Annotated in this window: 209 protein-coding genes, 1 tRNA gene, 4 pseudogenes and 2 riboswitches (2 of these 216 only partly in view); of the genes and pseudogenes, 112 read left to right on the forward strand and 102 right to left on the reverse strand. The window is 68.9% G+C overall.

Translation table 11 applies throughout. The annotated features are described in order from the left end of the window. Both NLX83_RS22045 and NLX83_RS22050 read left to right on the forward strand, forming a co-directional pair. Nucleotides 1-4,174 carry the 3' portion of a HAMP domain-containing protein gene (locus NLX83_RS22045; RefSeq protein ID WP_254237020.1) on the forward strand. Its footprint begins 389 nt before the window's first position, so only the last 4,174 of its 4,563 coding nucleotides appear in the window; its start codon lies off the left edge, out of view; it ends in the stop codon at nt 4,172-4,174. Further along, entirely contained in the window at nt 4,159-6,612 is a 2,454-nt protein-coding gene (locus tag NLX83_RS22050) for a SpoIIE family protein phosphatase (RefSeq protein ID WP_254237021.1), read from the forward strand. The genes NLX83_RS22045 and NLX83_RS22050 overlap by 16 nt, the downstream gene beginning before the upstream one ends. A 77-nt stretch (nt 6,613-6,689) precedes the next feature. On the opposite strand, the gene NLX83_RS22055 is transcribed toward NLX83_RS22050, so the two are convergent. After that, nucleotides 6,690-6,968, reverse strand: a complete 279-nt coding sequence (locus NLX83_RS22055; RefSeq protein ID WP_254237022.1) for a hypothetical protein — start codon at nt 6,966-6,968, stop codon at nt 6,690-6,692. Between the two features lie 290 nt (nt 6,969-7,258). Here NLX83_RS22055 and NLX83_RS22060 point away from each other — a divergent pair, with 290 nt between their 5' ends. Continuing rightward, nucleotides 7,259-7,771 (forward strand): CHRD domain-containing protein, encoded by a 513-nt coding sequence (locus NLX83_RS22060; protein WP_254237023.1) that lies wholly within the window; start codon nt 7,259-7,261, stop codon nt 7,769-7,771. 286 nt (nt 7,772-8,057) lie between these two features. Here NLX83_RS22060 and NLX83_RS22065 read toward each other — a convergent pair whose 3' ends face one another. Further along, nucleotides 8,058-8,474: a MarR family winged helix-turn-helix transcriptional regulator gene (locus NLX83_RS22065; protein ID WP_254237024.1), complete on the reverse strand. Its 417-nt coding sequence runs from the start codon at nt 8,472-8,474 to the stop codon at nt 8,058-8,060. 189 nt (nt 8,475-8,663) lie between these two features. After that, nucleotides 8,664-8,744 (reverse strand): annotated as a pseudogene (locus tag NLX83_RS42275) (ZIP family zinc transporter); the annotation flags it as partial. Nucleotides 8,745-9,168: 424 nt separating this feature from the next. Here NLX83_RS42275 and NLX83_RS22070 point away from each other — a divergent pair. The 5 genes from NLX83_RS22070 to NLX83_RS22090 are packed head-to-tail and all read left to right on the forward strand — an operon-like array spanning nt 9,169 to nt 15,262. After that, complete coding sequence (locus NLX83_RS22070) at nt 9,169-10,488, forward strand: extracellular solute-binding protein (protein ID WP_254237025.1); 1,320 nt, start codon at nt 9,169-9,171, stop codon at nt 10,486-10,488. A gap of 23 nt (nt 10,489-10,511) precedes the next feature. After that, nucleotides 10,512-11,426, forward strand: coding sequence for a carbohydrate ABC transporter permease (locus NLX83_RS22075; RefSeq protein ID WP_254237026.1), 915 nt, complete (start codon nt 10,512-10,514; stop codon nt 11,424-11,426). Nucleotide 11,427: 1 nt separating this feature from the next. Continuing rightward, nucleotides 11,428-12,330, forward strand: a complete 903-nt coding sequence (locus NLX83_RS22080; protein ID WP_254237027.1) for a carbohydrate ABC transporter permease — start codon at nt 11,428-11,430, stop codon at nt 12,328-12,330. A gap of 56 nt (nt 12,331-12,386) precedes the next feature. Further along, nucleotides 12,387-14,216, forward strand: a complete 1,830-nt coding sequence (locus NLX83_RS22085) for a glycoside hydrolase family 2 protein (protein ID WP_254237028.1) — start codon at nt 12,387-12,389, stop codon at nt 14,214-14,216. Further along, a complete protein-coding gene (locus tag NLX83_RS22090) occupies nt 14,213-15,262 on the forward strand; it encodes a LacI family DNA-binding transcriptional regulator (protein WP_254237029.1) in 1,050 nt (349 codons plus the stop codon). The genes NLX83_RS22085 and NLX83_RS22090 overlap by 4 nt, the downstream gene beginning before the upstream one ends. 439 nt (nt 15,263-15,701) lie before the next feature. Here the strand turns inward: NLX83_RS22090 and NLX83_RS22095 are convergent, their stop codons facing one another. From NLX83_RS22095 to NLX83_RS22115, 5 genes are all read right to left on the reverse strand, one after another. Beyond that, nucleotides 15,702-17,000 (reverse strand): MFS transporter, encoded by a 1,299-nt coding sequence (locus NLX83_RS22095; RefSeq protein WP_254237030.1) that lies wholly within the window; start codon nt 16,998-17,000, stop codon nt 15,702-15,704. Between the two features lie 133 nt (nt 17,001-17,133). Further along, nucleotides 17,134-18,363, reverse strand: a complete 1,230-nt coding sequence (locus NLX83_RS22100; RefSeq protein WP_254237031.1) for an L-tyrosine/L-tryptophan isonitrile synthase family protein — start codon at nt 18,361-18,363, stop codon at nt 17,134-17,136. 453 nt (nt 18,364-18,816) lie between these two features. Continuing rightward, a complete protein-coding gene (locus NLX83_RS22105) occupies nt 18,817-19,473 on the reverse strand; it encodes a GntR family transcriptional regulator (protein ID WP_254237032.1) in 657 nt (218 codons plus the stop codon). Between the two features lie 233 nt (nt 19,474-19,706). After that, nucleotides 19,707-20,624 (reverse strand): SRPBCC family protein, encoded by a 918-nt coding sequence (locus NLX83_RS22110; protein ID WP_254237033.1) that lies wholly within the window; start codon nt 20,622-20,624, stop codon nt 19,707-19,709. Next, entirely contained in the window at nt 20,621-20,869 is a 249-nt protein-coding gene (locus tag NLX83_RS22115; protein ID WP_254237034.1) for a helix-turn-helix domain-containing protein, read from the reverse strand. The genes NLX83_RS22110 and NLX83_RS22115 overlap by 4 nt, the downstream gene beginning before the upstream one ends. Nucleotides 20,870-21,449: 580 nt before the next feature. Here NLX83_RS22115 and NLX83_RS22120 point away from each other — a divergent pair. After that, nucleotides 21,450-22,121 carry a heparin lyase I family protein gene (locus NLX83_RS22120; protein ID WP_254237035.1) on the forward strand — a complete coding sequence of 224 codons (672 nt, stop codon included), beginning with the start codon at nt 21,450-21,452 and terminating at the stop codon, nt 22,119-22,121. 356 nt (nt 22,122-22,477) lie between these two features. After that, nucleotides 22,478-23,701, forward strand: a complete 1,224-nt coding sequence (locus NLX83_RS22125) for an IS701 family transposase (protein WP_441296816.1) — start codon at nt 22,478-22,480, stop codon at nt 23,699-23,701. 587 nt (nt 23,702-24,288) lie between these two features. Here the strand turns inward: NLX83_RS22125 and NLX83_RS22130 are convergent. Further along, nucleotides 24,289-24,840, reverse strand: a complete 552-nt coding sequence (locus NLX83_RS22130; RefSeq protein ID WP_254237036.1) for a phosphotransferase — start codon at nt 24,838-24,840, stop codon at nt 24,289-24,291. Between the two features lie 555 nt (nt 24,841-25,395). Here NLX83_RS22130 and NLX83_RS22135 point away from each other — a divergent pair. Next, nucleotides 25,396-25,779, forward strand: coding sequence for a redoxin family protein (locus NLX83_RS22135; RefSeq protein WP_254237037.1), 384 nt, complete (start codon nt 25,396-25,398; stop codon nt 25,777-25,779). Nucleotides 25,780-25,797: 18 nt separating this feature from the next. Beyond that, nucleotides 25,798-26,649 (forward strand): cytochrome c biogenesis CcdA family protein, encoded by an 852-nt coding sequence (locus NLX83_RS22140; protein ID WP_254237038.1) that lies wholly within the window; start codon nt 25,798-25,800, stop codon nt 26,647-26,649. A 113-nt stretch (nt 26,650-26,762) separates the two neighbouring features. On the opposite strand, the gene NLX83_RS22145 is transcribed toward NLX83_RS22140, so the two are convergent. Next, on the reverse strand, nt 26,763-26,984 hold the full coding sequence (locus NLX83_RS22145; RefSeq protein ID WP_254237039.1) for a hypothetical protein: 222 nt from the start codon (nt 26,982-26,984) through the stop codon (nt 26,763-26,765). A gap of 165 nt (nt 26,985-27,149) precedes the next feature. Here NLX83_RS22145 and NLX83_RS22150 point away from each other — a divergent pair, with 165 nt between their 5' ends. Further along, nucleotides 27,150-28,052 (forward strand): helix-turn-helix domain-containing protein, encoded by a 903-nt coding sequence (locus NLX83_RS22150; protein ID WP_254237040.1) that lies wholly within the window; start codon nt 27,150-27,152, stop codon nt 28,050-28,052. Nucleotides 28,053-28,175: 123 nt separating this feature from the next. Here the strand turns inward: NLX83_RS22150 and NLX83_RS22155 are convergent, their stop codons facing one another. From NLX83_RS22155 to NLX83_RS22180, 6 genes are all read right to left on the reverse strand, one after another. Further along, nucleotides 28,176-28,388: a tyrosine-type recombinase/integrase gene (locus tag NLX83_RS22155; RefSeq protein WP_254237041.1), complete on the reverse strand. Its 213-nt coding sequence runs from the start codon at nt 28,386-28,388 to the stop codon at nt 28,176-28,178. Continuing rightward, nucleotides 28,385-29,179: an enoyl-CoA hydratase-related protein gene (locus NLX83_RS22160; protein ID WP_254237042.1), complete on the reverse strand. Its 795-nt coding sequence runs from the start codon at nt 29,177-29,179 to the stop codon at nt 28,385-28,387. The genes NLX83_RS22155 and NLX83_RS22160 overlap by 4 nt, the downstream gene beginning before the upstream one ends. Then, nucleotides 29,176-30,366, reverse strand: coding sequence for a CaiB/BaiF CoA transferase family protein (locus NLX83_RS22165; protein ID WP_254237043.1), 1,191 nt, complete (start codon nt 30,364-30,366; stop codon nt 29,176-29,178). The genes NLX83_RS22160 and NLX83_RS22165 overlap by 4 nt, the downstream gene beginning before the upstream one ends. Next, nucleotides 30,363-31,727, reverse strand: a complete 1,365-nt coding sequence (locus NLX83_RS22170; protein ID WP_308209349.1) for an FAD-dependent oxidoreductase — start codon at nt 31,725-31,727, stop codon at nt 30,363-30,365. The genes NLX83_RS22165 and NLX83_RS22170 overlap by 4 nt, the downstream gene beginning before the upstream one ends. Then, nucleotides 31,720-33,021 carry an MFS transporter gene (locus NLX83_RS22175; RefSeq protein ID WP_254237044.1) on the reverse strand — a complete coding sequence of 434 codons (1,302 nt, stop codon included), beginning with the start codon at nt 33,019-33,021 and terminating at the stop codon, nt 31,720-31,722. The genes NLX83_RS22170 and NLX83_RS22175 overlap by 8 nt, the downstream gene beginning before the upstream one ends. Before the next feature lie 113 nt (nt 33,022-33,134). Further along, on the reverse strand, nt 33,135-33,734 hold the full coding sequence (locus NLX83_RS22180; RefSeq protein WP_254237045.1) for a helix-turn-helix domain-containing protein: 600 nt from the start codon (nt 33,732-33,734) through the stop codon (nt 33,135-33,137). A gap of 76 nt (nt 33,735-33,810) precedes the next feature. Between NLX83_RS22180 and NLX83_RS22185 the strand changes: the two genes are divergently transcribed. Beyond that, nucleotides 33,811-35,205 carry an aldehyde dehydrogenase family protein gene (locus NLX83_RS22185; RefSeq protein ID WP_254237046.1) on the forward strand — a complete coding sequence of 465 codons (1,395 nt, stop codon included), beginning with the start codon at nt 33,811-33,813 and terminating at the stop codon, nt 35,203-35,205. Continuing rightward, nucleotides 35,205-36,188: an adenosine deaminase family protein gene (locus NLX83_RS22190; protein ID WP_254237047.1), complete on the forward strand. Its 984-nt coding sequence runs from the start codon at nt 35,205-35,207 to the stop codon at nt 36,186-36,188. The genes NLX83_RS22185 and NLX83_RS22190 overlap by 1 nt, the downstream gene beginning before the upstream one ends. A 93-nt stretch (nt 36,189-36,281) precedes the next feature. On the opposite strand, the pseudogene NLX83_RS42280 reads toward NLX83_RS22190, so the two are convergent. The 3 genes and pseudogenes from NLX83_RS42280 to NLX83_RS22205 all read right to left on the reverse strand — a co-directional run. Further along, nucleotides 36,282-36,494 (reverse strand): annotated as a pseudogene (locus NLX83_RS42280) (MFS transporter); the annotation flags it as partial. A 6-nt stretch (nt 36,495-36,500) separates the two neighbouring features. After that, nucleotides 36,501-37,439, reverse strand: a complete 939-nt coding sequence (locus tag NLX83_RS22200; RefSeq protein WP_308209350.1) for a VC0807 family protein — start codon at nt 37,437-37,439, stop codon at nt 36,501-36,503. An 88-nt stretch (nt 37,440-37,527) separates the two neighbouring features. After that, nucleotides 37,528-37,923, reverse strand: coding sequence for an N-6 DNA methylase (locus tag NLX83_RS22205; protein ID WP_254237049.1), 396 nt, complete (start codon nt 37,921-37,923; stop codon nt 37,528-37,530). 325 nt (nt 37,924-38,248) lie between these two features. Here NLX83_RS22205 and NLX83_RS22210 point away from each other — a divergent pair, with 325 nt between their 5' ends. Beyond that, the gene (locus NLX83_RS22210; protein WP_254237453.1) at nt 38,249-38,635 is read left to right on the forward strand and encodes an asparaginase domain-containing protein; all 387 of its coding nucleotides are present in this window, start codon (nt 38,249-38,251) and stop codon (nt 38,633-38,635) included. 228 nt (nt 38,636-38,863) lie between these two features. On the opposite strand, the gene NLX83_RS22215 is transcribed toward NLX83_RS22210, so the two are convergent. The 7 genes from NLX83_RS22215 to NLX83_RS22245 form a co-directional block, all read right to left on the reverse strand. Then, complete coding sequence (locus NLX83_RS22215; protein ID WP_254237050.1) at nt 38,864-39,688, reverse strand: class I SAM-dependent methyltransferase; 825 nt, start codon at nt 39,686-39,688, stop codon at nt 38,864-38,866. Between the two features lie 167 nt (nt 39,689-39,855). Further along, nucleotides 39,856-40,890, reverse strand: a complete 1,035-nt coding sequence (locus tag NLX83_RS22220) for a ketoacyl-ACP synthase III family protein (protein WP_254237051.1) — start codon at nt 40,888-40,890, stop codon at nt 39,856-39,858. A 40-nt stretch (nt 40,891-40,930) separates the two neighbouring features. After that, on the reverse strand, nt 40,931-41,200 hold the full coding sequence (locus tag NLX83_RS22225) for an acyl carrier protein (RefSeq protein ID WP_254237052.1): 270 nt from the start codon (nt 41,198-41,200) through the stop codon (nt 40,931-40,933). Nucleotides 41,201-41,215: 15 nt separating this feature from the next. Next, nucleotides 41,216-42,865, reverse strand: coding sequence for an acyl-CoA dehydrogenase (locus tag NLX83_RS22230; RefSeq protein ID WP_254237053.1), 1,650 nt, complete (start codon nt 42,863-42,865; stop codon nt 41,216-41,218). Beyond that, nucleotides 42,855-44,513, reverse strand: coding sequence for an acyl-CoA dehydrogenase family protein (locus tag NLX83_RS22235; protein WP_254237054.1), 1,659 nt, complete (start codon nt 44,511-44,513; stop codon nt 42,855-42,857). The genes NLX83_RS22230 and NLX83_RS22235 overlap by 11 nt, the downstream gene beginning before the upstream one ends. After that, a complete protein-coding gene (locus NLX83_RS22240; protein ID WP_254237055.1) occupies nt 44,510-46,255 on the reverse strand; it encodes a fatty acyl-AMP ligase in 1,746 nt (581 codons plus the stop codon). The genes NLX83_RS22235 and NLX83_RS22240 overlap by 4 nt, the downstream gene beginning before the upstream one ends. Before the next feature lie 1,857 nt (nt 46,256-48,112). Beyond that, the gene (locus tag NLX83_RS22245) at nt 48,113-48,343 is read right to left on the reverse strand and encodes a hypothetical protein (RefSeq protein WP_254237056.1); all 231 of its coding nucleotides are present in this window, start codon (nt 48,341-48,343) and stop codon (nt 48,113-48,115) included. Here NLX83_RS22245 and NLX83_RS42285 point away from each other — a divergent pair. Beyond that, nucleotides 48,342-48,518: pseudogene (locus tag NLX83_RS42285) on the forward strand (hypothetical protein); the annotation flags it as partial. The gene NLX83_RS22245 and the pseudogene NLX83_RS42285 sit on opposite strands and share 2 nt — an antisense overlap. Before the next feature lie 112 nt (nt 48,519-48,630). Beyond that, entirely contained in the window at nt 48,631-48,897 is a 267-nt protein-coding gene (locus NLX83_RS22250; protein WP_254237057.1) for a hypothetical protein, read from the forward strand. A gap of 211 nt (nt 48,898-49,108) precedes the next feature. On the opposite strand, the gene NLX83_RS22255 is transcribed toward NLX83_RS22250, so the two are convergent. Together NLX83_RS22255 and NLX83_RS22260 are read right to left on the reverse strand one after the other, a co-directional pair. Then, a complete protein-coding gene (locus NLX83_RS22255; RefSeq protein ID WP_254237058.1) occupies nt 49,109-49,345 on the reverse strand; it encodes a hypothetical protein in 237 nt (78 codons plus the stop codon). After that, nucleotides 49,297-49,713, reverse strand: a complete 417-nt coding sequence (locus NLX83_RS22260) for a nuclease-related domain-containing protein (RefSeq protein WP_254237059.1) — start codon at nt 49,711-49,713, stop codon at nt 49,297-49,299. Before NLX83_RS22260 ends, NLX83_RS22255 begins: the two co-directional genes overlap by 49 nt. 455 nt (nt 49,714-50,168) lie before the next feature. On the opposite strand from NLX83_RS22260, the gene NLX83_RS22265 reads away from it, so the two are divergent. Further along, complete coding sequence (locus NLX83_RS22265) at nt 50,169-50,474, forward strand: hypothetical protein (RefSeq protein ID WP_254237060.1); 306 nt, start codon at nt 50,169-50,171, stop codon at nt 50,472-50,474. Between the two features lie 516 nt (nt 50,475-50,990). On the opposite strand, the gene NLX83_RS22270 is transcribed toward NLX83_RS22265, so the two are convergent. Both NLX83_RS22270 and NLX83_RS22275 read right to left on the reverse strand, forming a co-directional pair. Continuing rightward, nucleotides 50,991-51,359 (reverse strand): histone-like nucleoid-structuring protein Lsr2, encoded by a 369-nt coding sequence (locus NLX83_RS22270; protein ID WP_254237061.1) that lies wholly within the window; start codon nt 51,357-51,359, stop codon nt 50,991-50,993. A gap of 99 nt (nt 51,360-51,458) precedes the next feature. Beyond that, nucleotides 51,459-52,940 (reverse strand): MFS transporter, encoded by a 1,482-nt coding sequence (locus NLX83_RS22275; RefSeq protein WP_254237062.1) that lies wholly within the window; start codon nt 52,938-52,940, stop codon nt 51,459-51,461. A gap of 103 nt (nt 52,941-53,043) precedes the next feature. Here NLX83_RS22275 and NLX83_RS22280 point away from each other — a divergent pair, with 103 nt between their 5' ends. Further along, the gene (locus tag NLX83_RS22280) at nt 53,044-53,928 is read left to right on the forward strand and encodes a helix-turn-helix transcriptional regulator (RefSeq protein WP_254237063.1); all 885 of its coding nucleotides are present in this window, start codon (nt 53,044-53,046) and stop codon (nt 53,926-53,928) included. 66 nt (nt 53,929-53,994) lie between these two features. Here NLX83_RS22280 and car read toward each other — a convergent pair whose 3' ends face one another. From car to NLX83_RS22325, 9 genes are all read right to left on the reverse strand, one after another. After that, nucleotides 53,995-57,396, reverse strand: a complete 3,402-nt coding sequence (gene car, locus NLX83_RS22285; protein WP_308209351.1) for a carboxylic acid reductase — start codon at nt 57,394-57,396, stop codon at nt 53,995-53,997. Between the two features lie 31 nt (nt 57,397-57,427). Continuing rightward, a complete protein-coding gene (locus tag NLX83_RS22290; protein WP_308209352.1) occupies nt 57,428-59,302 on the reverse strand; it encodes an anthranilate synthase family protein in 1,875 nt (624 codons plus the stop codon). Continuing rightward, nucleotides 59,299-59,943, reverse strand: a complete 645-nt coding sequence (locus tag NLX83_RS22295; protein ID WP_254237065.1) for an isochorismatase family protein — start codon at nt 59,941-59,943, stop codon at nt 59,299-59,301. The genes NLX83_RS22290 and NLX83_RS22295 overlap by 4 nt, the downstream gene beginning before the upstream one ends. Nucleotides 59,944-60,014: 71 nt before the next feature. Beyond that, complete coding sequence (locus NLX83_RS41935; protein WP_254237066.1) at nt 60,015-61,187, reverse strand: 3-deoxy-7-phosphoheptulonate synthase; 1,173 nt, start codon at nt 61,185-61,187, stop codon at nt 60,015-60,017. A gap of 365 nt (nt 61,188-61,552) precedes the next feature. Beyond that, nucleotides 61,553-62,563 carry a hypothetical protein gene (locus NLX83_RS22305; RefSeq protein ID WP_254237067.1) on the reverse strand — a complete coding sequence of 337 codons (1,011 nt, stop codon included), beginning with the start codon at nt 62,561-62,563 and terminating at the stop codon, nt 61,553-61,555. 115 nt (nt 62,564-62,678) lie between these two features. After that, nucleotides 62,679-63,089: an N-6 DNA methylase gene (locus tag NLX83_RS22310; RefSeq protein ID WP_254237068.1), complete on the reverse strand. Its 411-nt coding sequence runs from the start codon at nt 63,087-63,089 to the stop codon at nt 62,679-62,681. A 50-nt stretch (nt 63,090-63,139) separates the two neighbouring features. Further along, entirely contained in the window at nt 63,140-64,870 is a 1,731-nt protein-coding gene (locus tag NLX83_RS22315) for an ABC transporter ATP-binding protein (RefSeq protein ID WP_254237069.1), read from the reverse strand. 2 nt (nt 64,871-64,872) lie between these two features. Beyond that, nucleotides 64,873-66,099, reverse strand: a complete 1,227-nt coding sequence (locus NLX83_RS22320; RefSeq protein WP_254237070.1) for a cytochrome P450 — start codon at nt 66,097-66,099, stop codon at nt 64,873-64,875. A gap of 17 nt (nt 66,100-66,116) precedes the next feature. Then, nucleotides 66,117-67,658 (reverse strand): DHA2 family efflux MFS transporter permease subunit, encoded by a 1,542-nt coding sequence (locus tag NLX83_RS22325; RefSeq protein ID WP_254237071.1) that lies wholly within the window; start codon nt 67,656-67,658, stop codon nt 66,117-66,119. A 116-nt stretch (nt 67,659-67,774) separates the two neighbouring features. Between NLX83_RS22325 and NLX83_RS22330 the strand changes: the two genes are divergently transcribed. After that, a complete protein-coding gene (locus NLX83_RS22330; protein ID WP_254237072.1) occupies nt 67,775-68,368 on the forward strand; it encodes a MarR family winged helix-turn-helix transcriptional regulator in 594 nt (197 codons plus the stop codon). A 486-nt stretch (nt 68,369-68,854) separates the two neighbouring features. On the opposite strand, the gene NLX83_RS22335 is transcribed toward NLX83_RS22330, so the two are convergent. The 6 genes from NLX83_RS22335 to NLX83_RS22360 all read right to left on the reverse strand — a co-directional run bounded on the left by NLX83_RS22335 (nt 68,855) and on the right by NLX83_RS22360 (nt 77,072). After that, nucleotides 68,855-70,072: a hypothetical protein gene (locus NLX83_RS22335; protein WP_254237073.1), complete on the reverse strand. Its 1,218-nt coding sequence runs from the start codon at nt 70,070-70,072 to the stop codon at nt 68,855-68,857. Between the two features lie 202 nt (nt 70,073-70,274). Beyond that, the gene (locus NLX83_RS22340; RefSeq protein WP_254237074.1) at nt 70,275-72,008 is read right to left on the reverse strand and encodes an ABC transporter ATP-binding protein; all 1,734 of its coding nucleotides are present in this window, start codon (nt 72,006-72,008) and stop codon (nt 70,275-70,277) included. A gap of 256 nt (nt 72,009-72,264) precedes the next feature. After that, nucleotides 72,265-73,257, reverse strand: coding sequence for an NAD(P)H-binding protein (locus NLX83_RS22345; protein ID WP_254237075.1), 993 nt, complete (start codon nt 73,255-73,257; stop codon nt 72,265-72,267). Beyond that, a complete protein-coding gene (locus NLX83_RS22350) occupies nt 73,224-74,045 on the reverse strand; it encodes an NAD(P)H-binding protein (RefSeq protein WP_254237076.1) in 822 nt (273 codons plus the stop codon). Before NLX83_RS22350 ends, NLX83_RS22345 begins: the two co-directional genes overlap by 34 nt. 129 nt (nt 74,046-74,174) lie before the next feature. Continuing rightward, nucleotides 74,175-75,056 (reverse strand): 4Fe-4S domain-containing protein, encoded by an 882-nt coding sequence (locus tag NLX83_RS22355; protein WP_254237077.1) that lies wholly within the window; start codon nt 75,054-75,056, stop codon nt 74,175-74,177. 594 nt (nt 75,057-75,650) lie between these two features. Beyond that, nucleotides 75,651-77,072, reverse strand: coding sequence for a gamma-glutamyltransferase (locus NLX83_RS22360; protein ID WP_254237078.1), 1,422 nt, complete (start codon nt 77,070-77,072; stop codon nt 75,651-75,653). A gap of 408 nt (nt 77,073-77,480) precedes the next feature. On the opposite strand from NLX83_RS22360, the gene NLX83_RS22365 reads away from it, so the two are divergent. The 4 genes from NLX83_RS22365 (at nt 77,481) to NLX83_RS22380 (ending at nt 82,244) form a co-directional block, all read left to right on the forward strand. After that, entirely contained in the window at nt 77,481-78,758 is a 1,278-nt protein-coding gene (locus NLX83_RS22365) for a sensor histidine kinase (RefSeq protein WP_254237079.1), read from the forward strand. Beyond that, the gene (locus NLX83_RS22370) at nt 78,755-79,459 is read left to right on the forward strand and encodes a response regulator transcription factor (RefSeq protein WP_254237080.1); all 705 of its coding nucleotides are present in this window, start codon (nt 78,755-78,757) and stop codon (nt 79,457-79,459) included. Before NLX83_RS22365 ends, NLX83_RS22370 begins: the two co-directional genes overlap by 4 nt. A 516-nt stretch (nt 79,460-79,975) precedes the next feature. Then, nucleotides 79,976-81,835, forward strand: a complete 1,860-nt coding sequence (locus tag NLX83_RS22375; protein WP_254237081.1) for a gamma-glutamyltransferase — start codon at nt 79,976-79,978, stop codon at nt 81,833-81,835. Nucleotides 81,836-81,953: 118 nt separating this feature from the next. Beyond that, the gene (locus NLX83_RS22380) at nt 81,954-82,244 is read left to right on the forward strand and encodes a 3'-5' exonuclease (protein ID WP_254237082.1); all 291 of its coding nucleotides are present in this window, start codon (nt 81,954-81,956) and stop codon (nt 82,242-82,244) included. Here the strand turns inward: NLX83_RS22380 and NLX83_RS22385 are convergent. Then, nucleotides 82,210-82,986 carry an SDR family oxidoreductase gene (locus NLX83_RS22385; protein WP_254237083.1) on the reverse strand — a complete coding sequence of 259 codons (777 nt, stop codon included), beginning with the start codon at nt 82,984-82,986 and terminating at the stop codon, nt 82,210-82,212. The genes NLX83_RS22380 and NLX83_RS22385 overlap by 35 nt on opposite strands. An 87-nt stretch (nt 82,987-83,073) precedes the next feature. On the opposite strand from NLX83_RS22385, the gene NLX83_RS22390 reads away from it, so the two are divergent. Next, entirely contained in the window at nt 83,074-83,469 is a 396-nt protein-coding gene (locus NLX83_RS22390) for a winged helix-turn-helix transcriptional regulator (protein ID WP_254237084.1), read from the forward strand. A gap of 173 nt (nt 83,470-83,642) precedes the next feature. On the opposite strand, the gene NLX83_RS22395 is transcribed toward NLX83_RS22390, so the two are convergent. Beyond that, nucleotides 83,643-86,837 (reverse strand): S8 family serine peptidase, encoded by a 3,195-nt coding sequence (locus tag NLX83_RS22395; protein WP_254237085.1) that lies wholly within the window; start codon nt 86,835-86,837, stop codon nt 83,643-83,645. A gap of 203 nt (nt 86,838-87,040) precedes the next feature. Here NLX83_RS22395 and NLX83_RS22400 point away from each other — a divergent pair, with 203 nt between their 5' ends. Further along, on the forward strand, nt 87,041-88,129 hold the full coding sequence (locus tag NLX83_RS22400; RefSeq protein ID WP_254237086.1) for a hypothetical protein: 1,089 nt from the start codon (nt 87,041-87,043) through the stop codon (nt 88,127-88,129). 536 nt (nt 88,130-88,665) lie between these two features. On the opposite strand, the gene NLX83_RS22405 is transcribed toward NLX83_RS22400, so the two are convergent. Continuing rightward, nucleotides 88,666-88,977, reverse strand: a complete 312-nt coding sequence (locus NLX83_RS22405) for a hypothetical protein (RefSeq protein ID WP_254237087.1) — start codon at nt 88,975-88,977, stop codon at nt 88,666-88,668. A gap of 57 nt (nt 88,978-89,034) precedes the next feature. On the opposite strand from NLX83_RS22405, the gene NLX83_RS22410 reads away from it, so the two are divergent. Next, the gene (locus NLX83_RS22410) at nt 89,035-89,175 is read left to right on the forward strand and encodes a hypothetical protein (RefSeq protein ID WP_254237088.1); all 141 of its coding nucleotides are present in this window, start codon (nt 89,035-89,037) and stop codon (nt 89,173-89,175) included. A gap of 564 nt (nt 89,176-89,739) precedes the next feature. Then, nucleotides 89,740-90,135 carry a hypothetical protein gene (locus tag NLX83_RS22415; RefSeq protein WP_254237089.1) on the forward strand — a complete coding sequence of 132 codons (396 nt, stop codon included), beginning with the start codon at nt 89,740-89,742 and terminating at the stop codon, nt 90,133-90,135. 47 nt (nt 90,136-90,182) lie between these two features. Here the strand turns inward: NLX83_RS22415 and NLX83_RS41120 are convergent, their stop codons facing one another. Next, nucleotides 90,183-90,308 carry a hypothetical protein gene (locus NLX83_RS41120; protein ID WP_256564240.1) on the reverse strand — a complete coding sequence of 42 codons (126 nt, stop codon included), beginning with the start codon at nt 90,306-90,308 and terminating at the stop codon, nt 90,183-90,185. 8 nt (nt 90,309-90,316) lie between these two features. Then, complete coding sequence (locus NLX83_RS22420; protein WP_254237090.1) at nt 90,317-90,550, reverse strand: hypothetical protein; 234 nt, start codon at nt 90,548-90,550, stop codon at nt 90,317-90,319. Between the two features lie 498 nt (nt 90,551-91,048). Here NLX83_RS22420 and NLX83_RS22425 point away from each other — a divergent pair, with 498 nt between their 5' ends. Further along, the gene (locus NLX83_RS22425) at nt 91,049-91,276 is read left to right on the forward strand and encodes a hypothetical protein (RefSeq protein ID WP_254237091.1); all 228 of its coding nucleotides are present in this window, start codon (nt 91,049-91,051) and stop codon (nt 91,274-91,276) included. A 1,090-nt stretch (nt 91,277-92,366) separates the two neighbouring features. Here NLX83_RS22425 and NLX83_RS22430 read toward each other — a convergent pair. The 4 genes from NLX83_RS22430 to NLX83_RS22445 are packed head-to-tail and all read right to left on the reverse strand — an operon-like array spanning nt 92,367 to nt 97,138. Beyond that, nucleotides 92,367-93,392 carry a C40 family peptidase gene (locus NLX83_RS22430; protein WP_254237092.1) on the reverse strand — a complete coding sequence of 342 codons (1,026 nt, stop codon included), beginning with the start codon at nt 93,390-93,392 and terminating at the stop codon, nt 92,367-92,369. 13 nt (nt 93,393-93,405) lie between these two features. After that, entirely contained in the window at nt 93,406-93,885 is a 480-nt protein-coding gene (locus tag NLX83_RS22435) for a poly-gamma-glutamate biosynthesis protein PgsC/CapC (RefSeq protein WP_254237093.1), read from the reverse strand. After that, on the reverse strand, nt 93,882-95,060 hold the full coding sequence (gene pgsB, locus NLX83_RS22440; RefSeq protein WP_254237455.1) for a poly-gamma-glutamate synthase PgsB: 1,179 nt from the start codon (nt 95,058-95,060) through the stop codon (nt 93,882-93,884). Before pgsB ends, NLX83_RS22435 begins: the two co-directional genes overlap by 4 nt. Before the next feature lie 5 nt (nt 95,061-95,065). Then, nucleotides 95,066-97,138, reverse strand: a complete 2,073-nt coding sequence (locus tag NLX83_RS22445) for a HAMP domain-containing protein (protein ID WP_254237094.1) — start codon at nt 97,136-97,138, stop codon at nt 95,066-95,068. A 487-nt stretch (nt 97,139-97,625) separates the two neighbouring features. Here NLX83_RS22445 and NLX83_RS22450 point away from each other — a divergent pair, with 487 nt between their 5' ends. The 5 genes from NLX83_RS22450 to NLX83_RS22470 all read left to right on the forward strand — a co-directional run bounded on the left by NLX83_RS22450 (nt 97,626) and on the right by NLX83_RS22470 (nt 102,587). Next, the gene (locus NLX83_RS22450) at nt 97,626-98,402 is read left to right on the forward strand and encodes a hypothetical protein (RefSeq protein WP_254237095.1); all 777 of its coding nucleotides are present in this window, start codon (nt 97,626-97,628) and stop codon (nt 98,400-98,402) included. A gap of 254 nt (nt 98,403-98,656) precedes the next feature. After that, nucleotides 98,657-99,379: a phosphatidylserine decarboxylase gene (locus tag NLX83_RS22455; protein WP_254237096.1), complete on the forward strand. Its 723-nt coding sequence runs from the start codon at nt 98,657-98,659 to the stop codon at nt 99,377-99,379. 34 nt (nt 99,380-99,413) lie between these two features. Next, complete coding sequence (locus tag NLX83_RS22460) at nt 99,414-100,388, forward strand: dimethylarginine dimethylaminohydrolase family protein (protein WP_254237097.1); 975 nt, start codon at nt 99,414-99,416, stop codon at nt 100,386-100,388. After that, entirely contained in the window at nt 100,388-102,157 is a 1,770-nt protein-coding gene (locus NLX83_RS22465) for an ABC transporter ATP-binding protein (protein ID WP_254237098.1), read from the forward strand. Before NLX83_RS22460 ends, NLX83_RS22465 begins: the two co-directional genes overlap by 1 nt. A gap of 112 nt (nt 102,158-102,269) precedes the next feature. Continuing rightward, nucleotides 102,270-102,587 carry a hypothetical protein gene (locus tag NLX83_RS22470; protein WP_254237099.1) on the forward strand — a complete coding sequence of 106 codons (318 nt, stop codon included), beginning with the start codon at nt 102,270-102,272 and terminating at the stop codon, nt 102,585-102,587. An 857-nt stretch (nt 102,588-103,444) separates the two neighbouring features. Here NLX83_RS22470 and NLX83_RS22475 read toward each other — a convergent pair. The 5 genes and pseudogenes from NLX83_RS22475 to NLX83_RS22495 all read right to left on the reverse strand — a co-directional run bounded on the left by NLX83_RS22475 (nt 103,445) and on the right by NLX83_RS22495 (nt 109,214). Then, nucleotides 103,445-106,066, reverse strand: a complete 2,622-nt coding sequence (locus tag NLX83_RS22475) for a glycoside hydrolase family 172 protein (protein ID WP_254237100.1) — start codon at nt 106,064-106,066, stop codon at nt 103,445-103,447. Nucleotides 106,067-106,827: 761 nt separating this feature from the next. Then, nucleotides 106,828-106,901, reverse strand: a tRNA-Pro gene (locus NLX83_RS22480). A 93-nt stretch (nt 106,902-106,994) separates the two neighbouring features. Further along, the gene (locus NLX83_RS22485) at nt 106,995-107,417 is read right to left on the reverse strand and encodes a hypothetical protein (RefSeq protein WP_254237101.1); all 423 of its coding nucleotides are present in this window, start codon (nt 107,415-107,417) and stop codon (nt 106,995-106,997) included. Next, nucleotides 107,407-108,504 (reverse strand): adenylate/guanylate cyclase domain-containing protein, encoded by a 1,098-nt coding sequence (locus tag NLX83_RS22490; RefSeq protein ID WP_254237102.1) that lies wholly within the window; start codon nt 108,502-108,504, stop codon nt 107,407-107,409. The genes NLX83_RS22485 and NLX83_RS22490 overlap by 11 nt, the downstream gene beginning before the upstream one ends. A gap of 120 nt (nt 108,505-108,624) precedes the next feature. Continuing rightward, nucleotides 108,625-109,214 (reverse strand): annotated as a pseudogene (locus NLX83_RS22495) (DUF3152 domain-containing protein). Here NLX83_RS22495 and NLX83_RS22500 point away from each other — a divergent pair. Beyond that, complete coding sequence (locus tag NLX83_RS22500) at nt 109,172-109,657, forward strand: sensor histidine kinase (protein ID WP_254237103.1); 486 nt, start codon at nt 109,172-109,174, stop codon at nt 109,655-109,657. The pseudogene NLX83_RS22495 and the gene NLX83_RS22500 overlap by 43 nt on opposite strands. Before the next feature lie 96 nt (nt 109,658-109,753). Then, nucleotides 109,754-110,560: an SDR family NAD(P)-dependent oxidoreductase gene (locus tag NLX83_RS22505; protein WP_254237104.1), complete on the forward strand. Its 807-nt coding sequence runs from the start codon at nt 109,754-109,756 to the stop codon at nt 110,558-110,560. 458 nt (nt 110,561-111,018) lie between these two features. Here the strand turns inward: NLX83_RS22505 and NLX83_RS22510 are convergent, their stop codons facing one another. After that, a complete protein-coding gene (locus NLX83_RS22510; RefSeq protein ID WP_254237478.1) occupies nt 111,019-111,861 on the reverse strand; it encodes a hypothetical protein in 843 nt (280 codons plus the stop codon). Nucleotides 111,862-111,897: 36 nt separating this feature from the next. On the opposite strand from NLX83_RS22510, the gene NLX83_RS22515 reads away from it, so the two are divergent. Both NLX83_RS22515 and aspS read left to right on the forward strand, forming a co-directional pair. Further along, the gene (locus NLX83_RS22515) at nt 111,898-114,432 is read left to right on the forward strand and encodes a transglycosylase domain-containing protein (RefSeq protein ID WP_254237456.1); all 2,535 of its coding nucleotides are present in this window, start codon (nt 111,898-111,900) and stop codon (nt 114,430-114,432) included. A gap of 343 nt (nt 114,433-114,775) precedes the next feature. Beyond that, nucleotides 114,776-116,068: an aspartate--tRNA(Asn) ligase gene (aspS, locus tag NLX83_RS22520; RefSeq protein WP_254237105.1), complete on the forward strand. Its 1,293-nt coding sequence runs from the start codon at nt 114,776-114,778 to the stop codon at nt 116,066-116,068. On the opposite strand, the gene NLX83_RS22525 is transcribed toward aspS, so the two are convergent. The 5 genes from NLX83_RS22525 to NLX83_RS22545 all read right to left on the reverse strand — a co-directional run bounded on the left by NLX83_RS22525 (nt 116,065) and on the right by NLX83_RS22545 (nt 119,104). Further along, on the reverse strand, nt 116,065-116,592 hold the full coding sequence (locus tag NLX83_RS22525) for a hypothetical protein (protein WP_254237106.1): 528 nt from the start codon (nt 116,590-116,592) through the stop codon (nt 116,065-116,067). The genes aspS and NLX83_RS22525 overlap by 4 nt on opposite strands. After that, nucleotides 116,589-116,945, reverse strand: a complete 357-nt coding sequence (locus tag NLX83_RS22530) for a DUF6114 domain-containing protein (protein WP_254237107.1) — start codon at nt 116,943-116,945, stop codon at nt 116,589-116,591. The genes NLX83_RS22525 and NLX83_RS22530 overlap by 4 nt, the downstream gene beginning before the upstream one ends. Continuing rightward, nucleotides 116,945-117,550, reverse strand: a complete 606-nt coding sequence (locus tag NLX83_RS22535; protein WP_254237108.1) for a DUF6230 family protein — start codon at nt 117,548-117,550, stop codon at nt 116,945-116,947. The genes NLX83_RS22530 and NLX83_RS22535 overlap by 1 nt, the downstream gene beginning before the upstream one ends. Before the next feature lie 142 nt (nt 117,551-117,692). Then, nucleotides 117,693-118,220, reverse strand: a complete 528-nt coding sequence (locus NLX83_RS22540) for a hypothetical protein (RefSeq protein WP_254237109.1) — start codon at nt 118,218-118,220, stop codon at nt 117,693-117,695. Continuing rightward, a complete protein-coding gene (locus NLX83_RS22545; protein ID WP_254237110.1) occupies nt 118,217-119,104 on the reverse strand; it encodes a hypothetical protein in 888 nt (295 codons plus the stop codon). The genes NLX83_RS22540 and NLX83_RS22545 overlap by 4 nt, the downstream gene beginning before the upstream one ends. Nucleotides 119,105-119,249: 145 nt before the next feature. On the opposite strand from NLX83_RS22545, the gene NLX83_RS22550 reads away from it, so the two are divergent. Next, a complete protein-coding gene (locus tag NLX83_RS22550; RefSeq protein WP_254237111.1) occupies nt 119,250-120,449 on the forward strand; it encodes an outer membrane protein assembly factor BamB family protein in 1,200 nt (399 codons plus the stop codon). Here NLX83_RS22550 and NLX83_RS22555 read toward each other — a convergent pair. After that, nucleotides 120,446-121,297, reverse strand: a complete 852-nt coding sequence (locus tag NLX83_RS22555) for a class I SAM-dependent methyltransferase (RefSeq protein WP_254237112.1) — start codon at nt 121,295-121,297, stop codon at nt 120,446-120,448. The two genes, NLX83_RS22550 and NLX83_RS22555, sit on opposite strands and share 4 nt — an antisense overlap. Next, nucleotides 121,294-122,202, reverse strand: coding sequence for an NAD(P)/FAD-dependent oxidoreductase (locus NLX83_RS22560; RefSeq protein ID WP_308209353.1), 909 nt, complete (start codon nt 122,200-122,202; stop codon nt 121,294-121,296). The genes NLX83_RS22555 and NLX83_RS22560 overlap by 4 nt, the downstream gene beginning before the upstream one ends. Before the next feature lie 63 nt (nt 122,203-122,265). On the opposite strand from NLX83_RS22560, the gene NLX83_RS22565 reads away from it, so the two are divergent. Next, complete coding sequence (locus NLX83_RS22565; RefSeq protein ID WP_254237458.1) at nt 122,266-122,835, forward strand: helix-turn-helix domain-containing protein; 570 nt, start codon at nt 122,266-122,268, stop codon at nt 122,833-122,835. A 225-nt stretch (nt 122,836-123,060) separates the two neighbouring features. Here NLX83_RS22565 and NLX83_RS22570 read toward each other — a convergent pair whose 3' ends face one another. From NLX83_RS22570 to paaI, 3 genes are read right to left on the reverse strand one after another with little or no spacing between them, the layout of a single operon-like run. Then, nucleotides 123,061-123,657 carry a TetR/AcrR family transcriptional regulator gene (locus NLX83_RS22570; RefSeq protein WP_254237113.1) on the reverse strand — a complete coding sequence of 199 codons (597 nt, stop codon included), beginning with the start codon at nt 123,655-123,657 and terminating at the stop codon, nt 123,061-123,063. Continuing rightward, nucleotides 123,650-124,900 (reverse strand): phenylacetate--CoA ligase PaaK, encoded by a 1,251-nt coding sequence (gene paaK, locus NLX83_RS22575; protein ID WP_254237459.1) that lies wholly within the window; start codon nt 124,898-124,900, stop codon nt 123,650-123,652. Before paaK ends, NLX83_RS22570 begins: the two co-directional genes overlap by 8 nt. Nucleotides 124,901-124,950: 50 nt before the next feature. After that, on the reverse strand, nt 124,951-125,325 hold the full coding sequence (paaI, locus tag NLX83_RS22580; RefSeq protein WP_254237114.1) for a hydroxyphenylacetyl-CoA thioesterase PaaI: 375 nt from the start codon (nt 125,323-125,325) through the stop codon (nt 124,951-124,953). A 118-nt stretch (nt 125,326-125,443) separates the two neighbouring features. Here paaI and NLX83_RS22585 point away from each other — a divergent pair, with 118 nt between their 5' ends. Beyond that, the gene (locus NLX83_RS22585) at nt 125,444-126,610 is read left to right on the forward strand and encodes a thiolase family protein (protein ID WP_254237115.1); all 1,167 of its coding nucleotides are present in this window, start codon (nt 125,444-125,446) and stop codon (nt 126,608-126,610) included. Between the two features lie 11 nt (nt 126,611-126,621). After that, a complete protein-coding gene (locus tag NLX83_RS22590; protein WP_308209354.1) occupies nt 126,622-127,470 on the forward strand; it encodes a 3-hydroxyacyl-CoA dehydrogenase family protein in 849 nt (282 codons plus the stop codon). Here the strand turns inward: NLX83_RS22590 and NLX83_RS22595 are convergent, their stop codons facing one another. Both NLX83_RS22595 and NLX83_RS22600 read right to left on the reverse strand, forming a co-directional pair. After that, the gene (locus NLX83_RS22595) at nt 127,471-128,541 is read right to left on the reverse strand and encodes an acyltransferase family protein (RefSeq protein WP_254237116.1); all 1,071 of its coding nucleotides are present in this window, start codon (nt 128,539-128,541) and stop codon (nt 127,471-127,473) included. Between the two features lie 295 nt (nt 128,542-128,836). Then, nucleotides 128,837-129,643: an SGNH/GDSL hydrolase family protein gene (locus tag NLX83_RS22600; protein ID WP_254237117.1), complete on the reverse strand. Its 807-nt coding sequence runs from the start codon at nt 129,641-129,643 to the stop codon at nt 128,837-128,839. 105 nt (nt 129,644-129,748) lie between these two features. On the opposite strand from NLX83_RS22600, the gene paaZ reads away from it, so the two are divergent. The 11 genes from paaZ (at nt 129,749) to NLX83_RS22655 (ending at nt 140,559) form a co-directional block, all read left to right on the forward strand. Then, nucleotides 129,749-131,782 carry a phenylacetic acid degradation bifunctional protein PaaZ gene (paaZ, locus tag NLX83_RS22605; protein ID WP_254237118.1) on the forward strand — a complete coding sequence of 678 codons (2,034 nt, stop codon included), beginning with the start codon at nt 129,749-129,751 and terminating at the stop codon, nt 131,780-131,782. Next, nucleotides 131,775-132,704, forward strand: coding sequence for a 1,2-phenylacetyl-CoA epoxidase subunit PaaA (paaA, locus tag NLX83_RS22610; RefSeq protein WP_254237119.1), 930 nt, complete (start codon nt 131,775-131,777; stop codon nt 132,702-132,704). Before paaZ ends, paaA begins: the two co-directional genes overlap by 8 nt. Next, nucleotides 132,701-132,988 (forward strand): 1,2-phenylacetyl-CoA epoxidase subunit PaaB, encoded by a 288-nt coding sequence (paaB, locus tag NLX83_RS22615; protein ID WP_030429469.1) that lies wholly within the window; start codon nt 132,701-132,703, stop codon nt 132,986-132,988. The genes paaA and paaB overlap by 4 nt, the downstream gene beginning before the upstream one ends. A gap of 7 nt (nt 132,989-132,995) precedes the next feature. Further along, on the forward strand, nt 132,996-133,892 hold the full coding sequence (paaC, locus tag NLX83_RS22620; RefSeq protein ID WP_254237120.1) for a 1,2-phenylacetyl-CoA epoxidase subunit PaaC: 897 nt from the start codon (nt 132,996-132,998) through the stop codon (nt 133,890-133,892). Next, the gene (gene paaD, locus NLX83_RS22625; protein ID WP_254237121.1) at nt 133,886-134,377 is read left to right on the forward strand and encodes a 1,2-phenylacetyl-CoA epoxidase subunit PaaD; all 492 of its coding nucleotides are present in this window, start codon (nt 133,886-133,888) and stop codon (nt 134,375-134,377) included. The genes paaC and paaD overlap by 7 nt, the downstream gene beginning before the upstream one ends. A 1-nt stretch (nt 134,378) precedes the next feature. Next, complete coding sequence (paaE, locus tag NLX83_RS22630; protein ID WP_254237122.1) at nt 134,379-135,434, forward strand: 1,2-phenylacetyl-CoA epoxidase subunit PaaE; 1,056 nt, start codon at nt 134,379-134,381, stop codon at nt 135,432-135,434. A 51-nt stretch (nt 135,435-135,485) separates the two neighbouring features. Beyond that, nucleotides 135,486-135,701 (forward strand): MbtH family protein, encoded by a 216-nt coding sequence (locus NLX83_RS22635; RefSeq protein WP_254237123.1) that lies wholly within the window; start codon nt 135,486-135,488, stop codon nt 135,699-135,701. Between the two features lie 142 nt (nt 135,702-135,843). After that, the gene (locus NLX83_RS22640) at nt 135,844-137,349 is read left to right on the forward strand and encodes a serine/threonine-protein kinase (protein ID WP_256564242.1); all 1,506 of its coding nucleotides are present in this window, start codon (nt 135,844-135,846) and stop codon (nt 137,347-137,349) included. A gap of 37 nt (nt 137,350-137,386) precedes the next feature. Then, entirely contained in the window at nt 137,387-139,057 is a 1,671-nt protein-coding gene (gene argS / locus NLX83_RS22645; RefSeq protein WP_254237124.1) for an arginine--tRNA ligase, read from the forward strand. A 90-nt stretch (nt 139,058-139,147) separates the two neighbouring features. Then, nucleotides 139,148-139,309, forward strand: coding sequence for a hypothetical protein (locus NLX83_RS22650; protein WP_254237479.1), 162 nt, complete (start codon nt 139,148-139,150; stop codon nt 139,307-139,309). Nucleotides 139,310-139,431: 122 nt separating this feature from the next. Beyond that, a complete protein-coding gene (locus tag NLX83_RS22655; protein WP_254237125.1) occupies nt 139,432-140,559 on the forward strand; it encodes a serine hydrolase domain-containing protein in 1,128 nt (375 codons plus the stop codon). Between the two features lie 461 nt (nt 140,560-141,020). On the opposite strand, the gene NLX83_RS22660 is transcribed toward NLX83_RS22655, so the two are convergent. The 6 genes from NLX83_RS22660 to NLX83_RS22685 all read right to left on the reverse strand — a co-directional run bounded on the left by NLX83_RS22660 (nt 141,021) and on the right by NLX83_RS22685 (nt 149,530). Then, on the reverse strand, nt 141,021-141,533 hold the full coding sequence (locus NLX83_RS22660; RefSeq protein ID WP_254237126.1) for a metallophosphoesterase family protein: 513 nt from the start codon (nt 141,531-141,533) through the stop codon (nt 141,021-141,023). An 86-nt stretch (nt 141,534-141,619) separates the two neighbouring features. Continuing rightward, complete coding sequence (locus tag NLX83_RS22665) at nt 141,620-142,756, reverse strand: hypothetical protein (protein ID WP_254237127.1); 1,137 nt, start codon at nt 142,754-142,756, stop codon at nt 141,620-141,622. Between the two features lie 73 nt (nt 142,757-142,829). Next, nucleotides 142,830-145,775 carry a DEAD/DEAH box helicase gene (locus tag NLX83_RS22670; RefSeq protein ID WP_254237128.1) on the reverse strand — a complete coding sequence of 982 codons (2,946 nt, stop codon included), beginning with the start codon at nt 145,773-145,775 and terminating at the stop codon, nt 142,830-142,832. Next, complete coding sequence (locus NLX83_RS22675; protein WP_254237129.1) at nt 145,772-147,139, reverse strand: protein kinase domain-containing protein; 1,368 nt, start codon at nt 147,137-147,139, stop codon at nt 145,772-145,774. The genes NLX83_RS22670 and NLX83_RS22675 overlap by 4 nt, the downstream gene beginning before the upstream one ends. A 20-nt stretch (nt 147,140-147,159) precedes the next feature. After that, nucleotides 147,160-148,413, reverse strand: coding sequence for a helix-turn-helix domain-containing protein (locus NLX83_RS22680; protein WP_254237130.1), 1,254 nt, complete (start codon nt 148,411-148,413; stop codon nt 147,160-147,162). A 409-nt stretch (nt 148,414-148,822) separates the two neighbouring features. Continuing rightward, nucleotides 148,823-149,530: a hypothetical protein gene (locus NLX83_RS22685; RefSeq protein ID WP_254237131.1), complete on the reverse strand. Its 708-nt coding sequence runs from the start codon at nt 149,528-149,530 to the stop codon at nt 148,823-148,825. Nucleotides 149,531-149,712: 182 nt separating this feature from the next. On the opposite strand from NLX83_RS22685, the gene NLX83_RS22690 reads away from it, so the two are divergent. From NLX83_RS22690 to NLX83_RS22700, 3 genes are read left to right on the forward strand one after another with little or no spacing between them, the layout of a single operon-like run. Further along, entirely contained in the window at nt 149,713-150,303 is a 591-nt protein-coding gene (locus NLX83_RS22690) for a toll/interleukin-1 receptor domain-containing protein (protein WP_254237132.1), read from the forward strand. After that, entirely contained in the window at nt 150,303-152,174 is a 1,872-nt protein-coding gene (locus NLX83_RS22695; RefSeq protein WP_254237133.1) for a hypothetical protein, read from the forward strand. Before NLX83_RS22690 ends, NLX83_RS22695 begins: the two co-directional genes overlap by 1 nt. Continuing rightward, nucleotides 152,174-152,911 (forward strand): hypothetical protein, encoded by a 738-nt coding sequence (locus NLX83_RS22700; RefSeq protein ID WP_254237134.1) that lies wholly within the window; start codon nt 152,174-152,176, stop codon nt 152,909-152,911. The genes NLX83_RS22695 and NLX83_RS22700 overlap by 1 nt, the downstream gene beginning before the upstream one ends. An 80-nt stretch (nt 152,912-152,991) precedes the next feature. Here NLX83_RS22700 and NLX83_RS22705 read toward each other — a convergent pair whose 3' ends face one another. Then, entirely contained in the window at nt 152,992-157,263 is a 4,272-nt protein-coding gene (locus tag NLX83_RS22705; RefSeq protein WP_374118794.1) for a GH92 family glycosyl hydrolase, read from the reverse strand. A gap of 221 nt (nt 157,264-157,484) precedes the next feature. On the opposite strand from NLX83_RS22705, the gene NLX83_RS22710 reads away from it, so the two are divergent. From NLX83_RS22710 to NLX83_RS22735, 6 genes are all read left to right on the forward strand, one after another. After that, entirely contained in the window at nt 157,485-158,402 is a 918-nt protein-coding gene (locus NLX83_RS22710; protein ID WP_254237135.1) for a hypothetical protein, read from the forward strand. After that, the gene (locus NLX83_RS22715; RefSeq protein ID WP_254237136.1) at nt 158,399-158,788 is read left to right on the forward strand and encodes a GntR family transcriptional regulator; all 390 of its coding nucleotides are present in this window, start codon (nt 158,399-158,401) and stop codon (nt 158,786-158,788) included. The genes NLX83_RS22710 and NLX83_RS22715 overlap by 4 nt, the downstream gene beginning before the upstream one ends. A gap of 37 nt (nt 158,789-158,825) precedes the next feature. Continuing rightward, nucleotides 158,826-160,316 carry a YibE/F family protein gene (locus NLX83_RS22720; protein ID WP_254237137.1) on the forward strand — a complete coding sequence of 497 codons (1,491 nt, stop codon included), beginning with the start codon at nt 158,826-158,828 and terminating at the stop codon, nt 160,314-160,316. 64 nt (nt 160,317-160,380) lie between these two features. Continuing rightward, entirely contained in the window at nt 160,381-161,547 is a 1,167-nt protein-coding gene (locus NLX83_RS22725; RefSeq protein ID WP_254237138.1) for a nucleotide disphospho-sugar-binding domain-containing protein, read from the forward strand. Between the two features lie 21 nt (nt 161,548-161,568). Continuing rightward, the gene (locus NLX83_RS22730) at nt 161,569-163,554 is read left to right on the forward strand and encodes an NB-ARC domain-containing protein (protein WP_254237139.1); all 1,986 of its coding nucleotides are present in this window, start codon (nt 161,569-161,571) and stop codon (nt 163,552-163,554) included. A gap of 26 nt (nt 163,555-163,580) precedes the next feature. After that, complete coding sequence (locus NLX83_RS22735; RefSeq protein WP_254237140.1) at nt 163,581-164,339, forward strand: serine hydrolase; 759 nt, start codon at nt 163,581-163,583, stop codon at nt 164,337-164,339. Here NLX83_RS22735 and NLX83_RS22740 read toward each other — a convergent pair. Genes NLX83_RS22740 through NLX83_RS22750 form a run of 3 tightly spaced genes read right to left on the reverse strand, consistent with a single transcriptional unit; the run spans nt 164,305 to nt 167,261 of the window. Continuing rightward, nucleotides 164,305-165,888 carry a hypothetical protein gene (locus NLX83_RS22740; protein WP_254237141.1) on the reverse strand — a complete coding sequence of 528 codons (1,584 nt, stop codon included), beginning with the start codon at nt 165,886-165,888 and terminating at the stop codon, nt 164,305-164,307. The two genes, NLX83_RS22735 and NLX83_RS22740, sit on opposite strands and share 35 nt — an antisense overlap. Continuing rightward, the gene (locus NLX83_RS22745; protein WP_256564292.1) at nt 165,885-166,676 is read right to left on the reverse strand and encodes a pentapeptide repeat-containing protein; all 792 of its coding nucleotides are present in this window, start codon (nt 166,674-166,676) and stop codon (nt 165,885-165,887) included. Before NLX83_RS22745 ends, NLX83_RS22740 begins: the two co-directional genes overlap by 4 nt. 18 nt (nt 166,677-166,694) lie before the next feature. Next, nucleotides 166,695-167,261 (reverse strand): ArsR/SmtB family transcription factor, encoded by a 567-nt coding sequence (locus NLX83_RS22750; RefSeq protein WP_254237143.1) that lies wholly within the window; start codon nt 167,259-167,261, stop codon nt 166,695-166,697. A 56-nt stretch (nt 167,262-167,317) separates the two neighbouring features. On the opposite strand from NLX83_RS22750, the gene secA2 reads away from it, so the two are divergent. Further along, nucleotides 167,318-169,630, forward strand: coding sequence for an accessory Sec system translocase SecA2 (secA2, locus tag NLX83_RS22755; RefSeq protein WP_254237144.1), 2,313 nt, complete (start codon nt 167,318-167,320; stop codon nt 169,628-169,630). A gap of 139 nt (nt 169,631-169,769) precedes the next feature. Here secA2 and NLX83_RS22760 read toward each other — a convergent pair whose 3' ends face one another. Further along, on the reverse strand, nt 169,770-170,192 hold the full coding sequence (locus NLX83_RS22760; protein ID WP_254237145.1) for a Rieske (2Fe-2S) protein: 423 nt from the start codon (nt 170,190-170,192) through the stop codon (nt 169,770-169,772). 126 nt (nt 170,193-170,318) lie between these two features. Between NLX83_RS22760 and NLX83_RS22765 the strand changes: the two genes are divergently transcribed. Continuing rightward, complete coding sequence (locus NLX83_RS22765; protein ID WP_254237146.1) at nt 170,319-170,579, forward strand: DUF4235 domain-containing protein; 261 nt, start codon at nt 170,319-170,321, stop codon at nt 170,577-170,579. A 33-nt stretch (nt 170,580-170,612) separates the two neighbouring features. Next, nucleotides 170,613-171,512, forward strand: a complete 900-nt coding sequence (locus NLX83_RS22770) for an oxidoreductase (protein ID WP_254237147.1) — start codon at nt 170,613-170,615, stop codon at nt 171,510-171,512. 172 nt (nt 171,513-171,684) lie between these two features. Here NLX83_RS22770 and NLX83_RS22775 read toward each other — a convergent pair whose 3' ends face one another. From NLX83_RS22775 to NLX83_RS22785, 3 genes are all read right to left on the reverse strand, one after another. Further along, the gene (locus NLX83_RS22775; protein ID WP_254237148.1) at nt 171,685-172,449 is read right to left on the reverse strand and encodes an SDR family oxidoreductase; all 765 of its coding nucleotides are present in this window, start codon (nt 172,447-172,449) and stop codon (nt 171,685-171,687) included. A gap of 141 nt (nt 172,450-172,590) precedes the next feature. Further along, nucleotides 172,591-174,417 (reverse strand): caspase, EACC1-associated type, encoded by a 1,827-nt coding sequence (locus NLX83_RS22780; RefSeq protein WP_254237149.1) that lies wholly within the window; start codon nt 174,415-174,417, stop codon nt 172,591-172,593. Nucleotides 174,418-174,427: 10 nt separating this feature from the next. Then, entirely contained in the window at nt 174,428-174,781 is a 354-nt protein-coding gene (locus tag NLX83_RS22785; protein WP_254237150.1) for an effector-associated constant component EACC1, read from the reverse strand. A gap of 203 nt (nt 174,782-174,984) precedes the next feature. Here NLX83_RS22785 and NLX83_RS22790 point away from each other — a divergent pair, with 203 nt between their 5' ends. Genes NLX83_RS22790 through NLX83_RS22850 form a run of 13 tightly spaced genes read left to right on the forward strand, consistent with a single transcriptional unit; the run spans nt 174,985 to nt 189,296 of the window. Further along, a complete protein-coding gene (locus NLX83_RS22790; RefSeq protein WP_254237151.1) occupies nt 174,985-176,001 on the forward strand; it encodes a LacI family DNA-binding transcriptional regulator in 1,017 nt (338 codons plus the stop codon). A gap of 16 nt (nt 176,002-176,017) precedes the next feature. After that, nucleotides 176,018-176,953 (forward strand): carbohydrate ABC transporter permease, encoded by a 936-nt coding sequence (locus NLX83_RS22795; protein ID WP_254237152.1) that lies wholly within the window; start codon nt 176,018-176,020, stop codon nt 176,951-176,953. Continuing rightward, nucleotides 176,950-177,768 (forward strand): carbohydrate ABC transporter permease, encoded by an 819-nt coding sequence (locus NLX83_RS22800; protein ID WP_254237153.1) that lies wholly within the window; start codon nt 176,950-176,952, stop codon nt 177,766-177,768. The genes NLX83_RS22795 and NLX83_RS22800 overlap by 4 nt, the downstream gene beginning before the upstream one ends. Continuing rightward, the gene (locus tag NLX83_RS22805) at nt 177,765-179,042 is read left to right on the forward strand and encodes an ABC transporter substrate-binding protein (RefSeq protein ID WP_254237154.1); all 1,278 of its coding nucleotides are present in this window, start codon (nt 177,765-177,767) and stop codon (nt 179,040-179,042) included. The genes NLX83_RS22800 and NLX83_RS22805 overlap by 4 nt, the downstream gene beginning before the upstream one ends. Then, on the forward strand, nt 179,039-181,069 hold the full coding sequence (locus NLX83_RS22810) for an ADP-ribosylglycohydrolase family protein (protein WP_254237155.1): 2,031 nt from the start codon (nt 179,039-179,041) through the stop codon (nt 181,067-181,069). The genes NLX83_RS22805 and NLX83_RS22810 overlap by 4 nt, the downstream gene beginning before the upstream one ends. Before the next feature lie 16 nt (nt 181,070-181,085). Next, on the forward strand, nt 181,086-182,234 hold the full coding sequence (locus NLX83_RS22815) for an ADP-ribosylglycohydrolase family protein (protein WP_254237156.1): 1,149 nt from the start codon (nt 181,086-181,088) through the stop codon (nt 182,232-182,234). Then, entirely contained in the window at nt 182,234-183,577 is a 1,344-nt protein-coding gene (locus tag NLX83_RS22820) for an ADP-ribosylglycohydrolase family protein (protein WP_254237157.1), read from the forward strand. Before NLX83_RS22815 ends, NLX83_RS22820 begins: the two co-directional genes overlap by 1 nt. After that, a complete protein-coding gene (rbsK, locus tag NLX83_RS22825) occupies nt 183,577-184,470 on the forward strand; it encodes a ribokinase (protein ID WP_254237158.1) in 894 nt (297 codons plus the stop codon). The genes NLX83_RS22820 and rbsK overlap by 1 nt, the downstream gene beginning before the upstream one ends. After that, a complete protein-coding gene (locus NLX83_RS22830) occupies nt 184,467-186,410 on the forward strand; it encodes an SUMF1/EgtB/PvdO family nonheme iron enzyme (RefSeq protein ID WP_254237159.1) in 1,944 nt (647 codons plus the stop codon). Before rbsK ends, NLX83_RS22830 begins: the two co-directional genes overlap by 4 nt. Next, nucleotides 186,407-187,594, forward strand: a complete 1,188-nt coding sequence (locus tag NLX83_RS22835) for a CaiB/BaiF CoA transferase family protein (protein ID WP_254237160.1) — start codon at nt 186,407-186,409, stop codon at nt 187,592-187,594. The genes NLX83_RS22830 and NLX83_RS22835 overlap by 4 nt, the downstream gene beginning before the upstream one ends. Then, the gene (locus NLX83_RS22840; RefSeq protein ID WP_254237161.1) at nt 187,591-188,394 is read left to right on the forward strand and encodes an HpcH/HpaI aldolase/citrate lyase family protein; all 804 of its coding nucleotides are present in this window, start codon (nt 187,591-187,593) and stop codon (nt 188,392-188,394) included. The genes NLX83_RS22835 and NLX83_RS22840 overlap by 4 nt, the downstream gene beginning before the upstream one ends. 57 nt (nt 188,395-188,451) lie before the next feature. Beyond that, nucleotides 188,452-188,739: a cytochrome P450 gene (locus NLX83_RS22845; protein WP_254237162.1), complete on the forward strand. Its 288-nt coding sequence runs from the start codon at nt 188,452-188,454 to the stop codon at nt 188,737-188,739. Further along, on the forward strand, nt 188,718-189,296 hold the full coding sequence (locus NLX83_RS22850; protein ID WP_254237163.1) for a cytochrome P450: 579 nt from the start codon (nt 188,718-188,720) through the stop codon (nt 189,294-189,296). The genes NLX83_RS22845 and NLX83_RS22850 overlap by 22 nt, the downstream gene beginning before the upstream one ends. Here NLX83_RS22850 and NLX83_RS22855 read toward each other — a convergent pair. Continuing rightward, a complete protein-coding gene (locus tag NLX83_RS22855) occupies nt 189,201-189,590 on the reverse strand; it encodes a winged helix-turn-helix transcriptional regulator (protein WP_256564301.1) in 390 nt (129 codons plus the stop codon). The genes NLX83_RS22850 and NLX83_RS22855 overlap by 96 nt on opposite strands. A 100-nt stretch (nt 189,591-189,690) precedes the next feature. Between NLX83_RS22855 and NLX83_RS22860 the strand changes: the two genes are divergently transcribed. After that, complete coding sequence (locus NLX83_RS22860) at nt 189,691-190,569, forward strand: NADP-dependent oxidoreductase (protein ID WP_254237165.1); 879 nt, start codon at nt 189,691-189,693, stop codon at nt 190,567-190,569. Here the strand turns inward: NLX83_RS22860 and NLX83_RS22865 are convergent. Then, nucleotides 190,556-191,164, reverse strand: coding sequence for a VOC family protein (locus NLX83_RS22865; protein WP_254237166.1), 609 nt, complete (start codon nt 191,162-191,164; stop codon nt 190,556-190,558). The genes NLX83_RS22860 and NLX83_RS22865 overlap by 14 nt on opposite strands. Nucleotides 191,165-191,624: 460 nt before the next feature. Here NLX83_RS22865 and NLX83_RS22870 point away from each other — a divergent pair, with 460 nt between their 5' ends. Genes NLX83_RS22870 through NLX83_RS22885 form a run of 4 tightly spaced genes read left to right on the forward strand, consistent with a single transcriptional unit; the run spans nt 191,625 to nt 194,792 of the window. Continuing rightward, a complete protein-coding gene (locus NLX83_RS22870; protein WP_254237167.1) occupies nt 191,625-192,530 on the forward strand; it encodes a metal ABC transporter substrate-binding protein in 906 nt (301 codons plus the stop codon). After that, nucleotides 192,527-193,252, forward strand: coding sequence for a metal ABC transporter ATP-binding protein (locus NLX83_RS22875; protein ID WP_254237168.1), 726 nt, complete (start codon nt 192,527-192,529; stop codon nt 193,250-193,252). The genes NLX83_RS22870 and NLX83_RS22875 overlap by 4 nt, the downstream gene beginning before the upstream one ends. Further along, nucleotides 193,249-194,112 carry a metal ABC transporter permease gene (locus NLX83_RS22880; protein ID WP_254237169.1) on the forward strand — a complete coding sequence of 288 codons (864 nt, stop codon included), beginning with the start codon at nt 193,249-193,251 and terminating at the stop codon, nt 194,110-194,112. The genes NLX83_RS22875 and NLX83_RS22880 overlap by 4 nt, the downstream gene beginning before the upstream one ends. Nucleotides 194,113-194,117: 5 nt before the next feature. Continuing rightward, on the forward strand, nt 194,118-194,792 hold the full coding sequence (locus NLX83_RS22885; protein WP_254237170.1) for a metal-dependent transcriptional regulator: 675 nt from the start codon (nt 194,118-194,120) through the stop codon (nt 194,790-194,792). Here the strand turns inward: NLX83_RS22885 and NLX83_RS22890 are convergent. Together NLX83_RS22890 and NLX83_RS22895 are read right to left on the reverse strand one after the other, a co-directional pair. After that, nucleotides 194,779-195,603 (reverse strand): glutamate ABC transporter substrate-binding protein, encoded by an 825-nt coding sequence (locus NLX83_RS22890; RefSeq protein ID WP_254237171.1) that lies wholly within the window; start codon nt 195,601-195,603, stop codon nt 194,779-194,781. The genes NLX83_RS22885 and NLX83_RS22890 overlap by 14 nt on opposite strands. 215 nt (nt 195,604-195,818) lie before the next feature. Beyond that, entirely contained in the window at nt 195,819-198,203 is a 2,385-nt protein-coding gene (locus tag NLX83_RS22895; protein ID WP_254237463.1) for a cation-translocating P-type ATPase, read from the reverse strand. A gap of 145 nt (nt 198,204-198,348) precedes the next feature. Here NLX83_RS22895 and NLX83_RS22900 point away from each other — a divergent pair, with 145 nt between their 5' ends. Together NLX83_RS22900 and NLX83_RS22905 are read left to right on the forward strand one after the other, a co-directional pair. Beyond that, nucleotides 198,349-199,152, forward strand: a complete 804-nt coding sequence (locus NLX83_RS22900) for a lysophospholipid acyltransferase family protein (protein ID WP_254237172.1) — start codon at nt 198,349-198,351, stop codon at nt 199,150-199,152. A gap of 52 nt (nt 199,153-199,204) precedes the next feature. After that, nucleotides 199,205-200,020, forward strand: coding sequence for an rRNA adenine N-6-methyltransferase family protein (locus NLX83_RS22905; RefSeq protein WP_254237173.1), 816 nt, complete (start codon nt 199,205-199,207; stop codon nt 200,018-200,020). 13 nt (nt 200,021-200,033) lie between these two features. Here the strand turns inward: NLX83_RS22905 and NLX83_RS22910 are convergent, their stop codons facing one another. Beyond that, entirely contained in the window at nt 200,034-200,453 is a 420-nt protein-coding gene (locus NLX83_RS22910) for a hypothetical protein (RefSeq protein ID WP_254237174.1), read from the reverse strand. A gap of 354 nt (nt 200,454-200,807) precedes the next feature. On the opposite strand from NLX83_RS22910, the gene NLX83_RS22915 reads away from it, so the two are divergent. The 4 genes from NLX83_RS22915 (at nt 200,808) to NLX83_RS22930 (ending at nt 202,453) form a co-directional block, all read left to right on the forward strand. Continuing rightward, entirely contained in the window at nt 200,808-201,188 is a 381-nt protein-coding gene (locus tag NLX83_RS22915; protein WP_254237175.1) for a hypothetical protein, read from the forward strand. Nucleotides 201,189-201,379: 191 nt separating this feature from the next. Further along, complete coding sequence (locus NLX83_RS22920) at nt 201,380-201,670, forward strand: hypothetical protein (RefSeq protein WP_254237176.1); 291 nt, start codon at nt 201,380-201,382, stop codon at nt 201,668-201,670. Nucleotides 201,671-201,771: 101 nt separating this feature from the next. Continuing rightward, the gene (locus tag NLX83_RS22925; protein WP_254237177.1) at nt 201,772-202,221 is read left to right on the forward strand and encodes a hypothetical protein; all 450 of its coding nucleotides are present in this window, start codon (nt 201,772-201,774) and stop codon (nt 202,219-202,221) included. Beyond that, nucleotides 202,214-202,453 carry a hypothetical protein gene (locus NLX83_RS22930; RefSeq protein ID WP_254237178.1) on the forward strand — a complete coding sequence of 80 codons (240 nt, stop codon included), beginning with the start codon at nt 202,214-202,216 and terminating at the stop codon, nt 202,451-202,453. The genes NLX83_RS22925 and NLX83_RS22930 overlap by 8 nt, the downstream gene beginning before the upstream one ends. Here NLX83_RS22930 and erm read toward each other — a convergent pair. Further along, complete coding sequence (erm, locus tag NLX83_RS22935; protein ID WP_254237179.1) at nt 202,450-203,244, reverse strand: 23S ribosomal RNA methyltransferase Erm; 795 nt, start codon at nt 203,242-203,244, stop codon at nt 202,450-202,452. The genes NLX83_RS22930 and erm overlap by 4 nt on opposite strands. A gap of 12 nt (nt 203,245-203,256) precedes the next feature. Beyond that, nucleotides 203,257-203,607, reverse strand: a complete 351-nt coding sequence (locus NLX83_RS22940) for a hypothetical protein (protein ID WP_254237180.1) — start codon at nt 203,605-203,607, stop codon at nt 203,257-203,259. Between the two features lie 127 nt (nt 203,608-203,734). Here NLX83_RS22940 and NLX83_RS22945 point away from each other — a divergent pair, with 127 nt between their 5' ends. The 14 genes from NLX83_RS22945 (at nt 203,735) to NLX83_RS23010 (ending at nt 216,708) form a co-directional block, all read left to right on the forward strand. Continuing rightward, complete coding sequence (locus tag NLX83_RS22945) at nt 203,735-204,448, forward strand: DUF6319 family protein (RefSeq protein WP_254237181.1); 714 nt, start codon at nt 203,735-203,737, stop codon at nt 204,446-204,448. A gap of 125 nt (nt 204,449-204,573) precedes the next feature. Continuing rightward, entirely contained in the window at nt 204,574-205,248 is a 675-nt protein-coding gene (locus NLX83_RS22950) for a hypothetical protein (protein WP_254237182.1), read from the forward strand. Nucleotides 205,249-205,591: 343 nt separating this feature from the next. Then, nucleotides 205,592-205,777, forward strand: coding sequence for a hypothetical protein (locus NLX83_RS22955; RefSeq protein WP_254237464.1), 186 nt, complete (start codon nt 205,592-205,594; stop codon nt 205,775-205,777). Between the two features lie 121 nt (nt 205,778-205,898). Continuing rightward, nucleotides 205,899-206,531, forward strand: a complete 633-nt coding sequence (locus NLX83_RS22960; protein ID WP_254237183.1) for a CDP-alcohol phosphatidyltransferase family protein — start codon at nt 205,899-205,901, stop codon at nt 206,529-206,531. Continuing rightward, a complete protein-coding gene (locus tag NLX83_RS41940) occupies nt 206,524-207,372 on the forward strand; it encodes a DUF881 domain-containing protein (protein WP_254237184.1) in 849 nt (282 codons plus the stop codon). Before NLX83_RS22960 ends, NLX83_RS41940 begins: the two co-directional genes overlap by 8 nt. Before the next feature lie 13 nt (nt 207,373-207,385). After that, nucleotides 207,386-207,709, forward strand: a complete 324-nt coding sequence (locus NLX83_RS22970) for a DUF1290 domain-containing protein (protein WP_254237185.1) — start codon at nt 207,386-207,388, stop codon at nt 207,707-207,709. 2 nt (nt 207,710-207,711) lie between these two features. Then, entirely contained in the window at nt 207,712-208,404 is a 693-nt protein-coding gene (locus NLX83_RS22975) for a DUF881 domain-containing protein (RefSeq protein WP_254237186.1), read from the forward strand. A 43-nt stretch (nt 208,405-208,447) separates the two neighbouring features. Next, nucleotides 208,448-208,831, forward strand: coding sequence for a glycine cleavage system protein GcvH (gcvH, locus tag NLX83_RS22980; protein WP_308209358.1), 384 nt, complete (start codon nt 208,448-208,450; stop codon nt 208,829-208,831). A gap of 130 nt (nt 208,832-208,961) precedes the next feature. Beyond that, nucleotides 208,962-209,414 (forward strand): glycogen accumulation regulator GarA, encoded by a 453-nt coding sequence (gene garA, locus NLX83_RS22985; protein ID WP_254237188.1) that lies wholly within the window; start codon nt 208,962-208,964, stop codon nt 209,412-209,414. Between the two features lie 14 nt (nt 209,415-209,428). Continuing rightward, nucleotides 209,429-210,154, forward strand: a complete 726-nt coding sequence (gene ftsR / locus NLX83_RS22990) for a transcriptional regulator FtsR (protein WP_254237189.1) — start codon at nt 209,429-209,431, stop codon at nt 210,152-210,154. A gap of 115 nt (nt 210,155-210,269) precedes the next feature. Further along, a complete protein-coding gene (locus tag NLX83_RS22995; protein ID WP_030429529.1) occupies nt 210,270-210,743 on the forward strand; it encodes a bifunctional nuclease family protein in 474 nt (157 codons plus the stop codon). 565 nt (nt 210,744-211,308) lie between these two features. Further along, nucleotides 211,309-211,812, forward strand: coding sequence for a MerR family transcriptional regulator (locus tag NLX83_RS23000; RefSeq protein WP_254237465.1), 504 nt, complete (start codon nt 211,309-211,311; stop codon nt 211,810-211,812). Between the two features lie 221 nt (nt 211,813-212,033). Beyond that, nucleotides 212,034-212,145, forward strand: a riboswitch (glycine riboswitch). Nucleotides 212,146-212,147: 2 nt separating this feature from the next. Continuing rightward, nucleotides 212,148-212,243, forward strand: a riboswitch (glycine riboswitch). Between the two features lie 64 nt (nt 212,244-212,307). Beyond that, complete coding sequence (gcvP, locus tag NLX83_RS23005; protein ID WP_254237190.1) at nt 212,308-215,205, forward strand: aminomethyl-transferring glycine dehydrogenase; 2,898 nt, start codon at nt 212,308-212,310, stop codon at nt 215,203-215,205. A gap of 318 nt (nt 215,206-215,523) precedes the next feature. Then, complete coding sequence (locus NLX83_RS23010) at nt 215,524-216,708, forward strand: MFS transporter (protein WP_254237191.1); 1,185 nt, start codon at nt 215,524-215,526, stop codon at nt 216,706-216,708. A 42-nt stretch (nt 216,709-216,750) separates the two neighbouring features. Here the strand turns inward: NLX83_RS23010 and NLX83_RS23015 are convergent, their stop codons facing one another. Continuing rightward, complete coding sequence (locus NLX83_RS23015; RefSeq protein ID WP_254237192.1) at nt 216,751-217,482, reverse strand: nucleotidyltransferase domain-containing protein; 732 nt, start codon at nt 217,480-217,482, stop codon at nt 216,751-216,753. A gap of 129 nt (nt 217,483-217,611) precedes the next feature. On the opposite strand from NLX83_RS23015, the gene NLX83_RS23020 reads away from it, so the two are divergent. The 3 genes from NLX83_RS23020 to NLX83_RS23030 all read left to right on the forward strand — a co-directional run bounded on the left by NLX83_RS23020 (nt 217,612) and on the right by NLX83_RS23030 (nt 218,906). Further along, complete coding sequence (locus NLX83_RS23020) at nt 217,612-218,115, forward strand: RICIN domain-containing protein (protein ID WP_254237193.1); 504 nt, start codon at nt 217,612-217,614, stop codon at nt 218,113-218,115. 104 nt (nt 218,116-218,219) lie between these two features. Further along, complete coding sequence (locus tag NLX83_RS23025) at nt 218,220-218,477, forward strand: hypothetical protein (protein WP_254237194.1); 258 nt, start codon at nt 218,220-218,222, stop codon at nt 218,475-218,477. A 198-nt stretch (nt 218,478-218,675) separates the two neighbouring features. Next, nucleotides 218,676-218,906: a hypothetical protein gene (locus NLX83_RS23030; protein WP_254237195.1), complete on the forward strand. Its 231-nt coding sequence runs from the start codon at nt 218,676-218,678 to the stop codon at nt 218,904-218,906. 16 nt (nt 218,907-218,922) lie between these two features. Here the strand turns inward: NLX83_RS23030 and NLX83_RS23035 are convergent, their stop codons facing one another. Next, on the reverse strand, nt 218,923-219,753 hold the full coding sequence (locus NLX83_RS23035) for a serine protease (protein ID WP_254237196.1): 831 nt from the start codon (nt 219,751-219,753) through the stop codon (nt 218,923-218,925). A gap of 133 nt (nt 219,754-219,886) precedes the next feature. Here NLX83_RS23035 and NLX83_RS23040 point away from each other — a divergent pair, with 133 nt between their 5' ends. The 4 genes from NLX83_RS23040 (at nt 219,887) to tuf (ending at nt 222,195) form a co-directional block, all read left to right on the forward strand. Further along, on the forward strand, nt 219,887-220,291 hold the full coding sequence (locus tag NLX83_RS23040) for an NUDIX hydrolase (RefSeq protein WP_254237197.1): 405 nt from the start codon (nt 219,887-219,889) through the stop codon (nt 220,289-220,291). A gap of 33 nt (nt 220,292-220,324) precedes the next feature. Next, the gene (locus NLX83_RS23045; protein ID WP_254237198.1) at nt 220,325-220,708 is read left to right on the forward strand and encodes an effector-associated constant component EACC1; all 384 of its coding nucleotides are present in this window, start codon (nt 220,325-220,327) and stop codon (nt 220,706-220,708) included. Nucleotides 220,709-220,727: 19 nt separating this feature from the next. Beyond that, nucleotides 220,728-220,859 carry a hypothetical protein gene (locus NLX83_RS41135; protein ID WP_256564246.1) on the forward strand — a complete coding sequence of 44 codons (132 nt, stop codon included), beginning with the start codon at nt 220,728-220,730 and terminating at the stop codon, nt 220,857-220,859. Between the two features lie 151 nt (nt 220,860-221,010). Next, on the forward strand, nt 221,011-222,195 hold the full coding sequence (gene tuf / locus NLX83_RS23050) for an elongation factor Tu (protein ID WP_254237199.1): 1,185 nt from the start codon (nt 221,011-221,013) through the stop codon (nt 222,193-222,195). 81 nt (nt 222,196-222,276) lie between these two features. On the opposite strand, the gene NLX83_RS23055 is transcribed toward tuf, so the two are convergent. The 7 genes from NLX83_RS23055 to NLX83_RS23085 all read right to left on the reverse strand — a co-directional run bounded on the left by NLX83_RS23055 (nt 222,277) and on the right by NLX83_RS23085 (nt 228,986). Then, nucleotides 222,277-222,738, reverse strand: coding sequence for a hypothetical protein (locus NLX83_RS23055; RefSeq protein WP_254237200.1), 462 nt, complete (start codon nt 222,736-222,738; stop codon nt 222,277-222,279). 140 nt (nt 222,739-222,878) lie between these two features. Continuing rightward, entirely contained in the window at nt 222,879-223,277 is a 399-nt protein-coding gene (locus NLX83_RS23060) for a J-domain-containing protein (protein WP_254237201.1), read from the reverse strand. 35 nt (nt 223,278-223,312) lie between these two features. Continuing rightward, entirely contained in the window at nt 223,313-224,383 is a 1,071-nt protein-coding gene (locus tag NLX83_RS23065; protein WP_254237202.1) for a hypothetical protein, read from the reverse strand. A gap of 1 nt (nt 224,384) precedes the next feature. Beyond that, nucleotides 224,385-226,175 carry a substrate-binding domain-containing protein gene (locus tag NLX83_RS23070; RefSeq protein ID WP_254237203.1) on the reverse strand — a complete coding sequence of 597 codons (1,791 nt, stop codon included), beginning with the start codon at nt 226,173-226,175 and terminating at the stop codon, nt 224,385-224,387. Between the two features lie 150 nt (nt 226,176-226,325). Beyond that, a complete protein-coding gene (locus NLX83_RS23075; protein ID WP_254237204.1) occupies nt 226,326-227,207 on the reverse strand; it encodes a 3-methyladenine DNA glycosylase in 882 nt (293 codons plus the stop codon). A 13-nt stretch (nt 227,208-227,220) separates the two neighbouring features. Continuing rightward, entirely contained in the window at nt 227,221-228,627 is a 1,407-nt protein-coding gene (locus NLX83_RS23080; protein WP_254237205.1) for a substrate-binding protein, read from the reverse strand. Further along, on the reverse strand, nt 228,609-228,986 hold the full coding sequence (locus tag NLX83_RS23085; protein ID WP_254237206.1) for an ArsR/SmtB family transcription factor: 378 nt from the start codon (nt 228,984-228,986) through the stop codon (nt 228,609-228,611). Before NLX83_RS23085 ends, NLX83_RS23080 begins: the two co-directional genes overlap by 19 nt. Nucleotides 228,987-229,208: 222 nt before the next feature. Here NLX83_RS23085 and NLX83_RS23090 point away from each other — a divergent pair, with 222 nt between their 5' ends. Next, nucleotides 229,209-230,686: the 5' portion of an amidase gene (locus NLX83_RS23090; protein ID WP_254237207.1), read on the forward strand. Its footprint extends 73 nt past the window's final position; the window shows 1,478 of its 1,551 coding nt (coding positions 1-1,478); it begins with the start codon at nt 229,209-229,211; its stop codon lies beyond the right edge, outside the window.

Here is a 230,686-nt window from a genome sequence, read left to right on the forward strand (position 1 = left end):
GTCGCAGAAGATCGACGTGGACGCGCGCGGGGAGATCCTGGAGCTGAAGGAGACCGTCAACACGATGGTGGATCAGCTGTCCTCCTTCGCCGATGAGGTCACCCGGGTGGCGCGGGAGGTGGGCAGCGAAGGCCGCCTCGGCGGGCAGGCCGAGGTTCCCGGCGTCGGCGGGGTCTGGCGGGACCTGACCGATTCGGTGAACTTCATGGCGGGCAACCTCACCGACCAGGTCCGCAACGTCGCTCAGGTCACCACGGCGGTCGCGCGGGGTGATCTGTCGCAGAAGATCACCGTGGACGCCCGGGGCGAGATCCTGGAGCTGAAGAACACCATCAACACGATGGTGGACCAACTGTCCTCCTTCGCCGACGAGGTCACCCGGGTTTCCCGCGAGGTGGGCACCGAGGGCGCGCTGGGCGGGCAGGCCGACGTCAAGGGCGTCTCCGGCACGTGGCGGGATCTCACGGACTCGGTGAACTTCATGGCGGGCAACCTCACCGCGCAGGTGCGCTCGATCGCCCAGGTCGCCACCGCCGTCGCGCGCGGCGACCTGTCGCAGAAGATCACCGTGGACGCGCGGGGGGAGATCCTGGAGCTGAAGAGCACCATCAACACGATGGTGGACCAGCTCTCGGCGTTCGCCGACGAGGTGACGCGGGTCGCCCGCGAGGTGGGCACCGACGGCCGTCTCGGTGGCCAGGCCGACGTGAAGGGGGTCTCCGGCACGTGGCGGGACCTCACTGACTCGGTGAACTTCATGGCCGACAACCTCACCGCTCAGGTCCGCTCGATCGCCGAGGTCACCACCGCGGTGGCCAAGGGTGATCTGTCGCAGAAGATCCGGGTGGACGCGCGCGGGGAGATCCTGGAGCTCAAGGACACCATCAACACGATGGTGGACCAGCTCTCGGCGTTCGCCGACGAGGTCACCCGCGTGGCCCGCGAGGTGGGCACCGAGGGCAACCTCGGTGGGCAGGCGACGGTGCGCGGGGTGTCGGGAACGTGGAAGGACCTCACCGACAACGTCAACGTGATGGCCTCGAACCTGACCGGTCAGGTTCGCTCGATCGCCCAGGTCGCCACCGCCGTGGCCCGGGGTGACCTGTCGCAGAAGATCGTGGTGGAGGCCAAGGGCGAGGTCGCCGCGCTGGCCGGGGTGATCAACACGATGGTCGACACGCTCTCGGCGTTCGCCGACGAGGTCACCCGCGTGGCCCGCGAGGTCGGCACGGAGGGCATCCTCGGCGGGCAGGCGCTGGTGCCCAACGTCGCGGGCACGTGGAAGGACCTCACCGACAACGTCAACTCCATGGCCAACAACCTGACCGGTCAGGTCCGCAACATCGCCCAGGTCACCACCGCCGTCGCCCGCGGCGATCTGACCCGCAAGATCGACGTCGACGCGCGCGGGGAGATCCTGGAGCTCAAGACCACCATCAACACCATGGTGGACCAGTTGTCCTCCTTCGCGGCCGAGGTCACCCGCGTGGCCCGGGAGGTCGGCAGCGAGGGCCGCCTCGGCGGGCAGGCGGAGGTCGAAGGGGTCTCGGGCACGTGGAAGCGGTTGACGGAGAACGTCAACGAGCTCGCCGGGAACCTCACCCGCCAGGTCCGGGCGATCGCCGAGGTCACCAGCGCGGTCGCCGAGGGCGATCTGACCCGCTCGATCACCGTCGAGGCATCCGGTGAGGTCGCCGAGCTCAAGGACAACATCAACTCGATGGTGGGGTCGCTGCGCGAGACCACCAAGGCCAACCAGGACCAGGACTGGCTCAAGTCCAACCTGGCCCGCATCTCCGGGTTGATGCAGGGCCGCCGCGACCTGGCGGTGGTCGCCGAGCTGATCATGGACGAGCTGGTGCCGTTGGTGCAGGCCCAGTACGGCGCCTTCTACCTCGCCGAGGAGGCCAGCGAGGGCACCGAGCTGCGGCTGATCAGCTCCTACGGCTACCCGGCGCAGGCCGGGGGGCCGCAGCGGGCACGCCGGTTCCGGTTGGGGCAGTCCCTGGTCGGCCAGGCCGCCCGCAGCCGACGCACGATCGCCACCGACGAGGTGCCCTCGGGGTATGTGCGCATCTCCTCCGGTCTGGGCGAGGCGGACCCGGCAAGCCTGGTGGTGTTGCCGATCGTGGTGGAGGAGCAGGTGCTCGGGGTCATCGAGCTGGCCTCGCTGGGCCAGTTCACCTCGATCCACCGCGACTTCCTCGACCAGCTGATGGAGACCGTCGGGGTCAACGTCAACACGATCATCGCCAACGCGCGCACCGACGAGCTGCTGGAGGAGTCGCAGAGGCTGGCCGGTGAGCTGCAGTCCCGCTCTGGTGAGCTGCAGGCGCGGCAGGAGGAACTGCAGCGCTCCAACGCCGAGCTGGAGGAGAAGGCCGCGCTGCTGGCCACGCAGAACGCCGACATCGAGACGAAGAACCTGGAGATCGAGCAGGCCCGCCAGGAACTGGAGACCCGCGCCCAGCAGCTGGCGCTGGCCTCGAAGTACAAGTCGGAGTTCCTGGCGAACATGAGCCACGAGCTGCGCACCCCGCTCAACAGCCTGCTGATCCTGGCGCAGCTGCTGTCGCAGAACCCGACCCGCAACCTCACGGCCAAGCAGGTCGAGTACGCCGGGATCATCCACTCCGCCGGGTCGGACCTGCTGCAGCTGATCAACGACATCCTCGACCTCTCCAAGGTCGAGGCCGGGAAGATGGACATCACCCCGGAGCGGGTGCCGCTGCGGCAACTGCTGGACTACGTCGAGGCCACCTTCCAGCCGATGACGAGTCAGAAGGGCCTCGGCTTCCAGGTCGTCACCGCGCCCGGGGTCTCGGCCGACCTGCTCACCGACGACACCCGGCTGCGGCAGGTGCTGCGCAACCTGTTGTCCAACGCGGTGAAGTTCACCGAGACCGGCAGCGTGGAACTGCGCATCGAACCCGCCGCCACCGGCGAGCTGCCCGCGACGGTGCGCGCACACGGCTCGGCGATCGCCTTCCGCGTCGTGGACACCGGCATCGGCATCGCCGAACAGCAACTGGAATCCATCTTCGGCGCCTTCCAGCAGGCCGACGGCACCACCAGCCGCAAATACGGCGGCACCGGGCTGGGCCTGTCCATCAGCCGCGAGATCGCCTACCTGCTCGGCGGCGCGATCACCGCGCACAGCACCCTGGGCCGGGGCAGCACCTTCACCCTCTACCTGCCCGTCGCGCGCCCGGACTTCACCGAAGTACCCACGACGCAGGAGCACGCCGACACCCTCCCGGCACCGGCCGGGGACAGTGATCAACCGATCCACGCGCCCGGTGTCGCCGCCGAGGACTCAGCGCACCAGCGGCGGCTGCTGGTGATCGAGGACCAGCCCCGCGGGCTGCTGTCCCTGGTGGCCGAGAGCGCGGTGGCCGACCTCGCCGGGGGCGGTGACTCCCGGGGGCCGGTGGAGATCGTGACCACCGTCGGCGCACAGGAGGCGGCCGAAGCCCTTGCGGCGCAAGCCTGTCACTGCATCGTCCTGGGCCTGGACATGCCCCAGGGCGCCGCGCTGCGATTCCTCGACGCCATGGACGGCGACCCTGGCCTGCGCACGGTTCCGGTGCTGGCGCACAACAACCGCAGGCTCGACCCCGAACACGAACAGGCGCTCCAGCAACACACCAGCAGAAGGCCCTTGGAGCTTCTGTCCAGTTTGGACGAACTCCGCGAGCGCATCGCCCTGCACCTCACCGCCGAGCAGCCCGGCGACGTCCTGCCGCTGGTGCGCCCCAACAGCACCGCCACCGCGGCGCCGCACACCACGCTCGCCGGGCTCGCCGGGCGTTCGGTACTGGTCGTCGACGACGACGCCCGCAACGTCTACGCGCTGACCAGCATCCTCGAACTGCACGGCATGGACGTCGTGCACGCCGAGAACGGGCGGCTGGGCATCGACGCCCTGACCACGCGCCCGGACATCGACATCATCCTGATGGACGTCATGATGCCGGAGATGGACGGCTACACCGCCACCGCGGCGATCCGGGCCATGCCCCAGCACGCGCAGCTGCCGATCATCGCCGTCACGGCGAAGGCGATGCCCGGTGACCGGGAGAAGAGCCTGGCCTCCGGGGCGAACGACTACGTGACCAAACCCGTTGACGCCGACGACCTCGTGGCCTGTGTGCAGCGGTGGCTGTCCCGGTGACCGGCGTGCACGACCCGGCGGAGGGGAGCACGATGCCCGGCATCGACCAGCGCACGCCGCTCCCCGCCCTCCTGGCCCCGCGCCGCGATCCCGACGCCTTGGCCCCCGGGGCCGCCGAACCCGGGCAGGGGTTGACCCGGCTGGCCGCGACGGTGGATCGGCTGCGCCGCGAGGTGCGGCTGGCTCACGCGGCGGCTGATGGGCGAGCACTGGTCGAGCTGGCCAAGGGAATCCTCGTCGAGCGGCTGCACTGCGGCCCGGCCGACGCCGCCCGTCAGCTCGACGCGCTGGCCGGGGACGCGGGCATGCCGGTGCTCGAGTTGGCCGCCGACATCGTCAACCAGGCCGCCCAGGACAAAATGGCCGGTACGGCGCGGGCCTTCCTCGCCCGGGCCCAGAGCGCGCCCGGAGGGCAGCCCTCGGAGTCGGTGCGGATGCGCACCACCGAAAGCGCGGTGCTCGCCGCCGGGGATACCCAGACCGTCGCCCAGTCACTGCTCGTCCACGCGCTGGCCCCACTGGGAGCGGTGGCCGTGGCGATCTGGGAGGCCAACGCCGACTCCTCCCTGGCCCTGGCCGGCTGCGCCGGACTGGCCGCGGAGGAAGCCCAGCGCTGGCACTACGTCCCGCCCGGAGTGGGCGTCCCCGCCCGCCGTGCCCTGACCGAGCGCGCCCTGGTCTGGCTCGAGGACCTCGCCGCCACCGGGCTTCCCTCCATCGGCGGCCACGACCTGCCCGCCGGAGCCCGGGCGGTCATCCCCGCCGGCACCGGCGGCCGCATCCTCGGAGTCCTGGAGATCTGCTGGCCTCATCCCCGGCCCGCGCCGCCGGAGCGCGTCCAGCGACAACTGGAAGCGCTGAGCCAGTTGTGCGCACACACCCTGGAAACCCGACCCAGCGGCGTCTGGGACCGCAGTGCCACCGCGGAGTCCGGCGAGCTGGCCGAACTCGCCGACAGCCTGCTGGATTCCGCCCTGCTCCTGCGCCCGCACCTGGACGCCGCCGGCGAACTCGTGGACTTCCGCATCCACCACGCCAACCGCAACTTCACCGACCTCCTCGCCCGCAAGCGGGAGCAGGTCAGCGGCGCACTGTTCCTGGAGGTCTACCCCATGTCCGCGGGCGCGGGCGGCCTGTTCGACAAGATCGAACACGTCCACGCCACCGGAGAGCCCTTCCGCGCCTCCCACGTGGTGCTGCCCGCCGTGGTCGACCAGGTCACCCTCACCGCGATGGCCGAGGTCAGCATCAGCAGGCACGGCGAGCACGTGCTGCTGGTGTGGCGGATCCAAGACGAGACCGCGCGGCTGGCGAACCTGCTCCAGCACGCCCAGCGCCTCGGCCGCATCGGTGGGTTCGAGGAGAACATCCTCACCAGCGTGATCACCTGGAACTCCCAGCTGTTCACCCTGCACGGCCTGCCGGAGACCGCCGCGCCCATCCCACTGGAACAGCTGGCCGTCCACGCCCACCCCGACGACACCCGCGCGATCACCCGGTTCCTGCGCACCCTGCTGCACCAGCACCGCCCGGCCTCCACCGCGTTCCGGCTCCGCCGCCCCGACGGCATCCTCCGGCACGTCCGGGTCATCGCCGAACCCCTGCTGGACAGCGACGGACTGCTCGTCGCCGTGCGCGGCGCCTACCAGGACATCTCCGCGCAGCACTGGACCGAGGTCGCCCTGTCGGCCACCCGCGATCAGCTCGCCCACACCGAACAGCAAGCCGCCGAGAGCAACCGGCTGGCCCTGCAGCTCCAGCAGGCGATCATGCCGCCCTCCCACACCCCCATCGACACCCCGGGGCTGCGGATCGCGGTGCGCTACCAGCCCGCCGAAACCGACTATGTCGTCGGCGGTGACTGGTACGACGCGATCACCCTGCCCACAGGAGAGATCCTGCTCTCCGTCGGCGACATCACCGGCCACGGCATCCAGGCCGCGACCGGGATGGTCGTGCTGCGCAACGCCCTGCGCGGGCTGGCCGCCACCGGCGCCGGGCCCGCGCAACTGCTGGGCTGGCTCAACCTCGTCGCGCGCCACCTCACCGACCGCATCCACGCCACCGCCCTCTGCGGCCTCTACGACCCCGCCACCCGCCTCCTGCGATGGGCCCGCGCCGGCCACCTCCCGCCCGTGCTCATCCGCGACGGCCACGCCGACACCCTGCCCATGATCACCGGGCGGCTGCTGGGGGTGTTCGCCGACAACACCTACGACGAAGGACAGGTGCAGCTACACGCCCACGACGTGCTGCTGCTCTACACCGACGGGCTCATCGAACGCCGCGGACACCCCCTCGACGACTGCCTCACCCACCTGCTCACCCAAGCCGCAGCACACGCGGACAACCTTGAACAACGCGTGGACCACCTGCTCGCCCACAGCGCTTCCGACACCGACGACGACACCTGCCTCATCGGCATCGAACTCACCTGACGCTCCCGCACAGAAGCACAATGCCCGGTGCACCCCGGGCCGGGAGGCCCGGGGCGCACCGTGTCCTCGAGCGGGGCTCAGTGACCGTGCCCGTGGGCGTCCAGGTCGAGGTCGAGTCCCAGATCGAGGTCCAGGTCGAGCACGCCGCGCAGCCCCGAGCCGTGATGCCCGTGCCCGCGGCCGTCGAGGTTGATCAGCGCGGTGATGTCCAGGTTCAGCGAGCTCTTCGCCGAGGTCGACGTCTGGGTCACGGTGTCGGTGGTGTCGGCGAAGGCCAGTGCGGGCGCACCCATGACCAGTGCGAGCGCGGCGGGCACAGCGGCGATGACGGTGGCCCTGCGGCGGAAACCCTGCATGTGTTCTCTCCTCTTCGAGTGGGGTTCGAAGTGCCTTTCAGCGCCTCGTGAACACATTCGGTACCGCACTGGCCCTGGATTGGTCAGCGGCGAAATTCCTTGGCGCGCAACGGCTGTGGGCTGCTGAACTCCTGCGGGGCCGCGCATTGTTTCCCCGAGTCACCGGTGATCACCAGTCCTGTCCCCGGATGGAGCAACTTCGCCCGATTCTCGCCGCCCGGACCAACCCATGCCTACGACGCCTCCGAAGGACAGGAATACGAAGCGAATCTCTTCTCCTGGAGGCTTTCATGCGTTTCACATCGCGTGTTCTCGGCACATCCGCGGTCGCCGCGGCCCTGGCGTTGGTCACCCTCGTTCCCGCGGCGAGCGCGTCCGAGTCCCGTCCCGCCCACCGCTCCTCCGGCATCGGTATCGGGCTCGGGCTCGACCTGGATCTGGACCTCGGTCTGGGGCGCTCGTACTCCGCCGTGCTGACCGGCGAGGCCGAGGTTCCCGGCCCGGGTGACCCCGATGGTCGCGGCTACGCCTCCGTCCGGATCGGCTCGACCCGGGTGTGCGCCACCCTCTCCGTCAACCGCATCGGCAACGCCAGCGCCGCCCACATCCACCGGGGCCCGGCGGGTACCAGCGGCCCTGTGGTGGTCCACCTCAAGGCCCCCACCCACGGGCGCAGCCACAGCTGCACCGACGTCAGCCGCGACCTGGCCAAGGAACTGCGCAAGCACCCGAGCCACTTCTACGTCAACGTGCACAACAGCGACTTCCCCGCGGGCGCCGTCCGCGGCCAACTGCACCGGTAAGCGCTCCGGAGGTGGGCTGGGGCCCGCGCCCAGCTCACCTCAGCGGCACATCGATCAGCGGCCAGGACAGCGGAGTTCCGCTCGTACGGCTCGGAAAGCGCGGTATCCGGCCACGAGGCCGCCTACATCACCCAGGCCGGTTCCAGGGCTTGTCGTCCGACCGTGCGCCACAGGCTCTGCTGCGGTCCGGCCTTTCCCTTGACCGCAGTTCTGCAACTGCCCTGGTGTCCCAACTGCTGTCCGAGCGCGTCCTGGCGCCTGAGTGCTGGGCGAGAGCCGGGGGGCGCTAGGGGGTGCGCGGGAGGAGGGGTGCGAGTTCGGAGATGAACTCTCCCAATGCCTTTCGCGCGGCTGGCGGTAGTCGGCGCACCGCTACCGCCAGGTGGTGAAGCTGCTCGTCGGCAAGGCGGTCGAGGTAGCGGCGGCCGTCACCGGTGAGCTGGCACCGTAGGTGTGACCCCTCGGTCAGCGGGGGTTTGCACACGATCAGACCTGCGGCGTACAGGCGGGAACTGGCCCGCAGCACCGCCTGCGCGGTGAGATGGGTTCGCCGCGCCAGTTCCTCGACCTCGACCGGACCCTCCGCCGCGGCGATCGCGGCGAGCACGTCCAGGTGCTGTCCGGACAGCTGAGGTCGCACGCGCCGCATCCCGCTGCGCCATAGCCGCGCCAGCCCGGTGAAACACCGGTGGGCATCGCGCATCGACACATCATCTTCGCTGTTCGCACGCGACATTGGCCGATCAGCTCCTCTCCACACGGTTGTGATCCGTTCTGGAGGGGTTACCACGCTATCGTCGGGTGATTCCCCTGCGGCAGAAGCGAGTTTCTTGCTCTGGAGCGGCTGACAGTGCCTCGCGCCGCTATGAGATGACCCGGAAGGTCAGATGTCGAGGTGGGAGAGGCTCCGGCCAGCTGTGCGCATGCCGGCAGCACTGGACAAGCCTTCCGGCACGTTGCTGATGAACACCGCCGGAACATCGTACGCCGTCAGGTTGTCAACCAGGCGGCTTTTCCCCTCCCGCAGAGAACGCAGCTATCCCCGCGTCATCAAACGGACAACACACGGAAAAGAGCGTCCACACAAGACAAGTTGCCGCCGTGGTCTGGGTCGCAGGCGCCCTACGCCGCACGGCGGGGCGGCGTCGGACTGGGCCGGGGTCAGGCTGGTCGTCGGGTGTTGTCGAAGTCGTCGAGTTGTCGTTGCACTCGCTCGGCATCGGTGTCGGTTCGCTGCTGCCGGAGCAGTTCCGGGGCATGCTGCCGGGCTGCGCGGACCCGGTGGTGGTAGCCGAGGGGACGGCGGCTCTTGACAGCAGAGCGGCGCCTGGCCACTCTGCGATTACAACGTGAGAATCCGTCGTGCGGGACCAGGCAGCGCGGACGAAGGAGTCCTCATGCGCCACGCTCCACGAACTGTCCGTCGCCGCTCGCTGTTGCGGAGCGCGGTCGCTGGAGCGGCCGGTTTCGGCCTGCTCGGTCTGGGCGGCAGCGGCTGCTCGGCGGGTACCGGTCTTGCCGGCCGACCACTGCAGATGTGGCACCTGTTCCAGGGCGCTGACGGCACGGTCATGATGTCGATGCTGGACGCGGTGCGCCCGGCTGTCGGGGTGCCGGTGCAGGCGACGTGCCTGGAGTGGGGTGCCCCGTACTACACGAAGCTGGGGATGGCGTCAGTGGGCGGTCGGCCCCCTGATCTCGGCATCATGCACGCCTCCCGGCTGTCGGGCTACGCGCCCGGCGGCCTCCTGCGGCCCTTCGACCACAGCCTGCTCGCCGAGTTCGGCATGACCGAGGACCGGTTCGCCCCGGCGCTGTGGCGCCGTTGCCTCTACGAGGGCGAGGTCTACGCGCTACCGCTGGACACCCACCCGTTCATCATGTTCGTCAACCTCGACGTCGCCGAGCGGGCCGGACTGCTCGGTACCGACGGCGCGCTCGTCCCGATCACGTCCCGGGAGCAGTTCGCGCACGCGGGCCGCAGGCTGGCCGAGGTCACCGGCGGCACCGGGATCGGCTTCGGGTTCCGGCTCGACAGCGCGCAGTGCTGGCGGCTGTTCTGGGGGCTCTACGGGCAGACCGGCGGCGAGTACCGGTTCTCCGGCAGCACGGCCGAGTGGGACATGGACCGGGCCGTCGAGGTCATCGCGTTCTGCCGCTCGCTGTTCGACAACCGGATCGTGTCCCGGTCGTCGAACTACGAGGCTGCCATCTCGGGATTCTCCACCGGGCGCACCGGCATGCTGCTCGGGGGAGAGTGGGAGCTGCCCGCTCTCGCGAAGGAGATCCCGAGGCTGGGCGCGCTGCCGATCCCGACGATGTTCGGCGCGGCGGCGAGCTACGCCGACTCACATGTGTTCGTCCTGCCGCGCAGGCCCGACACGGTGACCGAGCGGCTCCGCGCGACACACGCGCTGGCCGCCGGCCTCGTCGGCGAGGGCCTGACTTGGGCGCAGGGCGGCCACATCCCGAGCTACCTGCCGATCGTGGCGAGCCCGGAGTACGCGCGGCTGCGGCCGCAGTCCTCCTACGCGAGCGCGGCCGACCACGTGTTCCTCGATCCGCCCCTGTGGTTCACCGGTCCGGGCAGCGAGTTCCAGAAGCAGATGTCCGCCCGGCTGGAGCGTGGCTTCCTCGGTGAGCTCTCTCCCGAGGAGACCGCGCGCGCGATGCTCAGAGTGGTCGAGGACCTGCTTCGCCTCCCCAATCCCGCCTGATCTCCCGACAGGACGACACCGTCATGACGCAGATCGCCGTTCCCCCGCGTGCGCGGTCCCGTGCTCCCGCGCCGCGCCGCAGGCCGGGGTTCCTGAGCGCGGGCGCCTTCACCGGGCCCTACCTCGTCGCCTTCGCGCTCTTCCTCGCCATCCCCGCCGGATACCAGCTGTGGACGAGCTTCACCGACATGAGCCTGACCGGCCGCCCGGCGCGGTTCACCGGGCTCGCCAACTACGCCGAGGCGCTGGCGGACCCGAAGATGTGGTCGGCGCTGGGCAACACGCTGTTCTTCACGCTGATCACGACGGTTCCGCTGGTCGTGGTCTCGCTGGCGATGGCGCTGCTGGTCGCCACCGGGCTGCCGGGGCAGTGGCTGTGGCGGCTGTCCTACTTCGCCCCGTTCCTGCTCACCTCCGCGGTCGTGGCGTCGATCTGGGGCTGGATCTACCAGCCGGGCGGCGGCCTGATCACCGGTCTCCTGGAGTACGCCGGGCTGGCCGAGATCGGCTGGCTGACCGAGGAGGGCGTTGCGATGTGGTCGATCGCGATCACCACGCTGTGGTGGACGGTCGGCTTCAACTTCCTGCTCTACCTCGCGGCCATCCAGACGATCCCCGACCACCTGTACGAGGCCGCGGCCATCGACGGCGCGAGCCCGCTGCGCCGGCTCGCCAGCATCACCCTGCCGATGCTGCGCCGCACGACCGGGCTGGTCCTGCTGTTGCAGGTGCTGGCCTCGCTCAAGGTCTTCGACCAGATCTACCTGATGGTCAAGGGCGGGCCGAACGACGCGACCCGACCGATCCTGGAGTACGTCTACGACGTCGGCTTCACCGGCTACCGGCTCGGCTACGCCTCGGCGATCTCGGTGATCTTCTTCGTGCTCGTCGCGGGGGTCTCGCTCGTGCAGTTCGCCCGCTCGCGCAGGGAGGACTGAGATGGCCGTGCAGGTGGCGGGAACGACGGTCGCGGTCAGCAAGGCCGACCGGCGGCGCGGTACGACGCTGATGCTCGGCAGCTCCAGGCTCACCCGAGTGCTTGTGCTCGTCGCGCTCGTGGTGTTCTGCGCGCTGTGGCTGGCCCCGTTGGTGTGGGCGGTGCTGACCTCGTTCAAGTCGGAGACGGACGCGGCCGCGGTGCCGGTCACCTTCTGGCCGGAGAACGGGTGGACGCTCGAGGCCTACACGCAGGTGCTGTCGGTCGGATCGCTGCCGGTCTGGCTGCTCAACAGCCTCACCACGGCCACAGCGGTGACCGTGCTGACCGTGGTGATCTGCGCGCTGGCCGCCTACGCGCTGTCCCGGCTGGACTTCCGGGGCCGGCGGGGGCTGATGGTGCTGACGGTGGCCGCGATCCTGGTACCCGGCCAGATCCTGCTGGTGCCGCTCTACCAGGAGATGCAGGCCTTCGGCCTCGTCGACACGTTCTGGGGCATCGTCCTGCCCCAGGTCATCGCCCCGGTGAACGTCGTCGTGCTGAAGCGGTTCTTCGACACGGTGCCGGTCGAACTGGAGGACGCGGCCCGCATCGACGGCGCCGGACGGCTGCGCGTGCTGTGGTCGGTGATCCTGCCGCTGTCGCGTCCCGTCCTGGTCGCCGTCACGATCTTCACCTTCGTCAGTGCGTGGAACAACTTCCTGTGGCCGTTCATCGTCACCACCGACCCCGCTCTGATGACGATGCCGGTCGGGCTCGGCACCGTGCGCAACGCCTACGGGATCCAGTACGCGCAGACCATGGCCGCGGCGGTGATCGCGGCCGCACCACTGTTGGTGATCTTCCTGTTCTTCCAGCGGCAGATCATCAAGGGCATTGCCACGACCGGACTCGGCGGGCAGTGACGACCGCAGAGCAGTGACGACCGCAGAGCAGTGACGACCGCAGAGGAGTCCCACACGTGACCGAGGCCGTCCCCCGCCCCGAGCACCCGCGCCCGACCTGCGTGCGCCCGACCTGGCTGACCCTCAACGGCCGCTGGGAGTTCGAGGTCGACCAAGGCGACACGGGCCTGGAGCGCGGGCTGCTGGACCGCCCGCTCAGCGGCGGGATCACCGTGCCGTTCGCGCCGGAGTCGGCGGCGTCGGGAGTGGGCGCGAACGACTTCCTGGAGGCCGTCTGGTACGCGCGGACGGTCGAGATTCCGGCCGAGTGGGCGGGTTACCGGGTGCTGCTGCACTTCGGCGCCGTCGACCACGACGCCACGGTCTGGGTCGAGGGCACCGAGGTCGTGCGCCACCGCGGCGGGTTCTCGCCCTTCACCGCCGACCTGGGGGCCCGCGCCGGGGAGCGCGTGCGGATCGTGGTGCGCGCCCGCGACACCCGCCACGGCCCGCAGGCGCGCGGCAAGCAGTCCACGCGGTACGCCAACTACGAATGCTTCTACACCCGCACCACCGGGATCTGGCAGACGGTCTGGCTGGAGGCGGTGCCCGACGTGCACCTCCGCCGCGTGCGGGTCACCCCGAACCTCGCGGCGGGCACGCTCACCGTGGAGGCACCTGTTACGGCCAACCGGCCGGGCCACCGGCTCGTCGCCGAGCTCGCCGACGCCGACGGGCCGGTCACGCGGGCCGAGGTGCGGGCCGACCTCGACCTCGCCCCGGTGGCACAACTCGTGGTGCCGGCGGAACGGCTTCGTCCCTGGTCACCCGAGGACCCGCACCTCTACGACCTGCGAGTGGCGCTCGTGGACGCCGCCGGCGCGTCCGTCGACGAGGTCACCGGCTATGCCGGGATTCGCTCGGTGGCGATCGACGGGCGCGCGCTGCGCCTGAACGGCCGGCCGCTCTTCCAGCGGCTCGTCCTCGACCAGGGCTACTGGCCGCAGACCCTGATGACCGCCCCGAGCGACGAGGCGCTCGTGCGGGACATCGAGCTGGCCATGGCCGCGGGCTTCAACGGGGCGCGGCTGCACCAGAAGGTGTTCGAGGAGCGCTTCCTCTACCACGCCGACCGGCTCGGCTACCTCGTGTGGGGCGAGTTCGGCGACTGGGGTTCCGGCGGACACGGCCGTGCCGGGGACGAACAGCAGCCCACCCCCTCCTTCGTCACACAGTGGCTGGAGGTGCTGCAACGCGACCACAACCACCCCTCGATCATCGGGTGGTGCCCGCTGAACGAGACCCCTCAGCCGTTGCACGACCGCATCACCGTGCTCGACGACGTGACGCGGGCGATGTTCCTGGCCACCAAGCTCGCCGACCCCACCCGGCCGGTGCTCGACGCCTCGGGGTACTCGCATCGGGTCGCCGAGACCGACGTCTACGACTCGCACAACTACGAGCAGGACCCGACGGTGTTCGCCGAGCAGATCGGCGGCCTCTCGAACGGCAAACCCCACACCAACCGCTGGGAGGACGGGCGGCCGATCTCGCTGCCCTACGCCGGGCAGCCGTACTTCGTCTCCGAGTTCGGCGGGATCTGGTGGGACCCGGACGCCGCGCACGCCGACGGCCAGGACCGCGCCGAGTCGTGGGGCTATGGCGTCCGGGTGCGCGACGAGGCCGAGTTCCACGAGCGCTTCGCCGGGCTGACCGCGGCCCTGCTCGCCGATCCGGAGATGTTCGGCTACTGCTACACCCAGCTCACCGACCTCATGCAGGAGCGCAACGGCATCTACCGGTTCGATCGCTCGACCAAGCTCGACGTCGAGATCGTGCGCAAGGCGCAACAGCGCCCCGCCGCCTGCGAAACCCCCGATGACCGAGCTGCGATGATCCCGGAATGACCCCATCCGCATCCGGCCGCGCCGCCACGATCAAGGATGTGGCGGCGCTGGCCGGGGTGTCATGGAAGACGGTCACCAACGTCGTCCACGGGCGGGACAACGTCGCACCGGCCACCCGCGCGCGAGTGCTCGCCGCGATCTCCGAGCTCGACTACCGCCCGGACATTGCGGGCCGCACCCTGCGCCAAGGTCGTTCCCGCGCGCTCACGCTCGTGGTGCCCGACATCGTCAACCCGTACTTCTCGAGGCTGGTCGAGGCGGTGTTCGACGCCGCGGACGAGCGTGGCTACGCGGTGTTCGTCGAGTCCGCCGGACGGCAGCCGGCCGAGGAGCGGCGCGCGGCGTCCTCGCTGCTGCGCTTCGCCTTCGACGGCGTGCTCTTCAGCCCGACCCACACCCCGCCCGCCGCGCTCACCCGCCTCGCCACCCGGATGCCCGTCGTCCTGCTCGGCGAGAACACCGCGGGCACCACGCTCGACGTCATCGCGATCGACAACGTCACCGCGGCCCAGAAGCTGACCGCACACCTCATCGATCTTGGCAGGCGCCGCATCGCGTTCCTCGGCCACCGCCCAACGGGTCCGCTCGGGCCCGGCAGGCAGCGCATTGACGGCTATTCGGCGGCGCTGCGTGCCGCCGGGATCACCCCCGACCCCAGCCTGCTTGTCGAAGTGGGCGAGTTCGATGAAGCCGACGGGGCGGATGCGACGGCGCGGATGCTGGCAACCACACCCGACGTCGACGGGCTGGTGTGCGCCAACGACCTGCTCGCCTTCGGTGCCCTGCACGCACTACGGCGGGCTGGCGTACGGGTGCCCGAGGACGTCGCGGTCACCGGATGGGACGACACCCCGCACGCGGCGTACGCCAACCCGACGCTGACCACCGTGCGTCCGGATCTGAACGTGCTCGCCGCTACCGCCGTTGACCGCCTGGTCACGCGAATCGAACAACCAGGCGGTCCGCCGACAGCGGTCCTCGTGCCGTACGAGATCGTCGTGCGCGAGTCGTCGATCGGCCTGACCGGGGGCGTTTCTGAGACGTGATCACCGACGTCTCCCTTCCCGGAAGAAGCCGGACGGTAAGCGAATCTGGCCCGAGTCGATGCCCTGTGCGCAGGCATTGGCTCGGGCGCCCAGCGCATCGAGCGGTACCAAGCCGCAGCTCCAGGACGTCGCCAGGAACACGGGCCTCGAACTCGAATAGCTCAGCACTCCTCGTGATGCACGATGCATCACCCCTACGGCACCGCCCAAGACATCCCCGTCAAGCTCGACCGGCTCGCTGTGGAACCGGATGTCTCGGGAAGTGGAGCGCGCTGTGGTTGGCCCTGCGCCACCAGGGGACCGCCTATCCCGCGAGTTTCGCGGCGCTGCCCCGGTTCGCGGACCTGGCGAAGGGGGAGCGCGTACCGGAGGAACGCGTTGGCCGGGGGAGTCCCCGACGAGGAGTACGAGGTCGAGTGCTCCCCGTGCTCGGCCACCCTCATGGTCTCCACCGCGGACAGTGAGCACCGACGACGATGGTCGCGCGACTCTGTTGCGCCCGGCCGATCCGCCGCGCCATCAGCGTGCTGACCAGCGTCGTCAGGGCGATCAGGCTCACCACGCCTGCGAACAGGTAGAAGGTGGCCGACAGGCCGATCTGGACAGACACCACACCCGCCCCGATCACCGGAACGGAGATGGCCAGATAGGCCACGACGAAATAGGCGGCGAGCACCTGGCCGCGCTGGTCGGCCGGCGCGGCCTGCGTCACCAGGCGGGTGGTCCCCATGAAGGCGAGACCGAACCCGATCCCGGTGATGACGCTGCCGAGCAGGAACAGCGCGGCGCTGGAGATCATGTTCGACGTGGTCACGACGAACATTCCCACGATGAGCGCCGCACAGCCGAGCAGGGAGGCGACCCTGGCGGACATCGCGCTGAACCCGAGTTGGGCAAGCCCACCGACACCCTGCACCGCCAGGATGACCAAGCCCGCCACTACGTGGTTGTCCGCGTGGAGCAGTTCCTTGGCCAGGCTGCCACCGAGGCCGAGATACAGCCCTGCCGCCGAGCACGCGGCGAGCACACCGAGACAGCCGGTCACGAACTCCTTGCGCATCCGCGCGGGGATGCTGATCCGTTGCGGGCGGAGCAGCGTGCTGAGCAGGGGCCTGCACCGCGTCGGCACCGTCTCCGGGACCCTGATGGCGATGACGGTGAACAGCGCGACGGTGATGACCATCAGGAGCAAGTAGGGGGTATGCAGGGGCCATGGTGCCCACTCTGCGAGCGCGCCTGCCCCCAGTGCCCCCACCGCGATACCGATGGACATCGACGTGCTGTTGACCAGGGCCGCGATCCGGCTGTCGCGCCGAGGGTGCAGCTCGGCGAGCGCGGCTCCCGCCGCTCCGGTGAACGTCCCGGTCGCCAGGCCCTGGAGCAGTCGGGCCGCGCCCAGCCAGGCGGCGCCGTCGGCGACGAGGAACACCAGCAAGCTCACCATCAGCGCCGCCATGCCGCCCAGCAGGACGGGACGGCGGCCGACCCGGTCGGAAAGGCCACCGGTGAAGAGCAGGGTGATGATCACTCCTCCCGCGTACAGCGCATAGATGACTGTCAAGGTCGCGGAGGAGAAATGCCAGCGTGCCTGGTAGTCGACGTAGAGCGGTGACGGTGCCCCGCCGGCGGCCAGCGTGAGCACCATCGCCGCGGCCACGGCCCAGAACGCGGAGGCCGAACCCGGTCCGGCCGGGTGATCCGGCGCTCCGGGCGAGGACGCACGTGCTCGTGAAGACATGTGTGTTCCTACTGCTTCCTGTCAGCGCCGTGAGTTCCGAAATACCTGCGAAGTCGTGGACGATGACGCCGACGTTCAGCAGCGGCAGGAATGGCGTGTTGCTCGCCGATCGGCGAGCAGATGGCCTTTTCCGCTAGGAATCGGAAGTGGCCTGGTAATAATAGGGGAGCGGGTCCGCCTGAAGGTGGACCGGTACGGCGCGGCGTCGAATTGCTTCCGCTTCGGTGTGCACTCGCCATTCTCCCGATTTCTTCTTGAATGCCACACCTTGCCACGGGAACACTCTCGTCTTGTTGTTGACGAGATGGATTCCCCATTGGCCAGGCTTCGGGTGCACCGTAGCGCGCAAGTCGTGAGGGAAAAACGTGGCTACTGCGTCGATCGATTTCAGGGCGCACAGGGTCAGCGCAAATTCGAACGCCGCACTGGTGGCTTGGTCCTCAATCTCGGTCAGCAACTGGTTGATCTGCGTTGTCGCGTCAAGCGGCTGGCTGCTGCCCAGGTAGCTCAGGGCATATGAGAGGCCAGCGTTGATCTGTGGTCGCAGGTCGATGTTCGTGGCGAAGGTGCGCACCAAGTGCAACGTTTGATCATCCTTGTCGTGGGCCGACCACCATTCACGCAGTTTTGGTTCGAGAAATGTCCGAACCTCCTCGTAGTCTGCGGCGCACGATGCGAGAATGTCCTCCCGCATGTCGAACAGCTTGATCCGTTCGGTAGCGTGGAGCTGTGCGATCATGTCGCCGATCTGCTCGAAGTAGGACGTCGCTTCGATACGACTCACTCCGCAGATGTCCGAGTAAATGATTCCGTCTGAGATTATGTTGAACGACGCGCCCGGCTCGTGCACCAAACTGATCGCATGGCAAATTTCCAGAAGGCGTTGCAGGCATAACAGTTCTGCCATGTCCGGAGAACGTCGACGAACCTTTATCTGGTTTGGTATCTTGAAGGGAAAAGATGGCAACGCGAAGCTGATCGACCTGTCGCTTGACACCGTGTCGCGCAGTAATGGAAGCCATTCCTGCCAGTTCTTGTCAAATTTGCTCTTGATGAGGGTTCCGGATCGATAACGTCCGCTGGCCATGATTCGGAAGACTCGTTCCTCCGTGCTGGCCAACGCTCGTAGTTCACCCCAAAGATCCTTGACGAACTTTTCTGCATTGGAAAGTGCCTGTTCGGACAGCTCGCGATACTGGATGGTACAGGTAGTCGCCGAATCGTCGGGCCGGCGTGGCGGGAACGCCGGAGCACTCCGTTTATGGGTGATATTCGGACTGAGCATGACAAACCAGGGATCGATGTTGCCGTCTCTGTCGAGCACTCTAGCTGCGGCCGACTGGATGTTGATACTTGTTGGCACTCGCTGTCCTTAGTTTTTGTGGACAAGGTGGACAAGGACGAGCCCTGTCAGGACGCTTCCGAACAGCGCCATCGCCGTACCCCGACGCCGCGGCAGCGTGTCCGTCGTCGGCCGCAAGAGCAGGTCCGGCCAACCCAGTTCGAGGGAAAGCCAATTGCCGGTATCGGAAATGTCGCACCGCGGCGTCCACGAGCAGCGAGCACCGCACATGGGCAGCCTGGTTCTCTGCGCGTCGGACCAGGCACTCGCCCGCCCCTGAGTACCCCGCCGGCATCGGGGGCCCCGAGGTCAACGGGGTGGACACCGGCAACTCGATGCTCATCTCCACCTCGCTGCCGCGCCAACAGGGCGATGAATACCGTATACGGTATGCGATACTGCGACAAGCAGGCGATTCGCATTATTCATACTTCGTATACGGTATGTGGGCGACAGTGTGCCGCGGGAGGTCGACTACGGCCGGTTCTGGTGAACGCGCAGGCCCGAGCGGATATGGTCACACATGGCGACGTAGCCGGCCTCAGGGCTCTCGCGGAGCGCGGTCAGCAGTGGCGCGTGCGCCTCGTCCACGGGCACGCGTTCGGTGTCGTTGGCGAGGAAGTCCGCGAACAGGGCGCGTCCACGGGCGCGCTGCCAGACGTCGTCGAACAACTCCAGCAATGGTGGGTTACCCGTCGCCTCGACGACAGAGCGATGGATGGACATGTTCGCCTCGAAAGCCCGGCGAGGGTCCGTGTCCGCGCCCTTGGACGCCACGATCGCGCGACGCACGTGTTCGATGGCGGGCTCGCCGATCTCGGCGACTCGGCGCGCGGCGAAAGCTTCGATCGCCTCGCGCGTCTCATAGACGTGAACGGCGTCATCGACAGCGACCGTGCATACGACGAACCCGCGCTTGCCGGTGGGTTCGACGAGGTTCTCCCGCTGCAGGCGTAGCAAGGCGTCCCGTACCGGCGTACGGCTGATTCCGAGCTGCTCCGCCAGCTGATCCATCACCAGGCGATGACCCGGTGGGATCTGACCAGTCAGCATGGCCTCGCTGAGCTGGCGATACGCGAGATCAGCCAGGCTCTCGACCTCGCGCTGGATAGGGCGCAGGTTGATGCGCATGCCAACCACCTTTCGGACGTCAGCACATCGTATGTGAGATCCGAAGGCCGCCGATCGTGGACGGTGATCGTCCACTGCGAAGCGGCGTGCTGGTAGGCGAGCTTCTGGTCGACCAGGCCAACCCGGAGAATGCGCGGACTGCTCTTCGGTTCACAAAATCCGGAAGCATCGCGCTCGCGTTGTCGGCAACAAGAGAACCACATTCGCGGGCCAAATAGTCGCTGAGGTTTGCGTCAGGAGCGAAAGGCGCGTGAGATCCCTGACGCGATTCGGGTGAGTTCTCCGGTGGCAAGGAATCGGGCGAGCTTGCCGAAGCGTTGGTTATCTGCGGGGCGCAGTGTGAGGGTGATGCCGGTTCCGCCGGGCTGATCTGTCAGCTCGATCCGCCAGTGTTCGCTTCGGCGGGTTGCGGGGAAAGTGATCTTCCATTCCAGCACGTCCGGTTCGGACCGATCGACTACCGTGATGGTGCGGGTGCGCATTCGCTTGGGCGTCCGCCATCGCAACCCAGTGTTGCCGGAGGTGTGGCTGGTCCACACTCCTGGCCCGGCGGGTTCGATCGACTCGCTGGCGGTATCCCATGTCGGCCGCCGTGCCGGGTCGTCCAGCAAGCTCCAAACCTTGTCGCGCCCGGCGGGGATGTACGCCTCGTACACCACGCTCTGCGCGGCTGGTGAACTCGCAGTACCGCCCTGTGGGTCAACAGCACCTCCGTCGCCGACCACATCGCCCGGATCGATGCCCATACGTCTCAGCACCGCGGAGACGAACCCTCCCGGCTCGTCAACCAGTGCGCGCAGCAGCGTCATGCCCGAACCGTCGCCGCCTGTGGCGGAGAACAGCGTCAAGGCAGGCTCGTTCCACTTGATCTCGCCTGGCCCGGTCGCCGGGATGGCACGGGGTGCGACGACCACGTCATTGATGCCCAGCGCTGCCAAGCGGTGCGCGTGTTCGCCCTGCACCGTGCGACGGGCCTCCTCCAACAGGGCCCCGTGGTCACGGAGCCACCTCCCTGCCTCGGTCTGGCTCACCACGAGCGCGAGAAACAGGTGCTCGGTGCTGACCTCGGGGTGCCCGAACCGCTGTGCTTCCTCAGCGGCGGTGAGTCCCAGGCGCTGGGAGTTCTCGAAGATCGTCGTCAGTTTCGTCAAGATCGGTTCCTCCTGGAAACAGGGATCGAAGGGTCGATCCGCTTGCTGTATTTGCGGTGTACCGCCTGCCGCGTCACATTGAGTCCGTCGGCGACGTCCTGCCAGCTCAAACCGGCACGCAACGCCGCCTCGACCTGCCTGAGTTCCAAACTCTCGGTCAGCACCCGCAAGGAGGCGACAGCCCGTAGCCCGACGCGCGGATCGGACACATCCCCCGCAGTGTCGATGATCTCTCGCGCCTCCATGTCTAGCAACATATGTTGACAGCCGTGACGTTGTCAACATCTGTTGCTAAGTGGTGGGTTTGCCGAGCCGGTAGGTGCCGGGGGGTGGCCGCAGGGCCGGTGGAAGCAGGCGTAGAACTGGCTCTGTGAGTGGAATCCGACCGCGTCGCCGATCTCGCTGGTTGTGAGATCGGTGGTGTGATCCATGATCGCTAGTACTACAGCCGCAGTCTGATGAAGCCGGATCTGTGTCTTGTCGCGATCTTCGGGAGCCGGGAAGCGGTCCCGGTCCTTGAGCGGCAGAGTCACGAACCGAATCCCCGAGAATGCGGCTGTAGCACTAGGCGCGGTAAGGAAATGGAAATCTCCTTGGGGTCAGGCTGAGGTTGACGGCGAAGTGGGACTGCGAACACAATCACTTCGTCTCGCGCTCGCCGAGCTTGCCTTTGTGTGAATTTCACACTCGGGGGGTCGGGTCGCCGTTTCCGCGTCTTCAATGAAGGGAACTCACTTCATGTTAAGAACTCTGACGACGGTGTTTGCCACTGCGGGCCTGCTACTCGGCTCCGTTGGGTCGGTCCTCGCCGTTCCTCCGGTTCCCGTGGGCAGCAAGGTCGTCTTCACCGGCGACTATGACACCGGAGACTTCGGACAGTGGGGCACCTGCCAGTGGCGCGGCTACAACAGCTCCTGCAAGAACTGGAAGCAGGGGCCGCACATGGCAAGGATCACCGACGGCGGCACCGGTCACGCTACGGCCGCACGCTTCGAAGTCCGTGACGGTGACGTGCCCCCCTTCGGCGGCGGGGAACGATCAGAAGTCTCGGCGGGGGACTCTCTCGGCGCGGGAGTGAAGGAAGGTGACGAACGGTGGTATGAGTTCTCCTGGCGTTTCGATGAAAACTTCGCAAACCCGCGCGGCGATTGGTTTATCCCGATGCAGTGGCACTCCGGCAGTGGATCCCCGCCCCTGGCGCTGGAGGTTGACAAGAGGGGTGTTCTGCACTTCGCGAACAATCGGGTCAACACGCGCACGGAGATCGGCCCGATCCAGAAGGGTGTGTGGGTCGACTACGTGCTGCACATCAAGTTCTCCCAAGGCTCGCAAGCTCTAGCCGAGTCCTGGGTCAACGGTCTCAAACAGCCTGGGGTGCACCGGGCGTCCAATCTGGCTGATGACGGCAGCTACCTGAAGATGGGTATCTACCGCGATGGAGATGACAGCGCCACCGCGATCCTCTGGCAAGACGGTCTACGTGTCACCGCTCCCTGATCTCACGCCTGCCTAGCTCTTCAGGGAAGCGCATCGAGCTGCTACCACCGAGGACGCCAGCGCTGATCTCTCCGCGCAGCGTGTCCGTGTCGATGCCCAGCCAGGCCACCGGTCGCAGAGGCTTCCTTCGCCCTCTCTGTGCCCGGACATGAGAGAGGGCTGCGGGCGCCACTCACCTCCCGAACCGTCCGCAGTCCTCTCCAAATTTCTTGCGCGTCAAGGAAAGCAGGTAGCCGTGAACGGCACTCGTCATCAGCTGTCGCTCGCTTCAGATCGTGCACTCTTAGATCAACTTTGAGACGTGTGTTGGGACTCGAAGGGAAACGGCGGCCGTAGTGTCGATCATAGACCCGTCGATGTGGCGGGCCGGGTTCGATGAGGTGTTCGCGCGGATCTCGGGCCGGTTCGCGCAGGTCCACACCCGCAGGCGGGCACGGGCGTATCTGCTCGGTCTGTTGTCGCGGGCCGAGCGCAAGAACGGGTGGACGTTGGCCAAGCAGGCCGGGGAGGTGACCCCGGACGGGATGCAGCGGTTGCTCAATCACGCGGTGTGGGACGCGGACCTGGTGCGGGATGACCTGCGAGCCTACGTGGTGGATCAGCTCGGGCACGAGCAGGCGGTGCTGGTCGCGGACGAGACCGGGTTTCCGAAGAAGGGCACCAAGTCCGCTGGGGTGCAGCGCCAATACTCCGGTACCGCTGGGCGGATCGAGAACTGTCAGCTTGGGGTGTTCCTGGCCTATGTCTCGCCACACGGGCGAGCACTGATCGACCGTGAGCTGTACCTGCCCGAGGACAGCTGGTGCGCCGACCGGCAGCGGTGCCGGGAGGCGGGAATCGATGACGAGGTGACGTTCGCGACCAAACCGGAACGCGCCCGCGGCATGCTGGAACGGGCCGTTGCGGCGGGGGTGCCGTTCTCCTGGGTCACCGCCGACGCGGTCTACGGCCAGAACCCTGGGCTGCGCGCGTGGCTGGAGGAGCACGGTATCGCCTATGTCATGGCGATACCCAGCAAGCAGGAACTCCCGATGGCAACGGGGAAACAGCGTGCGGACGTGTTGGGCCAGCTCGTGTCAGCCACGGTCTGGCAGCGCCGCTCCTGCGGCGAGGGTTCCCAGGGCGCACGGCTGTATGACTGGGCGTTGGTCGGGGCCGGTGAACAACACCGCCTGCTGATCCGGCGCTCGCTCACCCGCAACGCCAAGGGCATGCGCGAGGTGGCGTACTTCCTGTGTCACACACCAGATCCTGCCCCGCTGGACGTTCTGGTCCGGGTGGCCGGGACCCGGGGGGCGATCGAAGAATGCTTCCGGGCGGCCAAGAACGAGGTCGGCTTGGACCACTACCAGGTCCGCAAGTACAGCGCTTGGTACCGGCACATCACCCTCGCGATGCTCGCTCACGCCTTCCTCACCGCGACCGCGACCGCGGACGAGAGGGGCTCCCCGGATCACGATGACGGCCTGACCCCGCTCAGCGTCGACGAGATCAGACGCCTGCACATGGTCCTGACCCGCACACAGCACCCACGAGCACACACCGAGGTCTGGTCACGCCGCCAATACCGCGCCCGATAACGCCACTAACAGCGAAAAACTCAAGATGCAGCACCCTTCCCGCAGGAGGCGTGATCGTGATCGAGTACGTCTGGGCAGGTCCGTTGGTTCTCGTTCGGAAGGAACAGAACTGGCCGCGTCGGGTCAGGCGGTCGCGACCTGACCGGTGTCGCCGTCCACGGTGACCAACGCGAAGTCGTCCGGTCCGAGGACGACGCGAACCGCCCCGGTGGCGCGTCTGCTCGATGACACTCGAGCGTGGAGTGCGTTGGCGGACTGGACCGGGGTCCCCCGGCATACTCTCCGCGATGCTCGGTGCGATGGCTGGTCGGCACCGGAGTGGCACACCGAGCGCGACGTCACCGCCGCCCCCGACGCATGTCGAACCTTTGCGCTGACCAGGTGCGGGGCTCGTGCGGCCTCACATCCGGGAGTTCAGGACCGCGACCTCGGGCGAGGGGTCGAAGCCGTGTTCGACCAGCCAGCGGACGGCCCGCAGACTTCGCATGGACCACCACGCATGGATCACGTCAAGATCCACGTCGGCGCCGTAACCTGCGATGACGTCGCCTAGGTGTTCCTCGTGCCCGAGTGTCAAGGTGGCGAGGTCAAAGAGGGCGTCGCCGGGGGGCCGCCTCGGTCCAGTCGATCACGCCGGTGACCTCGTTACCGTCGACGAACACGTGAGCGACCTGGAGGTCGCCGTGCGTAAACACCGGTGTCCACGGCCGGAGCGCAGCCTCGACGACCCGGCGGTTGCGTGTGACCACGTCGCTGGGAAGACCGCCGTGGGTGACGAGCCACCGGCATTCGCCGTCGAGGTGCGAGGCGATCTCGTCGATGCTGCGACCTGGCCAGGGTGGCAGCGGCGCGTCGTGCAGCATCCGTGCTGTGGCACCCGCCGCGGCCCACGCCTCCGACGACGCGGTCGACGGCTCGCCGAGGCGGCCGAGCGCCGTCCCCGGGAGGGCGGCGAGCGCGAGCACGGGCGGCTTGCGCCACAGGACTTCCGGAGTCGGGATCGGTGCCATGGCCATCGCCTCGACCTCGATGTCGGTCCGTGTCTGATCGGCGTCGATCTTCAGGAACACCTCGCCGACGCGCAGGGTCGCGCACTCGTGATGGGCGACGACGACCTTGACCTTCTCCACGTCGGCCATTATCGCGGGTGTGATCACCGACGTCGCCGGATTCCTCACGTGCGACGGCGCGATTGCCCGCCTCCCGCCCGCAGCCTCGAACATGTCTGACCTGTGCCTCGACGGTGCACCCCGACCGGGAATCCCCTGCATTGGCGCAGCCGTCCCTGCCCTGCGTTCCTGGTCTCGTCGAGCGCGGCGCGGCGGTGTCTCAGCGGTGCTCAAGGATCTCCATTTTGACGCTGACCCGAGCGCTCACACACCGGGGCGCGAGAGGTGGATCAGTCAGCGCAACCCGCCGATTCGCTGATTACCGGGTGCTTACCGAATCTCGCTGCCCGGGCGAGCGCGCCTGCCCACCGCCTACCGTCGAGCCCATCCACCCGTCCACAGCAGGAGGTCGCTCCCGTGAGGCTTCTTCGGTCCCTCGGATCAGCCGTCGCCACGTTAGCGTTGATCGCGGGTTGCGGTAGCCCCGTCATCACTGGCCAACCGCCCGGTGCACCATCGACGGCACAACCGCCAGGAGCGACGGGACCAAGCACGGCGCCCGTTGCCGAAGAACTCCGGTTCACCGTGAAAACCGTTGATGGCAAGGACTTCTCGGGGGAGTCCCTGGCGGCCAAACCCGCTGTGCTGTGGTTCTGGGCGCCGTGGTGCCCGACGTGCCAGCGGGAGGCGCCGACCCTGGCCAAGGTCGCGGCGGCGAACCCGGGAGTGACGTTCGTCGGTGTCGCCGCCCAGGACGAGCTGCCCGCGATGCAGGAGTTCGTGTCCAAGTACAAGCTGGGTTCGTTCGCTCACCTCGCCGATCTCGACGCCTCGGTGTGGAAGCGCTTCGGCGTGACCTCGCAGCCCGCGTTCGCGTTCGTCGGCAAGAACGGGTCGGTGGACAAGGTGAAAGGAAGCTTGTCGGAGAAGGACCTCGGCGCTCGCGTCGGCGCCCTCGCGAACGCGTGAGCTGACGGTGTCGCGCTGATGGACTTGCAGACGTTGGGTTTCGCGCTGGCGGCCGGGTTGGTCGCGGCGCTGAACCCTTGTGGCTTCGCGATGCTCCCGGCCTACCTGACCCTCGTGATCGTCGGGGACGGCGGCGCGGAACGCGGCCGTGCGGCCGCTATTGGCCGTGCCCTGGTGGCCACGCTGGCGATGGCACTGGGGTTCCTGGTGGTGTTCGGGACGTTCGGGCTTCTCATCGCGCCGCTGGCGGCCTCCGTGCAGCAGTACCTGCCCGTGATCACCGTCATCATCGGTGCCGGACTGGTCGGCATCGGCATCTGGATGCTGACCGGACGCGAGTTCGCACTGTTCCTGCCCAAACCCGGGCGCGGTGCGCCGACCGCGCGGCTGGGCTCGATGTTCGGCTACGGCCTCGCCTACGCGATCGCGTCGCTGTCCTGCACGATCGGCCCGTTCCTCGCGGTTACCAGCGCGACATTTCGCAGCGGCTCGTTCGGCGGCGGTGTGCTGGCCTATCTCGCCTATGGCGCGGGCATGACCCTGGTGGTCGGCGTGCTGGCGACCGCGGCCGCACTGGCCAGCTCGACGGTGACGACCAAGTTCCGGCGACTGCTGCCCCACATCAACCGTGTCGGTGGTGGGCTGGTGGTGCTGGTCGGGGTCTACGTGGGCTACTACGGCGTCTACGAGCTGCGGCTGTTCTTCGGCGACGGCGACGCGCGTGATCCGATCATCGAGGCCGCCGGGGTCGTTCAGGAAACCCTGGTGCGCTGGGTGGAGTACATCGGAGTGCTTCCCCTGCTGGCCGTGCTCGCCGGAGTAGTGCTCGTCGCGGTCGTGCTGGTACGGAGGAGGGCCGGGCGCCGGTAGAGCGTCGCCGTCAAGGACCAGGGGAGCGCCACGCTCGGCGTGAGCGACGGGGATAAGCGGGCCTCCATGTCGTTCGCCCGGGGGTACCCGGGTGATCAGTGTTCACGCCGCGCTCACCCGTTCCGGCATCCGAAGGGGCACGCCGCGGCGGGAGCGCGAGGTCCGATTCGGCGGGTGGTGGTCAGGCCGACGGTGTCGATGACCCGGCGCGGCATGCTCTCCGCAGCGGCGATGACCACGAGCCGCGTGCCGTGTTCGGTGGCCGCGTCGCGGGCGATGGACTTGGTGAGGATCTTGTCGTCGGCGGTCTCGACCAGTTCGTTGAACCGAGGCACATGAATCGCGAGATCGTTCCGTTGATGTGAGTGGAACGCCGCACTGAGGGGGCTAAGGTCGCTGGGTTTTTCGTCAACGATCCGGGTTCCGGTTCTGCGTGGCGTCGTCCGGTCCCCAGGAAAAGGCATTGAGTCTCCACCCGGTGGAAGGTCCAAGCTGGTGGTATGACCGACCAACCGGCCCTGTTCACCATCGGCCAGCTCGCCCGGCGAACGGGACTCGCGGTGCGCACGATCAGGTTTTGGTCCGACGACGGTGTGGTGCCACCGACCGCCAGGTCCGGCGCCGGGTACCGGCTGTACAACGCCGAGGCCGTGGCCCGGCTGGAACTGGTGAGCGCGCTGCGTGAGCTCGGGCTCGACCTGGCGACGGTGCGACGGGTGGTGCTGCGCCAGCAGAGCGTGACCGACGTGGCCAGGACCCACCTGCGTGCCCTGGACGCGGAGATCCGGCTCCTGAGGCTGCGCAGGGCGCTGTTGTGGTCGGTGGTCTACCGCGAAGGCACGACGGAGGAGATCGCCATCATGAACAAGTTCGCGCACCTGTCTCCCCAGGAACGGCAGCGCGTCCTGGACGGGTTCGTCGACGAGGTGTTCGAGGGGGTGACGCCCGAGACGCCTGGTGCCGGGATCGCCTCGGCCATGCGGCAGCTCCCGGTCGAACTGCCGGAGGAGCCCACCGCCGCACAAGTGGACGCGTGGATCGAGCTCGCCGAGCTGGTCGCTGACGTGGGCTTCCGGCGGCGGATTCGGGAGATGGTCGAGGGCGCGGGCCAACCCGGCCCGGATACCTATGATCCCGGCCCGGTCCTGCGGCACGCGGGCGCGGCGCTGGAGGACGGGCTCGCCCCGGCCTCGGCCGAGGCGCGGGCGGTGGTGGACCGCATCGTCGGGGATGGGCTACCTGCGGCTGAGCGGATCGCCCTGGCGCGCGAGGTGGAGGTGTACGGCGACCGGCGGGTGGAGCGCTACTGGCAGCTGCTGGCGGTGGTCAACGGCTGGTCGCCCTGCTTTACGGGTGTCGCGCAACACGAGTGGTTCGCGGCCGCCCTGCGCGCGACGGCGTAGCCGGGAGCGTGGGTACTGTCATTCGGGCAGGGGCATTCCGAGATCGGCATGCCCCTGCCCGAGGTCTACGCCGCCCGAGTCAGGATCGCGCGTGTCCCGGCCGCCGTTCGGTTCTGGTTCCGGTCACCGCAGATCCTCGCCCATCTGATGCGATTCCCGAGGGTTGACGTAGGTCTGGGTCGTGCTCAGGTCGTTGTGCCCCAGCAGTTTCGCGGCGATGTGCCCGGGCAGGCCGGTGGAGACTGCGTCGGTGGCGAAGATCCGCCTGAAGTCGTGTGGCGCGTAGCGAAGCGGTGCCCCGTCGGGCCCAACCACGCCGCGGGCCAGTGTGTTCACCGGCCGCTCCACACCGGCGGTCGCTTCTGCTGGAAGGCGAGCACACCTTCCTTGCTGTCCTGGCTGTCCAGCGCGGCGACGAGCGCGGGCAGCCGGGCGTCGCGGGCTTCACGCGCGGTCAGGTGGGCGGTGTGGATGGCCAGCTGCTTGATCGCGCGCAACGACGACGGCGAGCAGGCGAGGATGTCATCGACCCAGCGCTGGACCGCCGCGTCGAGCTCCGCAGCCGGAACGACCTCGTTGACCAGGCCGAGCCGGTGCATCTCCGCGGCGGGGAAGCGTCGGCCGGTGAGCAGGATGCCCATCGCCGCGTGGTGGGGGATCTGGCGTTGCAACAGCACCATGCCGCCGTCCAGCGGAAGCCTGCCGACCCTCGGCTCGGTCAGCCCGAACCGCGCGGTCTCGGCGGCCACCACGATGTCGCAGCCGAGCACCAGCTCCATCCCGCCGCCGAGGGCGTAGCCGTTGACCCTGGCGATGACCGGCACGTCCAGGCTCTGCCGCAGGCTCAGCGCGCCGAAGCCGTCGGGGTCCAGGTTCGCCCAGTACTCCAGCCCGGTCTGCTCGATCGCGGTCGCGGACATGTCGGCGCCGACGCTGAACGCCTTCTCCCCGGCGCCGGTCAGCACGACGCAGCGCACGTCGGAGGACTCGATCTCGGCCCAGATCTCGCTCAGCCGCCGGTGGGTCGGGCCGTCGACGGCGTTGAGCACCTTGGGCCGGTCGATGGTCACGTGGGCGACGTGGTCGCGCACCTCGAAGCGCACTCCGTCCACAGTGGACTCGCTCATGAGATCACCTCGCTGGCGCGCAGGGCCGCGATGCGCTCGGCGTCGTAGCCGTGCTCGGCGAGCACCGCGGTGGAGTCCTCGCCCAGCTGTGGCGCGCGGCGGCGCACAACGGCCGGGGTCGCTGACAGCCCGATCGGCGCGTTGAGCACCCGCACGCTGCCCTCCGTCGGGTGGTCCATCTTCACGATCATCTCGTTCACCGCGGTCTGCTCGTCGGCGAGCGCCTCGGCCATGGTGCGCACGGGCGCGCAGAGCAGGTCGACACTTTCCAGCCGCTGAACCCAGTGTTCGGTGGTGTGCTGCGCGAACCGGTGGCGGAAGATCTCCTGAAGCTCGGCTCGGGCGGCCATCTGACCCGGCGGGTGCCGCAGGTCCGGGCGCTGCCACAGCTCGTCGGGCAGTCCGAGCGCGGTGCAGATGTCGCGCAGCGGCTCCTGTTTGAAGGCGCCGACCATGCACACCGCGCCGTCGGTGGTGGGGAAGACCCCGGACAGCGGCATCGCCGCCCAGTTGACCTCGGTGCCGCGGTTGAGCTGGGTCGCGGCCTCCTGCATCTGCATGTGCAGCATCGAGTCGAACATCCGGACGTCGACCCGCTGGCCCTCACCGGTCCGCTCGCGGGCGAGCAACGCGAGCAGGATTCCCTGCATCAGGTGCATCCCGGTGGTGTAGTCGCACAGGGTCGTGGGGTAGACGCTCAGCGGCAGCTCCTCGCTCTGCCGCCGCCACATCACCCCGGACATCGCCTGCAGCAGCACGTCCTGACCGCCCTTGTGGGCGTACGGGCCGACCTCGCCGAAGCCGGTGCCCGACGCCCAGATGATCCGCGGGTTGAGCCGCCGCAGCGCGTCGTAGCCGAAGCCGATGCGGTCCATCACCCCGGCGCGGAAGTTGCTCACCACGACGTCGGCGTCGCGGACCAGGTCGTAGACGACCTGTTTTCCTTGCTCGGTGCGGGTGTCCACGGCGACGCTGCGCTTGTTCCGGTTGATCGAGTAGAAGACCGGGTTGTCCAGCCCCGACTCGTCGGTGATCGAGCCGCGGGACAGGTCCCCATATCTCGGCCGCTCGATCTTGATCACCTCGGCGCCGTAGTCGCCGAGCAGCTGGGTCGCCGACGGTCCCATGTAGACCTGGGTGAAGTCGACGACGGTGATTCCCTGGAGCGCGCTGGTCGGCTGGCTCATGAGTGATCGACCTCCACATCGGCTGGGGCGGTGAACGCGTTGTCGCTGGGCACGTCGCCCGGGTCGGCGCCCGCCTTGCGCATCGCAGCCTGGATGTCGGCGGGCGGCACGTCGCGGACCGCGGTGCCCCGGTCGACGGCGAGCGCGGCCGCGATGCCCGCGGCCTGGCCCATCGCCATGCAGGGCGGGATCTCCCGCGACATCTTCTGCGCCTGCGGGGTGGCCGAGTAGTGCCGTCCCGCGACGAGCAGCTGGTCGACCTCTCTTGGCAGCATCGCGCGGTAGGGCGTGTAGTAGTCCCGCCCGCGCGCCACCGAGTCGGGGAAGTGCCTGCGGTCGCGGACGTCGTCCACCGTGACGACGTACTCACCCTGCAACAGGCGGGTCTGCCTGACCCCGATCTGCTCGGCGACGTCGACGACGAAGGCCCTCTCGAACCCCGGCAGCGTCCGGCGGCAGAGCTCGACCGCGTTGGCGATCTTCGTCCGGGCGGCGAACTCCGCCTCGGTCAGCGAGGCCGGGTCGGTGCCGTCGAAGCCGGTCATGTGCGGCGCGTTGCACCAGACCACGCCCGGGATCGGGGTCTTGAGCCACCACAGCTCCCAGGCACCGCCGAGCGTGCGCTTGATCGCCCGGTTCAGCGCACGGGCGGCTTTGGGGTCGTGCTGCTCGAAGCGCTCCGCCGCGTCGGTGTCCACGCCGCCGAGCCGGAAGACCAGCGTCGTGAGGTAGGAGTCCTTGACGTGGGAGGCACCGGCCCGCGACGCCACGTCGATGTCGCCGGTGGTGTCGATGACGACGTCGGCGAGAACGGCCTGCGGGCCGGACTTGGTCTCGGCGATGACGCCGCGCATCACGCCGTCGTCGACGATCGGCCGGGAGAACCAGCTGTGCAGCCGGAGGTTGACCCCGGCCTCCCGCACCACGTCGTTGGACACCCGTTTCCACCCGTCGGGGTCGAACGCGGCCGCGTAGCAGATCGGCTTGGGGTTGGTCGCGACGTGGAAGTCGAAGACCCCGTACCTGCCCCACCGGTTCCACGTCTCGGTCGAGGCGCGGCGGTCCTCCTCGGGGGGCACGACGACCAGCTCCATCGCGGACAGCCGCTCGACGAACTCCGAGACGATGCCGGTGACGGTGACCTCCTGGCCGTTGGCCATGTCGTCGAGCACCAGCACCATTCCGCCCGAGGCGAGGCCGCCGAGCGCCGGATAGCGTTCGAGCAGCGTCACCGACGCCCCGGCGCGGGCCGCGCTGACGGCGGCGGCAACCCCCGCCGGGCCGCCGCCGACCACGACGACGTCGGACCTCGCGACAACCTCGCAGTCCACTGTGGACACTGAAACTCGTAGGTCACTCACCGACGAACACTCCTTCGCTCTTGCGTGCCCACAGGTAGAAACCGATGCTGAGGGCGGCGAGAACCGCCACGTAGACCGGGAAGAGATGGCTCAGGCCCCGGCTCGCCAGCCACACGATGAGGTAGGAGGCCGTGCCGCCGAAGGCCGCGACGGCGACGCCGTAGCCGAGGCCGCAGCCGGAGGAGCGGATTCCCTTGGGGAACAACGAGGTGCTGACGAGGACGTGCAGCGTCATGTTGACCACCAGGACCGGCGCGCCGACCAGCAGGACGGTGGCGAACACGCCGAGCCCCTTCGCGGTGTAGAGCACCATCAGGAACACCGCGGGGATCATCAGGACCCGCCCGACCAGGAAGACCCGGCCCAGCCGGAAGCGGTCGGCGAGCGGCCCGACCACCAGCGAGCCGACCATGATGATCAGCGACAGGACCGTGGTGATGCCGAAGACGCTGGTCGCGTCCTCGCCGAAGCCGGTCCTGGCGAGGTTGGGCAGGCCGACGTTCCAGCCGTAGTTGAACGCCTGCGCGGCGCCGATGACGAAGACGACGGCGAGCAGGCTGCGCCACCGGGCGAACACCTCCCGCCAGACCGTCGAGGTGGTGCCGACGTACTCCGGGTCGGACTGGTGCAGGGTCTCCGGCAGCGCCCGCCGCAGCCAGAACACGACCACGCCCATCGCCGCGCCGAGCAGGAACGGGATCCGCCAGCCCCAGTCGGCCATGGCGGCCGAGCCCAGGGTCGTCCCCAGCAGGAAGTTGACCAGCGAGGCGAGCAGGATGCCGAGGTTGACGAAGAAACTGATGACACCTGCGGCGGTCCCCGACTTCCCTTTCGGCATGACCTCCACGCCGTAGGCCGTTGACAGCGGCGCCTCGATCCCGGTGGACAGGCCCTGGAGCAGGCGGCAGACCAACAGGATGACCGGCGCCGCGATCCCGATCGTGTCGGCGCCGGGCAGGATGCCGATGATCAACGTGGTGACGGCCATCAGCCCGACCGACCAGACCATCACGTTCTTGCGGCCGACCTTGTCGGCGACGGCGCCGAACAGGATTCCGCCCAGCGGGCGGGCGACGAACCCGACGGCGAAGACCGACAGCGCGCTCAGCGTCGCGTCCAGCGGGTTCTCGGTGCGGAAGAAGTGCGGGCCGACGCTGGCGGCGAGCAGGCCGAAGACCTGCCAGTCATACCATTCGAGGGTGTTGCCCAGCCCCAGGCCGAGCATGGACCGCCGCAGCGTCGCGCGGTCGGTGTCGTCGTTCGGTGCGGCGTCCGGTGTCGTCGTCTGGGACATGGCCCTGCCTTCCCAGCGGCCGAGAAGGGCCGCGGTCCGGTGGTACGAGGGGATTTCTCGTGTGCGGGTACGCGGTCGCCCGACGAGGCGACCGACTGTCCTTTGTGGACGCCCTACCAGCTTGGCGGGGTGTTCACCCAGATCGCGGTGGTGTCCTCTGGTCCTGGGTTGACGAACCAGTGCGGCACCGTGGAGGAGAAGAGGATGGAGTCGCCCGCGAACAGCTGGTGTCGCGTGCCGTCGATGTAGACCTCTAGCTGTCCCGACAGGACGATGCCGAACTCCTCGCCGTTGTGCCGAAACGGCGTCGCGCTCGTGTCGTGGCCCGGTTGCGAGGTGACCAGGGTGGCCCCGATCTGCCCGGACAGGTTCGGGGTGAGCATTTCGTAGGACACGCGCTCGCTCCGCATGCCGTGACCGTCGATGCGCTTGCGCTCATCGGCGCGGACGACCGGGGACGAGCTCTCGTTGATCAGCAGGAGCCGTCCGACCGGCACGTCGAGTCCGTGTGCGAGTTGGACGAGGGTCGCGAAACTGGGGTTGCCGATCCCGCGTTCCAGCTGGCTGACCACGCCGACGGAGAGCGAACTGCGTTCGGCGAGCTGGTCCAGCGTCAGGGCGCGGTCCTTGCGCAGGGAGCGCACCGTGGTTCCGACGACGGCGACCATGGGAGCGACATCGGGTACGTCGCGAGGGCTCGCCGCTTGACTCATACAAGCAACATAGTGAAAATCTTCACTCTGTCAACGGTTCTTCGGTTGGGCCGGAGTTGCCCCGAGGGAGTCGCATGTGAGCAGCACCCAGGAGCTGGAGGCGGTCCTGGCCTCGGCTGAGGCGGTCGCGCCCCGCCTGCGAGCGGGCAGCGGCACCCAACGCGCTGGCTGGTTGCGGGCCGCCGGGGCCGCCCTTGAGGCGCGGCGGGCCGAGCTGGTCGACCTGGCGGTACAGGAGACCCACCTGCCGCACGCGGCGCTCGACGGCGAGCTGACCCGAACGGTGTTCCAGTTGGAGCACTTCGCGCGGACCGCCGAGTCGCCGGAGCTGCTCGGCGTCGTGGTCGAGTCGGCTGATCCGGACTACCCGGTCGCACCCCGCCCCGGCCTGGTGCAGGCGTTGCGGCCGCTCGGACCGGTGCTGGTGTTCACCGCCAGCAACTTCCCCTTCGCCTTCAGCGTCGCTGGCAACGACACCGCATCCGCCCTGGCGGCGGGCTGCCCGGTCGTGGTCAAGGCGAACCCGGGTCATCCGCGGCTGAGCGCCCGGACCGCGGAGGTCGTCGTGGCGGCGCTGCGCGAGGCCGGCGCCCCGGACGGCACGGTCGGCCACATCGAGGGAGTCGAGGCCGGAGTCGCCGCGCTGCGCGACCCCCGGATCGCGGCGTGCGGTTTCACCGGGTCGGTCGCCGGGGGCCGCGCGCTGTTCGACATCGCGGTGAGCCGACCCGATCCGATCCCGTTCTACGGCGAGCTCGGCTCGCTCAACCCGGTCTACGTGACACCGGCCGCGGCGGCGGCCCGCGCCGAGGAGATCGCGTCCGGTTTCGCGGCCAGCTTCACTTTCCGCGGCGGACAACTGTGCACGAAGCCCGGCGTGCTGTTCGCGCCGACGGGCTCGGGGATCGCCGCGGCCACCGCGGCGGCGATCGGAACTCCCGAGCCGGTCGAGCTGCTGACCGATCGGATCACCTCGGCCTACCTCGACGGAACACGGCGCCTCGCGTCGAGCCCTGGCGCGATCGTGCACGCCGGTGGGGACACGACCGCCGCGACCCTGGTCAGCGTGTCGGCCGCGGCGGTGCTCGACTCCGCAGTGGAGCTTCAGGAGTGCTTCGGGCCCGCCGCCGTGGTCGTGGAGTACGACGATCCGGCGCAACTTCCGTTGCTGGCCAACCGGATCGGCCCCAGCCTGACCGCGACGATCCACGGCGAGCCGGGCGACGACGTCGCCGCCGACCTGGCGCCCGGGCTGACCGAGTTGGTCGGCCGGGTGATCTGGAACGGCTGGCCGACCGGCGTCGCGGTCACCCGCGCCCTGCACCACGGCGGCCCGTACCCGGCGACCACCTCGCCGACGTACGGCTCGATCGGCGCGGGGGCCGAGCGCCGGTGGCTGCGCCCGGTGAGCTACCAGAACTGGCCGGTGGAGCTGCTGCCCGAACCGGTCCGCGCCGTGCTTGCCGACTGATGTCGTTGCACGCCAACGACTTCCGGGCGCTTCCCAAGGCGGAGCCGCACCTGCACACCGAGGCGGCGATCACGCCGGAGACCGCCGCCGAGCTGGCCGACCGCTCGGGCCTGCCGCTGCCGCCGGTCGGACGGTCGCATCCGAGCTGGTCGACGTTCAGCACGGCCTACGAGCAGTGCCGGGCGCTGATCTCCTCGCTCGACGACCTGCGCCGGGTGGTTCGGGAGGTCTTCGAGCGAGCGCCCGGCTCGGGGGTCGTGTGGACGGAGCTGCACCTCGTGCCGCACCTGTACGCCGGGCGGCTCGGCCCGGTCGAGGCTCTGGTGGAAGCCGCCGCGGACGGACTCGCCAGCGCGCGCGGAGAGGGCGGACTGGTCCTCGGCGTCGCCCGCGACGCGACGCCGGAGGTGGCGCGGGAGGTCGCCGATCTCGCGCTGTCCTGGGCCGGACGCGGCGTCGTGGCCATGGGGCTCACCGGAAAAGAGGCCGGATTCCCCGCCGCCCGGTTCGCCGCCGCCTACCGCACGGCACGCCTCGGCGGGCTCGGCATCGTCCCGCACTCGGGCGAGAGCGGGGATGCCTCCTGCGTCGCCGAGACGCTGCGCGAACTCGACCCGCACCGGATCAGCCACGGCGTGCGCGCGGCCACGGACGCGACCGTCCTCTCGGAGTTGGCGCGCCGACAGGTCTGCCTCGACGTGGCCCTCACCGGCAACGTGCAGCTGTGCGTCGTCCCGTCGCTCAGCGCGCACCCTCTGCCGGAACTGCTGCGGCGCGGAGTCCTGGTGTCACTGGGAAGCGACGCGCCCTACCTCTACGGCGTCGACCTGCTGGACGAGTACGCCCTGGCGCACCATGCATTCGGACTGCCCCCGCCAACCATGGCCGCCATCGCCGCGAACTCGCTGCGGCACGCCCGATCCAGCGCCAACCTGCTGGAACTGCACAGCACGGCGATCAACCAGTGGCTCCACCGGGCGTGAGGGACTCGGTCAGCGGCATTACTCCGACTGGTATGGCCGTTCCGACCTGGGCAGATTTCGACCCGGCGACGCGCGGGCAGGCGGCTTGTTGCACCGCGTCGCCACAGGTCGCGGCCAGGGGCGCATGCCGAAGAGCACCGAGCTGACCGACCAGATTCACCGCAGCACGCCGCCGAGCGCGCCGTGGCCCGCCTGCATTGCGGCGGCGGGCACCGCGACCTCGACGAAGCCGACGGTCACGCCGAAGCCGAGCGCGGCGATGGCCACCGCGAGCATGCCGGGTGCGCCGAGCACGCCAGCGGCGGACAGATCTCATGCTGACCGGCCGCCTGACGGGGCCGCACGCCCGCCCAGTGACGGGACCGGCTCGTCGAGGCGGGCGACGGCAGGCGCGGTGACACTGGCTGCGCGGGCGAAGTAGCGCACGTTCCACGCGATCAACGTGCCGATTGTGGTGAGCTGTATGACGGGAGCCAGCCCGACCACGACGCTGATCGGCAGCAGGAGGATCAGGACGGTCTTGACGACGGCAAAGGCCATCAGAGTCAGGCCTGCAACTGTGCAGCTGAAGCGGTGCCGGCGGCGGACATCGGGGTTTGTCTGGTAGGCCTGGTAGATCTCGACGCTGCGGGAGGGGGCCCAGGCTTGCTGGACGATCACGGACAGCGGCCGGTGCCCGCGCGCAGCGGTGACCAGGAAGGCGATCCCGGCAGCGGCTACCAGGATCACGTCCTTGAGCATCAAGAATCGTGCGTCACCACTGATGAACGTCGCCGCGAGCCCGATCCCGTAGCTCAGCAGCGAGTAGGCGGCGAAAGGGTTGAGGTTGTGCTCGCGCACGGCGCTCCACACGACGCGCAGCGCGGAGATGACGACGGCGGCGAGCAGCGCGACCCAGTCACTCGCGCCCAGTAGGTGGAGCCCGTAGTAGATCGCCACCGGCGGCAGCAGGTCCAATGCTCGATCACGCACGAACTTTCTCTGGTCGGCGGCTAGCCGTGTCCTCATCGTGTGATTTCCAATCCGTGTCACAAGAGCGTCCTTCGCGTCGCGGCGGAAGCGGGCCGAAAGATGCTCACCGGAACTAGTGGCCTGTCTTGGCTGACGGTGGGCCCGGACCTGCGGCCGATCGAGCGGTTCGAACTCGGCACGGTGCTCGACGGTCCCAGAGGGCTTGACGCCGTAGGGGATGACGGGGCCGGAGCACCGTCTTCGTGGTCTTGGTGGCGGCTTCGGCATCCCGTGGTCCATGGCGTGGTCAGGTCGAAAGAAATGATTCGGCCGTTCTCCGCTGCTGGCGATCAGGCGGCAACGACGCGCTCTTGCCAGTTGACTCGGTTCAAGGGTCTCTTCCGTTGTGACGCATGGCTTGTGCGGCGGCGCGGAGCATCCCGCCGGTTCCGGTGGTGGGTTCGCAGCAGGAGCTGTGTTCCTCGGGGGTGACCATGGCGGCCATGAGAGTGGCGATGCATGCTGGCGTGTAGAGCTGGCCGCGTCCGGTGCGGGCGGAGTCGCTGCGGAACAGGGTGAGCAGTGGGCCGAGGACGTCGGCTTCGTGGTTGCGGTCGCCGTCGCCGCTACGGTCGAGGCTCAACTTGGCGAGGTGGACTGCTTCGTCCTCGCTCCCCAGCGGCAAGGCCGTCATCGCGACTGGGGCCGCACTGAAGGACGCTGGCGCGTCGACCGTACGACCTCGTCGAACGTCATCAGTGCCGTTAGCGACGTTCTTGGCCATGCTGTCACCACCGCCGTCGCACCCAGTTCAACACCGCAGGCCCGTCTTGCCGGTCTCGCCGAGTACCTACACCTCGACTGGACTGCCTTCATTAGCCGCTGCGCCGAACTCAGCACGATCTCTCTCAGTGCGTTGACCCGCCCCCGAAGCCGTGCCTTGAGTATCGATGGGATCGACCGGGCAATTAGATTTGTCGCCTCGCTTGCCTCCGCTGCACGTCGCTGACCCCCTTGGGTGGGGAAGTGCCTCTTGCTGTGATCACCCGCGTCCCACGTTGCGTGAGGAGGCCGTCATTCCTATCGCCCCCACCCAAGCGACCGTGTCGATGATCACGCTCGGCGGAACGATTGCCATGGCACCCACTACCGACCGCGCGGGCGTCGCACCGTCGCTGACTGCCGACGATCTACTCGCTGCGGTGCCCGGACTCGTTAACACCGGTATCACGCTGCGAACGACGACATTCCGAGCGTTGCCGTCCGCGTCCCTAGGGATCGCCGATCTTGTCGAGCTCGCCACGCTCATCACCAGCGAACTGAACTCCGGCGCCGACGGACCAGCGAACCTGCTCGCCACCATCCCGGTCGCAGGATCGGGCGTCTGCCGCGGCCTCGGATGTCTCGTGGTGCTCAATGACGAGATCCACGCCGCCCGTTACCTCCGCAATACGCACACCACTGCCACGTCGGCTTTCGCTTCCCCCAACCTCTGACCGATCGGCGTGGTCGTTGAAGGCCGTCCCCACATCCTTGGGCAGCGGGACGCGGTCAGATGCGCAGTCGCAGGTGATAAATCCGGCGACGTCGGTGGTCATCCCCGTGATAGTGGCCGACGTGGAGGAGATCGAGGTTGTCGTCGCCCATAACGAGTGCGTGACCCTGCGCATTGGCGACGTGTTCCTGAAGATCGACGCTGATCAGCCGCGCACCCCGCGTTGCTGTCACGGACTACCGTCAGGTGCTCTCCCGATGGCAAGGAGGTGTGAGCTGGCTGCGAGCAGTTCCGGATAAGGCTCGGCCATCCGTGCGGCTGTCAGCACGGAGGCGAACAGGTCATCCGACGGCCCCAGTCCAGGCTGTTGCTCCACGGCTTTGAGGAGAGACCATGCGGGGCCTTCGACACCGAACACTTCCACGTCGGTCAACCCGGCATCGTGCATCTCCCCGGCAAGCTCCTCCGCGCGGTGGAAGTAGGCGAGGGTGAAGCCGTGTTTGCCGTCATGTACGGCGGTCCTGAGGATTGCGGAGATCGACGCTTGCACGCGCTCGGTGTGAAGATGCGCGAAGGTGGCGTGCTCGAAGAGCGGCGAGTAGCGGTTAATCGCGGCAGCAGCCACGAGCCCGCCGGGCATCACCACGCGTCGGGCTTCAGAGAGCGCTGCCTGGCGGTCCTCGGGGTTCGGTAGGTGGTACAGCGGGCCGAGTACCTGCACCACGTCATAGGACGCATCTTCGGCAGTGAGCTGACGCGCGTCCCCCAGGTAAGCAGCGCACACCTTCGCAGCCTGCTCTACATGCCGGGCCACCGGGTCGATCAGGTCCACCTGGTAGCCGTCAGCGACCAGCCACTGTGCGTGAACGCCGGAGCCGCCTCCAACGTCCAGAATGCGGGCCGGAGGCGGCGGCAAGAACCGCCGCAGGATTTCCTGGGTACGGAGCAGTTCAAGCTGCCCATCTGCTGACATGCTCAGTCGGGCGCTTTCGTCGACAACCTGCGAGTAGAAGTGCTCGATCTCTGGCGCTAGATTTGACTTCGACATAATCATAATATCCTGTACAACGGTAGACTAGTCCAGCTAAAGATACCAACAGTGGAGCCATGGCTCAGCTGAGTACGAGGAAACCGCAGAATCCCCTGCAGCGCGACTCGAGGCCGTTCTTTTCCGGTAATAGCGCCTGATATCCGCCGGTCAGTTCATGCTGTCGTCGGCGCTCACTCCTCCCATTGGGGCGCTTGGAGGATCTCCAGCGCGGCGCAGGTCCAATGGAACCCCGCCCCCATACTCAGCAGCATGACCTTTTGGCCGGGCCGGGCTGTGCCCGATTCGACGAGGTGGTTCAAGCCAGCGAAGGGATCGCCGGGGCCTAGGTGAGCAACGGTCCGGCCCCAGTGCCATGTGGTCCGTTCGACGAGAATCTTTAAGGGTTGCAGAAAGTCCCATTGCACGAACTCCTCGCCGAGATGAGGCACCACGACGTGATCGAAGTCCTCCACGGCGGTGTCGGAGTCCGCACACACGACCTCGGTTACCGCAACCGCACCGCCCGCGATCAAGTCGAGCATCCGTTCGCGTCCGAACGCGGCAGCGAACGACATCTTGCGGGCGGTGAGGTCGACGAAGTCGCAGTCCTCGACCTTCCCTCCCAGCGCCAGTTCACCTGGCGGCCGGTAGGCCGCCTCCAACTCGGTGAATCCGACCGTGTGGCTGGCCAGCAGGCGAGCGATCCCCCGGGTGGGATGGAGAACCGCGGCAGTAGCTCCGTCCGCGAGTACGACGTCGTCGGAGAGATAGCGGTGCAAGAACCCGGGGGCGTTGAAGTTGTCAGCGGTGGTGACGATCACGGTGGCCTCGGCCGGCTGGGTCCCGAGGTATGCCGCGCCCAGTTCGAGGGCGACGAGCCCGCCATTTGACGCCTGGCCGATGTCGACGGCCGGGGCGACGCCGCCGATCGCGCGCTCCTTGACGTAGGCCGCCGGTGTCCAACCGGCGGGACCCTGTCGGTGCATGCTGGCGTGCAGTAGGAGCACAACGTCCTCGGCCGCTCCTCCGGAGCGCCGCAATGCGGACCGGGCGGCTCGCACTGCCATCTCGGGCGGCGGCAGCGGCCCCGCATCCGTGACGGATAAGTAGTGCGTCCTCGCCCGCTGGTGCGCTTCGTACTCGCCGCGCTCGACCGCCGCATCGATGTCGGTCTGCCCGGGCAGCCAAACGGCGGTGGCTGCGATGAACGTACTGGGCCACTGCATGAGCGCTCCTTAGTACTGAGCTGCGGCTGGAACTACCGGGTCAGCCGACGGACAGTTCCCCTTCAATGAACGTTGCGAGCTTTTCGACGGTCGGGTTGTCCCATATGGTGGTGGGCTCGATGACGAGCCCGAAGCGTTCTTGCACCTCCAGGCACAAGGTCACCGCATAGAGGGAATCGAGCCCGTATCGATAGAGCGGGACGTCGTCGGCGACATCGCATGGCGAGTGCTTGGTGTGCACCGCCACGCGTTCCCGAGTCCACTCGCGAACGGTCTGTTTCGACGCGTTTGACGTGTCCTGTTCTGGCATGGCAAAGCATTCCGCCTATCCTGGGTCGCACAGTCGCGCATGGCTTTCGATGCGCTGTGTCGCTTCGTCGAGCAAGTTCTCGCGGACCTGGGTGCTCATCTCCCGGTTGCGGTCCAGCAGGTGCGCCGCCCGTACCAGGGCGCCAGCGGTAGCGGTTGCATTGGCGTCGTTCGATGTGCGGTGACGCCAGACACCTACGCAGCTGCTTGCCGCTAGCACGATGGTGTAGCGCCGAGCCAGTTCGTAGGCAGACACCCGAGCTGCAGCACCGCGGTCCTCCGGGCTCAGCCCGGCGTACCGCTCTGCGAGCGACGTACGCTCCGCTTCGATCGCCTCGACCACCTCGGCGCACCGTTCCGGAAGCGGGACATCCGTCAACGGCAACATGAAGAGATCGTCCACATCCCCGCCGCGAAGCCCGAGCCGCTCCCAGGCCAGGTCGGGGAGTGGCGCCGTTGGCCGGAACATCTCTTCCGTCGGCAACCGAGGACGGTTCTGCCGCGCAGTTCGACCGATCGCAGGCAAGTAGGTCAGCAGGGACATCAGGCAGGATATGCCGGACGCGTGGCCGAAGGTGGATGGCTGCACATCGCGTACCAGCTTCTGGAAGTATGCGTGCTCGCCCTCACGCAGGTACGAGCTGCCGCCGAGCAGCCCGGCGAGGTTGTTGACCCCGGCGACGATCATCTGCGGCACCAGGTACTTGACTGCGGCCGCATGCATCACGGCTTGCTCCGGCAGGAGGTGGAGAGCCCGGACGGCGACCCGCGCGAACGTCTCCGCAAGCAGCAGGTCACCGTATACATCAGCCAGTACCGCACGCACCCGCGGCAGCGCGATGACCGGCCGACCGTACAGACGCCGGTCGAGCGCGTAGCGCAGCGCCATCCGTAGCGCCGTGTCGAGGATGCCGGTGAGCACGCCGGGGATGACAGTACGCGTGACCTGAAATGATCGTAGGGCGATCTCAAGGCCCGCGCCCTCAGACCCCACCCGCCGATCGGCTACGACGCGGCAACGGTCGAAGTCGAGACCACCGAGTTGGACGCTTCGCATGCCCACGCTCGGGTAGCGGTGATGACGTCGGACGGCTCCGGCGGGAAGCTCCGCAGAGCGCAACAGGAACAAGGAGTGGCTGCGGGGTCCCGGGGCCGGGGAAGTGCGGGCGTAGACCAGGATCGCCTCCGCCCGGCCGATGTTGGTCACCACCTCCTTGTGTCCGGTGAGAACGTAGCCGCCACACTCCGGTGAAGCGGCGAGCTCGGCTGCGGCGATATCGCTGCCGTGTGCGAACTCGTGATAGGCGGAGGCGATACGTCCTCTACCGAGCAGCACGTCAGCCGCCTCACGGCGAAGAGCGCCTTCTCCGGCGGCCCACACGTTGACGGCGGCTATCAGCGAGGTCAGCCCGAAGCCAAGGCCGAGCGCTGGGTCTCGCGCGTAAACGGCCCGCAGCAGTGCAACCGTCCGGTCAAGGGTTCGCAGTCTGCCGCCCATGTCGGCCGGAACGAATTCGGCGCCGAGCCCGAAGTCGGTGAGCCGACGCTCCCCCTCCCGAAGGATCTCACCTCGCTCGTCGGCCTTCAAACAGGACCGGTATCCCACGGGATTCTCCGGATCGTGAGGATTTCCCAGCAGCGCGACCAGCTCGTCGTCAACGGCCATCTGAGGTCCCTTCGGCCATCGGGAAGAGGCGACCTGCGTCCATGGACACCTCGTCGTAGACGTCGGGCTCGGGAAAAGGGCTGGAGCTGCCGGCGGCACACTCCATGACGCGCGCGAGACAGGCCTCGAGCCAGAGATCGTCCACCGGCGCGTCACCCAGTCGCACTGCCAGGCAGGCAGCTCCGGCGAAGCACACCTCATAGCGACGGGCAAGCGTGAAGTCCTCGGCAGGGGTGGGCGTAGCGGGCACGTAGCCGTCTGCCTGCGTCAGCGTGCGGCGCACCAACTCCTCGAACGCGTCGAGCCGGCCCCGGAACGCCATGCAGGTGCGACGGTGGCGTATCTCGGCGACGAGTCGGGGAACGGCTCGTACCAGATCGCAGCCCGCAGTACTCACCAGGCGCAGCTCCTGCCACTCGATGGCGGGGAGATCGCCTCCCATCGAGCCCAGTCGGAACACGGCCTCCGCCGCCGACTCCGACAGGGCGTCGCGACCGGTGCGCGAGAGGTGGGGGAGCTGTTTGAGCAAGGCGTCCTCGTTGACCGGAGTGCTGCCGTCGAAGATGGCGACGATCCTGTTGTCGCGCTCGACCTTCTGGAACATGTCCGTCTCGAGGTAGCCGCGGACGCCCATGAGTTCCCGCAGGCTCTCCATCGCCTCGTCTGCCAGTGTCGGCACCAGCGCCTTTGCGATCGCCGACACCACCGACATCTGCTCGGGCATCAGGTGCAGGTAGCGGGCGGCCACGTACGCCACTGACTCCATGATCCACAGCGTGGCCACCACCTGTCCGAGAACTCTCCGGGTCACGGGCAGGATGGCGGCCTTGTGGGAGTAGCGCTCCAGCACACCCAGCTGGCATTGGGCCAATCGCACCGCGTGCGACGCCGTCCCGATAGACAGCGCTGGGCAGAGCGTTCGGGTGACCTGCAGGGCTTTCAGGGTCGTCTCCAAGCCGGTGCCCGCTGGTCCGACCAGCGCCTCATGCGGAACAGGTGCCTTGACAAAGGCGATCCCGCTGATGTCCGCGCCACGGACGCCGTGGGTGTGGAGCTTCGGCAGCCGTTCGCAGGTCCCGAGAGGAAGCTCGCCAGTGTCGACAAGTAGGAGGCTGAATCCGAGCGGGCCGCCCTCCGGCGCGGTTCGGGCCAGCACGCAGATCAGGCCGCACCGGCGGGCGTTGTTGATCATCCACTTGGAGCCGGTGAGTGACCAGCCATCAGCGGTCCAGGCTGCGGAAAGCTCGCCCGCCAGGAGATCCGCGCCGTGTCCGCGCTCGGTGAGACCCCAGGAGACCACAGCGCCGTCCAGGACTCGGCGCGCCAGCCGGGCAGCCTGGGCCCGCTCGCCGGCCAACCACACGGGCGCGGCACCTAGGAATGTCTTGGCATGGGCGATCGCCAGGGTCAGGTCGTAACCCGCTACTTGGGCGAGCGCATGGACCAGGGTGGGATAGGAGTACAGCGCACCGCCGAGGTCCGGCGGCACGTACAGAGAGTTCAGGCCTGCCTCGTCGAGGATCGCGCAGCCTTCGGCCGGGAACTCCTCGTCCCGGTCCAGAGCGAGCACGGCTTGTGCGCTGAGCGGACCTTCGTCGTTCGCGTTCCGGACGACGGACCGGGTCAGTGCCAGCGGAGAGAACCTCATCGGGAGCCCTCGCTCCTAGCGGCTGCGACGGACATGTCGAGGTCCTCGTACACGGCGGTCAGTTCGCCTGAGAGGAACCGGGCGCGCATCGTGCGGCGCTCGATCTTGCCGCTGGTGGTCCGTTGGACGGTCTGCCGCGGCAGGAGCGCAATCCCGCCGGGACTGATCCCGAACTCGCGGGTCACCGTCAGCCGCATTTCCTCGGCGAGCCGGGCACACTCGTCCTCGGTCGCCGTGTGGCGGAGCTCGTAAGCGATCACGATGGCTGACGGGTCCTCCGCGTCGTCCGACACCGGCACCGTGAACGCGACGCCCACGGAGGACGCGAGCGCTGGGTGCTGCCGCCGCAACTCCTCCTCGATGTCTTGTGGGTACAGGTTGCGGCCACGGACCACCAGTACGTCCTTGAGTCGACCGGTCACGAACACCACGCCCTCGTGTACGACACCCAGGTCGCCGGTACGGAGATAGGGACCCTGCCCGTCTGCGGTCTCCGCCCGGAAGACGCCCTTCGTGGCCTGCTCGTCGTCCCAGTAGCCGGTCGCGAGGCCCTCCCCCCGGAGCCAAAGCTCGCCGACCTGGCCAGGCGGTCGAGGCAGGTGGGTGGCGGGGTCGACAACGGCCACCTCCAGGTCGGCCGGCACCCCACTACCTGTGAGCACGGCGGTGCGGTTCCCCGGCCGCGGGGAGCGGAAGACGTGCCGGGCCAGCGCGTCGGCGTCGACCGATACCGTCATCGGACCGGATGTGCCGCCGCCGGACACGTAGACCGTCGCTTCGGCGAGCCCGTAGCTGGGCAGGAACGCCTCGGGTCGGAAACCGGCGGCGGCGAAGCATTCGGCGAACCGGGCCAGCGTTCGGGTACGGATCGGCTCGGACCCGTTGATCGCGTGTGTCCACCGCGACAGGTCCAAGTCGGACAAGTCCCGCGCCTCCGCGAGGCGCACGCAGAAGTCGAAGGCGAAGTTGGGGGCCGCAGAGTAGTTCACCCCGCAGTCATCCATCATCCGCAGCCAGCGCAGCGGCTGGGCGATGAACGATGCCTGAGGCATCAGTGTGCACGTCGAGCCTAGGAACAAGGCAGGCAGCAGGAGGGCGATGAGACCCATGTCGTGGTAGAGCGGTATCCAACCGCCGAACCGCACCGAGGCGTCAAGGCGAAAGCCCCGACAGAGACTGGCGACGTTGGTGATCAGGTTCTCATGGGTGACCACGACGCCCTTCGGCGCGCCGGTCGATCCCGAGGTGTACTGCAGAAGCGCGATCTTGTGGAGGGCGGGCTGCAAGGGCCCGGATTTCGCACCCACAGGCGCGTCTGCGGCATTGAGAACGGGCAAGGTGGACCCGTAGCGGCTCGCCCACCTCTCGATCGTCCGCAGGTCGGAGGCTGTGGTGAGCGCGGCCACCACGTCGGCGTGCTCAGCGATGCGACGCAGCCGTCGCTCGTGGTGCCGCCCGCTGGGCACCGGTGCCGGTACAGCAATGATGCCGGCGAATAGGCAACCGAGGAAAGACGTGGCGAAGTCCCCCGGTTCCGAGTTCGCGAGAAGCACCCGAGAGCCCGGCGGATACTTCCGCCGCAACAGCCCGGCCACCCTCACCGCCCCGCCGAGGAGCTCGGCGTAGCTGACGGCCTTGGGCGGCCCTTGGCCGTACAGGACGAGAGCGGTGTCGTCGCCCTTGCCGCATGCGTGAGAGCTGAGAATGTCAACGACGTTTGCGTGCTTCTGAAACCGGTACACAGCGACTCCATAGGCGGTTCGCATTACCGTTCCTAAATCGCCGCGAGCGGCGGCGACCGACCAGAATCTCGCACAATCTTGACGATCGGTACTACTCGTCTCGCAACGTCTTCGGACCTCGATATGCCGTCGCGATGTGTATGCCCGCCTACATCGGGCAGGAGCCGACGGTACTTCGCTAGCCCGGACCGACCCTGAGTTCCGTCGACTACGCGCGCAAACCGTACCTTAGTACGCTCATGTCTAGGTAGCAAGTGACGACGGCAGGTGATGATCTAGGCCCATTGACTGATTCTTCGGCTAACGACGAGCGAGCTGCGATGGTATTTGGCATAAGGGCAGCCCAGGCGGCCTGGTGCACCGCCACAACTTGCCCAACATTCACCTCTCGTGTCACCACCTCACCAGCAGTAACACGCGAAGATAATTTGGGAAGTGATCGCACAACCGCTCCGAAATCGAGGGCCGCAACTCCCACAAGTCATGGTCTTGCAGTCCGCACAGCCTGACCCGACCACCGACTCGACTCGTCACCCGCCATTGCCTTCACCGGACCTGTGGGACGCAGTGATCCTGCTCCGGGTAGTGCCCTGACCGGCGACGCAGTACCGCAGAGCAGCGCTTCAGGGCGGCCGTGGGCTCACCACGGTCAAGCCGCAAGGCCACGTGAACCCGCGGCGTCACGTCATCCTGGCTACTCGCGACGGCCGCCAACGGACTTCGCGGCAACGGGTCGTTGATCCCATCAATATGTATCTCGGTTTCCTGCGTCGCGTCCGGGGTGGCTGGCTTCCGGCCCGAACTTGACGACCGTTCGATTGTTCTTTTCGAACAGTCGAACGCATTCGTCGTGTAGCCTCCTGTTGGCTACGGCAACGAGTTCTCGATCTCCGTACCGAATGCTTGATCGCTGCCTCCGCCAAGACGTTCGGCGCGCACGGACGAACAACTCGTATGGGAAATCCTTTCGGATTCGCTCGGTGTCAGCCCGCTGGCTGGCGCTGCTCCACCATCCCGCCTTCACTCTCAAGCCAGGTTCTACCGTTCGTTTGGCAAACCCAACTGTGATGCACCAACGCCGCCGACAGTCCTGCTGGATGATCATTCAGCCGGGCGAGGGGTTGCCGGGGTGGCAAGGGGCTGGCGAGTAGGTGAGATTCCTCCGAGGGGCGATCGTGAGACCGTGAACCACCGGGCCGGCTGGAGCTAGGTTTTCTGATGAAAGATTCTCGACGCGATCGGCGTTTCTGGCGTCTTTCCTGTGTGACGGGGGGAGTCCGTTCGTGAGTTGCGCCAGCGGATCGTCGCTGAGCTTCGCCGAGACGCCGGCTCCGATGTGGTGGCCCTGATCGACGCCGAACTGGAAGTGGCCGTGCTGTTCGCTAAGGCTGCTCGTGGGGGCGGTCCTGCCTGGGCGCTGCTGGAATGGTCAGGCGCTCGACCCGTTCTGACTCTCGGTGGTCGCGCGGAGGACGAAGCCGGGCACGGCAGTCCCGGGCAGCGCGGAGAAGGCTTTACGCGGGCGGTCCTTCCCGTTTGCCTGCCGTGAAGGCATGCCGGGCCGATGTCCTCCCTCTCGATGCGACCCGCATGGATACGGGTTGTCTCAAGCTGTCTTTCTCTAAAGCTGGTGTGGGTGAGCTCGTGGCGTCTGTGTCGTGAGCGGCAGTGTGTGCGCTGTTTGAGGCACGGAGAGGTCGTGCTACCGGGCCAGGCTGGCGAAACCGGCTTCAGCGTGCATCCCGTTCTGCTGGACGCCGCGTGCGCGACCATGGTCGGATCGCCCTTGCACACCATGCAGACGCGAGGAACCAACACGTGCGTTCTCACCAGGACCACGACCAGCGAGTATCTGCCTTACCGTCGATGGCGTTTGTAGGCCCAGCCGCTGGCGCCGCGGTTCCATAGTGCGGCGAGGGCGCGCCAAACTAGAGTCCGCAACGGTGGCGCCAGCAGAACGAAGTGCCCGACGGAGATGACATGCGGGGAGCGCGCCAACGTAGAACCGGCATCGGGCAGCGATTTCGCGGTGGAGGTCAGCACCGTCGCCGACACCGTGGTGATCACGGTCTCTGGTGAGCTCGACATGTTCACCGCCCCCGAACTCGATCACCATCTAGCGCACGTTCTCGGGGCCTCCAACGTGGTTGTGCTCGATATGACCAGGACAACCCTGTGCACCTCCACTGGCCTGGCCACGCTACTCGGTGCCATCGCCTCCGGGATCGATCTCCGCGCCGTCGTCTCCCTTCAAGTCGCCCACGCCCTGAAACGCGCCGGAGTGGACAACCAGGTCACGCTTTACGACTCCGTCCAGGCCGCCACGCTGAACCCCAGGGGAGCAGGAAAAGCTGGTCCGGACTATCGCCGCCGTCGTGCGCACGCTCGTCGACGACTTCCCGAGCCTGGTCAACGCGATCACGGCCGACATCGTCCGAGATGCCGTCGAGCGGCAGCATCGGCAGCCGGAGCCAACGTTCGAATGCATCGTCGACCACCCGATGCTGGCGCACTGGAAGCTGGTTCCCCGACGAGACGAACCCTCGCGCGTCCGCCTGGCCTGTCTGCGCCTGCACCTGACCACCGATGATCACGGCCGCGAGCAGCGCATCAACCAGGTCCTCGACAAGCTTCCCGCCTGATCCGGACCACATGGCCAGGAACGGGCGCACCACCAGGTGCGAATGATCCATCCCCAGAGACGGGCGCACTGTGTTTACGCGCTGTCGGTCGATTACCGGCTGGGTGGCTGCGTCGGTGGGAAGTGACCGCGACGACGGCGACTACTGACCGGTGGCGTCGAGGTCGTAGCGGATGTTGGGGGCGCTGACGTAGCGGTGCAAACGGTCGATGTCATCCGGATCGGCCGGGCGCCGCGAGCTCCGGCAACCACTCGTCAAGTTCGGCGGCTGCGACCTCGGCGTCGTTGAGCACGCACAACCGCGCGTTGTGGTGTGAGAGGAACCGCGCTGTCGGGAAGCTGGGGTGGTCGTAGGCGGTGGTGTCCGGGACCACCCAGACCGCGATACCGCCTTTGTCGGTCAGGCGGAAGGGCACTCCCGCGCGGGAGTAGGCCTTGCGGTCGTCCATCCACGGCTTCGGGCTGCTGCTCCCGTCGTGCGCACGAGCACTCCCCTGCCCTGGTGGACTTGCAGACTGCCTGCTCCGCAGCCCTTGGCGTCGATCATCAACCACTCAGAACCGGTGAGGACGATGTGGTCGATGTTGCTGCCGCCCAAGCTGATCGGTTCGACCCCGGCCCCGGAGATGTTGTTCAATCCGATCAGGTCATGAAAGACATGCACCTCATCCGGTCTGCCCGCCAACCAGAAGTGCAGCATCTGCGCCACGCGCTGCTCGAAGAACGCGCCCCGACGGGCGTTGCCCGTTCCCGAGCACGCCCACTGTGCCGACTCCTGCAAGCTCAGGCCTGCCCGGCCGTGAACCACCGCGCCCATGCCGCACCCTCTGCCGATCCTCGTCGCCAGCCGAGGATGACAGGCTCCCCTGACAGAAACCGGAGCATTCGTGTGCGCGTTGCCCGATCGAGAAGTCAGCTCCGTCGCGGCGCCATGGTCAGTGAATCCGGTGCGCGACGCCTGGTCCGTGAGTGCGGCAGCGAAGGACCTGGCGGTGCACCCCGTCATGGGACAGCGCAGCTGACTCCGCGCGGGTAACAGCCCGTGGCAGACGGAGGCCACCGTCGCCTGCCCGGCTCGCACTCGGGATGCTCCCCAGGCCCACTTGTTTCGGCGATGCGTTCGGGTATGTGCCCCACCGTCGCCAGGGACACAGCCAGTGAGGTCCTACCCGTCAGGCGTTGACATCAACAAGCCACGGTGGCGTTCCGGGCTCCTGGTGGTGGGTGGGCCGCGCCGGAGCGCGGTATGGGTGAAACACGAGGTAGATCGCTATGCAGGTGGGCGGGAGTGTCTCGCGTGCGCTGCTGATCGGCGTCGAGAACGTCGTCGGATCGATCGCTCCACGTCCGGACACTGTGCGCAGGTGCGTCTCGGAGGTCATCGCGGCGCCGCACGGCGGGGGAGCGCTCGACCATGTCGCGGCGTTCGCGGAACTGGGCGTCGACGTGCTCACGGTAGAGCCGGGACAAGACGCCGCGGATCGCGCGTTGCTGACGCGTGCCCGGGAGCTCGCGACAGCGAGGTGTCATGAATTCGTCGTCGCCTCGGCGCGACACGATGGCTTGCTGGGGCGGTAACGAGTTCTGAACAAGGGCCCCGCTCAACGTCCTGGGGAAGAGCGGGTCGGATGGCGGGAGCCTCGCCGCGTCACCACGGACGGTTGTCGTCGCACCTTTCTCCTGCTGGGCGCTTGTTCCTTGGGCCGGATCTGGTTGTCGCACGATCGAGAACGCATGTCATCGGATCGAATATCGCTCGCCTCGAAAAATGGGCGACGCCGGCGCCGCTGGGGGATAGCGCCGACGCCGCCCACGGTGTCCGCGCACGGCGCGGACACGGCATCCTGCGGCGGGCTTCCCGCAGGTGACGACGACACAATTGCATTGGGCAACATTGCAGCGTGACGCTCGCTGTGAATTGGCACAGCCGATGTCATCTATCTTAGTTGCCCGAAGAATAGCTCGTCAAGGTTCGATGCTCTTTTGAATTGTTTTATCGAATAGGTCGGCGCTGTGGCCAGTTTGGTTGCCGAGGGTGGCCGTCGAATTGCCGGGCGTGCGACAGCGCCCCGCCATCGCGCCGCATTGCGCCCATTACGACCAGGGTGTCGCGGGCAAGGACTTCGCCACCTTGTAGGCGTGGAGAACGGCGTGGGGAAGCGGTCCGCCGTCGGCGATCTCGTGCCCGTTCATTCGTGCCCACGTGCGGATGGCTTGGAAAACCTCCCTGCCGCGCTCCGAGCCACCGTCATCCCACAGGCAGGCTCCGTGCTCGTTCAGCCTGTCGACGGGCCGCGCCGCCTCGACGAACGGGGCGAGTACGGTGCGGAGCCTGTTCGCGTTCGCTTTGTTCAGGTCGATCTCGTACGTCTGGCCGTCGAGACCGAACTCGACGCACGCGATGCTCGGGGCCTCGACACCGTCGAGGTCGTCGATCAGCTGAACGATCATGCGCTGGGCCATTCTCGGATCTCCCTCGCAGGACAAGGAATCAGGGGTTTCTCCAGCCGACGGCTCCCCCGCTCGCGGGCAGGGGAACCGTCGATCGGCGGTCCCGCCGGTTCAGTCGACGGCGTCGGCGCCGGAACGGGACCGGGGAATCCAGCGCACCGCCAGCAGGCCGAGCAGCGCGCAGAGGGCTCCGGCCGTCGCCGTGGCGACGTGCAGGCCGGTGAGGAAGGCGCTCTTCGCGTGGTCGGCGACCGCGGGCGCGAGACCGGGGAGCTGAAGGGTCTCGTTGAGCGTGGGCGCCAGCTCCGGGCCGCCGACGCGGAACAGCAGGGTGGCGAGCGAGCCGAGGAGCGCGATGCCGAGCGCGTTGCCGATCTCGTTGCTGGTCTCGGCGATCGCGGCCGCGGAACCGGCGCGTTCTTCGGGCACCGCGGCGACGGCGGTCTCGGCGACGAGGCTGAAGGAGACGCCGTAGCCGATGCCCGCGACGACGGTGGAGGCGACGAACCAGCCGACTCCGGCCGAGGTGGTGGCGGGCAGCAGCAGGAGCAGTCCGCCGGCCATGCAGAAGTGGCAGGCGATGAGCGCGGCGCGCTTGCCGATCCGCTCGACGATCGCGGGCGTGTAGACGCAGGTCAGCGTCAGCACGGCGGCGCCGGGGAGCGCGAACAGGGCGGCGGTCAGCACCGAGAGGCCGAGCACCGCCTGCAGGTAGGTGGCGGTGAGGAAGGCCGCGGCGGACCAGGCGACCAGGGACAGCAGCCCGGTGATGGCGGCGATGGTGAACACGCGGTCGCGGAACAGGCTGATGTCCACCAGCGGGTGGTCGAGCTGGCGCTGACGGCGCAGGAACCACCACAGGAGCGCGACCCCGAGGACCGCGGCGGCCACCGACAGGGTCGACAACCCGTAGGCGGCGCTGTGCTTGATCCCGTAGACCACCGCCAGCAGGCCGACGGCGGACAGGCCCACGCTCAGCGCGTCGACGCTGCCGGGACGGGTGGCGCGCACCTCGCGCAGCAGGAACGGGGCGAAGGCCAGGAACACCACCACGACCGGGATGTTGACCAGGAACACCGAACCCCACCAGAAGGCGCTCAGCAGCTGACCGCCGACGATCGGGCCGATGGCGAATCCGGCGGCGAAGGTGGCCGCGAAGATGCCGATCGCCCTGGCCCGCTGCCGCGGGTCGACGAACAGCTCGCTGAGCACCGCCAGCGCCGAGGGCAGCAGGGTCGCGCCGCCGAGCCCCATCAGCGCCCGGAAGACGATCAGCAGCTCGGCGCTCGGCGCGAACGCCGCGGCGGCCGAGCCGGCTCCGAACAGCACCGCCCCGATGAGCAGCAGCCGCAGCCGCCCGTACCGGTCGCCGATGTTGCCGAAGGCGATCAACAGGGACCCGACCACGAACCCGTAGATGTCCAGGATCCACAGCGCCTGGTCGGCGGTCGGGCTCAGCTCCGAGGTGATCTTGGGCATCGTCAGGAACAGGATCGACCCGTCCATCGACACCAGTAGCACCGGACCGAGGATCACCAGCAGTCCGAACCAGGCCCGGCGGTCAGCCGAGCGGGACACCAACGCTTCACTCATGCACAGGACGGTGCGGGCAGGAGACGTCGCCAACCAGCCCCCTGCTGTGGGTACACCTGACGGGTATAGGCACCGCTGTGACCGCCTGCCTACCATCGCGGTCATGAAGTCGGAGAGCCTCGGCGCCTTCCTCAAGACCCGGCGCGACCGCGTCACCCCCACCGACGTCGGTCTGCGCACCTACGGCACGGCTCGCCGCGTCCCCGGCCTACGACGCGAGGAGCTCGCCCAGCTCGCCGGTGTCAGCGCCGGGTACTACACCCGACTGGAACAGGACCAGGCCACCGCGGCCTCCCCGCAGGTCATCGACGCGCTCGCCCGGGTCCTCTGCCTCGACACCGCCGAGACCACCCACCTGCACAACCTCGCCCGCCGCCCGGCGATGCCGAGGATGTCGCGCCCCGAGCCCGAACAACCGCACCCGCGCGTGCTCGCCCTGCTGAACTCCCTCAGCGAGACCACCCCGGCCATCGTCCTCGGGCGCCGCGGCGACGTGCTGGCGTGGAACGGCGCCGGGCACTCCCTGGTCGCCGAGCACGTCGACTTCGACGCGCCCGACGACCTGGAGCGCAGGCCGTCGATCCCGCGCATGTTCTTCCTCGACTCGCACACCCGCGAGCTGCACCGCAACTGGTCGGAGCTCGCCCGCATCCACGTCGCCTACCTGCGGCTGACAAGCGGGCGGTACCCCACGGACGGGCGCTTGGCGGAACTGATCGGCGAGCTCACCATGCACAGCGCCGAGTTCGCCTCCCTGTGGGCCACCGGAGACGTCGCGGACTGCACCGAGGGCCCGATGGACCTGCGGCACCCGATCATCGGGGCCATCGACGTCGCCTACCAGGTGTGGCTCCAGCCCGATAGCCCCGACCACCGGCTTGAGGTCTACACCCCGCGGGACGCGGCCTCCGCGGACGCGCTCCGGCTGCTCCCCCGCGAGCACGGGGTGCTGCCGAGGGACCACGACCGCACGTCGGCGCGGGGCTAGCCCTCGGGGCGTGGTGCGGAAGCCGTCGGACAGCTCCCACACCACCCCGGGACGTGGCCAGTACGGCTAGATCACTTTCAGGCGCTCCAGGTCGGTGACGTACTTCGCGATGAGCGAGCGCGACAGCCGGGGGATGTCCTGGACCGCCGCGCGGAACCGCGCGGAGGGGATGGCCGATCCGCGGATCGGCTCCTCGGGCTCCCTGAGGGAGTGGATGAGCGGCAGCATCGAGTGCTCGCGCCGTGCGTCGGGCTGGGCTCGGATCGCCTGTTCGAACCGGGCGAGCCAGTCCCCGTAGTCGTCCACCCGCTCGATCCTGTGCCCGTCCTCGACCAGCCAGTCGACGAAGGTGTCCAGCGAGATCCCGTCGTCGTGCGGGTTGACCAGGTTGAACGTCCGGTACCCCGCGACCGTGCTCCCGCCGAGCGCGATGACCGTGGCCGCGGTGAAGTCCACGGGGAGCCCGTCGTAGTGGGCTCGCGGGCGAGTGCCCTCGTCATCTGTGCGGTAGAAGGAACGCGGCGCGATCCTCGTGGTCAGCACGCTGTGCAGGAGCCGCGTGAACATGTCCGGGAGGTTGAGCTGCCCCGCGTACCGGCTGTGGGCGAGGATCATGTTCGAGCGGAACGTCGTGACCGGCAGGCCGTAGGCGTCGTGGGCCTCCCGCAACAGGACCTCACCGGCCCACTTGCTGGTCGCGTACCCACTGGCGTACTCGTCCCCGTCGACTGGCTGTGACGGCATCACCAGGCGCACGTCGGCGTCCTCGTCCACAGGGGACGGTTCCGGCGACGCGGTGGCCACGGCGACGCTGGAGAGGTAGGCGAAGGACTTGACCCGCGTGGTGAGGCCGAGGCGGATGAGCTCGGCGGTCCCGGCCACGTTGGCGTCGAAGAGGTGGTTGTAGGGCAGCACGTGGTTCACCAGCGCCCCGGCGTGCGCGATGTGGTCCACCTCGCGCGCCAGCCGCTCCCAGGTGTCGTCGTCCAGACCCAGCCGTGGCTCGGCGATGTCACCGGCCAGGACCTCCAGCCCGTGCTCGGCCAGCTCACCGAACCGGGCGGCCAGCTCGGGATCCTCGCCGGCGAACGCGTCGTCGAGCCGCGCCCGAGCCGCGCCCGCCTCCTGCCCGCGCACCAGGCAGATCACCTTTCCCCCCGCTGGAGCGAGCTTTTCCAGCCACTCCAGGCACAGGAAGCGCCCCAGGTATCCGCTGGCGCCGGTGAGCAGGACCGTGCGCGGCGACCCCGACGGCCCGGGCAGCGCGCGGACGTCCTCGACGTCTCCGAGTTCCATGAACTTGTCCAGGCTGAGGTCGTCGGCGTGGACCACGGTGCTGTCGCGGCCGTGCACGGCGGCGAAGGTGGCCCGGTGCGAGCCCACCGCGCGGGTGGTCTCGATGTAGTCGGCCAGGCGCCGCAGATCCGACGCGGGACTGATCACCATGTCCACCGGGACCCGGACCTCGAAGACGTCGTCGAGGAAGTCGGAGAACGTGACCGCTGACAACGAGTCCCCGCCCAGCTCCCGGAACCTCGCCGTCGCGGCGACCTCCGTCGTCGGGCTGGCGAGGAGGGCCCGCACCGCCCGTCGCACGGTTTCCAGCACCGGCCGTTCAGCGCTCAGGCGGCGCACGTCGCGGAGCTCGTCGACCTCGCGCGCGGCCGTCTCCTCGTAGAGCTGTTCGAGGCGGTCGCCGTAGCGCTCGCGAAGCCTGGGCCGCAACAGCTTGCGATGATCGGAGAGCAGCCCGTTGGCGTGGCTGAACGCCTCGGTCTCGACCAGCAGGGCGCGCGGGATCTCGTAGGAGTTCAGCCCCGCGTCCTTGGCGATGGCGACCATGGACTCGCTCAGCATCCGCTTGAGGTCCTCGGTGTCACCGCCGGCGCGGTCGAGGGCGTCGGGGGTCGGCACCACGACGGCGAGCAGGTAGGAGCGCTCGCTGTTGCCGTAGACGAAGATCTGCCGCACCAGCGGGCTGGCCGCGAAGATCGACTCCAGGCGCGCGGTGGCCACGAACTCGCCCTGGGACAGCTTCAGCACGCTCTTGCGGCGGTCCAGGATGGCGATGCGCCCCGGTTCCAGCTCCGCGACGATGTCGCCGGTGCGGTAGTAGCCGTCCTCGTCGAACAGCTCGGCCGTCAGCTCCGGCTGCCGGTAGTAGCCCGGGATCATCGCCTCGGTCTTGAGCAGCAGCTCACCGCGCGGGTGCGGGGAGTCGGTGCGGTAGTACCCGAGGTCGGGGACGTCGGCGAGCCGGTAGTCGGTCACCGGCGGGCGCAGCAGCTCCCCGTTGACGGAGACGGCGGCCGCCTCCGTGGACCCGTAGATGATGTTGAGCTTGAGCCCCAGCAGCGACTCGACGAACGTGGTCAGTTCCTTCGACAGCGGCGCGGAAGCGGAGCTGGCCCACTTGACGCGCCCGCCGAGGGTCTTGGTGCGCAGGTCCGCCATGACCTCGGCCTCGACCGCGTCCTGGTCGACCGCGCCCGTCGAGCGCCGGTCCAGCTCGCTGCGGAACTTCTGGAAGAGCATCTCGCAGATCCGCGGCACCAGCGACAGCTCGGTGGGGCGCGCGAGACCGATGTCCTCCAGCAAGGTCGACAGGTCGCTGCTCGCGGTGAAGTAGCTGACCCCACCGCGGGTGAAGGTGCTCTTCAGCGAGGAGTGCCCGGCGACATGGCTCATCGGCATGTAGTTGATGTTGCTCTCGCGCTCGTCGGAGAACAGGCTCGACCAGGCGCCGCCCCACATGGCGGCGGCCAGCCGCTCGGTGTACATCGCGCCCTTCGGCGTCCCCGTGCTGCCCGAGGTGTAGATCAACATCGCCAGCGGGTCCTCGCCCTCGTCGGGCACGAACAGCGGGGCCGACGGCAGGGCGTCCGCGCGGCGCAGGACGTCCGACAGTGCTTCCACGACCGCGGCGTGCCCGGCGGCGGCCAGCCGCTCCCGTGCCGCGTCGAAGCGCTCCCGCTGGTCGTCGACCTCGTGGTGGTGGTCGAAGACCAGGAGCCGTTGGACCGACGGGGTCACCGCGACCGCGTCGACCGCCGCTTCCAGGCGCTCGGAGCTCGCGGCGACGACCCGCGGCTCGGTCTCCTCCAGCAGCGCCTCCAGCTGCGCGGGTGAGGCGCTGGTCTGCAACGGCACGTTGACGGCGCCGAGGTGGATGCCGGCGAGGTCGACGGTGGCGTAGTCGCGGCTGGTGAACCCTAATAAGGCGACTCGGTCCCCTGGGCGCAGCGCGTGCGCGGGGTGGTGGTGCAGGTCGCCGGCCAAGGCGCGGACGCGGTCCCACAGTTCGCCGAAGCTCGTCGTCTCGTACCGCGGCAGGAGGCGGACGGAGACGCGATCCGTGCCCGGGTTGCGCACGAACTCGCGCGCGCGCTCACCGACGGCGGGACGGTCCGCGTAGCGCTCCATCGTCGCGGCCATGATCTGAGCGAGTCGCATGGTGCTTTTCTCCACGTGGTGTCACAGGTTGGGAAGGGGGTCGGGATCAGGCCACGGACAGCTTCGACACCAGCTCGCCCAGCAGGCCGCTCATGATCGCGGGCCCGTTCTGGGTGAGGACCGACTCCGCGTGGAACTGGATCGAGGCGAAGTGCGGGCCCTTCAGGGCGTGGACCTGGTCCGTGTGGCCGTCGCGGCTGACCAGGACGGTGCCGACGGCCGGGTGGCGCACCGCGTCGTCCGGGCTGGTCGCCACGAAGGTGTTGTAGAAGCCGACGCGGTGCGGGACCCCGAAGAGGTCGATGGCCAGCTGGGTGCCCTGGTTGGGCACGTCCCGGCGCACCAGGGGCAGGCCGAGCTTGGCGCTGAGCACCTGGTGGCTCAGGCAGACCGCCAGGAACGGCACGCGTTCGGCGAGCAGCACGTCGAAGGTCTCCGCGAGGTGCGCGATCTTGGGGTCGTCCAGCTCGCGGGGGTCGCCCGGACCGGGCCCCATGACCACGAGGTCGTGGCCGCGGACGTCGTGCGGTTCGTCGAACCTGCTGACGGTCACCACGAGGCCGAGCGCGCGCAGCTGGTGGGCGAGCATCGAGGTGAAGGTGTCCTCGGCGTCGACGATCAACGCGCGCCTGCCCGTCAGGGCCGGGTCACCGCCGCCCCGGGCCGGCTCCTCGGACAGCCAGAAGTCCGCGATGGTGGTGTTGCGCTCCAGCAGCGCGGCCCGGACCTCGGGGTGCTGGGCGAAACCCGTCCGCTGCCCCGCGCCGAGCGCCGCGAGCAGACCCGCCGCCTTGACCCGCGTCTCCGCGACCTCCGCCAGCGGGTCCGAGTGCCGGACGAGGGTGGCGCCGACGCCGATGCGGACGGTGCCGTCCGCGGCGATGTCGGCGGTCCGGATGAGGATCGAGGAGTCGAGGTCCCGCCTGCCGTCGGCGCCCCGGCTGACGAGGGCGATGAGTCCGCTGTAGTAGGCGCGCCCGTGCGGTTCGTAGTGGCTGATCACCCGGCAGGCGCTCTCCAACGGGCTGCCGGTGACCGTCGGGGCGAACATCGTCTCCCGCAGGATCTCGCCGGGCTCGCGGGTGGTCTGGCCCTGGATGTAGTACTCGGTGTGCGCGAGCTGGGCCATCTCCCGCAGGTACGGCCCGGTGACCCGGCCGCCGCCGTCGCAGATGCGGCCCATCATCTTCAGTTCCTCGTCGAGCACCATGTACAGCTCGTCGGACTCCTTGCGGTCGGCCAGGAACTCCATGACGCCCGAGAGGGTCGGCCCGGCGGACGGGTACCGGTACGTGCCGCTGATCGGGTTCATCACCGCGGTCCCGTCGGTGACGCTGATGTGGCGTTCCGGAGTGGCTCCGACGAAGGTGCGCTCGCCCGTGTGCACGAGGAAGGTCCAGTAGGCGCCGGTCTCGCTGCGCAGGAGCGTGCGGAACAGCGACAGGGCCGCCCCCGTCGTGTAGTCCTGGATCTCGGCGACGTAGGCGCGGTGGATCACGAAGTTGGCGCCCTTGCCCGTGCCGATCTCGTCGGCGATGACCCGGCGCACGATGTCGGCGTAGGCGTCGTCATCGGTGTCGAAGTGCCCGCGGCCCAGCCGCAACGGCACGTCCGGCAACCTGCTCAGCACGTCGCCGAGCGGCAGCAGCGCCTGCTCGCCGACGGTGAGCGCGATCAGCGGTTCACCGTCGTCCACGTGCACGAAGCCGCGTTCGCGGATCTGCCGGTAGGGCACGATCGCCAGCACGTCGTGCCGGGCCGAGCCGACCGGTCCGTCGGGCGAGGGCAGGTCGACCAGCCGGTCGGGGGTGGTGATGTCGCCGGTCAGCACGTCGACCTGGTCGCCGTTGGCCTCCGGCCGGTGGAGCAGGGCGAAAGGGCCGCTCCCCGTCATGACGGCGTCGAGCAGGTCCCCGGTCACAGCAAGGCTCCCTTCATCTGGTCGAGCACGGCGCCGGTCGTGGTGACCACGGCGCAGCGTTCCGCGGCGTAGTTGAGCGCCAGGCGGTGGTACTGCTCGGTGAAGTCCCCGATCGCGTCGGCGACCAGGAACGTGCGGATGTCGTTGGTGTACGCCTCGATCGCCGTGGCCAGCACGCCCACGTGCGCGTACACCCCGCACAGCAGGAGCTGGTCCCGGCCGCTGTCGCGCAGCCGTGCGAGGAGGTCGGACCGGAAGAAGGCGCTGTAGCGCCATTTCGTGAACAGCCAGTCCTCATCGCGCGGGGCGAGCTCGTCGACGACCTCGCGGTCGACCGGGTCGACCCGCATTCCCGGACCCCAGAAGTCCTTGAGCAGACCGCGGTCCGCCTCGCTCATACTTCCTGGTTGTGCCGTGTACGCCACCGGTATTCCCAGAGCCGCGCACCTCTCGCGCACGGCGACGATGTTGCCGACGAGGCGCTCACGCAGCCCCCCGGTGAACGGGCGGACGAAATAACGTTGCATATCGTGGATCAGGACCACAGCACGCTCCGGGTCCACCGTCCACGATGCGATGTTGGCTGGCAGGTCCGCCATCGTGGGCAGTGGGTAGGGGGCGATTTCTGGGATGCCCGTCATCGACAGTCCTCCGAATGTTCACGCAGTGATATCCGAATGGTTATTCCCACGTTCCGGGAATTGCCGGGTTGTCAGCTGCCCCACGCGGTGGCGACGGCGATCGCCTGGTCCGGATTGAGCCGGGGGTCGCAGAAGCTCGTGTACTTGTCGGCGACACCGCCCGCCGCCGACTCGTCCCGGGCGCACTCGGTCACGTCGTCCGGCGTCGTCTCCAGGTGCAGGCCGCCCGCGACGCCGCCCTCGGCCGCGACCGCGACCTGGAAGCGCTGGACCTCGCGCACGACCGTGTCCAGGTAGCGGGTCTTGAGACCGTCGGGGGTGCGCACGGTGTTGCCGTGCATGGGGTCGCACAGCCAGGTCACCGGGTGCCCGGCCGAGCGCACGGCCGCCACCAGGCCCGGCAGCCTCGACGCGACGAGGTCGGCGCCCATCCGGGAGATCAGCGTGAGCCTGCCCGGCTCGCGGTAGGGGTCGAGGCGTTCGGCCAGCGCCAGGAGCTCGTCGGTGCCGATCGTCGGCCCGACCTTGCAGGCGACCGGGTTGGCGACCCCGGAAAGCAGGTCGACGTGCGCGCCGTCCACGGCCCGGGTGCGCTCGCCGATCCAGGGCAGGTGGGTGGACGCCAGGAACGTGCGTCCGGCCTCGTCCTGTCGCAGCAGCGGGACCTCGTAGTCCAGGAGCAACGCCTCGTGGCTGGTCCAGACCGGCGGCGAGATCGGGTGGCGGCGCCCGTGCCCGCCCCAGCCGAGCAGGCGGGTGACCGCCCTGGCGGCCTCGTAGCCCATGAGCAGCCGGTCGGGGTCCGGGCGGCGCCCGTGCGGGTCCGGCTCGGGCGAGTTGACCATGTGCCCGCGGAAGGCGGGCAACTCGACCCCGTTGACCAGCTCCGTCGGGCTGGACCTCGGTTTGGCGAACTGGCCCGCCATCCGGCCGATCCGGACGACCGGCCGGTGCGTGGCCATCTTGACGGTGCCCGCGAGCACGTCGAGCAGGCCGACCTTGCGGGCCACGTGCCCCGCCTCGCATTCGGCCGGATCCTCGGCGCAGTCGCCCGCCTGCACGACGTGGGCCCCGCCCGTGGCGACGATCGCCATGACCGACCTCAGGTGCTGCACCTCCTCCCCGGTCACCAGGCCGGGGCTGTCGGCCAGGGTGTCCCGCACCCGCCCCACGTGAGTTCGGTCCTCCCAGTCCGGCTGCTGCGACGCGCCCCGGAGTGGACGGTCGAGCACGGAGTCGTTCACGTATTCCCCGTTTCTTCATCTTTCAGCCGCGCCGCACCGCACCGCTCTTCGGGCAGCACGACAATCGCGGAAATTTTTCACTGAAGCACAAAGCCTGAACTGCCCAGGGCTGGCTCGAATCCGAAACCCGGATGCGGAAAAGTACGCCGGAACAGTGCGACCAAGGCTATTTGCGCCCCAATAGAACGTCAAGCGTGGTCAAATGGCTTCTTGCATAGAAAAGATTACAATTGCGAGTTCGCGCGAGCGCCGCGATGCTGCGAATGGGGGAGTCATTGTCCAAGCAGTGCAATTTCACGGTCGAACGACGTCCGGATGGTCACTCAAACACGAATAGGCATTCGCCTACAGGGTGAGCAGGAATTTCACATCTCGATGAGCATTGGTCCGACGGACGTCGCGACGGCCATGCGGCCGTGCTCGGTGAACGCCACGTCGTGCACGGTGGCTCGGACGTCGAGGTGGTGCCCACGTCCTGGCGACGCGGACAAGTCGTACAGCGAGAGCCCCGAGTCGGTCAGCACGGCCGCCACCGGGCGTCCCCGCCACCGGCCGAGCCGCGCTCCAACGCGTTTCCCGTGGTAACCGGACAGCTGCGGGCGGTGGACGGCTTCGGCGGCGAGGTCGTAGCAGACGACACCGGTGGGAGCACCGAGCAGGATGAGCGTCGGACCAGCCCGGTCGTCAACGGCGAGCACGCCGACCGGCGGGGTGGGCAGGCGGATCAGCGCCTGAGGAGCGCCGGTGACGGCGCACCGGACGTGCAGCAGGGCTCCATCGACCGCGGCGGCCACCGGACGCCCGTCCCGCCGCCCGAGCCGCCAGTCTCCGGCGCGTGACGCGGGGAGCCTCCACGGACGCGCGACCGGTGCTCCGCTGATCAGGTCGAAGGCTTGGACGTACGGCCCGGTTCCATCCAGCAGGTCCCAGGCGGCGACGACCAGCGACCGGTCTCCTCGTCGCCCGACAACAAGGTCCAGCGCGTCTCGGCTCACCCCACCCAGCGTGTTGCCCCCTGCCTCGGGGTCGAGGGCCCATTGGACGTCGCTGGTCACCGGCGTCGGCGGAAAGCAGACCACCCCCCGGCCCGTGTTGACGACGCAGACGTGGCCGTCACCCACCCTTGCCGTCTCGACCCGCGGTGTGTCGAACGACTGCTCGGACATGATCCAGTCGGACTCGGCCGCGCCGTCCGCCAACCGGTAGACCTTGGTGTTGTCGCCGGCGAACACGCCGTCGAAGGCCCACGCCTCCGTGACCACCACCGAGAGCGGATCTCCCGGTAGCACCGCGAGCGCGGCGGCGGCGACCTCGACGTGCTTGTGCTCGCGCCGCCAAAGAGCGCGCCAATCCCCATCGGGCCCCCTGCTCGTCACGTCCATCTTCTACAGGGGCTTCGACCCGCCCAGCGCTAGCTCGTCCGCCCAGTCGAACGCCCCCGATTTCCTTGGCCCACAACGGCATGGGATGAACTTCACAGGAGTCCGGTGCTCATGCGGTCCGGTGTGAGTATCGCGGTTCGTACACCCGCTGGTGGTATCGGGGCTCAGCGTTTCTTCTCCGCCAGCCATGGCAGGACTGGTGCCAGCGCTGTCGCGGCCACGCTGTGCCCACAGGCCCGAGCGCGGTGCACTCCTCGCGTTGCCGAACGGCTCGGGTGACCCAGTCCTCGGTGAGCGTGTCGCCGACGTCGACGACGACGGTGCCTGCGATCCACGTGACGGTCTGGGGGTCTTTTCCATTGCGGCGCATGGCTTGTGCGGCTGCGCGGAGCATTCCTCCGGTCCCGGCGGTCGGTTCGTGCAGCGTGGTGTGCTCGTCGGGGGTGACCATCTCGGCGAGCAGTGTGGCGACGCAGGCTGGGGTGTAGATCTGGCCGCGTCTGGTCCGGGCGGCTGGCACCGACGCACCCCAAGAGCTCCCTGGGTTCCCCAGGTGAGGACGTCCGCTGCTCAGGATCCGATGAGTTGGCTGGTGGCCAGCTCGCGGTAGAGCGAGTCGGCGGCCAGTAGTTCGTCGTGTCGGCCGGTAGCTCGGATTCGGCCGGCGTCCAAGAGGACGATGTGGTCGGCGGCGGCGACCGTGGACAACCGGTGGGCGATGATCAAGACGGTGCAGCGTTGGGCAATTCGCTGAACTGTGTCGCGAAGGGCTAGCTCGTTACGGGCATCGAGCTGGGAGGTCGCCTCGTCGAGCAGGAGCACGTCAGGCTCGCGGAGCAGGGCTCGCGCGATTGCCAGCCGCTGCCGTTCGCCGCCTGACAGCCGCACGCCTCGCGGCCCGACATCGGTATCCAGACCGTGGGGTAGACGCGCGACCAACTCGGTCAGCCGGGTTGCCCGCAGCACGTCGGTGACGGCTTCATCGGAGGCGTGCGGGGCGGCGTAGCGCAGGTTCTCCCCGAACGTACCGGCGAGCGTGGGCGCGTCCTGCTCGACGTAGCCGACTCGGCGGCGTAGCTCCATTCGTCGGACCGTCGACACGTCGCGTCCGGCCAGCAGGATCTTTCCGGCGGTGGGTTCGTAGAAGCGCTCGATGAGCGAGAAGACGGTGGTCTTCCCCGCACCAGACGGCCCGACCAGCGCGGTCTGGCCGCCACGGGGTGCGGCGAAGCTGATCCCGTGCAAGACCGGCTCGCGGCCGGGGTAGCCGAAGCGGGTGTCGCGGAACTCGATCCCCGGCGCCTCGGCGGCTCGGCTGCCGTCAGCTTCCTCGCCCTTTCCGTCGTGCGGGTCGTCCACGTCATCTTCGGCTGCCAGCGTGGCCACCTCATCGATGCGCTTCACCGCACCGCGACCCTGCTGCAGGGTGGTGGCCGCGGTGACCAGCTGAGCCAACGGTGAGGCGAGGTAGAACACGTAGAGCAGGAATGCCACCAGGGTCGGCACCGACAGCGAGCCGGTGGCCACCAGGGCACCACCAACCCCGAGGACGGTCAGGAACGCCGCCTGCAGGGACAACTCGCTCAGCGCCGCGACCAACGCGGAGTACCGGGCGTCGACCAACCCCGCCCGATAGGAGAGCTCGGCGGCCACGCCAACACCTGCGGTCTCCCGCGCCTCCGCGCCGGCAGCCTTGACGGTGCGCGGCGCGGCCAACGCCCGATCCAACGCCGCGCCAAGCAACCCCACCGCCTGCTGCCCGCGGAACGTCGCGGCCCGAATCTTCGGCAACACGAGCAGGATCAGCACCGCCACCGTGATCAGCACCCCGACCGTGACCACGAACAGCGGCCGGTCCAGCACGAACATCAACACGAGGGCCCCGACCAGCGCGAAGGCGCCGTTGGCCGAATTCACCAGTGCGCCCGTGCAGGCCTCCCGCAACAGCGTGCTGTCCGCGGTCGCCCGGGACACCAGGTCGCCGGGTTGGTAGACGTCCAACTCCGCCAGCCGCAGGCGCAGCAGTCGATGCGCGAGCCGTCGTCGAACGGTGAGTACGACGCGCTCGCCGGTGCGCTGCAGCAGCCACGCCTCGACCGCGTTGATCACAGCGCTGGCAAGCACCAGCGCGGTCAGGAGCACGATCGGAACGAGCAAGCCGGCCTGCGCGGACAGTGCGTCGAGTACGTACTTGGCGGCCAACGGCTGCGCCAGGCCGGCCGCGCTGCCGGCCAGTCCGAGCAGAAGTGTGATCGACAGGGTCCGTCGGTGCGGGCGGACGAGCCGCAGCAGGGTGCGCACGATTACCTCCTGCGCAGCCAGGTCGGGAGGCCGGCGAGCCGGCGTGCGTGGACCGACGGGTCCCGTTCGAGCTCGGCGAACGGTACGGCCAGGTGGGCGTCCGGGAAGTCCTCGCGGAGCACCGCGATCACCACGCGAGCCTCCAGCAGCGCGAGTTGGGCGCCGATGCACACGTGTGGGCCGTCGCCGAAGGTGAGGTCGGGCTGGGGTGGGCGGCCCGGGTCGAACGCGCAGGGCGCTGGGCGGTGGGAAGGGCCGGTGTTGATGCCTTCGATATCGACGAGCACCGGAGCGCCGGCGGGCAGGGTCACGCCCGCGATGTCGATCTCGGTCGTGGTGAAGCGCCACAGCGTGAACGGCGAAGGCGGGTAGAGCCGCAGTGCTTCGGTCACGAACGCGTCGATCGCGTCGTCGTCATCGTCGCCGGTGGTGACGAGGTGACCGGCGAGCTGGTGGGCGAGCAGGAACCCGAGAAAGGACTCGGTGGTGACCTGGCCCGCGAAGATCAGCCCGGTGATCATGTAGAGGAGCTCGTCGTCGGAGACGTCGAACTCGGCTCGGGCCCGTTCGGCGATGAGGTCGGTGAGGGTTCCGGTGTCGCGCTCCTTGCTGGTGCGGATGGCCGCGGCCACCATGGCTTCCAGCTCGCCGAAGCCCGCGGAGACCTGTGCGGCGTCGCCGTGGGTCATGGCTTCGCTGGCCTGTTTCGCCTGGGCCAGGTCGTCCAGTGGGACCCCGAGCAGGTCGCAGATGACCATCAGCGGGTAGTGGGTGGTGAACCGCGCGACCAGGTCGGTGGGTTCTCCGGTGCGGCTCGACTCCTCGGCCAGCTCGGTGAGCAGGTCACGGGCGATAGTCGCGATGCGGTCGCGGCCGAGCAGGAGCCGGCGTCGGGTGAACGCCGGGGCGTGCGCGCTACGCAGCCGTCGGTGCTCGGTCCCGTCCAGGGTGGTCAACGACCGGACCTCGGATGCCGGTGGCTCGAGGCTGGGATCGAGGCCGTGCCAGTGCGCGGGCGCCAAGGCCGGGTCCTTGGCGAACCGCGGGTCGGACAGCACCTCCCTGGCGAGGGCGTCCTCGGTGACGATCCACACCGGACCGCTGACCGGTACCTCGACCTGAACCAGCGGTCCGGCGCGACGCAGTGTGTCGTGAACTGCGGGCCGATCCCCGATTCGGCTGCCGGAGGCGACGAACGGGTCCTCGGTGACGCGCGGGGCATCGGGCATGTCAGACAGCTCCTCTTTCAGTGGGTGTCACGTCGGTCAGTGGGTAGCGCGGTCGGCTCCGGGGTGAATCGCGTGCCGACGGCCGCGGCGAGCACGGCGACGGCGGCACACACGAGCAGCGCGGTGCTGGTAGCACTGGAGAACGCGGCGCCGATGTCGAGGCCAGGCAGGGACTGGGGTGGGGGGTGTCCGCTGGCGAGCTGCGAGGCGACGTCGACCGCCTCTGCCTCGGATCCGGTGCGGCCGAGGTTCGCGGCAAAGCGGTTCTGCAGGACCGCCGCGGTCACTGCGAGGCCAAGCTCGGCGCCCACCAGGAGGGTGACGTAGGAGATGCCCGAGGCGATCCCGGCCTGTCCGGCTGGCACGTCCCGGAGGGTGGCGCTGGTCGTGGGTGCCTCCAGCATGCCCAGCCCGATCCCGGTCAGCGCGAGTGCGATCAGCAGCAGCGGCCGGTCCGCGGCCGAGACCTGGTGGGCCAGGGTCAAGGCCCCCGCCGCCGTGAGCAGGAAGCCGGGGACGACGAGCCATCGCACGTCGGCACGGTCGGAGACCGCACCGGCGAGCGGGGATACCACGATCGTGGTCAGCACCAGCGGGAGCAGCACGATCGCGGTGCCGATCGCGGAGTAGCCCAGCTGCAGTTGCAGGAACAGCACCAGCGGGAAGAACAGCCCGAGGGTGACGAACTGGAGCGCTGCCCGCAGGATGTTGCCGACCGCGAACAGCCGGTCGGTGAACAGGCTCAGCTCGATCAGCGGATGAGCCACCCGGTGTTGCACGATGAGAAAGCCAGCCAGCAGCAGCGCCGCGGCGATGAACATGCCCACCACCCACGGCGAGGTCCAGCCGAGGCGCTGGCCCTCGATGATCGGGAACACCAGGCAGAACAGCCCGGCCGAGCTGAGCACCACACCGGGCAGATCGATCACGTTCGAGGTGTCGGGCGCCCGCGACTCGGGGATCACCAGCATCGCGGCGACGATGGCGATCGCACCGACCGGGACGTTGACCAGGAAGATGTACTCCCAGGACAAGCCGGTCGTTATCACCCCGCCGAGCGTGGGACCGAGCACAACGCCCAGGCCCGCGGCGATGCCCTGGACACCGAACGCCAGCCCGCGCCGAGACGCCGGCACCGTCGTCGTGATCAGCGCCAGCACCGTCGGCTCCACCATGGCCGCGCCGCCACCCTGCAGCACTCGCCCCGCCACGAGCTGCTCAAGCGAGCCGCCCAGCGCGCACCACAGCGACGCCAGGGCGAACACCGCCATCCCCAGCACGAACAACAGGCGCCGACCGTACAGATCGGCGAGTCGCGCGGCGGGCAGCAGCAACACCGCGAACGACAGCACGAACCCCGCGAGCAGCCAGGTCGCCGCGTCCAGCGAACCGCCCAGGTCACGCACGATCACCGGCAGCGCGATGTTCACCACGCTCGCGTCAAGCAAGACGACGAACGTGCTCACGGTCAGCACAACCAGCGTCAACCACTGTCGTCGATCCAGCCCGGCGGGCTCCTCCACGCGGTGGTTCCGACTCGCCGCAGACCGCATTGCCATGGCCCTCACCCCAAGGTTAGCTAGACTATCTAGCTAAAAGATAGCTAGATAGTCTAGGAAGTCAAGTGGGGGCGAGACTGTCCGTCGGCAGTCCACTACGACAAGGAGAACCAGTCATGGCCGGAGACGAGGATGAAATGGTCGAGCTGCCCGCGCGGGGCCTGGATGCGGGAGAGCAGCGTGGCCGGCGGCTCCTGCGCACCCACGAGGCGTCGTGGGCGCTGTGGGCGGTGCTGCGCACCGCCAGCGAGGCCGAACACGCCATGGCCCGCGACCTCGGCCTGCCCTACACCGACTCCCTCGCCCTCAACCACATCCTCAACTCGCCCGAACCACTCGGGCCCGTCGAACTCGGACGGCGCCTGGGCATGAGCTCCGCATCCGCCACCGTCCTCGTCGACCGTCTCGTCGCGAGCGGCCACGTCAACCGACTCCCAGACCCCCGGGATGGGCGGCGTCGCGTTCTCGAAGCCACCGAGCACGCACGCCGCGACGCTGTCAGGGTCATGACCCCACTGCTGCACGCCCTCGACGCCGTGGCCGCCCGACTCGACACCGCCACCGCAACCGCAGTGATCACCTACCTCCGAGACGTCGCGGACGTCCAGCGCGACTACAGCACCTCCGCACGAGACCGCGGCGAAATGACCGACACCACCCCGGCGAACCGACCGCGCGCCTCGCGCCCTTCATCCGAGCCGACTCCTTGAGCTGGGCCACTTTCGCGCCGCGGTGCGACGTGCTCGGCGGACGCCTGGACGGCGTGTCGGCAGCTGTCGTCGTGAGCTGTCCCTTGTGGACGGTGGATCCGGTTTCACCTCCGCTGAGTCCGTCGCGGAGGGCCAGGGCGGAGCGTGCGGCGACGGTGAGGCCGTGTCCGCGGACGGGGTTGAAGGTGCGGTAGGCGTCGCCGAGGACGATCAGCCCGGACCGAGTGGTTCGACCGCGGTGAGGAGTTCGGCGATGGCGGGCTGGCGGAGGTTCGCGGCGAAGTCGGTGCGGCGAGCCAGGCTCGGCACTCGAAGAGCACGAGGACGAACGTCGCTGCGGCGAAGGCGTACCAGATGTGCATGGGTTAGTCCCCGAGACGGGAGCGAGGGGAGAGGTACAACGAGAACCAGGCACGAGCGGCCTGACCCGAGTACCCATCCCGAGCCATGTGTGAAAACGATTCGCTGAAGCGCGGCAAGGGATGATCAGCGCCCTGATGACTGACCAGTCGTGGTTGTTCTCCAGTGCTCCAGATAGAGCTGCCGCGCCGACAGGCTCACACGCATGTGGTCGAGGAAAGGGTTGAGGAAGGACTGCCGGTACCGGGCGTCAGATGATGTGGACGCGACGAAGTTGAGTCCAGAGAACGCGGCTAGAAAAATGGAGACCTGCAGCAGCACATCCGGTACCGGGATCTGGAAGCCGAACAGAGTGCCGCCGACCGGGTCCGCCTCGCTCCAGGCCTTCATTACCTCTGGCCGAACAGCGACCAGGCCCAGGGCGACGAAGAAGCAGAATGTCAGAATGGCAAATATCAACGCCTGGAACGCCTGCGCGAGCATCAGCACTAGGACCATGTTGGCGCGCTCGATCCAGCGCAGTGGAACGTGACGGATCGGCGGTGCTACCACGCCATCCTCTACCAGGGATCGGAATGGGCTGGCGCGGAGCTTTTCGGCCTCGGTCTGGGTTGGCTGCGATGCCGCTAGTTCCCGTAGTTCGTCGGAGTTCATCGCGGTCATGAACAGCAAGGCCAGAGCGGCGAACAGTCCGGCCATCAGCCACAGCTGGTGACGTGGCAACGCGGCGTTGAGCTGCCAGACCTCAGCGGTGAAGAAGCCGAAGATGGTGATCAGCAGCAGAAGCGGCAGTGCTCGGCTGGCGAGCGTGCCCAGCAGCCTGACCTGACGGAAGGCCGCGCGCAGGCTCCACCCCAGGATCGACCCCGCACCCACGAACGCGGCGCCGACCAGGACCAGCACGGTACTCAGGTTGACGATCATGTTCATGACGACGGAACTGGTGGGGCTGACAATGCGGCTGAACACCGGACAGAGCACCACGAACGCGACAACGATCGTCACGGCGGGCGCGGAGCCGCGCGCGGTATACGCCTCGACGATATGCCGACGGATCCACCGTGCGGCGAGCCAGGCGCCAAGAACGGGTAGCGCGGCTAGGCCGAGCAACAGGCTGCCGTAAGCCAGCGCGTACCCGCTGTCCTCATAGAATCGACCGAGTTCGTCCCCGCCCTGCTCCGCGAGCCAAACGAGCAGATCGGTCAACAGATTCCATAGCGCGACAAGCACCACGGCCGGGACGATGCGGACCACTAATCGAGTTGGCCGGCCGCGAACCACTGATGGCAGACCCCGGCGCCGGAACCACTGCTCGGCGCTACGTCGCGTCCGCTGATCGGTCACCGCTCGATCTCCTTGAGTTTCCTGGAAAATGACGAACGCCAGATGCTGACGAGGGCTGACTTTCCTCTGACCCCGAATGCGGGGCCTGGTCGCACGGGTGCGACTGCAGCGCGTTGTGCCGGTGCTGCGACGCCACCGACAGCCCGGCCGCTTCGGTGAACGCATCCGCCCGAGCGCACCGACCCCGAGGCTGAAGATCGCGCTAGGCCACCGGTCCGGCCGCGGTGCCGGACGTGGCGATGCGAAGTGAGGCGACCAGATCGCGGTAGAGCGCGTCTGATCCGATGAGCTCGGCGTGGCTGCCGCTGGCGCGGCACCTGCCCGCTTCCATCACGAAGATCCGGTCGGCGTCGATGACCGTGGACAGGCGGTGCGCGATGGTGACGACCGCCCCGCGTTGGGAGATCCGTTCGATCGCCTCGTGCACGGCCGACTCGGTGAGTCCGTCCAGCTGCGCGGTCGCTTCGTCGAGAAGCAGGATCTCCGGTTCGTCGACCAGTGCTCTCGCGAGCGCGATCCGCTGGCGCTCACCGCCGGAGATCGTGGCGCTGGCCAACGGGGTGTCCAGCCCGTCCGGTAGCGCCCGCGCCCGCTCTTCCAAGCGCACAGCCCGCAATGCCGCCCAGATCGCGTCCTCGTCGGCATCGCCGTGGGTGTAGAGCAGGTTCTCCCGGAGCGTGCCCGGCAGCAGCGGGGTGTCCTGCTCGACGTAGACGACGCGCTTGCGCACGTCTTCAACCGACCACTGGTCGAAGGGCACACCGTCCAGGGTCAGGTGCCCGCGTTCGGGGTGGAGGAAGAGCAGCATCAGCGAGAAGATCGTGGTCTTGCCCGCACCCGAGGGACCGACGATGGCGGTGTGACCACGCCGCGGGACGTCGAAGGAAACCCCATCGAGCGCGGGAGCTGAGCCGGGTGCGTAGCGGGCGGTGACCTCGTGGAAGGACAGCACCGGCTCGTTCTCGGCAGCGCGCCGGGTGATCAGGGTTTCGCCGTCCTGCTCGACCTCCAGCGCCTGTACTTCCCTGATGCGCTCCGCGGCGGCGATCCCAGACTGCAACTGCCCGGCATTCCTGGTCAGGGACTCGACCGGCTCCATCAGTCGAAAGGCGTAGAGCAGGAACGCCACCAGGCTGGACACCGCGATCGCACCGGTGCTCACGCGCCAGGCGCCCAGCGCCAGGATCAGCAAGATCACCAGCTGGATGCCCATGCCGGCGACGGTCCACGAGTACGCCTCGATCCGCACCGCGCGAATCCCCTGCTTCGCTGACTCCTCCGCCTCGGCGAGCACGCGTGCGCTCTCCCTGCCCTCCGCGCGGCTGGCTTTGACCGTGCGGATCGCCCGCAGCGCGCCCTCCAGCAGACCACCCATCCTGCCGACGGCCGCCTGTGCGTCCCGTTGTGCGAGCGCGATCCTCGGCATGAGCATGGCCACCACGACACTGATCAGGGTCAGCGCGCCCAGGGTGGTCGCCAGCAACACCCAGTCCAGCACCGCCATCAGCACCAGCGCACCGATCAGGCCGACCACCGCGTTGATGGACTCGATCACGCTGGAGGCCGCGGCCTCGCGCAGCAGAACCGTGTCCGAGGTGACCCTGGTGACCAGCTCTCCACTGGACCGTCCGGCGATCTCTTCGACTCGCACGCGGAACAGGCGCCGGACCATGGATCGGCGGGCGTCGAGGACGATCTGCGCGGCCAGCTTGCCGAGCAGGAGTCCCTGCCAGAGCCCCATCGCCGATCCGAAGAGCAACAACGCCACCAGGATCCAGACCGCTGCCGCGATCGACGCTGAAGCCGCCAGCCCGTCGAGCACCCACTTGGTCACCATCGGTGCCGCCAGCGTGGCGCCGGTGGTCAGCAACCCGAGCACGAGGCCCAGCAGAAGCACCCGCCGGTGCGGCCGCACGAACGACCAGAGGACCCGCACGTTCTGCCATCTACCGGCCGGTTGTTCCGAATCCGCCTGAATCTTCACGAAATCAGTCACCCATTTTTCAGAATTCGAGAACGGCTAATGACACAAGAATGCCCTGTTGCTGAATTTCTGTGATTGCTCGTGGAGCGTGCCCTGTTTGATCGCGCTGTGAAGCACGCGCCTCGCCTTCGGCGACAGGGGTGGCAGCCCGTGCGCGGGGCTGCCACCACCTGGTCCGAGAACGGGTAGGGGCGTGTGCGGGAAAGGGTTATGTGGCTCTGGTGTCTCCGACCACGCGGAATTCCTCCGCGTGGTCAACGGCCCATTGCGCGAAGGTTCGTGCGGGGCGTCCGGTGATTCGTTCGAACGTGTCGGTCGCCGGGACCAGCCCGGGCCCGTCGACCGTGGCGGCAAGCGACTCGATCAGCCAGGCTGCGATGTCGTGCGGGTAGCCCTGCCGGTGCCAGTGCTCCAGAGCCGCTTCCGGGGACACCTCCTCGAAGCGGATGTCTTGGCCCGTTGCCGCCGCGATCGCCGCGACCTGCTCGGCCTGCGAGACCTTCGCCGGGCCGGTGATGGTGTACGCGGCACCGATGTGGGCATCGGTCAGCAGCGCCGCGACCGCTATCTCGGCGACGTCGGCCTCGTGGACGAGGGCGGATCCAGCCGCGCCGTACGGTTCGACCACCGGGTACCCGGCACGGATCTGCTCCGCCCAGCCCAGTGCGCCGGCCGCGAGCAGTCCAGGGCGGACATGGGTCCACTCGACATCGGTGGCCTCCACCAGCAGCTCTTGCTCTCGATGGGCATCGCGCTCCATCGCGAGATGCCGCCGCAGCGAGCTGATCGACTGATCGTACTGATCATCGCCGGGCGGGAACTCAGCGGCAGCCGCGGAATGCACGACGAACCTCCGCACGCCCGCCTTCACAGCTTCGCCGACAAACCCGGCATCGGACTCCGGGATGACGTAGGCGAAAGGGAACAGGTAGACGCGCTCGATCTCTTCGAGTGCGTCCCGCCAGGTCTCCGGGCGCTCAAAGTCGCCATACACGACCTCGACACCCGCCGGTAGACGCGCTGCTCGCGGATCGCGCGTCATGGCCCGCACCCGCTGGCCGGCACCTACCAACCGCTCAACGACGCAGCGCCCGATGTTCCCGGTCGCGCCGGTAACTAGAATTGTCACGTGATTCCTCTCGGTTACCTGGCTGGTGGACAAGCAGGTCAGCGGAAGTGCTCCTTGTTGACCTCCGCCCATTCGGCCAACGTTCGCGCACGGCGGCCGAGGATGTCCTGAACGGTCGGCCGGACCGGTTCGGGCTGTTCAACGGCCATCGCCCACACTTCGAGAAGCCAATCAGCCAGGAATTCGAGGTCATCCCCTGCCTCATTCCGCCACTGCTCAGGAGTCACCTCCTCGAACTGGATGACGCGGCCGACCGCCTTGCTGATGATCGCCACCTGCTCGACCTTGGTGAGCGACTCGGGGCCGGAAAGGGTGTAAATTTTTCCGTGATGCCCGTCAGCCAAGAGCGCGGTGACGGCCACGGCGGCGATGTCGACTTCATCGACGGGTGCTTGCCGCGCCGCCGCGTACGGCTCCCGCACGGCTGCCGTGGCGCGGATAGAGCCCGCCCAGTCGAGGAGGTTCCCCATGAACATTCCCGGCCGCACATGGGTCCACTCAACGCCAGATTCCTCCACCGCGCGCTCCGCGACGCGATAGTATTCATTCTCCGCTTCAGTCTCGTATTCGGCGCTCACTGAGGTCACCATCACGATCCGCTGGACACCGGCCTCTTTCGCGAGGGCGACCACCCGCCGGGTCTCACCGTAGGGAAGCAGATAGGCTCGATCGACGCCGTCGAAAGCTGACTCCAGGGTCTCCGGCTTTTCGACATCTCCGGCCACAACCTCGACTTCCGCAGGCAGTCCGGCGGTTTCCGGGCGCCTGCTCAGAGCTCGCACCTGCGCACCAGCGCGCACCAGTTGTTCGACCACCTGACGACCGACCGACCCGGTAGCGCCCGCAACAAGAAGCTTCACCTGATTCCCTCCATTAAGCTGGCTCACCCAAGGTAGCCAGGAGCGACAACCACACGCCTATAAGTAATTGCTTTTGCAAATCGATCCGACACCGCTCGTCGTGCTTCACTCATCGTGAATCAGGGCTCGTCACCACCTGGTCGCCGAGAGATCCGGAGGCTGTGGCTGTAGCGCCTGGACGCGGGCTGTGAGCGCATGCATACGACGGCTCATTTCCTCCGCGGGTAGCCTCTTGCGGTCGCCGTGCCCGGGAAGTATCCATTCGAAGCGAAGCTGCCCGACCAGCCGTTCCAGTGAAGTTGCCAACTCGGGGAGCGAATACCATACGACATTCTGGAAAATCTCAATATCCGATGTCGCCCGCGACCAGTAGAGGCTGTCTCCGGTGAAGCAGTAGCGCTCATCGGCCACGTAGAGCACGCTGCCCTCGGTGTGGCCTGGTATCGGATAGGCGATGACCCCGTCGACGATCTCAGTCGAGTCCAGGCCACGCAGCACCTTGTCGGCACCCACAGCGCTCGTGGCATCCCCTTCGTGCATCCACAGGGAGGCGCCGAACCGGTCGGCGTACCGGCGGCCGTGCGCGGCGTGATCAATATGCGTCAGCAGAATGTCGGTGACGTTGCCGTAGGTTTCGAACCTGGCCGCCAGCGACTCGCTCCACCGAGGTGTGTCGACCATGAGGACCCGGTCGTGCCGGACCAGGAGAAATGAGTTCGCGCCGGCGGTGTGCGGGGAATTGTGCCCGCACAGGTACAGGTCTTCGTCCAGGCGAAGGGGGAACGGGTCCCTAGCGTGGTTGAGCCTCCCTGATGGAGGTCGAATCGACCGAGTCGGACAGGCATACGCTGCCGCGTGCAAGAGGTCGATCTCGGTCTCGTCCTGTGGCTGCCAAGAAATCGCCGACCTGCCATTGCGTTCGACAATCAAATTGGGCGCGATTTGCCGAGACGCGTCGCAGTTGATGCAACGACCGTCGACAAACCAGCCACCCGGTACCTCGTTGACCATAAGTGATACTCCTTCCGCCGCGAGAAGGTGATATTGACGCGACCGCGCGCCTACTTCGCCGCGCAAACCACGCGGGCACTATGCGCTTCGAACCTCAGTCGCCAATACGACAGGTACTTCTCCGGCTTCGACGGAATAACGGATCTTCCGACCGCAGGTCTAGCACTCTGGGCGCGTCACATGCATATTTATTCACCCGTTCGGACTAGTCTTGAGGTTGTGTGTCGAGTGTCCGTTCGACTGTTCAAAGCCGAGCCATGAGGCGCCGAAGAAAATCAAACCTCTGGAGTGAATCGGCAGTTCGTGCTGGTCGGCCGAGTTGTAGAAGAGGCCGCCTGGTCAGCATCAGGTCAGTACATAGTCAACGTCCGCAGGGGATTGAAGATGGGGTCAGCAGGAATACATACGGAGCCCACTGCGGTTGCGGGGGAGCGACCCGTCCAAGACAAGGGGTCAGAGGCTCGTACCGTGCGGACCGGGGCCTTGGCCGGGTAGGGCCGCACGGCCTGGTCTCGTCGCCGGACCTCGTCGAGCAGCTCGGGTCGAACCGGTCGTCAACGTCCTGCGCGTCGGATCCGTCCGGTCGGTTGATCGTCAGCGTCGAGGTGACCGAGTCGCCGACAGTCGACGTCTCACCGTGCCCAGCGGGAGCGCGACCGCGGCGGCCGGGTCTAGCCCGAGCCGCAGGGTGATGTGGATTCCCGGGATGGTGACGGCGTTCAGACCGCTGCCGATGCTGCTGCTGGCCTGCACAGCCCCGCTGTCGCTCAGCGCGATGGCCGGACAGGCCACCATCGGCAGGTGCGCTCCGGGGGCGAGCTCAGCCTGTTGGAAGGAGGCTGAGTCGGGAAGCGGGATGCCATCGACAACCAGTCCGGTGCTGCCCCACGCCGCAGTGTTGATGCTGTGGCACACCGCGGTGAGGTTGCCGTCGCGGTCCGCTGTGACGACACAGTCGGAGTGCCCGCCGGTTGTAGTGGGCGGCTCGGTGCCGATCTTCCCAGCCCGGAGGAGCCGCGCCCACCGCGCGTCGTAACTTTCGGTGCTGGGCAGGTCCGCCTGGTCGCCGGAGACGTACCGGATGATCTGAATCAGCCAGTACAGGGCGTCGGGGTCGGTAGTCGGATCGCCGAGATCGGCGACGTCGATCAGCCCGAGCGCGGTGAGGAGCCTGCGACCGCCGGTATCGGGGGCCGGCAGGGTGTGCAGGTCATGGCCGGCGAAACGCCCGCTCGCGGGCCGGGACCAGATTGGCTGGTAGCTGGACAGGTCGGACATCCGGGCGCGGCCGCCGTCCCGGCGCACGATGTCGACGAAACGCTCGGCCCACGGCCCGCGGTACATCCAGTCCGGGCCGTGCTCGGCGAGTTTGGCCAGGGTCGCGGCCAGGGCCGGCGGGGCGAACGTGTCGCCGGCGCCGGGCAGGGCACCGGACGGGGCGAACATGGCGCGGCCCTCGGGGGTGCGGGTGAGCACCTTGGCGGCGTAGGCGAACATCCCGGCCAGTGTTTCCCCGACCGGCACACCGTGTTCGGCGATGTAGCGTGCGGGAGCCCACAGTTCCGTCCAGTCCAGCTTTCCGAAACGCTGGTGCGCGGCGTGCGCGCCGGCGACGAACCCGGGCACGAGCGCGGTGCGACCACTCGGCGTCGGGGAAGCCGGAATGCTCGCCGGGTCGGTCTCCTCCGCAAAGGTGCCGTAGCCGGCGCTCAGCGCTGTGACCTCGCCGGTCGCGCCGTCGAAATGGATCATGCCGAAGAACCCGGCGAAGCTGACCCACGATCCGGCCGCCAGGACGATCTGGGCGAAGGCGGTCGTGAGCGCGGCGTCCACGGCACTGCCACCGGCCTCCAGTGCGCGCTGCCCGGCCAAGTGCGCGAACGGACCGGTCGAGCCGATCACCATGCCGTTCCGGGCTGTCCCCGATGCCGAGCAGTGATCAAACCCGGCTTTCCCCAAGTCGAGCGCCGCACGCCGCTCGTCGGCATCCCACGTCGCTGGATCCAGCAAGCTCATGCGAGTCCTCCATGACTTCCGATTTGTCTGCCCCGGTCCGCGTTTGGACTGAATCGATTGCCGTTCGCAGCGATGATGGTCGGGTGAAACGCCGGTGTCCTTGCCCGACCGGCCAGAGACCTCGCCCGACTGGCCAATGTCCCTGCCCGGTCGGGTAAAGTCCGGACGCGTCGTCGCGTTCGCGAAGCCCGTTCGGGCTCGGAGGCGGTGCCATTCAGGAAGTGGTAGCCGGCTTCGGCCGTGCGCGCTCACACGGTGCTGGTCATGGCCGGACTGGGCCCTCGTTCGGCAATCGTCGTCGCATGCTGATCACCTGCACCGCAGTGTGATCAAAGACCCCCGGTCACCGAGGACACGACAAACCGGACATTCGCCACCGGCCACGTGACAAGCTCTAGGCTCAGGCTCATGCCCGGTTCGCTGCGCCCGGCCGCACCGCCGCTGGATAGGTGGATGCTGCCTGGTGAACTGGTGCGCGCCGCGGCTGCCGATCCACGCGATCCCGACCTGCGGAGCAGGCTGGCTCCGCGCACGGTGCGTGACTGGGCGGTCGACGTCGCGGTGTTGGTGGTAGCGGTGGTCGGTTTCGTCGTCGGGTTGTCCGTCCTGGAGGCTGCCCACGATTTACCGGCCTGGCTCCGGATCGCCGACCCGATTCTCGGGGTCGTGGCGTGCGTGGCGCTGTGGTGGCGCCGGCGCTTCCCAGCGATCTTGGGGGTCGTCACGGCCGTCGTTGCCTCGATTTCCAACACCGCGGTCGGTGCGGTGGCGGTGCTGCTGTTCTCCGTGGCGTTGCATCGCGGCTGGCGGTGGGCAGTTCCGATCGCGGCGGGCGCTGCGCTGCTGGCGGCGCCGTATGTCTTCACGCTCTACCCCGCGACGGTCGGAGCGCAGGCGCTGTGGGTTGTGACCCTGACCTTGGCCATGCTGCTGGTGCTGGCCACCGGCCTCGGGGTACGGGCACGGCGTCAGCTGGTACTGGCGCTACGGGCAGGTGCCGATGCGAGCCGCCGTGAGTACGAGCAACAGCTGGAGGAAAGCCGCCGCAGCGAGCGGATGCGGATCGCCAGGGAGATGCACGACGTGCTGGCCCACCGGCTCTCGCTGCTCTCAGTGCACGCCGGTGCGCTCGAATATCGCACCGCTACGGCGGAGACCGGCGCGGCGCCGGTGATGACGGCCGCCGAGGTGCACCGCGCGGCGAGCGTGGTGCGGTCGAACGCGCACCAAGCACTCGAGGAACTTGGCGACGTGCTCCGTCTACTCCGCCACTCGGAGGCGACCGAGGACACCGAGCGGGAGGAGGTTCGGCCGCTGCCCGCACTTCTGGAGGAGGCCCGCCTCGGGGGCCAGCCCGTCCGCGCCGAGATCAGCGCCCGCCTGGCGGAGATGCGCCTCCCGTTGCAACGCACGGTCTATCGGCTGGTCCAGGAGGGCCTGACCAATGCCCGTAAACACGCCCCAGGCGCCCAGGTGGAGGTGCTGGTACGGGACGATCCGGGCCGCGAGATCCTCGTGCAGGTATCCAACCCGGCCCCGGTCGGGGTGACCATCAGCGATGTTCCTGGTTGTGGCGCCGGGTTGATCGGTCTCGGCGAACGGGTCGCCCTGCACGGAGGGCAGCTGACACGGGAGGTCAGCTACGGGCATTTCCGGCTGCGCGCCCGGATGCCGTGGCCGTCATGATCCGGGTCCTCATCGTGGACGACGACCCGCTGGTCCGGTCCGGTCTCATGTTGATGCTCGCCGGCGCGGGCGATATCACCGTTGTCGGTGAGGTGGGCGACGGCGCCGACGTGGTCGACGCGGTGACCCGGCTCGACCCGCAGGTGGTGCTCATGGACATCCGGATGCCAGTGATCGACGGCATCGCCGCCACCCAGGCCCTCAGCCGACGGTACAACGCAGCAGGGGACCCCCACAGCGTCCGGCCGGCGGTCGTCGTGCTGACCACGTTCGACGCAGACGAGATCGTGCTCGCCGCACTCCGCGCGGGCGCCGTCGGCTTCTTGCTCAAGCACACCCCGCCCGCCGAGTTTGTCGACGCGGTTCGCAGGACGTCGGCGGGTGAACCGGTTCTCTCACCCAGCGTGACCCGCAGCCTGATCACCCTGGCTACCCAGCACTCGCCCCAACTCGATACCTCCGGAGCACCCGCTGACGACCTCTCCCGGATGAGTCTGCTCAGCGTTCGCGAACGCGAGGTCGCGCTCGCGGTCGCCGAGGGACTGAGCAACACCGAGATCGGCCAGCGACTATTCCTGTCCGCATCCAGTATCAAGGCGACCGTCTCGAGTGCGTTGGCGAAACTCGGCCTCGCGAATCGGATCCAGCTCGCGATCGTCGCCCACGAGTCCCGCCGAGGAACCGCTAGTCCCGGCGCATGACCTTCGCTGTCGAGGGCGGGTCGGCGACCCGGGGAGTCAACTGTCGCGTATTCACTGTCGTGGTGGTGTGGTCGTCGCCGGACGCTGTCGGTGAATTCTGACCGCCCTGCCTGATCAACGGCATGATCAAGATCGGTGAGTATTGACCCGCACTTGTCGATCAGTGGTGTGGTTGGCACCAGCAAGAGTGAGCGCCTCGGTCTTCACGTCGGACGGCCAAACCAGGAAAAGGCCACCAAAGAAAATGAAAAATCGACGAGAAGTTCTCTCGGTGTAAACCCAAGGGAAATCACGGACGAGACGCCTCTTAGTGGCACAAGGAGGAGAAAATGTGATGAGAGCCTGCATTGTGCTGAGCATTCCGAGCCGCGACGCGTTCGATCTTTGACCGACTGGCTATCGACTTTGGCCAGTCGGCTAAAGACACCGGCGCCTCGCTCGGCGACGATCGCAGCCAGGCAATCGATTCAGTCTAGACGCAGACCAGGCAGACAACGGCAATCTCGGAGGACTCGCATGAGCGTGCTGGATCCGGCTACACAGGACGGCGAGGGGCGGCGTGCCGCGCTCGACCCAGGGAAGAAGCACATCAAACGACGGGACGTTCTTCTCGCGGCCGGCGCCGCTTCAGTGAGTGCGGCATTGGCGGCCTGTACTGGCGGAGGCAAGCCGTTTCCGGGCAGGCCGGTGGACTTATCTCCCGCACGTTGGCCGGCCGGCGAGCTGGAGCGCTATCAAGGCCTGCAGAGCAACTTTCCGGCAGAAGCCGGCGTGGGCACGGGACGCGACGGTGCGGTCACAGTCGTCGGCAATGCGTTTGCCGCACGTGCGGGCCTGGAGGCGCTCAAGCAGGGCGGCAGTGCCGTCGACGCCGCCCTGACGGGTGCGTTGACCCAGGTGGCGCTCACCTTGGGTGGACCTGTCAGCTATTTCGGCCTCCTGTCGCTGACGTACTACGACGCGACCAGTGGCAAGGTCCACACCATGGACGCCGAATGGAATACGGTCGCCGGTGAGCTCGAGCCATTGACCATTCCGGGTGGCAGCGGCTTCAACAGTCCAGAGGAGATGCGGGGCCTAGGCACGCCGAGCGGCCGCACGGCGCTGGTCGGCGGTTTCATGAAAGGGGTCGGCGCGGCACACCGGCGTTTCGGCAAGCTGCCCTTCGCTGCTTTGTTCGATCCGGCGATCTACGTTGCCGAGACCGGCCTGCCGGTCGAGGAGAGTCTGTTGGTGGCACTGCAGTTCCGCGGGGAGGACTTGGCGCGCCTGCCAGCGACCAAGGCTGTATTCTTCAAGTCAGACGGCAGCCCTTACCAGAAGGGTGACGTGTTGCGTCAGACCGCCCTGGCGCAAACCTTGCGCAATGTGGCGAGCCAGGGCGTCGACTACATGTACACCGGCCCGTGGGCAGAGAAGCTGATCGGGGCGGTGCGGGCTGACGGCGGCCACATGACAATGAAGGACCTCGCCGCATACCAGGTGGTTTGGCAGGAGTCGCTGGTCGCGGAGCAGTACGGCGGCTACGCCCTACACCTAAACGGCAACCTCGGTGGAGTCGGGCTGATCGAGTCGTTCAATCTCGCTGAGGTTTCCAAACTGGCCGATTACGGCCCCTGGTGGAAATCGGGTACGGCCGTGCGCATGGCCGCCGACATCACCTCACATTTCGACGCCAACTTCCTGCCTGCGGAGACGATCGCCAAGACATACCCGGGCATGGACTTCTCGCCTGCCGCTCGGGTGACCCGCAAACACGCCGAGGAACTGTGGCGGCGTATGCAGGCCGGCGCCAAGCTCGGCACCTACTTGAAGTCACCACATTCTGATTCCGTGGTGGCGGTGGACCGCTGGGGCAACATGGCCGCCCTCACGCACAGCATCAACACCATCAGCTGGGGCAAAACCGCCATCAACATCGACGGCATATCCATCGGCGACCCCGCATCTTTTCAGCAACAACTGGTTTCCAGCGTCAAGCCGGGCTCACGTCTGCCGTCGCCGGTCGAAACCGGCGTCCTGTTCAAGGATGGCAAGCCCGTGGTGGCATTTGCCGCCATGGGCGCAGGAATGCACCAGCGCACCTTCCCTTGCCTGACCAACGTGATCCGCCACGGCATGACGGTTTCCCAAGCGATCAACGCGCCAGATCTGCTTTACCCAGTGGTCGACAGCACAAGTCAGCAGGCCACCACCATCCAGGTTCCCGCGGGCCGCTTCGACAAAGACGTCCTGGAAGCCATCGGCTACGCCTACCGGGAAGACCCGTACGGTGCGACACAGGGCTACTGGGTGGCGATCAGCCGCGATCCACAGACCGGCAAACTCGAAGCCGCGTGCGCTAACCGTAGCAACGGTGCGGCCGTCGCCTACTGATCACGCATCTGAGGGACTATCCCGGGATCGGTGCGTCTTGTCTGGCGAGTTGTGGCGAGCGACGCTGTCTCCGGTGCGATGTGGCTCGTGAGCGAGCCAGGTGATGGGGGAGTGGAGCATGCTCGTCGATCCGGAGCGGAGCATGGGTGCCTCCTGGGTGCACGGACTCACGAGTGCTGATGTGGAGGGAACTCCCCGCTTCGGCGAGATCGCACATCCGATCGCGGAGCAGTTGGAAGGAACGATCCTCGTCGCGCATAACCTGCCGTTCGACGTGAGGTTCCTCGAAGCCGAGTTCGAGCGTGCCGGTCTGAGCCTTCCTGCCGACACGGGCGTGTGCGCCCTGGAAGTCGATCGCCTGCTCCGCAACACGCTCATGTCGAGGTCAATCCGGCCAGTTGTTGTTTGAGCACATCAAACCCGGCGTCGAGGGAGATCACCTGGCCGGTGATCGAGCCGAAGCCGCCGTCGGCGAGCAGCGCGACCGCGGCGCCGACGTCTTCGGGCTCGAGAACTCGGCCGTGAACCGACCGTTGAGCGATGGAAGCGCGCACGTCGCCGGTGAAGACGTCGGCAGTGGCGTCGGTGTTCACCGCGCCCAGCGCGAGGGTGTTGACGGTGACGCCGTACTGCCCGGCGTCCGCGGCGACGTGCCGGCTGAACGTGTTCAGCGCCGCCTTGGCGGTGGAATGCGCGGCGAGCATGCCGACCGTGTTCGCGACGGTGCTGGAGATGTAGATGATCCGTCCGGCACGCTGGTCGCGCATGATCGGAAGAACTCGCTGGGTCAGGTGATAGGAACCGGCGAGTTCCCCGACCACCTTGTGGACGAACGCCTCCCATGGCAGCGAGGCGAGCGGCTCGAACGGTGGCGGGACCGTGTTGGCGCTGCACACGAGAACGTCCACGCGCCCGTGCTCGGCGCGGACCCGGTCGACCAACGCGGTTGCCTGGGTGTGGTCGCAGACGTCTGCCTGCTCCGCCTGGGCGGTGCCGCCCACCGCCTCGATGCCGGCGACCACCTGCTCGGCCGCATCGGCGTTGCGGTGGTAGTTCACGATCACGTGATGCCCGCGCCGCGCCAGGCCGGCGGCGATCGCCGCGCCGATGCCGCGGCTCGCTCCGCTGACAAGTGCCACCGTGCTCGTCATCAGTTCCTCCCTCTGTGCCAAGGAGATCCGACGTTAGGCACCTGGGCTTACTTCAGGTAAGGACTTACCTTTGCGTAAGCTCCAAACGTGGGAGAAAATGTCGAGGCCAAGCGGCTTCCGCGCGACAGGCACAGTGATCTGTTTCACAGCGAATGCCCGGCCCGGGCCGTCTTCGACCGCATCACCGGCCGCTGGGCGCCGCTGGTCCTGGTCAAGCTGGCCGAAGGCCCGATGAGGTTCTACGAACTGCGCGACCAGATCGGCAGGATCAGCGAGAAGGTGCTGTCGGAGAAGCTGCGCCTGCTCACCCGCGACGGGCTGGTCGAGCGCACGGTCGAGCCGACCATCCCGCCAAGGGTCAGTTACGCGCTCACGGAGACGGGCCACAGCGTCGCCAAACCGCTGCGCCAGCTCATGCGCTGGGTGGCCGACCACGGCGACGCCATCCTCGCCGCCCAGGCACTGCACGACGAGCGGAGCTGACGCGGCCAGCACTTCCCAGGCCGTGGACGGCTGCTTCCCATACGGCAACGCGGTCGCGCTCGCCGCGGAGATCCCCGGCGCCCGGCTGCTCCCGCTCGAAGGCGTCGGCCAGGACCTGCCGAAGGCCGCGGGCGACGCTCGCGTCCGCGCTGCTGGAGCACACAGCCGGTCACCTACGACACGTTCTGCACGATCACGTCCGCGGACCCGAGCAGCAGTCCGGTGTCGGTGCGTGCCTCGACGCTGCTGTGCAGCACGCGCCCCCTGGCCGGAGCCGCGTTCGCGGTCAGCACGCCCGGAACCGTCCACTGTGTACCGGGCTGGCGGAGTGCGCTGGTATCGCTCACGTTCAGCGATCCGAACGACGGTGCGCTGAACACGTCCAGGTAGTTGAACGTGGTCGATCCGCTCGGCACGGTGAACGCGACGACCCGCACCATCCACGTGCCGGGCTTGAGGTCGGTGGTGATCGTGACCGTTTCCTCGGAGTCGCGGTCGGCTTGGGAGCCGCGCTGCACGCATGTTCCGCTGGAGCAGTCGAAGACGTACAGATCGAGGTCGGCGCCGAGGTCCGAGACGCCGCCGATCCGCGCCCGCAGCTGAGTCGTCCCCGGTGTCACCATGACCTGGAACTCCTGCCGCGCCTGCTCGGTGATGGTGGGCGTGGCCAGGTGGGCGCTGCCCAGCGCGGTGCTCGTCGCCTGGCCGGTGAAGCCCGCCAGCGTGTTGTTGAGCGTGTACTGGCGGTTGACCGGCTCACCGATCCGCGCCGACGGGATCGTGTCCGGGTTCGGCGTGATCGGCACACCGAGCGCCGAGGTGGTCACGGTGTACGGCGTTGACGCCGCGTCCGAGGTGAATCGGGACTCGACCACGACCTCCCAGACGCCGGGTGTCGGGTTGTCGATCGTCCGGCTGGTCGGCGAGCCGTTCGCGCACGATCCCCCTGGTGCGGGCGGGGTGAAGCACGAAGAGAGGTTGTTGGAGTCGGCGCTCGTGCCCCACGGCGTGTACCGCAGGAAGCGGATCTGGCCGGCTCCCGCCTGGAGGTCCACCTTCAGCACCGGCGTTCCGGCAGCGACGCGGACGAAGTGGCTCACTGTCCTGTTGCGACTGACAGAACCACTGTGTCGAACGGTGAAACCGTTGCTGGCGTTGAGTTCTTCGGCGGCCACGACGGTGTTCATCGTCTGGTACTCGGTGCCCGTGGTCATCGGGCTGTCCAGCTCCAGGATCGCCGAGTGCACGCCTGCGGTGCGCGGGTTGACCTCGACCTGGAGCTTGACCGCGTGCCCCTTGCGCAGGGTGATCGTCGTGGGGGAGCGGAAGGTGCCGTCGTTGCCCTGCCACGAAACCTGGTAGGTGATCGGGCTTTCCGGGCCGGAGTCGCGGGTGAACGTGTACTCGCGGGTGTAGCTGTCGCCGACCCGCACGCCCTCGCGGTCGTGGATGCCGACGCCGATGTTGGCGGTGGGCAGGAGGTCGGACTGCGCGGTGCGCACCGGCACGGCTGACCGGATGTCTGTCACAGTGACGTTGGCGCGCAACAGTTCCCACGCGCGGTCGACCTGGATCAGACCGGCGCCCTGTTCGTGGGCCTGGTAGCCGGGGATGGACCGCGTCGAGAACGTGATCGCTCGCCGGAGCTGGGCCGCGGAGTGCCCGACGCCGTTCGCCCTGGCCGCGCTCAGCAGCAGCGCGGCGGCTCCGGCGGTCTGTGGCGATGCCATCGAGGTGCCGTTGAACATGCTGTAGCCGGGCGGCAGCTGGTAGGTGCCGGGGACCGGCTGGCCGGCCGCCCATGTCGGCGTGGTGGAGATGGCCGAGCCGGGGGCGATGACGTTGGGTTTGAACCCGCCGTCCTCCCGTGGACCGCGCGCGGAGGACGGGTACAGGTTGTCCTCGGCTGCCGAGTCCGATCCGTAGTTGCGCTGCCAGCTCGCCCGCGAGATGTAGTTGCCGGAGCTGATCACCTTGGCTGCCACGGACGGATCGCCCGCGGAGTTCACCCCGGGGCCGCCGTTGCCGCCGGAGAGGAACAGCTGTACGTCGTAGGTGTCGACCAAACTGTTGTACAGCAACGCTTGTGCGCTGTTGCCGTCGTTGAGCGCGATCAGTCCGCCGACCGACAGGTTGACCACGTCGGCGTTCGCGTCGCGCGCGGCGTAGATCATGCCCTCGAACAGCCCGTGCGTCGTGCAGCCGTCGGCGACGCACGCGCGCACCGAGATCAGCTTGGCGCCGGGGGCCGCACCGCTCATGGCGCCGCCGAAGAGCCGGTTGCCCGCGGCGATGCCCGCGACGTGCGAGCCGTGCGGGTGCAGGGTGAGCCCGATGTTGACCGACTGGTGGGCCGGATCGGTCCGCACCGCGAACGGCATGGACTCCGCGATCGGAGTCGCGGGGTTGTCGGTGCCGAAGTGGCCGACGTCGTTGCGGACCTTGTAGTTGGTCATCGCCTTGTCGTCGGTGAAGTCCTTGTTCTGGTTGGTGTCCACCCACACGGTGTCGGTCGCCCTGTCCCAGGTGACGCCGAACGTGCCCACGCTGCCCGCCGGGTTGCCGTCGCGGTTGACGTCGTTGCCGACCGCGCCGCCCATCCGCGGGACCCGCTCGTCGAACACGCCGAAGCTGACCGCGCCCGCACCCGCCGGTGGGCGGTGATCGGCCGGGAGCGACCCGGTCATGTGCACCCACGTCGGGTCGTTGTCCACGTTCGCGCCGTTGACGAACTCGCCGTCGGTGTAGGTGACCCAGTCGACGATCTTGCGCTCGCCGGTGCTGGTGGTGTTCAGCGAGGGGTGGCCGAGGTCGACCCCGGAGTCCACGACGGCGATCCTCACGCCTCGGCCGTCCCAAGCCGGGTGCGCCTGCGCGAACTGCGCGGCTCCGGTGTCACCGGTCGGCAGGTAGGCGTTGACCCGGGGCGTCGTGGCGTCGGGCGGCGGCTGCGGAGTCGGCGCGGTCTGGCCGCCGGGTCTCGGATCGTCCAGCTGGACGGTCTCGGCGACGTCCACCGCCCGCACGTCCGGCAGCGCGGCCAGCTTCCTGACCTGGTCTACCGGGGCCTCGACGCGCACGTAGCCGATCTCGTCGGCGCGGAAACCGACCCGGGCACCCGCTCTGGAGAGCTGGTCGGCACCCCGTGCTGCGGCACCTCGGCGCGTCATGACGAGCAGGGTCACCGTGCGCTGGCCGCGCTGGACGGCCTCGGCGAGCAGCTTCTCGTCGTGCCGCCCGAGCGCGGCCTCGTCGGCGCGCGGAGCGGTCGCGGCGGACTGCGCCGAGCCGGTCAGCGCGATGGCGGTCGTGAACGCCATCCCGAGGGCGAACCGGGCGCGCTTCCGCCAGTGGCGTCGGGACTTCATCCCATTCTCTCCTTTGGGTCGCGTCGAAGCTGGGAGGAACTAAACGCGCAGCCCGTGTAAAGGAGACGTGATGAATCGCGAAGCTGTAACTGCTTCGGGGGACGCCGCCGGGCCGCACATCACATCTCTCGATGATTGTTGTGAAAATCGATTTCCCTTCTTACTGTCGATCGCCTTCCGTCTACTCTCGATAGGGGGCATTCGTGCCCGTTTCGCATGTGGTCACCGCGGTCGCGCTGAGCGTCGGTCTCACCGCGTCCGCGCCCGGCACCTGGGAGTCCGCCGGTGCTCTTCCCGCCGCCGGGGAGAACCGGATGTGGGACATCGCGGCCGTCAGGGCCGGGGACGTCTGGGCTGTCGGCGGCCAGGACCTCAAGGACCAGCGCGGGCGACCGCTCGCGCTGCGCTTCGACGGGACGAAGTGGACCGAGCACGCCGTGCCGGGTGACGGCAACGACCAGATCTTCCGCGTCGCGCCGCTGGGCCCGGCTGATGTCTGGGGCGCGAAGAACGGCTGGCAGGACGCGACCGGTGGCAAGGTCGGCCTGGTGCGCTTCGACGGGACGACGTGGTCGGAGGTGACCATCGCCCCGGTCGCCGGAGGTACCCACGCGGGACTCATGGACGTCCGGGCGTTCGCGATGCACAACGTCTGGGTCATCGGCAACACCGACCACGACGGCGCGGGCAGGACGTGGACCGTGCTGCCCGCGCCCGCGAGCGGCTTCTACTACACCATCGGCGGCGACCCGAGGAACCCCGTCATCGTCGGCAACGAGGGCGATCGTGCTGTGGCACAACGGTGGGACGGTGCCGCGTGGCGGCCGATGACGATGCCCGACCTCGGCAACGCCTACCTCGTCCGCCTCGTCGAGCGGGGCGGGAACCTTCTCGCCGTCGGCTCCACGGAGACCGCGCGCGCCGACCTCCGCGAGTCCGCTCCCACTCCGCGTGCAGGGAGCAGGCCCGTCGCGGTCGAACTCGTCGGCGGCACCTGGATCCGGCGGGACCTCCCCGCGGTCGCCGGTGAACTCGCCACCGCCACGCCCGACGGCAACGGCGGAGCCTGGGTGAGCGGTCAGCGCGCCGGTGGCGCGCACGAGCCGTTCTTCCTGCACTACGACGGAAACCGGTGGACCGAAGCCGGTCTCGGCGAGAGCCTGGCGGGCAAGCCCGCGAACTTCTTCGGCATCACCACGGTCCCCGGCACGCGCGAGACCCTCGCCGCCGGCGGTTCCGGGGAGTACCACTCCGCCACGTCGAGCCGGCTGGCCAAGCTCACCAGGAAATAGCCGCCACCTGCGGTTCAAGAAAACCTGCGAGGTCGGTCTGGATGGTTGCCCGACACGATCCTCGAAGAAGTTGAGAACCGTGCGGGAAACCATCATCACGACACTGGTGGCGCCAGGGTAGAAACGAAGTGTCAAAGGGGACACGGGTGACGTTGTGCTGCGACGCGCTGGTGCGCGAGACGGTGATCCGTGCACCAGCGAGGAGCGGGCGTACCGCAGTCGTCGATCTCAAGCTACGCCACAGAGTCGCCCACCCACGACGTCGCCTCGACGCAGCGAACCGGCGAGGTGGAAACCGTAGATGTCGGTGATCCACAGCGGCTGTGCGCCCGTCAGCGCGGATTGGCCCTAGGTCGTTCGTTGACCAACAGCGTCGTTGGCCCGCGTATGCGGGGACGAGTTGATTCCGAACCGCGACCGTGTCGGCGCGGCCATCCGCGTAGGGGATGCGAAAGCGGCACACGCCGAGCCAGAGACCGTCCACTGTCCGGAACCACCCGGTCAGCGTGCGCTCGACCCGCCTGATCATCACACCTTTACCGCGGTGACGCCGTGGCGGGGCTCGGATAGGCGGTGGCACTGAACTCCGCGCGTGCGGCTTCGTCCGAGGCATCGAGGAACCACCGACTGTCCACGCCGGACAGTGCGCACACCGAACAGGAGACGCGAAGAACTTGGTCGGTGGTGAGGGTCGCGGTGTAGCCCGTCACCGCCAGAACGTGCTTCCCGAGAACGCAGTGCGCGGGCAGGAGCACGACCCGTGCACCGAATCCGTCGATCCGATGCTGAGCCGGACGAGTGGTCGAGAAGCGCCCGATGTCGCGGGAAACCATGTCGCGGGAAACCATTGGGAGGGAACACCTTCATCCTGTCGACTGACTAGTCGACGTGGCAGCTGTGGAACGGTGAACGCGGTCCAGATCGGCTCGGGCGAGCTGGCCGCAGGTGCTGTGGGACCGCCGGGCCCGGGCATGCTGATGTGGATCGAGCGGGGGCGGGCGGCGGCGGCGCCCCGGCCGGTGGCGTGGACTTCGACCTCGCGGTAGCGCAGATACCAGTCCCCGGCACCGACGCCGTACCAGCGACCGTTGGCGCAGCGCAGCTCGACATCCGCGGTTGGCCAGGGGCCCAAGGGAAGCAGCACTGTCCCGCGTTGGCGCACCCGCGCGGCGAGCTTGCGGGTCTGGGCTGCGTTGATCGTGGTGGTGCCAGCGAAGGCGACCAGGTGGCGTGCTCCTCGAACATGCCTCGGTCTGGAAGGTCGACCACAGCTACCTGTCTGCGGCTACGTGCTGTCGTTGACCATGCCGAGCTAGGCTCGCCTTGGAACTGCCGGCGAGTTCGCGAGCTTGCTCGCCGAGGTCCTCGGCGGACTCGGCCTGAACAGTGAAACGCGCTGCCACAGAAGCGTAGGCCGATTCACATCTGTGCTAGTCCGGTGTGCAGGCAGTACCGAATCAGTACAGAGCTTCCGGCAAGCCCGCGACCTCGGGATGTGCTCGGCATTCGTCGCCAAGTCGGCGTCAGGGAAGTGTCAGCGGCACGGACAAGACTGGTCCCTGGCCGATGAGCCGCGCACACCACTGATCCACGGAACGAGGTCGACGATCATGAAGAGGTTCGCCAGGGCAGGAATGATCACCGTCGCGGCGATTGCCGCCATGGTGGTCGGAACTGGAGCCACCAGTGCCGCTTCTCCTGACGCTGGCACGATCAGTGTGAAGGACGTCAACCAGTGGTATGCCGATGTGACCGTCAAGAACACTCGTGGCGACGGTTGGTGTGTTCAGGCGGAGGTCTACTGGTTCGGCTATGACGTCGAGCGCGAGTACGACTTCGACAGCTCGAAGGTCGTGTGCGGCAAGGGTAAGACTGCCCGCCTGCAGACCAACCCGGGTGACGGCATCACGTTCAAGGCGAAGAAGCTCTGGATCGTCATCAACACCAGGAACCCCAGCGGTTCCTGGATCACTCCGACGAAGCGGTCGTACTCCCGCAGTTGGTGAGCCACCATCACGGCGAGGCGGTACCGCAGGCAGGGCGGCAATGGCGTTCAGGGGGTCAACGGAGTCGGCGCCGAGGTGGCGAATCCGCTGGCGTGCGAAGTCATCCACAGCGTGCCCTGGATGTGTCGGGGATCGACGGTCTCGGCATCCCCGGAGATATCGAGACCGTTCACCGTCGTGCCTAGGCGAGAAACCTCGGGCTCCCGCCACTGCAAGAACGCGACGAGCACCGATCGGCAATGATCAGCCTGTGGGCCTTGGTGATCTCGGTGGGGTCCTCGGCGGCGAGCAGGTAGTTGTAGCGGGTGGTCTCGGGGTAGCTCGCCGAGTGCAGGCTGCGGTCCCAGTCCCGCGGGAAGCCCGCCCAGATGTGGGACAGGGGTGCGGTGAGCTTGTCAAGATCGAGAAGGGGCATCGGAAGGCTGGCGAGTCAAGGGGTCGACGAGCGGTGTGCTCGACCTCGAAGCCGTGCCAAGATCAAAAACAGGAGGCCCTCCGCAGTGTCTGACCTGCGAAGAGCCTTCTGGCCGTCGGGATGACAGGATTTGAACCTGCGACCCCTTGACCCCCAGTCGTGGAGGGTCGTAGCGGCGTGCTCCGGTCGGTTTTTCGAGGTCAGCCTCCAGTGTAATCGGCCGAGTAAAGGAGTCTCTGGTTTCGGGCAGGTGGCGGTCCACCACCGGGATCATGCCGGACACATCCGCGCTGGCGCGGGACTTCGGAACGAGCCCGTCGCTCACCTATGCCGCAGTGGACGCACCCCCGCTGCACGGGGACTTCTATTGGTGTGCCACCGGCGACACCACGACCACGGACGCACCCCCGCTGGCGCGGGGACTTTCGACCCATCAGAATCGATTCGTCGTATCCGGGGGGACGCACCCCCGCTGGCGCGGAGACTTCCCTGCTGGACGTGCACTTCTACCGCTACGTTATCTTATTGAGACCGTTGGTGTTCGAAGGTAAGCAGATCGGCACCGCGCTGATCACGGGCAAAGTCGAGTTCGACGCCATGCTGGCCATGCACGGCAGCGTATCTTCTGGTGCTGGGGTGCGGCTGATAAGTCGCCGCACCATGCACCATGCACCACGTCCGCAATCTGCTGGCGAGGCGGGAGCGGTGCGCCCCCCTTCCGGCTAGCGGCGCTTCCAAGAGCAGGTGTGTCCAAGGTGGACTCTTGTCACGGCTGTTCCCACCGAATAGCCAAGCGGGCTTGGTGAATGGTGAGCGGCTCGTTGGCGGCGCGGTAGAGGTTGATGTGTTGCCGTCATAGGTCGCGGGCCAGGTCCGGCGGGTCGCAGTCGCTGGCGATCAGGGCGGCCTTGTTCAGGCCGTGCGTGCCCAGCCGAGCCCGATTCGCGATTCGCTTGGGCATGTCGGTCAAGGCATGGAGCTACTCGCAGCTGGTTTGATCGAATGCGCTGACAGCAAGCAGGCCCACGCCGAGTGGGGAGGGGCTCCGTGTGCCATTCGGGGAGTTCAGCCTCTACAAGGGCGCGCCGAATAGACAAGGAGAGTCGGAGCCTTGATGCGACGTTGGTGGGCTCAAACGCTGTCGGTGTCGCTGGATAGGCTCGGAGTTCGCGTGGCCCCGGCTTGACGCTGACGCTGGGAGGGGGCACCGGTGGTGCTGGTGGTCAGGACGTGGACCGGCCGCGAGACCAAGGCGTTGCGGGATGCCCGGCGGATGAGCGCCAAGGAGTTCGCCGCGCATTTGGGCTTCGATGAGAAGGCTGTTCTCGGCTGGGAGAAGGGCGCCACGCTCCTACCGCGCACCCAGCAGGTTCTCGACGTCGACCTCGCTCGGGCACCTGAAGATGTACGGGCTCGGTTCGAAGCCGCGTTGGCGGCGTTCCCGTCACCAGCGGTCGCCGCAGGGACATTGGGCCGCGAGTCGGCTGGACGCAGCGAGGTGTTGTTGGAGTCGATGCTGCAGCACGAGGAGTTCGCGCTTCTGCCGTACGTGCCACCGGCGGGGGCGGCGGAGCGGTTGGAGGAGTTTCTGGCCTCGGCCTCGCGGGTGTATCTGCTGTCGGGGTCGGCTGGGTCGGGCAAGACTTCGCTGCCCGCGGCGAGGGCATCGATGGCGATCTGCACGACCTCCCTGCCGGGGGAGCCCCCACACGCGCCACTCAACCATGGCGCTGCGAGGACCACACCTGCACATCTCCGCCACGCAGTGGGCGACGCCGTTGCGCCTCTCCTGTTGCCATTCCAGGGTGCCAACGTTTCAGATCCGTCGGGCCGCGCGCCATGCTCGGGAGTAGTGGCCGTTGTCGTCCAGCAGCGACGTACCGCCGAAGTCGCCGAGGGTGGGACCGTTGGCGCGTTCCCGGCTCGATATGAAGCGGTGCTGGCGGTTGGTGTCGATTCCCAGGTATATCCCGACGTGATCGAGCTGGGCGTCGGAGTCCTCGGCCTCGAAGAACACCAGATCGCCCGGCTGCAAACGGGAATGGGCGGTCGCGGTGCTCTTGGTGTCGGCCACCAGGAGCGTGCCGGGACTGTACTTCGCCATCGCGTAGGCGCGGCGCGGCAGGCCGGGACCCGAGGTGTTGCCGCTGAGCAACGGGTATCCCATGCGGTAGCCGTAGACGAGCCGGACGAAGCCGGAACAGTCGACCGCACCGTAGCGCGCGGGGTCCGGCTTGCGCTTGACACCGTCACCGAAGGTCCAGGGCGTGCCGAGGTAGTCGATGAAGTCGGAGCGCTCCAGTCGTCCCGCACCGGATGACGCGACCGGACCGAACGCGGCGTCGCCCTGGAAACGGACGCCTTTGGCATCTCGCCGCGCTCGTGCGCCCTCGATGTAGCCCATGGCGATGGCGAACATGTCCGGCTCGCTGGTGTCGCGAGCCTTGGTGAACCACGGGGTAAACCAGGGCTCGGTCTCGGCACCCGCTCGCCATGCGGTGGGCAGCAACCGCACCCACGTGGTCGTCACCACGGCTGCGGCGGTGAACGCGGGCTCGGTGAACGTGCGTTGCGGTCCGGTGACCGTCACGGTCCGCGCGCCGTCGGTGAGCGTCATGACCACAGCGCCCGCCGCGTCCCGGACGACCGTGCGGTCCGGTCCGCGCAGGCGCTCGTAGCCGACCGCGCCGGAAGGCTTCGCATCGTGTTCGGCGGCAACAGGTTCCGGAGCTGGGTCGTGCGCGCCGGCCACCTCGCTCACGAAGTGCACGACGCCCCAGAACGCGAGGCCGATGGTGGTGGCGACCGCGGCGGTGCGGACGACCTTGGTGGTGCGACTCATCCGGGTGGGCTCCTCAGATCGTGGGCACGAGGCCGGCCAGCACCCCGCTGGCGAGCACGCCGTAGCTGGCGAAACTGACGCTCGCGGTGGCCAGCAGCGTCGGCATCGGCGGCTGCCGCACCAACTGGTAGGCGATCAGTCCGGGAACGACGAACCCGAGCGTCTGGTGGGCGAAGAGCATCGGGTAGTCCTGCTGGATGAGCACGACCAGCGTCGTCTGCAACAGCACACCGGTCAGCACCACGGTGGCGAACAACCGCTTCCCGTACAGGATCACCAGCCGCTGCAACAGGGTGACCAGAGCGAAGGTCAGCGCTGTCATGGCGACGACGATCCCGGCCTTGCGGTAGTCCTCCACGAGGGTCAGCGCCAGCCAGCCCGGCGTGATCATGCCGCCGGGGGAGAGGTTCGTCGTCAGGTAGCACAGCAACGAGAACACCAACCCGATCGCCAGGCCGAGCGTGGCGACCTCGGGCATCAGCTGGACGTTCACCGGCCGGCCTCCGCGCGGTCCAGGGCGTCCAGCTCGTCCAGCAGCAGCTCGCCCTGCCCGTGGATGTTGCCGATGGTCACGACCGAGGCGTGCCCGTCGACGCCCGCGACGATCGCGTCGAGCAGGGCCCCGGGGTGGCGGTTGCCACCGAGGTCGGTCACCACCTCCTGCCACTGGCGGGCGATCCTCTGGCGGGCGCTGCGGGTGGGTTCGCCGATCAGCAGCACCCGCTCGGGGGCGAGCTCGGCGACCAGCGCGCCCATCTGGCCGTTGCGCTCCACGCGGTCCGGCCGGCAGTTGATCACGACGTGCAGCGGGCGCTCGATCGCGCCGTGGGCGAGCAGCTGCTCGATGTTCATCAAGGTGGATTCCGGGTCGTTGGCGGCGAACACGTTCGCCACGCTCAGCTGTCTGTCCTGGTGCCGGTAGCGCTTGACCGTCAGCACGCCGGGGTCCGGCGGCGCGGCCCACATCCCTTCGAGCGCCGAGTGCCTGCTCACGCCGAGCAGCCTGGCCACCGCCAGCGCGATCGCCACGTTCTCCTTGAACGTGATCCAGCCGAACCGGGCCATCTCCGCGTCGGTCACGGTCTCCGGGTCGACGGAGACCAGCGCGCAGTCGCGGCTCGCGGCCTGCTGTTCCAGGATCTTCAGCCGCTCCCGCTCCGCGGTCACGCAGATCCCGCCGACCGGCATGGACCGGCTCAGCGAGCGGGCGACGTCGTCCAGGGTCGGACCCATCTCGGCGAGGTGGTCCTCCCGGACGTTGCACAGCACGCCGATGGTCGAGCGCACCAGCTTGCGCTGGTTGATCTCCTGGAGGTCGGGCAGCACCGCCATGCACTCGATCACCAGCGCGTCCGGCCGGTAGGCGGCGGCCTTGCGCACGATGCCGATCTGCTCGACCACGTTGGCGATGCCGAACTTGCGGTACACCGGTTCCTCGCTGCCGTCGGGGTGGATGAACCTGGCGGCGGTGCCGGTCGTCTTCGCCACGGTGACCAGGCCGCCGCCGCGGAGCGCACCCGCGCACAGGCGGGTGATCGAACTCTTGCCCCGGATGCCGTTGACCAGGACCCGGTGCGCGATCACGTCGAGGTTCGCGTTGTGCCGCCGCTGTTCGACCACGCCGCTGACCAGCAGGCCGACACAGGACAGCAGCAGCACGCAGTACATGAAGGTCACCGGAGCCCGACCCGCGTCTCGCAGCGCTGGAACTGGACCGTCTTGTCGAGATCGAGGTCGCCTTCGATCCGTTCGAACAGCGTCGTCTTTCCGAGGTCGTCCTCGATCCGCTGGAAGAGCGTCGTCTCCTCGGAGGCGTTGCCGGCGGGGCGACGCACGTCACCGAGCCTGCCGACCCCGTCGACCAGGCCCTGTCGGCAGATCTCCAGGCAGGACGTGATGGTGCCGATCTCGTCGTGGCGCCGGGAGAACAGGACCGTCGACCGGTCGCCCGCGACCAGCCGGTCGGCCTGGCCTGCCAGGGCGCGCAGCGGCCGGATCACTAGGAAGTGGTGCCAGCCCAACAGGAGCAGGCCCAACAACAACGCGATCAGCGCGACGACCAGGGTGCGGTCCCGCACCGTGTTGCCGGTCAGCGCGAGGTCGGCGACCGGTTTCTCGGCGACGAACGACCACGCGAGCCTGCCGAGCGCTCCTTGGCGCAACGTGGTCGCGGTGACAACGGCCGTGTCGTCCACCACGCGCACCACGGCGTCCTTGTCGCGGGCCTCGGTGACGCCGCGGCGAACCCGCGCCACGGTCACCTTCTCGAAGGCGACGTAACCGCCGGTCGCGACCAGGGTGTGCATTTCGGCGTCGAGCAAGCGCACCTCTCCCGGTGCCCGACGCAGCAGGTCGGCGACCCGGTCCACGTCGAACTCACCGATCGCGGCGCCACCGCCGGGCAACGGGACATGCGCGTAGAGCACGGCCACCCGGCCGCGGCTCTCGTCCTGCCGAACACCCTCGAACGCCGGTGGCACCGTCTGGGTGCGCAACGGCTCGCGACCGACGCGGTACCCAGGACGGCCGGTCTCATCGACCAGGTACACGCTGCGGTACCGCTCTTGGGTCGCGTGCAGCTCCTTCAGCGCGGCCTCGGGAACAGCCGCGACGGTGACGGCGGCCTTGAGGTCGGTGAGTCCGCTGGTGAAGCTGCGCTGCACAGCGGTAGCGGCCATCGCGGTCTGGTTGTGCAGGCTCGCGGCGACCGACTGCGGCACCGCGACGGCACGGTCGCCGATGACGAGCACGCAGCCCGCGGCCCAGGCAACAACCGCCAGGGAGGCGAGGAGAACGGCGAATCCCGCCGACATCCCGCGCTTGCGGGCCCGGGGCCCACGTCTTCGACCCCTCCTGACAGCGGTTCCCGGCCGGACCAGGGTGGCCTTCATCGTCACGCGGCAGTGCTCGACAGCATCGGCTACGCGCCGCAGCTCGGCGGCGCGGGGTGTGCTGACCCGGGTGTCCAGGTCGCCGTCAGCGACGCGGATCGCGTCGTGACGCACGCGCTTCAGCGGAGCTACCAAGGTGCGGTTGATGAGCACGAAGCCGGAGATCGCGACGACCACGAGCAGGGCCGCGGGGAGCGCGCCATCGAAGCCCGTGGTGGGGGAGGCCGCGGCGTGCGCGATGCCGACAGCCCCCAGGACCAGGGAGTCGAGTTCGGTGGAGCGAACGGGGGCGTAGGTCACGACAGCGTGCTCTGGGCCGGACGCGCCGTACAGGGTGCCGTGTTCGCCCCTGGCCGCGGCCGCTCCTGCATGGGCGACGAGCGACCGCACGGTGTGATCGGGTTCGTCTCGGCCGGATGCGACGACCTGGCCGGAAGCGGTGGTGAAGGTGAGTGCCTGCCGCAGTTCGCTGTGCGCCTCGACCTTCGGCAGCGCGACCCGGCTCGTCGCGGCCAGCAGCCGGTTGTCGGGCAGGGCGATGGCGGTGACAGTGCGCAGGAATCCGTCGGCGACCGAGACCGGGGCGACGGCCACGTCGACGATCGCCGGCGGTAGCACCTCGACCGGCACCTGCTCACCGGTCGATGCCAGCAGCGCTCGGGTGCGTCCGTCCATGACCACGGCACCGTGCCACTGCCGGAGCTTGGGGAGCCGGAGCAGCAGCTCCTCCGCTGTTGGCGCGGGTGCGGCGGCCGCTACCTGCAGGTCGCTCGCGCCCTGGTTGATCGTGGCGCTGAGCGACGCGACGACGCCGGCGACCAGTTGGTGCTGTGATTCGGCGACCGCGCGGGGCACAGGGCCGGAGTCTCGTACGGTCAGGAGCAGTCCGGCCAGCCCGGACAGCAGGACCAGCAGGGTCAGAACGGTGCCTGATGGGACACGAATCCCCGACGGAAACCTGTTCTCCGGTAACTGTTCCTCAAGCTTTGCTCTCGACCTGGATTTTCTCCGAAAGGTCTTGGTCACCCTTGTCTCCGTAGTCGTTTCCGGCTAAGCAGGTTTCGCGCTCGTGTCTTAGGCACTTGAACGGGATGGTTGAACACACGTCCGGGGTGTCACCCCCCGATGGGTTCACGATCGTTTGCCATCTAGGTGAGAGTTCGCTCTGAATTAAATAACTATTGAGTAACGGGGTGTGAGTTTGATGGGAATTTCTCTTCGGTGGCGCCGGGGTCTGCCAATTCTCGGATCTCTTGTCCTGGTCGCATTGTTCGTCCTGCTTGCCATTACGCCGAAGGGTGCGGTACTGCGACGGGTATCCGCTGGTGGAGATCCTGTCGAGGTGGTGCTGGAGCACGCGGTGGGGCTGCGGCCCGACGCCCGTTACCGGCCACCGGGGGAAGTCGAACGCCGAAAGTTCGTCATTGAGATGCGTGAGCTGCACATCATCGGACAGGTGAATGGCGGCCTGGCTCAGTTGGGCTTCACGGTGACCTTCGACGAGGACCCGGCCACCGGCCGCCGCTACGCGCTCGTCGACGACGAGCCGGGTTCGGAGTGGGCGTGGGGGCTCTACCTCGTCGACCTCAGCGGGCCGCCCAGCGTGCTGGTCGAGGTGCCGCACCCCAACTCCGACCTGCGCACCGAGGAGGTCGGTCTGGCGATGTGGCGAGCGGTCCCCGGCGCGATGCTCGCGGTGTCCGGCACGCACCGCAGGGTTGGTGGCGGTGCGGGCGATGTGGCCCATCGGACCGACTCGATGTTCCACGCCATCGCGGTCGACCACGCCCGCCGCGGCGTGCCACAGGTCCAGTTCCACGGGTTCGACGACGGCAGCCTTCCCGGGGTCGATGTCGTGGTTTCGGTCGGTAACGGACGGCCTGGTCCGATCGCGCGTGAAGCCGCCGACGGCATCGCGGACAAGGGGTTGGACGTGTGCGTGGCATGGCGGTCGAACTGCGGTGAGCTCGAAGGGTTCCGCAACAAGCAGGGGAGCGCGGCGGCCGACCACGACGCGGTGTTCCTCCACGTCGAACTGAGTCGCTCCACCCGGGACACCGAGTCGGCATGGCTACGAGCCGTCATGGCGATCGCCGTTGCGGGACTGGCCGACCGGTAGGAGGCGTTCTCGTTGCCGTCGACGTTCGTCCAAGCAGCCAAGTCCCCAGTTGAACGAGTTGGTGACGCGGGTTCGCGGGGGGCCGCTGTTCGACGACCGATGTTCTGAACCCGATACCGCTCCCACCTGGCGAATTCGTTCGGAACACGTGCCCGCACAGCGGTTTCTTGCGGTCTTCGCGCAGTTCTTTAACCGTGCGCTGGTCGACTCGAATCTGCCCGAGTCACCCACCCGGAAACCGGAAGTTGCGTGCTATGGCTCAATCTCTTGAGGCCTGGGTTGAATCCGAGGTCAAACCCTATGCGAGCCGGTCGCTGGCCTATCTGTCGCAGTACCACTTCTTTCGTGACCCGACCAGGCCGGTGTTCTCCGACCCCGAGCTGTTCTTCTCCCCGGCCGATGGTGTCGTGCTCTACCAGGAGACGGTCAAACCGGACGAGGCGCTGGTCAACATCAAAGGGGTTCCGTACACGCCGCGCCAGGCGCTGCGCAATCCCTGGCTCGACCAGTCCTGCCTGATCATCGGCATTTTCATGACGTTCTTCGACGTGCACGTCAACCGCGTTCCGTACGCGGGGCGGCTGTGCTGGCGGATGCTGGACCCGGTCGACACGCTCAACTATCCGATGCTGGACATCGAGAAGGACCTCTTGGAAGAGCTGCGCGTGGATCCGGCCCGCGCCAGTTACCTCCACCACAACCAGCGCATGGTGAACCGGGTCGACGTGCCCTCGCTCAAGCAGTCCTACTACGTCCTGCAGATCGCGGACTACGACGTCGACTCCATCACGCCTTTCGACCTGGGGCAGAACCAGCAGGTCTGCCAGGGCAAGCGGTTCTCCCAAATCCGCTATGGCTCCCAGGTCGACCTGGTGATCCCACTGTCCGGGCACGTCGACTTCGTCCCCTTGCAGACGCCTGGAACGCACGTCGAAGCCGGGGTCGACCCGCTGGTCCGCGTCGTCTTCCCGAACTGACCCCCGCACGCTTTCGCCGAAGGAGCTGTCCCCGATGACCGCCACTGTCCCGTCGCAGGACTCGACCGCCCCGTGGGAGTCCACGGCGCCGCCCGTGAACCCGACCCAGTTGGCGCGGCCCGCGTTCCTGATGAACGCCCCGTTCTCCTACACCGCCGAGGTCGCCAACAACGCGTGGATGGAGGCACTGGCCGACGCCGACCGGATTCCCGACCACCGCAAGGCGATGACGCAGTTCTTCGAGCTCTACAACTACATCGCCGCCGAGGCCCTGGTGACGGTGCTGCCGACCCCGCGCCCCACCGGACTGCAGGACCTGGTGTTCACCGCGAACCTCGGGCTGGTCCTCGACCACTACCGGGACCGGAACACGGTGGTGATCTCCAACTACACCAGCGAACCCCGCAAGGCGGAGACACCGGTGGGCGTGAACTTCTTCCGCGCCATGGGGTACGAGACCTACGTGGCGCCGAGCCGCTTCGAGGGAGAGGCGGAGATCAAGCACCTGTACGGCAACGTCTACGTCGGTGGCTACGGCCAGCGGTCCGACCGCGAGGCGTACGAGTGGATGGAACGGACCTTCGACATGAAGGTCGTCAAGCTCGCGATGACCGACCCGCACCTGTACCACCTCGACTGCAGCGTCTTCCCGGTCACCGCCGAGAAGACGTTGGTGTGCACGGAGATGTACGAGGAGGACGAGATCGCCGAGCTGGAGAAGCACACCGAGATCATCGACGTCTCCGCTGAGGACTGCTACTCCGGCATCTGCAACTCGGTGCGGTTGCACAACGTCCTGCTGAACTCCTCGCACATCCACGACCTCAAAGCCGGGACCGAGGACTACCGGATGGAGCTCGCCAAGAACCGCAAGCTGGAGGACATCGCCTCCGGCCTCGCGTTCGAGGTCAGCTACTTCAACCTGGCCGAGTACCACAAGGCGGGCGCGTTGCTGTCGTGCATGGTGATGCACCTCAACCGCCTCTCCTACGCCTTCCAGCTCGTCTGATGAGCGGGACACCCGCGACGGTGCTGTGGGGCTACACCAAGGGATCGCGTGGCCGGCTGGGCTCCCTGATGCTGCTGGAGCTGCTGTCCAACGCGGCAGTGCTGATCCAGCCGCTGGTCGCCAGCTGGGTCCTGGACTCGCTGGAGGCGGACGAGGAGCTCGTGACCCCGGTGGTGCTGCTCGCCGTCGTGGGTGTCCTCGGCCTGGTGCTGGCGACGATCAGCCACTACCTGCTCGGCCGCCTCGGCGAGGGCATGGTGCTCGACGTGCGGCGCGGGCTGGTCCGCGGACTGCTGCACGCCCGCGTCGGCGATGTCACCGGTCGCCCGGTCGGCGACGTGCTCGCCAGGGTGGGCAGCGACACGACCCTGTTGCGGCACACGCTGTCCTCCGCCCTGGTGCACGGTGCGGTCGCGCCCTTGGTGCTCGTCGCCGCGCTCGCGCTGATGGCGTCGATCGACCCGGTGCTGCTCGTCGTGCTGCTGGTGGTGCTCGTTGTCACCAGCATCGCCGAGTGGTTTGCCCTGAAACGGATGTACGAGGCCGCCGAGCACGCCCAGGACCGCGTCGCCGGCATGCTCACCGCACTCCAACGCACCCTGATCGCCTTCCGCACCGTCAAGGCGTTCGGCACGGAGGACCGGGAGGAGCGGGCGGTCGCCGAGGACGCGCGCGCCGCCTACCGCGCCGGTGTGCGCCAAGCCTGGCTGGACGCGCTGGTCCAGGGGATCTCCATCGGGGCGCTCGAAGTCATGTTCCTGGTCGTGCTCGGCGTCGGCGCGACGCGCATCGTCTCCGGCGAGCTCCAGGTCTCCGACCTCGTGGCGTTCCTGCTCTACGTCACCTACCTCCGGGACCCCGTGGAGAACGGCGCGGACGCCGCGACCTCCCTCTCCGAGGGCTTGGCCGCCGTGAGCCGCGTCCAGGCCCTGCACGAGCTTCCCGCCGAACACGAGGAGCCCGCCGGGACACTCGCCCGGCATGAGGAGGGCGGCCTTCGACTCGACCAGCTGTGCTACTCCCACGATCGAGAACCCGTGCTGCGCGGAGTCTCGTTGACCGCGGGGCGCGGCCTGACCGTCCTGGTGGGACCGTCCGGTGCCGGGAAAACCACGGTGCTGGGGCTGATCGAGCGGTTCGACGACCCCGATCACGGCCGAATCCTGCTCGACGGCGCGGACATCCGCGGCCTGCCGCGAAGGGAGCTGCGACGGCGGCTCGCCTACGTGGAACAGGAAGCGCCGCTGCTGGGCGAGACCCTGCGCGAGGCGGTGCTCTACGGCGCGCCGGACACCGCGGAACAGGACCTCGACGAGGTGTTGCGCGCCGTCGCGCTCGACGAGTGGATCAGTACACTGCCCGAGGGCCTGGACACCGAGATCGGTGAACGCGGCGCCCGGATGTCCGGTGGCCAGCGGCAACGGCTCGCGGTCGCCCGAGCCGTGTTGCGCAGAGCCGAGGTGCTCCTACTGGACGAGGCGACCTCGCAGCTCGACGGGCGCAGCGAGGCACAGCTCCTGCGAGCCCTGCTCGACCAGGCACGCGTGCGCACCGTGATCGCCGTCAGCCACCGCTACTCGCTCGCCGCGCACGCCGACCACGTGGTGCTCCTCGACCAGGGTCAGGTCCTCGCGGTCGACACCCACGAGGAACTCCTGCGCGCCCACCCCCTCTACCGCGCCCTCACCAACACCTCCGACGACGAGGTCAGCTGGAGGTGCGCCAGAGCCGCCGCCGCGGGTGGCGACGGCAAGATCACCGGCCAGTAAGCCCCGCGCAGGGACACGAGGTTCGAGTTCCGGTTGCTCGTTCCTGATCCCCGACAACCACATCGGCCGTGCGACGGTGTCCAGTGTCGCGGTCGCTCATGAGGTGCAGGCCATGGGCGCGCGTTCCATCGCCTGTCTGAATTCGCGGGACCGTAACGTGCTGGGCTTCCGGCGCGATCTGCTGACGGCCGCCGCGTACGGGGTGGAGCGATTCTTGTTCGTCTACGGTGACAAGCCCACCGCGGGCGGCCGGACCAGCGAGCTGACCGTCCGGACGATGATCGAGCAGACGCGGGTGGCCTCGGAGGACCCGGCGTTCGGCTCGCCGATCGCCACGGCTACGGCGGACCGTCTCGACAGCCACAGCGCAGCGGCGCCGAGGTCAGCGGAGTGTCGGAGACAACGGCTCCGGCGAAGACAAATCCCCTAGCGCGTAAGAGGACAACGCAGTGAGCGAAGGACACCTCGCATGAGACGGCCGCCTTGTACGTGGGGATGCTCATCCAGCGCCTCCGCGGATTCCCGCGGCACGATGCGCGTGGTTTCCGGCGGTGACTTCGGTAGGGATCGGAGTGGCACCGGGGTTCTTACTGGGGTGGTACTCAGAGGTCTCGGCGCGCATCGGAGCGAGCAGCGGCGTACCCAGACCGATCTGCCGACGGATCTGCGTCGTGACCAGAGCTGGCCATGCCGCTTCGTCCTGGAATCAGGTGAGTCCGCGGTCAAGCGACTGCACTGAAGCGTCGTGTCCAAGGTCGGGGAACCGGTGAGCGGCCCCTGCCAGTCGATTCCAGCGCGAGCGGACGTGATACCGCCCCGCGAGACAGAGTCATTGGTGGTTCGGTGGCCCGCGGGGCCGGTCTGCGGGCACGGCCGCATCGACGGCGGTGCGTACCGACCGCTGGTCAACTGAACCGCGCCACGCATGGAGGAGCTGACATTACGTCACGAAAATGGCAGCTCGCGTTCGCGGCTCTCGGGCTTGCCCTTGCGGTGGTGTGCGCGGGTTGCGGTTCCGGGGCCAGTGCCAGCTGTCCGATGTTGGGAGACCAGTACAGATCAACCGCCAACATGTCCGAGCGTCGGGGAAGTTCAATGCCAGCGTCCGTTCCTTGTCCGGTGCTCCTACGAGATCGCCACCCTGGCCACGCAGCTCCTGCCGAACCGCATCCAGCGGCTCGCACAAGGAGCGCACCACGACGACTCAGTCCATACAGCTGGTCGTCTGCGGCAGGTCGCACGGGGCCTGGACGGCGTACCGGTGGTCCAGGCCCCGCCTGTTGGCGGTCAGCCCCCGGTCTTGCCGTTCGTCGGTGAGACCGGGTCGCGCTCGTCGCGGATGTTCGGCCCGCGGTCGGGTGCCGACCAGTCCAGGTTCTCGGGCATGACGCGCACGGTTGCCGACCGGTCCGGCTCGAACGGTTCGACGAACGAGCGGACGTGGTAGTCGCTCGCCCACCACGGCGCGGAACCCCGCACCGGCTTCAACGTGATCACCAGCGATCGTTTGCCGGAGGTGAGGTGCGCCGGAATGGTGAACGCGTCCTGGAGCCACCGCTGGTCGGCGTTGCCGGACGACTGGAGCCAGGTACCTGCCGCCCGGCCGTCCACCAGCACCTCGACCCGCTGCTGGGAGCGGGCCTGGTCGGCGGTGCGGACGAGCTGGACCCCGTTGTTCTTCGGCTCCGTTGTGATCGTGAAGCCGATCTCGCCCGTGGTGGCGGTGACCTGTGCACTGGCGACGGAGCGGTCGTCATCGCCCTCGAAGCTGGAGGTCAGCTTGCTCACCGTCTCCTTGGCGGCGGTGTAGCCGTGCGCGGCGCGGCTGGCCAGGTCGGTGGGGTCGAGCCGGTCGGTCTGACGCAACGTCCACCGCGGCTGGCCGTACCAGTAGGACGTGGAGCTGTAGTCCGACTGGACGTCCGCGAGTGGCCCGGGCTCGATGCCGAACCGCAGCGCCGTGTTGAAGGGGATCGCGTCCGGCACCATCAGCCGGTAGGCACCCGTGCAGTCGAACTGGCAGCCGTCACCGCCGACCTCGTGCGCCGGATACCCCGCCAGGGGCATCGCGAACGACCCAGTGCGGAAGTACCACCCCGACTCGTAGAAGTCCTCCGTGCCGGTGCCGTGCTGGATCGGGGTGCGCAACCCGTCGGCGTAAGCGCGCTCATCGCCTTCCAGGTAGAACCTCGGCGTCTGGGTGGCCAACGGGAGCTTGCCGCGCATGGAGTGCGTGACCCCGTAGAACACCCCGCGGCCTGAGGCGTCCATGAAGAGCCAGTCCTTGCCGACCTCGGTGACCGACCGCCGGTGCGTGGCGTTGAAGTAACCCGTCGAACCGTTGGGCCGCAAGCGTTCCGTGATCGTGCTGTCCGGTGCCGAGGTCAGCTCGACCGCGGCGTCGGAGATCCGGGTTCCGCTGGCGTTGACGATCTCCACCACCGCGCGCTGCGCGAACGGCATCGGCCACCACGAGGTGTACCAACCGTCCTTGGTGGGATCCATGGAGAACATCAGCGACCGGACGTCGTACTCGCCGAGCCCGGAGCCGAAGAACTCACCGATCGGCGCGTCCACGGTCGTGTTGCCGTCAAAGCTGATCCGCAGTCGGGCGCCGGTCAGCACGTCGTCCGAGGCGGTCACCTGATCGGCGTCGGTCGGGTAGTAGAGGTAGTGCCTGCCCTGCCACAGCTGCTTCTCGACGCGGTAGCCGTGGCTCAGCTCCTCGCCGGGGCGGTCCGGACCGACGTCCATCACGTCCGTGCGCACCCACGTGCCGTTCACCAGGCTGTGCACGTCGTAGCGGAACTCGTTGACGTCCACAGTGGACGACACGAACTCGTTGCGGATGGTCAGCTTCGACTTGCCGGCGGTGAGCGCGGGCGCGACCTCGAGGGACTGGTCGGCCCACGTCATCGGGCCGAGCTCCGACCCGCGGTACCACTGCCCGGCCACCTTGCCGTCGACCAGCAGGTTCGCCCGCTGCTTCTCCATGTGCGGGTCGTAGCGCCGGGTCAGCCGCACACCCGTGTTGGCCGGGTGCACCGCCACGGTGAAAGTGCTGGAGCCCCCCGGCCCGTACGACCGGCCGTCGTCGTTGACAGCGGGGCTGCGCACCACCTGGGGAAGACGCACTCGGAGCTGACTGATCTGCGCGGGGCCGCTCAGCTCCGCGACCCGTGCCGTCGCGCCGGGCTCGATGCCCACCGTGGACCGCAGCGTGGCCGCTCCCGGCTTGGCGGGCTTCGGATCGCTGAGACCGAAGGCCCGCAGCCGAGTGATCACGTCGGTCGCCGGGTCCTTCGGGTCGAACGCGGCAACCCCGTCGGCGTCGGGGAAGGCTCGGTAGACCACGTGGTGGAACAGCGGGTTGCGCTGCGTGGTCACCCGCATCGACTTCCGGAACGGCATCGGCACCTTGATCACCACACCACCGGAGGTGTCGCCCCGGTTGGCCACCAACGGCCACACGAACGGCGCCCCGAGCTTGCCGTCCACCACGTCCTGCAGCGGGGCCTTCAACACCGCCTTGCCGTCGAGCTCCACCTTGATCCACCCGGTCTTGGTGACCACGCCCTCGTCACGGGTGAACCAGATCGACTCGATCTCGCCCGCGCCCTCGCGCTCCGCGATGACGCAGTTGCCCCCGACCTGACGCAGGCACGAGTGCTTGCCGTCGAAGCCGTCGTTGTTGCGGCCGGTGCGGTCGTAGCTGGAGAACTGGCGGGTCTCCGAGGGGCCACGCAGGGCGGCCATGCCGTCGAGCTGACGGTAGCTGGCCCAGCCGACCGGGCCCTTGCTCCCCGGCGGGGCGGCGGCCTCCGCCGCAGCCACGGGAACGATCGCGGCGACCACCGCCGCGACGCAGAACACCACGGACCACAACCGGTTCACACGCTGCTCACGCATGATCATCCCATCTCAGGCGAGTTCCGGAACGCTACAGCGCGCGAACATGCCGAATACACATCGGCGATCCGACACACTGTCACTCAAAGAGTTGAATGTGTGCGGATCACGCTTACGAAGCTGTTTCAGCAGGTGCCCAGTGTTCACTGCGGTGCTGGCACCTCGATGACAGTCTCTTAAGGGAGGTTGCTCTGGAAAGTCCAGCTCAAGGGGCTTCGGTGTGAGCGGCTACTGATTAGGTACGGTTTGCTCAACAAACGCTATGCCCACGTCGCCACCTTCATCCGGAACGCGCTCCGGCGTGAGCGGAGATCGCCGAGGCCATGGGGCTGAAATCCCGGCAGGCCGCTGGGCAGCGACTGCTCAGCCTAGAGGCCGCCCACAACCAGCTCACGGTGAAGGAATTCGGATCGAGGGTCAGCCGCAACTCATAGGCGCAACGCGAGGTCCGGCGGGAGAAGGACCGGCAGCAGCGGTTCCTGGCCGTCAAGGTTCCGGAGTCATGTGGGCGGATGTTCGATGCAGCGCGATGCCGGTGGCATGACTCAGTGATCGGTGTCGGAAGTTCTTCGGGGTTCTACAAGGGAAACGCGCCGTGATGGCCGTCGAGTCGGCCACACCTCCGGGTCGTCTGAGCGGCGTGGTCCCCAAGTGGTCCCCAAGCTCCAGTCCGAGGTGATCTTGCGCAAGATCGACACTGAAACGACGAGAGGCCGTCTCACCTCAGCTTTTCGCTGCGTGAGACGGCCTCTCGGTGACCGTCGGGATGACAGGATTTGAACCTGCGACCCCTTGACCCCCAGTCAAGTGCGCTACCAAGCTGCGCCACATCCCGGTCCGTCCGCGCTTTCTCAAGCGCTGGGGAAAGATTAACGCACAACCTGATCAGGTTCCTAATCGGGGGCCGCCGAAGCCCTGAACTGGGGTTTCAGCCCGGGAGCAGGGCGGCGCCGACGGCGAGCACGGCGAGGGCGAGGGTGGCGAACAGCAGGTCAACCGCGTTCCGGACCCGGCTGAACTTGATCCGGGCGATCCAGGTCAGCGCCTGCCACCGGCGCTCCCGCCACGTGGGCAGGTCGGTCTCGGGGAGTTCGAAGACGCCGGGCACCATCAGCGGGCGGATGACGAGCAGCAGGCTCACGACCGCCGCGGTCCACGGGAGCAGGGCGGTCAGGGCGAGGACGGCGGACGCCAGGCCGATCGCGTCGCGGCCGAAGTTCGCGATCGCGACTCCGGCGGTGACGGTGAAGGTCGCGATCAGCAGCAGGTCGCGGGCCTTGCCGTCCAAGCGCTTGAGCTCATCGCGGACATCGGCGAGCTCCGCGGCGAGCACGTCGGGGTCATGAGGCATTGGGGGCGCTCGTCTCCAGCCGGCCGGACAGCGCGACGGAGTTCGACTGGACGACCAACCTCGCCGTGTCGCCGGGCCGCAGCCGGCCCGCGCCCTCGCCGAGGCGCACGAACAGCGTCAGAGCGTTGCCCTGTTGGTCCCGAGCGGCGACGTAGCCGTAGCCGCAGGCGGCGCAGATCGCGGTGAACGTCGCGGTCAAACGGCTTCCCTCCTGCACGAGCGCGCCCGCGACGGGGCGCTTGTTCGGGTGGGGTGCCTTGAGCGGGACGAAGCGGACGGTCCTGCCTCGGACCAGATTCTCCTTGGGGGCGGCGAGGAGCTTGCGGTTGACGTAGAACTCGCCGTGATCGGTGCGCAGCAATCCCCAGCCCTTCAACGCATTCCAGTTTTCCACCGTGCCTTGGAGGACGCCGTCCTGGTCATGGGCGGGGATGTGCTGGTCCTGCACGGTCGCGTTGCGCGCCCCGCGTTCGCTCTGGGACCAGATGATTTCGTAGTAGCCGACGCGGTGGTCGAATCCCTTCAAGCTGACCTCGCCCGCGACGTGGTACTCGTTGGTCGGCCGGTCGAGCGCGCGGCCGATCTCGGACCTGATCCGCGTCATGTCCGCGGCGTGGAAGGTGTTGGCGTCGATCCACACCGCGTTCGGGGCGGCCGCCGCGGACAGCCTGGCCGCCAGGTCGACGGTGCCGCCGATGACGTCGGAGTTCTGCGCGGGCGTGCGGTACTCGACCACCCGCCCGGTCGCGATGCCCACCGTGCACTGGCAGTTCTGGATCAGCGAGGTGGCCACCTGGAGCCTGTGCAGCTGCTCCTGCAACCGGATTCCGGCGCGGATGGCGTTGCCGCTGCTCGCCGCGTCGAACACCGCGAGCACGCCGTCGCCGAGGTACTTCAGCACCTCGCCGCCCTCGTGCTGGACCGCTTCGGTGGCGATGTCGAGGAACTTGCCGATCGTCGGCAGCCAGTTGACCTCCGCGGTGCGCTCCTTGAGCTTGGCCGACTCCACCATGTCGGCGAACATGATCGTCTTGCGTGGCTGGTCTTCGCTCATGAGCGCGTCGCTGAACAACTTGAAGTACCTCACTGCGCCTCCCTGGGCTCGCCTCCAGGGTGAGCGAGGAGCCTGCGGCGCGGCACGCTTCGTCCCGCACCGCAAGGAAACCGCGTCCTGCCCGAGATCTGTCCACAATGGACAGATGGGCCATCAGGGGAACGGCCACGCGTTCGGGGTGCAGCGCTTGCCGTCGCGCGGGATCGGCGTTCCCTGGTCGGTGCCCGCCGAGATGTCCGCGACCTCGTCGTTGGCGGTGCTGAACGTCTGCTGCATCATCACCGGAGCCGGTGCGCCGTCCGCCCCGCACACCTCGTGGCGGTGCCCGAACGCGTCTCGTGGTTGATCATGTACTGCCGGTAGCCGGTGAACGCGGCCGCGCCGCGAACCCACCTGGCCGCGCTGAGGACGACGGTCGACCCGGTGCGGCAGGAGACGTCGACCGGGATCTCGAACCCGCACGTCGCCCGAGCGGTTTCCTGCGAAGCGAGCCGGATGCGGATGTTCGGCGTGCCGGAGTCGACGCGTCGCACGGACACGCGGCCGCCGCCGACCCAACTCCGCTGATCCTCCAGAGTGGCCTGGACCGTGCGTCCGAACTCGACGTCCCCCTCGGGCGACGCGACACCGTTCTCCACCTCGACGGTGTAGGTGAACACCCGTCCCTCGCCAACGCGCTCCGAAGTGGATCGCGCTGACGGTGGGCGAGGCCACCGTCGCCGACTCCGGCGGTGCGGAGGCACCGCCCCTGCCCACCCGGCACAACGCGGTCGTCGACCCGCTCAACGTGGACCAGGAGCTGCGGGGCATCGCCGAGCCCGACGCGGAGCTGATCGCGATGCTGCTCCGCGAGGCGTTCCAACTGGAGCACATCGTCAACGGCGACGCGGTCCGCTACACCCCGGAAGGTGGCCGCGTGAGCGTCCGCGCGCGCCAGGATGGCGAGCACGTGCTGTTCGAGGTCGCCGACACCGGGGTCGACATCGACCCGGAGGATCTGCCGCACGTGTTCGAGCGGTTCTGGCGGGCGGAGAAGTCCCGCAGCCGGAGCACCGGGGGAAGCGGGCTCGGCCTCGCGATCACCCGCCAGGTGGTGCGGGCGCAGGGCGGGACCGTCTCCGTCACCAGCGAACCGGGCGACGGCAGCACGTTCCGTGTCCTGATGCCCGTCCGCTGGTCGGTGTGATCACGGGCTCCTGATCGCGCACAGGCACAACGATGTGCGCAACGGACACGGAAGTGCCGTCTTTCCTTGTCTGGGAAGGAAAATCAGGATGGAACCGTGAAAACAGTGATCATCAGCGGTGGGACGGACGGGATGGGCCGGGAGACGGCCCTGCGCAGGCTCGACCGGGGCGACGACGTCATCGTGATCGGCAGCAACGAGGCCAAGGGGCGCGCGCTGGTCGACCAGGTGTCGAATCCGAACCTCCGTTTCCTGCGGGCCGACCTCTCGTCGGTGGCGGAGGTCGAGCGTGTCGTGCGCGAGGTGTCCGACCGCCACGAGTCCGTGGACGCGCTCGCCCTGTTCGCCAACCGGCTCAACCGCAGGCGGGTCGAGACCGCGGACGGGCTTGAGGCCACGTTCGCCCTGTACTACCTGAGCCGGTACCTGTTGAGCCACCGGCTCCGCCCGCTGCTCGACGCGAGCGCGAACCCGGTGATCATCAGCGTGGCCGGTGTCGGCCTCACGGCGGGCCGGATCCACTGGGAGGACCCGCAGCTGACCGGGAAGTACGGGCAGGTCCGGGCCCAACTCCAGGCTGGCAGGGCGAATGACCTCCTCGGCGTGGCCTTCGCGGAACAGTGCGGAGGACGCGCGCGGTACGTGATGTACCACCCGGGGTTCACGCGAAGCGGCCTGGACAACGCGGAGAACCCGGTGACGCGCGGGGCGCTCAAACTGCTCGGGCGGTTCTTCGCGCGACCCGTCGCCGAGTCGGTGCGCCCGGTGGTGGAGTGGATCGACCGGCCACCGGCCGCGCCGTTGACCGCGGTGGATCGGGGCCGTCCGGTCGACCCCGCGCTGCGCACGCTCGACAGCGCCGACGCGAAGCGCCTGGCGAAGTACACGGAAACCCTTGTGTAGCAATGAATTAGCGCGGACAGCAGCGATTTCACCGGGCTCACCTCCGTTCCGCCATCAGTGACAGGCCGGGAGTTCGGATCCGTCAAATCGAGGCACGGCGGTGACTGTCGGACCCCCGGGCTACCTTCGTCACAGGGGTGAACGGGCGTCGCGGAGTTGACAGTTGATCTTGGTCGTGCCCTGGCCGCCGGAGCATCGGGCAGGTGCCGCGCAGGTGCCGTCCGGGCGGGTGTCACGTCGGCGCGGGAGACCACGGGCGGGGTAGCCGAATGGCCGAGTACCGGTGCCATTCGCGTCCCTTTCCTCCTTATTCGTATTTTGCCGAGAGAGGCTTTTGGTCTTTGCCTGAATAAACGTGTACGGGGCAACCTCGCGGCCCGGTGGGTCCTGCCTGCGCGTTTGTCGTCGGCGCAGGCCGGGACACGAGTCCGGGAGGCCGTGTGGCAGGCTTTTTGCGCTCACGTTCGACGACGGTGTGCAGGTGGAGGTCGGTCAGTGACCCGGGCCGGGGCGAGGTACTGGGTGGCGTCGGTTGTGGAGGCTGAGGCGTGAACGACGAACGCAACCGCGGCGGTCATCCGGGCCGCCGGGGTGAAGCGCGGTCCGGTCCCGAGCGTCCCACCGAGAGCACCGGTTTCTGGAGTCCCGAGTGGGACGACGACGATGCGCCGCAGCCACCCCGTGACCAGCGGCAACCCGATCCGAACCGCGGGCACCCGCCCCGCAGGCCGAACCCGGCGCCCGGATCGGGCACGCCGCCGCGCGGCAACCCGGTGAACCAGCAGCCGGGCCGCCCGGCTCCCGGCGCGCAGCCGGGCAGGCCGCAGCCGCCCGGTCCCGGTGGACGGCCTGGGCCCGCAGCCCGGCCGGGTGCGGCCCAAGACGGGGGTGCCCCGCGCGGCGGTCCTGGTGGTCGGCCGATCGGGCCGGTGGGAGGGCCAGGTGGCCCGCGCAACGGTCCCGGCGGGGCGCCGAACGGTGGCCAGCAGGGCGGGGGCTTGGCGAACGGCGGTCTGCCGGGCGGTGCCGCTGGTGGCGGCCTGAGTGGTGGCCAGCCGCACGGTGCCGTGCCAGGTGGCCCGCAGAACGGTGGGCCGGGCGGCCCGCAGAACCGACCCGGTGGCCCGCAGAACGGCGCGCCCGGTGGACCCGGCGCAGGTGGCGGACCCGGTGGACCCGGTGGGCCCAGCGCAGCTGGTGGACTCGGCGGGCGCAACGGGGCGGGCGGAGCGCCCGGAGGCCCGCGGAACGGCCCTGGGGCGCCTGGAGGGCCGCGTAACGAGCATGCGGCTGGGCAGCACGGGCCCGGTCCTCGTGGGCCGCAGAACGCCGCCGGGATGGCGCCGGGCACGGAGCTGCTCCCCGGTCCCAACGGGCCGGGAGGACGCCCGGGCACCGGCCCGCGCGGGCACAACGACATCGAGGGGCCGACCAGCCTGGTCAACCGCAACGGCGCGCCCGACTACGGTGACGGTCCGCCCACGACGGTCTTACCCGGCGGGAGGGTGCGCCCGGGAGCTCCCGTGCCGCCGCGCCGCGATCTCGACGACGCGCCGACCGAGCTGATCGAGCCCGAGACGGAGATCATCGACCTCGTCGACGACGAGGACGACTACCCGCGCGAGCCGCAGCTGCTCACCCACCGCGAGCCGGACGACGACGAGTACGACCACCACAGCGAGGACGACGACGAGGAGCACGACGACGAGGACCGCGAGCTCACCGAGGAGGAAGAGCGCGCGCTGCGCAAGAAGAAGATCTGGCGTCGCGTGCGCCGGGGCTGCTACATCGCGGCCGCGGTCGGGGTGATCGGGCCGATCGTCGCCTTCGTCATCACGTACTTCCTGGTGGAGATCGACGATCCGAAGAAAGTCATCGCGGATCAGGAGAAGACGGTCACGCTGCTCTTCGCGGACGGTCAGAGCGAGATGAGCAAGCTCGTGCCGCAAGGCGGGACGCGCGCGTACGTCTCGCACGGCGAGGTGCCGAAGATCGTGCTCAACGCGGTCACCGCCACCGAGGACGCGTCGTTCTACACCAACCCGGGCTTCGACGTGGTCGGCATCGCGCGCGCGGTGCTCAACCAGATCACCGCCGGCGTCGGCGGTGGCTCCGGCATCACCCAGCAGTACATCAAGGTTTCCACCGGCGACAAGGAGAACAGCCTCGGTCGCAAGTGGAAGGAGCTCGTCAAGTCGTTCAAGATGAGCAACGAGCAGACCAAAGAGCAGATCATGGAGGCCTACCTCAACACGATCCCGTTCGGGCGCGGCGCGCTGGGGATCGACGCGGGGGCGAGGGCTCTGCTCGGCAAGAGCGTCAAGGAGATCTCCGATCCGGCCGAGGCGGCGCTGCTGGCCACGGTGATCCAGGCGCCGTACCGGCTGGACCCGGACAAGAACAAGGACGCCACCGAGCGGCGGTGGCGCAAGGACGCGCTCCGGCGGATGGCCGAGAACGGCTACATCACCCAGGACCAGGCGGCCAACCTCACGTTCCCGACGACCGTTCCGCGCGCCGAGGCGATGAAGCGCAACCCGGTTTCCGGGCCCACGCTGCACATCCAGGAACAGGTCGTCGCCGAGCTGGAGTCGATGGGCTACACCGACGACAAGCTCAAGCGCGAAGGACTGACGGTCGTCACGACGATCGACAAGGACGCGCAGAAGCACGCCGAGAAGGCCATCGCCAAGTACATGAAGAACAACAAGGAGGGGCTGCGCACCGCGTTCACCGCGGTGGACCCGAAGACCGGTGGTGTGCGCGCCTACTACGGCGGCGAGAACGGCACCGGCGTCGACTACGCGGACTCCTTGCAGGAACCGGGCTCCTCGTTCAAACCCTTCGTGGCGCTCGCGGCGCTGCAGAAGGGCATCGGCATCGGCACGCCCTACGACGGCACCTCCGGTATCGAGATCCTCGGGAAGCCCCGCCACAACTCCGGCAACAAGAGCCTTTGCGGACCGCAGTGCTCGATCCGGGACGCGATGACGTTGTCGGTCAACACGGTCTTCATGAAGATCGCCGCGGACCTGACCCCCAAGCGGGTGGTGGAGGCGGCCCTCTCCGCGGGCGTTCCGAAGTCGCAGGAGAAGGGGCTGCTCGGTTCCGACGGTTTCGCGGACATCAACGTCGCCATCGGTGGTGGTGACACGCGGGTGCGACCGAGGGACATGGCGGGTGCCTACGCGACGTTCGCCGCGGACGGGGAGTCCCGCCCGACGCACTTCGTGAGCCGGGTCATGAAGGCGGGCCAGGAGCTGCCCCTGTGGGACGAGAAGAAGGAAGTCGTCGCGAAGACGATGCTCGACGCGAACGACCTCGACAACAACAAGCAGCTCTCGCGCAACGTCACCGAGACGATGCTGGACGTGGCGAAGTCCTCCAGCCTGGCGCTGGCCAAGAACCGGCCGTCGGCGTCCAAGACCGGTACCCACGAACTGGACAAGACCGAGAACGCCAAGGCGTGGATGGTCGGCTTCACTCCGCAGATCTCCGCCTCGGTGTGGGTCGGACGCGACCTGAACGAGCCGCTCCGCGGTGACTGCTGCGGGGCGCGCAACCACCCGATCTACGGCAAGGACGAGCCCGGGCACATCTGGAAGGAGTTCATGGACACCTATCTCAGCAATGTCCGGCCGGAACCCTTCCAGAAGGCCACGCCCATCGGCCAGTACGACGACCCGGTGACCACGACCACCGCGCCGAGCAGCACGACGCCGCTGTCCTCGACTCCGCCGTCCGGGTCGAGCACCCCGAACTCGCCGTCCTCGCCGCCGTGCACGACGAGCTTCTGGAACCCGACGTGCCCCTCCTCGACGTCGAAGCGGACGACGACAACGACCCCGCCACCCGACGAGGGCGGTAGTTAGCCGCGTCCGTCCACAGTGGATGTTCGCGGCGGAAAATGACGAGCGCGCCGCCGCCGGGGCGGTTTACCCTCGGCGGCAACGCGTTGACGGAGACGAGTAGCCAGGGACCACGCGGGCGGGAGAGAGCCGCCGGTAGCTGGGAAGGCGGCCCCGCGCCCCTGTGCGAAGACCCTCCCGAGTGCGGGGAGGAACGGCGCGCGGCGCCCCATGCCCCGCCGGTATGGCCCCCGTGATCGGGCCGCGACGAGTCCGCCCCACGGCAGGGGCGGAGAAGGTGCGGTGGTACCGCGAGTCCCCTTCTCGCCCGCACTCCCAAGGGATCGCACACGCACGAGGAGTGTGGATGATCTCTCGTTCTCTCGCCGCGGACCTGCCGGGGCGCATCGGTGACCGCGTTCGCGTCGCCGGCTGGGTGCACCGCAGGCGCAGGCTGAAGTCCGTCGCGTTCGTCGTCCTCCGGGACCGCTCCGGGCTGGCCCAGGTGGTGCTGCCCGGCTCAGCGGAAGCGGTTCCGCCGGAGGAGACCGTCGTCGAGGTCAGCGGCCTCGTCGTGGCCAACCCCCGGGCACCCGGCGGCGCGGAGCTGGTCGAGCCGGTGATCACACCGCTCGGCGAGCCCGCGCGGCAGCCGGTGTTCGACCTCTACCGCCCGACCGTTCCGGCATCGCTGACGACCGTGCTGGACAACGCCCCGGTCGCGCTGCGGCACCCGAAGCTGCGCGCCCGCTTCGAGATCGCCGCCGCTGGCGTCGCCGGATTCCGGTCCACATTGGACGGTCTCGGGTTCGTCGAAGCGCACACGCCCAAGATCGTCGGCTCGGCGACGGAGTCCGGCGCGAACGTCTTCGGCATCGACTACTTCGGCCGTCCCGCCTACCTCGCACAGTCACCGCAGTTCTTCAAACAGGCGCTGGTCGGGGTGTTCGAACGGGTCTACGAGGTGGGGCCGGTGTTCCGCGCGGAGCCGCACGACACCACCAGGCACCTCGCCCAGTACACCAGCCTGGACGCGGAGCTGGGCTTCATCGAGGACCACCGCGACGTGATGTCGTTGCTGCGCACCACGATCGCGGGCATGATCGGTGCGGCGGCCGAACGGGCGGGGGCGGCGCTGGACCTCCTGGCGGTGGACCTGCCCGCGGTGCCGGAGGAGATCCCGGCGGTGCACTTCGCCGAGGCGCAGGAGCTGATCGCGCGGCACACCGGGGAGGACCCGCGTGGTGAGCCGGACCTGGCGCCCGCGCACGAGCGGTGGCTGTCGGAGTGGGCGCTGCGCGAGCACGGTTCGGAGTTCCTGTTCGTCACCGGCTACCCGATGGCGAAGCGGCCGTTCTACACCCACCCCGAACCCGGGAACCCGCGCTACTCCAACAGTTTCGACCTGCTCTTCCGGGGACTGGAGCTGGTCACCGGAGGGCAGCGGCTGCACCGGCACTCCGACTACCTGGCCGCGCTCGCCGAGCGGGGCGAGGACCCGCAGTCCTATGTGGACTATCTCGGGGTGTTCGCCGGTGGGATGCCGCCGCACGGCGGTTTCGCCATCGGCCTGGAGCGCTGGACGGCACGCGTGCTCGGGGCCGCGAACATCCGCGAGACCACGCTGTTCCCGCGGGACCTGAACCGGTTGTCGCCCTAGGACCCGTCGACGGCGTGCAGGGTCGCCGTGCGCGCGGTGACCCGCACGTTGTCGGCGGTCACCTCGGTCAGCCGGAGGTAGGGCACCGGCACGATGGGCAGCCCGTTGCCGAGTGTGATCGGGACGAGGCCGAAAAGCTTGCCGGACAAGGAATCCGCCCTCAGTTCGACGTTGCTCAGCCGGGCGTCTGCGACGTGGAACTCGGTGTGACCGCGCGCGGTCACCAGGGTGGCGTCGACGATCTCCAGGGTCTCGGTGCCGATGCTGACCGCCGTGCCGGGCGCGGGGCTGACCGACCGCGCCGTCACCGACCTGGCCTTGAGCTGGTTGCGTGCCGGGCCTGTCCGCGCCGGGGCCTGCTGGAGACAGGCGGCGAGGATGTCTGCGGCTTGGCGCTCCTCGATGCTGCCGGACTGGGGCATGGTTCTCGGGAGCCGGTCCACGGCGCAGCCCGGCTCGGCGTGCGCGGGGACGGCGGTGATGGTGGAGGCGGCGAGCAGGAGGAGCGCGAGGCCGGTCCTCATCGCGCGTCGCCGGACTGCCAGGCCAGCGCGAGCGAGCCAGCGACGAGCGCCAGCAGCATGCCGACGAGGAACCCGCCGAGGTTGGCCACGAGGTAGGCGACGAAGGCCAGCAGCAGCACGCCCGCGCCGATGACCCTGGCCCGGTGCGGGTACCTCCACAGCGCCACCCCGCCCGCGACCAGGCCGATCGCGGTGAGCAGCGAGCCGATCCCGCCGATGCCCTGGACGAGCAGGAACTCGTAGCCGGTGATCGGCAGCAGCACGATCTCCAGGCCAGCGGCCACCGCGAGCAGCCCGGCCGCGAACGGCCTGCCGCCGCACCAGGTGGCGAAGCGCCGGTCGATCGCGGCCATCAGAAGCACTCCTGCCTGCCGGGTTTGACCACGATGCTCAGCCCGGTCATCCGGAAGGTGCCCGCGGTGGTGGTGCTCGCGTTCGCCTTGAGGTCGGTGATCACGATCCGGTCCGCCTGGTGCGCGTAGTCCCCGGCGCGCCCGGTGATCCCGGTGGCGCCGTCGATGCGCGCGGCGTCGATGCCGAGGGACAGGTTCGTCGCGGTGGCCTCGGCGCGCATCTCGGTCAGGTTCAGCACCAGGTTGCGTGCCTCGACCGGTCTGTCGCCGCCCGCTTCGGCGCGGATGGTGACCGAGCCGACCGGGGTGGGCACGAGCGCGGAGAAGCACAGGCCGCTGACCAGAGCCGAGGCCATGCCGGTCACCGCCATCGGGGACCTCGACCCCTGCCCGAGGCCGACGAACTGGGCGAAGCCCTTGCCCTCCACGCGTTTCGCGGAGAACTTGAAGTTCTTTCCGGACAGCGCGAACGAGGTCGGCAGCGCGGCGCTCGCGGTGGCGTAGACCAGGCCCCCGGCCAGGGCGAGGCTCACGGTGACGATCACGGCGAAGCGGGACCAGCGGGTCCGACCGGCGCTGTGCGGGGCCGGTGCGTCCTCGGTCATGGCAGACCTCGCAGACGGGCAGAGGGGGAACAGAAACCGCTGAATCCTAGGCCCTCACGGCATTTCCACGAACGGCTGATACCGCGTCCACCGGAAAGTGTGGTCTGACCACGCTTTTCCCCCTGTCGGACCCGCACGGCGTTCAAGTGCCACCGGCCGGACTGACCCAGTCCGTGCAGAAGGTGCCGGAGATCCGCGGACCGCGGTGGTGCGGCGGGACCTGGGCGCACGCGCGGAACCACCGGGCTCGTCCCGCGTCGTCGGCCACTCGCACCCCTGGCGTCGAGGCGCCCGCGGTGATCGGCTGCGCGCCGCATTGCCGCCACCGGGGCTCGGAGTCCGGGGCGCGTTCGTAGCTCCAGTCGAACCAGAGGCGGTCCAGCACGTCGCGAGACGTTTCGAGGTGCGCCCACGCGATCGCGCCGTCGGTGCGCAGCTCGATCGCCCTGTTCGGCACCGGGTGCCCGACCGGTCCCGGCGCGGAGATCGCGACCGTGAACGACGTGGTGTCGTTGGGCGGCAACGCTTCCCCGCAGTGGCCGTATGCCAGCAACGGGCTGTCGGGCTTCGGCGAGGACGGTCCGGTCGTCGCGAGGAACGCCGCCTGACCGCCCGCGAAGCCCAGCACCGCGCTTGCCAGCAACACCGCGAGCTTTCGCGCGGTGCTCAATCGTCCGCTCGGGTCGCGCTCGTGCAGATCTCCCTGCCACGACCGGGAATCTGGTCTTCCGGCGGCACCTGGACGCAGGCGCGGAACCAGCGGGGCCATCCGTTGCGGTCGCGGGAGAGCAGGCCCGGGGTCTGCTGCACCTTGTTGGACAGTTCGCCGCCGCACTCCCGCCAGCTCTCCCGCGGCGTGCCGGACTGCTGGTAGCTCCACAGCAGGTAGGCCCGGTCCTGCTGGTTCGGGGACTGCGCGAGGTAGGCGTAGGCGTGCCAGGCGTCCGCGTCGTCCTTCTGGATCCTCAGTTCGATCCTGCGGTTCGGGTGCGGGTTGCCCGGCGGCCCGGTCTCCGCGGTGAGCACCAGGTAGCCGCTGCTGTGGCCGGTCGTGAACGCCTCGGCGCAGGAGGGGAACGCCAGCACGGACGGCGGCGGGTAGGAGTAGCGCGCCACCGCGAAGCCGACTCCGCCGGACAGCATGAGCACCGCCGCCACGAGCACCGGCCACCACCGCCACCGCGGCTTGGGGCTGGGTGCGGCTTTCGCCCCGGGCACCCGAGCCTGCCGCTGCCGCAGCCGCGCGTCGGCGATCCGGTCGAAGGCGTTGGCGAAGCCGCGCACCGTCGCATCGGGATCGGGCAGCCCGGCGCTTTTCGCCAGCCGCCGAACCATCCGGCACAGGGCGTCGCTGTCGCGCGGTGCGTGCGTGCCCGCGAACCAGTTCCGCACGGTCGTGACGTTGGCCCGGCCGCGCGAGTCGGGGAACGCCATCCGCGCCAACGCGTCCAGGCTCGTCCCGCCCGCGAGCTCGCGCAGTGCGGTCAGCTGCTCCGCGAGGTCCTGTTTCGTCTCGATCCGCTCCGGGTCGAGATCTTGTCCAGCCGACGGCACGGCGCGAGAGGTTAGCAGGTTTGCCCAGCTCGCCCCGAATGTTGAACAGGGGTCTGGGCAACTTGAACGGCTCCTGAGCACCGGCCCGCCGAAGCTCTGGCACCGCGTGGCCGACCGGTCGCGCGAGGACGCTGGAGAGGGATCGATGAGTCACACATTCCGGAGGGTCGCGGCGGCGCTGGCGGTGGCCGCGCTCGCGGGCGGCTGTTCGGGCGCCGCGCCGACGGGGCAGCCCGGCCCGAGCAGCTCGGCTCGGCAGCTGTCCACGGTGCCGCCGACCGAACTGGGCGATGAGGTCGCCAGCCTGCGCACCTCTGGGTACTTCACCCACGACGACGCCACCCTCTACGCCACGACGAGCGGCATGGACGACAAGGGCGTTGTCGCGCTCGCCATCGCGACGGGGGAGCAGCGGTGGGCGATCCGCTTTCCTGACGGCGGCGAGTCCAGGGACGGGAGCGAACCGGTTCTGGTGACCGCCAACGGCAGGGCGCTCGTCGTGCACTCGTACACGGCGCGCAAGCGAGATCAGGGGACCGTGGCGGGCTACGGGTACTCCGGGGTGCTCGCCGTCGACGCGAAGACGGGCGAGGGCGTCTGGAACACCGAGGTGCTGAGGGGCGAGCGGTTCGCGACGCCGCCCGGCATCGGCCTGGTGGGGCGCGGTTCCACGCTGGCCGCCTCGTGGGCGGTGAAGGGGCCGGGGTCGAGCGTCTACCACCTGGCCCATCGCACGGCCGCCGCGTTGGACGTGGCGACAGGCGCGGAGAAGTGGCGCCGGGACAACTTCTCGCCCCGCGCGGTCGACGGGGCGGTGATCGCGGGTTTCGCCACAGGACAGGCCAAGCCGATGGGGCTCGACGCCGCCGATGGCCGTCCACTGTGGAGCGTCGACAGGTGGGTGATCAACGACGAGCTGCGCTGGGTCGCCCCGGGCCGGGTCTTCCTGCTCGGCCTCGGCCTCACCCAGCTGCTCGACAGCGCGACCGGCGCGGTGCTGCTGGACCTGCCCGGGAACAGCTACACCCACGCGGGGGAGGCGGGTGAGGACGTGCTGCTGTTCCGCTCCGGCAGCACCATGGCGGGCTACGACGCGAAGACCCTGGCGAAGCTCTGGGAGTTGCCCGACAGGAGCACCAGGCGGGTCGCCCCGGACCTGTTCGGGGTCGCGTGGCGCGGGACGGTCTACGGCTCCATGACGTCCCCGCAGTCGCAGCACATCGCCCTGGAAGCACGCACTGGCAAGGAAAAGGTCGTGAACCTGTCGTGCAGGCCCACGATCCTCGTTCCGGGTCACGCGCTGTGCGGCGACAACCGCCTCACCGTGCACCCCTTCGGCGGCTAGGGCGTGGTCGCCAGGTAGATCGTCCTGGCGCCCAGCACGAACGCGTCCGGCCTGCGCAGCACCCCGGCCTCGTCCTCCGGGTCGAGCAGCCGGGCCAGCGTCGCGGCGTCCTCTTCGGAGAGCCGGTCGGCGCTGAAGTCGCCCCAGCCGGTCAGGACGGAGTGCACGTACCGACGGGTTCGCTCGTCGATCCGCGAGGGGTGGTCGACGAGGAAGCTCCGCGTGCCCACGTGCCGCATCCCGGCCCGGCCGATCATCGCGGCCCAGTCCTCGACGACGTCGACCTTGCCGGGCAGCTCCGCCCGCATCTCGGCGAAGCCGGTGCTCACCGCCACGTCCAGCCGGGACTGGAAGCCCGTGCGGCCGATGCCGATGTCGCGCGGCAGGAACCGGAACGGCAGGCCGCCCTCCATCAGGGCGAGCACGCCGCCCGGCCGCAGCAGCCCGGCGAGCTCGGCCAGCCCGGCCTCCTGGTCGCCGAGGTGGTGCAGCACCTGGCCGATCCAGACCACGTCCGCCGTGCCCAGCTCGCCGAACTCGTCGGGGAGCTGGGCGTGGCGGGTGGTGAGCCGGACGCCGAGCCGCTCGGCGCGCGCCGCCGCCCGTTCCAGCAGGGCGGGGGCGCCGTCGACCGCGACGACCTCCGCGTCCGGGTAGAGCCGGGCCAGCTGGCACGCGGCGACGCCGGGGCCGCTGCCGATGTCGAGCACGCGCCCGGCCTCCGGCCGTACTTCCCGCACCCACTGGAACGCCTGTTCCACGAGCGGGAACACGACCTCCGCCTCGCGCTCCATGATCTCGCCGCGCTCGTTCCAGTCGAGGTGGTCGTGATGCTTGTGCCCACTCACAGTCCGTGCACCCTTCTCTCCGCGGTGGCCTCGTCGAGGACGAGGTCGTTGTTGACGTTCATGCCAGCCTTGGCGCCCTGCGCGGCGGCGATGATCACCTGAGCCATCGGGTCGACGACGTTGCCCGCCGCGTACACGCCGGGCACGGTCGTCCGCCCGTCCGCGGTGTGCTCGGCGCCGAGCTGGGCCAGCAACCCGTCGTTGACGGCGAACACCGTCGGTACGAACAGGGCGGACCGGGCTTCACAAGAGCCGTCCGCGAGTTCGACGCCGACGACCTTGTCGTTGTCCACCAACACTTTCACGACGTCACTGTCCACGATGCGGACGCCGCGCGCGAGCAGCTTCGCCCGGTCCTGCTCGGGCAGCCGCGAGCCGAAGTACACGACGTCGTCCGACCACTGGCGGAGCAGGAGCGCCTGGTGCGCGCCCCTGGGGTCGGTGCCGAGCACGCCGATCGGCTGGTCCCGGACTTCCCAGCCGTGGCAGTACGGGCAGGCCGCCACGTCGTCGCCCCAGCGCTCGCGCAGTCCCTCGACCGGGGGAAGCTCGTCGCGCAGTCCCGTTGTCACGACCAACCGCCGCGCCGACACCGCATCGCCATCGGCCAGCTCCACCGCGAAGCCCGTGCCTTCGCGGCGCGCGGACACGGCCCGTCCGGCTCTGACTTCGCCGCCGTACCCGATGATCTCCTTGCGCCCCACCGCGAGCAGCTCGCCCGGGGGCATGCCGTCGCGCGACAGGAACCCGTGCATGTGCGCGGCGGGCTGGTTGCGCGGTTCACCCGCGTCGATCACCAGCACGCGTCTGCGCGCCCTGCTCAGCACCAGCGCCGCGCTCAGTCCCGCGGCACCACCGCCGACCACCACAACGTCGTACATCACGACCACCTCCGCGATCGACACTGCGCCGACGATCGCGGTCTTGACAAACTTTGTTGCTGAACCTGCAATAACGGAATGGACGAGATGGACGCGGTGCTGAACGAGGTCGGCCCCCGGCTCAAACGGGTGCGCAAGGAACGCGGAGCGACACTGGCCGCGCTGTCCAGGGTCACCGGGATCTCGGTGAGCACGCTGTCCCGGCTGGAGTCCGGGCAGCGCAGGCCGAGCCTGGAGCTGTTGCTGCCGATCGCCCGCGCGCACAAGGTGGCGCTGGACGAGCTGGTCGGCGCGCCCGAGGTGGCCGACCCGCGCATCCGCCCGTCCGCGGTGCTGCACGGCGACATCACCGTCTACCCGCTGACCCGCCAGCCCGGCGGGCTCCAGGCGTTCAAGATGATCATCCCGCCGAGCCGGGACACGCCGAAGCCGCGCACGCACGAGGGCTACGAGTGGTTCTACGTGCTCAGCGGACGGCTGCGACTGGTGCTGGGCGAGCACGACGTGGTCATGCGGACGGGGGAGGCCGCGGAGTTCGACACGCGGGTCCCGCACTGGTTCGGCTGCGCGGGCGACCGCCCGGCGGAGATCCTGAGCCTGTTCGGGCCGCAGGGCGAACGCATGCACCTGCGAACCAGGAACAGGCCGAAGTCCTAGACCTCGTCTCGCTCGTCCAGGCGCACCCCTCAACGCGCGCTGAGGTCGCCAAAATCCCGTTTCGTACTCTTAGCGGCTTTTGGGAGCGCTCTTTTTCCCGCTAAGAGTACGAAACGGGGTTCTCTAGACCACGCGCGCGGAGGATGGGGGGTTCGGGCGGGCGTGGGGCATGGGCACAGTTTACGTGGTGCGCGGAGTGCGGGCGGGCATCTTGCGGGACAGGGGTTAGTCGACGCGGAGGCCCGCGAAGGCCAGGGTGGAGACGGCGTCGGCGAGGGCGTCGGGGGTGATGCCGCCGCGCGGCCGGTACCACTCGATCACTGAGTTGATCATGCCGAAGAGCAGCCTGCTGGTGACCGCCGGATCGATGTCCGAGCGCAGGTCCCCGTCCGCCGCCGCCTGCTTGACCAGATCGGTGACCAGCTGGTCGAACTCGCGCCGCCGGGCCAGCGCCGCGCGCTCCACCTTGGTGTTGCCGCGCACCCGCAGCAGCAGCGTGACGAACGGCAGCCGCTCCACCAGCACCGCGACGCTGCGCCGCACCACGTGCTCCAGCCGGTCGATCGCCCGGCCCTCCAGGGACCGCGGTTCCTCGGTCACCGCGAACAGCCCGTCCAGCGCGCGGTCCACCGCCAGGCGCAGCAGCTCCTGCTTGCTCGGGACGTGGTGGTAGATCGCGGACTTGGTGATGCCGAGCTTGCGGGAGAGCTCCTCCATGCTGGTGCCGTCGTACCCGCGTTCGTTGAACAGCTGCACCGCGATGGCCAGCAACGACTCCAGGTCGTACCCGGGACGTCCGCGCCGGGTGGTCTGCTCAGTCATCGTGCCGCCGATCGATCACGCGCCGCAGCTTACCCACCGAACGCTCCAATGTGGACGGTTCGACGACTTCGACGTCCACCGTGACGCCGACGCCGTCCTTGATAGCGCGCAACAACTCCGTCGCCGCGCCCGGATCACCCTCGCCCGGCCCGGACTCCACCCGCACCGTCATGTGGTCCATCCGCCCGCGCCGGGTCAGCACCAGCTGGAAGTGCGGGGCGAGGCCGCGGGTGCGCAGCACGATCTCCTCGATCTGGGTGGGGAACACGTTCACCCCGCGCAGGATGATCATGTCGTCGCTGCGGCCGGTCACCTTCTCCATCCGGCGCATCGGCCGCGCGGTCCCCGGCAGCAGCCGGGTCAGGTCGCGGGTGCGGTAGCGGATGATCGGCAGCGCCTGCTTGGTCAGCGAGGTGAACAGCAGTTCGCCGTGCTCGCCGTCGGGCAGCGCGTCCCCGGTGACCGGATCGACCACCTCGGGGTAGAAGTGGTCCTCCCAGACGTGCAGGCCGTCCTTGGTCTCGACGCACTCGCTGGACACGCCCGGCCCGATCACCTCGGACAGGCCGTAGATGTCCACCGCGTGGATGCCCATCCGCTGCTCGATCTCCGAGCGCATCTGCTCGGTCCACGGCTCAGCGCCGAAGATGCCGGTGGTCAGCGAACAGGTGCGCGGGTCGACGCCCTGCCGCTCGAACTCCTCCAGCAGCGTCAGCATGTACGAGGGCGTGACCATGATGATCTCGGGCTCGAAGTCGGTGATGAGCTGCACCTGGCGCGCGGTCATCCCACCCGAGGCCGGGATCACCGTGCAGCCAAGGCGTTCCGCGCCGTAGTGCGCGCCGAGCCCGCCGGTGAACAGGCCGTAGCCGTAGGCCACGTGCACCTTCTGGCCGGGACGCCCGCCCGCGGCGCGGATGGAGCGGGCCATCACGTCCGACCACATGTCGATATCGCGCGCGGTGTAGCCGACCACGGTGGGCTTCCCGGTGGTGCCACTGGACGCGTGCAGCCTGCGCACCTGCTCCGGCGGCACCGCGAACATGCCGAACGGGTAGTTGTCCCGGAGGTCGTTCTTGGTGGTGCACGGGAACTTCGCCAGGTCTTCGAGTCCGCGGCAGTCCTCCGGGTGCACCCCGGCTTCGTCGAACTTCTTGGTGTAGAAGGGAACGTTGCGGTAGGCGTGCCGCAATGTCCACTGTAGACGTTCGAGCTGGAGCGCGGTCAGCTCGTCGGCCGACATCCGCTCGGCGTCGTCCAGGCTCGCGGGGTCGGGCGAGGGACCGAGTCTGCTCACTGCTCTCCTCCGATCACCCGGCTGCGCCCGCGGAACTCGGCGATGAGCCGGTCCCCGCTGTGCACCGTCACGTCGTAGATCCCGCTGCGGCCGTAGCGCGCCCGTTCGGTGGCGACGGCGGTCAGCTCCTCGCCCTCCTTGGCGGGGGCCACGAAGCTGATGTCGGCCCCGGCCGCCACGGTCACCGGGCCGTGGCTGTTGCACGCGAACGCGAATGTCGAGTCGGCGAGCAGGAACACGTAGCCGCCGTGCACGATGCCGTGCCCGTTGACCATGTCCGAGGTGATCAGCATCGACGCCTTCGCGTGCCCGGACCCGGCTTCCACCGGGCGGATGCCCGCGTGACGCGAGGCGTTGTCAGCGGCATACATTCGCCGTACGGACTCGGGCACCTGCGGCTGTGACACTCGCTTCCCCGCCTTGCTGGCTGACCGACTGTTCGGTTAAGAATGTGGATCTGCCCACGGGGTGTCAAGAGCGGAGGACGGCATGTCCGAGGTGTTCCTGGTCGACGGAGTCCGCACCCCGCAGGGCCGCTACGGCGGCGCGCTCGCCCAGGTCCGGCCCGACGACCTCGCGGCGCTGGTGGTGGGCGAGGTGGTCCGGCGCTCCGGGGTCCCGGCCGACGCGATCGACGAGGTGGTCCTCGGTGCCGCGAACCAGGCGGGCGAGGACAACCGCAACGTGGCGCGGATGGCGGTGCTGCTGTCCGGGCTGCCCGAGCACACCCCGGGCTACACGGTGAACCGGCTCTGCGCGTCCGGGCTGACCGCCATCACCTCGGCGGCCCAAGCGGTGCGCGCGGGCGAGGCCGACATCGTCGTGGCGGGCGGCGTCGAGTCGATGACCCGCGCGCCGTGGGTGATGGCCAAACCCGGAACGCCGTGGGCGCGTCCGGGCGAGGTCTTCGACACCTCCCTGGGCTGGCGGTTCGGCAACCGGAAGTTCGACGCGAAGACGACGCTGTCGATGGGGGAGACGGCCGAGGAGGTCGCCGCGCTCGACGGCGTCACCCGGGCCGACAGCGACGCATTCGCGCTGCGCAGCCACCACCGCGCGATCGCCGCGATGGACGCGGGCCGCTTCGACGCCGAGCTCGTCCCGGTCGGCGAGGTCACCGCCGACGAGGGGCCGCGCCGCGAGACCACGCTGGAGAAGCTGGGCAAGCTGCGCACCGTCTTCCGCGAGGACGGCATCGTCACCGCCGGATCGTCCTCGCCGCTCTCCGATGGTGCTTCGGCGATCGTTGTGGCCAGCGAAGAGGCTGTGCGCAGGCACAATCTGACCCCGCGCGCCCGGGTGACCACCGGGGCCAGCGCGGGCGTCTCCCCGCACATCATGGGCATCGGGCCGGTTCCCGCGACGGAGAAGGCGCTGGCGCGCGCGGGCTGGGGCGTCGGCGACCTGGACGCGGTGGAGCTGAACGAGGCGTTCGCCGCGCAGTCGCTGGCCGTGATCCGCCGCCTCAAGCTCGACGAGGACCGGGTGAACTCCGATGGCGGCGCGATCGCCCTCGGACACCCGCTCGGATCGTCCGGCGCGCGCCTGGTGGTCACGCTGCTCGGGCGCATGGAGCGCGAGAACGCCCGGCGCGGCCTGGCCACCCTGTGCGTCGGTGTCGGTCAGGGCGCCGCCCTGCTCGTCGAAGCCGTCTGAAGGGAAGTGCTGTGGGACCGAAGATCGTTGGTGTGATCGGCGGCGGGCGGATGGGCGCGGGCATCGCCCAGGTCTTCGCCGCCGTGGGCGCCGGGGTGACCATCGTGGAGAGCTCGGCCGACGCGGTCGCGGCCGCCCGGGACCGCCTGGCGACCGGCCTGCGCAGGGCGCACGAGCGCGGCAAGCTCGACGGCGAGCCCGCCGAGGTCCTCGACCGCGTGGTGTTCGTGACCGAGGTGGCCGCGCTGCCCCAGGACGCCGAGCTGGTGGTCGAGGCCGTGCCCGAGGTGATCGGCCTCAAGCTCGACGTGCTGGTCGCGGCCGAGATGGCGGTCGGGGACTCCACCGTGCTCGCCACCAACACCAGCTCGCTGTCGATCACCGAGATCGGTGCCGCGCTGGCCAGGCCGCACAACTTCCTCGGCATGCACTTCTTCAACCCCGTCCCGGCGTCCACGCTGATCGAGCTCGTCAGCGGCCCGGCGACGGCGTCCGCGACGACGCGGCGCGCGCTGGAGTGGGTGCACGCGCTCGGCAAGACCGAGGTGCTGGTGAAGGACTCGCCCGGCTTCGCGACGAGTCGGCTCGGGGTGCTGCTCGGCCTGGAAGCCATTCGCATGCTCGAGGAAGGCGTGGCGGACGCGGAGTCCATCGACCGCGCGATGGAGCTGGGTTACCGGCATCCGATGGGCCCGTTGCGGTCGACGGATCTCGTGGGGTTGGACGTGCGGTTGGCCATCGCGGAGTACCTGCACCGGACGCTCGGCGAGCGCTTCGCCCCACCGGCGCTGCTGCGCGAGAAGGTCGCCCGCGGTGAGCTGGGCCGCAAGTCCGGCCAGGGCTTCTACACCTGGGACTGATCAGAGCACGCGACGGACACCGGGGAGACGGCGGACCGGCCCCGCGAGCAGGAAGCAGGCCGGGAGGACCACGGCAGCCGCGATCGCGAACTTCGCCAGCGTCGGGAGATCCAGCACGCTGAGGGCGTGACCCGCCGCCGTCACCACGAACGCGTGGATCACGTACACGGTGAACGCGTGAGTGGACAGGTAGCGGAGCAGCGGCCCCTGCGCGGTGAACCTGCGGCGGAAGAGAGCGAGCAGCGCGAGGACGGTGCCGACGGCGAAGGCGGAGTCCCACAGCGCGTAGAACAACGAGCTCAGGGTGCCGTGCCCGAGCCACTCGGTGCCGTCGGCCAGCGCGAGCGGGAGGAACAGCAGGGTGGCGCCGATGGCCAGGCCGAGCCCGGCCCTGCCCGTGCGCGCGGTGATGGCGGACGGCCAGCCGCGCCGGTACGCCACGGCCCCCAGGACGAAGAAGCTGACGTACTGCGGGAGGTAGGAGCTGGTCGGGAAGCCGATGACCGGCACGAAGAGGTCTACCGGGAGCACCGTCCGCACCGCGTAGGTCACCAGGGCCAGCCCGAGCACGAATCCGATCACCGCCAGGGAGGTGGGCGGCTGGGGATTTCGCGGGCGCGGTTGGCGGTTCCTGGTCGCGTGGCGGAAAGCGGCGTAGGACCCGTCGAAGACGAGGATCGCGAGCACGAACCACAACGGCCCGGTGCCGATGGTGTTCAGGTAGAACTCGAGCGGTGAGTCGCCGTGGTCGACGCCGATGTGGATGATCGGGTTGAGCACGAAGTAGAACACCACCAACGGGATTCCCAGGCGGAAAAGCCGTTCGCGGACGAAGGCGCGCGGGCCTTTGCGGTCGTAGGACCCCGGCGTGAAGTATCCGGATAGTAGAAAGAATGCCCCCATAAACCATGCCTGGTTGAAAAGCAGGAAGACCGTCAGGCCGAGCTCGACGGCTTCGCTGGTCGATTTCTCGGTGTAGTACCAGACCGGGAGCCCGCTGTAGGTGGCCGCGGTGTGGTGCAGGACCACCAGCGCCGTCAGCAGGACGCGCAGGTTGTCCACGAACCACATTCGCGACGGGGTGCTTTTGCTACCAGGTAAGGTGGTTGAGGTCGTCGCGTCGTCCATGTCCCCTTCCTCCCTCGGGTGCTCCGATGTGGAGAGGGGACGGTATGTGCATGGACGCGCGTTTGGGTGGAGCTGAACCTACTTTCGTGCCGATTGGCGGGAAAAAGGCTCCAAGCGGTGCACAGTGGATTCGTCCAACTGTTCCAGCCTGCTCGGGGTGGCATCGGGAATTCTGATTCGGGAATATGAACCGGGCGCGGGCGGTAATATCGTGCTTACCGATATACCCGCGCCGGGACTACGATATTTGATCAATGACGAGATCGGCGACGGCGGCCATTCCGGTTGGCGTCGGGTGGTAGCCCGCGCGGCCCTGGCCGGGGTTGTACTTCTCCATCCACGGCGTTGACGCGCAGGCGTCGTGCTTGGCACTGGCGGACGCCGCGTCGACCACGGAGGCGCCCGTTTCCGCGGCGGCCCGGCGGGTCGCGTCCGCGAGGCGCCGCGCGACGCCGCGCTCGAAGTCGACCTGTGCCTGGGTCAGCGGCACGCCGGTGCACGCGGGACCGGTGCGCGGCAGGATCGTCAGGTAGTTCACCAGCAGCACCTTGGCTCGCGGTGCCTTGTTCCGCACGGCCGTGACCACGTTGCCGATCTTGGTGTGCACGGTCTTGAGCGCCGCGTCGATCGCGGCCTGGTCGACGCTGGGGCACTGCGCGCCGCCGCCGCTGGTCTGGCAGGAGTAGGCGAAGAGGCTGCCGACGTAGTTGACGTCGTTGCCACCGATGGTGATGGAGACCAGCCTGGTGTTCGCGGTGACCGCGTCGACCTGCGGGGGCTGGCCGTGCTGCGGTGCGGTGAGCAGGTTGGCGGTGGTGGCGCCGCTGCACGAGACATCGGTGAGCGCCAGCCTGAGCTTGGCGGCGGCCAGGCTCGGGTAGTTCTTCGACGAGCGCCCGCAGGCCGTGGGGCTGCTCGGTTGGCTTGGCGGGATGCCGGGGCCCGCGGCGAAGGAGCTGCCCATCGCGACGTACTCGGCGCCGGGCGGCACGGCCCAGCCGGACGCGGTGACGGTCAACGCGAGGACAGCTGCGAGAACGGTCATGGGCAGCACCCTATGGCGCTCTGGCTGAGACCTCTCTCCGCTGCTACCGTGTCCGGAGAACCTGAACGAACGGTCGGTAAGTCTCATCGAGGAGGTCGGTCGTCGATGGCGCCGCTGCGCAGTTACGTCTCCGGTGGTTGGCAGGCACCCGCCGAGGACGGCGTCCCGCTGTTCGACGCGGTGACCGGGGAGCAGATCACCAGCGTCTCCAGCAAGGGCCTCGACCTCGCCGCCGCGTTGGAGCACGGCAGGCGCGTCGGCGGTCCCGCCCTGCGGGAGCTGACCTTCCACCAGCGGGCCGCGCTGCTGAAGGCGCTCGCGTCGTTCCTGCGGGAGCACCGGGACGAGCTGTACGCGCTGTCCGCCCGCACCGGCGCCACCCGCACCGACTCGATGATCGACATCGACGGCGGGATCGGCGTGCTGTTCGGCTACGGCAGCAAGGGCCGCCGGGAGATGCCCAACGACACCGTCTACATCGACGGCAACCTGGAGCCGCTGAGCAAGGGCGGCACCTTCCTCGGCCAGCACGTCTGCACGCCGCTGCGCGGGGTCGCCGTGCAGATCAACGCGTTCAACTTCCCGGTGTGGGGGCCGCTGGAGAAGCTTGCGCCCGCGTTCGTCGCCGGGGTGCCGACGCTGATCAAGCCCGCCGAGCAGACCTCCTACCTGACCGCGCGGCTGGTCGAGCTGATCCTGGAGTCCGGCCTGCTGCCCGAGGGCACCGTGCAGCTGGTGTGCGGCAGCACCGGCGACATGCTGGACCACCTCACCGAGCAGGACCTGGTGGCGTTCACCGGTTCCGCGTCCACCGCGCAGGTGCTGCGCGCGCACCCGCGGATCATCGGCAACGCCGTGCGCTTCACCGCTGAGGCGGACTCGCTGAACTGCTCGATCCTCGGCCCTGACGGCAAGGTGGGCACCCCCGAGTTCGACCTGTTCGTCAAGGCGTTGGCCAGCGAGATGACCGTCAAGGCCGGGCAGAAGTGCACCGCGATCCGCCGCGCCTTCGTGCCCGCCGAGCTGATGGACGACGTGGCCGAGGCGGTCGGCGCGCGGCTGGCCAAGGTCAAGGTCGGCAACCCCACCAGCGACGGCGTGCGCATGGGCGCGCTGGCCAGCCTGGAGCAGCGCGAGGAGGTGCGCCGCTCCCTCAAGGCCCTGATGGAGGTCGGCCGCCCGGTCTTCGGCAGCCCGGACCACGTGGACGTGATCGACGCCGACGCCGAGCGCGGCGCGTTCATCTCGCCGATCCTGTTGCGCGCCGACGACCCCGCGTGCGCTCAGCCGCATGAGGTCGAGGCGTTCGGGCCGGTGTCCACGCTGATGCCCTACACCTCGACCGAGCACGTGATTTCCCTTGCGGCGCGCGGAAAGGGCAGCCTCGTCGGCTCGGTCGTCACCGGCGACACCGGCTTCGCCCGCGATGTCGTCGTTGGCGCGGCGGCGTGGCACGGGCGCATGCTCGTGCTCGACACCGACAGCGCGAAGGAGTCGACCGGGCACGGCTCGCCCATGCCGCACCTCGTGCACGGCGGTCCCGGGCGCGCGGGCGGTGGCGAGGAGATGGGCGGCATCCGCGGGGTGCTGCACCACATGCAGCGCACGGCGATCCAGGGCAGCCCCAAGGTGATCACCGCGATCACCAACCGCTGGACGACCGGCGCCGACCGCAACGACGACGGAGTGCACCCGTTCCGGAAGTCCTTGGCGGAGCTGAAGATCGGCGACACCGTCGTCGGCGGGCCGCGCCTGGTGACACAGGAGGACGTGGACCACTTCGCGGAGTTCACCGGCGACAAGTTCTACGCGCACACCGATCCCGAGGCCGCCGCCGCGAACCCGTTCTTCGACGGCATCGTGGCGCACGGCTACCTGGTGGTGTCGCTGGCCGCCGGGCTGTTCGTCGACCCCGCGCCCGGCCCGGTGCTGGCGAACTACGGCTTGGAGAACCTGCGTTTCCTCACGCCGACCTACCCCGGCGACGAGCTGACCGTGACCCTGACCGCGAAGCAGATCACGCCGCGCGCGGACGCCGAGCACGGCGAGGTGCGGTGGGACGCGGACGTGACCAACCAGAACGGCGAATCCGTTGCCAAATACGACGTCCTGACCTTGGTGGCGAAAACCCATGGATGAGCTGCTTGAACACTTCGAGCGCACGGTCGAGCGCGACCAGCGCGTCGAGCCCCGCGACTGGATGCCCGAGGGCTACCGCAAGACGCTGATCCGGCAGATCGCGCAGCACGCGCACTCCGAGATCATCGGCATGCAGCCCGAAGGCGCCTGGATCACGCGCGCGCCTTCGTTGCGGCGCAAGGCGATCCTGCTGGCGAAGGTGCAGGACGAGGCGGGCCACGGGCTCTACCTCTACGCCGCGACCGAGACGCTGGGTGTGGACCGCTCTGAGCTGACCGAGAATCTTATTGAGGGCAAACAGAAGTACTCCTCGATCTTCAACTACCCCACGCCGAGCTTCGCCGACGTCGGCGTGATCGGCTGGCTCGTCGACGGCGCCGCGATCTGCAACCAGGTGCCGCTGTGCCGCACCTCCTACGGGCCGTACGCGCGGGCGATGATCCGGGTGTGCAAGGAGGAGTCCTTCCACCAGCGGCAGGGCTACGAGCTGCTGATGACCATGATGCGCGGCAGCCAGGCGCAGCGGGAGATGGTGCAGGACTCGGTGAACCGGTGGTGGTGGCCGTCGCTGATGATGTTCGGCCCGCCGGACGGCGACTCGCCGAACACCGCGCGTTCCATGGCGTGGCGGATCAAGCGGCACACCAACGACGAGCTGCGGCAGAAGTTCGTGGACATGTCGGTGCCACAGGCGGAGAAGCTCGGTGTCACGCTGCCCGATCCGGAGCTGCGGTGGAACGCCGAGCGCGAGCACTACGACTTCGGCGAGCCCGACTGGGCGGAGCTCAAGCGCGTCATCTCCGGCGACGGCGAGTGCAACGCCGAGCGCGTCGCGCACCGCCGCAAGGCCCACGAGGACGGCGCGTGGGTCCGCGAGGCCGCGCTCGCCCACGCGGCGAAGAAGAAGGGGGTGGCGGTGTGAGTCGTGGTGCCTGGCCGTTGTGGGAGGTCTTCGTGCGCGGCAGGCGCGGCCTGAACCACGTGCACGTGGGCTCGCTGCACGCGGCGGACGCGCAGATGGCGGTGCAGAACGCCCGCGATCTCTACACGCGCCGCAACGAGGGCGTGAGCATCTGGGTGGTGCCCGCCGAGGCGATCACCGCGTCCAGCCCGGACGAGAAGGACCCGATGTTCGCGCCCAGCGGGGACAAGGTCTACCGGCACCCCACGTTCTACGACATCCCCGACGACGTCCCGCACATGTGAGGCACCTGTGAGCTTCGACAACGCCTATGAGGGGCTGAACGAGGAGCACGGCGACGACGCGCGCTGGGCGTACGGGACCGGCTTCGCCGACGAGCTGTCCGGAGTGGACAGAGCTTTTCCGTCCACAGTGGACAAGGCGGATCTCGCCGCGTACGCGCTGATGCTCGGTGACGACGCGCTCGTGCTGGCGCAGCGCACCAGCGAGTGGTGCTCGCGCGCGCCGGAGCTGGAGGAGGACGTCGCGCTGGCCAACATCGCGCTCGACCTCCTCGGCCAGGCGCGGTTGTTGCTGACGCGCGCCGGTGAAGCGGGCACGCGGCCCTCGGAGGCTCCGTCGCACGTGCCGGACGAGGACGCGCTCGCGTACTTCCGCACGGCCGAGCACTTCCGCAACGTGCGCATGGTCGAGCTGGTCAACGGCGACTTCGCGGACACCATCGCGCGGCTGTTGTTGTTCTCCTGTCAGCGATTGGCGTTGTTCACCAGGCTCTCCTCCTCGGCTGACCCGGTGCTCGCCGCCGTCGCGGCCAAGGGTGTCAAGGAGCTGTCCTACCACCGCGACCACGCCGCGCGCTGGACAGTGCGCCTCGGCGACGGCACCGAGGAGTCCCGCCGCCGGATGATCGCCGCGCTGGACCGCGTGTGGCCCTACCTGGACGAGCTTTTCACGCCGCACCCGGTTGAGATTCGTCTTGCCGCACAAGGGGTAGCGGTCGACCCGGCTTCCCTGAAATCCGAAGTGGACGGTGTGCTGGACCAGGTTTTCGCCGCGGCCACGCTGACCCGTCCCGTGGTTTCCCGCGCTCCGGGTGGCGGCCGCGAGGGCAGCCACACCGACGTGCTCACCGAACTCCTGGCAGAGATGCAGGTCCTCGCGCGTGCCCTTCCGGAGGCGACGTGGTGACCGCGCGGGAGGTCGTCGGGACCGTCGCCGATCCCGAGCTGCCCATGCTGTCCCTGGTGGACCTCGGGGTGGTGCGGGACGTCCGGGAGGAGGACGGGCGCGTGGTCGTGGTGATCACGCCGACGTACTCCGGCTGCCCGGCCCTGGTGGAGATGCGCGACGATCTCGTGAATGCCTTGCACACCAACGGTTTCGAGGACGCCGAGGTGCGCACTGTGCTCAGCCCGGCGTGGACCACCGACTGGATGACCGAGGAGGGCCGCCGCAAGCTCGCCGAGGCCGGGATCTCCCCGCCCGGCCGCGTCGGTCCCCGCCCGGCCGGTCCGGTGCCGCTGCGGCTGGACCCGCCCGCGCCCAGGCTGAGCTGCCCGCAGTGCGGTTCGCGCGACACCGAGGAGCTGTCCCGGTTCAGCGCGACCGCGTGCAAGGCGCTGCACCGCTGCCGTGCCTGTCGCGAGCCGTTCGAGTACTTCAAGGAGATCTGACGTGGCACGCCCCGTGTTCCACCCTCTGCGCGTGGCCGACGTCGAGCGGCTGTGCGATGACGCGGTCGCGGTCACCTTCGACGTGCCGGAGGAGCTGACCGAGGTCTTCGCGTTCCGCCCCGGCCAGTCACTGACGCTGCGCCGCGACGTCGACGGCCGCGACGAGCGCCGTTCGTACTCGATCTGCGCTCCGGCGGGCGCGCGACCCAGGGTCGGCGTGCGCGAGGTGCCTTCTGGGTTGTTCTCGACGTGGCTCGTCCGCGACGTGAAGCCCGGTGACGAGATCGAGGTGCTGCCGCCCACGGGGTCGTTCACCCCGGATGTGGACGTGCCCGGCCACCACGTGCTGATCGCGGCGGGCTCCGGCATCACGCCCGTGCTGTCGATCGCCGCGTCCGTGCTCGCGCACCCCAAATCGCGGGTGACCGTGCTCTACGGCAATCGCCGATCCGGCACGGTGATGTTCGCGGACGAGCTGGCGGACCTTAAAGACCGCTACCACACGCGTCTGGAACTTGTGCACGTGCTGTCCCGTGAAGCGCGCGAGGCCGAGCTGTTCACGGGGCGCTTGGACGAGGCGAAGCTGCGCACGCTGCTGCCGCTGCTGCTAGATGTCGCCGATGTCGACCATTGGTGGCTGTGCGGGCCCTACGGCATGGTCACTGACGCGCAGCGGCTGCTGACGTCCTTCGGTGTGCCTGAGGAACGCGTGCACCAAGAGCTGTTCTATGTCGATGAACCGATCGTCACCCGACACGACGAACCTGTGCTCGAAGGTCCGAGCGCCAAGGTGACCGTGGTGCTCGACGGACGCTCTACGGAGATCGCGCTGCCCAAGGGCACGCCGATCCTCGACGGAGCGCAACGCGCGCGTCCTGACCTGCCGTTCGCTTGTAAGGGCGGCGTGTGCGGCACGTGTCGCGCGAAGCTGGTCACCGGCGATGCGGACATGCGGCGCAACTTCGCGCTGGAGCGCTCCGAGGTCGCCGCTGGGTTCGTGCTGACCTGCCAGACGGTCGCGGTCTCCGACGAAGTCACAGTCGACTTCGACGCCTGAGCGAGCCAGAGTGGTACTGCCTTCACTTCCTAGTCGAGGAGAGCCTGCGTCATGACCAACCCCTTCGAGGACCCGGACGGCCGCTACCTGGTGCTGGTCAACGACGAGGGGCAGCACTCGCTGTGGCCGTCGTTCAGCGAGGTGCCCGCCGGGTGGACGGTGGCGCTGGCCGAGACCGGCCGCCAGGAGTGCCTGGACTACATCGAGGCCAACTGGACCGACATGCGCCCGCGCAGCCTCGCGGAGCGGATGGACAGCGGCTCCTGATCTCCGCACCCGCCACCTGCCGTAGGCCGAACGGTGGGTGGCGGTTTCGGCGTCTGCCCAGGTGACAAGGGCCCTTCAAGCCGTCCGCTCTCATTCGATAGTGTGTACCGGCTGCCACGGGACAGTCCTGTGGCCGGCGCGGTTGAGGAGTGATGCCGGTATCGACGAGGGACACCTCATCGCCGGCCATTACCGGCTGGTCTCCAAGATCGGCTCGGGCGCGATGGGCGTCGTGTGGCGGGCGAGGGACGAGCGCCTCGACCGCATGGTCGCGGTCAAGCAGCTGCTGGTGCAGCCCGGACTGAGCGCGGAGGAGACCGACAACGCGCGCCGCAGGGCGATGCGCGAGGGCCGGATCGCCGCCCGGTTGCAGCACCCCAACGCGATCACCCTGTACGACGTCGCCGAGCACAACGGCGACCCGTGCCTGGTGATGGAGTACCTGCCGTCGCAGAGCCTCGCGGAGTCCATCGCCGACCGCGGCCCGCTGCCGCCGCGCGAGGTCGCCGCCATCGGCGCCCAGATCGCCGCCGCGCTCTCCGCCGCGCACACCGTCGGCATCACCCACCGCGACATCAAGCCCGGCAACGTGCTGATCACCGACAGCGGGGTCGCCAAGATCACCGACTTCGGCATCTCCCGCGCGGTCGGCGACGTCCAGGTGACCAGGACCGGCATGCTCGCGGGCACCCCCGCCTACTTCGCGCCCGAGGTGGCGCGCGGCAACGACATCGGCGGCCCGACCTCGGACGTGTTCTCCCTCGGCGCGACGCTCTACGACGCCGTCGAGGGCCAGCCGCCGTTCGGCAGCTCCGACAACCCGCTCGCGCTGCTGCACGCCGCGGCCGCGGGCGAGGTGATCCCGCCCCGGCAGGCCGGTCCGCTGACCGCGCTGCTGATGACCATGCTCCGTCCCGACCCGCGCGAGCGGCCGAACATGGCCCAGGTCGGCACCGCCCTCGCCGGTCTCGCCGCGGGCCGCGCCCCGGCCGTGCCCGCGCGCGCAGCCGCGCCGACCGCACGCACGCAGCGCGTCGACCACGGCCACACCCCGCCGCCGCGCCCGGCCGCGAGCTACCCGCGTCCCGCGTCCGCCGCACCGACCCGGCAGAAGCAGCAACCGGTCAAGCGCAAGCGCTCGCCGGTGCTGGTCGTGCTGCTGCTCGTCGCCCTGGTCGGCGGTGGCGGCTACGGCGTGTACCGCCTGCTCGACAATCCCCCCAACAGCCCCGGCACGGGCGCCGGTCCCGGTGGCACCGGGGGTGCGTCCGGCGGTTCCGGTGGCAGCGGGTCGAACAGCCCGTCCCCGACGCAGCAGTCGACCACCCCGAACACCGGTCGCGTGGACTACACCCCGGCGGGGAACCTGGCGCTCGACTACTACAGCGACGGTGCGAACACCGAGAAGCGGTGGAACCTGCTGACCGATACGGCGAAGGCCGCGTGGGGTGGCCGGGACAAGTTCGACACGTTCTGGCAGCAGTACCCGAAGATGTACTCCAACAAGGCGTATCGGACCGGCGGAGACCCCGACGGCGGGCAGCAGATCACCCTCCAGGTCACCTTCGCCAGCGGGAACACCGCCGCTCGGACGATCCGGGTCGTCAACGTCAACGGCCAGCTGAGAATCGACTCCGACGCCCGCTGAGCCGAAAATCGGCTGCGCGCCCCTGGAGGATGGGGGCGTGCATCCCGACATCGGTCTCGAACTCGGCGCGCGGGTCGCCCGCGCGGTGCAGGAAGCCCTGGAAGTGCGCATCAGCCCGGCGGAGGCGCTCGTGCGCCCGTCCGCCCGCGCGGACTACCAGTGCAACGCGGCGATGGGCCTGGGCAAGCGACTGGGCAGGCCGCCGCGCGAGATCGCTGAGCTGATCGTGGCGCACCTCGACGCCGCCGACATGGTCGAGCCGCCCGAGGTGGCGGGTCCGGGCTTCGTGAACTTCACCCTCCGCGCGGAGTGGCTGTCCGCGCGTGCCGCCGACCTGCTCACCGATCCCCGCTGCGGCGTGCGGCCCGCGGACCAACCCCGGCGCTACGTCGTGGACTACGGCGGCCCCAACGTGGCCAAGGAGATGCACGTCGGGCACCTGCGCTCATCGGTCATCGGTGACGCGATCGCCCGCATGCTGGACTTCGCGGGGCACGAGGTGATCCGCCGCAACCACCTCGGCGACTGGGGCACTCCGTTCGGCATGCTCATCGAGCACCTCGCTTCCCTGGACGCGGGTGCGGAGCTGTCCATCGGCGACCTCAACGGCTTCTACCAGGAGGCGCGCAAGAAGTTCGACGCCGACCCGGAGTTCGCATCGCGCGCGCGGACGCGCGTAGTGGCTCTGCAGAGCGGAGATCCGGCCACGCTCGCTTTGTGGCGCGGTCTGGTCGAGGAGTCGGAACGGCACTTCGCGAAGGTCTACGAACAGCTCGGCGTGCTGCTCTCCGCAGATGACAGCTACGGGGAGAGCTTCTACAACCCGATGCTCGCCGACACCGTCGCGGAGTTGGAGGCGAAGGGGCTCACAGAGGTCAGCGACGGCGCGGTGTGCGTGTTCCCGCCGGGCTTCACCAACCGCGACGGGGAGCGGCTGCCGCTGATCGTGCGCAAGTCCGACGGCGGTTACATGTACGCCAGCACGGACCTCGCGGCGGTTCGGTACTGGACGCAGGAGCGTGGCGCGACCGATCTCGTCTACGTCGTAGGAACCCCGCAGTCCCAACACTTCCAGATGGTGTTCCGCACGGCTTCCGCGATGGGCTGGCTGGACGCTTCGCATCGCGCGGTGCACGTGAACTTCGGTTCGGTGCTCGGCGAAGACGGCAAGATGCTGCGCACGCGCGCCGGTGGCTCCATCAAGCTCGCGGACCTGCTGACCGAGGCGGTGGAGCGCGCGGACGGCGTGCGTGCCGTGGGCATCGGCGCGGTGAAGTACGCCGACCTGTCCAGCGATCGCCAAAAGGACTACGTGTTCGCGTGGGACAAGATGCTGGCCAAGGAGGGGAACACGTCTGTCTACCTCCAGTACGCCGTTGCCCGCGTTTCCGCTGTGATGGCGCAGGCCAAGGTGTCCACTGTGGATGGTTCTGTGCTCGTGACGCACAAGGCGGAGCGGGCGTTGCTCGTCAAGCTGCTCCAACTGCCCGCAGCGCTCGCCGCCGCTTTGGAGGACTTCGCCCCACACCGCCTGTGCAGCTACCTCTACGAGACAGCGGTCGCGTTCTCCTCCTTCTACGAGAACTGCCCGATCCTCAAGGCGGAGCCCGACCTCCGGGAGTCCCGGTTGGCGCTGGCACAGCTCACTTCGCGCGTGCTCACCAAGGGCCTGGACCTGCTCGGCATCGAGGCGCCTGTGCGATTGTGAAGCTCGTTGGCGGGCTCCCGCGCGAGAGCGTGCTCAATATCTATCGGGGGAGAGATGACCTCGTTAGCGACATAGGGGACAATGTGTGAGGTGGACGTCAAGAAGATCCTCACCCTCGCCGCCCTCGCGCTCGTGATCTACCTGCTGCTCAACGATCCGCAGGGCGCGGCGAACGGCGTGCAGAACGTCTTCGGCTGGCTGCGGGACGCGGCGCAGTCGGTGATCACGTTCATCCAGCGCCTCTTCGCCTGATCCCTGATCCGGCCTGACCCTGAGGAAAACCCCACCCCAACTCTGCGGACAACCGCAGGGACTTCCCACCGCCCGCGCGGAACAGTGGTCTCACAGCCACAACACCCCGCGGAGGTTGGACGATGAAGCACGTACGCCGAGCGCTCACGGTCGGTCTGGCGGCGGTCCTGCTGGCAGGCGCGGCGGGCCCGGCGCTCGCGGCACCACCCGGCCTCGCCGAGGTCCAGCGGAACCTGGACCTGCTGACCACAGTGGACGGTGTGCCGGGCGCGCTGGCGCACGTGCGCGACCGCGGTGGCCGGGAGCGGACGCTGACCTCGGGCACCGCGGAAACGGGCACGGGCAGGCCGATGACCGGCGCGGCCGACACGTTCCGGATCGCCAGCGTCACCAAGCCGTTCATCGCGGTGACCCTGCTCCAGTCGCGAGTCGACCTGGACGCGCCGGTCGAGCGCTACCTGCCCGGAGTGGTGCGCGGCCGGGGCGCGGGCGCGGAGATCGACGGGCGGCGGATCACCGTCCGCCAGGTGCTCCAGCACACCAGCGGCATCCCCGAGTACAACCGCTCCTTCGACTGGTCCAAGCCGTTCCCCGAGGAGCCCACCGGCTACCTCGACGTGGCCCTGGTGCGCACGCCCACCGGGAAGCCGGGGGAGAGGTGGGCCTACTCCAACACCAACTACCTGATCGCCGGGATGATCGTGAACCGGTTGGCGGGCAAGGACTTCCGCGAGGTGACCGAGGAGCGCATCCTCCGGCCGCTCGGGATGACCGGCACCTACTGGCCGACGAAGAAGGAGTACGGCCTGCGCGGGCGGCACGCCCACCACTACGGCGTGCACCCGGCGAACCCCGCGGCCGGGGTCGTCGACGTCACGAGCTTCCCCGGCTACGAGTTCGGCGCGAGCGGCGGGCTGGTCTCCACCCCGGCTGACCTCGACGTCTTCTGGCGGGGCCTGTACTCCGGCAAGCTGTTGCCCCCGCACGTGGTGCGCTCGATGACCGCCGACCTGCGCCCGGCCGCGGGGCAGAACTTCTCGTACGGCATCGGCATCGGCTCGATCAAGCTCAGCTGCGGCGGCTCCGTGTTCGCGCACAGCGGTGACGTGCCCGGCGTGACCGCCTACAGCGGCCGCGACCGGTCCGGCCGCACGGTCACCGTCTTCATCACCACCAACAGCAACACCCCGGAACGCGACAAGCACCTCGCCGACGCCTTCGACGCCGCATTCTGCGCACGCCGCCTCTAACCGACCGCCCACGCAGCCTCACACCCGGGGGTTCGCCGGTCTTCAAGTACGCGCAACCCCGCCTCCGCCGGTCGCAAACGACACCCAACCCCCCGAGCAGCTGCCGTCCCACAAGTGGTCAGCAGCGACCCTGATCCCCACTTCCACTCCCCACCCTCCACAACGCCTCGCCCGCCCCCGAACATCAGCACGCGCAGCCCACCGAACCCCGTTTCGTACTCATAACGGGCATTGAGAGCGCTCTTTTTCCCGTTATGAGTACGAAACGGGAAAACGGGGCGAGCGCGGGAGGGGGAGGGCGGGGTGGACGTGGAGGGCTTGCAGGACACGGCCTAACCGCATGGTTCGCTGGTCTTCAAGTACCCCCAACCCCGCCTCCGCCGGTCGCAAACGACACCAAACCCAGGGGGTACGTGGCGGTTGGAGACGGCCGGGGCGGGGTTCGGGGGACTTGAAGACCGTCATTCCTCCGTGCGAGGCCGCGTCACCTCGTGCAGCCGGAGGTCGGCGAGGCCGCGGGCGTCGACGGTCGCCGTCAGATAGGTGCACGCGGGCTGGCGCCGCCGGTCCGTCGGTGAGCCGGGGTTGAGCAACCTGATCCCACCGGGAGTCGTTGTGTCCCAAGGAATGTGGCTGTGCCCGAAGACCAGCGCGTCCACGCCGGGGAAGTGCGCGTCACACCGCTGCTCCCGCCCCTTCGCGGGCCCGGTGTCGTGCACCACCGCGATCCGCATCGCCCCGATCTCCACGTGCGCCACCTCCGGCAGCCGCGACCGGATGCCCGCGTCGTCGTTGTTCCCGTGCACGCCCACGAGCACCTTCGCCCGCTCCCGCAGCGTGTCCAGCACCGCCTCCTCGACCCAGTCCCCCGCGTGGATCACCAGATCCGCCCCGTCCACCTCCCGCCACACCTGCTCGGGCACCGCCCGCGCCCGATGTGGCACGTGCGTGTCGGAGATCATCAGCACCCGCATGCCCCCAGAGTGCCCCGCAGATGCGCTCGCCACTCCTGTTGTCAAATCTGAACCTACGGTCGAGCCCTCTTCGGGTTGTCCTGTCTCTACACCAGGCTGTCGAGGATCTCGATAGCCTGTGATTCATCGCGGTTCCTCGCGATTACGCAGAGGTCGTCCGCGTTGAGCGTGTCGATCTCCAACTGTTGGCAGAGATACGTCAGCTGTTCGTTGAGAGCGGCGCGTGTATTGAGTTGAGGTGTCTTGAGGAACGAAAGCGCGCGTTCCTCGGCTGCTCGTCTGCGCAGACGAGCATCGTTGCACCACAACTGGATGAAGTGTTGTTCGAATGGCCTGTACGACCCGATCATCGGGAGCCCGAACTTGGAGGCAGCTCCTGTGAAGACGTCGTTCGGCAGCGTTGCTCGCCACACACCGTTAGGGAGTTCGGAGAGAACCTGCGCAGGCTCGAACCCGTTTTTGCTCGCCCACTTGGTCCATAGGATGTCCGGTTCATCATTGGTCTTCTCTACGTCCAAGGTGTGCTTGATACTGGGAACATCGGCGCACAGTCGCTCGATGAAGACATCGCGGTCATTGGCCCCTCGACTGAAGGCGAGATAGGTGTCGGCACCGTCTTCGTTCGCCGCTCGCACCAGGTAGACGGGGAGGTACACGGTGTTGACGCTGGTCGTGGTGAGATCAGTGAATTCCTTTGGCAGGTTGAAATCATCACGATCCGGCTGTGCCGCCAGCTCACTGAGAGCCTTGGCCTGGAAGGGCTTCCCGGCGAAGCGGGCCGACAGCGGACGGAAGTTCTGCCGGTAGGTCTCCTCGCAGGGTGGCAGCGGCTCCGTGGGAAGCGGGATGCTGTAGTATGTCTTGGGCAAAGGTGAGCAGGTGAAGCTATCGAAGAGCAGCTCCTGCTCGATGTGCTTGATCGTGTACCTCACGGACATGGCCACCGATCGGGAACCGATGGTGGTCAACGTGATCTCCCCACCTCGCATCTCGATGTGTCCGAGCTTGATGAGGAAGGCGACCAGACGCCGGATCACTGAGGGGCGCAAGCCAAAGAAGGTGGCGAGCCCGTCAACTGTGTTAATCCCACATTCAGTGACCGCGCGCTCGAGGAATTTGTCCAGCACTTCGTAAGGCTGAGAGTCCAAGAACTTGGCGCGTATTCCGACCTGCCACAACGGAAACAGAACTGTGAAGTAGCGCTTTGGTCGCAGGTCGCTCACGCGGTTTGCTCGTTCGAGTGCGCGATAGACGGGGAAAGTGATGCGCCGTGCCTCGTTGCTTGTCACAGATGCCTCACAGCTGTTCGTCGAGCCGAGAGCGCAGCGCGCAGGAGGCGTGTCGCTCGCCATGTTGTCGTACGTGTTCGAGCAGGGAGCTGATCAACGCGCGGAAGCTGTCATCGTCGGCATTAGCCAGCGTTGAGAAGTCCCCGACAAGCACCAGCTGCGATTTCGCTCGGGTGATCGCCACGTTGAACCGGCGCAGTTCGCTCAGGAAGCCGACCTTGCCCCTGGTGTTGCTGCGCGTGCACGAGTAGATGATCAGGTCACGCTCGCCGCCCTGAAAAGCGTCGACTGTGCCGACATTGTCCACAACGCGGTTCTCGTCGCCAATCTCCTCGACCAACAGTTTTCTGATCAGCTCGACCTGGCCGTTGTACGGGGTGATGACCGACCATTCGGCGTCTCGCCTCGTCGCGTCCGCGATCAACGCGGTCACCAGCTTCGCCTCCGCGCGGTTTCGATACCCCTGCGCCTTGGGGGGAGCACCTATCGCGGCGAGGCCGCGGACCGGGCTTTCACGCCGCTCGGCGTACGGGAGATCCGAGGTGTCCACGACAGCGAGCGCGCTGCCGAACAGTGGATCGCGGTGTACCCGTTCCACTCCGGTGCGGAGCTTGCCTTCGTAGAACTGAGCCGATACGAAATCGGCGATCACCCGCGGCATCCGCCGCTGCACGCTGAGCATGAGCTGGTTGCTTTCCGGAGCCACCGAGAACAGGGACTCAAAAGCGCTGCTGGTGATCTCCCTCGGCAGCTCCCCCATGCGCTTCGCGACGAGCTCCTGGACCTCGCTCTTCAGCACCGGCGGAAGCTGCTTGTGGTCACCGACCAGGATCGCGCGTCTGGACCTGACGAGCGGCACCAGAACGCTCGGAAGTGGAGCCTGACCAGCTTCATCAATGATGGCCAAGTCGAAGTTGAGCTCCTTGATGAGATCCGAGGTGGCGACGCCGATGCACGTCGCGGCGATGACATCGGCGTAGCGGATGAGTTCGGGCTGGAGTTCGTAGGTCGGCTTGTCGAGTTGGTCGCGCCAGTCCGACAGCAGCTCCGCCTTCGCGCACAAGGCCGGAAAGGTGGTATTGCACCAGCGCGCGTATTCCTCCCACTGAGTCAGATCCTCCCGGATCGGTCGGGGATGGGGTTGAACGTGCCGGACGATCCGGTCCAGCGCTGACCAGATCGCGGCGAGCTCGTCCAAGGCACGATCGAGCTGTTTTCGAGCCTCCGCGCAGGCATCTGTGAGGCGCAGCAGTTCGGGATGAGTTCGAGGGAGCTGCTGAAGTGCCTGCCAAACCTGCCCCAGCTGGGCGCTGAGGCGCCCGTGATCGTGAAATGCCTCCTGGTAGGGCGGGAAGGCGCTCTCGGCGCGCTTGTAGTGGCGCCGCGCGCTCCAGCGGTTGGCCCATGCAAAGAGATGTCCCTTGCTCGCGCGTATCGTCGCCTGTTGCGTCAGTGCGCGATGGTGGAGCAGAACCTCCTCCCGTCGACGAAGAAGGGAAGCACTCCCCTCAACGCGACGGTGAAGAGCATCGACTTGTGCCCTCAACGGGGCCTCGAAATGTGCGGTGGCAGCCCGGAGGGAGACCGCTTGAGAGGCAGCGTTCTCGTGCGCGTGGAATGTTTTAGGTAGCTGTTCGCGCAGCCGCGTCCAGCACTCCTTGACCACTTCGAAGTGTGCCTTGAAGCTCATCAGATGCGAGGAGTCGCGATCTACTTCGGCGGCGAGCTGCTTCTGCAGTGACGCGGTCTGCGGCCCTACCGTTCTGGTCCTGGCGAACTCGGTCATGTGTATCTCATTGCCCACCCGGACGGTCAGCACGTCTTCAGGAAGACCTTCGACCACGTTGTCCACGGCCTTGTGGGTGTGTGCACTGACAAGCACCTGCTCATGGCCACCGGCACAGGATCGGGCGATCTCCGTGATGGTCCGGGTCTTTCCCGTTCCAGGAGGCCCCATGACAAGCATGAGGTCTGGCACCGCCCGTGCTCGGGCTAGCGCGGTGAACTGATCATCGTCGAGCTGAATGCTCGGACGGACGGTCTGATCTGGTGTGAACGAGCGGAACTTCCCGTCGACCAGTGAGCCCAGCAATGTCGTATTGATGGCGTTGGCACTCCGCAGAGCGTTGACCGCCCGCAGCTGCGTCTGGGTGATGATCGTGCTTGACACAACTTCCAAGTGGCCCTGTTTGGGCAGCTTGTCGAAGTCGATGATCTGGTCGAAGCGCACCGTCAAGTCGCTCTCGTCCTGCCGGATGACTGTGCCTCGATAGCCTGTCATCCCACTCGGCTGGACCTGGGTCTTCCGGGCGAGAGCGGATGGGTGGGAAAGTGCGAAGACGTATACCCCATGCGCTGAGTGCCGCTCCTCACGCGCGGCGCGTACCCCGCGGTAGAGGATCCTCGGTGCCGATCTGGTCTCGGCCACTTGAATTTCTTCGTCGGCCTTGATGAGGTTTTCGACCGTTCGCAGGAATTTGTTCTGCTCCGGCGTGATCAGTTCCGTCTGTGAGGTCGGCTCGACTGCGACGTTCTTCCAAGCATTGCTGATCTCAGCCCAATGAGTTCTGTGTCCTTGCCTGGCGGGGTCGCCTCGTCGGCCCAGGATCGTCCAGGTGGGCGGTCTCAACCGCATGGCGCGCTTGATGACCAATGTGTGGTCGGAGTAGCGCAGCCGATCCAGGTGGATGATCTCGTAGACGTCAACGTGGGTATTCGGCCGCAGCCACAGGAAATATCGTTCGCTGTAAATCACGAGTAGATCCGGACGATCAGGATGGATCGCTGCCAGGACCCCGCCACAGGCGGTGCGTTGACGGAGATCGCTTTGAACCTCTGCGAGGTCGGGCATGTGGGGGTGTTCTCGGCGAAGCCTTAAGACGCGCTGCTGGGACTTGCTGGTCGGCACGAGCGCTATCGGTGCCGCGAGATCTAGTTCCACTTCGCCGTTCACCGGCTGTCTCCTCGGTCGAGCTCGCTGATCACGGTGTTCAGATGGGCACCGAGGGCTTGAGCGTTGCGCGGACGGTTTCGTGGGTCGACGTGCAGGGCCGCACACAGCAACTCCTCCAACGTCGTGGGAAGTTCGGGGGTGATGATGCGCACCGGGGGGCTGCGGTCAGGGGAGTAGGTGTGGCCAGTGAGAATGTGGTACGTGATCGCGGCGATCTGGTACACGTCGATCTGTGGTGACTGTGATCGGTCGGCCGTTGAACCGCGTCGCTGCTCTGGAGCGCGATAGTCCGGTCGCCCTTCGCCCGCGGTGATGGGAAGGGTTGCCAAGCCAAGGTCTCGAAGCCCGCTTCGCTCTTCTTCTGCCAGAAGGAGGATTGAGGTGGGTGCCAGGTCACGGTGCCCGTGGCCTCGCTGGTGCAGCGGAACCAAGGTCGTGCACAAGCTTGCAATCAGTCGGAGGCACCGTCCTAGTAGGAACAGCGGGAGCCGCGTCTCAGTTGGGCCGTAGAGGTCGGCCAGACTCGGCAAGGCGGGGCGTTGGAACACCAGACTGGCTTCAGTGGGAGTGTCGATCAACTCGTGCAGCCGTGGGATTCCAGGCTTTCCTGCGAGCGACCGCAGCAGCTCGCCTTCGGCGACGAGCGCATCGCGACGTGCTTCGCCGGCAGGGCATGGGCGCAGAATACGTAGCTGCCGCAAGGAAAAGGAGATGCTCAACGGTTCGAGCGATTCCGCTGACGCGGAACGCGCCACCCAGCGGCGGTCAGACGATGGTGTGTCCTCGACTGGTTCGACGAGCAGGTAGGGCCGTCCCCCGATCGCCACTTCCATTCCGCATTGCCAGGCCTGATCCGGAACGGCTGGGAAAGTACCCAACAGCGGCAAACCAGGTGTGGGTCGCAGTTCTGGCACGGCGGCAGCGATGCGGTCCGCGAGTTCCGCCATGTCCCGTCTCCAGCTGCGGGTGAAGAGGCGTTGGTACTGCAGTTCGGCGATGTCCGCGATGTCCTCCGGAAGCTCCTCCTTGGACAGTCGGGTTTCCCGTCGCAGTACGGGAATGACGATCACACCGCGGCGGAGCGCCGTAGCGATCTCACGACGTACCCAGTCGTCAGAGCGGTCGATCAACCGTTGTCCTGAACGGTCCGTGCTGGTGCTCCACCGTTCCCCGATGACGCAGAGCAATACCTTGCACGTGTGTAGCGCACTGTCCAGCCGCTCCGGGAATCGCGTCCCGAGCCCGATCGACTTCGCCGCGAAGAAGACGTGTCGCGAGCCGAAGCGGCGGGACAGGTCGTCGTCGATGTGAGCGGCCGCGTCCTCCCCGTCACCCGTTCGGTAGTTGACGAACACCGTCGCCATGGAGCTTCCCCCTCGTCCGCTCAGCTCAGTGCGTGTACGAGCAACGGATACAGCTCGCCGATGGGCCGGTAGTCCTGATGCGGTGCGAGCAGCTTCGCTAGGTGCCGGAGATCAGACGCCACTGTGGCCGACTCGACGACCGAGACGATGCCGAGCAGTTCTCGGGTCAGTTCGCATGCGTGATCCAGGTCGTTCGCACGCGCATGGGCAAGCGCCCGACGCGCTCCGAATCGAAGTCGCGCACGCGAGGCACTCTGGGGTATCCGCAGTACCTCGCGATCCAGAACCTCGGTGGCACGCTTGTGGAGGCCCAGGTCGCTCAGGCACCACCCTGTGGCGATCGCCGCCTGATCGACGACGTGCTGCGAGCCCAGGATCGGTCGGCTATCGGATCGCCTCGCCCGGGCGAGGAGCGCCGTGGCGTTGTCCAACGCGCGCAGCGCACTGTCGCGATCGCCGGCCAACGCGTGCCCCTGTGCTTCCCGTTGTGCTGCGAGGCCTCTGATTCTCGCGGGAGTCCTCTCATCCAGTTGGGCCCGCTGGGCCAAAGCGATCGTGAGGGCGGCGTTCCCCTGATACATCTCGATGAGTCCCCTGCGGACCAGTGCGTACGTCCTCAGGTCGCGATCGCCTGCCTGCGACGCCAGGTTCGCGGCATGGTTGGTCCACTCAAGTGCGAGACCGTCGTCTCCGGACTCCTGCGCCATCCAACCAGCGAACTCGGCGAAACGGGCGCGCAGCAGAGTCAGCTCGGGCTGAAGGGACGGATGAGCTTGGTGCGTCGCCGTTTGCAACAGTTGGGAAATCGAGACAGCGGCGCCGAGCACGTTGATGGGGCTCGCTGTCTGCCCGAGGCTCCGGGTCTCCTCGAAGAGGTTCCTGAACCGGGTGAGCGTTTGTTCGTCCGGCACGGCTGGTGCTCGGTCGCCGGACGCCATCAAGGATGCGGCGGCTCCGAAGAGAGCCGCGCGTCTGCCGATTCTCGGAGGGTGATCATTGTCCTTCGGCGGCGTCAACATGAGATGCGTCGTCTCCGTTCTTCTACGGGTTCGTCGCCTCATTTCTGGAACGAGTGCGGTGAGCTTCCCCATGGCGTCGAGAGCGCGATCGCAGTTTCTGGCAATCTCCGCAGTTGGCTCTTTTCGGCCATGCTCCAGATTGCTGATGTGAGCAAAGCTGACCCGCGCTTCTTTACTTAGCTCCCTGAGCGTGAGGCCTTTCTCCTTGCGTAGTCGCCTGAGTTCCCGTCCGAACGGGTCCGGCTGCTTGTGCACGACGACTCCATGGTTCGGGCCGCCCTCAGCGGGGCGGGAAGCATGCTCACGGCTGATGGCACGGGTCAGTGAGCGTAACCGCATTCGCTGATCCAGTAAGGCAAAATCAGGAGGTTGGTCGAGATGTACAGGTTTCTAGCAAAGCGGTCCAGTCAGAAGAGGGCTTCTCAATCCGAAGGATTTGTGCTGTACCTTGGCCTGGTGGTGCTTTTGTGGCTGTTCAGGCATGGGCGGTAGTGACGGTGCTGATCAACATGCATGCCGAGGGGCAACCGTCGCAGCTCTATCCCTCAGCTGCGCGGCGGCCGTGATTGCCGCCGTCGACTCGATTCGGGGTATCTGTGTGCGCAAGTGCGATTAGGCCGGTCAGAGGCGACGTTTCGAATCACCGGCGGAACGCTGGCTCACCTCAGCCGACACGCAACAGGTGGGAGATGAGTCGTTGCTCGGCCGCCTGGCGCCGCGGCTCCCCATCGGACAGCGAGACCTTCAGGTCGCGGGTGACCGACGAGAGACGCTGCTTCTCCAGCCGCGTCCGGCCGATGAGTTCGCTGTCCAGGGGGGTGATCACGCCGTCCTCGACCGCTCGCATCAGTACGAGATCTGGGTGCCCGCTCGGCGGTTGCATGGACGTTCCACGGAGCGGGCCGGACACATCGCGCACCGATCGCGACGCTCGGCGAGAGCACGCTCCGCGCTCGAAGGCCAGCTTCCACAGGTGTCGCGACAGCTCGCGCCTCCTCGGGTCGACGACCTTGAGCGCTTCCAGGAAGCCCATCAGCACCTCAGCTTCCACATCTGCGCGCTCCCCGCCGTAGCTGTTGGTGATCCGCGTGGCCGCCGAGCTCAGCCCCGGAAGCATGACGCCGATGGCGCCCAGCGTCCACCTCTTGCACCCGGTCTGTGCCCGTTCCACCAGGAGTGACCACGCGCCGTCCTTGACGGAATGATCTGTTCGCCGCTTGAGGAGCATCTCCCTCAGCTCGTCCAACCTGATCGGTCGATCGGGCACGTCGGCGCCGATCTGCCAGCCGTCGAGCACCAACGGCGGATTCTTGTCGATCTCGGTCAGGAACCGAGCGTCGATGTCGGCCAGCCCTCGCGAGAAACGAAACATCGCTGCTCTCCCCACTTCGTGGAAGCCCGGTGCTTCCGTGAGACCAATCGTGGCGCATCGCGGGTCGCCCTGGGGCTGGATCTTGTATTCACTTTGAACGGAATACAAGAAGCGCTGGAGTCCGCAGGTTCCACCGGGAGAGACTTGCCGGGCCAGCCGTCGGGTCAGTCTCGGAGAATCTCATGCACAGCGTCTTCCTGAACTATCGCAAGGGTGATTCATCGGCTCTTGCTGGATTTCTTTACGAGGAGTTGTCCAGGCATCTCGGTGAGGGTGTCGTTTTTTACGCTTCCGAGTCCATTCGAGCCGGATACGACTTCACGGAGTTGATGTTGCCCGCAGTGCGTACATGCCCAGTCCTGCTCGCGGTCATTGGGCCTCAATGGCTGGACATGCGCGAACGCCACAGCGACGTGCGTCGAATCGACCATCCCGATGACTGGGTGCGCCGTGAGATCGCGGAAGCTTTGCGCCGCAACCACTGCGTGATTCCGGTCCTGGTCGAAGGTGCCAGGATGCCGCATTCCTCCGAGCTGCCGGAGGACATCGCCGCGCTAGCCCGGCGGCAGTACCGCATGGTGCAGTACCGGGACACTACGGCGTCCGTCCGACGTCTCGCTGATGACATCGCTAGGAACATCCCGGGCTTCAGGCCCAAACGGGAGAGGCGGCTGTCGACTGACACCCTGTCGGTCCACCAGCAGGGCGTGGTGGGGGGCAGTGGCGCGCTCACCCAGATCGGTCGCGACCAGTACAACGGTGGTGGGTTCTGATGGCACAACCAGATGGTGTGTGGATCGTCGCCGGGGGCGTGAAGCAGGACGCTCTCGTCGCCGGAGACGGTGATCTCACCCAGATTGCCGGGAACCAGTACAACTACCAGCGGAAGGTGATGCGCGCCGACAAGCTCGAGGTCATAGCCCGTCCCGAGTTCGTCACCCCGCTCCGCTTCGACGAGGCGAGTGAAGCGTTGGAACGCTACGGCGTCGCTGTGATTCGAGGAGAAGGTGGATCGGGCAGGCGAACGGCTGCTGTTCGACTGCTCCACGACGCGCTCTCCTCGCGGAGCGAACCGTCGTTGCACCCGCGAGAGCTGATCGACGAGTGGGACCGCTCCGTCGAAGGGCTGCCCGAGCATCCGAACTCCCTTTTCCTGCTGGATCTGGGGCTGGACACTTTTGGCCTCCCGGAACGGTTCGGCCGGGAACTAGTTTCCTATGGCGAGCGGTTGCACGACATCGGGTCACGCATCGTGGTGATCGCGACTCCTGAGCAGTGGCGCGGCTGTATCGACCCGACCGACAAGTTCACTGTCGATCTTGAAAGGCCCCCGGCGAAGGCTGTCGCCATCGCGCATCTCGAGCACCGTCTGCGCTGTGGAGATCGCCGTAACCACCTTGATGCGCAAGAGCTCCAGGGGTTGCTCAACGAGCACGTCCGCCCCAGGATGGCGGTACGCGTGGCGGAGGCGATCGCGACGGCTGACGACAGAGCAGAGAACTGGCTCAGGGACCTGGTGCAACGCCTGTCGAACTGGCCGGACTACCTGGCAGAGCAGTTTGAGTCGGAGCAAGAGCTCGTCCAACGTGTGTTGATGCTGGCGATCGCCGTGCGTGACGGCGATCGGGTAGAGAACATCACGTCAGCGCGTGACCTGCTCCTTGAGAAGCTCGACGCTCCGTACGGTGCGGCCAAAGCCCTGGTACAGCCGAGCCTCAGCGGACAGTTGAAGGCAATCGACGCCACCTACGCGAACGGCACCGCATCGCTCACCGCCGGCCATCCCGGACGTGATCAGGCCGTTTTCAACCATGTCTGGCTCAACTACCCGGAGATCCGGCAGACCCTGCTGGCATGGATGGGAGAGCTCGCGGCCCCCGATGGCTTGGCCACCACCAATCCGGAACGCATCGCTGCGATGCTGGTCGCCCTGGCCGAAGAGCTGTACGACGTCTCGGTTATCAAGAGCGTGGTCAACCACCCGAACTGCCGGAGGCTCGCCGAGCACGTTGTCGTGATTGGCGCATGTCATCCCGTTGTAGGACAAGGATTGCGGCGGACACTCCGGGACTGGGCGCGATCCGGTTCGCTGCACAGCCAGGAGGCCGTGCTCCGTGCATGCCGAGGGCGGTTCGGTACGGAGTACCCGGATCTGACTCTCACCCGGATCCGCTGGTTGCTTGAGAGTTCTCATTTGAAGATCAGAGCCGGCGCGGCAGACCTGCTGCGCTCGATCGCAGGCACGCACCCCGAGCCGCGTGCGTTGCTGGACAAGGTGAAGGGACAGGCACGGCGGAGAATGTTCGCCGCGCTGATCACACCGGGGAACAACCTGGAGGTCCTCCGTGCTCTCACCGCCGACAGCGATCTTCTCGCCACTGAATGGAGAGAGCTCTTCGACGATCCAGCTTTGGAGAACGAAGCCGTTGAGGCGGTTCTGGGGTGGATCCGGGCTCACCTCCACGGTGCCTTCGACGCCCTGGAAGGGCTGAGAATCCAGGCAGCCACCCTCTTGCGCGGCAACAGCACAGCCGCGGCGGTGTTGGTCGCAGGTCGGGTGATGCACCGGACCGACGGCGCTGAGCACGAGCTGTGGCTGGATCTGCTCCGTCGTCGGCATCATGTTGTTCCGGCAGGTGTCTGATGGCGATGCTGCTGCCGTTCCGGCGATGCAGGGAGGAGCCGGTCGCCGAAGGTGGATGGTGTCCTGTCGTGTTCGATCACGCGCTGCCGAGCCGCGTACCAGGAGTGCCGTTCGAGGTTCGCTTTCAAGGGAAGTGGCGCCGTGCCGATCGCCATGGCGTTTGGGAACGAAGACTCGTCGAGGCGGCTGTTCGAGAAGAACTGCGATCAGTTGCCGTGCAGGTGTCCCGGGAGTGTGAGCCGGGTGATCGGTCGTCAGTGGCTGATCGATTGGTACTCGCGTGTGCCGGTCCCCTCACAGTCTCGGCTTTCCCCGGGATCGAGGCTGGTGCGGAGGTCTTGGTCAGGGAGGATCTTCGCCATGACGCCGTGCTTGGCGAACTCGATGGTCAGAAGCGTGCCGAGTACCTCCGCAACTGGCGGCTCGATGCTCGGATGTCCGCCCTGGCGACGGTGTTGAGCAGGCGCGCCACCGCGTATGCCTGGTGGCTGCGGCATTGTCCTGACAAAATCGAGTACCTGGAAGACGGGAAAATCAAGGAGGTCAGCGATGTCATCGCGGCGGAACCGGGCCGCTTCGGTGACGGGAGCGCGGACCTGTTGTCGAGGGTGACGACCCAGTTCGTCTCCCGGCTGTCGGTGAATGAACAGCGCGCCTTGCTCGGAGGGCTTCCCGATTTGTTGCTGGCCTATGGCCAGGCGGACCTGGCTGACGAACTGCGGACGGGGGCACCTTGAGCCAATGAATAGTCCACTGTGGACGTAACGAGGCCCCCGGCGGAGGGTCGCCGGGGGCCTCGTGTGGGTGTGTGATGGGGTTACAAGGCGGCGCACTGGCCGGAGCGGGGGCCGGTGCCCGCGACCGGGAGGCCGTTGTTGGACGGGTCGGTCGCGTTGCCGGAACAGGTGACCGGGCCGACGACGGTGCTCGCCGCGACCGCCGCCGCGCCGGAGTTGTTCACCAGCGACAGCGGGCCGGTGACGCGCGCCGTCTCCACGCCGACCACGCCGGTGCTGCCGGAGATGTCCACCGGGCCGGTGATGTGCGTGCCCAGCAGGACGACGTTGACGGCGCCGGAAGCGCGGACCGGGCCGATGATCCGCCCGCCGGTGGCGTAAACGGACGCGCCGGCCGCGATGGTCACCGGGCCGGTGATCGTGGCGTCCTTGAGGCACACCACGCCGCTCAGCGTCTGCGGGCCGGAGCGCTCACCGGTGATCGTGGTGGTGCACTCCGCGCGGGGCTTGCTCAGGAACTCCACCTCGGACAAGGTCACCTGACCGCCGAACTCGATCCGGTACCACGTGTAGTGACCGGGCTTGGCCAGCTTGAACGCCCGGGTCTGCTGGCGCGACGGGAAGGTCTGGCCGTCCCGTTCGTCCACTGTGGTCCAGGTCTTGCCGTCGTAGGAGCCCTTGACCTTCCAGCCCTTCGCGTCCGCCCCGTCCTTGCCGGAGGTCAGCGTGTAGAACTCCACGCGCTCGGCGGCCGACGCCTGCAACTGCACCGAGTCCACGGTGGCCTGCGTCTGCGAGGAGTCGTCGGCCAGCGCCGCCGAGCTCGCGGTGCCGGGGGTGTCCCGCAACGGGCGCGGGACCTCGGAGCCCTTCGTGATCGACTCGGGCGCCGCGTCCGGCCCGGTGCCCCAGGACGACGGGGTCGCGCCCATGTCGAACTCCAGCGTGCCGCCGCGCGCGATCACGTCATGCGGCAGGGACGTCTTGTCCCACTTCTGGCCGTTGACCTTCAGGCCCTGGACGTAGACGTTCTTCGCGCTGTTCTTCGGCGCGGACACCACGAGCTTCTTGCCGCCGCCCAGGTTCACGGTGGCCTTGGTGAACAACGGCGAACCGACGGCGTAGGCGGGCTTGCCCATTTGCAGCGGGTAGAAGCCGAGCGCGCTGAAGATGTACCAGGCCGACAGCTCGCCGTTGTCCTCGTCGCCCGCGTAGCCCTGGCCGATCTCACTGCCGAGGTAGAGCCGGGACAGGATCTCGCGCACCTTCTCCTGCGTCTTCGACGGCTGGCCCGCGTAGTTGTACATGTACGGGATGTGGTGCGAGGGCTGGTTGCTGTGCCCGTACTGGCCCATGCGGACGTCGCGGGCCTCCAGCATCTCGTGGATCACGCCGCCGTAGGAGCCGGGGAAGCCCGCGGTCTCCGGAGTACTGAAGAACTGGTCCAGCTTCTTGCCGAGCCCGTCGCGCCCGCCGTAGAGGTTGGCGAGGCCCTGACCGTCGTGTGGAACGGTGAACGCCATGTTCCACGCGTTGGTCTCGGTGTAGTCGTGGCCCCATTCGCGGGGCTCGTACTTGTCCGGGGCGACGCGCCACTTGCCGTCGGCGGTGCGGCCCTGGAAGAAACCGACGGACTTGTCGAACATGTTCACGTAGTTCTGCGCGCGGTTGAGGAAGTACTCGTGGTTTTCCAGGTACTCCTTGCGGCGCGGGTCATTCGGTGCCGCCTTGTCGTGCAGCGCCTTGGCCATCGTCGCGATGCCGAAGTCGTTGACATAGCCCTCGATCGCCCACGACATGCCCTCGCCCGTGGTGGTCGGGGTGTAGCCGAGGAAGATCGACTTGTCGAGGCCCTTGCGACCGACGTTGGCGTTCGGCGGGGTCACGGTGGCGTTCTTGACCGCGGCGTCGTAGGCGGCCTGGACGTCGAAGTTGGTGACGCCCTTGAGGAACGCGTCGGAGAACGACACGTCCGAGCTGGTTCCGGTCATCAGGTTCGCGTAGCCGGGGGAGGACCAGCGGGAGACCCACCCGCCCTCCTTGTACTGCTGCACGAAGCCCTCGACCATCTCCCCGGCCTTCTCCGGCGTCAGCAGCGAGTAGGCGGGCCACGTGGTGCGATAGGTGTCCCAGAACCCGTTGTTGACGTAGACCTTGCCGTCGACGATCTTCGCGCCCGTCTGCGTCGCGGTGTCCTGACCGGCCGCCGGGGCCACCGGGCTGGCGTGCTTGTACACCGGGGCCGCCGCGCTGCCGACGTTCTCGTGCCCGGAGTTCGGGTAGAGGAACAGCCGGTAGAGGTTGGAGTACAGGGTGACGAGCTGGTCCTCGCTCGCGCCCTCGACCTCGATGACCTTCAGCTTCTCGTTCCACGCCTGCTGCGCCCGGTCGCGGACCGACTCGAAGGTGCCGGTGGCCTCCAGCTCAAGGTTCTTCCTCGCCTGCTCGACGCCGATCAGCGAGGTGGCGATCCGCATCGTGACGGTCTTCGTCGAGCTGGTGTCGAACTTCAGGTAGCCGGTGACGTCGTCCCGTCCCGCGCCGGTGAGCTTGCCGCCACCGGTGACCGGGCGGTCGAAGGTGGCGTAGACGAACAGTCGCGTCGCACCCGTGGACAGCCCGCTCTTCACGTCGGAGTAGCCGGTCACCACGCCCTTGGCGGTGTCCAGGGTCAGCCCGCCGTTGTTGTTGACGTTGTCGAACAACAGGTTCGACTCGGCGCCGGTGAAGGTGAAGCGGAACAGCGCCGCGTGGTCGGTCGGCGCGATCTCGGTGCGCATGCCGTTCTCGAACGTCACGCCGTAGTAGTGCGGTTTGGCGATCTCGTTCTCGTGCTTGAAGGGCAGCGCGCGGGCGGCGCGGTCGATGTTCGGCGCGCCCGCCTGCGGGAAGACCTGGAACGTCTGCCGGTCACCCATCCACGGGCTGGGCTCGTGGCTGGTGGTGAACGCCTGCAACGCCGGCAGGTTCTGCGCGTTGTTGGCCTTGTGGTAGTCGTAGAGCCAGCTGATCGAACCCGCGTTGGTCATCGGCGTCCAGAAGTTGAAGCTGTGCGGGACCGCGGTGGCCGGGAAGTTGTTGCCCCGCGAGAAACCGCCCGTGGACTGCGTGCCCCGGGTGGTCAGCGCGTAGTCGGCCGGGCTTGCGTACTGCTTCTGGACCGGAGCGCCGATGCGGATGTCGTCGAACCAGCCCGCGAAGTTCCCCGGCCCGGCCGGGTTGTCGTAGGCCACCAGCACGCGCTTGATCGTCTTGCCCGCGGCGACCGCGCCGATCTTCGCCTTCAGCTTGTTCCACTGGTTGGTGTACAAGGACTTCGACGCGCCCTGGCCCTTCGGCGAGAGCTCGAACCCGTACTGGTCCCTGGCCCCCAGCTCGCTCAGGTAGCTGCCGTCGGAGAACGCCAGGTCCACCGCGGCGTGCGTGCTCGGGTACTTCAGGTCGTCCGGGATGAACTGCGGGAAGAGCAGGTAGGACAGCTCGGTGTCCGACCTCACCGCGAGGTCGACGTCGAAGACCTTGTTGTAGGAGTAGCCCCGGCCGGAAGCGACGTGCTGGCCGAGGAACTGCAACGCCTTCACGCCGGTGTAGCCCGCGTTCGCCTTCGCCGCGTAGCCACCGTTGGGGCCCTTGCCGATCCGGCTGCGCATGTTCGGCGCGGGCTCGGAGCTGGCCTTCACCGCGAACTGGATCTCGGAGAACTGCGTTGCCGCGCCACCGCCGTTGGCGGTGATGTCGAAGCGCAGGTGCCTGTACGCCGTGATGATTCTCGGTCCCGCAAGCGAACCTTCGGTGGAGTTGGTCAGCTCGTACTTCTTGGTCTCGAACCGCTTCGCGAACGTTTGTCCACTTTGGACATTGAGGTCGGTCCAGGACTTGCCGTCCGGCGAGGCTTGGAGCTTCCAGCTCTTCGGGTCCCGCTCCGGCGCGTCGTTGGCGGAGGTGACCGCGTAGCTGGTGATCGCGACCGGTTCGGACAGCGTGAACTCCAGCCAGCCGGTGCCCGCGAAGGTCAGCCACTTCGAGTTGACGTTGCCGTCGACGAGGTTCTCCTTCACCTCGCCGCTGCCCGCGTTCTCCCCGCTGGCCCGGACCTCGGTGACCTTGTCGGTCACGTTCCCCGGGATGCTGACCCCGTCGTTGCCGTTGACCCCGCCCGCCCTGGGCTTGCCCGCCGGGTCGGTCTCGACGGTGTCGGTCCACGCCGGCTGCGGTTCACCCGCCTCGAAGGAGGACTGGAACTCCGGGGCCGGGGGTGCGGCCTCCCCGGTGCCGACCATCGACAGCGTCAGCGCCATGGTCAGCGCGCCCGCCAGGGCTCTCCGTGATCGTCTCGCCCACCTGTGCGTCATCGAGCCAAAGCCTCCACGTTGAGGTGTCCCGTCTGCCGGGGTCAGCACAACGACGCGTGACATCGTTGTCAAGAAGTTCGTCCCGCCTTGTCCGGAAACATGTCCGCGCCCGGCGTCCCCGCTGCTCCGAGCGTTGTAGTCGCCCCTGGCCCGCCGCCCGCCCCGGCCGTGCTGTATCAATGTGTCAACTCATTGATACATACCAGGAGGATGGTGACGCCGTGGACGCTCGTGAGGTCAAGGCCGTGATCGGTGGCGCGGTCGGGTTCGTGCTGCTGGTCCTGCTGCTGGCGGGACTGCTCGTGCTGGTGCTCGGACGTCGAGCCCGGCGTGGATGGGGCGATGACGGCGCCGTGGACCAGATGCTCACCAGGAGCGCACGCGGGACGTGGCTCGGGCTGGCCTTCGCCGTCTTCGTGTCGTTCGCGATCTGGCAGTACATCAGCGGCTACGGCGAGCTGGTGTGGCTGTTGATCCCGCTGCTGGCGACGTTCGGGTCCTGCCTGTTCAGCGATCTCGCCGGGATGTGGGCCCCGGCCCCGGTCCAGCGGAGGGCCCCGTTGACCTCGCGGTCGTGGCGGGACGTGCTGTCCCGCAAGGAGGTCGCGGTGGCCGGGGTGCTCGGCTTCGTGACACTGAGCGGGGCGACGCTCGCCGCGCTGCAGTACCACGCGGTCTCGGGTGCCGAGCAGTGCTTCCTGCCGGTGCAGGTGGACGGGTTCCCCTGGCTGAAGGGCTACTACCTGGACGCCGGGGCGATCTACCAGACGTTCGTGCTGTCGGGGTTGGTCAGCGCGCTGACGGTGGTCGGGCTGTACCGCGCCGTGCACCGTCCTGTCATCGACGACCTCGTCGACGTCCCGAAGGCGGACCTCGCCCTGCGCAGGTTGTCGGCGCACCGCGTGCTCGGGGTGGGGATCGGCGCGCACCTGATCCTGCTCGCCGTTCTGGTGCCGGCGACGCAGGTGGGCGCCGCGCCGCTGGCCTGCGAGCGCGTGCCGATGGCGCAGGGCGAGAGCGTGTTCTCGATCATCACCGGTGCCCTGGCCGTGGCGGGTGTGCTGGTATGGCTGATCATGGCGGTGGCGCCCGTGGTCCGGTGGACCGCTCCGGCCGAGGACAGCACGGAAGTGGGATGAGCCTGTACCTGACGATCGACGCGCGCAGCAGCGTCGCCCCGTACGAGCAGATCCGGGCGCAGGTCCTGCGGATGCTGGCGTCCGGGGCGCTCGTCCCCGGGGCGCGGCTGCCCAGCATCAGGCAGCTCGCGAAGGACCTCGGTGTGGCGAGCGGCACGATCGCCAGGGCCTACCGCGAGCTGGAGCACGCCGGTCTGATCATCAGCCGGGGCAAGCACGGCACGTACGTGGCCGAGTCGATCACCGTCGACGCCGAACGGGTGCGCGCGAACACCGAGTCCGAGCTGGAGATCGCGGCCGCCGCCTACCTCGCGGCGGCGCGCAACCTCGGTTTCGGCACGGAGGACGCGGTGCGCGCGTTGCGCGGTGTCGCCGAACAGGGCTGACTTGGGGATCGCGTTGGTCTGAAGGCACTATTGGCCCGTGCAAGCGAGCGAACCGCCACGCCGCAGGCGCGCGGCCAGCCGGCACGCCGCGGGCAAGGCCGAACCCCGGAAGCGGTCCAAGCCGACGCCCGAGAAGCGGGAGAAGACCGAGGTCACCCACGGTCACGGGCACGGCCACGGACATGGGCACGGTCCGGCCGCCCCGGCTTCGCGACGGGTGCGCATCCTGCTCGCCGTCCTGCTCGTGCCGTGCGCCCTGGCCACGGTGATCGGCGCGCTGCTGCTCTACCCGTTCGGCCACGACCAGGCCACCGGCACCCGCGTCGGCCTCAACCAGGTGCCGGTGCAGGGCGTGATCACCGCCGCGAAGGTCGGTCCCTGCGGCACGGGCCGGTGCCTGTCGCTGGCGGTGAAACTCGCCGACGGGCCCGCGTCGGAGCGCACGATCACCATCGAGGGCACTCCGATCGAGCCGAGCACCCCGCGCTTCGCCGTCGGCGACGAGGTCGTGCTCGCCTACGCGGGCAAGGGCGCCGACCCGTTCTCCGGCGCTTCCTACCAGGTCGTGGACTTCCAGCGGGGCATGCCGCTGACCGTGCTCGCGGTGCTGTTCGCGCTCGCCGTCCTCGTGCTGGCGCGGTGGCGGGGTCTGGCCGCGCTGGGCGCGCTCGCGCTGAGCTTCCTGATGCTGGTGTTCTTCGCGCTGCCCGCGATGCTGGCGGGCAAGGACCCGCTGACCGTCGCGGTGGTCACCGGCGGGCTGATCATGTTCGTGGCGATGTACCTGACGCACGGGATCTCCGCGCGCACATCCGTCGCGGTGCTCGGCATCCTGGGCAGCCTCGGCCTGATCGGCCTGCTCGGCTGGCTGTTCAGCACGCTGGCCAAGCTGACCGGCCTGGACGAGGACACCGCGAACCTGATCGGCATCCTCGGGCACGAGATCGACGCGCGGGGCCTGCTGATGGCCGGGATCGTGATCGGCGCGCTGGGCGTGCTGGACGACGTGACCGTGACCCAGGCCAGCGCGGTGTGGGAGCTGCGCCTGGCCAACCCCGCGCTGGGCTGGCGCAAGCTCTACGCGGCGGGCCTGCGCATCGGCCGGGACCACGTGGGCTCCGCGGTGAACACGCTGTTCATGGCCTATGCCGGGGCGGCACTGCCGATGATGCTGGCCTACTCGTTGTCCGGGCGCAGCTTCGGTGACCTGGTCACGGCGCAGGCGGTCGCTCAGGAGGTGGTCCGCACCCTGGTCGGCAGCATCGGCCTGGTCGCCGCGGTCCCGGTGACCACGCTGCTCGCCGCCTTGGTCGCCGTCCGCGAACCCGCTCCGGAGAAGGAAAAGGAGGAAGCCCCGGAAGCGGAGGACCCTCCGAAACCGCTGCCCCGCCGCCCCGCGCGCACAGCTCCGCCGGAGAACGCGAACGAGGTCACGACACCGATCAGTGCCCCGCTCGTCGAACCGCCCGTCCGCTCGCGCCACGAGCGGCTGAACACGGCCCGTCCCCGCACTCACCACGAAGGCTGAGGCCGTCACGGGTGGACCGGCGTACGGCGAGAACAATGCCGGGCCTCGCATTAGGGTTCGCAGCGTGGCCGATTTCCTCTTCGTGCCGTACTCCTCGCACGGGCACGTCAACCCGCTGCTGTCGGTCCTGCGGGAGCTGGTCGCCTGCGGGGACCGGGCGAGCGTCATCGTCGCGCCGAACTTCGCGGACGCCGTCGAGGAGACCGGCGCGCGCGTCCTGCGCCTGCCGGCCACCTCGAACGTGATCGTGCCGGAGCGGTTCGACCCGGTCGACGAGTGCCAGCGGTTGTTCAAGACCTTCGCCGACCGTCGCGCGATCTGGGCGCTGCTCCGCGGCGAGTTGCGGCACCGGTTGCCGGATCTGGTGATCTACGACCCGATGATCCCGAGGGTGTTCGGCATCGCCGCCGAGCACGGAGTCCCGACCGGACTGTTCAGCACCACCTATGCGCAGAACGAGCACGTCATCGCCTCGACGGTCGGCAGGCACCTCGGCGCCAAGGTCGGCGATCTGCTGCGCAGGCCGTGGGCGCGACGGCTCCACCCCTGGGCGGTCGAGACGGCCCGGGACCACCGCGTGGTGCTGATCAACGCGCTGCCGGAGCTCCAGCCCGCCGCGGACACCTTCGGCGCGCGCGTCCGCTTCGTCGGCCCGTTGACCGGCGCGCGGGCCGAGCGCGGGGACGACCTGCCGTGGACGGAGATCGAGCGCCGCCGCGTTCTGCTGGTGTCCCCGGGCACCGTGTTCACCAGGGGATCAGGGTTCTTCGGCCCGATCGTCGAGGCGTTCGGCGACTCCGAGTGGCTGGTGGTGATCGCGACCGGCCCGACCGCTCCCGAAGCCCTGGGTCCCTTGCCGCCCAACGTGATCGCGCGCCGCAGCGTGCCGCAGATCGCGCTGCTGGAGCACGCCGACCTGTTCCTCACGCACGCCGGGATGAACTCCACCCTGGAGGCCCTCGCCGCGGGTGTGCCGATGATCCTGGTGCCGCGCATCCTCGACCAACGCGCCAACGCCCGCCGCGTCGCGGAGCTGGGCGCCGGTATTCAGCTCGATGCCAAGCAGCTCAACCCCGAACTGCTGCGGCTCATCGCGCGCAAGCTCACCACCGATCCCGCCGTGCGCGCGGCCGCCGACGCGTTGCGCGCGCGGATCACTGCTCAGAACGGCCCCGCCGTCGCCGCCGCGGCACTGCGCGCATCGTGCCGCTTCGATCACGCTCCGGGGTGATCATCGGTATGGTCGGGGCCGATGAACGACTCGCGCAATGAGCTGACCGGCGACGTGCACGGCAAGGTCGTGCAGGCGGGCCGGATCAACACGGTCTACCTCGGAGGCAAGCCGGTGGAGGTCCGCGTGCCACGGATGCTCCCGGTCGGCGTTCCGCACTTCCTCAACCGCGCGAGCGAACTCGGGCTACTAGGCAAACGCCAAGGTCGGGTCACGCTGACCGGCGCTCCCGGGATCGGCAAGACCACGCTCGCCATCCGGTGGGCGCACCAGGTCAAGGACCAGTTCCCCGGCGGACAGCTGTTCTACCGCCTCAACGGCTCCGGCGAGAGCGGTCCCGCCGCGCCCGCCGACGTGCTGCTCTTCTTCCTCCAGCAGTTCGACGTGCCGCACATCCCGGACACCGAGGACGAGCGCGCCGCCCTGTTCCGCTCCGTCACCGCCGACCTGAAGCTGCTGGTCGTCCTCGACGACGCGGTCAGCGCGCGGCAGGTGGAGAACCTGCTGCCGGGTTCCGCGGACAGCGCCGTCGTGGTCACCAGCCGGACCCGGCTCGACGGGCTGCGGATGCAGGGGTTCAGCTCGCTCGTCGTCGAGCGGTTCTCCGACGAGGTCGCGGCGCAGTTCGTCTCGCTGGTCGCGGAGGAACTGGCGGACGAGCCCGAGCACCTGCGCGCGCTGGCCCGGCTGTGCGGCGGCCTGCCGTTGGCCCTGCACATCGCGGCGGTCCGGCTGGCGACGGGCGACTACGGCTCGATCGCGGAGTACGTGTCGGTGCTCAACGACAGCCGCCAGCTGTTCAGGGAGCTGGCGATCGGGGACGACCGGCTCGTCGAAGCCGTCTTCGAGGTGTCCTATCGGGAGCTCGCGAAGGAGCCTGCGCGGGCGTATCGCTTGCTGGGCAAGCACTTCGGCCCGGACTTCACCGTGCCGCTGGCCGCGGTGGTCCTTGACGAGTCCGAATCGGACGCACGCCGCGCGCTGAACGTCCTCGTCGCGAGCAACCTGCTCACGGTTTCCCAGGGCCGCTATTCCTTCCACAACCTCATCAGGCAGCACGCACGCGATGCGTCCGCTCGCACTGACACCGACTCCACGCGGATCGACGCCCTGCGGCGAGGGCTCGCGTGGTACCTGCGCCGGGCGTTGGCGCTGGGCAAGGTGATCCACCCGGAGCGCCCGTCTATCGCCGGAAAGCTGTGGGAGGTCGCGGAACCCGCTCACGACTCGCGGGACAAGGCATTGGCGGAACTGGCCGCCGAACGCCTCAACTTCCGCGCGGCAGTCCGCACCGCGAACCGCCTGGGCGCTTATCGGCAGGTCTGCGAACTCACCGACGCGCTCTCGCAGTGGTACTACCAGTCCGGCCACCTGGAGGACCGGGTCGAGACGCACGATCTGGCGGCTGCCGCGGCCGAGGCCGCTGACGATCGCGCGCTGGCCGGGCACATACACAAGCTGGCGGGGATAGCTGCCGAGGCCGTTGGGGATTTTCCCCTTGCGCTGCAACGCTTTGCGGACGCGCTTCGGCTGGCATCCGCGGCGATCGACCGGCAGAGCGCTCTGGAGTGGGCCGGCATTGTCCTGGCGCAGACCGGTGATCGCGCCGCCGCGCTCGCTCGATTCCAGGAGGCGTGGGAGGTCGTCGTTCCCGACGATCTCCGTCCACGAGCGCAAGCCATGCTGCGCATGCACATCGGACGGACGCTCGGTCCGGACGCGGACGTCGCGGAGCTAAAGAAGTCCCTCGATTACTTCGTAGCGCGGAATGAGCGCGGCAACGCGACGCGGGTCCTGTTGCTGCTGGCCGAACTTGAAGGATCGGCGACGATGGCAGAGCAGGCGATCGCGGACTTCGAAGCGGACGGAATGGCGCGGCAGCAGGCGCAAGCCCTCGAACTCCTCGCGCGGCTGCGCCAGGAGGATGCCGCGCGAAGCCTGGAACGGGCAGCGGACATCTACCGGCGGCTCGGACGCGTCGACGACCTTGATCGCGTGCTCCGATGAAGCGGCTTTTCGTTGCGGTGGTAGCGATGCTGACCGCGTGTTCCGCTCCGACTGCGCCGCCGGTCGAGTTCCCCGAGCGGGTCGCGAGCGCGCTGAAATACGCCGAAAGCCGTCCCGGTGTGACCGGGATCGTGGTGCGGGACCGGCAAACCGGAGCGGTCTGGCGGAACCAGGCGGCGTCCACCCACGCGTGGGCGTGCTCGACGCCGAAGCTCGCCATGGTCGTAGACCTGTTGCTGCGCAACGACTCCGGGGCGATACGGCTGAGCGACGAAGACCGCAGGCTCATGCACGACGCGTTGCACACCAGCGACAACGAGGCGGCGCACACGTTGTGGAACCGTTTCGGTGGCGAGGCGGCCTTCGATCCGGGGCTTCGAGCGCGCGGGATGACGGACATGCGGTTCACCGCCGAGCACCCGCACCACTGGGGCTGGATCCAGACCACCCCGGAGGACCTGGACCGCGTGGTCACCTTCGTGCTGAACATGCTGCCCGCCAAGCACCGGGACTACCTCGTCGGCGAGATGCGCGGAGTGGCGCCCAACCAGCAGTGGGGCGTGTGGGCCGCGGGGCCGAAAGCCATGCCCGGCCTCAAGAACGGCTGGTCGGACGACAATGCCGACGGGTCGTGGGTGGTGAACTCGGTCGGCTTCGCCGGGCCGGGGGAGCGGTACACGGTCGCGATCATGAGCAATACCAAGGTGATCGACAAGGGTTTCGAGGTCGGCATGGAGACGACCTCGCGGATCAGCTCGATGCTGTTCGAGGGGTACTTTCGCTGACGCGCAGCTCGTAGCGGATGTCACCGGTCTCGACGGTGATCCGCGGCGGCAGGTCGAGCCCGGCGGCGCGCCATGCGTACACAATGGACGGAAACCCGGTTGGATCGCCTTGGCCGCTGAGGTCCCACGTCCGCCCGTCGCGGCTGGTGACCCGCGCGTGCCCATCGCCGATGACGGCGACGATCTCTCGGTCGTCCAGCGCGATCGCCTCGTTCGCGTACCGGAACAGGATGTCGGCGTTACGGCGGACATCGCGACCGGCGTGCGAGGCTTGCGCGACAATGTGACTGTCCTCCGTGGACTGTGAGTCGACGCCGAAGCGCGTCAGGCGGGTGACCTCGCCGACCTCGCAGCTCACCGTGCAGGCGGTCACGCGGCCCCCGTCGAGGCCGTGGACGCCGATCGGTTCGAGCACGACATCGCTTGTGGGCTCTGGAAGATCGAGCAGCCGGTAGCAGAGTTCGCGCAGCAGACCAGCCGACTCGTCCGGCGCGTCGGTGACCAGATCGGTGACCGCTCGGTAGCGGTCCGCGGAGTGCTCGGCGATGGCGCGCTCGACCTGGGCGCGCAGGGGCCGCGTGACGTCGAGCCGGGGCGCCAGCCTGCCGAGCGCGTCGACGGGCGATCCCGGCGGAACATCGGGAAAAGCGCCGAGCAGTACGGGTTTGCCGAGTGCGGCACCGTACGCGGTGACCGAGCCGTTGTCGCCGATCACGCAGTCCGCCGCGATCAGCGAGGCACGCCAGCCCTCGACCTCCGGCACCAGGGTCAGGCCCGCGCGCAGGCACTCGGCGAACCAGCTCCGGACCTGGAACGGGCCGTGCCAGTGCCAGACGTTGGGATGCACGATCGCCACGACGCGGTACTCGTCGAGCGGCAGCTCGGCCAGCAGGCGCCGGATCAGCTCCGGCCCGGACCCGAGCAGCGACGCTTCGGACCAGGTCGAGGACACCGCGACGATCCGGCGGCCACGGGCGTCGAGCGCGTGCCGGTAGTGCTCACGCAGCCCGGCGCTGGCCCGCATGCGGTCGAAGCACGGATCGCCCGCGAGGACCGCGCTGGGCACGGCGGCGGAGGCGAGCCGGTCGATCTGCTCGCGGTGGGAGAACACGAGCGCCTTGGCAATCGGCTTGCCCCGGCGCACCACCCACTCGGCGGAAAGTCCGAAAATCTCCGAATCGACAACCGATTTCCGATTTCCGATTTCCGATTTCCGATTTCCGGGCGAGTATTTAGTATACCCGATTCCGTGAGAGAGAATGACCAGGGGGGTCCGGAGTTTCCGCAGGCCACCGTGGTGGCTGGCGGAGATGGCCAGGTCGAAGCGGGTCCTCCTGGCCGCCTTCCACGGAATGACGATGATGCCGAGCTCGTCGAGCGCCTCGCGCAAGCCGTGGGTGAACGGATCGGTGCCGCTCCACGTCGCGACGATCTGCACGCGGAAGTCCGAGTCGAACACGGGAAGGATGTCCAGCATTCGCGTGAGCGTGGTGATGTTGTGCAGAACGACGAGCACGACGCGCTTCGGTGGAACCGTCGCCCAGTTCATGAACGCCAGTGGGCGGGGCGGGTGAGGGCGGCCGGGATGGTCGTGCGGGTGTCGCCGAGCGCGGCGTTCACCTGGGTCTGCGTCAGGAACAGGCTGTCGGCGAGCTTGGCCCCGGCCACGTTCGCATCGCGCAGGTCCGCGCCGATCACGTCCGCTGACCGCAGGTCGGCGTCACGGAGATCGGCGCCGATCAGGTAGGCGCCGCGCAGGTTCGCTCCCCGCAGGTCCGCGCGACGCAGCTTCGCACCGATGAGGTCGGCGCCGCGACGACTGCGGGACTTGAACCCGGCGCGCACGAGCTCGCTCGCGCGCAGCAGCAGGACGTTGACCTCTTGGCGGTGCGCGGCGACATCGAGCTTGGCGAGCGCGTCGGCGTTGTCGTCGGTCAGCGCGGTGGTCGTGGCGAGCATCGCGCGGAGATCGGCGTGCATCGGCTCGGTGGCGGGGTGGGCCAGCGCCTCGGTGAGGTACCACAGCAGCTCGTGCAGCTGGCGCATGATCGGGAAGACTTCGAACATCTTGCGCGCGGTGTCGGCGGAGCCGCGCCAGTCCTCACCGTCGAAAGTGGACTGTGAGACCTTCTGGCCCGCACCGAAGCAGTCGTAGACGGTGCAGCCCGAGAAACCCTCCGCGCGGAGCCTGTTGTGGATGCCGCAGCGGAAGTCCTGCCGCAGGTTGGCGCACGGCTTGCCGATGGGCTTGTCCACCGCGAAGTCCGCCGACGCGGAGAACGCCAGGGCCACGCAACACAGGCCGAAGCAGTTGCCGCAGTCGGACAGGAGGGGCAAGGGGCGCACTCGAGGAGTCTATTCCTCGCTCGTCCCGGCCGAGCCCGGCATGGTCATCGCCGACAACGCGATCATCAACGGCACCACGCGCACCTCGGGCACCGTGTACTGGCCGCGGCCGCTGGACTGGAGCCAGCCGGACGCGGTGAGCTGGCGCAGGTGGTGGTAGATCTGCCCTGAGGTGCCCATGTCCTCGTGCTCCTGGAGCTGCGCCACGGTCCGCTCGCCGCGCACCACCTCCTGGAGCAGCCGCAGCCGCACCGGGTGGGCCAGCGCGCTGAACGCGTTGCTGAACTCCGCCCAGTCGTGCCGCAGCAGCACATGGGTGAACGCGCCCTGCTGCCATTCGTGGTACTCGCCGTCCGGCAGGGTCACGACGCCGGTGAACAGCACGCCGCCCGCCGGGGCCATCGCTGGCTGCTCGGCGAGGCGTTCCCGCAGCCCGCGCAGGGCCCAGAACGCCTCGGCCTCCAGGCTGCCGTCCGCCTCGTCACTCGGACGGGGGAACTCCTCCAGCTTGGCCAGACGTGCTTCGACCTCGGCGAGGCGGGCCTCCAGGTGGAGGTAGCGCGCGTCGTCATCCACAACTCAAACGTACGCAAGTACGTGTTTTTCAACAAACCGTAGATATGCTGGGTGGCATGCGGGCATGGATACGCCGGTTCCTGCAGCGACCGGGAACCCTGGACCTCGCGCCCTACCGTCGGCTGCTCGGGCCGATCGGGGAGCGCGAGGACGCGGTGCGCGAACTCGACGACACCGAACTCACCGCCGCGGCCGAACAGCTGCGCCGGGACGACGGACGCGAGCTCGACCGCGCCGATGTGATCGAACTGTGCGCGCTGGGCCGGGAGATCGCCGACCGGCGGCTCGGCGAGCGGCTCTTCGACGTCCAGCTGCTCGGCGTGCAGGCCCTGCTCGCCGGGCACGTCGCCCAGATGGCGACCGGTGAGGGCAAGACGCTGACCGCCGCCGTCGCCGCCGCGGGCTACGCGTTGCGGGGGCGCCGGGTGCACGTGCTGACCGTGAACGACTACCTCGCCCGCCGCGACGCGGAGTGGATGGAGCCGATCTACACGCAGCTCGGCGTGACGGTCGGCTGGGTCAGCCAGAGCTCCACCCACGAGCAGCGCCGCGAGGCGTACTCCCGCGACGTCACCTACGTCGCGGTCAACGAGGCCGGTTTCGACTACCTGCGCGACGGGCTGTGCGGCTCCGAGGACGAGCGGGTGCAGCCGGAACCCGGGGTGGCCATCGTCGACGAGGCCGACTCGGTCATGGTCGACGAGGCGCGGGTGCCGCTGGTGCTCGCGGGCACCGTCGCCCCGGAGGACGCGGGCAACCCGAAGATCGTCCGCGTGGTCGGTTCGCTGCGCAAGGACCTGCACTACGAGACCGACGCCGACGACCGCAACGTCCACCTCACCGAGCTGGGCAGCCAGGTCGTGGAGAAGGGGCTCGGCATCGACCTCTACGACGCCGACAACTTCCCCACGCTCGCGGCGGTCAACATCGCGCTGCACGCGCACGCGTTGCTGCACAAGGACATCGACTACATCGTCCGCGACGGCAAGGTGCAGTTGATCAGCGAGTCGCGCGGCCGCGTGCACCTGCGGCAGCGCTGGCCGGACGGTTTGCAGGCCGCCGTCGAGGCCAAGGAGACCGTCGCCGTGACCGAGAGCGGCGAGATCCTGGACAGCATCACCATGCAGGGCTTCCTCCGCCGCTACCCGGTGCTCGCGGGCATGACCGGCACCGCGGTCGCCGTCGGCGAGCAGCTGCGGGAGTTCTACAAGCTGGAGATCGTGGCGATCCCGCCGAACGTGCCGTGCGTGCGCGAGGACGAGAAGGACCGCCTGTACACCACGGTGGAGCGCAAGGAGGACGCGCTCGTCGCCGAGATCGTCGAGCAGCACGCGAAGGGCCGCCCGGTCCTGGTCGGCACGCTCGACGTCTCCGAATCGGAGCGACTGGCGAAGCGGCTGCTCGCGGCCGAGGTGCCGTGCGCGGTGCTCAACGCCAAGAACGACGCCGAGGAAGCGGCGATCATCGCCGAGGCGGGCAGCTACGGCGCGGTGACCGTGTCCACGCAGATGGCCGGGCGCGGCACGGACATCCGCCTCGGCGGGCGCGACGCCGCCGACCACGAGCGGGTCGCCGAACTCGGTGGCCTCTACGTGATCGGCTCGGGCCGCTACCCCAGCAGCCGCCTCGACGACCAGCTGCGCGGCCGCGCCGGGCGGCAGGGCGATCCTGGTGGTTCGGTGTTCTTCACCAGCTTCCAGGACGAGCTCGTCCAGCACTACGGCAAGGACGAGATCCCTTCTGCCGTCGAGGAAACCGCCGACGCGCTCACGGATTCGGGTGCGCAGCTCGCGGTCGACCACGCCCAGCGGGTCGCCGAGGGCGTGGTGATGGAGATCCACCGCAACACCTGGCGCTACCACCAGCTCATCGAGCACCAGCGCGCGCTGCTCAAGCAGTACCGCGAGAAGGTGATCGCCTCCGATGTCGCACTGGAGGGCTTGGAGGAGACCGCGCCGGACCGGGTGAAGGAGCTGCGCGAGACGGTCTCCGACGAGGTCCTCGCGCAGGTGGCGCGGCAGGTCGAGCTGTACCACCTGGACCAGCGGTGGGCGGAGCACCTGGCGTTCCTGACGGATCTGCGCGAGGGCATCCACCTGCACGCGCTGGCGCGGCAGAACCCGCTCGACGAGTTCCACCGCGCCGCCGTGCCCGCGTTCAACCGGCTGCGGTCGGAGGTGCGCGAGCGCTCGGCGGAGACCTTGGAGAAGGCCGAGGTCACCGACGGCATCGACCTGGAGGCCGCCGGGGTGCGCAAGCCGAGCTCGACGTGGACCTACGTGGTGCACGACAACCCGTTCGGCTCCGAGGCCGAGCGCGCGATGGGCTCGGTCGTCGCCATGCTGCGCGGCAAGAAGCGCCGCCGCTAGTCCCGCGGGTTCGCCGGTCTTCAAGTACCCCCGACCCCGGTCCCAGCCGTCTCAAACCGCCCCCAACCCGACGCGAGGTTGGGGGCGGTTTGAGACCGTTTTCGGTGGGGTCGGGGGTACTTGAAGACGCCCCAACCGCCTAGGCCAGGACGACCTGGTCTTTTTCGACCTTCACGGCGACGGTCTTGAGGCCGGATTTGGCCGGGCCGCCGGTGACGGAGCCGCTCGCGGCGTCGAAGGTGCTGCCGTGCAGCGGGCACTTGATCGTGCTGCCGGTGGGCGGCTGCACCGTCGCGCCCGCGTGCGGACAGGTCGGGTCGTAGCCCTTGACCTCGGTCGCGCTGGTCCGCACCAGCAGCACCTTGCGCCCGCCCGCGTCGACCAGCTTGCCCCCGCCGACCGGCACGTCGGCGAGCGCGGCTAGCGGCCCGGCGGGCGCGGTCGTCGGTTGCCGCGGCGCGCTGCTGGGCTGCTGCTGGGTGGGCTGTCCGCCGCACGCGGCGAGCGCGCAGGGCAGGGCGAGACCGGTCGCGGCGAGGACGTTGCGGCGCGTGGTGGGCACGGGTACCTCCATCGGTTCGGGTAACCCTGCACTACGGACGCGTGCGTCGCTTGGTTCAGCCGAGCCGATTCGGGTTATCACTGGGGAGCCAGAAACCCGAGCAACGCGAAAGTGGTGCAACCGGTCATGAAGCTGCTGTTCACCCCGGCCAGGATGCTCGCGGGAGTCCTCGGTGGCGTCGCCGCCAGCGCCGCGTCCGGCCAGATCTGGAAACTGGTCTCCGGGAGCAAGGAGGCGCCCGACGCCACCGACCGCGACCACAGCTGGGGCGAGGTGATCGCCGCGGCCGCTCTCCAGGGCGCGGTGTTCGCCGTGGTCAAGGCCGCGATCGACCGGGGGAGCGCGGTCGCCTACCACCGCGCCACCGGGGAGTGGCCGGAGAAGTAACACCCGGCCCGCGCGGTTGGGCATGCTGGAGGCATGACCAAGACGCGCTGGACCGCCGATCAGATCCCGGACCAGGAGGGCAGGACCTTCGTGGTGACGGGCGCGAACAGCGGCCTCGGCTACGAGACCGCCCGCGCCCTCGCCGCGAAGGGCGCCCGCGTCGTGCTGACCGCGCGCAACGCCGAACGGGGCCGCGCGGCGCTGGCCAAGCTCCGGGTGGAGTACCCCAACGCGAACCTGGAGCTGGCCTCGCTCGACCTGGCCGACCTGGACTCGGTGCGCGCCTTCGCGGGCGGGCTCGACGAGCCGGTGGACGTCCTGGTCAACAACGCGGGCGTGATGATGCCGCCGCGCACGCTGACCAAGCAGGGCTTCGAATCCCAGTTCGCCACCAACCACCTCGGCCACTTCGCGCTGACCGGCCTGCTGCTGGAGCGCATCCGTTCACGCGTGGTCACCGTGACCTCCGGCCTGCACCGGCGCGGCACCATCCAGTTCGACGACCTCACCGGTTCGCGGGTCTACTCGCCCGTTGACGCGTACGCGCAATCCAAGCTCGCGAACGTGTTCTTCGCGCTCGAGCTCGATCGGCGGGTGCGGGCGGCGGGGTCTTCATTGGTGAGTGCGTACGCGCATCCCGGGTATTCGGCCACGAATCTTCAGTCCAGTGGTCCTACGGGATTGTTGAACCTGCTGATGAAACCGGCCAATTTGTTGGTCGCGCAGAGTGCGGAGCAGGGGGCGTTGCCGCAGTTGTACGCGGCTACGGCGGGGGATGTTGTTGGCGGAGACTTCTTCGGGCCTGATGGGTTGGGGGAGATGCGGGGATATCCGAAACGGGTGCAGCCGGTTGCTGGGGCTCTGGATGTGGAGACTGCCGGGCGGCTGTGGGCGGTTTCGGAGGAGTTGACCGGGGTGTCGTATTCGTTTTGAGCGCTTTGGGTTTCCAGCTCGCGCCGTAGTCGGCCTGTCTTCAAGACCACCAAACCCCGGCTGCCACGGTCGCTAACCGCGCCGTACCCCCGCCCCGCGGCGAGGTTGGGTGCGGTTAGCGATGGTTGTAACCGGGGTTGGGGGTACTTGAAGACATCCGAACTCGCGGGGGCTAGTCGAGCTTCTTCTGGAGTTCGCGCATTCCGGCGAGCCAGTGGTCGGTGTCCACGCCGCGGTGCGCGTAGTACTTGGCGACCTCGGCGTGCGGCAGGATCAGGAACTGGCCGTTGCCCAGGGCGTCCACCGTGACCCGCGCGACCTCCTCCGCCTCCAACGCGTTCGGCTTGAGCAACAGTTCGCCCATCCGCCCGGTGTTCTCGATCATGTCGGTGCGCACTCCTTGTGGGCACAAGCACTGCACGGTGATGCCGCGGTGCCCGTAGGTCGCCGACATCCACTCCGCGAAGCTGAACGCGGCGTGCTTGCTCACCGAGTACGGGGCCGCCCCCAGGGACATGAGCATCCCCGCCGCGGACACCGTGCTCAGGAAGTGGCCGCGCCCCCTCTCCAACCACGGCCCCACCAGCAGCCGGGCGGCGCGCACGTGCGACATGACGTTGACCTGCCACGCCCGCTCCCACTCGCCCTCCGCCGCCTCCGGCCCGCCGATCGGCGCGATCCCCGCGTTCGCGCAGTACAGGTCGATCTCGCCGAGCGCCTCACGGGCCTGCGCGATCACCCGCTCAACGCCTTCCTCCGACGCGGCGTCCCCGGGCGCGGCCGTACCGCCGACCTCTTCAGCCACCGCGTGCGCGGCGTTGGCGTCCAGGTCGTTCACCACGACCCGGGCACCGCGCGTGGCCAGCTCCCGCACCAACGCCGCGCCGATCCCGTTCCCGCCGCCGGTGACGACCACCCCTGCCCCGTCGAGCTGCATCCTCGTTGCTCCTTCCGGACGAACTTCTTTGCGGTGGACGTGCATGGCGGCGTGGAAAGTGTCCCCCGTCTGCCTGCAATCCGGTATCTGGGTGGGCGCCACCAACCCAGTCCACAGTGGACAATGCGGCTAGTGCGGGACCTAGTCGTCCAGGAGGCGCAGATGTTCGCGCGCGATCTCGCTCTGCTCTGGCACACCGAAGTTCAGAGCGCGGAGGAAGGCGGCGCGAGCGCCCTCCACATCACAATGGCGGAGGCACAGGAGCCCCATGTTGTTCATGGCCAACGCGGCCTGCTCGGGGGAGCCCGACTCGCTTGCGCGCTGGTAGGCGTCGTGCGCCCCCTGCGCGTCTCCTTGAGCGGCGAGGACCATGCCGAGGTTGTTCAACGCCATCGCGGCTGCCTCGGGGCGACCGGAAGCGGCTGCGCGGTGGAAAGCGGCGCACGCGGCGGCCGTATCGCCCTGCTTGTCGAGGAGCACGCCGAGGCTGTTCATCGCCCACGGAGCCCAACGCGGGTGCCCGGAATCGACAACCCGCCGGTACGCGGCTCGCGCGCCGGGCACGTCATCGGCGCGGTCGAGCACGTAGCCGAGGTTGAGCGCAGCCTCGGGGGCCCGGTCGGCGTGGCCGGAGTCGGCGGCCTGTTGCAGTGCGAACCGGGCGCCGCGCACATCGCCGATCCGGTCGAGGAGAAGCCCGAGGTTGATCGAAGCCCAAGGCGCGTAGTCGGGGTGACCGGAGCTGATGGCGCGTAGATATGACCGCCGCGCGCGGCCGATGTCGCCCTTTGCGTCCAGCAGCATGCCGAGGTTGTTCATCGCGCACGGCGCCGCGTCGGGGTGACGGGTGTCGATGGCCTGCTGGAAGAGTCGACGCGCGCCGTCGATGTCGTTCCGCTGCTTAGCTAGCAAGCCCGCCAGGTGGTTCAAGGCCCACGGCGCGTGGTCAGGGTGGCCGGAGTCGATGGCGCACTGGAAAGCGGCGGTCGCGCCGTCGAAGTCGCCTTGTTCGCGGAGCAACGCGCCGAGGCAGAGCGCGGCGTGCGGTGATATCTCCTGGTCTCCCATGTCGATGGCCCGCTGGTAGGCGGAGTGCGCGCCGACGACATCGCCCTCCTCCGAGAGCTGGGCTCCTAACAGGAAGGCTGCCTTCGGCGCGGCGCTGCGGTCACCGGTGTCGATCACGTACTCGTACGCGTCCTTGGTGGCTCGCAGCGTGAGCCGGGCGGATTCTCCGTCGAACGCGGGATTCCTGGTCAGGCTCAGGAGCGCGACGGTGTCGGTGCCGCTCTGCTGCGGGCGCGGCAGGTTGCGCGCGAGCATGGCCTGGAGCAGCGGGTGGTAGAGATCGCCGACGGGAAGCAGTGGGCCGGAGGTGGCCAACCCGTTGCGCAGCAGGGCGATCAGCTCGCCGGTGAAGGCGGTGTTGCGCTCGCCGGGCGGCGCCTGAGCGGCCTGGTTAGGCGGAGCGGAGGTGAGCGTGTACGAGCCCCGCACCCGGATCTGCCCGGCGACGAGCGATTCGGTGTCCGCCATGGCGTTGATGGCGGTGCCGGAGAAGCAGCAGTCGAGGACCACGAGCTTGGAGTCCGCTGGGCTGTCGAGCTGGATCCGCCGGAGCCACGAGAACGGCAGCGCGGTGGACCAGACGTGATCGGGATCGGTGCCCGGCAACGCGAGGTAGAGGTCGCCGTTGTCGTCGACGAGGCCGTGCCCGGCATAGTAGAGCAGCTGCACGTCGCCGGTGGCTCTGGCGATCTTCGTAAGCGCGGGCCCGATGCCGAGGTCGGCGTCGAGGAAGGTGTGCACCCGCGCGGGGTCGAAGCCGCCGTACTCGGGGTGGGCGAGCACGGCGGCGAGGTCGGTGATGTTGTTCGCGACGGCGTCGAGCGCGCGCAGTTCGGTGTGCTGGTGGTTCGCGGTGCCCAGCAGGATGGCCGAGGACGTCCGGCGGTCGGGGAGGCGCACGGGGCGGGGGCTACTTGCCGCCGTCGGCCTGTTCGATGGCGTGCCGGGCCGCTCGCATCGCGTCGTCGGCGGGGACGCCCTTGCCGTCGATCACGACCTTGTGGCCGTCCGGGGTGTGGATGGTGATCTTCACATCGGCGCGGCGCTGTTTCAGGTAGGTCCGCACCGAGCTGGTGAGCACGGTCATCCCGCCGGAGGCGAGCATCAGCAGGATGGCGTCGGCGAGCGCGCCCATCTCGCCCTTGGCGGGAACGGCGGTGGCCAGCCGCGGCGGGCCCAGTTCGTCCTCGCGGCGCAGCCAGGCGAGCAGCGACCTCAGCTCGGCGGCCGTGTCGCCGCCCTCGACGGTGATCCGGACGTCCACCTGCACCCCCTTGAAAGAGCAGCAGGCTATCCGGCGGGGTGCGACCGCGAATCCGGCTTTGGGGAATCGCCTGAGAGCCTGTCCGCTTGACTGGTGCGGCCCGGTGGGGAATCCTCTCGTCCATCCCGGCTGTAAAGGTTTCCAGTTCACCCGATCGGCGTGGACTGTAAACGTTTCCAGTTTCCCGGCGACCGGAGGGTGGCGTGGCGAGCGCAGACGGCGGACCTGCGACGATCGAGACGATCGCGCGGCGGGCGGGCGTGTCCATCGCCTCGGTGTCCCGGGTGCTCAACGGGCTCGGTGGACGGCCGGACACGGTGCGTAAGGTCCAGGCCGCCGCGACGGAGCTGGGCTACGTGCCCAACGCCATGGCGCGGTCGCTGCGCGGCGGCCGGTCCGGGCAGATCGCCTTCGCCATGGAGGACATCGGCAACCCGGTGTACGTGGCGATGGTGCGGCGCATCCAGGCGGTCGCCAAGGAGGCCGGTTTCCGGCTGCTGCTGCACTCCACCGGCGCCGACCGCGAGGAGGAGCTGCGCGCGCTGCGCAGCCTCGCCGACCGGCACACCGAGGGCCTGATCATCTCGCCGATCCGGATCACCCGGGATCACCTGGACGAACTGCGCAGGGCCGTGGCGCCGGTGGTGGTGATCGGGTCGCTGCCGGAGGGGTTCGCCCTGGACAACGTGCGCGTGGACTCCCGGGTCGGCGCCGCGATGGCGGTCTCGCACCTGGCGGGCATCGGGCGCGGGCGGATCGGGTTCCTCAACGGTCCGCTGGACACCGTGCCGGGCCAGGCGCGCTACCGGGGGTACCTGGACGGGCTCGCCGCGGCCGGTCTCGACGAGCGGGACGAGCTGGTGGAGTTCGGCGAGTTCCGGACGGACTCCGGCGCCGACGCCGCGCTCCGGCTGCTGGAGCGCGTCCCGGACCTGGACGGCCTGTTCTGCGCCAACGACCTGATCGCGGTCGGCGCGCTGCGGGCACTGCGGGAGGCGGGTCGCCGCGTCCCCGACGACATCGCGGTGGTCGGCATGGACGACACCGAGCTGGCACGTGTTACCTGGCCGACCTTGACCAGCGTGGGGCTGGGGTCGGCGCGGCGCGGGGAGCTCGCGGCAGAGCTGCTCGTCGACCGGCTCGGGGAGGGCCGGGACCGCGAACCGAGATGGGTGTCGGTGACACCCGAACTTGTCGCGAGAGAGTCCACCCGTTCCTAGAGAGGCATCTCCGCCCATGACCGCAACCGCCGTGCGAGAGCCGTTGAAGTCTCCGCCGCGGCGCGCGCGCAAAGGCCCGCTGGGGCTGGAGCGCGACGCCTGGTTCCTGGTGCTCCCCGTCCTGATCCCGATCCTGCTGCTCAGCGTCGGCCCGCTGGTGTACGGGCTGTTGCTGGGGTTCACCAACGCCAGCTTCGGCCGCGAGTCCGTCACCGCGGTCACGGGAGTGGACAACTTCACCGACCTGGCGAAGGACTCGTTGTTCTGGGCGTCCTTCAAGATCGGCCTGATCTGGGCCGTGGTGGTGACCGCGCTCCAGTTCGTGCTGTCGCTCGGATTGGCGTTGCTGCTCAACCAGAACCTGCGGCTGCGGTGGCTGGCGCGCACGCTCGCGCTGGTGCCGTGGGCGATGCCGGAGGTGGTGGTCGGCATCATGTGGCGGCTGGTCTACCACTCCGACGCGGGCATCCTGAACCACACGCTGCGCGATGTCGGTGTACTTGAAGACAACGTGGACTGGCTGGCGACCTTCGGCCTGGCGCTGCCCGCGGTGATCGTGGTCGGCGTGTGGGCGGGGATGCCGCAGACCACGGTGACCTTGTTGGCGGGTCTGCAGAATGTGCCGAAGACCCTGCACGAGGCGGCCGCGATCGACGGAGCCGGGCCGCTGCGGCGGTTCTGGGTGGTGACCTGGCCGTCGCTGCGCCCGGTGGTCACGGCGATCACCGCGTTGAACTTCATCTGGAACTTCAACTCCTTCGGCCTGGTCTACGTGCTGACGCAGGGCGGGCCGGGCGGTGAGACGCGGCTGCCGATGCTGTTCGCCTACGAGGAGGCGTTCAAGTACGGCCAGTTCGGTTACGCCGCCGCGATGGGTTCGGTGATGGTCGCGGTGATCGCGGTCTTCCTCGCGGTGTATCTGCGCTCCCGGCTCAAGGAGGTCGACCAGTGAAGCGGACGGCCCAGTACATCGCTCTGCTCTGCTACCTCGTCTTCCTCGGCTTTCCCTTGGTGTGGCTCGTTTCCACGGCGTTCAAGGGGCCGCGCGAGCTGGCTTCGATCGACCCGACGTGGATTCCCCGCGAGGCCACCACGGGGAACTTCTCCACGGCGTTCACCGAACAGCCGCTGTTGCAGGCAGGCATGAACAGCCTCACGATCGCGGTGTCCTCGTCGCTGATCACGATGGTGCTGGCCGTGCCCGCCGCCTATGTGCTCGCGCGCTACCGCTCGACGCTGACCAGGCTGACCACGGGCTGGATTCTCGTCAGCCAGATGTTCCCGTTCGTGCTCGTGATCATCCCGTTGTTCTTGCTGCTCAAGAGCTTCTACCTGGTGGACTCGCAGGCCGGGCTGATCATGGTCTACGTGGTGTGGAACCTGCCCTTCACGCTCTGGATGCTCCAGGGCTACGTCCGCGCGATCCCGCCGGAGCTGGAGGAAGCCGCCTCCGTCGACGGCGCTTCACGCGGAAAGACGTTGTGGCACATCGTCTTCCCGTTGCTCACCCCCGGGCTCGTGGCGACCGTGATGTTCTCCTTCATCAGCGCGTGGAACGAGTTCTTCTTCGCGCTCGTGCTGCTGAAGACCCCGGAGAAGCAGACGCTTCCCGTGCTGCTGACCCGTTTCCTCGGTGCGGAGGGCGTCGCCGACCTCGGCCCGCTCGCCGCGGCCGCGCTGCTCACCACGATCCCGAGCCTGCTGTTCTTCCTGTTCATCCAGCGCCGGTTGACCGCCGGCATGCTTACCGGGGCGGTGAAGGGATGAAGCGACTTCTTGTCCTTCTGGTGCTCGCACTCGTCGGGTGCTCGACCGCGCCGAAGTCCGACGTGGTGAAGCTGCGGTTCCTCAGCCTGGCCTGGCAGAAGGAATCCGTCGCGGTGAACAAGCAGATCGTCGCGGAGTGGAACCGAACCCACCCCAGGGTGCAGGTGGAGTACGTGCCGGGCAGCTGGGACAGCATTCACGACCAGCTGCTCACCTCGTTCGCGGGCGGTGAGGCCGCCGACGTCATCCACAACTCCTCCGACGACCTCTCCGAGTTCGCCCACGGCGGCTACCTCGCCGACCTGACCACGTTGCTGCCACAGGGGTTGAAGGCGGACATCCCGGAGGCAACCTGGGAGACCACGCGGTTCAAGCAGGGCGTCTACGGCGTGCCGTTCCTCCAGGAGCCCAAGGTGATCCTGGCCAACCGGGCGCTGCTCACCGAGGGGGGCGTGCGCATGCCCACCCCGGACAAGCCGTGGAGCTGGGACGAGTTCGCCGAGATCAGCAAGAAGCTGACCAAGGACACCTCCGGCGACGGCAAGTCCGACCAGTACGGCTTCGCGTGGCCGATGAAGCAGCCCGTGAGCACGATGTTGAACCTCGCGCTGAACTTCGACGGGAAGTTCTTCTACCCCAAGGACGGCAAGGTGCTGGCCGACGTCGGCCCGGCCGAGCGGCAGGTGCTCCAGCGGGTGCACGCGCAGCTGCACACCGAGAACTCCGCGGCGCCCGGGGCACTGGGCATGAGCGGGTCGGACTCGCTGCCCGGGTTCTTCGCGGGCAAGTACGCCATGGTCTCGCTCGGCCTGTCCTACCGCCAGCAGATGCGCCAGCAGGCGCCGAAGGGCTTCGACTGGGTGACGTTGCCACCGCTCGCCGGGACCAGCTCGGAGCAGGGCGTGAGCCCGCAGACCCTGTCGATCTCCGAGGACAGCGCGCACAAGCGGGAAGCCATGGAGTTCATCGACTATCTGGTCAACCCGCGCAACACCGCGCGCCTGGCGCTGGGCGACTGGATGCTGCCGACCAGCACGAAGGCGCTGGCCGCGCCGGAGCTGAACGTGCCGGAGTTCGGTTGGAACGTCGGCGTGGCCGCGGGCGCGTCGCTGCGGACTTCGCCGTCCCAGCGCGTGCGCGGCTACGCGGAGTGGAAGGACAAGATCGCCACTCCGGCTTTCCAGCAGTACTTCCGGAACCAGATCAGTATTGACGAGCTGAGCCGCAAACTGACCGAGGACGGGAACCGAGTGTTGGCCAGGTACCAGCGGTGACGGAGGACAAGGCCCGGGGCGCGCTGCTCGGGCTCGCGGTCGGTGACGCCCTGGGCGCGCCCGCGGAGAACCTGTCGCGGGCGGAGATCGCCCAGCGCTGGGGCCGCGTCGAGGGCTTCCTCTCCGACGACCCGGTTGGCACCGACGACACCGAGTACGCGGTGTTCTCCGCGCTGCTGCTGATCGAGCACGGCGCGGCGCTCTCGCCGTCGGACGTGGAGAAGGCGTGGCGGGAGTCCATTGTGGACCAACCGCTGAAGGGCGCGGGGTTCAGCGAGCGCGGGACCGTGGAGAACCTCCAGCGCGGTCTCGCCGCCCCGCTCAGCGCCCAGCACCGGCACGGGTGGAGCGACGGCCTCGCCATGCGCGCCACGCCCTTCGGGGTGTTCGCGGCCGGAGATCCGGCGGAGGCGGCGCGCCTGGTCGCGGTGGACGGTTCGATCAGCCACGAGGGCGAGGGCATCCTCGGCGGCCAGGCCGTCGCGGCCGCGGTTGCCGCGGCGATGGCCGGAGCCTCGCTGGACGAGGTGATCGCGGCGGGCCTCACGGTGATCCCGGAGGACTCGTGGACCTCGCGTGCGATCCGCGAAGCCGTTGCGGCGCAATCGGAAGACGAGATCCTGGACGCGGTGGTCGTGCGTGACTACCCGTGGACGGACCTCGCTCCGGAGGCCGTCGCGCTGGCGTTCGGCGCGCTCGTGCTGGAGGACGGCGACGTCCGCACCTCGATCCTCACGGCGGTCAACATGGGCCGCGACGCGGACACCACCGCCGCGATCGCGGGCGCCGTCGCCGGTGCCCTCCACGGTGAATCCGCCGTCCCCCAGGAGTGGGCCGGCCAGATCGGCCCCGTCCGCGGCGCCTGCATCAGCGCGGTGGCCGGACACCACATCACCACCGTGGCCGATACCCTCCACGCCGCGCGGGTTCCCCCGTCTTCAAGTACCACGAACCCCCCTGTTGATCACCGAAAACCGCAGCAAACCCCCGCGGCGACCCGCCACGTCCGGACGAAGCGCCAGGGCGGGAGCGTGGTCGGCGCGCTGATGGGCCTGGCGGTCGGCGACTCGCTGGGGTGGCCCGCCGCGAAGCACCGGGCGGGGCAGCTGCCCGCGTGGACCCGGCGGCTGGCCCGGGAGCTGGACGCCTTCGCCGAGGCGCACGGGATCAGCTGCCTGCCCGTGCCGATGGCGTTGAACCAGCCGACGGAGGCGCTCCGGCTCGGGCCGACCGACGACGCCGAGTGGGCGGTCTTCGCCGCGCTCGCCGCGATGGACGGCGCCGACGCGCTGCGGGCCGCGTGGATCGAGCTGGCGGGCAGCGACCGGCAGCCGATCATCGCGCGGATCTCCGTGCGCGCCGGGCTCGCCAACCTGGTCAAGGGGTTGCGCCCGCCCGCGAGCGGCCACGACAACCCGCACTTCTTCGACGACGCCGCTTGTTCTCGCGCGGTCGGGCTGGCGACGCTGCTGCCGGGCGATCCCGCTGCCGCCGCCGCGCTGGCCGAGGTCGACGCGCGGCACACCCAGGACGGTGACGGCGTCCTCGGAGCGCGGGCGATGGCCGCCGCGATCTCCTCGGCGCTCGGCGGTGCGACCCCGGGTGAAGCCGTCGACGCGGCGTTGCTGGAACTGCCGGAGGGCACCGAGATCGGCCGCAACGCCCGCCGGGCTGTCCACTATGGACGGAACAGTGACACGTTCAGCCTGGTTCCGTTGCTGGACAACGGAATTGTTGATCACGTGTACAGCTACGGCACCGCCGCCGCGGAGACCGTCCCGGTCGCGCTGGCCCTGGTGGTGGCGTCCGGGGCGCGCTTCGGCGAGGCGGTCTCGGCCGCGGCGTGCCTGTCCCGGCTCGCCGACTCCGCGCCCGCGCTGACCGGCGCCCTGGCCGGGGCGCTGTCCGGGGACGTGCCGATGACCTGGCGGGCGAGCTGCCGGGAGCTGCGCGGGACGAGCCTGCCGTGGCTGGCCGGAACGGATCTCATCGACCTCGCGGGCCGCATCACCGCCCGCGGCAACTGAAGGAGGAGAAGGAGCAGTGTCGAAACCCCTGGAGGACCGCGCCAAGGGCTGCCTGGTCGGGGCCGCTGTCGGTGACGCGCTCGGTGGACCCGCCGAGGGCTGGACGCCGGAGGACCTGGTCGAGCGCTACGGCGGCCGCATCCAGGGGATCGTGCCGCCCTTCTACGAGAACTGGCGTGACGCGCGGCCGATCGCGCCGTACCACAAGGGCGACGGCAACGTCACCGACGACACCTTGATGACCCACGCGCTGGTCCGGGTCTACACCAAGGTCCGCGATCACATCGACGCGTACTCGATCGCCGAGCACCTGGTGCCAGAACTGATCGGCAGCAAGGTGTGGATTCCCGAGCTGGAGGCGGAAGCCCTTCCGCTGCAACGCATCTTCCTCGCCGAGAAGTGGATCGTCGCGCGCCTGCACTACGGGCACGTCGACCCGCGTGAGGCCGGGGTCGGCAACATCGTCAACTGTGGTGCCGCGATGTACATGGCGCCGGTGGGCGTGGTGAACGCGGGCAACCCCGATGCCGCGTACGCGGAGGCCATCGAGGTCGCGGGGCCGCACCAGTCCAGCTACGGCCGTGAGGCTGCCGCGGTCTTCGCCGCCGGAGTCGCTTCGGCGTTCCGTCCTGACTCCACTGTGGACAGTGTGGTCGCGGATTGCATGCGGTTGGCCAAGGACGGCACCCGTTCCGCGATCGCGGCGGTGTGCGAGGTCGCGTCCAAGTACGACGATTGGGAAGCCGCGATCCCAGCGCTGCGCGATGCTGTCGAGCCCTTCGACACGGTCGGGCCGGAGTACCGCAAGCCCGGCCTCGGTGCGCGCAGGCCGAGCAGGCTGCACTCGATCGAGGAGCTGCCGATCGCGCTGGGCATGCTCGTGGTCTCGCGCGGGGACACGCGCAGCACGGTCCTCGGCGGCGTGAACTACGGCCGTGACTGCGACTCGATCGCCAGCATGGGCGGCGCGATTTCCGGTGCGCTCAACGGGCTCACGGATGTGCCGCTGGAGTGGCGGGAGCGCGTGGCGGAGGCCAGCAGGCTCGACCTGGAGGCTCCGGCCGTCGCGCTGGCCGAGGTCGCCCGGGAGATCTTCGAGCGCGATGTGCGCCGCCGTAGAGAGCACGAGGACGCCTTCCGCGTGCTGCTCGCCGGGCGGGCGTGATGCGCCTGTCCTGGGTGCAGCCCGAGGACCTGGTCGGTCACGAGCTGCGGCAGGCCGAGGAGGACGGTCGCAACGCGAGTGCGATCGCGCGCCGGTGGCTCGACGCCGGTGGCGAGCTGAGTCCCGCGCTCGCGGGTGCCTCGCCGGAGCAGGCGTCGCCGGAGCTGCGCGCCCTGGCGGGCGACCTGCTCGACGAGCTGGCGTTGCTGCCGGGAACGACCGAACCGACGGATCTCGCCGAGATCAAGTCCGAGTGTCCACTTTGGATGAATGACTGCGGTTCCGATGAGCCGGAGCCGGACCGGGTGCACGGCGCGTGGCTGGGCCGCGCGGTGGGTTGCCTGCTCGGCAAGCCAGTGGAGAAGATCCCCCGCGCCGGGATCGAAGAGATCGCCCGCGCCACCGGGAACTGGCCGATCCGGCGGTACTTCACCGAGGTCGGGCTGCCCGGGGAGATCGCCGCGCGGTGGCCGTGGAACCGGCGCAGCAGGCCGACCAGCCTGATCGAGAACATCGACGGGATGCCCGAGGACGACGACCTCAACTACCCACTGCTGGCGCTGATGCTGTTGGAGCGCAAGGGTTCGGGCTTCACCACTGAGGACGTCGCGGACCTGTGGCTCGCGGAACTGCCCGCGGGACGGACCTTCACGGCCGAGCGCATCGCGTATCGGAACCTGCTGCTGGGCCACTCGCCCCCGGAGACGGCGAGCTACCGCAATCCGTTCCGGGAGTGGATCGGTGCGCAGATCCGGGCTGATCTCTTCGGCTGGATCAATCCCGGCAGGCCCGGAGCCGCGGCGGAGGCCGCGTGGCGGGACGCGGTGCTCAGCCACACTGCCAACGGCGTGTACGGCGCGATGTTCGTCGCTGCGGCGGTTTCCGCGGCGGCAGTGCTGGAAGAACCGATGCTGTGGCTGCGAGCTGGGCTTTCCGTCGTGCCGCCGCGATCCCGGCTGGCCACCGCAGTTCGCGATGCAATCGTTGCCGCACAAGAAGAAGAGGACTGGGAGCGCGTCCTCGACCGACTTTACGACAGTCATGGACACCTGCACTGGGTGCACGCGGTGAACAACTGCGCGCTCGTCGCGGCGGCGGTTGTGCACGGTCGTGGTGACTTCGAGGCATCGATCTGCCGCGTCGTCGCGGGCGGTTGGGACACCGACTCCAACGGCGCGACGGTCGGTTCGCTGCTCGGCGTTCGGCTCGGCGCGGCGTCTCTGCCGGAGAGCTGGACGGCTCCGCTCAAGAACCGGCTCGCCACGACTGTCGGCGGGATGGACGGGATCGGCTTCGACGAGCTCGCCGCGCGGACTGTTTCTGTCGCGGGGAAAGGGATCTGATGATCGTCGTTCTTGGTAGTGCCAGCATGGACCTGACGACCTATGTCGCGGTCGCGCCCGCGCTCGGGGAAACCGTGATGGGGCGGGAGTTCCGCACGGTTCCCGGTGGCAAGGGCGCGAACCAGGCGATCGCCGCCGCGCGGGCCGGGGGCGGCGTGGCGATGATCGGCGCGGTCGGCGACGACTCCTTCGGTGAGCCGGTGCGGCGGACGCTCGCGGAGTCCGGAGTGGACGTCGCGGGCCTGCGCACCGTCGCGGGACCGACCGGCACCGCGCACATCGTGGTTGACGACAACGGAGGCAACTCGATCGTCGTGGTGCCCTCGGCGAACGCGACGATCACCGGGACCGAGGACGGCGACGCCGAGCGGATCGCCGCGGCGGACTTCCTGTTGTTGCAGCTCGAAGCGCCGATGGACGCGGCGATCGCGGGAGCCGGGGTCGCCAGGGCGAACGGCACGAAGGTCGTGCTGACCCCGGCACCGACGCAGGAGCTGCCAGAGGCTCTTCTGTCCAACGTGGACATCATCGTGCCGAACGAGCACGAGGCGCGTGCACTGTCCGGAGTGGACGATCTGGACAAGACGATCGAGTGGTTGCTCGATCGTGTCCCGGTCGCGGTGGTGACCCTCGGTGAACAGGGCTGCCTGTACGCGGCGCGCGGCGAGGAGCGGGTCAGGGTGCCCGCCTTCGCGGTGACCGCCGTCGACACCACGGCCGCCGGGGACACCTTCGTCGGTGCCCTCGCGGTGGCGCTCGGCGAGGGCAAGGCGGTCGTCGAAGCCCTCACCTGGGCCAGTGCGGCGGCGGCCATGGCCGTGCAGCGACCGGGCGCGTCCAGTTCGATGCCCGAGCGCGCCGAGATCGAAGTGCTGGTGGCGTCTCGAACATGATCAGGCCGCAGGACCGGCCGACCCCGGTTCCCCTCCACGGTGACCTGTCCCCTTTGGACAATGTCACAGTGGACAGTGCCAAGATGCTGGCCGCTCCGTCCGATCCGGCGGAGTGGCCCGCGTGGCGGGAAGCCCTGCGGCGGTGGCGCTCCGAAGCGCGTGAGCGGCACGCTTACGACGACGAGCGCTACCGGCACGAGGGCAGCCGGTGGGCGGCGGACGCGGTGTCCGTGTGCGTGGCCTGGTTGTGGGACGAACTGCTCTATGACCACGAATCCCGTTTGTTCACTGTGCACAGATACCTGGACGACGGGGTCGAGCGGTTCGGTGGCTACGACGCGATCGTGCTGTGGAACGGGTACCCGGTGCTCGGGCTCGACGAGCGGGACCAGTTCGACTTCTTCACCGAGGTGCCGCAGCTCCCGGACGTCGTTGCCGCGTGTCAGGCACGGGGCGTCCGGGTCTTCGTGCCGTACAACCCGTGGGACATCGGCACCCGGGACCACCCGCAGGCGCTCGCGGCGCTCGTCGAGTGGCTCGGCGCGGACGGCGTCTTCCTGGACACACAACGACAGGGCGACACCGAGCTGATGGACGCGGTGCGGCCCGGCGTCGTCTTCGAGACCGAGTCGGCGGTGCCCACCGATCGCATCACCGCGCACCTCACCTCGTGGGCGCAGTGGTTCGCCGACAGCGATGTGCCCGGAGTACCACGGGCGCGGTGGTTCGAGCCGCGACACCAGATGCACCACACTCGCAGGTGGAACACTGACCACCGCGCGGAACTGCACTCGGCTTGGCTGACCGGCAGTGGAATCCTGGTGTGGGAGAACGTTTTCGGCGCCTGGGTCGGCTGGTGTGAACGGGACCGGTCGCTGCTGCGGGCGATGGTGCACGCGCGCAGGCACTTCGCGACGCACTTCACGGCGGGGGAGTGGGCACCGCTCGGTGACGCCGTGGGGCCTCTGGTCCCGGCGGCGCGATTCGAGCTGGACGGCGTGGTCGTCTGGCCAGTGGTCAACCGGACGGGTGAGCCGTATCGGGGCCCGCTAGTCTCCGCGAAACCCCGGCCGGGACACCGGAGGTTCGACGCGATCGCGGGCGTGGAGCTGGCCGACGATTTCATCGGTGAGCTGGTCGTTGACGGAATCGCTTGTGTCGTCGAACTTCCGGAGGCCACTCCGGAGTTCGCCGACCTGCTCGACCGAGCGCACGTGCTCAGGTGGAACGGGGACACCGCCCGCGCAACGAGGACTGCCACCGTGATTCCACAAAGGACAGCTGTGAGGAGCAGCCCGCCGGATGGCATGGTCGCCGTGGGGGGCGGACAGCGCACGCTGACCGTGCACTACCGGTTGCGGGAGCCGGGGAGTGCGGGTGTAGCGCCGTTCGTCGACGCCTGGAAGCCGTTGCCGCCGGAGCTGCATTCGGTGCGCAGCAAGGAAGTTCGCGTTGACCTAGGCCGGTTCGCGATCGACCGCGCCGAGATCGGCAACGCGGAGTTCGCCAGGTTCGTCGCGGAGACCGGGCACGAGCCGCGCTGCGCGCACGCCGACTGGGCGGCGCGTCCGCCGGACGAACCCGCGGTGCACGTCGACCTGGACGACGCGCGGGCGTACGCGCGCTGGGCCGGGCTGCGCCTGCCGACGGCCGAGGAGTGGCAGGTGGCGGCGGAGGCCGGGGTGCTGGAGCGGCGCGTTCCGCTGGTGTGGAACTGGACCGGGTCGCTGAGCACGAACGGGCGCACCCGCTCGGTTGTGCTCAAGGGCGGCGCGGAGTACGCGGCCTCCGGATCGGAGTGGTACGTCGAGGGCGGGCCGCGCGAACCGGACTATGAGCTGAGCCTGCCGATCCCCGGTGCCGCGCTCGGATGCGTGTCCACTGTGGGCTTTCGCTGTGCCGTCGACCTGGCGGCCGACAAGGAGGAAGGACGGCGATGACCGGACCGCTCGACGGGCTGCGGGTGCTGGACATGTCCACCCTGTTCGCCGGGCCGCTGGCGGCGACCCTGCTCGGTGACTTCGGCGCTGAGGTGATCAAGGTGGAGCACCCGCGCAAGCCGGACCCCTCCCGGGGCCACGGACCGGCCAAGGACGGCGTCGGACTGTGGTGGAAACTCCTGGGCCGCAACAAGAAGACCACCACCATCGATCTGTCCTCTTCGGACGGCCAGGCGCTGGTGCTGAAGCTGGTCGAGACCTGTGACGTGGTGATCGAGAACTTCCGCCCCGGCACGCTGGAGCGGTGGAACCTCGGCTACGAGCGGCTTTCCGAGGCCAACCCGGGCCTGGTGCTGGCGCGGGTCACCGGCTTCGGCCAGTTCGGCCCGTCCGCGCGCCGTGCGGGTTTCGGTACGCTGGCCGAGGCGATGAGCGGGTTCGCCGCGATCACCGGTGAGCCGGACGGCCCGCCCACGCTGCCGCCCTTCGGCCTCGCCGACTCGATCAGCGCGCTGACCACGGCGTACGCGGTGATGGCCGCGCTGAACGGACGGGCGACCACCGGCAAGGGGCAGGTCGTCGACCTGGCGATCATCGAGCCGATCCTGACCGTGCTCGGACCGCAGCCGATCTGGTACGACCAGCTCGGTTACGTGCAGCCGCGCACAGGAAACCGGTCGATGAACACCGCGCCCCGCAACACTTATCGGACCTCCGACGACAAGTGGGTCGCTGTTTCCACGTCGGCGCAGAGCATCGCGGAACGGGTCATGCGACTCGTCGGTCGCGAGGACCTGATCGAGCAGCCGTGGTTCGGCTCCGGTGTTCAGCGCGCCGCGCACGCGGACGTGCTGGACGAGGCTGTGGGCGGCTGGATCGCCAAGCATACCCGCGAGGAGGTGATGGCCGAGTTCGAGCGCGCAGAGGCAGCAGTCGCACCGATCTACGACGTGCGCGATGTGATGGAGGACCCGCAGTACGACGCGCTCGGCACGCTGACCCGGGTGCCCGATCCGGAGCTCGGCTCGGTGCTGATGCAGAACGTCCTGTTCCGGCTGTCCGAGACGCCGGGGGAGATCCGCTGGGCGGGCCGCCCGCACGGCGCCGACACCGACGAAGTGCTTGGCGGGCTTGGCCTTTCCGAAGCAGAGGTCGCCGATCTGCGTTCGCGAGGTGTGGTGTGACCGGTGTTCTGACTTGGCTCTACGTCCCCGCCGACCGACCCGATCGCGTGGTGAAGGCATTCGCGTCCGGGGCCGATGTGGTGATCGTCGACCTGGAGGACGCGGTCGCTCCGGAACGCAAGTCCTACGCGCGTGACGCCGCGCGGGAAGTGCTCGCCGATCCCGCGCCTGTTCCGGTGCACGTGCGAGTCAATGCGCTCGATGGTCCGTTGGCTTCGGCCGACATCGCTGCTCTGGCTGGACTTCCTGGAGTGCGTGGTCTTCGGCTGCCGAAGGTCGTCGATCCCGCTGATGTGCCCCGCGTTGCCTCACAAGCACCTGGGTTGGCGTTGGTGCCGCTGCTGGAGTCGGCGCTCGGTGTGGAGCGAGCCTTCGAGATCGCGTCCGCGGGCGTAGCCGGAATCGCGCTGGGCGAGGCTGACTTGTCCGCCGACCTCGGTCTGTCTACAGAGGACGGACTGACGTGGGCCCGGAGCCGCGTGATCGTGGCGGCGCGAGCCGCGGGCCTGGCTCCTCCGGCGCAATCGGTCTACACGAACGTGCGTGACCTGGAAGGGCTGCGCCGCTCCTGCGAACGTGGGCGCGCGCTGGGCTTCCTCGGTCGCGCCGCGATCCACCCCGCGCAGCTGGAGACGATCGCGAACGCTTACCGCCCAACGGAAACCGAGTTGGCCAGGGCGCGCGAGATCGTCGAGGCCGCGCTCACCGACGCGGGCGCGCTCGCCCTGCCGGACGGCCGCTTCGTGGACGCGGCGCTGGTCGAAGGAGCTCGGCGCACGCTTTCCCTTGCAGGCGAATAATTTCGACGTTGTTCGGCATCAGCGGCACGGCCGCACCGACCTCCCTACCGTGAGGAGATGAACACACTCCGGATCGGTGCCCAGGTCGGCGCGGCCAAAGCCACGACGCGGCTGTTCGCCGCCTTCGGTGACCTGTTCGCGCAACTGGAACGACCGCGCTGGCTGGAAGATCCTTACCCGCTCTACGAACGGATTCGCGCGAAGGGGCCGGTGTACCGCGCTCCGTCCGGGATCAGGACGGTCTCGTCCTTCGCGTTGTGCAACCAGGTGTTGCGGGACCCTACGGAGCCCTGGTCGGCGCGGCGCTCGGCGGAGTTCGTTCGGTGCGCCAAGCCAAGGAGCTGATCGCGGCGGCCGATTCGTTGATCGAACTGTTCGAGCGGTTGGCGCGGGACCCTCGTCAGGGCGTGATCGGCGACGTCGCCGAGGCCCTGGGTGATGCGAAGCTGACCGCGCGGGAGCTGTTCGGCATGGCGATGCTGCTGTTGATCGCGGGGCTCGAGACCACCGTCAACCTGATCGGCAACGCCGTGATCTCGTTGCTGCGCAACCCTTCTCAGTGGTCTCTGCTCCGCGCTGACGGTGGTCTGGCCGGGCACCGGATCAAGGCCGGGCAGATGGTCGGCGTGCTGATCGCGGCGGCCAACCGCGACGCGTCCGTGTTCGCGGACCCGCACCGCTTCGACATCACGCGGACCGGGACGCCCGAGCACCTCGCGTTCTCCAGCGGAATCCACTACTGCCCCGTGCACTGGCGCCCCGCCACCGGCCTCCGCGGGGCCCCTCTCCCTCCCCGTCAGCGTGGCCTAGCGGAGGTGTGGGGCGGCGGCGCGCGCGGAGAGGACCTCGTCCATGTGGTCCTCCGCCCAGGTCTTGAGGGTGGCGAGCACGGGGAGCAGTGAAGCGCCGAGCGGGGTCAGCTCGTAGTCCACCCGCGCGGGGACGCTCGCGGTGACGGTGCGCGTGAGCAGGCCGTCGTGCTCGGCGCCGCGGAGGGTGTGCGTCAGCATCTTCTGGCTCGCGCTGGGCAGACCGGCCCGCAGTTCGCTGTGCCTGCGCGGGCCTGACGCGAGTTCGGCGAGCACCAACGCCGTCCACTTGTCGCCGATCATCGCCAGCAGGTGGAAGGTGGGGCAAGCGGCGAGGAACGCCTCGTGCTCGGCCTTCTCCGCGTCACGGCGCTCCTGCGCGGTCATCGTCGTCACGACACCTGCTCCTCCCCAAGGCACTTCGAAGTGCCTCCTTACCCGCAACACGCGCCCGTCGCAGGCTGTTCCCACACGAAGGAGGAACACCTTGCGAGTCATCGAACTGTCCGAGTACGGCGGCCCCGAAGTGCTGCGCCTCGCCGAGCGCCCGGAGCCGGAGGTGGCGCCCGGCAGGGTTCGCGTCCGCGTCGCCGCGAGCACGATCAACCCGGTCGACCAGGCGGTCCGCGCGGGTGTGATGGGGGAGTTCCCGAAGCCCCTGGTCCTCGGGTGGGACCTGGCGGGCACGGTGATCGAGGAGACCGAGGGCTTCCACGCGGGCCAGCGCGTCGTCGGCATGGTGCCGATGTACGCCGACCGGCAGGGCACCTACGCCGAGGTGGTCAGCGCCGAACCCGGCTGGCTGGCACCGCTGCCGGAGGACGCGGACCTGGTCGCGGCGGCCACCATTCCGCTCAACGCGCTCACCGCGAGCCAGGCCCTCGACCTCCTCGATGTCCACAGTGGACAGAGGCTGCTGGTCACCGGGGCGAGCGGCGGCGTCGGCGGCTACGCGGTGCAGCTCGCCGCGCGGTCCGGGATCGACGTCGTCGCCGTGGCCTCGGCCGGGGACGAGGACTACGTGGCGGGCCTCGGCGCGAAAGAGGTCAGCGCGGACCTGCCGGGGCAACGCGTGGACGCGGTGCTCGACGCGGGCAACACCGGGACGTCGTTGATCGGCGCGGTCCGGGACGGGGGCGTGTTCATCGCCGTCGTCCCGCAGGGCGTCCCCGGGGCGGAGCGCGGGATCCGGACCGACTGGGTGCAGGTGAAGCCGGACGCCGCGCGGCTGCGGGACCTGGTCACCGCCGGGCTCCGCACGCGGATCGCCGATGTGCTGCCGCTCGTCGACGCGGCCGAGGCGCACCGCAGGGCGGCCGCGCGCGGTCTGCGCGGCAAGCTCGTGCTCCGGGTCAGTCGAGGATGAGACCGCCGCCCGGCCCGTCGAAGTGCGCGATCAGCTGGGGCTGCCTGCCCTGTTCGACCGGGTAGGCGATGCCGAGGGAGCGCAGCGCCGCGCCGAAGCGCACGGGCTGCGGGTGCCGGACCGTGAGGGACAGCAGCCGCAGCCCGACCGGCAGACCGGCGCTCGGGTGCTCCGCGGTGCCCCAGTCGATGAACGTCGGGGTGAGGTCGCCCGACAGCGCGCTGGTCAGCCGCCAGGCCAGCCGCGTGCCGTCCGGGCGGTTGCGGACCATCTCGATGGAGTCGCCGGGTTCGAGGCCGACGCCCCGCGTCCGCGCGATCAGCCCGGGCAGGTCGGTGGTGCGGAACACCCAGCCCACCAGGCGCGGCTGTTCGATCCCGTCGATGCCGAACAGGCGCGGCCTGCGCGGGGCCGGCTGGCTCGGGTCCGGCGCGATGACCTCCAGGAAGGTCCGGTTGTCCAGCCCGAGCAGGGCGTTGTGCGTGCCGAACCCCTGGTGCCGTCCGCCGGGTGTCGCGCGCAGGCCGGTGAGCCGGGCGAGTTCGGCGACGCCGTCGTCGAGATCGGGTACCGCGTAGACGAGGTGGTCCAGCATGGGCTGCTCCGAGGCCGCTCGGGGAAGCGCCGACCGTAGCGGCAGCCCGACCGCGTTGCCCAGGGTTCGGCGGAAATATCGGCGAAAACCCGAAGAGTCCACAGTGGAGCGACCCACCGGAGCCGCTCGACGACGAACCCCAGGGACAATCTCCCACCGCCACGACGCCAACGCGGTGTCCGCAAGCCCGCGCCGTAGTCGCGCGGTCTTCAAGTACCACGGACCCCCACCCGGATCGTCTCAAACCGCACCCAACCCGGTCGGCCGCCGGGGGTTGGTCGTCGTTTGAGACGGTGGGGACGGGGGTTGGTTGTACTTGAAGACCGGTGAACCCCGGGTCGGCTACGCGCGCCGTGGCGGACGGTCGGTGGGGCGGTCCCGCAACTGATCCGTGACGAACGACGCCTCGTCGCGGGCCAGGTCCTCCGATAGTGTTTTCGGCATGCCGAAAATTCGAGTCATGTCGCGCCTAAAGGGCATCGCGGGGCTGGTGGTCGCCGCCCTGCTGGTCGCGGGCTGCTCGGATGCCCGGGGTGCTGGCGAGCGCAAGCGGGTGCTGACCACCTTCACCGTGCTGGCGGACATGACCAGGGCGGTCGCCGGGAACGCGGTCGAGGTCGAGTCGATCACCAAGCCGGGCGCGGAGATCCACGAGTACGAGCCGACGCCGAGCGACCTCAAGAAGGGCGCGGGCGTGGACCTGGTGCTGGAGAACGGGCTCGGCCTGGAGCGCTGGTTCGACCGGTTCATGCGCGGCGGGAACGCCAAGCGCGCCACGCTCAGCACGGGGGTCGAGCCGATCCCGATCCGCAGCGGCCAGTACGAGGGCAAGGCGAACCCGCACGCGTGGATGTCCCCGGCGAACGCGCGGATCTACGTGCGCAACATCGTCACCGCGCTGTCCGAGCTGGACCCGGCCAACGCCGGGGTCTTCAAGACCAACGCGGAGCGCTACGACGCGCAACTGGCCGAGATCGACACGTTCCTGCGCTCCGAACTGGGCAAGCTACCGCCCAACCACCGCGCGTTGGTCACCTGCGAGGGCGCCTTCTCCTACCTGGCCCGTGACGCCGGTCTGCGCGAGGCCTACCTCTGGCCGGTGAACAGCGACGAGGAGGGCACACCGCAGCAGATCGCCGCGACGGTGACCTTCGTCAGGGAGAACTCCGTGCCCGCGGTGTTCTGCGAGTCCACGGTCAACGACAAGGCACAGCAACAGGTCGCGCGCGAAACGGGCGCGAAGATGGGCGGAACGCTCTACGTCGACTCGCTCTCCGAAGAGGGCGGGCCCGTGCCGACCTACCTCAAGCTGCTGCGCTACGACGCGGAGACCGTCGTGGCAGGGCTGACAGGAGGGGCCAGATGACCGCTGTCACCGCGAAAGGCGTCACCGTCCACTACGGAGACGTGCTCGCACTGGACGACGTGGATGTCACGGTGGAGCGCGGGCGGATCTGCGGCCTGCTCGGCATGAACGGCTCCGGGAAGTCGACCCTGTTCAAGTCGCTGATCGGCCTCGTGAAGCCCGACCGCGGCACGATCACGTTGCACGACAAGGACCCTGCTGTGGCGCGTCGCGAAGGGCTGGTCGCGTACGTGCCGCAGTCCGAGGCCGTGGACTGGGCCTTCCCGGTCCGCGTCGTCGACGTCGTGTCGATGGGGCGCTACGGCGCGCTCGGCGGGGCCCGGCGGCTGAAGGCGGCTGACCGCGAGGCCGTCGACGCGGCCCTGGAACGGGTCGGGCTGACCGACCTCGCGGGCAAGCAGATCGGCGAGCTCTCCGGTGGCCAGCGCAAACGCGCTTTCGTGGCAAGGGGAATCGCCCAGGACGCGCGGCTGCTGTTCCTCGACGAGCCCTTCGCCGGGGTGGACAAGCGGTCCGAGGCCACGATCGTCGAGCTGCTGCGCTCCCTGCGCGACGAAGGCCGCACGATCGTGGTCTCCACCCATGACCTCGCGGCCGTGCCCGCACTGTGCGACGAAGCGATCCTGTTGCGGCGCAAAGTGTTGCTGCACTCCGACATCGACACCGCGCTCTCCGCGGAGCACCTGGGCCGGGCGTTCGGGCTGGACGGAGCGGTGGCATGAACCTGATCGACTGGCTGGCCGAGCCGTTGCAGTTCGACTTCATGCGAAGGGCCCTGCTCGTCAGCGCCGTCGCGGGGCTCGTGTGCGCGGTGCTCTCGTGCTGGGTGACGCTGATCGGCTGGTCGCTGCTCGGCGACGCCATCGCGCACGCGGTGCTGCCCGGCGTGGTGCTCTCCTACATCTTCGGACTGCCGTTCGCGGTGGGCGCTTTCCTCTTCGGCGGGCTCGCCGTGACGCTGATCGGCGTGGTCAGGGACACCACGCGGATCAGGGGCGACGCGGCGATCGGCGTGGTCTTCACCGGCCTGTTCGCCCTCGGCCTCGTCCTGGTCTCCAAGACGCCGAGCCAGATCGACCTCAACCACATCCTGTTCGGCAACGTCCTCGGCGTCTCCGACAGCGATATCGCACAGGTGCTCGGGATCGGCGCACTGACGCTGGCCGTGGTCTTCTACAAGCGCCGTGACCTCACGCTCTACGCCTTCGACCCGGTGCACGCGCACGCCATCGGCCTGCGGCCCAAGCGGTTGGGCGCGCTGTTGCTCATGCTGCTCGCGCTGACCGTCGTGGTGGCCCTGCAGGCGGTGGGCATCATCCTGGTCTCCGCCATGCTGATCACCCCCGGAGTGACCGCGTACCTGCTGACCGACCGGTTCGAGCGGATGCTGGCGATCGCGATCGCCGTCTCGGTGAGCAGCTGCGTGCTGGGCACTTACCTGAGCTTCCACGTCGACAGCTCCACAGGCGGCACGATCGTGCTCTGCCAGGCGATCGTGTTCGCACTGGTCTACCTGTTCGCGCCGCGCCGCGGTCTGCTGGCGAACAAGAGGAAGCGCCGTACGGCCACCTCCGTAAGGTAGGGGCCATGGCGACCAAGCGGCCCTCGTCTGCGATCGAGGACTACCTGCGGGCGATCTACGGGCTCGTCGAACGCGGGGTCGAGGTCAGCAACGCCACCCTCGCCAAACGGTTGCGGGTCAGCCCCTCCTCGGTCTCGGGCATGGTGGCCAAGCTCGCCGACCTGGGCCTGGTCACGCACGTGCCCTACCACGGCGTCGAGCTGACCGAGCCCGGCAGGCGCGCCGCGTGCGACGTGCTGCGCAGGCACCGGCTGATCGAGCTGTACCTGGTCGAGGAGCTGGGCTACACCTGGGACGAGGTGCACGTGGAGGCGGACGTGCTCGAGCACGCCGTCTCCGACTCCCTGATCGAGCGGATCTCGGCGAAGCTCGGCGATCCCACCCGCGACCCGCACGGCGACCCGATCCCGGCCGCGGACGGTTCGGTGGAGCAGCCGCCGACGCACCTGCTGCGCGACCTCGAACCCGGGGCCAGCGGCGAGGTCGCCAGGGTCTGGGACACCAACCCGGAGATCCTGCGGTACCTGGCGCACAACGGGATCACCCTGGGCGCGCGGATCGAGGTGCTGGAGCGCCAGCCCTTCGGCGGTCCGCTGGTGGTCCGGGTGGGCGAGCGCACGCACTCCCTCGGCAACGAGGTGACCGCGGTGCTGCTGATCCGGGTGCCTACTTCTCAGTGACGGCCGGGGCGTTCGGGATCGGGTAGCCAGACGGGCCCAGGTGCTTCTCGATGGACCTGCGCCACTCCCCGCTGGAGATCATCTTCTCGATGGCGGCGTTGACCTTCGCCTTGCCGTCGGCGTCCTCACGGCGCAGCCCGATGCCGTAGCGCTCCTCGCTGAACGGTTTGCCGACCAGCTTCAGCAGCTCCGGGTGCTGGGTGGCGTAGCCGGCCAGGATCACGTCGTCGGTGGTGACCGCGTCCACGTTGCGCACCAGCAGCGCGTTCACGCACTCGCTGTAGCGGAAGTACTCCACCAGCTGCGCGCCCTGGGCGTAGCGCTCCTTCACCTTCTGCGCGGAGGTGGAGTCCTTGACCGAGCACAGCTTCTTGCCGTTGAGCGACTCCGGCCCGGTGATGTTCGTGGTGCTCTGGCTGACCAGCAGCCCCTGGCCCGCGACGAAGTACGGCCCGGCGAAGCCCACCCGCTGCTTGCGCGCGTCGGTGATCGAGTAGCTGGCCACCACCAGGTCCACCCGGCCGTCCTGGATCATCGCCTCGCGGTCGGGGGTCCTGGCCTCCTTCCAGACGATGTTCTCCTTGGCCACGCCGAGCTCGGCGGCCACGTAGGTCGCCACGTCCACGTCGAAGCCCTCGAACCAGGAGTCGGTGATCTTGCGCCCGATCCCGGGCTGGTCGAACCGGATGCCGATGGTGAGCTTGTCCGCCGACGCCGCCCGCGCGGCCACCGAGTTCTTGTCCCCGCCGCCCGCGCAGCCCGCACCCAGCAGGGCGACCGCGAGCAGGACAGCACCGAACCGGAATCTCACACCGCGCTCCTAGCGAGAAAACGCTTGCCCCCCTCGGCGCACGCCGAAAAACGGGGACCATGTCGTTACGCGAAAGTATTCCGCGTCCCAGGAGCGGTCAAGTCGTGATCATGAGACGTCGCTCGAACGAAACAAGATCGTGAATTCCGACGGTGAAACGCATGTGTGTTCTTTACCGATCGGTGTCCTATCTTGTGCAAAGAAAACGCGTGTTCTCAGTCGAGTTCCGGAGCCCCGAACAGCTGCCGCCGCTCACCGCGGATGCGGCCGTCGATCCACCAGAACGCCTCGATCAGCACCACCCCGACCAGCACGCTGACCAGCGCGGGAGTGACCACGGCGGGATTGGACGGGTCGAGCTGGAAGAAGGTCTGGCTGGCCGGGATCAGCAGCAGCCCGAGATACATCGCGATCATCGCGGCCAGCAGCGCGAGCTTCCACCAGACATACGGCCGGGCCACGATCATCAGCACCCAGAGCGCGATCCCGCCCAGCGCGATGAACGTTCCGGTGCTCGCCTGGACCACGGTCACACCCGGCGTGCCGTGCGCGTTGAGATAGGTCACAAATGCGGCGACGGAGATCACCGCGCCCGCCGGGATCGCCATCCGCATCACCCGGGAGACGAAGCCGCTGCGCGCCCGCTCGTAGTTCGGCGCCAGCGCCAGGAAGAACGCGGGCAGGCCGATGGTGAACCAGCCGAGGATCGTCACGTGCCTCGGCAGGAACGGGTACGGCAGCTGCGCGATGCCGACCATGAAGGCCAGCAGCACCGAGTACACCGTCTTGGTGAGGAACAGGTTCGAGACCCGCTCGATGTTGCCGATCACCCGGCGGCCCTCGGCCACCACGTGCGGCAGCGTCGCGAACTTGTTGTCCAGCAACACGATCTGCGCGACCGCGCGGGTGGCCGGGCTGCCCGCGCCCATGGCGACGCCGATATCGGCGTCCTTGAGCGCCAGCACGTCGTTCACGCCGTCGCCGGTCATCGCGACGGTGTGCCCCTTGGACTGCAACGCCCCGACCATGGCCCGCTTCTGCCCCGGTGTGACCCGGCCGAAGACCGCCGCGCCCTCGACCGTGTCGGCGAGCTGGTTCTGCTTGTCCGGCAACGTGCGCGCGTCCACCGGCCGCTCCGCGCCGGGCAGGCCGAGCGAGCCCGCGACCGCGCCCACCGACAGCGCGTTGTCCCCGGAGATGACCTTGACGGCCACGTTCTGCTCGGCGAAGAAGTCCAGCGTGTCCTTGGCGTCCGGCCTGATCCGCTGCTCCAGCACGACCAGCGCCACCGGCCGCACCACGCCCGGGGCCTGCGCGTCGTCCACCGCGAGCGAACTGCGGCCCAGCAACAGCACGCGCAGCCCCTGCGCGCCCGTGCGCTCCGCTTCCGCCCGCACCGCGTCGCCCTCCGCGAGCAGCACGTCCGGCGCGCCGAGCACCCAGTCGCCCTCGTCGGCGAAGCTCGCTCCGCTCCACTTGCGCGCCGACGAGAACGGCGCCGCCGCGGTGAGCTGCCAGCCCGGCGCGTCCGGATGCGCCTCCGCGATCGCTTCCAGACTCGCGTTCGGGCGCGGATCGGCCACGGCCAGCGCGGCCAGCGCCTGGTGCACCTTCGCTTCGGGGTCCAGCACGCGCACCTCGGCCAGCCGCATGCCGTTCTCGGTGAGCGTGCCCGTCTTGTCCGCGCACACCGTGTCGACCCGGGCCAGGCCCTCGATCGCGGGCAGCTCCTGCACCAGGCACTGCCGCTTGCCCAGCCGGATCACACCGACCGCGAACGCCATGCTGGTCAGCAGGATCAGCCCCTCCGGCACCATCGGCACCAGCGCGGCCACCATGCCGCTGAGCGCGTCCGGCAGCGCCTGCGAGTTGTTGAACAGCTGGTTGTAGATGCTCAGCGCGCCCGCGGGGATCAGCAGGAAGGTGATGAACCGCAGGATCTTGTCGATGCCCGAGCGCAGCTCCGAGGACACCAGGGTGAACTTGCTGGCCTCCTCCGCGAGCTTGGCCGCGTACGCCTCGCGCCCGACCTTCGTCGCGCGGTAGCTGCCCGTGCCCGCGCAGACGAAGCTGCCGGAGAGCACCTGGTCACCCGGCTGCTTGAGCACCGGGTCGGATTCACCGGTCAGCAGCGACTCGTCGACCTCCAACGCCTCACCGGCCAGGGCGATCCCGTCGACGACGATCTTGTCGCCGGGGCCGAGCTCGATGACGTCGTCGAGCACCACCTCGTGCGGCGCCACCTCGACCGCGACGCCGTCCCGGCGCACCACCGGCTTGGCCTGTCCGACGATGGCGAGCTGGTCCAGCGTCTTCTTCGCGCGCAGCTCCTGGATCATGCCGATCGCGCTGTTGGCGACGATCAGCAGGCCGAACAGCCCGTCCGGGATCACCCGGCCGATGGCCACGATGATCCCGAACAGCACCGCGAAGATGGCGTTGATCCGGGTGAACACGTTCGCCCGGACGATCTCGCCGACCGTGCGGCTGGCCCGCGCGGGCACGTCGTTGGTCTGGCCCGCCGCCACCCGCCTGCGCACCTGGTCCTCGGTGAGCCCGCGCTGCGGATCGACCTCGTCCGTGGTGACCGGAGTTCCCATTGTCGACACGCCGTGATGGTACGGGCGCCGAGCTGAGAGCGGTGCCATTCCGCACGGGGGGTCACCTGCCTGAACGCTCTCAGGTCGGGCGGCCTACCATTCCGCCCCCGGAGGACTGGACAGAACCTACTGGGGGACCGCCACCATGACGAGCTCCGGCTGGATGCCCGTATCGCCCTGCGGCCAGGGCTGCATCGAAGCACCCGGCACCACGCCGCAGGTGTGGCCGACGACCCGGGTATGGCGCGTGCTGATGGCGCTGTGCGTGCTGCTCGGCGCGATCCCGGTGCTCTCGGTCCAGCGGCTGGTCAGCCCGGAGCGCGGGCGACGCCTGATGTCCTCCTGGTGCCGCATGCTGCTGCGCGCTCTGGGCATGCGGGTGGAGGTGCACGACTCCGCCACCGGCGCCGACACGGCCCTGCTGGTGGCCAACCACGTGTCCTGGCTGGACCCGGTGGTGCTGATGGCCGCCGTGCCGATGCGCGTGGTCTCCAAGACCGGCATCGGCGAGATCCCGATCATCGGCGGCCTGGCGCGCGGGGCGGGCACGATCTTCATCGACCGGCCGCGGCTGTCCCAGCTGCCCGGGGTCGTCGACCAGGTCAGCGCCGCGCTGCGGGAGGGCACCACCGTGGCCGCGTTCCCCCAGGGCACCACGTTCTGCGAACCCGCGAAGGGCCGCTTCCGCCCCGCCCTGTTCCAGGCCGCCGTGGACGCAGGCGTCCCGGTGCGCCCGGTGCTGCTGGACTACCGGCTCAGCGACGGCAGGCCCACCGCGGCCGCTTCCTTCCTCGGCGACGAGAGCATGGGCACCGCGATGCGCCGCACCCTGGGCACGCGCGGCCTGGTGGTGCACCTGAGGCTGATGCCCGCCGTGCAGCACGAGGGCGCCGACCGCCGCGCCCTGTCCCTGGCCGCCGAGGAGGCCGTGTCCAAGGTGCCCGCCTGAGGGCGGGTAGCATCAGGGCTACTCGTTTCCCTTCTCGTGATGGTGGTGCCGCTTGTCCCGTGGGCCTCGTTCCACCGCATCCGGCCTCCACTTCCTCCGCTCCAAGCAGGTGGGCGCCGAGCTGGTCGCCTCCGCCGGGATCGGCCCGGACCACCTCGTGATCGACTTCGGCGCCGCCGTCGGCTCGATCACCACCCCGCTGGCCGAGACCGGTGCCCGCGTGCTCGCCGTCGAGCGGGACCGCGGCTTCGTCGAGCGGCTGACCAAGAAGTTCACCGACGACGACAAGGTGCGCGTCGTCGACGGTGACCCGCGCTCGATCCCGTTGCCGCGCAGGAAGTTCTGGGTGGTCTCCAGCCTGCCCAAGACCGTCTCCGACGATGTGCTGCGCCGCCTGCTCAACCCGACGACCAGCCCGTTCGCCGGTGCCGAGCTGGCGCTGGAGTTCGGTGTCGCCAAGAAGCTCACCGCGGCCCACCCCACGGCGCTGGAGGTGGCCTGGTGGGCCTCCCGCTTCGACATCCGGGTCCGCAGGCGCCTGCCCGCGACGAACTTCCAGCCCAACCTGCGCGGCGACGCCGCCCACGTGTCGATCCGCCGCCGCGAGGGCTTCACCCGGCAGACCGACCGCGTCCTGTGGGCCCTGCTGCACGCCGCCTACGGCGCCCCCGAGCGCGGCGCCCGCACCGTCCTGGCCAACTCCATCCCCGGCAACCGCGCCAAGCGGATGATGACCGAGGTCGGCGTGCCCGGCGGGGCCCCCGCCGAGGTGGTGACCATCCAGCAGTGGAGCCAGATCGCCAAGGTCCTCGGCCAGGACAAGACCCTCAGCTGGCCCGCCATCCCCAAGACCCTCGACAAGCCCTGACCCCTCACTCCGGCTAGTCCAAGGTCACGATGTCCTTGCGGTGCCCGGTGTTCCCGGTCGCCGGGTTGATGAGGACGACGAAGTCGGGCGGCGTTTCCGCCGCGCCGCCTTCGGCTTCCCAGTCGATCATGTGGACCGTGACATCGTGCTCACCCGGCGGCACCGCGACCGCGTGCGCCGTTGCCTCGTCCGGCTCCGCGCAAACGTGCTCGATGCCGCTGAGGAACGCCCGATCGCCCTTGGCGCACAAGCGATACGGCTGTGAGGACACCACCAGGTACTTCGCTTCGCGCTCCGTCAGCTCCGTCAGCTCGGTCAGCTCCGCCTGTTCGCCCACCCGCACGACGAACCCGAACCCACCGTCCGCGCCGATGTTGATCGCCCTGAATGAGTCATTGAGGGCGCTGGACTCCCCGAATGACTCATTCAGCACGTTCAACGCACCAAACGCGTCATTGGCGATCGGCCCACGCGCCCGCTTCGTCCATGCTGACGTGACCTACGCGAACGCCCTGAACGGGTCGTTCAGGGACACCAACGCCCTCAACGACCCGTTCGGGGCGCTCAACGCACTGAACGGGTCGTTCGGGGTCGGTAGTGCCCTGAATGAGTCATTGAGGTACTTGAAGGCCCTCAATGACTCATTCAGGTACTTCAACGCACCAAACGCGGCATTGGCGGCTCGCCTGGTGTCCCGGTTCGAGGTGTGGTTTGCGGGGTGCGCAATGGGGTCTCGTGCGGGTGGAAGTGCTGGAGCGAGGCAGGCGAGTGCGTCAGCATTCGCCCCATGCCGCTGGTGTACCTGGACAAGCCGCAACTGCCGGTGCCCGCCGCGTTGAAGCTGAGCGACAACGCGGACGACTACCACGATCTCCCGCTCGCTCCGCCAGGGCCCTTGTGCGTCAAGAACATCCACGACGTGCGCGAGTTGTTGCCCTACCAGTTGTCGGTGTTGTTCAAGATGTCGATCGACACCGCTCAGCCGGACGACCTCGCCTGTGTTGTCACCGCCTGGGCGGATTTCGTTCGAAGCCTGCACGATCTCGCCTACCAGTTCACCCGGCTGCTCATTGACGAGGGCTGGCTGGAGAGCAGCGATGCTGAACCGCACCGCTATGGCGACCGCATGTTCGTCGACGGCCGAGAAGTCGTGTGGGTCGACGAGTAGCGGTCCTCAGCAACGGACGCGAATGCCCTGAACGACCCGTTCAGGGAATCTAACGCCCCAAACGAGGCGTTCGCGGCCCTTGCCTATCCCCGCAGCACTGGGGTTGAGCGATCACACGAGGGACTACGAGGCTCTCCCTCGAACGGCCGCCCGGGCTGTCTGGACGCACCTCCGTTCAGACGGTTCGCGAGGTGCGAGCACTGCTGCCGCATCAGCTGCGCGAGCAGTTCACAACGGCGGTCGACGCCGCGATGGCGGCTGACCTGCCCTATGTCGTCTCTGACTGGGCTTCGTTCGTCAGACACCTGCACGATCCTGAGTTTCAGGCCGACCTCGACCTCATAGAGCAGGACCGTCTCGACGAGTTGTCGGGGGACGACCCGCTCACAGACCCACCGGTGCCCGACTCCGAGCTAGGACCTCCGACTCCCGGCGCGCGGATGTTCGTCAACGGCCGTGAAGTGGTGTGGGTGGATGACTGACGCGAGCAGGCTCGTCGTCATGGAGATGTTCTAGTGCGGCTGTTTGCGGTGTGCGCAAAGAGGTCTCGTGTGGGTGGAGGGGCTGGAGCGGAGCCGGGTGGATGCGCGAGCATTCGGCCATGCCGTTGGTGTACTTGGACAAACCGCCGTTGCCTGTCCCCGCAGCACTGGGGTTGAGCAATCGCACGAGGGACTACGACGACCTGCCTCCGACCCCGCCCGGGTTGCCCGAGCATTCGTGGGTCAGGACCATCCGGGAAGTTCGCGAGTTGTTGCCGCGCCAGCTGCTGGGGTTGTTCGCGCACTCGGTCGACACGGCCGCCTCCGAAGATCTGATGTACGTCGTCGACGACTGGGCGATCTTCGCCGGGAACCTGCACGACTCCGAGTACCAGGCCACCTGGGAACTCATCGACCAGGATCGGATCGATGAGCTGCTGGGTGACGACCCGTTGACCCAGCGCCCGATGACCGACGCGGAACTCGGCCCACCTCCCCCGGGGGAGCGGATGTTCGTCAACGGCCGGGAAATGGTGTGGGTCAATGACTAGCTACACCGTGGAGTACCTGCCGGTGGCGCGGAAGACCCTCGACTCGGTCTCGACAAGCATGCGGGCGGAGATCAAGCACAAGGTCAGTCGCTACGCCACCTTCGCGCCGAACTTCTCTGGTGGTCGACATCAAAGGTACGAAGTCAAGGGCACGGGGTTCGTCGCGGAGTGTCTGATCCGGCACGACGCGGGCAGGCTGACCGTCGTGAAGATCAAGGTGCACGTGCTCTAGCGGCGGCTCGGGTTGAGGGCGCGGTAGAGCTCGACCCAGACGTCCGGGTGGGCGAAGGCGACCACGGTGTCCTGGCGCAGGCCCACCTCGTCGAAGGCCTTCGCGACCCGCTTCGGTGTGTACATTTTGGACAGTGACGCGCGGAGGCTGCCGCCGATGCCGGTGAAGCCGAGCGCCACCAGCTTCTCGTAGTCGCGCAGGTCCCGGGGCCGCAGCAGCGGCTTCTCCCGGCGGGTGATGTGCAGGATGCCGGAGTCGACCTTCGGGATCGGGCGGAAGTGCTCGCGGGGGATCTTGCCGCACAGCTCCCAGGAGAACAGCGGCCACGTCTCCACGGTCCGCTGGCTCCACCGGCCGTACCAGCCGCTGCGCTTGCGCGCGTACTCCAGCTGCGTCATCAGCGTCGCCGACGTCAGGTACCGCGCGTCCAGGCACCAGTCCACGATCGCGGAGGTGATCGAGTACGGGATGTTGGCGACCACCTTGAACGGCTCGGCGGCGGGCAGCACCTGCAGGAAGTCGCCGAAGTCCAGCTCGACGTTGTCCCACCGGCGCAGCTTGGGCTCCAGCGCGCGGGCCAGGTGCGCGTCCACCTCGTGGGTGACGACGTAGCGGGCGCGCTCGGCGAGCACCTCGGTCAGCACGCCCTCGCCCGCCCCGACCTCGAAGACCAGGTCCTCCCGGCCGACGCGGGCCACCTCGACCATGCGCCGCAGCGACTTCGGGTCACGGAGGAAGTTCTGCCCGTAGACCCTGCGGTTCTCGTCCCGTTCACTGCGGCGCGTCGACACCCGGAAAGCCTCTCACGCCTCGGTCGGCGGCGAGAGCCGGTCCACGGTCCAGCGGATGACGTTGTCCTGCAAGGAAACCTGGATGATCGCCGGGGTCTCGGTGCCGCCGAGCCGTGCCAGCAGCTGCACCAGCTGCTTGCGCATCTCCGTGGCACCGGCGTACGGCAGCGGCGGGGTGAGCGCGTGCGTGTGCAGGTCGCCGTCGTCGTCGGGCACGCCGAGCTCGGCGTGCAACGTGACGTCCTGCGGGGTGTCCGGGCGGGCGCGCTCCCCGTACTTGGACCGCAGGGTCAACAGGGTGATGGCCGAGGGCTGGATGAGGTTGCCGTCCACGTCGGCGAGCCACAGGTGCTGCGAGGTCATGCCTCAGATCATGCCTGGCCCGGCCTCGGTGCGGAGACTGTCGGTGCCTTACGGCATCCTGCGCCTGGCCGAACGCGCGTGCGCCGGCCCGCGAGAAACCCCTCGCAAAAAGCAATGAGGAGAGGCGATGCCCCCAACTTCCACCCTGTCGGGTCTGTCCGAGCAGGACATCACCCACATTCGCGCCGAGCTGGACTCGGGTCGTCTGCCGGTCGTCTGGTTCACCGACGCCGCGGTGGGGGTGGAGCAAGGGCGTTCCGGCAAGATCATGGCCCTCACCGATCCGGACGAGGGTGACTTCATCCAGATCCGCCCGACCGGCTCGATGGACGTGCTGTCCTTCAACCCGGCCGAGGTGAGCATGGTCAAGCCGCCCCGCAGGAACCCCAGCCAGACCGCGCACGACCGAGAGGACAACACGGTGACCGCTCCCACCGAGCAGCAGGCACCCGCCACCCCGCAGAACGAGGAGACCAGCCCGGCGAGCACGGAGACCCCCGCGGCCGAGGCTGCTCCGGCGCCCGCACCGGCCAAGCCGAAGGCCGCCAAGCCCGCGGCGAAGAAGCAGGCGCCCGCGGCCGGCGCCGAGCTGACGGTGACCATCGCCGCCACCGCCGAGGGCGAGTGGACGATCGAGGTCGTCTCCGGCAAGAAGAAGTCCAAGCCCGCCCCGCTGACCCCGGCCGCGGTCGGCCAGGTCGCCAAGGCGCTGGACGAGGAGGCCGCCGAGGCCATCGAGTCCGTGCTCTCCGCCGCCCGCGAGCGGCACGCGGCCCGGGTCGAGGCGCTGCGCGCCGAGCTCGCCGCGGCCGAGGAGGCGCTGCAGGAGCTGGAGTCCTGAGCACCACCCGTACGAAAGGGTGACCTGGGTCACCACGGTGCCGGGAACGGGGTAACACGATCGGGGGTCGAATCCCGTGAGTGCCGTTCCCGGCACTTCTCGTCTCCAGCCCCCAGGAGCCCCCGGTGCCCACGATCGCCAGCCCGCGGCGCGGCGCGACCGCCGTCCTCGCCGTCGCGGCCCTCGCCCTGCCCATGACCACCGCCTGCGCCCGGCCCCAGGTCGGCGAGGCGGTCGCCGCGGCGGGCCCGCCGCCCACCACCAGTTCCAGCCGCACCGCCTCCCCGAGCACCCCGGCCGAGCCCGCGGGCAAGGCGACCAAACCGCTGACCGAGCCCGGCACCACGCTCAAGTACGGCCAGGAGGCCGTCATCGAGCACGAGACCGGCTCGAAGATCTACACCGTCGGCGTCGTCCCGGTGAAGGTGGAGAAGGGCAACTTCCAGGAGCTGGCCGGGGCCGGGCTCAAGATCGAGGAGAAGACCTCCGCGGGCAAGGTGCCCTACTACCTGACCTACAAGCTGGTGAACCGGATGGAGGGCGCGTTGACCAGCACCATGACCACGCCGTCCCGGTTCAGCGTCGTCGACAAGACGAACAAGCCCGGCGGGCGGTTGATCGTGATCGCGATCGGCGGGCTCAAGCTCGACTCCTGCCCCATCAAGAGCGTGCCCAGCGGCTGGTCGGCCGACCAGGAGCACACCAGCTGCGATATCCACCTGCTGCCGGAGGGCGCGGAGCCCGGCAGCGTGGTGTACCGCCAGGCGATCGGCAAGTCGCCGATCACCTGGACCCCGTGACCCCGCTCTGACCAGGCGTTATCGGTCGGGCTGAACGCGAGGCGCCGCCGTCCGGCCGGTGATCATCGGTGAACGGCAGTCCGGTGACCGGTGGTGTGACCGTCGCGACTCTCACCCCGCTGCTGCTGGGCGACGCGCTTCGCCCGGTGAGCGCTGCCGCCCGGGAAACCGCCGTCTTCCCGGGCGGCGCGGTCCACAATTCGTGTGTCGCCGCTAACACCTCGAGGGTGCCGGTCGACAACCACTACGGAGCCCGAGCACAGGGCTCGCCAGCCAAGGAGCCACGTCCGCCATGAGCGCAGAATCCGCCACCGCGATCGCCGAGGATCCGGTCACAGACCTGATGACCACCAGGAGTGCCAGCCTGCCCACCGCGCCGTGCAGCGTGGTCTGGAGCGGCGGCCACGCCTACGTCCTCGAAGGCGGCCACGGCCGCTGCCGCTGGGTCGGTGTCGACGACCGCGGCCGTCCCACCCTGATGAGCCACGCGGACCTGCAGCGCCGCGGCTGGAGCCGCACCCGCCTCTAGCCTCCCTCCCGCGCTCGGCACCCCGTCGTGTGGCAGGCTTGCCGCCGCAAGCGGGTGCAGGCGAACGCGGCGCGCTTCCCCCGTTCCCCGGCTCCGCCGCGCAAGCGGTCGAGGAGTCCAGGTGGAACGCGAAGCGGCGACGGCGGCCCCGTCAGGCGGGGAACTGCCCCAGTCCGACCGCGTCTGGACCATCCCGAACATCCTCAGCATGCTGCGCCTCGCGGGCGTGCCCCTGTTCCTGTGGCTGTTGCTCGGGCCCAGGGAGGACGTGCTCGCGATCATCGTGCTCGCCGTCGGCGGGTTCACCGACTGGCTCGACGGCAAGCTCGCGCGCTGGCTCAACCAGGGCAGCAAGCTCGGCGCCATGCTCGACCCCGCCGCGGACCGGCTCTACATCCTGGCCACGCTGATCGCCTTCGGAATCCGGGAGATCTTGCCCTGGTGGGTGATCCTGGCCCTGGTCGGCCGCGAACTGGTGCTGGGCCTGAGCCTGCTGGTGCTGCGCCGCTACGGCTACGGCCCCTTCGAGGTGCACTACACGGGCAAGGCCGCCACCTTCGTGCTGCTCTACGCCTTCCCGTTCCTGCTGGGCGCGGACGGCACCTCGGCGCTGGCGGAGGTCGTGCGGCCGATCGCCTACGGCTTCACCATCTGGGGCGTGCTGCTCTACCTGTGGGCGGGCGTGCTCTACCTGATCCAGCTGGCTGCGGCGATCCGCAAGGGCAAGGTCCCGGGAGCGCTCGCGGGTGCCTGAGCGGCCGCGTTACGACCTGAGCAGCTCGCTGCTGCGCCAGCTGCTGGGCGACCACCTCGACGCCGGGTACGCGGCGGCGCACCGCAGGCGCGCCGGTCGGCCGGTGCCCTGGTTCGCCCAGCGAGTGTGGTTCGCCGTGGGCGCGCTGCTCCTCGGCTCGCTGCTGGGCGTCGCGGCGGTCAACGCCTCGGCGCGCCAGCCGGGTGCCGAGGAGACCAAGCGCGGCCTGGTCGCGGGCGTGCGCGCCGAGCGCGCCGACACCGAGGCGCTGGCCCGCAGGGCCGCCGCGCTGGCCAAGCAGCTGGACGAGGCGCGCACCGCCGCGCTCACCGGCGACGGCCAGGGCCGGGCCGTGCTGGACCAGCTGACCCGGCTCGAACGCGCCACCGCCGCGGTCCCGGTCACCGGTCCCGGACTCCGCGTCACGGTGGGCGATCCGCCGGAGCGGCGCGGGGTCCGCTCGCGGGAGAACATCCTCGACCGCGATCTCCAGGTACTGGTCAACTCGCTGTGGGCGAGCGGGGCCGAGGCGATGGCGGTCGGCGGTCACCGGCTCCAGCCGAGGGCCGCGGTGCGCCAGGCGGGCGGCATGCTCGTGGACAACCGGCCGATCACCCAGCCGTACGTGCTGGAGGCGATCGGCAACCCCGAGGAGCTGGAGACCCGCTTCGTCGGCACCGACGGCCACGGCCGGTTCACCGCGTTCACCCAGCTCTACGGCACCAGCTTCACCGTGGAGCGGATCGGCGAGCTGCGCCTGCCGGGGGCCGCGACCGACGAGCCCAGGCTCGCGGTGGCCCCCGCCGCGCCCATCGCCCCACCCACCACGCCAGGGAGGTAGTCAGGTGATCGGCGTGATCGCCCTCGCAGTCGGGGTCGTGCTCGGCCTGTGGCTGGACCCGACCGTGCCCGACTGGGTCCAGCCGTACCTGCCGATCGCCGTCGTGGCCGCGCTGGACGCGGTCTTCGGCGGGCTGCGGGCCCGGCTGGACGAGATCTTCGACGCGAAGGTCTTCGTGGTCTCGTTCGTGTCCAACGTGCTGATCGCCGCGCTGATCGTGCTGCTCGGCGACGAGCTGGGCGTCGGCGGCCAGCTCTCCACGGCGGTGGTCGTGGTCTTCGGCATCCGGATCTTCGGCAACGCCTCGGCCATCCGCAGGCACCTCTTCAAGGCGTGATCATGGCTGACCCCAGGGGACACCGGCTGCTGTCCGGGACGTTGATCGCGGTGCTGTGCCTGGCGCTGGGCGTCGCGCTGGTCACCCAGGTGCGCAGGACCCGCGCCGGGGACGCGCTGGCCGACCAGCGGCCGCAGGACCTGGTGGTGCTGCTGGACGGGCTGCGGCAGCGGGAGGCCGCGCTGCACAAGGAGATCGCCGAGTCCGAGGCCACGCTGCGCAGGCTCCGGGAGAGCGGCCAGGGCGCGGGCGCGGCGCTGGAGGAGGCCAGGCGCAGGGCCACCGCGCTCGGCGTGCTGGCGGGCACCGTGGCGGCGGCCGGACCGGGCGTGCGGGTGGAGATCACCGATCCGCGCGGCAGGGTGGGGCCGGAGACGCTGCTCGACGCGCTGCAGGAGCTGCGCGCGGCCGGGGCGGAGGCGGTGCAGGTCGGGCCGGTGCGGACCGGGGTGGACTCCGCCTTCAGCGGGTCCGCCGGGCGCGTCCGGCTCGACGGAACGGACCTGTCGCCGCCCTACGTGATCGTGGCCGTGGGGGACCCCCCTACGCTTGCACAAGCGCTGAACATCCCCGGCGGCGTCGTGGACTCCGTGGAACGGGCCGGTGGCGGCTCCCGCATCGCCCAGAGCGAGCGCGTGGAGATCGCCGCCTTGCGGCCCGAGCGGAGCCACAAATACGCTCGCCCGGCCGGTTGACAGTCGCACCGGATCGCGTGTTGGGACGGGAGGAGAACGCTCGGTGGTTCCCGAGGACTTGAGGTACACAGAGCAGCACGAGTGGGTCGCCCGCACGGGCGCGGACACGGTGCGGATCGGCATCACCGACTACGCCCAGAACCAGCTGGGTGACGTGGTCTTCGTGCAGCTGCCCGAGACCGGCAAGAAGGTCGCGGCCGAGGACGTCCTCGGCGAGGTGGAGTCCACCAAGAGCGTCTCGGACATCTACGCGCCGCTGGCCGGCGAGGTCGTCGCGGTGAACGAGGCCGTGGTGACCGCACCGGAGACCATCAACACCGACGCCTTCGGCGACGGCTGGCTGGTGGAACTCAAGCTCGACGACCCGTCCGCGGTGGACGGCCTGCTCGACGCGGCCGGGTACCGTGGAAAGATCAACGAAGGCTGATCGGCGAAGCGTGATATCGATCTTTCGACGGCTGTTCGGCAAGCGGAGGAGCCAGACCGGGCCAGCGACGAGCGGCACGGTAGGTTTGACCGACACTTCGCAGGATTCATCCAGGACGAGGAGAGCTCAGGTGAGCCAGAACGACGGGCCCGGCGGCGTCCCGCCGGAAGGCGCGGCCGAATCGACGTCGATCTTCCGAGCCGACTTCCTCGCCGACGTCGAGGGCGCCGAGGCGCCTCCTGCCCCCGAACCGCCGGTCTCGGGCGTCGACGCCCTGCCAGCCGGTTCGGCGTTGCTGGTGGTCAAGCGCGGTCCCAACGCGGGTTCCCGGTTCCTGCTGGACCGGGACACCACGAGCGCGGGACGGCACCCCGACAGCGACATCTTCCTCGACGACGTGACGGTCTCCCGGCGGCACGCCGAGTTCCGCCGCGAGGGCCCGGACTTCGTCGTGGTCGACGTCGGCAGCCTCAACGGCACCTACGTGAACCGGGCCCCGGTGGACACCGCGGTCCTGGCCAACGGCGACGAGGTGCAGATCGGCAAGTTCCGGCTCGTTTTCCTGACGGGCCCGAACAACTAGAGGACAGCTGCGAGATGACGGCGGCGGCCGGACGGGCCAACAGCGGGGGTTCGAGCATCGGAGCGGTGCTCGCACAGCTGCGGTCCGAGTTCCCGGAAGTGACGATCTCCAAGATCCGCTTCCTGGAGTCGGAGGGACTGGTCCGTCCGGCGCGCACCTCCTCCGGATACCGCCAGTTCGCCAAGGCCGATATCGAGCGGCTGCGGTTCGTCCTTGCCGCGCAACGGGATCACTACCTCCCGTTGAAGGTGATCAAGGAACAGCTTGACGCGGTCGACCTCGCCGAGCACGGCACCGATCCGGCGGCGGCGCAGCTGTCGGTGGTGCCGCGGCCCGACGCCCGGCCCGAACCCGTCGACGGCGCCCGGCGCAGGCGGCTGACCAGGGAGGAGTTCCTGGACGCCACCGGTGTCGGGGAGGGCCTGCTGGGTGAGCTTGAGCAGTACGGCCTGGTCCGTCCGGGCGCGGCCGGGTTCTACGAGCAGGACGCGGTGCCGATCGCGCGCACGGCCAAGGAGCTGACCGGGTTCGGCATCGAGCCGCGGCACTTACGGGCGTTCCGGTCCTCGGCCGACCGCGAGGTCGCGCTGCTGGAACAGATTGTCGCACCCGTTCTGCGGCAACGGGATCCGCGCGCGCGGGAGCGGGCGGAGGAAATACTGGACCGGCTGGCGGCGTTGTCGGTGTCGTTGCACGCCATGCTGGTCAAGGCCGGGCTGCGCGGCGTGGCCAAGGGCTGAGAAACGCACGCGGCGTACCGGCCGGATCGCGGGTAGCGTCGGCGATGACGGTGCGGGATGCTCGGTACAGGCGAGGTTTTCCACACGTGGAGAGCACTGGAGGAGGCGAGATCCGATGAGCGAGATGCGCGTCGTCGGGGTGCGGGTCGAACTGCCCCACAACCAGCCGATCCTGCTGCTGCGCGAGACCGAGGGCGATCGGTACCTGCCGATCTGGATCGGCTCGGTCGAGGCCACGGCCATCGCCTTGGAGCAGCAGGGGGTCCGGCCCGCCCGGCCGTTGACCCACGATCTGCTCAAGGACGTGATCGGGGCGCTCGGCCGGGAGCTTGAGCAGGTGCGGATCACCGACCTGCAGGAGGGCACCTTCTTCGCCGAGCTGGTCTTCGACGGGGACCTGCGGGTCTCGGCGCGGCCGAGCGACTCGGTGGCGCTCGCCCTGCGGATCGGGGTGCCGATCCACGCCGAGGAGTCGGTGCTGGCCGAGGCCGGCCTGGTGATCCCGGACGAGCAGGAGGACGAGGTGGAGAAGTTCCGCGAGTTCCTCGACAACGTCTCGCCCGAGGACTTCGCCGCCCCGGAGAGCTGAGCGGTCCCCTGTCCGCCTCGGGCCTGCAACGTGCAGATCCGGGGCGTCTTCTCTGTGTGCGCGTGTTGAGCGCGTCGTTCGCCGCGAGCGCGTATCGCTAGGTCAAGATGGGATGTCGGCGCGCGCCCCGGTCGGGTGACGATGCGGTTGCCGGGGCAGCATCTGATCGTGCAATACTCAGATTGCAACTTTCATTTGAGGGTCGTGTGCCCGTGCGGAACCGTGCTGTTCTGCGGGCTGACCGGGGTCGTGCCAGGCTAGGCGTGATCTTGGTGGCACCCTCCGCGCCCGCGGTCGCCCCCGTCGGGAGAACCCTCGACCCCGAGTTGAGGGTTCCTGTTGCCCGCGCGTCGCGTTGACCGTCTCCCTGGCCGGTTCTACCGTCGAGTCCGAGCGAGTCCTTCCGGTGCAGTCCATCGGGAGGGTGCCGCGGCCGGCGGACCGAAGTGGATCGGTCCACACAGTCGGCGGCGCCGGTCTGTGGGCCGGCCGAGGGGAGGCAGGCGTGGGCGAACAGGCGCCAATCCGGTTGGGCGCTGGCGAGCAGGGCGAGCTGTTCCCTGACATGACCCTGCCTGACGAGATGGTCGGCTACCGCGGTCCGGCCGCGTGTCAGATCGCCGGGATCACCTACCGCCAGCTGGACTACTGGGCCCGCACCGACCTGGTGGTGCCGACGATCCGCAGCGCTCACGGCTCCGGCAGCCAGCGGCTGTACTCGTTCAAGGACATCCTGGTGCTGAAGGTGGTCAAGCGGCTGCTGGACACCGGGGTCTCGCTGCAGAACATCAGGGTGGCCGTGGAGCACCTGCGCAGCCGCGGCGTGCAGGACCTGGCCAGGATCACGCTGTTCAGCGACGGCACCACGGTCTACGAGTGCACCTCGCCGGAGGAGGTCGTGGACCTGCTCCAGGGCGGTCAGGGCGTGTTCGGCATCGCCGTCAGCGGCGCCATGCGGGAGATCAGCGGCACCATCCACGCCTTCCCCGCCGAGCGTGCGGACGGCGGGGAATGGCTCCCCGAAACCCCCGACGAGCTCTCCCAGCGCCGCGCCCGCCGCATCGGCTGACCCCCAGCCGGGGTTGATCCGTCTTCAAGTACGGCCGACCCCGGCGTCACCGACCGCCAACCGCAGCGAACCCCGCGCGCACGCCGGGGTTCGCTGTCGTTTGAGACTCCGCTGGGCGGGGTTCGGGGGACTTGAAGACGCCCCGACCCGGCTGGGAGTCGGGTCGCGTCACAGTTGGCAGGTGGGGGCGGGTACTCCAGGTAGGATTCGCGCGTAGTCGCTGATCCCACGCGGGAGAGACCGTGACGGCCGGGTCGCCCCGGCTCCAGGAACGGCGCCGAAGGAGCAACTCCTCCCCGGAACCTCTCAGGCACCCAGGACCGCGTGGGCAGACGCCTCTGGAAAGCGGGCGCAGGTGGCCCCGCCGACGGTGCAAGCCCGGAGCCCCGGGCGAAGCTCTCAGGCACCCGGGTTCCGGGTACGGACAGAGGGGGAGGGCCCACACCGGGCACCCGCCCGGCCGCGCGCCCTGAACCCCTAGCCGGAGGCGAGAGCATGACCCAGCCCACCCCCGACCGCATCCCGCTGGCCGCGCTGGAGCACGGCACCCCGTTCGCCGACCGCCACGTCGGTCCCCGGCCCGCCGAGCTGGCCCGGATGCTGGACGTGGTGGGCGTGGGCTCGCTGGAGGAGCTGGCCCAGCGCGCGGTGCCGTCGAGCATCCACGAGAAGGACCTGACGCTGGCCCTGCCCGCCCCGGCGACGGAGGCCCAGGCGCTGGCGGAGCTGCGCGAGCTGGCCGGGCGCAACCGGTTGGCCGTGCAGATGATCGGCCTGGGCTACTACGGCACGATCACCCCGCCGGTGATCCGCCGCAACGTGCTGGAGAGCCCGGCCTGGTACACCGCGTACACGCCGTACCAGCCGGAGATCTCCCAGGGCCGCCTCGAGGCGCTGCTGAACTTCCAGACCATGGTCGCCGACCTGACCGGCATGGACGTGGCGAACGCGTCGATGCTGGACGAGGGCACCGCCGCGGCCGAGGCGATGACGCTGCTGCGCCGCGCGGGCCGCTCGAAGTCGGCGAAGTTCGTCGTGGACGCGGACACGCTGCCGCAGACGCTCGCGGTGATCGAGACCCGCGCGGAGCCGCTGGGCATCGAGGTCGTGGTGGCCGACCTGTCGCAGGGCATCGAGGGCCTCGGCCTCGGCGGCGACTACTTCGGCGTGCTGCTGTCCTACCCCGGTGCCTCCGGCGTGGTCCGCGACCTCGGCTCGGTGATCGAGGAGGCGCACGCGCAGGGCGCGCTCGTCGCAGTCTCCGCCGACCTGCTGGCGCTGACCCTGCTGCGCGCGCCGGGGGAGCAGGGCGCGGACGTGGTGGTCGGCACCTCGCAGCGCTTCGGCGTCCCGATCGGCTTCGGCGGCCCGCACGCGGGCTACATGGCCGTGCGCAAGGGGCTGGAGCGGCAGCTGCCGGGCCGCCTCGTCGGGGTGAGCGTGGACGCGGACGGCAACCCCGCCTACCGCCTCGCGTTGCAGACCCGTGAGCAGCACATCCGCCGCGAGAAGGCCACCAGCAACATCTGCACCGCACAGGTGCTGCTCGCGGTGATCGCGTCGATGTACGCGGTGTACCACGGCCCGGACGGGCTGAGGACCATCGCCATGCGCGCGCACCGGATGGCCACCGTGCTCGCCGCCGGGCTGTGCGAGAACAACGTCGAGGTCGTGCACGGCGAGTTCTTCGACACCGTGCTGGCCAAGGTCCCCGGCCGGGCCGCGGAGATCGTCGCCACCGCGCGCGAGCACGGCGTGAACCTGCGCCTCGTCGACAGCGACCACGTGGGCGTCGCGTGCGACGAGACCACCTCCCGCGACCACCTTTCGCTGGTGTGGAAGGCTTTCGGCGTCGTCGTGTCCGATGTGGACGTCCTGGACGCGGACACCGCGGACGCGATCCCGGCGGAGCACCGCCGCACTTCGGAGTACCTGACCCACCCGGTGTTCCACACGCACCGCTCGGAGACCGCGCTGCTGCGCTACCTGCGCTCCTTGTCCGACAAGGACGTCGCGCTGGACCGCAGCATGATCCCGCTGGGCTCCTGCACGATGAAGCTCAACGCCACCGCGGAGATGGAGCCGATCACCTGGCCCGGCTTCGCCGACGTGCACCCGTTCGCGCCGGTCTCCGACGCCGAGGGCTACCTCGAACTGGTCGGCGACCTGGAGCGGTGGCTGGCCGAGGTCACCGGCTACGACGCGGTGAGCATCCAGCCGAACGCGGGCAGCCAGGGCGAGTTCGCCGGGCTGCTGGCGATCCGGGCCTACCACCGCGGCCAGGGCCAGGACGCGCGCGACGTCTGCCTGATCCCGTCCAGCGCGCACGGCACGAACGCCGCCAGCGCGGTGATGGCGGGCATGCGGGTGATCGTGGTCCGCTGCGACGACAAGGGCAACATCGACATGGACCACCTGCGGTCCACTGTGGACGAGCACAGGGACGACCTGTCCGCGATCATGATCACCTACCCGTCCACCCACGGCGTGTACGAGGACACGGTGCGCGAGGTCTGCGCGCTGGTGCACGACGCGGGCGGCCAGGTCTACGTGGACGGCGCGAACCTCAACGCGCTGATCGGCCTGGCGCGCATGGGCAAGTTCGGTTCGGACGTCTCGCACCTGAACCTGCACAAGACCTTCTGCATCCCGCACGGCGGCGGCGGTCCCGGCGTCGGGCCGATCGGCGTGCGCGCGCACCTCGCGCCGTTCCTGCCGAACCACCCGCTGCAGCCCACCGCGGGCCCGGACACCGGGGTCGGCCCGATCTCGGCGGCCCCGTGGGGCAGCGCGTCGATCCTGCCGATCTCCTGGGCCTACGTGCGGATGATGGGCGGCGACGGCCTGCGCAGGGCGACCCTGACCGCGGTCGCGGCGGCGAACTACGTGGCGCGGCGGCTCGACGAGCACTTCCCGGTCCTCTACACCGGCGAGGGCGGTTTCGTCGCGCACGAGTGCATCCTCGACCTGCGGCCGATCACCAAGGCCACTGGCGTGACCGTGGACGACGTCGCCAAGCGGCTCGCCGACTACGGCATGCACGCGCCGACGATGTCCTTCCCGGTGGCGGGCACGCTCATGGTCGAGCCGACCGAGAGCGAGGACCTGGCGGAGCTGGACCGCTTCTGCGAAGCCATGATCTCCATCAAGGCGGAGATCGACCGGGTCGGCTCCGGCGAGTGGCCGGTCGACGACAACCCGCTGCGCAACGCCCCGCACACCGCGGCGTGCCTGACCGGCGAGTGGCCGCACCCCTACACCCGGGCCGAGGCGGTCTACCCGGTCGGCACCGGCGCGCCGAAGGTCTGGCCGCCGGTCCGGCGCATCGACGGCGCGAAGGGCGACCGCAACCTGGTCTGCTCCTGCCCGCCCCTGAGCGCCTACGGCGACTAGCGCGCGGTCGGCACCGGTCCGGTTCGCCGGTCTTCAAGTACACCGCACCCCCACCCCCACGGTCGCTAACCGCATCCAACCCGGTTGGCGACCGGGGGTTGGGGGCGGTTGAAGACGTTCTGGGTGGGGTTGGGTGTACTTGAAGACGTCCCAACCCGCGGCGCGGCGCAGGTTCGCGGGGTGCTGTGAAATTCCTGGTCGGCTCGTGCGGGAGGGGTTACCCTTCCCGCATGAGCTGGCGACATTGATCCACTGCTAGGGGTCCCCCCGGGGGTCGCGGTCCGTTCGCGTCCGTGCCCCTTCTCCCGGGAAGACCCCATGACCCGATCTTCTTCACGTGCCCGCAGGCTCGCGGCCACGTTGTACGCGTACATGTTCACCAGCAGCCTGGTGCTGCTCTACCCGGTGTACTCGCTGCTGTTCGTCGAGACCGGGCTCTCGGTCGCCGAGATCTCCTCGCTGTTCATCATCTGGTGCGTCGCCTCGCTCGTGCTGGAGGTCCCCTCCGGAGCGTGGGCGGACACCTTCTCCCGCAGGCGGTTGCTCGTGCTCGGCCCGCTGTGCGCCGGAGCGGGTTACGCGCTGTGGGTGGCTTTCCCGTCGTACTGGGCGTTCGTCCTCGGTTTCGTGTTGTGGGGAGTCGAGAACGCGCTGACCTCCGGCTCCCTCGAAGCGTTGGTGTACGAGGAACTCGACCGCGTCGGCGCGGCGGACCGCTACGCGCGGATCATGGGCCGGGCGCGGGCGGCGAGCCAGTTCGCGATCGTGCTGGCGATGGCCGTCGCGGGCCCGGTGCTGGCGCTCGGCGGCTACGGAACCGTTGGTATCGCCAGTGTTCTCGCCTGCATTGCGGCGGCGGTGATCGCGTTTTCGTTCCCGGAACGCCGCGTTCGCTCGGAGTCCGATGAGCTGGGCTATCTGGCCACTCTGCGCCTCGGACTGCGTGAGGCCCGTGTCGATCCGGGCGTCCGGCGCACGCTCCTGTTGCTGCCGCTCGTGATGGGCGTGTGGGACGCGCTGGAGGAGTACATTCCGTTGCTGTCGTTGGAGAAGGGGCTTGCGCCGACGGCGGTTCCGTGGGTGATGCTGCTGATCTGGGTCGGTGTGACCGGCGGTGGTCTCCTTGCGCCCCTGGGGGAACGGCTCGCGATGAGGGGGATCAGCGGGTTGCTGGCGCTGGGGGCGTTCGCGCTCGGCGCGGGGGCGCTCCTGGACTCCTTCGCCGGATTCTTCTTGATGGCAGCGGGTTTCTGTGCCTTCCAACTGGCGAGTGTCGTGCTCGGCGCACGCTTGCAGGACAGCATCGCCGGTCCCAGTCGCGCCACGGTGACCTCGTTGGCGGGTTTGGGCACGGGGGTGCTGACGGTGCTGATCTACGGCGTCTACGCCGCGGCGTCGGCGGGGATGTCCCAGGGGGCGATCTTCGCGATGTTCGCGGTTCCGTACCTGGTGCTGGCGATCCGGCTGAACGCGACTCGTCCTCGTGCTTCCGCGGTGAAGTAGTGCCGCACCGGCCGTCGCCGAGGAACGACGGCCGGCGCTGGTCTAGTACAGCTCCGCCCACGCTCGCTGGTAGGCGTCGATCAGCCACTTGTCGGCGAGCGCGGTGTCGGGCCGTTCGGGCAGGGACGAGCGCACGGTCAGCCGCTCCAGCTCGTCCTCCAGCCCGGCGGCGATCTCCACCGCCTCGGCGATCTCGTGCCGTCCGAGGCGCAGGTCCACCAGCCAGGTGCGCCAGGGCTCGGGCACCGGCAGGGTGATCCGGCCGGTCTCCAGCAGCTCGACGCCCTGCAAACCCAGGCGCACCATGTGCATGGCGTGCTTGACCGTGCGGTCGCCGGTCGCCATCTTCCCGCGCTGCGAGCGCAGGTAGCCGAGGAACTTGTACCCGGCCTGGCGGGAGACGACGAGCTCGGGGCGCGCCCGCAGCTCCCGGCCGAGGTCGGTGATCCGCACGATCTCCTCCTCGGGCACGAACAGCGAGAGCAGCACGGTCGGATTTCCTTGCAGGGCAAGGCGAAGCCACTTCCGCAGCGAGTACACGACCAGGTCGAGATCGCCCGGTCCGGAGCGGCTGCCCTCGGGCTGGGTGCGGAAGATGTACTGCTCGAACCGGCGCAGCCCGATGACGAACTCGGGCGGCTCGACGCAGATCCCCATCTCGTCCCGGTCGTCGGTCCCGGCGATGGCGGTGCCGTGCACGCCCGAGCCCACCTGGCTGAGCAGGATGGTGCCGCGCTCGGCGATGGCGGCGAACTCGGGGCTGCTGTGCTTCATGGCGCAAGTTGTACGCGCCTGGCCCGGCCCGCGCAGCCGATTTTCGTCTGCCCCAATGGGTGCCCGTTGGTCTCTTACCTCCTCACCGATCCCGTGCCAGGTTGAATCGTGATAGGGGGAGTGATTGACATGCGAATTCGTATTCGTGGCCTCGGTCGGCTGGCCCTGCTCGGCGTGGTGCTCGTGCTCGTGAACGCGCTCGGCACCGTCGTGCCCGCCGCCGCGGCATCAGGTTCGGACCTGCGGACTCGGGTCAACGAGAACAAGTGCGCGGACATCTACAAATTCGACAACAGCAACGGCGCCAAGGTGGTCATCTGGGACTGCAACGGCCTGGCCAACCAGAAGTGGATCGGGGTCGGGCACGGGGAGATCCGCAGTATCTGGAACAACAAGTGCCTGACCTTCGTCCGCGACGTCGGCCGGGATTCCGGTCGTGTCCTCATGTTCGACTGCACCGGGGACATCAACCAGCTGTGGACCGGCAGCGACACGGAAGAAGTCCTCTGCCCCAAGGCGCTTCCCCGGAGCTGCCTCATTCTGGCCGGTGGAATCACCAGTAATGGGTGGACGATCACGACCTGGCCGCGGGACTACCCGCCCAAACTGGTGCATCGCTGGTACTTCGCCTAGCGCGACTGCCCCAATGAGTGCCCTTAGGACGCTTACCACGCAACGGATTGCGTGACAGGTTGGTTGTCGATCAGCAGTTCCGCAGAACGTGGAAAGGTGCTCTCGTGCTGAGCAAGATTCGTGTCGTCGGTATCGCACTGGCCGTCGCCGCCACCGGTTTCCTGGTGTCCGGTACCGCGAACGCCGCGCCCGCCGGGCCCGTGGCAGTCGCCGCCGCGGCATCGTCCTCTTTGGACTACGCGTACGGCCCGTTCAACAGCTACAACGAAGCGACCAGCTACGGCATCGCGGGTGTGAACGCGGGCTACTGGAACTCGTTCTACGTGGGCCAGGAACACGGCAAGTGGTGGTGCTACGCCTGATGCCGAGCAGACGCGGGAGTCGCTTATCCGAGCGGCTCCCGCGTTCGCGTCCGATCCCGGCCGGATCAGTCTTTCCCATCGGTCGACGGCGCGCACGGCCGCTTACGGTCCAAGCGTCTTGATCAATCACGAAGGGAACAGCGACATGTATCGCACGCTGACCGCGGCCTCGTCGTGTGGCCGGGCAGGAAGGTCACCGTGCACCGCACGAACAGCTTCCTCGCGGGCGCGGTGGACTTCGTGGCCTACAACGTGAACAACCCGAACGCCAAGCACAAGCTGGCCGAGCTGCAGAACCTCTCACCGACCGCGTCGAAGCAGTTGTGGGTCAACAACACCAGGGTGAACGTCAAGGTGGCCGTGTACGTCGAGTCGAACCGCAGGCGGGTCTCCTCGCCGACCGACGGCGACTACGAGGTCCTCGGCTGAGCGCCGACCGGCGGGATCAGGAGTTGGGGATGCCCGGGTTCTGTTGCCAGCGCCCGGTTCTCGCCACGCTCCTGATCCAGTCGGTGAAGGCGGAGACCTTGGTGTAGACGGCGGGCTTGCTCTGGTCGCCGCACACCACGCCCCACGAGACCACGCCGACCAGGTGCATCCGGCCGGAGAACGCGGCCATCAGCGGCCCGCCGGAGTCGCCCTTGCACACGTCCCTGCCCGGAGCGGCCGCGCAGGTCTGGGTGCGCGGGTCGAACGTCAGGCGCAGCAAGGGGTACAGCCGCGTGCAGAGGAACTCCTGGTTCAGCAGCGGTGCCTCCAGCAGCTTCACCGACGCTTTCCCTTGGTAGGTCGTCATTCCCCAGCCCGCGGCGACCGCGGAGAAGAAACCGGTGCCGGGCTTCGGCAGCGCGATCGTCTGGATGCGACGGTCGCCGAGCGGGATCTCCTCGGCGAGCTCGATCATGCTGATGTCGTTGAGCAGCCTGCTCGCCCGGTTCACCTTCGGGTCGACGTAGCCGGGGTGGTCGACCAGTCTCCGCACCGCCACCGTGCGCACCGGCTGCCGCCAGTCGGTGGCACCGAGCGCGACAGTGATCCCCGCGGCCCGCCGCCCGAACGTGCAGTGCGCCGCCGTCACCACCCACCTGCTGTTGACCAGGGAACCGCCGCAGAACTGGGTTTTCCGGCCCGTGTCGATGACGGCCACCATCCACGGGTACCGGTTCGCCTTCACCTCGGAGCCGCCGACGATGCGCGGCCCGGGGTCCGCGTGCGCGGTGACGGGGCCGAGCAGGGCGGTGATCGCGAGTGCCGCGGTCAGGAGTGCGCGCACCACGGGAAGCTCCTTTCCTGGCGGGACAGGGCGACTTCCCGACCGACCTAACCAAGGTTGGCGCCCGCGCGAGAGCACTCTTGCCCGATCGCGTGTTTCTTTCGCCCGGCTGAGCGAAGTTTGCGAGGATGCCGCAATGGTGGAGTTCACGGAGAAGCACCTCGTGTACTGCTGGATCGAGCGCGGCGACGCGGTGCTGTTCATCCGCCGCCGGGCCAAGGGGTTCCTGGGCGGCCGGTGGGAGCTGCCCGGCGGCACGGTGGAGCCCGGTGAACCGGAGGAGAACGCCGCCGTCCGGGAGGCCGCCGAGGAAACCGGGTTGTCGGTGCGGGTGCTCGGCGAGCGGAGCACGCACTCGTGGATGGACGTCGACGGCCGTCCACTGCGGATCCACGCGCGGATCTACGAGGTCGCCGACGACGGGACCTCCGAGGTGGTGCTCAACCCCGACGAGCACGACAGCTGCGTGTGGCTGGCGCCGGAGCGCGCGGCCGAGCTCGACCTCGTCGACCACGTCAGGGCCTCACTGACGCGGACCTGACGCCGGTGTTGCGCACGGTGTTACGTTGCCCTGATGGATGATCAGCCGGCAGTGACGATCTCCGTGCACGGCACCGGGACCACCGACTGCCTGCGCTCGCTGCGGGGATGGCTGGTGGAGACCGGCAGGCTGCGCGGGCCGCTGCACCTCGGGCACCGCTCCTGCGGCGCCAGCGGGCCCGCCGGTGTGGTGGACGTGCTGGTCGTCGCGACGGAGACCGAGGACGCGACCGCGGTGCTCGCCTCGGCCGTGCTCTCCTGGCTGCGCCACCGCGAGACCGGAGTGGACCTGAGGTTGGTCGCCTCGGGCGGCGCCACGATCGAACTGCCCGCCGACCGGGTCCGCGCACTCGACGAGAACGGTGTGCGCGCCGAGTCCGCCCGCCTGGCCAGGGCGCTGGCCCCGTCCGTCCACTGAGGATGGTTCGGAAAATCCCGTGACAGCCGCGGATCCGGCTGTCATCATCGTCGCCGTGTTCACCACGGCCGTCCTCTTCACGCTGGCAGGCGCAGACCTGCTCGGCGCGCTGGCGGCCGTCTCCTCGGTGCTGGCAGGCGCCCGAAGCTGACCCTCCTCCCTTCTTCCAAGAACCACGGAGGAGGGTGTCGGCCCCCGCGAGAACCCCCTGACCGGGGGACGCGCGCGCCCAGGTTCTTGACCCTCACGCCACGTGGGGGTTCAGCCTTGACCGCACAGCGAGCCAGACCAAGGACACAGCCATGAGCAAGCAGGAGCACCTGCGGACCAAGCCCCACCTCAACATCGGCACGATGGGTCACGTCGACCACGGCAAGACCACGCTGACCGCCGCGATCACCAAGGTGCTCGCCGAGCGGGACGGCAGCACCCGCTACGTCGCCTTCGACGGGATCGACAAGGCGCCGGAGGAGGTCGCCCGGGGTATCACGATCAACATCGCGCACGTCGAGTACGAGACCGCGACCAGGCACTACGCCCACGTCGACATGCCGGGCCACGCCGACTACGTGAAGAACATGATCACCGGCGCGGCGCAGCTGGACGGGGCGATCCTGGTGGTCTCCGCGCAGGACGGCACGATGCCCCAGACCCGGGAGCACGTGGTGCTGGCGCGGCGGATCGGGGTGTCGCACATCGTGGTGGCCATGAACAAGGCCGACGCGGTGGACGACCCGGAGCTGCTGGACCTGGTGGAGCTGGAGCTGCGCGAGCTGCTCACCACCTACGGCTTCCCCGGCGAGGAGGTCCCGATCGTGCGGGTCTCCGCGCTGCGGGCGCTGGAGGGCGACCCGGAGTGGACGCCGAGCGTGGTCGAGCTGCTCGACGCGGTGGACCGCTACGTCCCGGAGCCGGTGCGGCACCTGGACAGGCCGTTCCTGATGCCGATCGAGAACATCCTGACCATCACCGGGCGCGGGACCGTGGTCACCGGCGCGGTGGAGCAGGGCGTGATCGGCGTCGGCGACGCGGTCGAGGTGGTCGGCCTCGGCCCCACGGTGAGCAGCGTGTGCACCGGCATCGAGACCTTCGGCAAGTCGCTGCCGCGGGCCCAGGCCGGGGACAACGCCGCGCTGCTGCTGCGCGGGGTGCGCCGGGACGACGTCCGCCGCGGTCAGGTCCTCTGCCTGCCCGGCAGCGTGCGACCGCACACCCGGTTCCGGGCGAGCGTCTACGTGCTCGCCGCGGAGGAGGGCGGCAGGCGCACGCCGTTCGGCGCGAACTACCGGCCGCAGTTCCACTTCCGCACCAGCGACGTGGTCGGCGTGGTGGAGCTGGACGAGGGGCGGTTCGTGCTGCCCGGCGACTCGGTGGAGCTCACCGTCGAGCTGGGCAAGCCGATCGCGATGGGCAGGGGCCTCGGCTTCGCGATCCGCGAGGGCGGCAGGACCGTCGGCGCGGGCACCGTGCTGGAGATCCTGCCCTGACCCGGGGTGGGGCGTCACCTTCCTCGGTGGCGCCCCACTCCCCGCGAACGATCTCGGAGGACACCTCGATGAGCCAGCACGTCAGGTAGCGCCCAATTCCCGTTGTGAGTGCGAAACGGCGTAGGAGCGGGTCATGTCGAGGAGGAGCGCGATCATCAGCATGCCGAGGACGCCGTGGTGCCACTGCCAGCCGACGCCGAGGCCGACGAACGCGTCCACGATCATGATCACGGCGCCGCCGCCCACGGCCAGGAGCATCACGGTCAGCACGACGAGCATCACCGTTCTCGGCACCCTTCGGCCCAGAGCGGTGACGGTGGCGAGGGCGATGCACGCGCCCACCACGCCGGACGCGCTGGCGAACCACTGCGCGGTGGCGGCGTCCAGGAAGTAGTTCGCGGTCTCGGCGGCCGACACGGGCGGGCCGCCGGGGAAACCGAGCCGGGACTGCATCGCGAATGCGGCTTTCCCCGCTGCGTAGCCGAGGAACAGCACCGCCACCGCGTAGGCAGGCCAGCGTCGTGTGCGGCGAGAAGCAACCATGCCCGTGACGCTAGGAGCCGCACACCGCGCGGCACTCCCCACAACGGGCGGGGCGTTCTCCCTCGCGAGGGGGAATCGCGCCGGGGTTGGGGGCGGTTTGCGACGGTTCTGGTGGGGGTTGGGGGGACTTGAAGACGCCCCTACCTCCGGGCGTGCCAGGTGGCGATGGTGGTTTCGACGTCGACCTGGCGGGTGCGCATGGGCGGGCCGATCTGGGGGGCAAGTTGGGCCTTGCGGATGCGCTCGTTGAGGTCGAGTACGAGTTCGCGCACGGCGGCCTCGGAGCGCAGCCCCGCCAGCCGCTTCGGCAGGTCCTCGACCTCCTTGGCCAGCGCGAGCGACGGCGGCAGCAGGGCGGAGGTGTCGACGTTCTCCTTGCGCAGCTTCTCCGCGACCCACTCCATGGTCCCGCCGTTGCGCTGGGGGATCGGCTTGCCGTGGCCGGGCAGGTCGGTCATCTCGCCGCGTTCCTCGGCCTCGCGCACCTGTTGGTCGATCCACGTCTCGAACGAGGTCCCGGCGGGCTTGCGCTCCGTCATGACGTCCCCTTCAGGTCGTGCCACCTGAGCCCAGGCTATCCGAGGAAAGCCGGGTAGAGCGGCATCGTGGGCACGTCCCACCGCTCCGTCGCCGCCAGCAGCCGACGCTGCAGCTCGGCGGTGGCGGGCAGATCAGGCACCTCGGCGAGCAGGGATTCCCAGCGGTAGCGCAACAGCTGGCGCATGCTCGGCACCGGGCGCCTGGTCCGGTGCAGCATCCTGTCCTCGTCGAGAACCCGCGGGGTGAGCGCCGTCGTCGCGTCCAGCGTCCACGTGATCATCCCGAGCCGCATGCCCTCGCGCCACACCCCGTCGTCGAGCAGCTCGGGGTGCCCCTTCGCCACCTCGGCGCGGTAGGTGGCCTCGATCAACCCCTGAATCCCTTGCGGCAGGCGGAAAACGCACCAGCACGAGGAGAACGGCATCCGGGTGTAGACGGCGTCGATGAACACCGAGTGGTACTCGGCGCCCTCGAAGTCCAGCAGCCGCACCCGATCCGGGAAGAGCAGGTTGTTGTCCGGGCAGATGTCACCGGGGGAGTAGACCGGAAACCGGTGCAGTCCAAGGATGGGCGAGACCTCGTCCAGCAGCCCGTCGGGCGCGGTCACCCCGAGCGAGTCGAGCACGGCGGGCAGCCCGTCGAGCGCGTCGCGAATCCACTGGTTCTGGCCCCACTGCTGGTCTCCGCGGTCATAACGGGCGCGCAGGGCGGCGAACTCGTCCTCGCGGCCCGCGGTCTCGGCGGCGAGCCTGCCGTACGCGCGCGCCCACGCGAGCAGCGCTTCCCTTGCCGTGTCAGCGGAATCGCCGAGCAGCGCGTCGGCGAGGCTGGGCGCCTTCCCGAGATCTTCCATGACCAGCAACGGGAACTCGGTGTCGACCGCGATCAGCCGAGGACCCGAGCCCGCGCCGAGCGCCAACCCGGCGGCCTCCGCGGTGAAGCAGCGCAACGCTTCCGGCTCGTCCTTGTACGCCTTGACGATCACCGTGCCGCCATCACCGGTGACACAACGGAGCACTGTGGACCGCGCGGAACCGCCGAGGTCCACAGGGATCGACAGCGGAGTGCTCAGCGCGGCCGCGGCCGCGCGCAGGATCTCTTCCACGTCAGCGGTTTCCGGCGAGCAGCTGGCTCAGCGCCGGATCGAGCGCCCTGCCGTTGGCCGCCACCGAGACCGTGCCGCCGTTGGCGCGCGCGATCTGGTTCAGCGGCGCCCGTTCGACGTCGGAGCCGAACGCGATGAAGCTGATCGACAGCGGCTTGTCGTCGTTGCGCAGCTTGTTCAGCTCCGTCTGGAGCTGTTGCAGGCTGATCCCGCCGTCGTTCGAGCCGTCGGTGACGACCACGATCTGGTTCGTCCGGCCCGTCTGGTAGTTCTCCATCGCCGAACGATAGACGGCCAGCACGCTGGTGTAGGTCTGCGTCGCACTGGTCGGCTTGAGGCCGTTGATGGCGTCCATCAGCGCGGTTCGCTGCTGCGACACGGGTTTCGTCGGCGTCAGCTGCTTGTACGGCTTGGCCCCGTCGAGTGATCGGGAGAACTCCCACAACCCGAACAGGCCGCCGACCGAACGCTCCACCTGTCCCCGCAGCGCCTTCTTCATCCACGCCATCCGGGTCTGCCCGTCGCCGCCGTCCTGGGTCATCGACCGGGACACGTCGACCAGCACGGTCACCGCCTGCGCGGCCGCGCCCGAGGTCGCCCACGCCGCGGAGATCTGCTGCGTGGCGTCGGCGTCGGCGGGCTCCAGCGCCTCCGGGGTGGCGGCCCAGCGGATGCCCGGCGAGGGGTTCGGCCGCTCCTGGGTGGACCCGACGCGGACCCCGGACTGCTGCGCGAGCAACCGCTGCTGGTCCGGCTCCTTGAGGAAGTCGCTGAACCGTTGCGCGGCCCGCACCTGCACGTCGTCGGTCAGCTCACCGGCGAGCGCGACGAACGGGTAGTCGGCGGTCGGGGTCGGCCCGCCCACCTGCACCCCGGACAGCGTGCGCACCGGGGAGGACGCGCCGTCCTTGCCCACGTTGCGGCGGTAGAGGTCGGCCTCGATCACCGGCACCGCCTCGAAGGGCGCCTTGGCCAGGTCCTCCACCTTGCCCAGCCCCACCATCGCCTCCAGCGTGGTCGACGGCGGTTTCGCGGTGTTGGCCGTCGCCAGCCGGTTCATCAGGTCCTTGATCCGGTCGTCGGAGAGCATCTCCGTGGTGACCGGCCCCCGGCCCTGCGGGCTCGCGCCCGCGAGCGCGGACTGGATCGCGAGCGCGCTCGCCGGGTTGCGGGCGGGGTCGGGGATGGTCAGCGTCAGCGCGCCCCACTCCGGCTTCTGGAAACGGCTCCAGCCGTCGCTCGCCGAGGCCAGCGCGGGCAGGTCGGACCAGCGGAACGAGCTGCCGGAGAGCATGGCCGCGCCCGCGGGCTCCGGAACGGCCAGCAGGATGGGGCTGGTCGCGATCGAGGTCGGGGTGGCGCCGAGCAGCGCGGCGTTGGCCGCCTTGAGCTGGTTCACCCACAGCGTCGACTCCGGCAGCCACGCCGACGGCGGCGGGCCGACCTTGCTCTGGTCCCAGCCCTGGCTGAGGTTCTGCAGCGTCATGGCCGAGTCCATCGCCTGGACCTCGACCTGCACGCAGTGGTTGCGGATCACCGGGCGCTGCGCGGCCCACGCGCTCGCGGCCTGCTGCACCGGCTCGGCGATCGACGGCGCGACGGCGACGCGCAGGGTCGAGTTCCCCTCGGGGCAGCCCTCACTGCTGTTCGCCGCCCGCTTGTCCACGATGCCGCTCACGTAGTCCCAGGCGAACCAGCCCAGGCCCAGCACGGCCACGACGGCGACAGCCACGATCGGCCACAGTGCCATCCCGCGCCGGGTTTTCAGCAGTTCCGCGCGGTGTCGACCCATCAGCGACGTCCCTTTCCAGCGCCTGGCTCGCGAATGCTCAACGTAGTCGGCGCCGGGCTACATCGCCCCGACAGAGAAGCCCGGTCGTCCAAGTCACGCTAACAGGTGAAGGCAGTTCGTCAAGGAATCGGACGCTAGGTGGACAGAGTGTTACCGAGCAACGCCAACGGGGTAACGAAGCAGGCGTTTGCATACCTCGATCAGCCTCAAACGCAGCGGCTCGGCCCGCTCGGCGAACACCCCCTGGGCCTTCACGTACTCGGCGCGCCCCTCGGGCGTCTCGATCCGCACGGGCGGATAACCCAGCTCAGCCAGGTCGTAGGGACTCGCGCGCATGTCGAGCTCACGCACGTCCACGGCCAGCTCGAAGCAGGAGGCGACCAGATCGCTCGGCGTGAACGGCGCCAGCTTGTAGCTGTGCTTGAAGAGATCCATGTTCGCGTGGAGGCAGCCGGGCTGTTCCAACGCGATCTGCGACTCGCGCGTGGGCTGCATCGCGTTCAGCGGCCGCGCGGGCGTGGTGAAGAACCGAAAAGCGTCGTAGTGACTGCACGCGACCCGCGATCCCTCGACCACGCTGTCGGTGCCGTCGTGCCCCAGGCGCAACGACCACCCGGTGTGCCGAACCTCTTCTGGGCTCGTGCGGTAGACCATCGCCCACTCATGCAGTCCGAAGCACCCTAGGCGCGGCGGGCGCGACGCGGTAGCAGTGAGCAACGCGAGCATGAACTCCGCAGTGCGTCGCCGTGCTTCCGTGAACGCCAACGGGTCGAGCGCGACGCCGTCGTCGGTCGCGGCGTATCCGGCCCACTCCAAGTACTCGTCCGCGCCTTCCAAGACGACGTCGGGGCCCGGGTGCCACCGCTCCAACCGCGAAGGGCGGAAGGAGTAGTAGGTGAAGAGGAAATCGAGCACTGGATGCTTCTCGCCGCGAATACGCCGCTCGCGGTGTCCGTGTGTCCACGGACTCACGCGTGCGAGATGAGCATCACGGCGCGCACGCCACTCCGCCTCGCTCAGCACCACGGTCATGCAGCACAGCGTATTAGTGCGGTGAGATGCGGAATCCGCCGGTGACCGCCTCGGCCAGGTACAGGGGGCGTTTCTTGCCCGCTTTCCACTGTGTCCGCAGTGCCGACGACAGGTCCGACAGCACGAAGTCCTTCGTCAGCGCACCAGAGGAGGCCAGCATGTGGATCGCCTGGTAGACCGACTCCGTGATGCTGGACAGCGGAGGCGCCGCAGCACCGAACCGCTCGCGGTAGCGACGCAGGAAGTCCTTGTTGTGCTTGGAATCCACTTCCTGGAAGTAGCCGAATGTCGCCCACACACCGCGCGCCGGGTCACCGCCGGTGAGTTCACGCGTGGACTCGTCGTAGGCCATCGACAGTGTGCGGCATCTGTCCCGAAGTCCAGCGCTGTACGACTGTCGCTCGAACAGCGCGGAGTCCGAGCCGACGAACGTGGACACCACCACGTCCGCACGGCTGGCGATGATGTCCTCGATGACGTCGGAGAAGTCACGGGTGCCCATGGGCTTGTAGCGCTCGCCGGCCACCGTGCCGCCGAGCCGCTCCACGAGCCCGCGTGCCGTCGTGTTCATCACACGAGGCCATATGTAGTCGTTGCCTGCGAGGTAGACGTTGCCGCCGGTGCTCTTCATCAGCTCCGGCAGCGCTGACCGCAGTTGCGCGGACGGGCGTTCGCCGAGCCGGACCACGTTGGGGGAGTAGCGCCCGCCCTCGTTGATCGGCGTGTGCACCAGCAGCACCCCGAGCCGCCGCGCCAGCTTCGCGATCACCGGGAACACCGCGGACGTGCAGTTCGTCACCACCACGCGGCAGCCGTCGAGGCCGACCAGCCTGCGGAACTGCTCGGCGCCGACGTCCGGGACGCTGGCGTCGTCGCGCACCACCACCTGCACCCGGCGGCCGTGGACGCCGCCGTCCGCGTTGACCTCGTCGGCGGCCATCAACGCCAGCTTCTCCGTGGTGGCGCCGAAGATGCTGGCCGGACCGGACTTGCTGACCAGCACGCCGATCCGCACGGTGCCGGGCGCGGCGCGCTCCTCGATGGGGTCGTAGCCGCGCTGCCGCAGCAGCCAGGTCACCGCGTCGCCGGGCACCTCGACGCCGAGCCGCACGGTCGTGCCCGAACCGTCCTTGGCGGGCAGCATCGTGCAGCTCACCGTGCCCGGCCACGGCGCGTGCTGCTCGATCACGATGCGGCGCGGCGGGTCGAGCAGGGCGATGCGGCCGGTGGCCTCGATGGTGGGGCTCGCCGGATCGGCCGGGTTCACCGGCAGGTCGAACCGCACCAGCGCGCCCACCCGCATGGCGTCGTAGTCGGCGCCGAAGAGCCAGCCCGCCGATCCGTCGCTGCCCAGCAGGGCGAACACGTCACCGGGAAGCAGTGGCACGTGTCGTTGCTGGGTCAGGACGAGGTTCCCCACCGTTGCCCTTCGACCTCGGCGGGGGTCCGCTGCTCGGCGACGGTGACCAGCGCGTCGAGGGAGGCGCCGTAGAGCGTGCTGAGGAAGCTGAGCACCTCGTTCATCGGTTCGACCCGCAGCGAGTAGAAGCGGTACTTGCCCGCCCGGCGCTCCTGGACCATGCCCGCGTCGCGAAGTACGCGCAGCTGCATGGAAACGGCGGTGCGACCGATGTGGTGGAACCGGGACGCGAGGTCGGAGACCGTCAGCTCGCCGTGCTCGGAGAGGAGGCTGAGCACCGTGCGACGGGTGTCGTCGGCCAGTGCGTCGAACGCGGAGGCCTCACCGCTGCTCGAACCGTTGCCCGAGATCTGGCCCACCGAACCCGCCCGACGTGGTCGCACATGGAAGATCACCACTGTATCGCCGCGTTTGCCACGGTGGCAAACCGTCACTCAGGAGGTCGAAGCGCAGGCGTACCGCCCGGCGATCGGGTCAAGATCCATTGACACGATCCTCGAGGCGTTCATACCCTTTGTGCCATCTGGGAAATCCGGACGGGCCGGTCACGAGAACTGTGGCACAGAAGGGAACTGTCGTCGATGGGCATCGTCCCTCCTTCCGTCACGGAGCTCAGGGAGATCGCGGAGCGGTACGGGCTGTCCCTCGACGACAGCGCGCTCGCCTCCTTCCGCGATCTGATGGCACCGACCCTCGCCTCCTACGCCGAGGTCGAGCGGCTCCACGCCGAGCGGGCCCCCGAACCGCTCCGGCGGGAGCACGCCCGCCCGGCGCGGGGCGAGAACCCGCTCAACGCCTGGTGCGTGCGCACCGACCTGCGCACGCACGAGGACGGCCCGCTCGCCGGGCGCACCCTGGTGGTCAAGGACAACATCGCCGTCGGCGGCGTGCCGATGACCAACGGCTCCCGCGCACTGCGGGGATTCGTGCCGCGCGCCGACGCGACCGTGGTCACCAGGGTGCTTGAGGCAGGGGGCCGGATCGTCGGCAAGGGCAACTGCGAGGACCTCGGGTACTCGGCGGGCAGCCACACCGGCGCGGACGGCCCGGTGCGCAACCCGTGGGACCCGGAGCGCTCCGCGGGCGGCTCCTCCTCCGGGCCCGCCGTGCTCGTCGCCACCGGCGAGGTGGACCTGGCGCTCGGCGGGGACCAGGGCGGCTCGCTGCGGGTGCCCGCCGCGTTCAGCGGGGTCGTCGGGCACAAGCCCACCCACGGCCTGGTGCCGTGCACCGGCGCGTTCCCGATGGAGAACACCCTCGACCACCTCGGCCCGATCGCGGCGACGGTGACCGACGTGGCCACGCTGCTCGGCGTGCTGGCCGGGCCGGACGGCCTCGACCCCAGGCAGGACCCCGGGACCGCGCCCGCCGACTACCTCGCCGGGCTCGACGCCGGGGTGGCCGGGCTGCGCATCGGCCTGCTGACCGAGGGCTTCGGCCTGCCGGGTCTGTCCGATCCGCGGGTGGACGCGGCGGTGTCCGCGGCCGCGCACCGGCTGGGCGAGGCGGGCGCGGTGGTCAGCGAGATCAGCGTTCCCTGGCACACCAAGGGTTTCGACGTCTGGAAGGTGATCGCCACCGACGGCATCGCCTGGCAGATGATCGACGGCAACGGCCTGGCCCGCGGTGTGCCCGGCCCGATGGACCCGGAGCTGGTCGCGCACTTCGGTGCCGGGCGCGCCAGGCACGCCGACGCCTTCTCCGAGACCGTCAAGCTGGTCACCCTCAACGGCGCCTACACCCTCGGCCGCTACCACGGGGCGCACTACGCCATGGCGCGCAACCTGGTCCCCGACCTGATCGCGGGCTACGACGCCGCACTGTCCGAAGTGGACGTCCTGGTGCTGCCGACCGTGCCGCACGTGGCGAATCGCTTGCCCGGCAAGCAATCCTCGCGGGCGGAGTACGTGGGAGCGGCGCTGGGCATGGTGCACAACGTCGCGCCGCTCGACGCGAGCGGCCACCCCGCCACCGCGGTCCCGGTCGGCCTGCTCGACGGCCTCCCGGTCAGCATGATGATCGTCGGTCCCCGATTACGCGACGACCTCTGCCTGCGCGT

This window comes from Allokutzneria sp. A3M-2-11 16 (genome assembly GCF_024213555.1).
In the GTDB taxonomy this organism is placed as follows: domain Bacteria; phylum Actinomycetota; class Actinomycetes; order Mycobacteriales; family Pseudonocardiaceae; genus Allokutzneria.

Coding starts and splice junctions, on each gene's coding strand:
- NLX83_RS22055 (WP_254237022.1), bottom strand. CDS start 6,968: ATGCAGGGTTTCCGCCGCAGGGCCACCGTCATCGCCGCTGTGCCCGCC.
- NLX83_RS22060 (WP_254237023.1), top strand. CDS start 7,259: ATGCGTTTCACATCGCGTGTTCTCGGCACATCCGCGGTCGCCGCGGCC.
- NLX83_RS22065 (WP_254237024.1), bottom strand. CDS start 8,474: ATGCGCGATGCCCACCGGTGTTTCACCGGGCTGGCGCGGCTATGGCGC.
- NLX83_RS22070 (WP_254237025.1), top strand. CDS start 9,169: ATGCGCCACGCTCCACGAACTGTCCGTCGCCGCTCGCTGTTGCGGAGC.
- NLX83_RS22075 (WP_254237026.1), top strand. CDS start 10,512: ATGACGCAGATCGCCGTTCCCCCGCGTGCGCGGTCCCGTGCTCCCGCG.
- NLX83_RS22080 (WP_254237027.1), top strand. CDS start 11,428: ATGGCCGTGCAGGTGGCGGGAACGACGGTCGCGGTCAGCAAGGCCGAC.
- NLX83_RS22090 (WP_254237029.1), top strand. CDS start 14,213: ATGACCCCATCCGCATCCGGCCGCGCCGCCACGATCAAGGATGTGGCG.
- NLX83_RS22095 (WP_254237030.1), bottom strand. CDS start 17,000: ATGTCTTCACGAGCACGTGCGTCCTCGCCCGGAGCGCCGGATCACCCG.
- NLX83_RS22105 (WP_254237032.1), bottom strand. CDS start 19,473: ATGCGCATCAACCTGCGCCCTATCCAGCGCGAGGTCGAGAGCCTGGCT.
- NLX83_RS22115 (WP_254237034.1), bottom strand. CDS start 20,869: ATGGAGGCGCGAGAGATCATCGACACTGCGGGGGATGTGTCCGATCCG.
- NLX83_RS22125 (WP_441296816.1), top strand. CDS start 22,478: ATGTGGCGGGCCGGGTTCGATGAGGTGTTCGCGCGGATCTCGGGCCGG.
- NLX83_RS22130 (WP_254237036.1), bottom strand. CDS start 24,840: ATGGCCGACGTGGAGAAGGTCAAGGTCGTCGTCGCCCATCACGAGTGC.
- NLX83_RS22140 (WP_254237038.1), top strand. CDS start 25,798: ATGGACTTGCAGACGTTGGGTTTCGCGCTGGCGGCCGGGTTGGTCGCG.
- NLX83_RS22150 (WP_254237040.1), top strand. CDS start 27,150: ATGACCGACCAACCGGCCCTGTTCACCATCGGCCAGCTCGCCCGGCGA.
- NLX83_RS22160 (WP_254237042.1), bottom strand. CDS start 29,179: ATGAGCGAGTCCACTGTGGACGGAGTGCGCTTCGAGGTGCGCGACCAC.
- NLX83_RS22165 (WP_254237043.1), bottom strand. CDS start 30,366: ATGAGCCAGCCGACCAGCGCGCTCCAGGGAATCACCGTCGTCGACTTC.
- NLX83_RS22175 (WP_254237044.1), bottom strand. CDS start 33,021: ATGTCCCAGACGACGACACCGGACGCCGCACCGAACGACGACACCGAC.
- NLX83_RS22180 (WP_254237045.1), bottom strand. CDS start 33,734: ATGAGTCAAGCGGCGAGCCCTCGCGACGTACCCGATGTCGCTCCCATG.
- NLX83_RS22190 (WP_254237047.1), top strand. CDS start 35,205: ATGTCGTTGCACGCCAACGACTTCCGGGCGCTTCCCAAGGCGGAGCCG.
- NLX83_RS22200 (WP_308209350.1), bottom strand. CDS start 37,439: ATGGACCACGGGATGCCGAAGCCGCCACCAAGACCACGAAGACGGTGC.
- NLX83_RS22205 (WP_254237049.1), bottom strand. CDS start 37,923: ATGGCCAAGAACGTCGCTAACGGCACTGATGACGTTCGACGAGGTCGT.
- NLX83_RS22210 (WP_254237453.1), top strand. CDS start 38,249: ATGATCACGCTCGGCGGAACGATTGCCATGGCACCCACTACCGACCGC.
- NLX83_RS22215 (WP_254237050.1), bottom strand. CDS start 39,688: ATGATTATGTCGAAGTCAAATCTAGCGCCAGAGATCGAGCACTTCTAC.
- NLX83_RS22220 (WP_254237051.1), bottom strand. CDS start 40,890: ATGCAGTGGCCCAGTACGTTCATCGCAGCCACCGCCGTTTGGCTGCCC.
- NLX83_RS22225 (WP_254237052.1), bottom strand. CDS start 41,200: ATGCCAGAACAGGACACGTCAAACGCGTCGAAACAGACCGTTCGCGAG.
- NLX83_RS22230 (WP_254237053.1), bottom strand. CDS start 42,865: ATGGCCGTTGACGACGAGCTGGTCGCGCTGCTGGGAAATCCTCACGAT.
- NLX83_RS22235 (WP_254237054.1), bottom strand. CDS start 44,513: ATGAGGTTCTCTCCGCTGGCACTGACCCGGTCCGTCGTCCGGAACGCG.
- NLX83_RS22245 (WP_254237056.1), bottom strand. CDS start 48,343: ATGTCGAGCTCACCAGAGACCGTGATCACCACGGTGTCGGCGACGGTG.
- NLX83_RS22255 (WP_254237058.1), bottom strand. CDS start 49,345: ATGGACGACCGCAAGGCCTACTCCCGCGCGGGAGTGCCCTTCCGCCTG.
- NLX83_RS22260 (WP_254237059.1), bottom strand. CDS start 49,713: ATGGGCGCGGTGGTTCACGGCCGGGCAGGCCTGAGCTTGCAGGAGTCG.
- NLX83_RS22265 (WP_254237060.1), top strand. CDS start 50,169: ATGCAGGTGGGCGGGAGTGTCTCGCGTGCGCTGCTGATCGGCGTCGAG.
- NLX83_RS22270 (WP_254237061.1), bottom strand. CDS start 51,359: ATGGCCCAGCGCATGATCGTTCAGCTGATCGACGACCTCGACGGTGTC.
- NLX83_RS22275 (WP_254237062.1), bottom strand. CDS start 52,940: ATGAGTGAAGCGTTGGTGTCCCGCTCGGCTGACCGCCGGGCCTGGTTC.
- NLX83_RS22280 (WP_254237063.1), top strand. CDS start 53,044: ATGAAGTCGGAGAGCCTCGGCGCCTTCCTCAAGACCCGGCGCGACCGC.
- NLX83_RS22295 (WP_254237065.1), bottom strand. CDS start 59,943: ATGACGGGCATCCCAGAAATCGCCCCCTACCCACTGCCCACGATGGCG.
- NLX83_RS22320 (WP_254237070.1), bottom strand. CDS start 66,099: ATGCCCGATGCCCCGCGCGTCACCGAGGACCCGTTCGTCGCCTCCGGC.
- NLX83_RS22325 (WP_254237071.1), bottom strand. CDS start 67,658: ATGGCAATGCGGTCTGCGGCGAGTCGGAACCACCGCGTGGAGGAGCCC.
- NLX83_RS22330 (WP_254237072.1), top strand. CDS start 67,775: ATGGCCGGAGACGAGGATGAAATGGTCGAGCTGCCCGCGCGGGGCCTG.
- NLX83_RS22345 (WP_254237075.1), bottom strand. CDS start 73,257: ATGGGCGGAGGTCAACAAGGAGCACTTCCGCTGACCTGCTTGTCCACC.
- NLX83_RS22355 (WP_254237077.1), bottom strand. CDS start 75,056: ATGGTCAACGAGGTACCGGGTGGCTGGTTTGTCGACGGTCGTTGCATC.
- NLX83_RS22360 (WP_254237078.1), bottom strand. CDS start 77,072: ATGAGCTTGCTGGATCCAGCGACGTGGGATGCCGACGAGCGGCGTGCG.
- NLX83_RS22365 (WP_254237079.1), top strand. CDS start 77,481: ATGCCCGGTTCGCTGCGCCCGGCCGCACCGCCGCTGGATAGGTGGATG.
- NLX83_RS22370 (WP_254237080.1), top strand. CDS start 78,755: ATGATCCGGGTCCTCATCGTGGACGACGACCCGCTGGTCCGGTCCGGT.
- NLX83_RS22375 (WP_254237081.1), top strand. CDS start 79,976: ATGAGCGTGCTGGATCCGGCTACACAGGACGGCGAGGGGCGGCGTGCC.
- NLX83_RS22380 (WP_254237082.1), top strand. CDS start 81,954: ATGCTCGTCGATCCGGAGCGGAGCATGGGTGCCTCCTGGGTGCACGGA.
- NLX83_RS22385 (WP_254237083.1), bottom strand. CDS start 82,986: ATGACGAGCACGGTGGCACTTGTCAGCGGAGCGAGCCGCGGCATCGGC.
- NLX83_RS22395 (WP_254237085.1), bottom strand. CDS start 86,837: ATGAAGTCCCGACGCCACTGGCGGAAGCGCGCCCGGTTCGCCCTCGGG.
- NLX83_RS22405 (WP_254237087.1), bottom strand. CDS start 88,977: ATGGTTTCCCGCGACATGGTTTCCCGCGACATCGGGCGCTTCTCGACC.
- NLX83_RS22415 (WP_254237089.1), top strand. CDS start 89,740: ATGAAGAGGTTCGCCAGGGCAGGAATGATCACCGTCGCGGCGATTGCC.
- NLX83_RS22420 (WP_254237090.1), bottom strand. CDS start 90,550: ATGCCCCTTCTCGATCTTGACAAGCTCACCGCACCCCTGTCCCACATC.
- NLX83_RS22430 (WP_254237092.1), bottom strand. CDS start 93,392: ATGAGTCGCACCACCAAGGTCGTCCGCACCGCCGCGGTCGCCACCACC.
- pgsB (WP_254237455.1), bottom strand. CDS start 95,060: ATGTACTGCGTGCTGCTGCTGTCCTGTGTCGGCCTGCTGGTCAGCGGC.
- NLX83_RS22455 (WP_254237096.1), top strand. CDS start 98,657: ATGGCTCAATCTCTTGAGGCCTGGGTTGAATCCGAGGTCAAACCCTAT.
- NLX83_RS22460 (WP_254237097.1), top strand. CDS start 99,414: ATGACCGCCACTGTCCCGTCGCAGGACTCGACCGCCCCGTGGGAGTCC.
- NLX83_RS22465 (WP_254237098.1), top strand. CDS start 100,388: ATGAGCGGGACACCCGCGACGGTGCTGTGGGGCTACACCAAGGGATCG.
- NLX83_RS22470 (WP_254237099.1), top strand. CDS start 102,270: ATGGGCGCGCGTTCCATCGCCTGTCTGAATTCGCGGGACCGTAACGTG.
- NLX83_RS22475 (WP_254237100.1), bottom strand. CDS start 106,066: ATGCGTGAGCAGCGTGTGAACCGGTTGTGGTCCGTGGTGTTCTGCGTC.
- NLX83_RS22485 (WP_254237101.1), bottom strand. CDS start 107,417: ATGCCTCATGACCCCGACGTGCTCGCCGCGGAGCTCGCCGATGTCCGC.
- NLX83_RS22515 (WP_254237456.1), top strand. CDS start 111,898: ATGGCGCCGGGCACGGAGCTGCTCCCCGGTCCCAACGGGCCGGGAGGA.
- aspS (WP_254237105.1), top strand. CDS start 114,776: ATGATCTCTCGTTCTCTCGCCGCGGACCTGCCGGGGCGCATCGGTGAC.
- NLX83_RS22525 (WP_254237106.1), bottom strand. CDS start 116,592: ATGAGGACCGGCCTCGCGCTCCTCCTGCTCGCCGCCTCCACCATCACC.
- NLX83_RS22530 (WP_254237107.1), bottom strand. CDS start 116,945: ATGGCCGCGATCGACCGGCGCTTCGCCACCTGGTGCGGCGGCAGGCCG.
- NLX83_RS22535 (WP_254237108.1), bottom strand. CDS start 117,550: ATGACCGAGGACGCACCGGCCCCGCACAGCGCCGGTCGGACCCGCTGG.
- NLX83_RS22550 (WP_254237111.1), top strand. CDS start 119,250: ATGAGTCACACATTCCGGAGGGTCGCGGCGGCGCTGGCGGTGGCCGCG.
- NLX83_RS22565 (WP_254237458.1), top strand. CDS start 122,266: ATGGACGCGGTGCTGAACGAGGTCGGCCCCCGGCTCAAACGGGTGCGC.
- NLX83_RS22570 (WP_254237113.1), bottom strand. CDS start 123,657: ATGACTGAGCAGACCACCCGGCGCGGACGTCCCGGGTACGACCTGGAG.
- paaK (WP_254237459.1), bottom strand. CDS start 124,900: ATGTCGGCCGACGAGCTGACCGCGCTCCAGCTCGAACGTCTACAGTGG.
- paaI (WP_254237114.1), bottom strand. CDS start 125,325: ATGTATGCCGCTGACAACGCCTCGCGTCACGCGGGCATCCGCCCGGTG.
- NLX83_RS22585 (WP_254237115.1), top strand. CDS start 125,444: ATGTCCGAGGTGTTCCTGGTCGACGGAGTCCGCACCCCGCAGGGCCGC.
- NLX83_RS22595 (WP_254237116.1), bottom strand. CDS start 128,541: ATGTGGTTCGTGGACAACCTGCGCGTCCTGCTGACGGCGCTGGTGGTC.
- NLX83_RS22600 (WP_254237117.1), bottom strand. CDS start 129,643: ATGACCGTTCTCGCAGCTGTCCTCGCGTTGACCGTCACCGCGTCCGGC.
- paaZ (WP_254237118.1), top strand. CDS start 129,749: ATGGCGCCGCTGCGCAGTTACGTCTCCGGTGGTTGGCAGGCACCCGCC.
- paaA (WP_254237119.1), top strand. CDS start 131,775: ATGGATGAGCTGCTTGAACACTTCGAGCGCACGGTCGAGCGCGACCAG.
- NLX83_RS22635 (WP_254237123.1), top strand. CDS start 135,486: ATGACCAACCCCTTCGAGGACCCGGACGGCCGCTACCTGGTGCTGGTC.
- NLX83_RS22655 (WP_254237125.1), top strand. CDS start 139,432: ATGAAGCACGTACGCCGAGCGCTCACGGTCGGTCTGGCGGCGGTCCTG.
- NLX83_RS22660 (WP_254237126.1), bottom strand. CDS start 141,533: ATGCGGGTGCTGATGATCTCCGACACGCACGTGCCACATCGGGCGCGG.
- NLX83_RS22675 (WP_254237129.1), bottom strand. CDS start 147,139: ATGGCGACGGTGTTCGTCAACTACCGAACGGGTGACGGGGAGGACGCG.
- NLX83_RS22685 (WP_254237131.1), bottom strand. CDS start 149,530: ATGTTTCGTTTCTCGCGAGGGCTGGCCGACATCGACGCTCGGTTCCTG.
- NLX83_RS22690 (WP_254237132.1), top strand. CDS start 149,713: ATGCACAGCGTCTTCCTGAACTATCGCAAGGGTGATTCATCGGCTCTT.
- NLX83_RS22695 (WP_254237133.1), top strand. CDS start 150,303: ATGGCACAACCAGATGGTGTGTGGATCGTCGCCGGGGGCGTGAAGCAG.
- NLX83_RS22700 (WP_254237134.1), top strand. CDS start 152,174: ATGGCGATGCTGCTGCCGTTCCGGCGATGCAGGGAGGAGCCGGTCGCC.
- NLX83_RS22705 (WP_374118794.1), bottom strand. CDS start 157,263: ATGACGCACAGGTGGGCGAGACGATCACGGAGAGCCCTGGCGGGCGCG.
- NLX83_RS22715 (WP_254237136.1), top strand. CDS start 158,399: ATGAGCCTGTACCTGACGATCGACGCGCGCAGCAGCGTCGCCCCGTAC.
- NLX83_RS22730 (WP_254237139.1), top strand. CDS start 161,569: ATGAACGACTCGCGCAATGAGCTGACCGGCGACGTGCACGGCAAGGTC.
- NLX83_RS22735 (WP_254237140.1), top strand. CDS start 163,581: ATGCTGACCGCGTGTTCCGCTCCGACTGCGCCGCCGGTCGAGTTCCCC.
- NLX83_RS22740 (WP_254237141.1), bottom strand. CDS start 165,888: ATGAACTGGGCGACGGTTCCACCGAAGCGCGTCGTGCTCGTCGTTCTG.
- secA2 (WP_254237144.1), top strand. CDS start 167,318: ATGCGGGCATGGATACGCCGGTTCCTGCAGCGACCGGGAACCCTGGAC.
- NLX83_RS22765 (WP_254237146.1), top strand. CDS start 170,319: ATGAAGCTGCTGTTCACCCCGGCCAGGATGCTCGCGGGAGTCCTCGGT.
- NLX83_RS22770 (WP_254237147.1), top strand. CDS start 170,613: ATGACCAAGACGCGCTGGACCGCCGATCAGATCCCGGACCAGGAGGGC.
- NLX83_RS22775 (WP_254237148.1), bottom strand. CDS start 172,449: ATGCAGCTCGACGGGGCAGGGGTGGTCGTCACCGGCGGCGGGAACGGG.
- NLX83_RS22795 (WP_254237152.1), top strand. CDS start 176,018: ATGACCGCAACCGCCGTGCGAGAGCCGTTGAAGTCTCCGCCGCGGCGC.
- NLX83_RS22805 (WP_254237154.1), top strand. CDS start 177,765: ATGAAGCGACTTCTTGTCCTTCTGGTGCTCGCACTCGTCGGGTGCTCG.
- NLX83_RS22820 (WP_254237157.1), top strand. CDS start 182,234: ATGCGCCTGTCCTGGGTGCAGCCCGAGGACCTGGTCGGTCACGAGCTG.
- rbsK (WP_254237158.1), top strand. CDS start 183,577: ATGATCGTCGTTCTTGGTAGTGCCAGCATGGACCTGACGACCTATGTC.
- NLX83_RS22830 (WP_254237159.1), top strand. CDS start 184,467: ATGATCAGGCCGCAGGACCGGCCGACCCCGGTTCCCCTCCACGGTGAC.
- NLX83_RS22835 (WP_254237160.1), top strand. CDS start 186,407: ATGACCGGACCGCTCGACGGGCTGCGGGTGCTGGACATGTCCACCCTG.
- NLX83_RS22845 (WP_254237162.1), top strand. CDS start 188,452: ATGAACACACTCCGGATCGGTGCCCAGGTCGGCGCGGCCAAAGCCACG.
- NLX83_RS22855 (WP_256564301.1), bottom strand. CDS start 189,590: ATGACCGCGCAGGAGCGCCGTGACGCGGAGAAGGCCGAGCACGAGGCG.
- NLX83_RS22865 (WP_254237166.1), bottom strand. CDS start 191,164: ATGCTGGACCACCTCGTCTACGCGGTACCCGATCTCGACGACGGCGTC.
- NLX83_RS22870 (WP_254237167.1), top strand. CDS start 191,625: ATGTCGCGCCTAAAGGGCATCGCGGGGCTGGTGGTCGCCGCCCTGCTG.
- NLX83_RS22875 (WP_254237168.1), top strand. CDS start 192,527: ATGACCGCTGTCACCGCGAAAGGCGTCACCGTCCACTACGGAGACGTG.
- NLX83_RS22880 (WP_254237169.1), top strand. CDS start 193,249: ATGAACCTGATCGACTGGCTGGCCGAGCCGTTGCAGTTCGACTTCATG.
- NLX83_RS22885 (WP_254237170.1), top strand. CDS start 194,118: ATGGCGACCAAGCGGCCCTCGTCTGCGATCGAGGACTACCTGCGGGCG.
- NLX83_RS22895 (WP_254237463.1), bottom strand. CDS start 198,203: ATGGGAACTCCGGTCACCACGGACGAGGTCGATCCGCAGCGCGGGCTC.
- NLX83_RS22900 (WP_254237172.1), top strand. CDS start 198,349: ATGACGAGCTCCGGCTGGATGCCCGTATCGCCCTGCGGCCAGGGCTGC.
- NLX83_RS22915 (WP_254237175.1), top strand. CDS start 200,808: ATGCCGCTGGTGTACCTGGACAAGCCGCAACTGCCGGTGCCCGCCGCG.
- NLX83_RS22925 (WP_254237177.1), top strand. CDS start 201,772: ATGCGCGAGCATTCGGCCATGCCGTTGGTGTACTTGGACAAACCGCCG.
- NLX83_RS22930 (WP_254237178.1), top strand. CDS start 202,214: ATGACTAGCTACACCGTGGAGTACCTGCCGGTGGCGCGGAAGACCCTC.
- NLX83_RS22940 (WP_254237180.1), bottom strand. CDS start 203,607: ATGACCTCGCAGCACCTGTGGCTCGCCGACGTGGACGGCAACCTCATC.
- NLX83_RS22945 (WP_254237181.1), top strand. CDS start 203,735: ATGCCCCCAACTTCCACCCTGTCGGGTCTGTCCGAGCAGGACATCACC.
- NLX83_RS22955 (WP_254237464.1), top strand. CDS start 205,592: ATGACCACCAGGAGTGCCAGCCTGCCCACCGCGCCGTGCAGCGTGGTC.
- NLX83_RS22975 (WP_254237186.1), top strand. CDS start 207,712: ATGGCTGACCCCAGGGGACACCGGCTGCTGTCCGGGACGTTGATCGCG.
- ftsR (WP_254237189.1), top strand. CDS start 209,429: ATGACGGCGGCGGCCGGACGGGCCAACAGCGGGGGTTCGAGCATCGGA.
- NLX83_RS22995 (WP_030429529.1), top strand. CDS start 210,270: ATGAGCGAGATGCGCGTCGTCGGGGTGCGGGTCGAACTGCCCCACAAC.
- NLX83_RS23000 (WP_254237465.1), top strand. CDS start 211,309: ATGACCCTGCCTGACGAGATGGTCGGCTACCGCGGTCCGGCCGCGTGT.
- gcvP (WP_254237190.1), top strand. CDS start 212,308: ATGACCCAGCCCACCCCCGACCGCATCCCGCTGGCCGCGCTGGAGCAC.
- NLX83_RS23010 (WP_254237191.1), top strand. CDS start 215,524: ATGACCCGATCTTCTTCACGTGCCCGCAGGCTCGCGGCCACGTTGTAC.
- NLX83_RS23015 (WP_254237192.1), bottom strand. CDS start 217,482: ATGAAGCACAGCAGCCCCGAGTTCGCCGCCATCGCCGAGCGCGGCACC.
- NLX83_RS23020 (WP_254237193.1), top strand. CDS start 217,612: ATGCGAATTCGTATTCGTGGCCTCGGTCGGCTGGCCCTGCTCGGCGTG.
- NLX83_RS23040 (WP_254237197.1), top strand. CDS start 219,887: ATGGTGGAGTTCACGGAGAAGCACCTCGTGTACTGCTGGATCGAGCGC.
- NLX83_RS23045 (WP_254237198.1), top strand. CDS start 220,325: ATGGATGATCAGCCGGCAGTGACGATCTCCGTGCACGGCACCGGGACC.
- tuf (WP_254237199.1), top strand. CDS start 221,011: ATGAGCAAGCAGGAGCACCTGCGGACCAAGCCCCACCTCAACATCGGC.
- NLX83_RS23055 (WP_254237200.1), bottom strand. CDS start 222,738: ATGGTTGCTTCTCGCCGCACACGACGCTGGCCTGCCTACGCGGTGGCG.
- NLX83_RS23060 (WP_254237201.1), bottom strand. CDS start 223,277: ATGACGGAGCGCAAGCCCGCCGGGACCTCGTTCGAGACGTGGATCGAC.
- NLX83_RS23070 (WP_254237203.1), bottom strand. CDS start 226,175: ATGGGTCGACACCGCGCGGAACTGCTGAAAACCCGGCGCGGGATGGCA.
- NLX83_RS23075 (WP_254237204.1), bottom strand. CDS start 227,207: ATGACCGTGGTGCTGAGCGAGGCGGAGTGGCGTGCGCGCCGTGATGCT.